This window comes from Armatimonadota bacterium (genome assembly GCA_018268395.1).
Classification (GTDB): Bacteria; Armatimonadota; Fimbriimonadia; order Fimbriimonadales; family Fimbriimonadaceae; genus JAEURO01.
On sequence record JAFDWQ010000001.1, the window covers coordinates 458,306 to 648,491 of the forward strand.

Consider the following 190,186-nt stretch of genomic DNA (forward strand, 5'->3'; position numbering starts at 1 on the left):
CGGGGGTGGAGCATTCCGGAGGGGCCCCCAACGGCGCAATCGCCCTACAATGGGAACCGACGTCGCCCCGCAGCGTTCTTTGGAGGAGTGGATCGATCGCGTAAGGTCTTGCTCCTCGCGACCGGCGGAGTCGCCGGAGCGGTGCTCGTCGGCGTCCTGAACCGGAACGAGCCCACGAACGTATCGGACCGGAAGTTGCCCCTGGTGTTGCGCGGCGTCCAGGCGCTGGGCACTCTCCATACGGCCCGGCACACCTACGAGAACGTCTTCGAGTACTCGACCTCGCGACAACCCCTCCAATGGGTGGCGATGGTGCCCGGTGGAGCGGAACTGGTCCGGACGGGGACGCGCAACGTCGTCCTGGTCTCGGCTACGGGCGAGATCGAAGCAGGCGTCGACCTCGCTCGAGCAACGGTCGAAAGGTCGGGGGACACCGTGACCGTCCGGCTACCCAAACCGCAGTTGTTCGAACCGAAAGTCGACGCGAAGGTCCACTGGCAAAAGTCGGCGGTCTTCTGGAGGGACGACAACATCGCGCTCAAGGCCGTCCGCGACGCGGAAGACCGCATCAAGGAGGCGTCGCTCCGGCAACACATCCTTGAGACCGCCGCCGACGTCGCGGGCAAGCGGGTCAAATCGCTGGCCCGCGACATGGGGATGGACGTCTCCGTAGCGTTCGGCTAGCCCACGCCGCTTGGCCCAAATCCGTCCGGAGGGCGCCTTTCGTGGCCGACGGAGCAGAGCGCCGAAGTGCCCGTCGACCCCGACTTGGCGCCGGATCGGGAGTCTCTCGTGGTGAGAGGACCATCATGAGGAACACACCAAACTGGCTCGCACTGGCCGCTTGCATCGCTTTCGGCCTGGTCGCGACGGCCCCGGTCGAGGCGGCCGTACAGACCAAGAAGTCCAAGACCCAGACCTCGAAGAAGGTCAAGAAGCCTGTCAAACGCGCCGCCAAGTCGGCTGCCAAGCCAAAGGCGAAGACCTACGTACCAAAAGCCCACGTCGTCAACAAGGGCAGCTTCCGGACACTGAAGAACAGTGACCGCATCACGGTGATCACGCGCGGTTCGACGTCGTCGCCCCGTCCCCGGTCCGACATCGAGGCGGCCCGGCGCCGGTCTCAGGTCACCACTCTGCGCACCGTCGCGCCGTCACAAGCCGTCCTGCGCAACCTGACGGTGGACACATACCCGTCCACGGCGTTGCTCGTCCGCAATCCGAACACCAGTTGGTGGGGTACGTACGGGCCGCCGAGCACGTCGTACCTCGACCCGACGTACGGTTGGATCACGACCATCGGCTATTCCTGGGGCACCGTCATGTACACCTATGGTTACCAAGTGGTGAATTTCTGGAACGGCGGCGGCTATGACTGGGTCGCCTATCCCGGTGTCGCGGGCGTGGCCTATCCGGTCCTGTACCGCTGACAAGGCTGCTTGCTCACGACCAACGCCCGGCTCTCGAGTGCTTTTCCGTTCGACAGCCGGGAACGTTTTCGTACCGCTCTCTCGTCGAATCGGGTGTGGCGGGGCGAACGACGGGAGTGTTATCCGGGACAGCGCTGGTCCTCCTAACGGCCCTGAGTGGTTGTAGCGGGATTTCGCATCTTTTCGTACGCAATCTCAGCTCACAAGCCGTCGACATCGAGTTCCGGTTTCGAGACGGCACGGGTCGGACGACGAAGATGAAGCTTTGGCCGCACCAGGCGCCGGCCGAAGTGACCGACTTCTTCGGCACGTTGCCTCCGATGGACATTTATCTGGCAAAGGCGGGAGGTCGAACGGAGCGCGTCCCTGACCCTTCCCTGTCCCCAGGCTTGTTGAATAACACCTCGTCGTCCGAGGTCTACTTTCTCGACGTGACGGACGAAGGCGTGGTGTACAGGGATCCGAACTTTTTCGAATCGCGGCAGTCTGCTCTGACGTTCTGCCTGTCCGCGATTTGCCTGGCCCCTGTGGCACTAGTCGCGAGCGCGTCCTGGATCCGTAAGCGGTCACAAAACGACGACGCTTGACGATGACGTGGCCCGACAAACCCGCTTCATATGAGACGTCTCACGAGAGAAGCCTAGCTTCTCGTAAAAGCCGTTCTGGTACGTGAAGAGGAACACGTTCGCACCAGGAGACGATTCGTGGATCAGATCGAGGGCCTCTTGCATCATCTTCGAGCCGATCCGGTGTCCTTGCCAGCGCGGAAGGACACCGACGTCCCAGACGCTGAACCATCCTAGGGCGTCCTGCATGATCCGAACGGTTCCGATCGCTTCACCATCCGGTGAAAGAGCGACGATCCCGCCCCATGTCGTAGATGACTGGTCGGGAAGGAACGACTTGTTGCCAAAGGCTGCTCCGACGACGGACCGGTATTCGTCGTCTCTCGGGACGCGCCTTTCGATCCGGACGCCTTCGGGAAACGGCTGCGAAGGTCGTGACGTTCCCAAGGGCGGTCCGGCGAACCGCAGGTGGTAGCCGTTCAGGTCTTCGACCACGTACTCTCGGAAACCCCACGGTCTGTCTCCCAGTTCTTCCACGATCTTCGCCCCCCTGGCCCGGTGGGTTTCATGAAGCTCGTCGGCGTCGTCCACGTTGATCCAGTGCTGGTGTCCTTGTATCTTCGCGGCAAGCTCCGGCTGCCGATTGAAAAGGATCGTGGCTCCGCCACTGGACGCTGAGCCGAACGTCGGTGGCTCGCCCCATGCCCAAACCGTTTCGAACCCCAAGACGTCTTGGTAAAACGCGAGCGTCGCGACGATATCGGAGCACGCGAGCACGGCGCTGGAGCTTTTCACTCCGTTAAGCATACAGGACGACTAAGTGCGTACTCACTCGGGGCAGAGCACGACGCTCTCCTGCTCGTTCGGATCGGTCCGCGCCAGCACCGCCCGGGCATGGCTGTCCGACGCGTTATAAGGCAAATGCGGGACGCCGGCGGGGATATAGACGAAGTCGCCTGCCGTCGCTTCCAGGTGCTGTCCGAGGTCGTCGCCATAGTGCATGCCGACCGTGCCCTCCAGCATGAAGATCGCCGTTTCGTGCGCTTCATGGTAGTGCGCCTTGGCACGGGCGCCGGGCGGGAACTCGACCAGGTGCATGCAGATCCCTTGAGAGCCCGTCGATTCGCGTGAGACGCCCTGAAAATAGCTGAGGCCCTGAACCCCTTCGAACCCTTTTTGCTCGCGCACGACGCGGCACTCGTCCATGCCCCCGAGTGTAGCCTTTGGCAGCCCGGGCGTAACCCGATGGTCGGTCCGTCGCGTCAGAGACGCCAAGTCATGCTCGCCATCGCCGCAGCCGCTATGCTCGCCGTCACGCCGGTCCAAGACTCCCCTCAACCTGCCCCGACCCCGATCAGAATGCAGCTGACGGCAGGGCCCGGTGGATCGTTGTCCCTCGTCGTCAAGAACGCGAACCGTCGCTCCTTAAACGTGAATTTTGGAATCTCCTTGGCGAACGGGTCCGCCCACTATCCGACCAACCTTTTGCTGACGATCGTCGATGGAGCGAAATCCCGCACGCTTCCTTACGCTCGGGGACGCGGTGTCGTCGGCGGACGGACCGACGACTTCGTCGTCCCCTTCTTCGGCCAATCGAGCTACGAGTTCCGGTTGGACGTTTCGGACTTCGCCGAACTCCACGATGGTCCCGTCACTCCGGTCCCCGAGACGTTCCGAGCGTTCGTGTCAGTGGTCAGCAAACCGCTGGAGCACGTGAACCTGGACACCCAAGGGCTCAAACATATGGAGCTGTTCCAAGGCGAGGCCGCGTCGAACATCGTCGACATCGACCTCGCCAAGAAAGGGACCCGCTAACCGCTGATCTTCTGATAGACGGCGGTGTGCGACTCGGACGACGGATACGTGCCGTCGCGCGGCATCAACGCGAGGATGCCGTTGGGCACCGCGCCGTACTTCAAGAGGATCTCCGTGACTTCGGTCTCGGTCACGTCCCCGCTGGGCGCGTCGACCGCGATCAAAGCCCCGCCGTTTTCGACGACGGTGGCGTACGAGCGCGCCGCATCGTCGTCCACGCCCTGGTCGATCAACGAGCCCGCGACACCGCCCGCGACGGCCCCGGCGACGCCCGTCGCGGCCACACTGGCAAGCGCCATGGCCAAAGCTCCCCCGCCAAGGACGATGCCCAAACCGGGAACGGCCGTGGCCGCGAGTGCGGCGAGCACGCCGACCCCGAGTCCGATCGCACCGCCCCTCTTCGCCCCTTCGAGCGTGTCGGCAGGGGTCGTCACGGTGAACCCTTCTTCGGCTGTGACACGGACGTCGTCAGCCGCGTCAGGGTTGCCTGGAAAGGCCTTTGCGAAAACACTGATGTCTTCGGACTGCACGCCGCGGTCCATGAGGGCCGCAACGGCCCGGGAAGCCGAATCGGGATCCGGCATCGAAGCATAGATGAGTTTTTCCATGGTCTTGCGTCGGGTACGGACGCGCCGCCCCTCTGTCCTCCTCGACGCCGTCCGGCCCTTTCGCTCGGAGTCCCGCCCCGATTTCCTACGCGGTCCTTACGTTTCGCCGGGCCGGAAGCCGCAGTGTCGGCTCCGTCGGCCCATACTCCTCCCGATATGGCGCCGACGTTCGAAGTGGCCCGGCTCGAACACGCTCTCGACGTGTCCCAGATGCGCGTCGCGGCTGGAGAACGCCTGACCGAACGGTTAGGCCCTGGGAACTGGGCCGGAACCGCCTTAGTGCCGTCCATCAAGGAACGCATCCGTTCCGCCGACCCGACGCTCCACCGGTCGACCCTCTTCGTCGCCGTCGAAGAGGGACGCGCCCTTGCATCCGTGGCGCTGAGCACCTTCGCTCCGGGGTTCTGGAAGAAGTCGCTTTGGAGCGAACCGGGAGCTTCGGCCCTCGGAGTCTTCGCGCTCGTCGTCCATCCGGACGTCCAGCGTCAGGGCCTCGGACGCTTCGTCATGGCGCAGGTCGAAGGCGTCGCCCGAGGACGGGGCATCCCGTTCGTCCGGCTCGACGCCTATTCAGCCAACCCCGGTTCGAACGCCTTCTACGAGGCTTTGGGTTATGACCGCAGGGCCGTGATCGACCTGCGGGGAACCGGGCTCGTGCTCTATGAAAAGCGCGTCCTGCCCCGTCCTTGACACCGTTCAGTCCTTCTTTTTGGGCGGGACCGGAACCGTCTTCCAGGCCATCAAGGCCTTCTCTGTCGCCGGTCCGTTCTTCTGCAGCCATTCCGCGGCTTCGTCGCCGGCCTTCTTCCCGTAGACGCGGTGGCCATAGACGAGCGACACACCCTTGCCTTCGCTCATTTTGAAGCGTGCGAACGACACTTCGATGAATTCCGGCTTCGGAAAGAGGACGACGATCAGGTGTTCGGCTTCGGACGAACCAGAGCGGGGGACCGAGTCTGTCCGCACGACACGTCCACCGTTCTTCTGATACGCGTCCAGGACGGAATTGGCCGCCTTTGCCAGCGCCTCGCCGTCCTTGACCTTGGCGTAGACGTTCAAGGTCATCATGTCTTTCCATTTGGCGAGGTCTTCCTGGCCCTGGGGCGTGTATTCGTGAAGGTCGTCTTTCGAGTACCGGTGGAAGAAGCCTTGTCCCATGAAGCTGAAATCAGGTTTCGTCATCGGTATCAAAACGGACGCAAGGGCCAGGAACGGCGTCATCCGGCGAGGATACTCTCCGTGCCATAAGACGGTGCCGATCCCGCCCTTGCGCGTAACGCGTTAGACCGGGATCACACCCGGGTGTACACGACCTTCATGAACTGCACCCATTGACCGTCTTCGCCTTGACCGCTCGACGTCAGTGTCCGGTGGTCGCCGTCGACGATCTCGATGACGTCGCGGTAGTTGGAGGTCTCACCGTCCTTCGTCATGCTCGGACCTTGGCAGTCGAGCGTCATCGACTTGCCGTCTCCGCTCAACGTGCCCGTGTACTTCCAAAGGTGGGACGACGCCGAAGCGAACCAGCAGCCCCGGTACTCCTTGAAGGAGACGTCGTAACCGAGTGCGACTTTGTACTGCATGCTCTGACCGTCGTGCATCGTCGACTCGCCCTCGCCAAAAGCCCAGAGTCCGCCCAAACTCACGACGGTTTCGCGGCCGGCCATTTTCATGGGAGGACCGTCGGGCCCCATCATCGCTTCGGTCTCGGTCGTCCACTCACCGACGAGTTGCATCAGCCACTCGTGTTCGGCGACAGGTTTCGTCGGGCCCATTTCTTCAGGTGTGGTCTCGCTCATGTCAGATCCTTCATACCCTCAGACGTCAAGGTTCGACACGAGCCGCCGGGTCCAGGGACAATCGACACGTGCCCCTCGCCGATCACCGACTGACCGCTCGCCGCATCCTCGTCTACGGTGTTTGCGGTTCGGGCAAGACGACGCTCGCCCGGCGGCTCTCCGAACGTTCGGGAATCCCCTGGCATTCGGTGGACGACCTCACGTGGGAGGCAGAATGGACACCCGTCGGGCCGGACGTCCAGCGGGAGCGGATCGGGAACATCGTCAGCGGGACCGAGTGGATCCTCGACACGGCCTACGGAGCCTGGCTCGACGTCCCGCTTTCCCGTGTCGAACTGATCGTCGGGTTGGACTATCCCCGGTGGTTCTCGTTCGCCAGGCTCTTACGCAGGGCTGTCGTCCGGGCGATCGACCACAGTCCGGTGTGCAACGGCAACGTGGAAAGCTGGCGCAATATGGCTTCCAAGGATTCGATCCTCGTTTGGCACTTCAAGTCCTTTCGACGTAAGCGGGCCCGCATCCGTCAGTGGGCCTCGGACGGAACCGGGCCGAGCGTCCTCGTGTTCCGGAGCCATCGGGAGTGCGAACGGTGGTTAGGGTCGCTGGAACGCCGGTTCCCGACATAAAGACCTCGGCGCATAATGTCGGTGTGCGGACCGCTGCTTTTGCTTTCCTTGCAGGCGTCGCCCCGTTCGTCCACGGCCAGCCGGCCCGTTTGGGCGCGGACGTCTTCCCGTCGCAGGCCCGAGGTGTGATCGTCGGGGTCGCGGCGTCGGCTTGGCGTCCCAACTTGACGCCAGGGAGCACGTTCGCCGGCCGTCGTGTGATCGACGCGAATCCCACGTTGAGGTCCCTCCTCCTGGACGCGCAGACCGTCGAAGCATCGGTCATCGCTCGGCGCTCCGGAGTCCGGTACGCCGTCCCGAACCAGACGACGATGGCTTCCTATACGCCGAACGATCCGTCCTTGGGATCCCAATGGGGCCTTGCCAGGGCCGACTTTTTGGGAATGTGGGACAAGGTCAAGGCAACGGGAAATTCGCCGATCGCCATCTTGGACACCGGCATCCAGACGGACCATCCCGATTTGGCCGGGCACATCGTCGCCGGAGGATATGACTTCCACAACGGGGACAACGACCCCATGGACGACAACGGCCATGGGACGCACTGTGCCGGTATCGCGGCGGCCGTCACGGACAATGCCGTCGGCATCGCAGGCGCCTCGTTCGGCGCGACGCTGATCGCGGTGAAAGTCCTTGGTGCGAACGGCTCAGGGACGACGTGGAACGCGGCCCAAGGCATCACGCACGTCGTCAACGACACGTCGGCCCGCGTGATCAGCATGAGCCTAGGTGCGAGCGGGAACGACCCGAACTTGGAAGCGGCGTGCAACCTCGCCGGGAACGCCGGGATCGTGGTCGTGGCCGCCGCCGGTAACAACGGCAACACGACGGTCCAGTATCCCGCGGGCTATCCGACGTGCCTCGCTGTCGCGGCGAGCGACGCGACCGACGGGCGTCCTGCGTTCTCTAACTATGGCCCTTGGGTGCACGTCGCGGCCCCGGGGACGTCGATCTATTCGACGTACCTCCCAGACACTTATGCGACCCTACAAGGGACGTCGATGGCGACGCCGTTCGTCTCGGGCCTCGTTTCGGCGATGTACGAGACGCAGGGAGCGGGCCGGAACCCGGTGAAGGCCTCTTGGGCGAAGAACTTCGTCCTGGCCGGCACGACGGAAACAGGCACGTGGACCCGGTTCGGTCGGATCAACGCCCGTGACTCCTCGATCTTCGCATCGAACGCGGCCGTTTCCTATTGGAACTTCATCGGTGTCGGGCCCGGCGTGACCGATCCCGACGGCGTCCGGACCGTCATGGACGCGGCCGGAAACCTCATTGTCGCCACCCGCGTCGGGGCGGACGCTTCGACGGACGTCCTGTTACGGAAGTACGACAAGAACGGCGTGCCTGTCTGGTCGAAGACGATCGACGGTGCAGGCATGGCCGACGTGCCCCTCGGACTCGCGACCGACACTGGGAACAACGTGTTCTTTACCGCGTCGTCCCAAGGCCCTGGGACGGGGAGCGACCTGCTGACGTGCAAGGTTTCGGCCGCAGGCGCACTCCTGTGGAGCAACCGCTGGAAAGGGCCGGGCACCGTGGACGACTTCGGACGGGCCGTCGTCGTTTCAGGTTCGATCGTCGTCGTGGCCGGTCAATCTTCGGCCGGCCCTCTCGCTCAGCCGGACTGCTATCTCTGGAGGTTCAACGCTGCCACGGGCGCGACGATCGGGGCCAAGGCGTTCAACGGTACGGCGAACGGCGCGGACACGGGCAAGGCCGTGTCTCTGAGGACGGACGGACGCGTCTACGTCGTCGCCGACGTCGCCGGAACGGGGACCGGGAAGGACGCTGTCGTCCTCCTCTATACGCCGGGTTCGAACGTGCTCACCCAACTCGTCCGGTTCAACTCGTCGGGCGTCAACGACGACTGGGTCGACGCTGTCAAGACGACGCCGAACGGAGACTGCGTGGCCATCGGTCGAAGGCCGGGCGGAAGTTTCGTCTTCCGCGCCAAAGCTGGAGGCGGCTTGGCTTGGTATTGGTTCCAAAACGGGACTTTGAAGTCTCTGGCGCTCGATGCCGCGGGATCGGTGTACACGGACGGGTTCGAGTCCGGGGCCGGGATCGGAACGATGTTCCGGGTCGTCAAACGGGACTTGTCGAACGGGGCCATTCTATGGCGGAGAAGGATCGCAGGATTCGGCGACGTGGTCCAAAGCCAATACGTCAACGAGGGACTGGCGATCGACGTGACCGGACAGTCCGTCGCGGTTTCCGGTAAGACGTACGGGGCGACCAACTCCGATTGCGCGACCGCGTGGTACGACGCGTCGACAGGGCAGCTCACAAAGTTCGCCCGCTATGACGCCGGATCCGCCAACGACCTCGGTGTCGCGGTCAAGGTATCGCACGTCACAGGCAAGACCCTGACCGTCTGTCTCACCGCTCAAGCCGCCGGCAAACAGGTCCGGATCTTGCGCTATTGAACGGCTCACCGACCTTGACCGGCTTCACTTTCCTGTGATCGTCACCGTCCGGACGAACAAAACCTTGTTCCAAGAGAAGGCGATCGCCCGGAATTCCGGTGCCGGCCACCACGAATCGGCCTGTGCCGAAACGAGGATGCCGGTCGAAGGGTCTCCGGGACGCAAACCTCGTTCGGCTTTGGCTTGTCGCTGAGGATCGTTGGGAGCCAGCCAAAGTGCGTTCGAACCCGCGACGGCTTTTCCTAAGGACAGCGGCGTCAGCTTGGAGTGGACGTCGGGAAGGTCGGTGCGGCCTGGACGCGGTTCGAAGTAGCCCGGGAAGCGGACCGGTCGAAGGGCTCCGTTCGAAGGGACGCACTCAAGGACGGTCGCACCCTCGGGAATGTCCGGGCGCATGCGGATGAAAAACCGGGACAGGATCGGAAGGTTGGAGAGTAACGTCACGCCGCCCGACGTTGTGCTCGATCGATCGATGGCGAGCTCCACCAGAGTTTCCTCGCCGTTCCTCACTTTTTGATCGCTCTTCGACAAGTCCAAAGTGAACGACGTTGCGCCTCCGGCAACGGCTGGTCCGGAGAACAACGCCGTACCTGACTTCGACCAATCGGCGAAACTCTGGCCCTGCCCTTCGGCGGTGGCGATATCCCTGGAAAAGACCACGGTGTTGCCGCCTGCGGCCAAGACCCAGGTTTCTCGGGTCGAAGCGGACGACACCGTCAGCAGCGCGTGGGCGAGCAACGGAGAGACCTGGACCTCGACCGTAGGCTCTTCTCCGGCATTGAACTTCCGCGTCCAAACTTGTCGGGCCGTGGATTCGTGAGCGTCGAGCACGGTGACGGACAGGTACGGCCCGCCCGCCTGACCCCTTACGACGAGGACGCCCTTCTTTCCGGCCTTCAACCAGTCGAACGATGCGATCTCCTCGCCTGCCGCCAGCGTGACGAGAGTGGCACCCTTGTCGGCATCGAGGTCGAACACTCCAAAGGCGGCCGTTCCGGCGTGCGACGTCGTATAGCCCAAGCACTTTCCGTCATCGGACCAGTTCACGCTTTCGACGTCCGTAGCGACGAACCGCGGCGTTCCGAGAGTGACGCCCGACCACTCTTGAGCGTGTCCGACCGACACGATGGTCAAGGCCAAGAAAAGCGAGGCCGCTCTCATACCGTTCTTTATACAGTACGGGCGAAGCAATGATTCCGGATCAGCGCCTTATCCGCCTTTTAAACAGCGCGCGGTCGACGTCCTTGCCCAAGACCTGGGCTGTCCACGGTGGTCCTGGAGGTGCGCAACGGATTCCGTGATCCTTCACTCTTTCGCCCCAAGAGCGTCGAATACCGAGTCCCGGTAGGACAAGGGTCGGCCGGCCGTCTCGTTCCCATGGTCTTTTCGCGAGTCGAGGATCCGGTACCAAGGGGACGGTCTCGACCACAAAGGGGTTCCCTCCTTACGGCACGTCAAAAACCGTGGAGGGGAGCGCATGTGCCGTTTTGGCTACGGGTGCATTTTTTGCTTCGGTCCCTTCCTCTTGGTCTTCGACGCTCCTCAGTTCGGAGCGCGGAACGCCATGAAAAGCCGTGCAATTTCGTCCTTCGTCTCGCTCGTCGCCGCCGCCCTCGCTTTGTCGGTGACTGCCCGAGCCACATACGTCGCCGTCGACCTCGGGACGGGACCGGTCGCCAACGACATCGATCAGGGCTCGCTCGCGGGTTGGATGCCGTTCGCGTCGGAATTCGGGAACCGCGCCCATGCGTGGACGGGAGCGACTCAGGGAGACGTGACCGATGTGCACCCCTCCTTTTTGGACACGGCGACGACGGCCGGTTCGTCCTACGCGGCCGCGGTCTCAGGTGGCCTTGCCGTGGGATACGGGGTCGGTTCGCCGACTCTGAACCGGGCCGCGCCGATCGCGTGGCGCAACGGCGTGGCGTCGTACCTCGATCCGGGGTTCGCCTACTACTTCGGTCAAGCGACCGACACGGACGGGATCCAGATCGTGGGAAACGTCTCGCAACAGGACACCAAGCACGACATCGTCACGGGGGGCCCGAGCCATGCGGTCCTCTGGGACGCGGTCACAGGCTCGGCCACCGATCTCAGTCCCGGTAACAAGGGCTACTCCGTCTTCGGCGTCGGCGGCGGTGTCCAGGTGGGTTACGAGCAGAAGAGCAAGTACGTCGAAGCCGTGCTGTGGACCGGCACCGCCCGTTCTATGGTGAACCTCCATGACCAAGACTACGACCTCTCGATCGCGTACGCCACCAACGGACCGACCCAAGTCGGAATCCTGGGGCAGGACCGTCAGTTCTTCGCCGAAAAGCGTGGCCGAAGGGTCCGGTTCTATACCGCGGTGAGCTGGCACGGTTCGGCCGACTCCGTCTCCTTCTTCGATTCTGGGGCGTATCCGGACTCCTGGGCGGTCGACGTCAAGGGCGACACGGCCGTCGGATACGGCGCTCTGATCAACTACCTCGGCGTGCCTCAGACTTACAGGGCACTGGCGTGGGTCGGAGCCGGTCATACGCGCGTCGAACTCCACGCCTTGCTTCAAGGGTCGTTCGCCCACTCGCGGGCCGTCTCCGTCGATGCCGCCGGGAACATCGTCGGCAACGCCACGACGGCCGACGGAAAAGTCCATTCGATCGTCTGGATCAAGCAATGAAACTCGGTCCCCCGCGCCGTCTCAGTGGCGGTGCGGCGGATCGTCGAGCGGACGGAAGAAACAGACCACCATCCGTCCGTTCGGCGTGTCCATTGCGTTCAAATGGATCTGGACTCGGACCAGCTTCCCGTTGCGGTGCAGGATGTCGACGCCCTCGTCGGAGCTGATTTCGATCGGGCCCGGCATCGCGGCCAGGTAGGCCTCGCGGTGCCGGCGGTGCCCGGCACGTACGGTCTCGGGCATGAGTTCCCCGACGTGGAGCCCGACGAGTTCCTCTTGGCTCCATCCGAAGAGCTCGGCTGCCAGCCTGTTCGCCCGATGGACGACACCCTCGGACGTGACGATCATGACCGGCCCTGGCGCGCTGTCGAGCATCGCTTCGAAAGTCGCGACCTCGCGGGCGAGCGCGGCGGAGCGCACCGCGGCTTCATCGAGTTGGCCTGCGAGCCTCTCGTTGTTGCTCCGAAGTTCCGACGCGACCGCCTCTTCCCGTTCTTGGACGAACTTAGCGACCAGCTCGGCGCGGTTGAGCCGTCCGTACTTCTCGCGGATCCGGCACCAATAGGTGCTGACCGTCGGGACGCTGATCCCGAGATCGTTAGCGATCGCCTGATCGATATGGCCGGACGCCGCAAGTTCAAGGATCTGGCGCTCGCGGCGCGAGAGTCCCGACCTGCCCATCTTCAATCGGATTATGACGCCTGTCATGTCGCGCCGTCCGGCGGCACGATACGGTGGTCTTCATACGACGCAGACCCGCTCATCGGACATACGGCCTACCTTGATCCGCGCCCTGAACTGCAAGTGTTACCTGCCCGGTTCAGGTTCAATCAGGTTCAAACGGACTTGAGGGTCTGTTCCAGTCCGCAAAACCGACGACATTTTTCAGACTTAATCGAATTGTAGAGTTTTGGCCATGGGGCCATTCCCTCACCTTGACCCGATCCCGATTCCGGCTCCGGTCTGGTTGATGAAGGTGCTCAGCCTCTTGACTCTAGCCCTTCACTTCTCGGCCGTCATGATCCTGGTCGGGACGCTCGTCCTCGTTTTGTGGCTGAACGCCGCAGGGCGCTCCAAGAAGGACGAAGACCAAGTCTCCGCGGCCTACACGCTCGCCAAACGGATGCCCGTGTTGATGACCTGGGTCATCAACCTCGGAGTCCCGCCGCTGCTCTTCGCCCAGGTGCTCTACAGTCCGGCGATCTACTCCAGCACTGTGTTGATCGGCTTGCTCTGGATCGCCGTCATCCCGTTGCTCATGTTGGCCTACTGGATGCTGTACCGGACGGTGGCCGCCTTCGAAAGCGGCAAGTCCCCCATGATCCCGGCCGCGGTCGCCCTTCTGGTCGTCCTCGGGATCGGCCAGATCTACGCGATGAACATGTCGCTCATGCTCAGGCCCGAAGTCTGGGCCGAGATGTACGCGGCGAGCCCGATCGGAGCCAAAGGGCCGAAAGGCGATCCGACCTTGACTCCACGGTGGCTGTTCGTCATGGCGGGCGGACCGGCCTTTGGAGGCGTTTGGGCGCTTCTCCTCTCCAACATGGCCTACCTGAAGGAGGGAGCGAAGAAAGCCCTCCGCAAGGCCGGAGGGGCCGCCGCACTCGTCGGCGCCGCCCTTCAGATCGTCCTCGGTGCGATGGTGCTTCAGAACCAACCGGCCTCCGTGAGAGAAGCGGTCTCGGCCAGTGGCCTGAACACGGTCGCGGGCTACCTCTTCCTCGGCACTGCCGTGGCGACGGGCCTGCTTGGCGGCTTCCAAGCCCTGCGCGGCGTCTCCGGACTCGCGCTCGGGGTCGGCGGCCTTTTGACGGCCTTTCTGGCGAACGCTGGGGCCGTCATCGTCCGGGACGGTATCCGGGACGCGACGCTGAAGGCCAAGGGGTTCGACGTTTGGAACCGGACGGAATCCAGCAACTGGTCCGTCGTGATCATCTTCCTCCTCCTCTTCGTAATCATGTTGGGAGTCGTGTACTGGCTCCTCAGCGTGATGCGGAAGGCCACTCCTCCTAACGAGCAGGTGTCCCTATGAGCGAAAGCGCTGTCCCCCACATCGAACAGGAAGACCAAGGCTTCACGCGTCGCGGGTTCGTCAAAGTCGCCCTAGGCGGCGTCGGCCTCGCCTACGCGGCGGCCATCGGCTATCCGATCTACCGCTACCTGAATTCGCCTGTCGAAGCGTCCATCGCCATGGCGGCGGTCAAAGAGGTGACGCTGCCTGACGCCGACAAACTCCCGAAGGGTTCGGCCCTGATGTACAAGTTCGGGGTCCGACCGGCGATGTTGATCCACCACAAGGACGACACGTGGGTGAGCCTCGACGCGGTCTGCACCCACATGGGCTGCACGGTCGCTTACGATCCGAACGCCGATATGATCAACTGTGCCTGTCATGGCGGCAAGTACGACGCGAAGACGGGCGAGAACGTGTCCGGGCCGCCTCCTCGGCCATTGACCCGCTATGAAGTCACCGTCTCACCGGGATCGGTGCTGGTGCAGAGGGCTTAACCATGGCAAAGAACCCGAACTACCTCATCGAAAGGCTCGGCCTCGAGGACGTCATCGCAACGGCGAAGAAGAAGACCGTTCCTCAGCATAGACACAGCGTTTGGTACTACTGGGGAGGCCTCTCGCTTCTCTTCTTCATCGTGCAGGCGCTCTCGGGGATCCTCCTTATGGTCTATTACCGGCCAGGCCCTGAAGCCTACGAGTCGGTCCGTCAGATCACGTACCAGATCCACTTCGGGTGGCTCGTCCGCTCGGTGCACAACTGGTCGGCGAACCTGTTCCTGATCTCCGTGTTCGTGCACATGTTTTCCGTCTTCTTCATGAAGGCGTACCGCCGCCCGCGGGAGTTCGGATGGTGGAGCGGAATGGTGCTCCTCTTGCTCGGACTGACGTTCGGGTTCAGCGGCTACCTGTTGCCGATGGACGACCTGGCGTTCTTCGCGACCAAGGTCGGACTTGAGATCCCTAACGCCATTCCCGTCATCGGCCCGCCGATAGCGAACCTGTTGCGGGGATCGGTCGACGTCAGCGAGTTCACGGTCCAGCGCTTCTTCGCGCTCCACGCCGTGATCCTGCCCATGCTCTACCTCCCGTTGCTCGGGATCCACGTCTGGCTCGTCCAGAAGCACGGCAACGCCGTCCCTGACTCGGAGGAGGCGAAACCCGCTTCGGACCGCAAAACGATCCCGTTCTTCCCCAACTTCCTGGTCAAGGATTTCGCGATGTGGCTGATCGGTCTGAACGCGCTCGCCGTCCTGGCGTCCGTGTTCCCCTGGCAGCTCGGTCCGCCCGCCGACGCCCTGAAGCCGGCTCCCGTCGGGATCCATCCGGAGTGGTACTTCATGAGCCAGTTCCAGACCTTGAAGATCATGGGCCGTCTCTTCCCCGGAATGGCGGGCGAGGCGATCGGTATGACCCTGTTCACGGTCGGCCTGGTGCTCTGGTTCCTGATCCCGGCGTTCGACAAAGACAAACCCTCCGGCCAACGAGGCCGCACGACGACCTACTTCGGCCTCCTCGTGGTCGGCATCCTGGTGCTGACGACGGCATGGGGCTACTTAGGGGTCCGCTAGGAGCTATCCATGAACTATCCACTTTGGGACGTCCCTGGACTCGGCGGAGCGTGGGTGATCGGTCTGATCTCGATCTTCCACGTCCTGATCGCCTGGTTCGCTGTCGGAGGCGGGATCTACCTGCCTGTCGCCGAATCGAAGCTGTACCGCGAAGGAAAGGAAGCATGGTTGCCCGTCTTGCAGGCCCATTCCCGCTTCTTCCTCGTCCTGACGGGCGTGTTCGGCGCCGTCTCGGGCGTCGGCATCTGGTTCGCGATCGGTCTGGTCCACCCTGAAGCCACATCGACCCTGATCCACAATTTCGTGTTCGGATGGGCGATCGAATGGGTGTTCTTCGTCATCGAGCTCGCCGCGGCGGCGGTCTACTACTACACCTGGAACAGGATCCCTCGGGAACTGCACCTCAAGGTCGGCTACGTCTACGCGGTCGCCTCCGTGCTGACCCTGGTCATCATCAACGGCATCCTGTCGTTCATGCTCACACCGGGCGACGCGTGGCTCCAGGTCGCGGGCACAGGTCAGGAATCGAGCCGCTTCTGGCTCGCGTTCTTCAACCCGACATACTTCCCGTCCTTGATCATGCGGACGCTGGCGTGCCTGTCGCTCGCCGGCATCTATGCCTTGATCTCGTTCTCCAGGGTCGACGACGAGTCTCTCAGCGAAATCCGGACTTCGATGATCAAATGGAGCGCGCGATGGCTCGCTCCGATGGTCCTCCTGATGCCTGTCGTCCTCGTTTGGTTCCTCTTCGCGATGCCGGCCGAGAGCAGGGGACTCCTCCAACTCGGCATGACGACCATCGGCTCTGGCGCCTTCACCCAGGTGACGCGGATCGCGATGCTGACCGTCATCACGACCGTCACGATCGCAGGTGTCGCGTACTTCTTCGCCTACAAGGCCCCCAAGGAGCTCTCGGTGGCCCACGGGATCGCCTTGCTCGCGCTGGGCGCGGTCGCGACGGCCTCGACCGAATATGCCCGGGAAACGGTGCGCAAACCGTACGTCATCGGACGGCACATGTACTCGAACGGTGTCCGGGTCCGGGACGTCGAGAAGTACAACCAAGAGGGATACCTCACGGACTCGATGTGGACTCCGAGCATGGACAGGCTTGCCCGAGGAGAAGCCATGTTCCGAGGCCAGTGCGCCAGCTGCCACACGCGTGAAGGCTACCGGTCCATGCACCGGCTGCTCCAAGGGCGCGACGAGAAGAACATCGTCAAGCTCCTCGAACTTCTCCACAAACCGACGGCCGACTCGACGTACGTCAAGTACATGCCGCCGCTCGTCGGCAAACCGGACGAGATCGACGCCCTCGCCGGGTACCTGTCCACCCTCTCGCAACCGGCGGCGCCGGCCACGTCGGTCGTCCGACGCGAATAGACCCTTCGAGGAAGGATCCGACCACGACGCCCCTTCCCGGCCCGGGAAGGGGCGTCCCTTTGTCCTTCCTACCGGGAGGCGGACACGACAAAACGGCCGGTAGGACGACCTACCGACCGCTCTTGAAGCAAATCTCGAATGAAGGTTCCGGATGCAGAGGGACTACCAGGTGCTGTAGGCTGTACCGTCGAGGCCGTTGCCTGAAGCCGAAGAAGAAACCTTACCGACCGTCGGCGACGTCGTCGAATAGGTGATCGCGGCACCGGAAACGGGGTCGGTCGGGACCGATTGGAGGTACGGGCCCTTATAGTCGGCCGCGGCGATCGACTTCGCGGCTCCCGCACTGTCCTTCCCGGACGCCGGGGCCGTCGTCACCGTCAGGTCGGCCATAGAGGACGGCCAGGCGGACGTATCGTTGTGGAAGAGCTCGATCGCGTTCCGGCACAGCTTCAAGTTGCCTCGAAGACTCGCTTCCTTGCTCCGCAGGCCCGAATCCATGAACCTGGGGATGGCGATGGCGGCGAGGACGGCCAGGATGACGATGACGATGAGCAACTCGACGAGCGTGAATCCCCTCATCTTGTGAGCCGGCTTTTGCTTCAGTAACTGAGTCACAAGGACAATATCGGTCATCGAAACTAGACTCTTTAGGGTCACTTTACGTTCTGTATCGCAGAATAGATCGGCGTAATGATCGAAACCGTGATCGTCCCGACCAGGACGCCCATTCCGACGATCATCAGGGGCTCCAAGATCGAGACCAGCGACTTGAGCCGGCCGTCCGCCTCGACCTCCATCTGATCCGCGCACGAAGCGATCATCGAACCCAGTTTCCCGGTCCTTTCACCGACCCCGATCATCTGGGTGACCACGGGCGGGAACACTTTGTGCTCCTTGAAAGCCTCGAACACCGATCGCCCTTCTGAAACTGAGGTCAGAGAGCGGCCGATCGCCTCCGCGAGCGACCTGTTCCCCGCCACTTTGGCCCCGTGTTCGAGGGCTTGGACGATCGGGACGTTGCCGGAGACGAGCGTCGAAATGGCCTGAAGGGCGCGGGAAAGAGCCAGTTTGCTCAAGAGTTCGCCGATCCCAGGAAGGCGATAGGCGAAGCGGCCGGCGTGCTCGGCGACCACCGGGTTCTTGAACAGGAACCGGATTCCGGTCAGCGTCCCCACAAAGCCGAGGACGCAAGGGACGGGTCTGCTCCGGATCAGGTTCCCGGCATCAAGCATGAGCCGCGTGGTGACCGGAATCTCCGCGTGCATTTTGAGGAAGATATCGGCGAACTTCGGCATGACGAAGACGATCAGGACGAGGACGGTCACGAAGCTGACGAACAACATCACCATCGGATAGAGCATGGCGTTCATCACTTTTCGGCGCAACTCCGCAGAACGCGCCAAATAGGCCGATGCGCTCGCCAGTGCCAGGCTCAGGTTGCCCCCTTCCTCGGCGACGCGGACCATGTCGGCAACGACCTCGGGAAAGAGCCCGTCCGCCGCCCGCATCGACGACGACAGACTTTGACCGCCGACGATCGCCGAGCGCAACGACTGGACGCCTTTGACGATCTGGTCTTTGGCCGCGATGCTCTCGATCGCTTCCAAGGCTTCGACGAAGGGGACGCCGGCGCCGACCATGACGGACAGGTTCGACAGGACTTCGGCCCCTTCAGCGTCGCTGATCCGGCGACGGGACCGGCGCTTCGTCCCGACCGAAGAGATCCCTAAGGGCGACCGGGCCGCCTTGGAGGGCTTGACCAGGACAAGGGTGACCTGTTGGTTCGCCATCTTGCGCTCGACTTCGTCGGCGCTGGTGGCGTTCAGTTCTCCCGTGACCGGGTTGCCGTCGCAATCGTAGCCCTTGTACTCGAACGCCTGCATACTCTGCTATGCCTCCGAAGTCGCCCGGAGGACTTCCTCAGGCGTCGTCAGGCCGTCAACGACCTTCTTCCGGCCGTCCGTGCGCAAGGTGGTCATGCCTCGGGACACGGCTTGGCGGTGGATGTCGGCCGAGTGCTCGCCGGTCAATATCTGCCGCTGCACGTCGCTGTCGACCTCCAAAATCTCGTACAGGCCGATCCGCCCTCGGAAACCCGTCTTGGCGCAGGCCTCGCATCCTCGACCCTGGAAATACTCGGCCCCGCTGTCCAGGTTCAGTCGGTCAAGGACCGCCGGTTCGGGCCGGTAAGGCTCCATACACTTCGTGCAGGTCAGTCGGACAAGCCTTTGGGCGATGCTCGTCGTGACGCTCGACGCCAAAAGGAACGGCTCGATCCCGATGTCCATCAAGCGGCTCAACGCGCCGGCAGAATCGTTGGCGTGGAGGCTCGTGAGGACGAGGTGGCCCGTCAAGGCGGCTTCGATCGCGATGCCCGCCGTTTCGCCGTCGCGGACTTCCCCGACGAGGAGGACGTCCGGGTCCTGGCGGAGGATGGCCCGGAGGCCGGACGCGAACGTGATCCCGGCCCTCGGGTTGACGTTCGCTTGCGTCACCCCTTCGAGCTGGTATTCGACCGGGTCTTCGATCGTGATAATGCTCCGGTGGACCGCGTTCAGGTGGTGGAGGCCCGCGTACAGGGTCGTCGTTTTTCCAGAACCTGTCGGGCCCGTGACCAAGATGAGGCCCTGCGGAACGTTAAGGAGCCGGAGGAACGTCTCTTGGGTCTGCTCGTCGAGCCCCAACTTCTTCACGTCGATCATCGCCGAGTTCTTGTCCAAGATGCGGATGACGATCGTTTCGCCGTGGACGCTCGGGTACGTCGATACGCGAAAGTCGAACTCGCCTTGTGACGAGACAAGGGTGCAACGGCCGTCTTGAGGCATGCGCCGCTCGGCAATGTCCAAACCGGCGAGGATTTTCAGACGCGAGATCAGCGGATGCTGGAGGTCCTTCGGGATCACCATGATCTCCTGAAGGAGCCCGTCGATCCTCAAGCGCACCCGGACCTTCCGGGCGTGCGGCTCGATGTGGACGTCGCTCGCCCTCATCGAAATGGCCTTGGTCAAGAGCGCGTTGGTGAGCTTGATGATCGGTGCGCCTTCGATCGCCTCCTTGAGGTCGATGACCTGGGAGGGCCGCTCGTCCTCGTCCCGCGAAGACATGTGAAGGCCTTCGTCGTCCGTCCTCAGAATGGCGTCGCCGACGAGCTCGCCGAGGTCGTCGTACGCTCCGAACGACCGGAAGATCGCCTCACGGACGTCGTCTTCGGCCGCAAGAAGCGGGTCGATCTCAAGACCCGTGAGGGCTTGGAGCTCGTCGATCGCAGAGAGGTCGAGGGGCCGCGCCATCGCCACGCTCGCGGCGACGTCGGTCTTTTCGATCGGGATCGCGAGCAGGCGCATCGCGACCGAGTGAGGGATGATCCGGCTTGCTTCGGGTTCGATTTCGACCTGGGTCAAGTCGACGAACGGCACGCCGATCTGGACCGCGTCGCACCGGAGCTTGTCCTTGGGCGAGATGATCCCGAGTCGGACGAGAACGTCGCCGAGAGGCTCTGTCGTGTCTTTGCGACGGGCCAGGATCCCGGTCATCTCCTCTTGGGAGATGAGTCCGGACTCGACGAAGATCTCTGAGATCGGGCGGTCGAGGATCATGGCGCCGGCTCTGCGATCACCAACGGCGTGACCGTGATGATCACTTGGGATTTCGTCTTCGTCACCTTACGGTGCTTGAACAGTTCGCCCAAGAGCGGGATCTCGCTCAAGAGAGGAACCTTTTGCACCGCGGCGATGTCTTCGTCGCTGATCAGGCCGCCCATGACGATCGTCGCACCCGACTTCACCCTCAGGGTCGTCTGCGCCTCACGGGTCGAGATCTGAGGATAACTAGCCCCGTTGACGGTCAAGTAGCCTGTGATCGTCGAGACTTGCGGATAGAGACTGAGAGTGACGGTCCCGTCTTCGCCGATCGACGGCGAAACTTGCAGGTAGATGCCGACGCGCTCTTCTTCCTTGCTGAAGATCGGGGCGTTGTTCTGGCTATATCCGACCAGGACGGGGTAGTTGATCCTGTTGCCGATCAAGACGAACGCCCGCTCGCCGTCTAAGACCGAAACGTTGGGAGACGCCAAGAGCTTGGACTGGCCCTTCTTTTCCATGATCGACAATTGGTTGGCGATCGAAAGTGGGCTCCGGTCGAAGCTTCCGAAGTTGATGCCTCGGGTGCCCCGCTCGGTCGTGGTGACGTCGCTGAGGTTCCAAGTGATGCCGACCTCCCGAAGGGCGTCATTGGAGATGTCGTGGATGGTCACGGCGATGGCGACCTGCTTCCGGGGACGGTCAAGGGACTTGGCCGTCTCTAGGACCTTGGCGACGAGATCTCGAGGGCCCGAAACGACGAGCACTCTCGAACTCCCCGCGTCACCACCTCCCTTTTCCAGCATCGAAGTCTCCGTGCCCGTCGCTTTGGAACTGTCCTGTTGGCCGATCAGCGGCGTGATGGGGTTCGGGCCGGAGACCAAGGTGAGTTCCTTTTCCGGAAAGAGCTTGGAGAGCGATCCGATGATCTCGCTGCTCGTGGCGTAGTTCGCCACGTACGTTTCGGTGACCCTTTCGACGGGAACAGCCTCTTGAAGGGCCGGCTCAGGGTGCTGGGCCGACCACTCGGGCCCATAAGCCGCTTTCAGTTTGTCCGCCGTCGCGATGACGTACGTTTCGCCGATGCGGATGAAGCTCAACTCGCACATCGCACAGATGTGGCGGACCATCTCCGACAGCGGGACGCGCGTCAGGCGTAGCGTCAGCTTGGCGTCAGGCTTGGCCAACAAGATCAGGTTGGCGCCGGTCTGAATGCTCAGGGCTTGTAGGATTTGGGCCGGGTCCATGCCCGTCACTTCGAGCGAGCACAGCGAGTCGTCGATCTTGCCGCCCGTCGGCTTCGCTTTCACCTCTGCCGGCGCCTTCGGCCGAGCGTCCGGGACCAGCATGACGTTTTCGGGATCGACGGGCAGAGGCGAGTTCGGCGAGGGCTTGACGGACTTCTGAGCCTTGGAAAGCCCGGGCCATTGGCCGGGGTCGATCACGGTCGGGCCCTTCGGTCGGTCTTGCGACGCGAGCGTCGGCCCGAACGCAGCCGGAAGCGGCTGGGGCAATGACGGCTTGAGCGCCGCCGCGAGGAACACGGCCTGGATCATAATTGGATCGATTCTCCTACGGTCAGAGTCTTGCGGTGCTTGGAAAACTTCAAGTCGACGGCGCCCTCCCGGATCGCGACGATCACAAGGCCGTCGGCCGGCGAATCACCGATCCGGCAGCGTTTGGGCTCGCCGCCGTCAACGGTCACGAACGCCATCGGGGTGGTCGCCATCACGATCGCCTGCAATACGACGTTAGGGCCCTTCACAGGGGCGGGATCCTCCGACTTTTGCAGCGTCGTCGGGAGTCCGGCCAAATTGCCGGCGGTCATGACGTCGCCGATCGGTAAGGGAGGTGAGCCGAACAGACTGCCCCCTCGGAGGCGGGACGGGGATTCCCCGCCGACCTCCTGGCCCGTCGGTCGGCTTTCAGGTACCGGTGATTGCCGTTCGGACCGCGGAAGCGCCGGATGGCTGAACGGGTCGCCGTAGAACGTCGTCGGCAAACCGGAACGGGGCGCCTCTTCGGACTTCCCCCCGATCGCTCCGGACACGGCGGCGTGGAGGTTCCTCGCAGCACGACCGGCTGCTCCTTGAATCTGAAGGACCATGAAGCCGACGGCGCCGACGGCGACGACCGAAAGGGCGATCGCCTGACCTTTGTTGCCCATGTTCATGACGGGTTCCCTGCCTTGACGAGGATCCGGAACGCTAGCCGCAACGCGACCGACGTCACTCCTGTTTCGGAAACGCTCTGCCTGGCGATCTCGATCGAGTCCGGTTCGATCGGAACTCCGGAACGGCGCAGGCCTTCGACGGTCGTCAAGGCCGACGACAACGGTCCGAAGAGGGACAGTCTCACGTTGACCTGCTCCCAGTCTTTCCGGTCGGTCTCCAGACTGAAGGCGGACAGATACGGCGTGCGCTCCGGGGTCGCTTGAAACTCATTGATCGTGCAGCCCGCCGTCCGCGCCGACTTTTCGATGCTCGACTGAAGTCCCGTCAGGACGCCGCGGGTCGCATCGGCCGGTTCGGACGGCTCGGCGGGCCGATGGCTGACTTCGAGCCTCAGGTCGTTCAGGGTCTTGTCGAGGTTCGTCGCCTGGGCCGTCGCTTGGGCGACCCGGTTACGGGTTTGAACAAGGTGCAGGGCGGAAGCCGAGACCAACACGCCGATGACCAAGAGGGACCCGATCATGGCCTTCCGCATGGCGAGGACGGTGCGGGGGTTCGCGGCGAAAGAGTCGCGCTTCATGGGAGCGGCACCTTCTTCAAGTACTCGAAGCTGACCCCGTTGGAGGACAACAGGGTGCTCGGCCGTGTACTGGACAATGTCGAGACCTTGTTCGGCGTCCGTCCGGCAAGGTCGGCGAAGGTCGCGGCCGCTTCGTAGCTCTCGGCATCGGCGCGGCAATTGACGACGATCTCGGCCGACCGGACCTCGATCTTGGCCGTGGCGAACGCCAAGCCGGTCTTCGCCGCGTCAAGGACGACGTAGAGTTCTCCGAGGAACCTGTCGAACCGACCCCGAGTCTCGGCCAAGACTTGGGCCCGCTCGACTTTGGGAGCGACGACGTCCTTCTCCGCTTGGACCTGCCGGAGTTGGGCTTGAAGCCCTGCGAGCCGGCTTTCGAGCGCGCGCTGACGCGACGACTCTTGTGCACCGACCCGTTCGAGGACTGGAACGGTCACGGCGGCGAAAACGAGGGCGAGCCCGGTTACCAGTGCGTACCGGCTCATTTCCGCCTTCAACCGCGCCTGGTCCGACGCCCACTCCGTGAGAAGGTTGACGCAGACGTTGATCGAGCGCGTGTTATGCGCCCCGTTTCCAATGGAACTCAGATTCACTGCTTTGACCTCCTTTCGTCTCGAATCCGTGCTCGATCGCAGAGACGGCCAGCCCCACGGACACGGCGTACGTCTCTTGTCGGAGCGACACTTCCTGAAAACTTTCTGCGTCGACCTCGGCCAACATTCCCGTAAAGGGACGCGCCGTCTCGACCCTCAATCCGAGGTTCTCGCCTAGGAACTCGGCGAATCCGCGCAGGCCGACGAGCCCGCCGCACAAGACTAAATGATCGAGGATGCCGGCGTAGCTCCTTTCCGGATGGAGGGAGCGGAAGTACCGCAAGAGCCTGAGGAATTCCCGGACCAGCTTGTTGAGCTCCCCGGAAATGTTGGCGATGGACGTGCACCCGTCGTCCTCGATCACGACCGTCCCGTCGCGCCGGAGAGACGTCGTCGGGAGGGCCAAGAAGGCTTGAGCCTCTTCGACCGTGATGTCCAACGAGTTCGCGAGGGCGTTCGAGACCAGTCGAGAACCGAACTTGACACTTCGGATGAACTGCAAGGTCTGGTTTTGGACGACGTACATGTGCGTGGTCCGACCGCCGACGTCGATGATCGTCAACGACGCGTTCCACCACAGGGCGCCCCGCTCCGAGAGCCGACGTTCGACGAGCCTCAAGACCGATTGGGCCTCGAGTTCGGCCGCGATAGGCTGGAACCCGGCGTGAAGGATCGCCTCAGCCCGGCTGTCGACCACGGAACGCGGAACGGCGATGACGAGCGATTGAGGCGCGTTCTCTCCGTTCGCGGCCGGAAGAGTGGTCGCCTCGACGTAGGCGTCGTCCACCGGGAACGGGAGATGGCGGCGGACCTTGATCCGGGCCGCGCCCCGAAGCTCTTCGCCTTGGACGGGCGGCAGCGTGACCCATCGAAGCGTCGCTGCGCTGCTTGGGATCGAGAACACGGTCGGCAATGGGACGACTTCGTTCGCCCTGGCCCACTCCTTCAACTGCTTGCCGAAGGTCTTCGGGTTCTTCAGGACGTGGTGGTCCATAGGATCGGACGCCATTTCAAGGGCGACGGCCTTGCGGATCGCCAGACGGTCCGAATTGCTCCGGGCGACGACGAGTTTGGCGTAGCTCGAACCGATGTCGAGCCCCAGAACGGACTTCGACGTGACGCTCGTGCGGTCGAGCGTGGCCTTCATGCCGCTTGACGGACCTCCGGTTGCCAGTACTGCTGGTAACAGGCCTGCATGCGGGCCGACGGCAAGAGCTCACGGAGCGCCTCGACGACGACCGGATCGAACTGGATCCCCGCGCCCCGGCTAAGCTCTGCGAACACCGTGTCGAGGTCCATCACGCCCCGGTACGGCCTCCTCGAACTCATCGCGTCAAAGGCGTCCGCGACGCAGACGATGCGCAACGACGGCGGCAGTTCACCGCCTTTCAACTTGTCCGGATATCCGCTACCGTCGAGCTTCTCGTGGTGGTTCCGGATGATCATGAGGACGCCTTCCGGAAGCATCAGCGGTTTGCAGATCTCGTACCCGATGACCGGGTGCGACTTCATGATCACGAACTCTTCGTCGGTCAGGCGCCCGGGCTTGTTGAGGACGGCGTCGGGGACGCCGATCTTGCCGATGTCGTGAAGGATCGTCCCGATCCTCAGCTCTTCGATGGCCTCTGCGCTGAACCCGAGGTGTTCGGCCAACATGACCGACACGTCGCAGACGCGTTGAGAGTGGCCTCGCGTGTACTCGTCGCGGGCTTCTAGGGCGGTGGCCAGGCTTTGTAGGGTCCGAAGGAACGTCGAAATCTGGCGGCCCTCCATCCTGGCGTTCGAAACCGCGACCGCCATCAACGAGCCCATGCTGCAAAGCAGTTCCATGTCTTCGGGCCCGAACGGCGCGCCCGCCGGGTCGCCGACGACGGTCAATGCGCCTAAAGTCTGTTCGCGGCCGCTCTCCTGCGTCCCGATGAGGATGCGGGAGGAGAGGGGCACGCTGATGACGGAGCGGACGCCCAGGTCGACGCCGTCGCATTCCACCGCTTGCCGCTCCTTGTTCCGGAGCGCGATCGGCTGGCTCATTTCGACGACGTAGCCGGAGAGGCCTTCGCCGACCTGCAGCGTCGGCGGCACCGGAAACTCGCCCTTTGCGCCATAGGCGACCTCCGTCCGAAGGAGGTCGGTCTGCTCTTCGTCGACGACCATGACGTAACCCGATTCGCCCGCGACCTCGTCCACGGCGACTTTCAGGATCCGGGACAGCATCGAGATGAGGTCGCGGCTACCGGCCAGCGCCGAGGAACACGAGATCATCGCGCCGAAGCGCCGGTCGTGCTGGTGGAGCTTCTCTTCGCGGACGCTGAGGAGCAGGATCAGGTACGAGAACACGGCGGTCAAGATCGCGCAGAACTCGATGACCGCGAACTTCATGGCGGTCACGGCTCCGACCGCGAACGTGACGCCCGTCACCGCGACGACCAGTCCGGCGAAGGCCGCAAGCCGCGGTTTGTCGCGCCTTGCGGAGGCTTCTGAAATCAGGAGGGGTACGACGCCCAGCCACATGTTGTCGGACCGGAACGTCGGTGAAAGGGCCAGACCGGAACAGACCACGCAGTCCAGTCCTCGGACGACGGTCACGATCTTCGAGCCCGTGGCCTCATAGCGCCGCTGGTCGCGGCAAGCCCACTCGGCGACCAGCCCGCCGACGACGAGGAGGCCGAAGACGGTCAGGTCGATCGGGGTCAAGCGGCTGGAACACCAGAGCGCGGCCAACCCGAGCAGCAAGAGCCACCTTAAGCGAAGGTTGCGGACCTCGAGAAGCCTTTCCCTGTTCTGTGGGCCGTTCATGTGCAGAAACCTGTTGGACGCAGCGCGGTGCCCCCCGTAATGTTGTCGGGGGAGAAATCGATACTCTTCAGGGCGCAAAGGCCCTTTCCAACCCGACGGTCAGGTTCGGAACGGCTAGAGACAGGGCGAGCGACGACCGACGATTCCGTTGTGAGGCGCTCTCAGCGGACTGCGGGCACGTCGATGGTCGAGATCTTGATCGCCGTCGCGTTCCTTGCCGTCTGTGCCGTCTCGATCCTGGACGCCGTCTTCTCGGCGAACGGGCAAGCCTCTTACGCCGCCCGTCGCAACCTCGTCTTGGTCGAACTGAAGAACGAAGTCGAATCGGCCCGGGGTTTGGCCGCCAACGGTGTCCTGACCGAAAGGAACGGCTCGGAAGACCGGGAGCTCCCCGGAATCCCGGGCAAAGTCACGGTCCAGACCGTGGTCAGGCTTCAAACAGGTTCGCTCACGCTGTTCGACGTCACCTGCCAGGCTCAATGGCAGGACGAGACCTCGTCCGGCGCAAGAACCGAATCCACAAAACTGTCGACGGTGGTGTGGCAGCCATGAAACGGCGCGGCTTTACCATGATCGAATTGATGATGACGGTCGCTCTGAGCGCGATGGTCATCGGCGTCATGGCCGGTATGTACGGGTTCACGTCGACCCGATTGGCCGACGCCTACACCAAGGCCGTGCTCGTCGACCAGACGACGGACGTCGCCGATAGGATCGAAGCGTCGTTCCGGAACGCCACCGTGTGCATCGAACAAGACGGGGGCAACGCCGTCCAGTGCCTGATGCCCGCCAACGGCGTCGACACCGACGGCGACGGACATTTGGACACCTACTATCCGGACGACAACAACGCCGACGGGACGGGCGCGTACTCGGCCGGCAACTACGTCTGGTTCTTCATGGCCGGCGCCAGCAGCACCTACAAGTCAGGGTCTGGCTTCCTGTGGCGTGCGGAAAAGTCCAACAGTTCGGATCCTTCGCTGGGGGACATCGACCGGACGTTCTCGCACTACTACAACACCAGGCTCCGCTACCCGCTCGTCAAGTCCGTCACCTTTACCGTCGACATGGCCGAACACACCGTGACGTTCAAGGTCGTCGGCACGACCCGACTGTCCGAGGAGTCCACGACCAACGCGACCGAGGACGGCACGATCCGGACGATGACCGTCAAGCGCAAAGTCCGCTGGAGGAACGGATGAACCGAAAGCGCCGAGGCAGCGTCGCCGTTTTGGCCATGGTCATGACCGTCTCGACGACCGCCTTGGCCTTGGCCCTCGTGGCGCTGAGCGGCTCCGTCCGGACCAAAGAGACGCGCCTTGAAGACCGACGGACCGCGCAAGACGCGTTCGACGGCGCCGTCGACACGATCGTCGACCGCGCCGACCGAGGAGTGTTGGTCCTGCCGGACTCCTTGAGCCTCCGGATCGGCGACTCGGAAGTGTCGGTCGACGTTTCCGACGCCACCGGGCTCAACATCGACCTCCTCGGTATCTCCGTCACGACGAGCGCGTATGCCATCCTCGTCGACGCGTCCGTGAAGACGGCCCACGGGACGTACAAGTACAAAAGAGTGATCGGACGGGGGCGGCTCTCCAGCCCGTGGTACCAAGCCCTCTATCTGGACGAGGGATTGACCACTCTGCGGGTGATCAAGACCGGATCCCCCGGCCTTGAAGGCGACGCCTGGTTCAACGGCTCGGTCACCTTTCTCGGACTCGGAACGTCGTTCGACGGCGATCTCACCGCGACCGGGCTGATCCTGCCATTGACGGTCAGCGTCTCGGGGAAGAAGACCGCGAGCTCCCGACCGATCGCTTTTCCGACCGTCGTCCCGGCCCAATATTCGGCGGTCGCGACGACGACGTATTCCACCGACAAGACCTTCGACGGACTGGTGTTCGTCTCACCGGGCGCCGGCGCCTACCCTCTGATCTTCGTCAACGGTAACCTCACCATCAAGGGCGACATCACCGGATCCGGCGTCATCTTTGCGACCAGGGTCACGATCAACGGCAACGTCCGGACGGGCGTGAACGACCACGTGGTGATCATCACGAACGGGAACATGGACATCGATCCTGGTGCGAACTCGATCGACGCTTACCTCTACTGCGGGAACAAGCTGACGATCGGCACCACTGGGACGATGCGCTCCTTCTTGTCCGGCGTCGTCACCAAGTCGGTCTCCATCGGCGACAACGTGACCTTTAGCTGTGACCCGTACGTTCGGGACAACCCCGCCGAAGCTTTCAAGTTGAAACTGCCCGGCTTCTGGCCTTGAACCCGCCTTGCACGGCTTTGCGGTCGATCTCAGTGGCTTTGCGGTCGCTTAGCATGGCTTTGCGGTCGATCTCAGTGGCTTGGCGGTCGCTTAGCATGGCTTTGCGGTCGCCCTGAATGGCTTTACAGTCGCTCTGAATGGCTTTACTGTCGCTCTGAATGGCTTTACAGTCGCTCTGAATGGCTTTACAGTTGCCCTGAATGGCTTTACAGTCGCCCTGAATGGCTTTGCGGTCGCCCTGAATGGCTTTACAGTCGCCCTGAATGGCTTTGCGGTCGCCCTGAATGGCTTTACAGTCGCCCTGAGTGGCTTTGCAGTCGCTTTCAACGGCTTCGAGGCGCCAACGAACGCTCTCCGAGTGCTCGGACGACGTTTTCGTCACATCGGACACGACGACCGGACGTGGCGGATCGTCATGGGGCCGGGCTGGACGGTCCGGCCGGCCCAGCCTTGTCTCTTCAGGTTCAGACCATGAGGCCGAGCAGACGTCCGGACCGACGTCCGAGCGCAGAAAACAGTGAAGAAAGCGGTTGACTTGACGCGCGGACAGGGGTAGAGTTGGTTTTTGTTTTAGAAATCGCGGTCCGAACCGGCATCCTGGTTTGCCGGTCGGACTTTTTCTCCCCGCGGTTCTAAGCGACCTGGTCGCCGGCTTCGGCGTCCAAGACCCTCAAGAACGATTCGACGACGTCCGGTGCGAACTGTGTGCCGGAACAGGCCCTGATCTCGTCGACCGCCTGCCAGACCGTGACCCCGAGGCGGTGCGGCCGGTCCGCCGTCATGGCGCAAAAGGCGTCGGCGACCGCGATCACCCTCGAGGGCAGCGGGATGTCCTCGCCCTTCAACAGGTTGGGATAGCCCTTGCCGTCCCACCGTTCGTGGAGCGCCTCGATGACCGGGGCCACGAAGCTCAAGGCCGGGATGCGCCCGACGATCTGGGCTCCGACGACGGGATGGGCCCTGACGGTCTCCCACTCTTGTTCGTTCAAGGGGCCCGCCTTTTGAAGGATGGCGTCCGGGATCGCGACTTTGCCGATGTCGTGGAGCCGGGCGGCCATGCCGATCACGTGGGCTTCCCGTTTGCCGAGCCCCATGTCGGCGGCGATGCGCAACGCGAGCGCTTCGACGGACTTCGTGTGGTCGCTCTCATAGACGTCCCGCGTCCCGACCATCGTGACCAGGGCTTCGATGACTCCGGCCAGGGCTTGTTCTTCTCGGGAGCCCTTGGTCTCGCAGAGAAGCGCGAGGCTGGCATCGGCGTCCTTGGTCGTCCGGACCTGGTTCCTCCCGAGCGACTTCGCGACGTACATGGCGCGGTCGGCGGCTTCGACGACCGTCCCCAGGTCGGCCCCGTCTTCCGGGATGCAGGCGACGCCGATGGAGCAGGTCACAAGGGCCTCCGGCGCGGCTTCGAAGCGGTAGCGGCTGACCGCTTGGCGCAACCTTTCGGCGACGGTGAGCCCGATTTCGACGTCGGCACTCGGCAGGACGACGACGAACTCTTCGCCGCCCCAACGTCCGCAAAGGCCGTCGTTCCGAAGATGGTGCTTTAGGACGGCGCCGAACTCCCGGAGGACCGAGTCACCGCAAATGTGCCCGAAGCTGTCGTTCAAGGCCTTGAAGTGGTCCAGGTCGAGGAACAGGACGCAAGCGGTCAGGCCTTCTTCCAGACACTTTCGCGACTCTGCGAGGAGCGTCGTCACGATGGAGCCGTGGTTCGCAAGACCGGTCAGTGGATCGGTCCTCGCGATGTGCTCGAGCCGGGCGTTCTCCGCTTCAAGACGGGCGGCCTGTCGGGCCACTTGCTCGGCGAGTTGCAGGTCTCGGAGTTTGGCGACGTCCTGCGCTTGCTTCAGTTTGAGCAGTGCGAGGATCCGGACGTTCAGTTCGGTGGGGTCGACCGGGCGGCAGATAAAGTCGTTGACGCCCGCTTGGACCGCGTCCAGGTGGCCTGCCATTCCTGTGACCGCCGTGAGCATGATCACGGGCACGTCCGCGCGCCCGTGACCGTGGCGCACCTTGCGGGTGAAGTCGATGCCCGAGCCGTCGTCCAACCGCGATGCGACGAGGACGAGGTCGATCGAGGCGTCGAGGGCGTCCCAAGCCTCTCCGACCGTCCGGCATTTCCGGCACTGGAAGCCCTGGCCGGCCAACACCGAACAAAGTTCGGCGTTACAATCGCCGTCCGGATCGACGACCATGATCCACGGTCCGCTCAAGTCCGGGCGAGGCTCCTTGGAAGCGTGTCCCCCCGGAGCGCGAGCTGACGATCGGATCGTGCCCAAAGCCCGGCCCCTCGGCCCTGCAGGGCGAAGGTCGGACTTGCCGTTCTGGCGCCCGCCTTCCGACCGGAAGGCGCGGTACCGGCAAGGTCGCCGGCACCGTCCACATGGCTCTCGAACACCTTCATAATGTCGGTCGGAATCCACGTTCGGTTCAGGGCGGATCAGAGACATTCGAAGGCCTTTCCAACGGCCCTTCCGGGGCGTTTCCAGGGCATGGGCTAAGAACGTGAGCCTGCATCCCATCGGCTGCAGCGGTTCACGAACGGACGACGGGCCGAGAGCGGGGAGGGCGGACGATCATGACCCCTGACCGGGAGCGTGCGACCTGTGAGCCGGCCGACGTCTCGCCCGTCAGAGCGCGACCGACCGTCGCGAGGTAAAGGACCGTGGTGGAGATGATGGGATTCGAACCCACCGATTCAGGTTCAAGGGGGTGACACTTTAGCCAGTGTTTCAGGCTCGGCGGGCTCGTAGACGTGCGTTTAGGGGTGACAGGTGCCTGCAAATCATCGCGCCTTGGGTCAGCGGCGGTTCGGGCTGAAATTTCCTTCTACCGATCGACCGCTACCAGTTCATAACCCGCGCTCCTGCCACCGGCAGCATCCGGCTTGAGAACACCCTTTTCGACCAGATCACCGAGGTCTCGGGTCGCTGTCGCATCTGAGCAATCTGTCAGGCGTGCGTACTTCTTGTTAGTCATCTTTCCCTCCCAGCCAATCAGCATCCGTGAGACGGCCCTTCGTTGGCGCTCGTTCAACTCGATGTCCTTGTGATTGTGCCAGAACCTTGTTCGAGCCAGTGCCTTGCCGACGGTCTCCGTGGCGTCGTCTAGGGCCGTAGAAAGACAATTCAAATACCAATCGAGCCATGCTGTGTAGTCTCCAGTTCCCTTTTGAGTCGTCTCCAAAACCTCGTAGTAGGATTCGCGATCCAGGTGGATGCTTGCTGACAGAGCGTAAGGCCGATGTGGCTCAGCGTCAGCCCTTGCGAGGGTCATGTCCAGGATGTTCCGTCCAATCCGTCCGTTACCGTCGTCTAGAGGGTGAAGTGTCTCAAACCAAAGGTGTGCGATGCCGGCCTTCAGGATGAGGCTCGGTTCGTTCTTGGTTTCGTACCAGTCCAAGAATTGAGCTGTCTCAAGGGCGAGTTTGTCTGCGGAGGGAGCTTCAAAGTGAATGATTTCGCGACCTTTGTATTGGGAGGCGACCACCATTGGCCCCGTATGGTCGTTCCGCCAGCTCCCGACGGTCACTGGCCCGTCTGCGTTGCGGCCCGTTGGGAACAGTGCTGCGTGCCAGTTGAAGATTCGTTCGGCCGTCAGGGGCTTTGTATACTGTTGCGCAGCGTCGATTGCCATCTGTACGAGGCCGTCTATGTAATGGTCGTCGCCTGCCAGCCCACCTTTGGCCATGCCGAGTCGGCGTGCGACCGAGTTCCTGACGGTTTCGAGGTCGAGCGATTCACCCTCGATGGCGCTAGACTTGACAAGTTCGGCGGTAAGGGCCTCGACATTGTGCTCCTGAAGGCTCTCGAATCCGATTGCCTCAAGGATGCCGAATAGCCTTCCGCGCTTGGTGGTCGCCAGTTCGAGTGGCCGGAGAAGGGCGGTAGCGTCGTACGTGTATTCGGGCCAAGTGGGGAGCTCGTGGATGTAGGTCGGCACGGTGTGAGGCGATTGTAGCACGTATTCGCCTCAACATATGCGGCGAATAGACGGGCTAATCGCCTCAAATCAATGACGCATCGACGCAACGCCATTGGACCCGGGCTCAACCTGTCACCCCCAAGCTTAATTCAGGTTCAAATTCTGGTGGAGATGATGGGATTCGAACCCACGACCTCTGCAGTGCGATTGCAGCGCTCTCCCAGCTGAGCTACATCCCCACGAGGACGCCGATTATACCGTGGCCTTTTCCGCTTCGCCGGGAGCCTCGACCCATTGGATCTTATCGGGACGGACCGGGTACCCCGCGGCCTTCAACAGGCTCCCAAACCGTTGCAGGGCGGCGGCTTCTTCCGTCCCGATGCGGTACCTCATGTTTTTGACGAGATAGTCTTCGACCGTCTTGGGATCGATCCCACTGAGGTTCACGGCCCGGGCCACGATCCGGCTCCGGATCCGTTCCGGCCCTTGTTGCAGCCCCGAGGCGCCGGCCAAGCGTGACCGCCCTCGATGGAACTCTGAGACGTAGGCTTCATGCGTGTCCCGCGGCGAGGCCTCCGGCACTGGGCCCAAGGCAGGCCTGTCTTCCGGGGACGTCGGCGCCGCGGCGCGCCGCGCCTCGAGGTCCGCCTCGGCTTCCTGCCCCATCCAGGACGAGCGGGCCGCGATCTCTAGCATCGAGGCCAAACAAGGATCGAGCTTCTCCCGCCCGACCCAGAGCGCCCAGACGAACGGGAGTCCCTGCCACTTCGTCCACGCCTGTCCCAAGTCCAGTTTCCAAAGGCCCTTGCCCGGTTCGGTCATGCCGATGTCGCCGATCAAGAGCCCGGCGTCGTGGTCCCGGAGCATGTCGCTGAGAACGGGAGGCTGGACCGAAGTCTCCGGGACGTTCTTGTAAACGTCCTTCAACAGCAAGCAGCAAAGGGCGTTGCTCGTCATCGAACTGGCGTCCAATGCGAGGGTCCGCACCGTCCGGAAGGGCCGCTTGCTGAACAGCCGGACACTGGCGACGGGCCCTTTCGAGCCGATGCACGCCGACGTCGCGGCCCGAAGCCCGGGCGTGGTCAGCAGATAGTAGCTGGACACGAGGATGGCGTCGACTTCGCCCGAGTCCAACAACTCGGGCAATCGGGACGGAACGGCATAGACGACCTCGACCCCGAACTCGGGGGATTGCTCGAACATCGCCACCAACGGCACAGCGTTGATGTACGGAACGCAGCCGAGACGGTAGCCCACGTGTCGATTCTACGCCGTCATCGGTTCCAATCCGCTCGCCGGTCCTTCCGGACGACGAACTTCAAACCGGACCAAACGTCGTCGACGGCGCAGACTTTGACGTCGACCAAGCCGAACGGCAAGACCACCTCGCGAAGACGGTTTTCGTCGATGTCGGTCGGGAGTTTGGACGACCGCTTGGGCCAGGACAGCCAAAGCACGCCCTCGGAATCCAAGTGGCTGCAGAGGTCGGGAACCCACGATTCCAGGGCGTCGCAGGAGGTGAAGAAGGCATGGACGAACCGTGCGCCCGTCTCGAGGGGCACCGTGACCACGTCGGTGCCGATCAAGGCCGCATAGTCGGACGGGGCATCGACGGTTACGACGACGGCACCGGTCGCGACCCCCAGCTTCTGCCACAACGGCTTTCCGGAATAGCCTACGTTCACGGTTTCCGACCTACCGCGACGACACTGCTGCCCCAAGGCAACGAGGTTGGCCCGATCCAACGGCCTTCAGCCTGCATCAGCGACGTGAGGACACCGTTCAACGGGGCTCCGACTTGGGGAAGCCGCACTTCGGCCCTGCCCCGTCGGAGGCGTTCGAGGGCCCGGATGCAGACGACCACAGGGAACAGCAGGAACACGCTGTAGGAGACCACCTGGCATTCGAACCCGGTGCTAGCGAGAAGCTCTCTTACCTCGTTCCTGGTGTAGCGGCGAAAGTGCATCAGGGCCACGTCGTGCGGTCCCCAGAGCCACCGGAAGGCCGGAACGTTGAGTACGATCGTCCCCCCTGGCCGGAGGACGCGGAACGCTTCGGCCATAGCGACTTTGTCCCGTTCTAGGTGCTCGAACGTGTCCAGGCTCACGACAGCGTCGAAGGAGCCGTCTCCGAAAGGCAACCGCTCGGCGTCGCCTTTGACAAGCCGGGGCAAGCCGCGCTGCCGGCAAAACCCGACGGCGTGCTCGCTGAAGTCCAGTCCAAACGCGGTCTTGGTCGTTCCGAGTTCGCTCAAAAGGGCCCCCGTTCCGCAACCCAGGTCCAAGACGTCCTGGCAGTGTGGCGCCGCTTGGTCGAGAAGGCGGCGGGCCAGGGCGCGGCGGGACACGAACCACCAGTAGCGGTCCTCCAACGCGCGCATCTTCGCGTATTCTTCGGTCTGCAACCCTAGGCTTCCCGTTTTTCCATCCGGCCGGACTTGCCTGCCAGGCGGAGTTTGACGAGGTCGCGCAGCATCCGCGGTCCGTCCCGCATGAGCACGACCTTCGAGCCTTCCTGGTGCCGCCAACGGACCGGCACTTCCGCCGTTTTATAACCGAGGTCGCGGGCGATCATCAGTGCCTCGAAATCGAAGGAGAAACCGTCCAATCGGCACCGGGAGAAGACGTCTTTGGCCGCCGTCACCTTGAACAGCTTGAAGCCGCACTGCGTGTCGTAGATGCCTTTGACGGCAAGAAGTTGCACGGCCTTGTTGAACAGTCGTCCGAGCTGCTCCCTGTACCAGGGTTGGCGGACCTCCAGGTCGCTTTCCTTGAGCGGTCGGCTTCCGATCGCGATGTCGGCCTCCGGGAGCGCGGCCATGAGTTTCTCGACCTCCTCGATCGGGGTGGCCAGGTCCGCGTCGGAAAAGAGCAACAGGTCGGCGTCCGTCTCCAGCATCCCCTTACGCACGACGAAACCTTTGCCCCGGTTGGGCCGAGAATCGACGACGGTGATCCGGGGGTCACCGGCGGCGGCCGTGCGGACGGCTTCGACGGTCCCGTCACGGCTACCGTCACTCACGACGACGATCGCCCAACTGTAGTCTTGGGACGAGAAATACTCTTTCATCCGGCTCAAGGTCGGGCCGATGCGGCTTTCTTCGTCATAAGCCGGGACGATCACGGCCAGTCGCGTGCGCTCCAAGTGGGCGGGAGTCTACCAGTGAGGGTCGGGCGCCGGGGCGGCCCGAACCGTCGTCGGAGCCTTCGGCGAGCCCTCCGGCCTGAGACAAAAATGTCAAGATAGCGTATGGTGTAACAAGGGCCATCGGCCCATAGGTCAAACCAATAAGTAGGTACAAAACGTCTAAGGGATTATCGGACGAGGAATGCCGGAAGATTGAAGCTCCTGCAATCCAAATCCTTCACAAATCCGTCCAGGATTGGCCGGGTCTAATCTTCACAGTCCTGGGCCCTTGGAACCGGACGAAAGATCGTGCTCTTGACACGGGAGGGCTACTCGGTCTATGCTCTCCGGGTCGATGTCGGACACCGGTGTCAGTCACAGACGGGGGGAATCCCAGACCGCCTTGCATCAAGGCGCCAAGACGGCACCGGAACTCGTGCGCCCTTCCTTCGCTAAGGCAGCCTGGTGGCTTCTCGCCTATTGTTGCGCCGCGATCCTTTTCGGAGCGTTCGTCCGGGCCTCCTATTCCGGCGACGGATGCGGGACGTCGTGGCCGATGTGCGGAGGCAGTCTCATCCCGACCTTCACGGGCGCACCGAGGGCCGTCGAGTTCACGCACCGGGTGACGACGGGCCTTCTGATGCTCGCGAACATCGCCCTGGCCGTCGCTGCCCGGCGCGCGTTCCCCCGGGGCGACGCGGCACGGAAGGCTGCGAACCTCGCCTTGATCACCGTCCTGATCTCGGCCGTCATCGGGGCGTTGCTCGTCACGTTCCAGTGGGTGACGGACGACAAATCGGCGGGCCGGGCGCTGACGATGCCCATCCACCTCGTCAACAATTTCATCGCGATCGCGGCCCTCGCCGCGACGGCCTATTACGCCGGTACCGGCCGACGGTTCGCGTGGCGCGGGCAAGGCGCGGTTTCGGCCGCGTTGGCCTGGGCTTTTGGAGCCATGTTCCTCCTCGGGGCCACGGGCGCGTTCTCGGCGCTCGGAAAGACAGCGTTCGAGCACGAGTTGTCGTTCGCCAAGTCGTTCGCCGAACGGATGTGGCTCCATGTCGGGCCAGAAGCCCATCCGTTACTGCGGGGCGGGGTGGCCCACCCGTTGATCGCGACGTCCGTCGGCATCCTTCTCATTTACGTGTGCGGCCTGATCGCCCACGCGAGGCCCTCGGCCCAAGTCAAGGCTTGGGCACGCTGGACGGTCGGGCTCTACATCGTCCAGATGGTGCTCGGCGCGGTCAACCTGACGGCAAGCGCGCCCGTCGCCCTTCAGATCGTCCATCTCGCGGTCGCCCTCGGCAACTGGCTGACCTTGGTCATGCTGGCGCTGACGGCGCTTGGCACGGAAGCCAGGGCCGAACGTGCCGAGGATGCGGCTCCGGCCGAAGACGCGCCGTCGCCCCAACCGGCGTTCGTCGCGTCCGTTTCGAGGCGGGCGACCTGGAAAGACTATGTGGCGCTCACGAAGCCGCGCGTCATCAGCCTTCTCCTCTTCACGACGGTCGCAGCCATGTTCGTCGGCCATCACGGTGCACCGCCGCTCTGGCTCTTGGTCGCCGTTTGCGTCGGCGGCTACGCCTCCGCCGGAGCCGCCAACGCCTTTAACATGGTCATCGAAATGGACCTGGACCGCTCGATGGCGCGGACGTCGCACAGGCCGACGGTCCGTGACGCCGTCACGAAACGCCAGGCCCTGACCTTCGCTTGGATCCTCGCGGTCGGATCGTTCGCGCTCCTGACATGGGCGGCCAACCTTTTGACCGCCGTCATGGCTTTGAGCGGACTGCTGTGCTACGTGTTCGTCTATACGCTCTGGCTGAAACGGCGGACGTGGCAGAACATCGTCATCGGAGGCGCGGCAGGCGCGTTCCCGCCGCTCGTCGGCTATGCGTCGGTGACCGGGACGCTGTCGCCCTTCGCCTGGTACCTGTTCGCCGTGGTCTTCCTTTGGACGCCCGTCCACTTCTGGGCTTTAGCGCTCCTGATCAAGGACGACTATGCTAAGGCCGGGGTCCCGATGCTGCCCGTCGTCAAGGGCGACAAAGTGACCGTCCACCAGATCGGCCTCTATACGGTCCTGACTTCGCTGGTCTCGGTCATGCCGTTCTTTCAGGGGCAAGCAGGGCCGCTTTACCTTGTCGGGTCGGTCGTTTTGAACCTCGGGCTGATCGTCCAGACGGCCCGCCTATGGCAGAGGCAGGACAAACCTCAGGCGAGGGCTCTCTTCAAGTTTTCGATGGCCTACCTGGCCCTGTTCTTCATCGTAGCGGCGGTCGATCAGGCGAGGTGGATGTGAGTTTGGGTATGAATGCGGTGGCCCGGCCACCACGGACGGAGGAAGCAGACTAGGATGGCTCAGTTATTCAAGCCGGCGATGAACACGATCTGCACCGCGAGCATCTTCGGAGGTGCGGCGTTGCCGTTCCTTCTGTTGTTCGCAGGTTCGCGGATCACAAGGTCGCCTTCGAACACGAAGGTCGACAACCCGATCGACCAGCCGGCACCTTTCAGCCACAAGCACCATGCGTTCGAGCTCGGGATCGATTGCCGGTTCTGCCATACGGGCGTCGAGACGGAGGCCCACGCCGGCGTGCCGAGCACCGAAGTCTGTATGACCTGCCACAGCCAGATCTGGACGAACAGCCCGAACCTTGAGGCCATCCGCAAGAGTTGGGAAACGGACACGCCTGTCCAATGGAACAAGGTCAACACGGTTCCGGACTTCGTCTATTTCGACCACTCCATCCACGTCAACCGCGGCGTCGTCTGCAACAACTGCCACGGCCCGGTGAACCAGATGCCCATCACGTGGAAAGGCCGCGACTTCCGCATGATGTGGTGTCTCGAGTGCCACGAGGATCCGTCCAAGTTCCTCTACAAGGACGAGAAGGCCGCCCCGGGCTCGACGCCGAGGGAACAGGTCTTCAATTTTTATCGCAAGCTGGCGGCCGGCGAAGAGCTGACCGCGTCGGAGAAAGACCTCGCTGAAGGGCTGCCTCAGATCGTCCCCTCCGACAAGACCCATGAAGGCGTCGCCCAGATGAAAGAACGCGGCGTCAACGTCTCGCAGCTGAAGGACTGCTACGTCTGCCACCACTAGGGCCGCGACATGAAGGAAAAGAACCCGGTCTACGTCAAGTCGTTCGAGCAGTTCGAAGACCCGTCGTCGTTTGAATCCGTCAAAGCCGACGAGTTCCCCCATCGGTCTTCGCTGTTGGACATCAATCGGCGCGACCTCTTGAAGTTCGTCGGCGGCACCGTCGCCTTGGCCGGACTCGCTTCAGGCTGCCGCTATCTGCCGCAACAGAAGATCGTCCCGTTCGTCCAGGCACCGGAAGACCGGTTGCCGGGCCAGGAAGCGACCTTCGCGTCGGCCACGACCCTTGGCGGATATTCGACCGGAGTCCTCGTCCGGTCGTACGAGGGACGTCCCGTCAAGATCGAAGGAAACCCCCTTCATCCGTCCTGCCTCGGAAGTTCCGATGCGCGGATGCAGGCTGAACTCGCGGTCATGTACGACCCGGACCGCCTCCAACAGGCGATGGTCGTGGGCGAACCGGCCAGTTGGGAGGAGTTCTACAAAGAGGCGAAAGCCGCCCTTTCTAAAGCGCACGACGGAGCCGGAGCGGCCCTTCTGACCCCGAACGTCGGTTCCCCGGCGCTCGCCGCCCAGATCTCGGCTTTCCTGGCCGCCTATCCGGGCGCCAAATGGTACCAATACGAGCCCGTCAACCGGGACAACGTCTACGAAGGCGCGGTCATGGCGTTCGGGCAGCCCGTCGAGACCGTCTACGACTTCTCCAAGGCCGACGTGGTCCTGACCGTCGATTGCGAGCTCTTCCTGCACAACCCGGGCAACGTCCGCTATCAGCGCGACATCATGGCCCGTAGGTTCGTCGACGAGCATTCGACGACGATGAGCCGCATCTATGCGGTCGAAGGGACGCCGACGACCATCGGCGCCGTCGCCGACCACAGGTGGCGCCTGCGCCCGACGATGACCTTGGACTTCGTCCGGGCCCTTGCGTCCCGGCTCGGCGTCGCAGGAGCGGCGGACACGATGCCGAAGGGTCTCGACGCGAAAGCGGTCGACGCCCTTGCCGCCGATCTTAGGGCGAACCGCGAGAGGAGCGTCGTCGTGGCCGGAGACCATCTTCCTGCCGACGTCCACGCCCTCGTCCACGCGATCAACCATTCGCTTGGAAACCTGGGTTCGACCGTCCACCTCGGCCGCGCCGTCCACTTGAAACCGGGCGGCAACCTCGCCGACATCAAGGAACTGGCGACGGCGATGGCAGGGGGCCAAGTCAGCTTCCTGATGGTCTGCGGCGGGAACCCCGTCTACGACGCCCCTTCCGACTTGAAGTTCGCGGAAGCCCTCGGTAAAGTGCAGACTTCGGTCCACCTCTCGCTTTACGACAACGAAACGAGCGAACTGTGCCGATGGAGGCTCCCAGAGTCCCACTTCCTGGAGTCTTGGGGCGACGGTCGCGGCCATGACGGGACGGCCAGCATCGTGCAGCCCTTGATCAACCCGATCTACGACTCGAAATCGGCGGTCGAGGTCCTCGACGGACTGCTCGGAAAAATGCGCGGCGGACTCGAGATCGTCCAATCCGTCTGGAAGTCGCTCCCGGTGGACTCCGGTGTGGCGGCGAAGCCGTTCGCAGACCGTTGGGCCGAGATCCTGGCCTCCGGCATCGTCCCTGAGCCGGCGACGGACGACTTGACCCTCGTCCCGACGCCGAACCTGGCCGTCGGCTTGGCTTCGACCAAATCCAGCGACTTCGACCTCGTGGTCATGCCCGATCCGACACTCCACGACGGACGCTTTGCCAACATCGGATGGCTTCAAGAGCTGCCGAAACCGCTGACCCAGCTGACCTGGGACAACGCGTTCCACATGAGCCGCGGCACGGCGAAGCGGTTCGGAGTCGGACAAGTCGTCAAGACCGCGGTCGGTACTCCGTACTACGGCAACTGGGACGTCGTCCGGGTGAGCGCGAACGGAACGACCGTCGAGGGGCCCGTCTACGTCCACGACGGAATGGCCGACGACACCGTGGTCGTGCACATGGGTTTCGGCCGTAAGCGGGCCGGCCAGATCGGGAACGTCGGTGACGAGATCCATCAGGGAGGCGGTTTCGACGCGATGCCCTTGCGGACGACCTCGGCGCCCGTCATCGTGAGCGGCGGGACCCTGGAGAAGACGGGCCGGAACTACAAGCTCGCCAACACCCAGTTCCACAACTTGCTCGACGTCACCGAGATCGACAGCAAGCGCGACATCATCCGTGAGACGACGCTCGAAGAGTACAAGAAGGATCCCCACGTCCTTCACGAGCCGACGACCCCTGTCCAAGAGCGCAAAGGCGAGAAGCACGAGAGCCCGTCGATCTTCAAACAGCCGCCCGGTTACAACGGGCCGGACAACTATCAGTGGGCGATGACCATCGACCTGAACCTGTGTTCGGGTTGCGGCGCCTGTGTGGCCGCGTGCCAGGCGGAGAACAACATCCCGACGGTCGGCAAGGAACAGACCTTACGGCACAGGATGCTGCACTGGATCCGGGTCGACCGCTATTACAGGGCCTATTCCGGGAAGAGTTTCGAGTCCGACGATCCTGTGATCACGTTCCAGCCCGTCAACTGCATGCACTGCGAAATGGCGCCGTGCGAGCCCGTCTGCCCGGTCGCGGCGACGACCCACAGCCACGAGGGCCTGAACCAGATGGTCTACAACCGCTGCGTCGGGACGCGCTACTGCAGCAACAACTGCCCTTATAAGGTCCGGCGGTTCAACTACTTGCACTATACGAAGAAGACCGAAGACGTTCCCGTCCTGAAACTCCTTCAGAACCCCGACGTGACGGTCCGTGGGCGTGGCGTGATGGAGAAGTGCACCTATTGCGTGCACCGCATCAACAACGCCCGGATCAAGGCCAAGAAGGGTGACCGGAAGATCAAGGACGGCGAAGTCCAGACGGCGTGTCAACAAGCTTGTCCCAGCCGCGCGATCGTGTTCGGCGACAAGAACGATCCCAACAATGCGGTTTCGAAGTCTAGAGCCTCGAACCGGCAGTACGTACTTCTCGAAGCGGTCAACACCCTTCCCAGGACGACCTACCTCGGTAAGGTCCGCAACCCGAATCCGGAGCTGGAGGCTTAGACGATGTCGTTCAAGGACATGAACAAGGAACGGCTGATCACCGGCGATTGGGACTACTCGTCCATCGACGGCCAGATCGGCGACGTGGTGCTCGACGCGAACCGGCACACCGAGGCGAAGGTGCCTGGTCTGCTCGGCAAGCTCATGCCGGCGAACATGAGGAGCCCCTGGTTCCTGATCATCGGCATCGGCTTCGTCTTCGTCAACGTCCTGCTCTTATCGATCACGATCCTCGTCCTGACGGGCATCGGCGTCTGGGGCAACAACCAGCCGAGCGGCTGGGGCTTCGACATCATCAACTTCGTCTGGTGGATCGGTATCGGCCACGCGGGCACGCTGATCTCGGCGATCCTGCTCCTCCTCCGTCAACAGTGGAGGAACTCGATCAACCGCTTTGCCGAAGCGATGACGATCTTCGCGGTCATGTGCGCGGGCATGTACCCGCTGTTGCACACGGGCCGTCCGTGGGTCGCTTACTGGCTGTTCCCGTATCCGAACGTCTTAGCGCTCTGGCCGCAGTTCAGGTCGCCGCTCGTCTGGGACGTCTTCGCGGTCAGCACGTACATGACGGTCTCGATCCTGTTCTGGTACGTCGGCCTCATCCCGGACTTCGCGACCCTTCGCGACCGGGCCAAGTCCAAGGTCGGCCGCGTGCTGTTCGGCATGGCCGCGCTCGGTTGGACGGGGAGCGCGAAGCACTGGTTCCGCTACAACCACGCGTCGATCATGTTGGCCGGGCTCTCGGCCCCGCTCGTCCTTTCTGTGCACTCGATCGTGTCCTTCGACTTTGCGATGTCGATCGTTCCCGGGTGGAACGTCACGATCTTCCCGCCGTACTTCGTCGCGGGCGCGGTCTTCGCCGGCTTCGCGATGGTCATCATCCTCGCGATCCCGGTCCGGAAGTGGTACCGGCTCGAAGCCTTCATCACGATGAAGCACTTCGATTGGATGGCCAAGGTCATGCTCGCCACCGGGCTTATCGTCGCCTATGGCTACGGCATGGAAGTGTTCTACGCCTGGTACAGCGGCGTCCCTTACGAGACGGCGCTCCTGTTCAACCGCACGAACCTCTTCGAATCCCCGTACAGTTGGGCGTTCTGGTCTTTGATCCTGTTCAACGTCGTGTTCCCGGCCTTTCTCTGGTTCCCGAAGGTCAGGCAGAACTTGACCGCCCTGTTCTGGATCAGCATGTCGGTCAGCATCGGGATGTGGTTCGAACGGTACGTCATCATCCCGCTTTCCTTGACGAGGGACTACCTGCCGTCGAGCTTCGGCTATTACACGCCGACGATCGTCGACTTCGCGATGTTCTTCGGGACGATCGGGTTCTTCCTCTTCATGATGTTCCTCTTCATCCGCTTCCTGCCGATGATCAACATCTTCGAAATGAAGGAGCTTTGGCACCACATGTCGCATGAAAAAGCGCACGCTCACGAAGCCGCTGCACAGGAGGCGCACTGATGGGGCTCTTCCGTGACACCGCGCCCAAGCATTACGGGACGGTCGCCTCGTTCTTGACGCCCGAGCAGTTGTTAGCCGCGACCCAGCGGGCCAAGGACGCCGGGTTCCGGGACGTCGACACGTATTCCCCGATCCCCGTCGAAGGCGTTTGCGAGCTGCTGAAGTTCGATGAGACGAAACTCGGCTGGATCACGTTCTTCGGCGGGTTGGCCGGCGCCGCCACGGGTCTCTGGCTCGAATGGTGGACCTCGACCATCGCCTATGCCCACAACGTGGGCGGCAAGCCGTTGGAGAGCTGGCCCATGTTCTTCCCTGTCCTCTACGAATGCACGATCCTTTTCGCAGCGTTCGGAGCGACGTTCGGGATGCTCGGCCTTTGCGGGTTGCCGAAGCCTCACCAGCCGATCTTCAACGCACCGCTCATGGAACGGGCTTCGCAAGACCGCTTCGTGCTCTGCATCGAAGCGACGGATCCGAACTATGACCCCAAGGACGTGGCCGAATTCATGAAGACCCTGAATCCTGAAGAGGTCGAAACCGTGATGACGTCGGAGGGCTACTGATGACCGTCCGCCACAAAGCCGCGCTTTTGGGAGCAGCGTCCCTGGTCCTCGCGGCCGGGTGTCACCAGGACATGTGGAGCCAGCCGAAGGCCAAGGCTCAAAGCAAGAGCGACCTGATCTTCAGCGACGGCAGCAACAGCCGGGGAGTGGTCGCGGGAACGGTCGCGTTCGGAAGGCCCAAGACCGACCACGTGTTCTACACCGGCTTCGACGACAAGGGCAAGCTCGTCAAAGAGTTCCCCGTCGCCGTCGACGAAGCGTTCCTCAAGCGGGGACAGGAACGGTTCCGTGTGTTCTGCGTCCCCTGCCACGGCGAACTCGGCAACGGTAAAGGGATGATCGCGAAGCGCGGGTTCACCCTCGCCCGACCCGTCGGCAACTACCATACGGACCGCCTCCGGAACATGCCGGTCGGACACTTCTTCGACGTGATCACGAACGGTTACGGAACGATGTACCCGTTCCGGTCCCGCATCCGGCCGATCGACCGTTGGGCGATCGCTGCCTACGTCCGTGTGCTTCAGCAGAGCCAGCACAAGGCGGTCGGAGAGATCCCGGCCGAAGAGAAGGCGCGACTGGAGGCGATGGCCCCGTCGGCCGACCAGAACCCGGAACCCGAACTTCCCATCGGTGGCCCGCCCGACCGGCGTGACAACGCACCAGGGCAGATCATCGTCCCGAACCCGAGGACGGGACGTCCGACGGCCGACACCCCTGCGGGCCCGGCTCCCTCCGGAGAAGGCGCCGCAGTTCCAGGAGGACAGGCACAGTGAGCGAAAACACAGCACCCACGACGCGGATCAACGCGTCGTTCGTCAAGGCCGGAGGCGCCATGTTGATCCTCGGCGTCGTGCTGGCGCTTGCAGGCATCGGGATGGCGGGCGGCGACATGAAGGCGCTCTCGCACTCCTATATTTTCGGTTGGGTGTTCTGGGCTTGCCTGACGTTCGGCTGCCTCGGACTGACGCTCCTCCACCATACGTGTCGCGGCCATTGGGGCTTCCCTGTCCTGAGGATCTTCGAATCCGGCGGAAGCGCGATCAACCTTGCGTTCTTCGGTTTGCTCTTTTTGCCTGTCGTGACGCTTTGGGCCCCGAGCCTTTATCCTTGGGCGAACCCTGCCGAGGTCGCGGTCGATCCGATCCTGCAACATAAGGCCGGATACCTGAACCAAGGGTTCTTCCTGGCGCGGTACGTCGTCTATTTCGCCGCGTTCGCCTTCTTCGCCTGGCGGTACAAGTCTTGGACCGAACTGGAAGAGAAGACCGGCGACGAGAAGTGGTGGAAGAAACGCCAGTATTGGGGCGGCGTCCACACCGTGATCTACGTGGTCATCACGAACTTCCTTTGGACCGACTTCCTGATGAGCATGTACCCCCACTGGTACTCGACCATCTATGGAGTCTGGATGATGGTCGGCTCGGTCCTCCTCGCTTTCGCGCTCACGGCGGTCATCCTCGGCACCCAGGCCAAGAAGAAGCCGTACAACGAGGTCGTCTCGCCATGGCTGACGAAGGACATCGGCAACTGGATGCTGGTGGGGATCATGCTTTGGGCGTACTTCAGCCTCAGCCAGTACCTCATTATCTGGTCGGGCAACCTGCCCGAGTTCACGGAGTACTTCATCGCACGGGCCAAGAACTACTGGGGTTGGCTCGGTACGTCCCTGATCCCCTTGCACTTCTTCATCCCGTTCCTCCTGTTGCTCTCTCCACGGATGAAGAGGGAGCCGGGCAGGCTCGCGACCGTGGGGTTCTACATCTTGGCCGTCCGGGTCTTGGACGTCGCCTACGTCGTCCTGCCGACCTGGAAGCCTGGAGTGGCGAACGTCAACCTGCTCGATGCGGGCATGTTCCTCGTCTTCGGTGGCGCCTGGTGTCTGCTCTTCGGCTGGCAACTCGCCAAAGCCCCGCTGCTCACGTCCCGACTTCCCCGCCTGAAGGAGGCCATCGAACATGCATGACCACGATGAAACCCCGATCGACGCCAACCTCCTGGAGGAAATGGGTTATGAGCGTCGCGACATCAACATCGGGACGATCAACAAGAGCATCACGTCGTTCATGATCGCGGCGACCGTCATCATGTTCGTCGGCGTCGTCTGTATGTGGATCGCGGCCCCACGGATGGTCTCGTTCCAACAGAACGAAAGGACGGCGCCGAAGAAGAGGGTCCCTGAAGACCCGAACCCGCTCATCCAAAGCAACGTGACGGCACACCAGGACTACCTGGACCTCGTCCACGAGCAGCGGACGGCCCTGACGACTTACGGATGGACCGACCGCAAGAAAGGATTCGTCCGCCAGCCCGTCGATCTGGCCATGAAGGACGTCTTGGCCGCAGGGTTGCCCGTCCGGGCGAACCCGCGGGTACCGGCAGGTGAATCAGAGTGAGGGCCGTCGGCCTGACTCTCGCACTCGGGCTAGGGCTTTCGGTCGCGGCCCACGCCCAGTTCTACGGCAACTACCGCGACGTGTCGCCCCCTGGGAGCCGGCGCGTCGCCGTGTCCGACGCCGGTGTGAACGTCCGGGTCGATCAGCGACTGAACGAGTTCGTACCGACCGACACCGAGTTCAAGGACGAGTACGGACGGAGCGTCAAGCTCCAGCGGTACTTCAGCGACAAGCCCGTCGTCATCCTTCCGATCTTCTATAAGTGTCCTGGAATCTGCGAAACCGAGCTGTTCGGGCTTATCGATAGCCTGAAGGGGTTCAAAAAGGACTTCGCAGGACGAGAGTTCACGGTCGTCATCCTCGGGATCGATCCGAACGAAGGAGCCGACCTGGCCGCAGACAAGAAGGACACGGCGATCGCGGCCTACATGGGCGCTTCGTCGGACAAGGCCCGACGTGCGTTCGCCGAAACAGGCTGGCACTTTCTGACGGGCGACCTCAAGAACATCCGCCGGGTCACCGACGCCCTCGGGTTCAAATTCACGTTCGACGAGACGAACGGGACGATCGTGCACCCGTCCGGCCTGATGGTCTTGACGCCGAGCGGGAAGATTAGCCGCTATTTCCTCTCGACGGACTACCCGCAGCAGCTCTTGCTGGACGCGATCCGCAAGGCCGGAAAGGAAGAGATCGGGGCCCGTGACGACCGTCCGTTCTTCTTGGCCTGTATCGAAGTCGACCCCTTGACGGGTCAAAAGACGCTGAACATCCTCAATGTCTTGAAGACGATGGGCGTCGTCACGGTTTTGGCCTTGGGCGGTGCGATCTTCCTTTGGAACCGCAACTATAGGGCCGCGCAAGGAGGCAACGTATGAACCTGAACGTGCTGAAGTACTTCCCGGTCATGCCGGAGCAAGCGTCCGACAACGCTTTCACTTACGACTTGATCTTCTGGTGGATCACTCTGCTCGCGGTGTTCTTCGCGACCGTGGTCATCATTCTCGTCGGGTTCCTGGCGCTGAAGTACCGACGCGGGTCGACCGCCGACCGGCGCAACCCGATCGACCACAGCAAGACCCTGGAGTACCTCTTCATCGGCGTCCCCACCGTCTTGGCCCTGTTCACGTTCTGGTGGAGCATGAACGAGTACATCAAGTACCGGACCATGCCGAAGGACGGCATCGAGGTCTACGTCGTGGGCAAGCAGTGGATGTGGCACCTGCAGCACACCAACGGCGTGCGGGAGAACAACAAAGTCCACATCCCTGTGGACACGAACGTCAAGTTCACGATGATCTCTCAGGACGTCATCCACGCGTTCTATCTCCCCGAGTTCCGCGCCCAGTTCCACGTCGTCCCGGGCCGCTATACCGAGCTCTACATTAAGCCGAAGAGGACGGGCACCTTCCGAATGCTGTGTGCGATGCACTGCGGCACCCAGCACTCGGAGATGGTCGGCCAAGTCGTCGTCATGTCGAAAAAGGACTACGCGGAGTGGCTGGCCAACGGAGGCGACGACAAGGACGTCGCGATGAATCCGGTCGAGGCGGGCAAGAAGATCTGGGACAGCAAGAACTGCGGCAGTTGCCACGCGTCGGTGGACACGACCCGCGGCCCCTCGCTCGTCGGCATCTTCGGAAAAGCCCGGCCGCTGGAAGACGGGACTCAGGTCGCGGACTCCACTTATGTCCGGGACTCCATCCTCACCCCCTGGCGAAGGATCACAAAAGGATACGACCCCACCATGCCGGCCTATCAAGGCCAATTGGTCGAGGACGACATCCTGAGCCTGATCGCCTACATCAAGTCGCTCTCGAACACGGGCGCCCCCGGGGCCAAAGCGCCATATGCGCCGACGGCACCTGGCGGGAAGAAGAATCTGTCGGGCAGCGGCCCGAACTCCACAGAAAGGACCAACGCAAGCGGATCAGCAGGAATGACACAGTTTGAGGAAGGAGCAAGCAAACAGTGAGCGCGACGGCCGTCAGTATCGGTGACCCGGTTCCGAAGAGGAACTACCTGAACGACGACCACACGATCGCGTCGTGGTTGTTGACGAAGGACCATAAACGGATCGCTGTCCTGTACCTGATCAGCGTCACGTTCATGTTCCTGCTCGGCGGTCTCGCCGCCGGCCTGGTGCGTCTGGAACTGACCTCGCCCCACGGTCAACTGTTCACGTCCGAGCAGTACAACAAGCTGTTCAGCGCGCACGGCATCGTGATGGTGTTCTTCGTCATCATCCCTGGCATACCGGCGATCCTCGGCAACTTCGTGCTGCCGTTGATGATCGGGGCCAGAGACCTTGCGTTCCCAAGGCTGAACCTGCTCAGTTGGTACCTCTACGTCCTAGGGGCGATCATCGTCCTGACCTCCTTCATCTTGGGAGGCGTCGATGCGGGCTGGACGTTCTATACGCCGCTCTCCAGCCTTTACTCCAACTCTCAGATCACCCTGTGCCTGCTCGGCCTGTTCATGGCCGGGTTCTCCTCGATCCTCACCGGTCTGAACTTCGTGGCCACCGTGCACAAGATGCGCGCACCGGGGCTGACGTGGTTCAAGATGCCGCTCTTCATCTGGGCCCAATACGCCACGAGCCTGATCATGCTGCTCGGCACGCCCGTCGTCGCGATCACCTTGGTGCTCGTCATCCTCGAGCGGACGCTCAAGTTCGGCATCTTCAGCCCGGAACTCGGCGGCGACCCGGTGCTCTTCCAGCACCTGTTCTGGTTCTATTCGCACCCGGCCGTTTACATCATGATCCTGCCATCGATGGGCGTCATCAGCGAACTGGTGGCGTGCTTCTCGAGGCGGCGCGTCTTCGGCTATGAGTTCGTCGCCTTCTCGAGCATCGGTATCGCCGCGATCGGGTTCTTGATCTGGGGCCACCACATGTACATCAGCAGCCAGTCGACGTTGCAGAACATCGTGTTCTCGCTCCTGACACTGATCGTTGCCGTACCGTCCGCGGTCAAGACCTTCAACTGGTCGATGACCATGTACAAAGGCTCTGTCCAGTTCACGACGCCGATGGTCTACGTGTTCGGCTTCTTAGGGCTCTTCCTGGTGGGCGGCCTGACAGGCCCGTACCTCGGCGCTGTGGCCGCCGACGTCCACTTGACCGGGACGTACTTCGTCGTCGCCCACTTCCACTACATCATGGTCGGCGGCGCGATCATGGGGCTCCTCGGAGGCCTCCACTTCTGGTGGCCGAAGATGTTCGGCAAGATGTACTCCGAGTTCTGGGGCAAACTGACGGCCTTGGTCGTCTTCGTCGGGTTCAACTTCACGTTCTTCCCGCAGTTCATCCTCGGATACCTCGGCATGCCTCGCCGCTACCACTACTACTATTTCGCACCGGAGTGGCAGGTGTACAACATCATGTCCACGGCCGGTGCCACGGTCCTCGGTATCGGCTACCTGTTGCCGATGTTCTATCTGACCGCCTCGTTGATCAAGGGTAAGGACGCCGGACCGAACCCGTGGGGCGCCAAAGGGATCGAATGGGAGCACGCCGATTCGCCGCCGGACCCGCATAACTTCCATCACACCGTGGTCGTCACCGAACCGCCGTACAACTACGACGCGATCCAGGACAACGACGAGTTCCGGAAGAAGTGGGGCGCCCCACCGGTCACCTACAAGGAGGACAACGTCTAATGGCCGCCCACGCGCACGCCGGAACCGTCGACCCGAACGCGCCTGTCGTCTACGAACAGTACGAATCGATCGACCAGCAACAGGAGACGTACATCCTCGGGATGTGGGCGTTCCTCGTGACCGAAGTCATGATGTTCGGCGCCCTGTTCCTCATTTACACCCTGTACCGATGGGGCTTCAAAGGCGAGTTCTTCATCTACCACGAGGAGCTGAACTGGTGGCTCGGCGGCATCAACACGATGAACCTGCTCACCAGTTCGTACCTGATGGCCAAAGCCGTCCGGCACGCCCAGCTCAACGAGACCCGAAAGCAGCTCCAGTCGCTCTGGCTGGTCGTCGTCTGCGGCTTGATCTTCTTGGTCATTAAAGGGTTCGAGTACGCGCCGAAGTTTCAACACCACCTGTTCCCGAACAACACCTTCCACTGGCCGCCAGAGCCAGGGATCGGCGGGAGCCCGGAGCACGCCCGGATCTTCTACTCGCTGTACTTCTCCATGACGGGCCTGCACGGCGTGCACGTCCTCGTCGGAATGATCATCATCGCCACGCTCGCGATCATGGTCAAGAAGAAGGCCAAGGTCATCACGGACTACATCCCGACAGAAATGGTGGGCCTGTACTGGCACTTCGTCGACCTCGTCTGGATCTTCCTCTACCCGCTGTTCTATCTCATCCCTAAGTAGGCCACCATGTCAGAAGCACACGCTGAAGCCCACGCCGGACACGCCCATCACGTCGTTTCGGAGAAAGTCCTGAAGAAGACCTTCGGGATCTTGACCGCAATGATGCTGTTGACCATTTTCGCGGCCCGCGCCCCGATCGACGGTCCCCGCCTGATCCCGTCCATGGCTCCGATCTTCGAGCAATGGTCGGGTTTCTGGGCGCTGACGAACGCGATCGCCCTCGGTATCGCCGTGTTCAAAGCCATCTGGGTCATCCGGTTCTTCATGGGCGCCCAGTACGCCTCCAACCTGGTCAAGCTCTACGTCGTCGGCGGCTTCATCGGCTTCTCTTTGCTCTTTATCTTGTTCTTCGACTACGTCGGCCGAGCGTTCGAACCCGTCCGGGGCTGGGAAAGGGTTCCCTCGTCGTCCTTCCCAAGGACTCAGACAGACGATGCCGGCGTACCCTTCAAACAGTTCCCGACGGCCGAAGCCCACGGCGGTGGCCACAGTCCGGAACCGACCGAAGGCACCGCGCCTTCGGGACACTGACAGAGCGGAGAGCGGTCGTCATCGGGCCGTGACCGTCAGGCCGAAAGGGTATCCTGACGTCTACCGATGACGGCCGCTTTCGACGTCACTTCCCTCAACCCGGAACAGCGCGAAGCCGTCCAATGGCCGGGCGGCCCTCTCATGGTCTTCGCCGGCGCCGGATCCGGCAAGACCCGCGTCATCACCTGTCGGATCTCGCGCTTGATCGCCGAAGGGTGCCCCCCCGGGCGGATCCTTGCCGTGACGTTTACGAACAAAGCCGCGCGCGAGATGAAGGAACGGATCGTCGAGATGGCCGGGCCTCAAGCGAGCGGACTCTGGATGGGGACGTTCCATTCTGTCTGCGCCAAGCTCCTGCGCATCGACGGCGCAGCGATCGGCCTTGACCCGAACTTCGTCATCTACGACGACGGCGACCAGGTCAGCCTCGTCAAAGAAATCCTCAAACAGCGCGGTATCGACGACAAGTCCGTCCAACCCAGGGGCGTCCTGAACGAGATCAGCCGGGCAAAGGAGCGCTTGATCGGCCCCGAGCGCTATGAACGCGAGTCGGCGGGCTTCTTCGAGAAGATCGTCGCCCAGGTCTATCGAGACTACAACGCCGCGCTCGCTCGGGCGAACGCGCTCGATTTCGACGACATCCTCATGAAGGCCGTCCGGCTGTTCGAACAAGCCGAACACGTCCGGGAGAAGTACCAAGACCGCTTCCTCCACGTCCTCGTCGACGAGTATCAAGACGTCAACTTCGCGCAATACCAGTTGGCGTCGCTCCTCTCGGCCAAGCACCGGAACATCACCATCGTCGGTGACGACGACCAGTCGATCTACGCCTGGCGCGGTGCCGATGTCTCGCTTATGATGCGGTTCAGCAGCGACCACCCGGACGCCAAAGTCGTCACGCTGTCCCAAAACTATCGTTCGACCAAGAAGATCTTGGACGCCGCCTATCACGTGATCCGCCACAACCGGGGACGTGCCGACAAGAAGCTCTGGACGGAAAACGTTTCGGGCGAACCGATCACCGTGAGCGAAGCCGGCACGGAGCAGGACGAGGCGATGCAGATCGCCGACGTCGTTCTCCGCGAAGTCCGCTCCGGAAGACGCGGTTGGGGAGACTTCGCCGTCCTCTATCGGACGAACGCCCAAAGCCGTGTCCTAGAAGAGGCGTTCCTCACGATGCGTATCCCCCATGTGCTCATCGGCGGCCAACGCTTTTACGAGCGCAAAGAGATCAAGGACGCCATCGCCTATCTCCGCCTCGTCTTGAACCCCGTCGACGACGTCTCCGTGCGGCGTGTCGTGAACGTCCCGGCCCGTGGCGTCGGTGCGACCACGTTGAAGAGCTTGGACACATGGGCCGCAGCGCGCTCCGCGAGTTTGTGGCAGGCGATGACGGACACCGCCGTTCAACAGGAGCTCGCGAAGAAGACGCTGTCCGGCGTCCGTGCCTTCACAGGTCTCATCGAGGACGCGGCCCATCTCGCTCAAGCCGGGCCGGTGACGCCCGTGCTCAAACACGTCCTCGACCGGAGCGGCTACCTCGAGGAACTCCGGGCGCAACGGGACGACGATTCGGTCTCGCGCTTAGAAAACCTGCAGGAGTTGGTCAATGTCACGGCCGAATACGACGAGAGCGCGGACGGGCCCTCCTTGGGAGGGTTCCTCGAAAACGTGGCCCTCATCGCCGACGTCGACTCATTGAACGAGTCGGGAGAGGCCGTCACACTCATGACCCTGCACTCGAGCAAAGGCCTGGAGTTCCCTGTCGTCTTCCTGATCGGCCTCGAGGAAGGCGTCTTTCCCCATTCCCGGTCGATGAGTTCCGACACGGAACTCGAAGAGGAGCGACGGCTCGCATATGTCGGGATGACCAGAGCGCGCGAGGAACTCCATCTGACCCACGCCACCCGAAGGTCGCTCTATGGACAGCCGTCGTTCAACCGACGTTCCCGGTTCCTTGACGACATTCCGAACGAGCACGTCCAGTCGCTGTTCGGTTCACGGACGTCGTCTCCACCTCCAGGGTTGACCACCGTCCGCCAGATGCGCACCGGAGAGTACGCGGTCATCGAACCGTCCCGGCCCGCGGACGCGCCGCCACGACCGTCATGGACACCGCCGTTCAACGTCGGCCAAAAAGTCCAGCACCGAAAGTTCGGCGTCGGCGTCGTCGTCGCGTGTGGGCCCCTAAAGAACGATGCCGAAGTCACGGTCGCGTTCCCCGGTGCCGTCGGGGTCAAAAAGATGGTCCAAAGCCTCGCCAAACTGGAGGCGGTCTGAGGAGACTTGCCTGGATGGCGGCACTCGCAGCCGTGGGAGGCTGTCAGGACCAGGCGACAGGTTTGATGCCGCTGTCCAAGAAGGCGGTTTGGACGTACTCCGTCCAAGGCGACTTCGACACCTATGTCGCGACGCTCAAGGCAGCAGACCGCGTGCCCGTCGGGCCGGCCGAGGGCTGGAAGCTCGACGGAACGATGGGTCCGAGCCGCTTGGGTTGGGCAGGCGGGACGCTGTACGCCTCCGAACTCGCGGGCCAAGGCTTCGAGCCCCCGTTGCCTCTCTACTCCCCTTCGCCCGTCCGTTGGAAAGGCCGCTGGAGCATGGGGAACCGATCGGCCGAATTAGAAGCGACCGTCGAGTCCAAGAAAGTCAAAGAGCAGGTCGCGGGACGGAGCACGGACGCGGTCATGTCCGTCGTCCAGCTCAAGGGGCGCGGGTTTTCGTCGCGGCTGACGACATGGTTCGTCCCCGGCATCGGCGTCTACCGTCAAGAGCAACGGACGGGCGACAGGCGCACCGTCCGCCTCGATTACTTGAGCGGCCCTTAGAAGGCCATGCCTTCGTAGTCCCGCATCAGACCGACGATCCGACCGATGACGCGGGCGTCTTCCCGGTCGACGATGATCGGGTCATAGGCGGGGTTGCTCGGCATCAGCCGGACTTGGGGCCCGTTGAAGTGGATCCTCTTGACCGTGGCCTCGTCACCCATGAGGACGGCGACAAGGTCGCCATGGTTGGCCGACTGTTGAGGTTTGACGACGACCAGGTCCCGCGGGTTGATGCCTTCGCCCGACATCGAATCGCCTTTGACGCGCAGGAGGAACGCACCCTGAATGTTGCGCACCATGTCGTTCGGGACGGGAACGAGGTGTTCGACGTGTTCGGAGGCCAAGATGGGCGTGCCTGCTGCGATCGTTCCGACGAGCGGGAGCATCATGACCTTGTTGCCGGACTGATAGGCGGGGTGCTTGATCTTGATCGAACGGGGCGTGTTCGACCGTTCGATGTACCCTTTGCGCTCCAAGGCGTCCAAGTGGACGGTGACCCCCCGCAGAGAACCGATCTTGAAGCGCTGGCCGATCTCGCGGATCGACGGAGGGTAACCCTCGGCCTGTACGTACTCCATTACGAACTGAAGGATGTCTTCTTGCCTCTTCGTGAGTCCCTTCGCCATGTGGCGCTCCCTGCTGTCGGTTTCCACCTTTCAGCGAACGGATTATAGCCTATTCCTGTCTACCTGTCAAGTCCTTTCGCCCTTCGAAGTCCAAGCCCCCGTGCCATAATCGGCCCGGCCAGAGGGCCAGAGAGGTTCAAAGCGTTGTCGATCACGAAGATCCGTTCCATGTTCGAAAACAAGGGGTGCCAGGCCGTCCTTTACGTGATCGGAGGCCTGACCGTCATCGGCCTGCTGTACACGGGGACCTGCTCGAGCATGATGCCGTGGGCCCAGCCTCAAGCGCAGAACCAGAACGTCGCCCTCGTCGCCGAACTGGACGGCAAGAAGGTCGGTTCGGACGACGTGCTGAAAGTCGCCGACGTCCTTCGCCGCGACCGACCGACGAACGGCGACCCCCGGCAAGAGTTCCGCTTGACCGTCGACGCCCTCGACCAATCGCTGACCTTGATCGCGATCGACGGCCTGGCGAAGCTTAAAGGCGCTTCCGCAGACGATAAGACCATCGCGGAATACGTGGAGAACGACTTTCGCGAGCGGGCGGCACGGGTCAAGGCCTCCTACATCGCCACGAAGAAACTGAAGCCTGACGCCACGGACGCTGAGTTCGAAGCCGTATTCAAGAAGGACCCGCAGGCGGGAGGCAAGACGTTCGATGAAATCAAAAAGGCCGCCGTCGAGCAAGGACAGACGTTGGCGAACGACCCCGAAAACGGCGCCGTCTTCCGGGCACAGGTCCTCGTCCACGCCTTGACCAAGGCATACGCCGCCTCGGTCGAGGCCACGCCGGAAGCCTATAAAAAGTCGACCGAATCGTTCGAAACGAAGTCTCTGCCGTTCGACGACGTGAAGGTCCCTCTCGATGAACGGAAAGCCACGGCCGACAAGGCCCTTGCCGATCTCAAGGGCGGTATGAAGTTCCCGGACGCGATCAAGAAGTACGCGCCGAAAAAACCCGACATCGCACTGCCCATGCCCCGGGCCTTGGTGGAAGCCAGTCCTGAACTGGCGCCGATCCTCTCCATAAAGCCGGGCCAAGTGTCCGACGTCATCGTCTTTCAGGGCAACCCGACGATCTATATCGTGGACTCGGTGAAAGCGAACGTCCCGCCGGACTTCGACAAGAAGCAGAAGTTCTATCTGGACACGTACAAGACGTCCCAGGCGACCAAGCAACTGGGCAAAGACCTGGAAGAGGTCAAGAAGTCCGTCAAGTGGCACAGCGACGTCTGCCGGCTCAGCTTCGAACTCGGCGTGCTCGAATCCAAGGGCCCGACCGAAGGCATCGACGCTTTCCACGCCGCCCTCCGTGACATCGCTTCGAAGCTCAAAGATGCGAAACCGACCGACCTTCTCGGAGCCAAGCTCCAGGCCATGGCGAAGTTCGAAGCGTTCGAGACCGTCTTCTCGTCGTCCAAGCCCGAAGAGAAGAAGGAAATGCGCGCCGAAAGGTCGGAAATGATCCGGGACGTGCTGTCCGACACCGAATCGGTCGTCCTGCGACTGGAACTCTTCGACAACGAGGCCGAGGCCGGAAACTTCGAAGCAGCCGGTGAAGCCCTTGTCGACGCCGCCAAGAACAACACGGGTTCCGATCCCATCGCGATCGATCTGAACCAGCAGATCACGACCAAGCTGGAAGCCGCCCGTACGGCGAAGAAGATCGATACGGCCGTGCTCGACGCGGTCCAGAAAGAGATCGACAACTTCAAGAAGGGCATTCTCCAAGCCGAACAGGACAAGGAGGACGCCGCGAAGAACGCGGCCAAGGTCGACGACGAACTGAAGAAGCTGGACGAAGGCGGCTCGGGCGGACAGTCGAAGGGCGGCACCGAGAAGAAGCCTCAGGACGCAGGAAAAGGCGCGGGCAAGTAGGGCCGGAGTGGACGGTCGGCTCGTCCTTGTCGCCACTCCGATCGGGAACTTGGAAGACCTGTCCGACCGGGCGCGGCGCGAGCTCTCCGAAGCCGAGTCGTGGATCGTCGAGGACACCCGCGTCAGCGGCCGGCTCCAGACCGTCCTCGGCGTGAAGAAGCCCATGAGAGTGCTCAACGAGCACAGTCATCCCCGACAGGTCGCTGCCCTCGTGGAACTGGCCCGGACGGAGCGGACCGCCCTCCTGACCGATGCAGGCAGCCCTGCGGTCAGCGACCCTGGCACCGAACTGGTCGACCTCTGCCTGGACGAAGGGATCGAAGTCGACGCCGTTCCCGGCCCGAGCGCCGTCACGACCGCCCTCGCCTTGGCCGGTTTCTTCGCCCAACGGTTCGTCTTCCTCGGCTTCCTGGCGCGTAAACCCGGCCAAGTCTCCGAGACCCTGCGCCCGTTCGCAGACTCCACCATGACGGTCGTCCTCTTCGAAAGCCCGCACCGCGTCGACAAAACCCTGGAGGCCTGCGCCAGGGACCTGGGCTCCAGGAGATACGCGCTTTGCCGAGAATTGACGAAGATGCACCAGCAAGTGTGGCGCGGGACCCTCCCCGGGCTGCCTTCTTCGACGGACGTTCCGCGTAAAGGGGAATTCACGATCGTGGTCGAAGGGAAGCGAAAGGGGCAGGACTTGGATAGAACACCAGGTGTATAATGCGGGCGAATGCGGATTTGCCGCCGCAGGGAAGCGAAATGAAGCGGTTATTGACGCTCTTGGTCTTGTCGGTCTGCGCGTGTTGGTCATGGGCGCAGTCTCAGAACGGGACTTATCGGATCCAGGAGGACGATAGGCTCGGCATCGCCGTGTTCGACGAACCTCAGATCGCAGCGTCCGTCACCGTGCTTCCCGACGGCAACATCGTCGCTCCCTTCGCCGGGATCATCCGGGCGATCGGCAAGACGACGGCCGAGTTGGAGACCGAGCTGGCCGACATTTACGTCAAAAAGCTCCAGCTCCGCAATCCCAAGGTTTCGGTCACGATCCTCGCTGTCCGCGACATCCAAGCCACCATCAACGGGGCCGTCGCAAAAGCCGGCACGTACCGTTTCCGCCCGGGCCAGACCGTCCGGGACCTGATCGCCCAAGGGGGGGCCGCGCCCAACATCGGCGATTGGAAGCGGGCGACGTTCCGGAGGAAAGGCTGGAACGAACTGATACCCATCGATCTGGACGCCCTCATCACGAGGGGCAACCTGAGCCAGAACTACGAGATCAAAGACGGCGACGAGCTCGTCATCCCTGAAAGGCTGCAACCCGTCATCCCCGTCGTCGGCGACGTCCTGAACCCCAGGAGCATCGCTTACGACGACAGCATGACCCTGCTCACGGCGATCTCTGCGGCCGGCGGCATCAACCCGAACCGCGGCAAGAAGTCCGGCATCCTCGTCATCCGTCCCAAGAAGGGTTCGGAAGACCAGTACTACCTGATCAAGTGCGACCTCGTCGCCTATGAAAAGGGAGACTTCCAGCAGAACATCCCGATCTTGCCGGGCGACTCGATCGTCGTGCCCAACAACGGGTCTCCCGACTTCAGCATCCTGAACCAACTGGCGAACGCGATCTACGTGCTCGACAGGTTCGGGATCCGGCTGTTCGGAGCCCCGTAGACCGGCGCTAGCCCTCTTCGATGATCCACTCGCTGTGGACGGCGACCTCCCGTCGGAGGCTGTCGGCCACGGCGCAGTACTTTTCGTCGCTCAACTGGACGGCCCGGGCGACCTTGTCCGGATCGAGCCCTTCCCCCTTCAGGAAGTGTCGGACGGTGACGGTCAGGAACCCTCTCGGATAGACGCCCTCGGCCGGACGCTCCCCTTCCGCCTCGAGCCTGTACGACGTGACCTTCTGCCGCTGCTTCTCCAAAATGGACACGACGTCCATGCCCGTGCAGGCCGCCGTCGCCGCCATCAACGCCTCCATCGGCGTCGGTCCGGCCGCTTGTCCCGGCTCGTCGTGGTAACCGTCCATCGTGAACCGGACGCCGCTCGGCGGCGCGGCTTCGAAGACCATGGCGCCCTTCCAATCCAAACGCATTCTCATCGTGCGGTGTACTCCACGGGCCCCCGAGGCCCGCTTTCGTCCCCTTGAAGCCCTCAGTTTCCCAGAGGGTTCCGGTGCCGTCCGCCGAAGCGGGTACAAAGGACCTCGCGACTGGGAGCGCATGGGTGCTGGTGTGCCCCGCGGTCTTCAAAACCGTTGTGGCGTCCACAAGGCGCCGGGTGGGTTCGATTCCTACACGCTCCCGCCAGAGCCTCCCGCAGGGCGATACACTGTCGGCATGAGTCCGACCCTCGCGCCGTCGTTCCAAGAGGCCGTCTCCGCCCTGATCCCTGACCTGGCCCGGTACCAAGGGGACGATCTGACCGTCCGGTCCCCCATCGACGGTTCCGAGCTGGCCCGTCTTCGAGCCGACTCGGCCGACGACGTCCGCGACAAAGTCGCCAAAGCCGTCGTCGCGTTCAAGGCTTGGCGCGACGTCCCCGCCCCCCGCCGTGGCGAACTGGTCCGTCGGCTCGGGGTCAAACTCCGCGAGCGGAAAGAAGAACTCGCCAGGCTCGTCACCATCGAGTGCGGGAAAATCCTGGAAGAAGGCCGGGGCGAGGTCCAGGAGATGATCGATATCTGCGACTTTGCCGTCGGCCTGAGCCGCCAGCTCCATGGCCTGACCATCGCCAGTGAGCGTCCCGACCACGTCATGCAGGAGAACTGGCTCCCGCTCGGCCCTGTCGGCATCATCAGCGCGTTCAACTTCCCCGTCGCGGTCTGGTCCTGGAACGCGGCCCTCGCCCTCGTCTGCGGCGACCCGTGCGTCTGGAAGCCGTCCGAGAAGACGCCCCTGACCGCCTTGGCCTGCCAGGCCCTCTTCGAAGAGGTCGCCGCCGAGTTCCCCGAAGCCCCGGAAGGCCTTAGTCAAGTGGTGATCGGCACCGTCACACAAGGCGAGGCCCTCGTCGACGATCCCCGACTGCCCCTCATCAGCGCGACCGGTTCCACGCGGATGGGACGCGCGGTCGGCCAAAGGGTCGCGGCCCGATTCGGCAAAGCCCTGCTCGAACTGGGCGGCAACAACGCCATCATCGTCACCCCGAGCGCCGATCTTGCCGTCGCCGTCCCCTCCATCTTGTTCGGCTCCGTGGGCACGGCGGGCCAAAGGTGTACCAGCACCCGCCGCGTCCTCGTCCACCGCAGCCTCTTCGACAAAGTCTTCGACACCCTGAAGTCGGCCGTCGGCCAGATCGGTGACACCAAAGTCGGCGACCCGCTCGAAGCCTCCACCCTCGTCGGCCCGCTGATCGACGAAGCCGCGTACACGAACATGCAGCGCGCGATCGAGGCCGCCCGCCCGCACGCGCTCGAAGTCGTAGGCGGGGACCGGGTCTCCGTCGGAAGCGGAGGCGTCTATGTCCGGCCCGCCCTCGTCAAGCTGGAAAGACAGGTCGAGAGCGTCTGCGAGGAGACCTTCGCGCCGTTGACCTACGTCATGCCTTACGACGTCCTCGCCGACGCCCTCGAAACCCACAACGCCGTTCCGCAGGGCCTCAGCTCGGCGATCATGACGACCGACGTCCGCGAGGCCGAATACTTCAAACGTCATAGCGACTGCGGCATCGCCAACGTCAACATCGGCACGAGCGGCGCCGAGATCGGCGGCGCTTTCGGGGGCGAAAAAGAGACGGGCGGCGGCCGTGAATCCGGTTCGGACGCGTGGAAGGCTTATATGCGACGACAGACGAGCACGACGTACTTCGGCACGGACCGGCCGGCACTGGCCCAGGGCATCCGGTTCGACGTCTAAACGTCTCGTCCAAACGTGCACCTGCGCCGGTTGTGGAAGGAGCAAGGAAACCGGGGCCGGCGCCCGGCCAGAAGGTCCGGAAGCCCCTGACCTCCTGCCCCCTTCTCTCTGCCGCACCTGGGACAAGAAAGGGAGAGGGGATCCGGACGCGCCGGAACCTAGCGGCACCTGTCCTGTCGTCGGCCCTTGCGAAGCGGCGATGGTCCGAACTTGAGGATCCGAGGGCTCGGTGCGAACGTCGAGACGACAAGGCTGGAACACGCTGTTCCCCTCACCTTCCCGTCACCCCGCCGTCACCTTGCCGTCACCTCGAGGTGAAGGTGGGTTGTGGGCGAAAAGCGGGCGAAAGGACGGTACAAGCCTGTTGTAGCGGTGCGATGCACCGATAACCACGATAGATGCCAAGGATCGAAGGAACTGTGGCCGTCGGGGGATTGAGCGGGACGAGCGGGCCGTGCGTGTTCGTACGCCAAAGGGACGGGCGGCAGGTGCTGCGGGTGAGGACGACTCCGTCGGATCCCAAGACCGCCGCGCAGATGGCGATGAGGCTCGCGATGCAGCGGGCCGCAGCGACCTTCAGCCAACTGACTCCCGAAGAGCACCGTGCCTGGCTCGCCTATGCCCGACAGCTCGCCGAAAACGCGTGGTCGGAAAGGCGGACCGTCCCGGTCAACGCGACGAACGCCTATCGAACGTTGGCGCTGAAGATCCTCCAGCTCGACCGGGAAGCCGAACTTCCCCGGACGCCGCCGTCGACGCCTTTCGGCGGCGACGCCGTGCGTGTCACGGTCGGCGCGGAGCCCGGCGGCCTCGTGTTCACCTCTGACCGTGGCAACCTGCCAGGCGTGTCGACCGAACTGCTGACCCAGCCTGTGAGGCTGTCGATCTCCCGTACCGATCCTCAAAAGTTCCGGAGCCAGGGGTTCGTGGCGTTCGGACAGGGCGGCCAAGACGTCCGTGTCGCGGCTCAGCGAGGGTGGGTCGTTCCCGCCTACCGGTTCGTTTTGGCCGCGACGGGCCAGACGACGCCCCTTTTGCCACTCGAACCCGTATGGGTCGGACCGGCTGGGACTGTGGCGGCGTAAACGCAACGTCAGACCGGACCGGTGTCAAACGAGCGGGCCGGTCGGGCCCGAGCCCGGCCGCAAAAGTGGCGGAGGTCCGGGCCGGTGAGCCTACGGGGTTAGAATGTCTCTATGGACGTCAAGCTTGTCGCCGTTCCCGAGTCGATCCCGGACAAGGTCTACACGACCGAGAGCGCGGGCATCAGCCGCGCCACCCACGACAACCACCTCACACTGTGGAAAGGCTACGCCAACAAGACCAACGAGATCCGCAAGGCCTTGGCCGAGATGGACACCGATCCGTCCAAGGCCAATCAGATCTACAGCCAGATGCGGGCGCTCAAGGTCAACTACGCCTTCGCCTACGGCGGCTACATCAACCACAACGTGTACTTCGAGACGATCGGAGGTCAGGGCGGGCCGGCTGTCGGCGACGTGGCCGGACTGATCACGGACGCCTATGGAAGTTTCGACGCCTGGGTCTCGGACTGGAAGTCCACCGGGATGGCGGGCCGCGGTTGGGCGTTCTTGGGCTATGACCTGGCCGAAGGACGCGTCTTCAACTACATCGGCGACTCGCAGGACACCTTCCCCGCCTGGAACCATAAGGTGCTCCTCGCGATGGACGTTTACGAGCACGCTTACTACTTGGACTTCCAGACGGCGCGCATGAAGTACATCGAGGCGTTCCTGCAGGTCGTCGACTGGGACGCCGTGGACCGCCGCCTGGCCAAGTGACCTAGGCCGCGTCAAAAACTTCTTACGGATTCCGACCGCAGGAGGCGGGGGGCGTCGTGGATGGCGGAGGCGTTTATGAAAACGATGCGCACTTTCACCTTGACCGCCCTCAGCGTCCTGACGGCCGTGGCCGCGTTCGCCCAGACCACCTCGCCGCCCCTGAGCGCGCCGGGCTTTAAGCTCAAAGACGCGATGGGGAACGACGTCCAACTCTCCTCTTTCCTCGGAAAGTACGTCGTCCTCGAATGGACGAACAAGGATTGCGACTACGTGAAGAAATGGTACGACGCGAAGAAGATGCAGGGCGTCCAAAAGGACGCCATGGACAAAGGCGTCGTCTGGCTCGTCATCGACTCGACCCCGATGACGGCGGGCGGGTACATGACCATGGACCAGGCCAAAGACCACTACAGGACCGCCGGCTCCACCCCGAGCTACATGTTGTGGGACAGCGACGGTGCGGTGGCCAAGATGTACGGCGTGAAATTCGCGCCGACGGCCGTGGTCATCGACAAGGCTGGGAAGATCATTTACCAAGGGGCGTTCGACGACAAATCGCGCTCGTTGGACGCGGACTCGCTCGATAGGGCCCACAACTACGTGATGACCGCCCTCGAGGAATCCATGTCCGGCAAGATGGTCACGCGCCCGAGCACCGAAGCCTACGGTTGCCCGATCGGCGGCTGACGGGACGTAAGGACCGACGACGCGACGGCCGCCTGAGCCCGCTCAGGCGGCCGTTCGACGTCAGCGGAGCCACCCGAGCTCAGTACTTGACGTTACAGCCGTAGGGCCGGGTCGAGGAGGTCGTGACCGTCCGTCCCGCCATCGACTCTTCCAAGGCGAGAAGGGCGAAGTTCTTCGGCGGGGACGTCGCGCCCCTCGGGTTCGGTTGGTCGTCGATGGCCCCGTGGTATACGACTCTGCCTTGGGGGTCGATGACCACGATCTGCGGCGTGTTGCGGGCGCCATAGGCCCGTCCGACCTTACCGTCGGGATCCAAAAGGCAGGCGGTAGCGTTCGATCCGACTTCGGAAGAATGGGCTTTGGCCTGAGGCCCGGTCAGGTGGCCCTGCTTGCCCGGGGCGGACGAAACGACCGTGAGCCACACCGCACCCATGCCCGTCGCCTTCTTCTGGGTCGCTTGCATGTTGCCGCTGCGATAGTGCCGGACCACGTACGGGCAGTCCTTGTTCGTCCATTCAAGGACGACGTACTTGCCCTTAAAATCCGTGAGCGAGCGGGCCTGACCGTCCGCATCCGGCAAAGAAAAAGCCGGGGCGTCCGTCCCAGGAGCGGCCATTTGCGGAGCCGAAACTTGGGCGTCGACGGCGATGGCGGCTAGAAAGACCGCCGAAAGCGAGAGCACCGTTGCTGTTTTCATCGCGACACTTCCGTCAGCTTTGACGCTTCGATCGGCACATCGATCACCAGCCCGGGGGTTTTCTTTAGAAAAAGATAAGAATCGGGGACGGCCAAGACTCCCCGGAGCCTGTGAGGAGGTGCCGAACCGAACGTCGACGGCTTGAGCGTCAAGCTCAAAAGCCGACCTGAGACGGCGACGCCTTGACCGTCCGAGTGGTCGAGCGCGTCCTTGTCCGCCGGAAAGAAGTACGAACGCGCCACGTCCGCCGTCCAGGGGACGGGACCGGTCACGTCCAAGCGGATGCGTCCACCGCTCCTGAACGATCGGAGCCCGATCTTGGGGAGGGCGGACGGCATCCGCTTTTCGGCGGCCTCGATGACCTCGGAGGCCACCGGGTCCCGTTCCCCGCCGCCGGGGCGCAACGTGATCTTGAGGGTCGACGAACCGGCGACGCACTCCTCGCGACAGGCGACCCAGGAGACTGTCACCGTGAGTTCAGAAGGTTCCTTACCGGCCGTCACAGGCGGCGTCAATCGTTGGAGCAAGACGTTCGGGGCTTCGTAACCGAACGAAAACAGCCCCTCTCCCGTCGGGATCCTCTTCGGGACGGGAAAGCGCACGGCGGCCGCAGACCAGCCTCGCGGCAGCTTCCAGTCTAGGGCGGGGGGCGAACCGCTGTCACCCGGATTGACCCAATAGGTGTGCCATCCCTTATCCGGGGTCAGACGGACGGCCACGGTCACGGGGTTTCCAGGTCGGTAGGTCTTCGAACCTGCCCACGCTTCGACCCGGCAGGGATCGGCCGGCGGCAACGCGGAAAAGGCAAGCAGGACGGGCGACATCGTCACCTGCGTAGACGGATCGAAGCGCCTCCCGGTTCTGCGACGTCTGTACGCGCCTCACGGGGCTCGCGGGGCTCCCGGCGCGCGATGTGAAGGACACCGTCTCCCCGGCTGACCAAGGGGTTGCAGGCCATGCCGATGATCATGCCGTCGTAGGGTGCGACGGTCTTGCTCCTGGAGCGGCCATAGATATCGGTCGTCATGCCGAGGGTTTCACCCTTCTTGACAAGGTCGCCCGGATAGGCCGTCGCGTGAAAGACGCCTCCCCGAGCGGTCCGGAGCCACGAAGACCCTTCGGCGACGAACGGCTTCTTGGGCGGCGGATCGTTGTGCCCGGCCTTCATGCCCAGGTACGTCATGACCCTGAGGATCCCTTGGCTGCCCACCCGGATGGCGGCCTGGTCGAAGCGGAGGGCTTCCCCGCCTTCGAACAGGAGCATGGGAAGCCCACGGGACGCCGCCACGGCCCGGAGAGAGTTCGCCCTTTCGCGAGCCTGGACGATGATCGGTGCCCCGAATTCAAGGGCGGCGGCACGGGTCTTGGGGTCTTGGAGGTTGCAGCGGATCTGGGGCGCGTTCGTCCTTCCGCCTGATCCGGTGTGAAGGTCGATGCCGAAATCGGCCCGGCCGACGATCTTCGTGAGGAAGAGGTTTGCGAGCTGCGAGGCGAGGGATCCGGACTTAGAGCCAGGGAACGAGCGGTTCAGGTCCCGACGGTCGGGCAGGTACCGGGACTGCATCAGATAGCCGAAGACGTTGACGACGGGCACGGCGATCACCGTGCCGCGCAAGGAGCGGGGATCGGTGTCGTCGAGCACCCTTCGCACGATCTCGATCCCGTTGAGTTCGTCACCATGGAGGGCTGCGCTCAGAACGAGCTTCGGGCCGGCGTATTTTCCGTTGACGACCGTGACGGGGATCGAAAACTGCGTCCCGAGGGACAGCGTCGAAAAAGGGATCTCGATCCTGGCCGTTTTGGAGGGCTGTACCTGGACGCCGTTAAAGACGAGGGGACCGTTCGGCTCAGGCATGGCTCTCGTTAAGGACGAAAGCGGGACTCGAGAGGGATTGCGGAACCAGGGCCGAAAGGGAAAATGGCGGGAGGAGCGTCCGTGCTCCGTCCTCCGTTACCACCTTCCTTGGTGACTTCCGCTCTTCGATTCTAGACGCACGCCGCTCAGACCTGCTAGTCGACCAGGGACTCAAGGCCCCCCGAGTTCCTTATAAACGTGGGCCATGTCCCGGACATAGCGGCTGAATTTGAACCGGGCCTCGGCCCTCAGGCGGCCCGACCGGGCGACGGTCTCCCGGGTCATGGCCATATCGAGGGCCGCCCTGACCTGGTCCGCAAGGTCGGCGTCGGAGTCGAAAAAGAACGCGTTGGCACCGGACTCGGCCATGTCCTGGAGCCCGGCCTCGTTGCGCAACAAGACCGGGACCCCGCTCCACATCGCCTCGGCCGCCACGAGGCTGAAGCCGCACCTCCGGTCGGGAACGACGACGAGGTCGGCGGCAGCATAGGCTTCCCAGACGTCCGAAAGCGGGCCGCGGATATCGACCCCGTCCTGGTGCAAGGGCGGCGGGAAGGGCCCGGCTCCCGAAACGAGCAAACGGGCCTCCGGAGCCTCCCGTCGGACGTCTTGGAACGCCTCGACGAGCTCAGGGTAGCCCTTGTCCCGATCGAAGCGGCCCAAGGCCAGGACGAGCGCTGCGTCTTCCCGGACACCGAGGTTCGCCCGTGCCGTATCGCGATCGGGCAGGGGCCCTGGCGGCACGGGGACTCCGGGGACGACGGTCTCTAAGTTGAGCGCGTCGGCCCGGTCCAGTTCCGCCTTGATCGTCGGCGAGCTGCAGACGCCTCGATGGGCGGCGTTCAAGCGGTCGATGAGGTCGCTGTGAAGCGTCTTCGGCATGTCGTACGCCGTGTACAGCCAAGGGGAGCGGACATAGAAAGCTTCCGAGCACGCCCACGCGGCGCGATAGCCCCAGGCGTGGACGACGTCGAAGCCCTGGGCCGCCCTCTTGACGGCTTTGGTGACGTCCTTGTCGACGGAGAAGCCGGTCTGGTCCGGGATCCACCCCTCGGCGTCGTCGACGACCGCCTCGACGCCTTCGTCGTCCAGAGCCAAGGCGAGGGCGTCAAGAAGCGTCTTCGCCGAGCCGAAGTGCCGGCGTCTGAGGATCAACACCCTCATCGGGGGACGACTTGCTGTTCGAGCATGGACGAGGTGACCATATCGACCGTGACGCCTTCGATCTCAGCTTCCGGCCGTAGAAGGACGCGGTGTCTGAGGACAGGGACGGCCAGTTCCTTGACGTCGTCGGGGATCACGAAGTCCCTTCCTCGAAGGGCCGCGATGGCTTTGCTGCACGAAAGCAGGGCCAGTCCGGCGCGCGGCGAGGCTCCGTAGAGGAGGTCCGGGTGGTCCCGAGTGGCGGAAACGATCCCGTAGATGTAGTCGAAGACCTTGTCCTCGACCGTGACCGCCCCGACTTGTCCCCTGAGCTCCCTGAGAGTCTCGGGCGACAAGACGGCTTCGATCCCGGCATCCTCCAACCTCTGCGACCGGAAACCGCCATGGAACCGGCGGAAGACGTCTTTTTCAGCCTCGGCAGGCTGGTATCCGAGCACGATCTTCAGCAAGAAGCGGTCTTGCTGGGCCTCGGGCAGGGGGTAGGTGCCTTCCAGTTCGATCGGGTTCTGAGTCGCGAAGACCAAGAAGGGCCACGGAAGTTCGTGACGGACGCCGCCGATCGTCGCATGTCGCTCTTCCATCGCTTCCAGGAGGGCCGATTGGGTCTTCGGCGGCGTCCGGTTGATCTCGTCTGCAAGGAGGACGGACGTGAAGACGGGTCCGCGCCGGAGCTTGAAGTCGACGTCGCGCTGATCGAAGACTTCGGTGCCGATAACGTCGGTCGGCATCAGGTCCGGTGTGAACTGGATTCGGGCGAAGTCAAGGTCGAGGGCTTTCGCCAGCGACCGGACGAGCAGCGTCTTCCCGAGACCCGGGACGCTCTCGAGGAGTACGTGCCCGTCAGCGAGGACCGCGGCCAGGACCTGTTCGACGACCTCGTCCTGACCGACGACGGCCTTGGCCATTTCAGCCTTGACGCGGCCCATCGCTTCGACCAGGTTCATGTGCCGATCCTACCTCTGACGGGCGAGGGTGGTACAAATCGGAACACGCGCATGCTCCAGATCGAAAACCTGGTCAAGGACTACCGGAAGTTCAGGGCCGTCAAAGGTGTGTCCTTCTCGGCCCGACCTGGCGAGATCGTCGGCCTGCTCGGGCCGAACGGAGCGGGCAAGACCACGTTGCTTCGGTGCTGTGCGGGGATTTTGAGGCCGACGGAGGGCCGGATCTTGGTGTCGGGAGCGGACATCGTGCGGGAGCAAGCGCCTGCGAAGTCCAAGCTCGCCTACGTCCCCGAAGTCCCTAGCCTTTATGAGTTGTTGACCGTTGACGAACACTTGAAGTTCGTCGCGATGTGCTACGACACGATGGAGCGTTACGATCAACTTCGGGACGAGCTCCTGGAGCGCTACGACCTGGCATCGAAGCGCCGTGACCTCGTCGCGACGTTGAGCAAGGGGATGCGGCAGAAGCTGGCCGTAGCCTGCGCGATGGTCCACAACGCCGAGGTCTTCCTCTTCGACGAACCGATGATCGGCATCGACCCGGCGGGCGTCGCCGAGTTCAAGAGGGAGTTAGGCGGCATCCGTGCGAACGGTGGCGCGATCTTGGTCTCGACCCACCTCCTCGACACGGCCGAGCGGTTGTGCGACCGGGTCGTCATCATGGCCAAGGGGGCGATCGTGGCCGAAGGCACGTTGGACGAGCTCAGGGCGTCCAGCCACATGGAGGGAGCCGACCTCGAGCAGGTCTTTTTGTCGTTGACCGAGGAGGCGGACGCTGCGACCTCTACTGTTCCTGTACGTTAGGTCGATCGTCAACGGGGTCAGAAGGGCGTTCTCGACCCCGGTCCGTACGATCGGCGTCCTGTTCTTCGTCGTCAGCCAGCTTTGGTGGGTCCCACGCGTCGCGTTCAACCCCACCACGTTCGACGACCTGCCCACGACCTTTCCTAAGCTGCCGTTTCCGCCCGTAGCCGTCATCGACGCGGTCGTCTTCGCCTTGTTCGCCGTCGTTTCCGCCCTTTCCACTTTCACGCTGTTCGGATACACGGGCACGTACCGTTCGGCCGACGTCGACGTCCTCTTCCCCACCCCGGTCAGCCCGAAGTCCGTGGTCGTATTCCGAGTCTTGAGGGACGTCTGGATCCAGACCGTCTTGCCGCTTGTCCTGGCCCTCGTCTTCTATCGCCCCGTCAAGATCGGATGGACGGGGCTGTTCACCGGAGTGCAGCACCCGGAATCCGCCAACTCAGTGTTCCGGGTGGGGATGATCGCTTACTTCATGTCCGCGATCGCGTTCGTGTGGCTGGGACACGGACTGTCGTTGGCCATGAGCCGGCCGGACGATCGGACGGACCGGCTGCGGACACTGCTGACATGGGGTTGCGTGGCCCTGGTCTTGGTCCCTGCACTGATCGTCAACCTTCAAGCCCGGAACGTGTACCTACCGGACGGGCTCGTCCCGATCGCTCAGCAGGCCTGGTTGCGGACGGTCTTCCCACTTGCGACGGCCGCGACTTGGATCACGATGTCCGCGTTTACGGGCGATCCGACCGGAGCCTTCGTCGGGGCCAGCGTCCTGATCGGTTTCATGGTCCTTGGAGCCTGGCTGGCCACTCGGAGCACGGATTGGATGTACGAGCAAGCCGCGATGAAAGCCCAGGTCACGGAGGGCATCCGGGCCGCGGCGCGATCGGGCGGGGGCATGTTCGCGATGGCGTCCCTCCGGGCCCAGTCCGGCAAGCTCAAGGCCGGCAAATGGGGATGGTTCCAACGCCTGACCGTCCGCGGGCCGCTCGCGATGCTCTGGAAGGAGCTCTTGGTCTTCCGCCGGTCGGGGGTCTGGATGTTCGTCTTCAACCTGGCCCTCAGCCTCTTGATGGCCGGGCTGGCCTGCACCCTCATGGACAGACGGCCTCGGACGGCCGGCGTCTTGCTGCTGGTCATGGAGGCGGCGATCATGATCGGCCCTGCCCTAGGGCAGTCCCAGGCCGGCTTCATCGAGAGCTTAAGGCGTATCGACCTTCTCAAGCCGCTGCCGTTCTCGTCGATGAGGGTCGTCCTTGTCGAGGTCGTCTCCAAAGCCGCGCCGCCGATCGTAGCGGCGCTGGGAGGGCTGATCGTGACCCCGTTCGTACGGTCGAGCATGGCGCCTGCGGCGATCGCAGGGCTCATCGTGTTCCCTCCGTTGACGCTAGCCCTTAGCGCGGTGTCGTTGCTGTTCGTCGTGTTGCTTCCGGACATCGAGGATCCGACCCAGCGCGGGTTCCGGGGGCTGGCGACGCTCTTGGGCATGGTCGCGGCCAGCGGCCCCAGCATCGCCGTGTTCTCGGCGCTTGTGGCCTTCAAGACCCCTTTACCGCTCGCCGCACTGCCCGCAGCCGTCTTGGCCCTCGGCGCGACCGTGCTCGTCGCCTGGCTGGCGGGCCGGGTCTACGAGACGTTCAACCCGTCCGAATAGGCCGGAACCAGAGCGGGCGGTAGACTGTTCAGCGGTACCAGACGCATGCGCATCAGGGTTTCGTGGCCGTTCGTGGCGAGTCTGGCGGTCGTTTTGGGCGGTGCCTGGGGTGCCAAGCGGCTGTACACGGAATCCCGGCTCAGGGACTACCGGCCGACGCTCGTCACGCCGGGAAGGGTCTGCCTGGCGGCCGTGTTGCCGGAATCCCGGTACCGGATCATCATCTCGAACGGTATCGCCCATCTCGCTGAAATGACCGGCGACCAAGAGTTCGGCGCTCCCGACCAAGACGACAAGGAAGCGCTGGACACCAAGGCAAAACTCCCGATGAAGGAGACCTTGGCCGCCCTGCAGGGCGACCGCGGAGCCCTCGGAAAACTGGTCATGGCCGTCAACAAGATGAAGTCGGAGGACCTCCCGACGACGCTCGTGGTCTGGACTTCCGAGGACGTCCAGAAGGCCCTGGACGGCGACACGGCCCTCCGGGCGAAGCTCGAAGACGACTTGAACACGCGTCTGGACGGCACTCCGTTGGAGTCCGTCAGGATCGGATCGATCGTGAATGGGATCGTGCTCGACTTGCCCGTCGACGTGAAAGTTCCGTTGCCGGACGGCGAGAAGACCTTGACGTGCCGGATCCAGCAACCTTATAAGACCCTGTTCGCCGGAGCCGTGAACGGGGAGATCGACAAGGTCTTCAACGTCGGCAAGGAGGCGTTGCTGGGCATGTACCGGGAACAGGCGAGGCAGGTCTTGGAGGGCGGCCGGCGCGAGGACGTCGCCGGGTCCTTGCGGTCGCGGATCGATCCGAAAGGGCGGGCCCACCTGTCCGAAGCCCCCGAGAGGATCCTGAAGAATTTCAAGATCCTGGTGAACGAAAGTCACATGTCCGGTGCATCTTCTGTCAGCTATGAGGGGCCGAACCGCGCCATACTTGCCGATGTCACTTTGAAGCTGACTCAAGACGGACGGATGCGGCTCTGGAAGTACAGCCATGAGAAGCCTGGTTTCCAGTTGTTGCTGATCGCGGACAACGTCGCGATCGCAGCCCCGAAAATCCGGACGGAGCTTGCAGGAGACGACGTGAAACTGACCGGCGTCCCAGCAGGGGAACGAACCGACGACGCCGTCCGGTTCATAAATGAGGCGGCAAAGGGATCGAAGGGAAAATGAAGGACATGAAGCTCACTGTGGTGGCCCTGGGGGCCCTGACTCTGGCGTTGGCCGGCTGCAATTCCGGCGGCGGCAAGGGTTCGGCCTATAAGCCGAAGGCCGGCGAAAAGGTCGCCCCGGCCACGGTCGCGGCAGGACAAGAAGCGGACCTGTTCCCGATGAAAGTCGGCAACACGTGGGTCTACGAGGTCAATGCGACGACCAACGGCCCGTCGGGCAACCGGAACAGCTCCGGCGAGATCACGTTCCGGATCACGGACGTCAAGGAAGTCCCGGACGGAAAGGAAGCCAAGATCGACGTCTCGACCGATGGAAAGCCGACCGACAAGCTGGTTTGGCGCCTGGACAAGGCGGGGCTCTATCAGGTCTCTGCTTCGGTCCGCGATCCGAAGACGGGCGCGATCCGTGAAGTCGCCTATGAGCCGCCGCTCCGCATTTTGAAGTTCCCGCTGAAAGAAGGCGGCGTCGAGACGCAGGACGTCTCGGGCGTGAGGGCCGGGGCCCAGCCGGGCCCGGACCATAAAACCGTCTCGTACCTCGGCTCTCAAGAGACGGACACCCTGATGGGGCGCATGTCCGCCGTCGTCGCTGAAGAGGAAGGCTCGTTCAAAGACAAGGACATCCAGTTCAAGTCTCTCTCGACCACCTACTGGGCACCGAAAGTAGGCCTGGTCCGGTATATCCAAGAGGCTTCGGCCGTCAACAAAGACGGGCGCCAGATCGTGTCCAACACGACCTTGAAGCTGAAGAGCCACCAGCCTTGATGACCATGAAGACACTCCCGTTCCTTTTGGCCTTGGCCGCGTTTGCGGTCGGGTGCAACAACGGCCCTACCGCCAAGATCGTAGGCTCGGGCGGTCAGGCGAAGGCAGACCCTTCCGCAGACGGCAAGCCCGCGGTGCCGACGGTGCCCGCCGACTACAAGCACGACGCTTACGAGTTGAACGGGTTCGAAAGGACGAAGCCGCTGAAGTACAACTTCGTCCAAGTCTTGGGCGAGAGCCCGAAGTCCGGGACGCAAGAGAGCGTCTTGAAGACGGTCGACGAAAAGGGTGCGCATTACACGGTGAAACGGGGAGCGGCCCTTGACGCGATCGGCGACGAAGAACTCCTTGTCAACGCGGGAGGCGTCTACCTGGTCTCGACGAGCCTCGGATCGCCGAAGGAACCCGTCCTGCTGATGCCGGCCAAAGTGACGGTCGGAACGGTCTGGGACTACGACTACGTCCTCACGATGCAGTCGGGCGACACGCTGACGTTCAAAGGTAAGGCCAAGGTCGAGAAGGAGGAGAAGGTCAAAGTCCCGGGCGGCGAGTACGACTGCCTGCTCGTCAGCGAAACGGCGTCGATGGACCGCGGCGGCAATAAGGGAACGGTCTCGAGCAAGACGTGGTGGTCGAAAGGGACCGGCGTCGTCAAAATGAAGATGGAAGTCAAGGACGCGAAAGGCAAGATCGTCGCGTCGACGATCGATCTGGCCGGCACCGGAGAATGACATGTTGTCCGCCGTGCTCCTTGCGACGCTGAAGGGACAGACCGACGCTTCGGACTACTTTCCGCTGACGAAGGGCGTGTCCTGGACGTACGAAGTCTCGGGCTCGGGAACCTCGACCCGGTACGTGGACTCCGTCGGTAACACGCAAACGATCGACGGACAGGATGCGACGCCGATCGTTTCGAAGGTCGGAGCAAAGGTCGACGGGAGCACGTTCTACCGGGTGACCGCAGACACCGTCTACGTCGTCGCGTTCGAGCAGAACAAGCCGCTCGGCTCGCCGTATCCCATCCTCAAGTTCGGCTCAGGGTCGAACGACTGGACGTTCGATGGCGAGACGCAATGGCTCGGTACGTCGGCGCCGTTGTCGATGAAGGGCCGGGTCAAGAAGATCGGGCAACGCGACGTCCTGGGAACGAAGCGCGATGCGATCGAAGTGACCATTGACGCCATTATCGGTGCGAAAGACCAGCCCAACCTGAAGTCCAGCCAGGTTTACGTCTATGCGCGCGGCATCGGCCTCGTCGAGATGAAGGACACGATGAAGGTCAAGGACGTCAAACAGGTGACGGTCAAGAAACTCGTCGCGTACTCCGGGGGCAACGGGTGAAGCTGTTCCCCGCCGTAGCCCTGGCTGCGGCGGTCGTGGCCATGGTCGGTTGCCTCAAAGGCGCGGCCAAGCTCCCGGATGAAGCCGGTGTCCAGGCCAAGGGCCCGAAGTACGAAAACGCCGAGGCTTTAAAGCCGGACGTCTTGCCGTATGAAGCGACCCGCCTTCTCTTGGGAGGCACCGAAGTCCCCGTGACGATGTCGCGGAAGCAATCGGGCGAAACGGTCACGTTCGTCCTGGCCGCCCATTCGGAGACGCTCGAAGAGGAGCACTATGAAGCCAACGCGACCGGGTTCCGGTTCCTAGGAGCGACCGGCGAAACCTTCAAGCCTGCGATCCCGTTGGTCAGCTATCCCTTCCAAGTCGGAGAATCCTGGGAATGGACCGGAACGGCCAGCCTCGGGCCGAACACGAAGTCGGCGAGCGCCAAACTGGTCTCGTCCACGGAAACGCTGAATTTGGCGACGGGCGTGGCCGAGTGCGTCAAGGTCAACGCCTCGCTGACGATCGACACGGGGCAGGGCGGAGTCAGCAAACGCGAGCTCAAGTTTTGGTTCGAACCGAAAAAAGGGATGGTCCGCCGTGAGTTCGTCATGAGCTCGGCCCGGGAACCGAGACCGCAGACAGAAGGCTCATGATCGTCGCGCCCGACGCGCGCGGCCCGTTCGCATCCGACATCAACCGGCCCGGCCGGGGACTGGACGTCTGGCTTATCGCAGGCATGGTCGTCCTGATCCTGGTCGGATTGGCGCTTCAGCACAGCATCGACCTCTCCCGCCAATCGGGCTACATGTTCCGCCAAGGTCTGTTCGCGGTCGTCGGCGTGATCGTCTTCCTGATCTGTGCAGCAGCACGGCCAGAGCGCCTCGAGCGCTTCGCTCCGATGCTCTATGGTGTCAGCCTCGTCGGCTTGCTCGCTGTCCTCGTGATCGGCGAAAACGTGAAAGGAGCCACCCGGTGGATCGACCTTGGGCCCTTCCAGTTCCAGCCGAGCGAGGTCGCCAAGGTCATTCTCATCGTCACTCTGTCGACGTACTACGCCCGACGCTGGGACCAGACGCACGAACTCCGGACGTACGTGGGATCGATCGCCCACGTGGCGCCGATCGTCGGCCTCGTCCTCGTCCAACCTCACCTGGCCGGAGCGATGTCCTTGATCGTGACGTGGCTCGCCATTTCGCTGTACGCCCGCGTCCCCTGGAAGTTCGTGTTCGCGACCGTACTCGTCATCGCCGCCCTCGGCGCTTTCGCTTGGTTCACGCCCCGCGTCATGCCGCCGTACATGCGGTCGCGCATCGAGGCCAAGCTCAATCCAGACCCGAAAGGGAACGCCTATCAGCAAGAGCGGGCGAAGATCGCGTTCGGAGTCGGAGGGGCGTTCGGCGTCGGTTACGGCAAAGGCGAGCAAAAAGCCGCGCGCAACATTCCCGAGCAGCAGAACGACTTCATTTTCACCGTCGTGGGCGAGGAAGGAGGCCTTGTCGGGGGCATCCTTGTACTGGGAGCCTTCCTGTTCTTCTTCACGAGGGTCTGGCTCGTCGGTTACCGGGCGGCCGAGCCGTTCGGGCAAATGGCCTCGGCCGGGGTCTTGGCCGTCCTTGGCTTCCATACGGTGGTCAACCTCGGCATGAACGTCGGTGTCCTGCCTGTGGCGGGACTATGGTTACCGTTTCTGAGCTACGGAGGCACCGCGCTGTGGATGTGCATGGCCTGCGTGGGCCTGCTCGTCGGGGTGAAATAGCGCTCCGTCCTCCGACAATGAAACGATGACCGCCCTCCCGAGGGCAGTGGCGAGGCGCACGGGCACGGCGTTCCCGATCATCCGGCCGATACCCACGAGGCTCTGCCGCCCCGCGCAGACGAACCGCCACTCTTCCGGGAAAGACTGAAGTACGGCCATTTCCAACGTACTCAGACCGCGGTTCTCCGTGGGATGAATGTAGCGGCCCTTCGTCGGATTGTACGAACTGGTGCGGACCGTGACCGACGGGCGGTCGAGCCGGAGCCTGCCGAACGTGTCCGCGCCCTGGTGCTTCCCGGACCGCCAGCACGGCGGCCGCAGTCGGTCGGGCAAGACCTTGAAGTTTTCGCCCGGGCCGATATGCCGCATCCGTTCCTTCACGGTCGCACCGATCCCCATGACGACGTTGTCCGGACGGTCGGGAGACCAGCGGCGCACGTCTTCCAACGCTTCCGCGACCGTACGGTGCCGCCCTGCATGGGTCGGAGTCGGGAGCCGGGCCTCGCCGCACCGGGCGCCGATCAGGACGAACCGCCTTCGGTTCTGGGGGTCGCCGAAGTCGGCTGCGTTCAGGACCCCGGCGGCGAGCGAAAACCCCAGCGACTCGAGTCCTCGGATCAGGCGGTCGCGAGCTTCACCGTGTTTGGGCTGGTTGAACCCCTCGACGTTTTCGAAGAGGACCGACCGCGGAAAGATCTCCTCGACGAGCCGAAGATAGTGCCCCGCGAGATCGCCGTTGTGCGGGTCGCTTTCGCCGAGCCCCAGACCAAGGTTCGAATACGATTGGCAGGGCGGACCGCCTGCGACCAGATCGAGGTCCCCGCGCCTCAGGCCCACGGTCTTCAAAACGTCGCTGCCGTCCAAGTCGCGGACGTCGCCGCAACCGCTTGACGATCGGCCCCCCACAAGACGCCATTCCGGACGGTTCGCCTTGAGCGTCGCCGCACAGTCCGCGTCCTTTTCAACGCAGGCCAAGGTCTGGAATCCAGCCCGTTCGAGACCCAAGTCAAGACCGCCCGCTCCGGAGAACAGGCTGACGGCGGTCCATGTCTGCTGAGGGGCCGGTTGCGGGGCCCTTCCGATGGTTCTTAGGTTCAAGGCGCACATGAGCAGACGGGCGGGACGACCGGTTCGACGCTCGACCCGGTCCGACGGCCCTCCTACCTTCCGCCCTGCGTGGACCTGGACGACTTCATACTGGTAGACTCCCCGAACGCAACGCCCACGGACGGGCAGACGTGACTCATGAACGAGCGAGGCTCCACAAGGGCCGTCAGAGACAGCAGGATGCCAAAGGCAACGCCCCGACGCCGGACGGGCGCGGCGGCCACGCGCCCCGTGCCGAAGAACCCCCACCGCAACACCGACGCGTTAGGCATCGTCCTGATCGCGGTCGCCCTTGCGACGGGGCTCGCCCTCTGGGCAGGAAACGGCGGCATCATCGGCGACGGTCTGGCGGGAATGTTCCGGACGCTGGTCGGACAAGCCGCGTGGCTCGTCCCCGTCTGCATCGGGTTTGCGGGCGTCTCGATGTTGGCGGGCCGGACCAAAGTCCAGGTCGGGCGCGTTACGCTGGGCGCGTTCCTCGTCTTTTGCGGCGTCGTGGCCTTTTTCGCCCGAGCCTGGGAGGGAGACTGGTTCGACCCGGAGACCGTCAGTCTGAGCGGCGGGTACGTCGGAGCCGTCGTCGCTTGGGCGTTCCAGAAGCTCCTGGGCGGAGGTATGGCGATCGGGTTCGTCGCTACGTCCTTGGTCGGCCTTGTCCTGTGCCTGGATTCCCCCGTCCACACGTTCCTCGCCGCGCTCGAAGAGCAACGGCGGCAGGCTGCGATCGAACGGCAGAAGCGCGCGGCCCTGGCCAAACCCGTGAAGACCGTGGGCGACGATGGCAAGGTCACCGCCAAACGCGCGATCGTCAACCTCCCTGAAGACGACGACGAACCTGAGCCCGCTCCCGCCGTCCCGGAGGCCCCGCGCAAACCGGAGCGGCCCAAGGTGAACCTTGAACCCGTCGTACCCAAGGCGACCGAGGCCGAACTCAATTTCCAAACCTCGCGAGAAGGCTATGAGCTCCCGCCGATGAACCTGCTGACGGAGCCGAACAACAAGGCGAAGCGCAGTAAGGAAGAGATGGAGCGCAACATCCGGACTCTGGAGCAGACGCTCGAGCAGTTCGGTATCGACGCCAACGTGGTCGAAGTCGCGACCGGTCCGACCATCACGCGCTACGAGCTTCAACTCGGTCCAGGCATCCGGGTCAACCGCATCACCGCGCTTGGAGACAACATCGCGATGAACCTGGCCGCGAGCCACGTCCGCGTCGAAGCCCCGATACCCGGAAAGAACGCGATCGGCGTCGAAGTGCCGAACGCGGCCCGGGCGATGGTGACCTTGCGCGAAATGTGCGAGTCGCTCGAGTTCCACTCCGACGACCTCAAGCTCGGCGTAGCGTTAGGCAAGGACGTCAGCGGCACGCCCAAATACGCAGACTTGACCCGCATGCCCCACGTCCTCGTGGCGGGCGCGACCAACAGCGGTAAGTCGATCTGCCTGGCCACGATGATCATGTCCCTCATCCTGAGGCACACCCCGAAAGAAGTGCGCCTTGTGATGATCGACCCCAAGCGCGTCGAACTCGCCCTCTTCGAGAACCTGCCCCACTTAATGTGCCCGGTCGTCAAGGACGTCAAAGAAGCAGCGGGCGTCTTGCGCGCGGTCGTGCGGGAGATGGAGCGGCGCATCGAGAAGTTCTCGGACGTCGGTGTCCGCAACATCGACGGCTGGAACAACAAGGTCAACTTCGAGGACAAGCTTCCGTACATCGTCGTCATCCTCGACGAGATGGCCGATTTGATGGTGCAGGCCCAGGCCGAAGTCGAAACGAGCATCATGCGCCTCGCGCAGCTCGCCCGGGCGACCGGCATCCACCTCGTCCTTGCGACCCAACGGCCCTCGGTCGACGTCATCACGGGCACGGTCAAGAACAACATCCCCTCGCGGATCGCCTTCGCCGTCTCGTCGCAGGTGGACTCAAGGACGATCCTGGACCAAGGCGGCGCGGACAAGCTCATCGGCAAAGGCGACATGCTCTTCATGCCGATCGACATGAACAAGCCCGTGCGCCTGCAGGGCTGCTATGTCAGCGAGAAAGAGATCGAGGACGTGTGCGATTTCTGGCGACGCCAGGGCCGCCCGCAATACGTTCTCAACCCAGTCCAGATCGCCATCGAGGAGAAGGAGACCGCGATGCGCGAGGAAGAGGAGTCGGACGAGCATTGGGAAGACGCCGTCCGCTTCGTCGTCTCGCGCGGCGAGGCCTCGACCTCGATGCTCCAGCGCAAGTTCTCGATCGGCTTCCAGCGAGCTTCGCGACTTTTGGACTTGATGGAGTCGCGGTCGATCGTCGGGCCTCGCGACGGCCCACGTCCCCGCGAAGTCCTGATCGACGCGCTGCAGGTCGAACACATGTTCAGCGGAGGTTCGGCTGCGCCGTTCGATCCGGACGAGTGGATCGACGAAGAGTAGGCCGGCGGAGACCGCCTTCTCGTCTGTAGCGGATGGTTCGTGCCTCGAAAATGAGGAAGGGGTCGGGGGTGGAGACGAGAACTCTGACCCTCTTCACTTTGAGACAGAAGAATGGCCTGCGGTCGAGCTGTAACTCTTGCTCCAGGCAGACGTTTTCGATCCGGAGGCGTTGTGAGATCGAGCTCAAGGACCGATTCCGTCATGAACAGTCTTAGAGCGGCGGAGCTGGAACGGTCGTTACCCGACGATCGACGCCCGACCCGCCGATCTTGAGGGCCCCGTCTAGACGACCTTGGACTTGTATCGGGGCGGACGTTTCGGCCCTGTGAGCATGCGCGCCCTCACGTAACCGGCGCTACGACCTGCCCATTCGAGGACTTGTCCTTCAGTATGCCAGCCTGTTCGAGGGACGTATGCGAAGTTACGCATCGGCTTACCCGTGAAGTCCATCGGCCCGGCCGTCCCGTCGGCGAGCGCAGCCTCCAACTCGTCATCGGACAATCGGACCATCAACCGCTCCTTTTCGACCCCGAGCAACATCTTCCCGTTCTGAAGGAAGCAAAGCCCACCGAACATTTTCTTCTCGCTCGTCACTTCACCGTGCAGCAAGGGCAGGCGGGAGAGCGCCCGTTTCACGCGTTCCGCGTCTTGAGGGTCGAACGGCATCGGTGTCGTCCGGTTTACCTCACCTACAAGTTGCGTTCCGGAGCCATGGCAAGACACCGACCAAGAAAGAAAGTTCTTGGATTATTCGATAACATCCTGTAGACTGGGCCCGTTCGGGAGTGATCGGAGATGACATTTGCCCTGTTTTTCGCCCTTGCCGCGGCACCGCCGTCCCTCTCGTTCGCCCAGTGCGACATCGACTTCGACGGCAGCACCGCGCAGGACTCCTCGTACGGCTTCGTCGTGTTGGACCATCAAGGTTTCAACGACGATATGTATCTGAACGTGAACGTCGACGGCCGATGGGAGGTCGAAAACGCTTTGGTCGTCGTCTCTCCACCGTTCGGCCAACAGCAGCGGCAAGGCTTCCACTTCAGTCTCGGCGTCCCGGACGGGACCGACGTCACGACCGTCATGACGGGGTACTCCGTGACGCCTGGCCCCGTCGCCGTTCCTCCGCCGTTAGCGACCGCCGCCCCTGTCGGGAGCAAGCTCGAAAGCGTGCGCGGGACCGCCGGCTCCGTCATCTTTCACACCCCTGCCAAGCCTTGGGTCGGTAAGACGAAGAAACTGCCCGTCGGATCGAAGGGCGAGATTACGGGCGTCCCCAACCAGCCGTGCGGCCCGAACCAGTGCGTCCCGACGGCGATCTCCAACCTGTTGAAGTGGCTCAAGTCCAAGTTTCCGGGCTGGAAGCTCCCTGACGACAAGACATCGATCCCCGCCATCGCCGCCGCGCTCGGTTGGGGGGCTACCGGCGTGCCCTTCAACCAGTGGGTGGAGGCCAAGCGTACGTTTCTCAAGCCCTTCGGCATCAAGACGACGAAGCACAACCAGAACGAAGGCGACGTCGACAAGATGATCATGGGCCTGAACTCGGGCATGTGCGTGATCGAGATGGAGGTCGGGATGGAGGACCAGGACGGTGGGCACTGCGTGGCCGTGACCTCGATGACCAAGCTCGAAGGAGGCAAGTGTCAAGTCACGGTCGTTCATGATCCGGTCCAGAAGAACGGCGCGACCGACCCGGTCACGGAGACGATCACGTTCGAAATGAGCACCGGAAAAGTCACGGACGGGCCGCCTTGGGCGAAGGACAAAAAGGTCCACGGGTTCGCGATGGAATGCATGCCGATGGTGAAAAAGTAGCGGAGCGGACCGACGTCCTGGCCGCATCCGGTCGCGCGCCGGCCCTTAGGTCAAAATGCGGCCAGGAGTCGTCGTGAATTCCGAGTTCGACCGTCATGTCCTAGACCATATTTCGGCGATCGAACTATCGCCAGAGGAGGTCCGCTCCGTCCTTGAGCGCTTGGGCCGAGTCGAGTTCGGACTAGAGGATAAGTCCACGGTCGGCGACATCGTCGAAGCGACCAGTGCCGATCCGACCGATGTCCTGACCGCCCTCCAACTGGTGAGGGGGACAGACCTTACCGAACACTACGGCGCGAGGTTGGACGATCACGAGAGCAGGCTGACGGGCCTCGAGTCGTCTCGAACCCACGGGCCGTCGCCCCACCCGCTCGAAAAGAAGACCGACGCGATGCTTGGCCTGTTGAAAATGCAGGAAGTCGAGTCGCTTCAGAGGCAGAAGCAGGCCGCGACGTACTTGGTCGTCCTCGTCGTCATCGGTGCGGTCTTCGCTTTGCTCGTGCTCGTCCAGTTCGCAGGCCGGGTCTGAAGCGCCCGGTCTGTCCGTGAGCCTGTCCGAACCTCCTGCTACACTCGAAGCATGAAGAGGACGCTCGCCCTCGCCTTCCTGTTGTCCGCGTCGCTGCTCACCGCGACCGCACACGGACAGGAGAAACGGCTCAAGTTGCGGCTCGCGGTCGCACCGATCGACTGGTCGTTCGCGGAATCGTGGAACGTGCCGCAAGGCTTCCAAACCGGCATCTACGAGAAACTCGTCAAGAAGCTGCTCGATACGGGCCGCTTCATCGTGCTCGAACGGGAAGCACTCGACGCTCTGCTGAAGGAGCAGGCGATCAAGGAAGAGAACACGGGTCAGAGTCAAAAGGGCAAGATCGTTCCGGCGCAAGCCCTTGTCCAAGGCAAGATCACAGACTTTGAGGTCGCGAACAAGGGCGGTGGGGGCGGGGTCAGCATCGGCGGCGTCCGGGTCGGCGCGAGCGCGAGTGAAGCGATCGTCAAGATCAACGTCCGGCTGTTCGACGTCGACACGAGCGAAGTCTTGATCAGCGATACGGCCGACGGCCATGCGGCCGCCGGCGGCGTCCGGATCGGCGCGAACATCGGCAACGCCTATACGGACTTCGAATCCTTCCAGAAGTCCCCTCTTGGAAAGGCGACGACGACGGCCATCGACAAGACCGTAGAAATGGTCGTCAAAAAGCTCGAAAAACGGCCCTGGTCGTGCAAGATCGCCGACGTCGACACGTCGGCGAAAGAGATTTCGATCAACGCCGGCTCCGAATCTGGCGTCCAGGTCGGCGACACGTTCGAAGTCCGTCGGGTGACCAAGGTCATCAAGGATCCCGAGACGGGCGAAATCATCGGCAAGAAGACGCAGAAGGTCGGTCTCGTCAAGGTCACCGACGTCGAAAAGAAGATCTCGACCTGCACGATCGTCGAAGGCGACGCGTTCGAAGTCGGGGACGTCGTCTCTGAAGCCACGAAAGGCTGATGCGCCTTAGCGGCCGCCTTCGCGCGGGCGCAAGATCCATCCTGCTTCCTGGCGGACGGCCTTCAACAGGCCGCCGGCCAGTGTCACGAGGGGGTCAGAAGCCGTGAACGCGCTCAAGACGGCCATGAGCGTCCGAGGGCTGAACCTACGCTCCCGGCTGATGACATAGATCGGCTCCCAGGCGTCCGGCCGGAACTTCGACTTGAATCTGTCCAGCCCGTCGAAGTCATAGAACCGCTTCAAATGGGCCCTGGACCAAGCGGACAGGCCCCTGAGCCAAGCCGGATTGACTGTCGCTGCGACCCCCGCGTGGGTCGAGAGCGGCACCATGCCCATCGTTACGAAGGCGGCGCCGTCGGCTGCCACCGCCTCGACCGCCGTGGTCAACGCCAGTTCGACCGTGCCGTTCACCGCACCGTTGCCTCGGACGAACATTTCTGTCAGCCAGCCGTTCCGAGAGGGTACGGGCGCCATCGCTACGAACCCGACCGGTCGGCTGTCGCGCAGGGCCACGAACACCCTACGGCCGACCGGATCGTCGAGAATGGCGGGCTCGACCAAGAAGTGAAGAGGCGGCAAACCCCGCGTCGACAGCCAGTCTTCGAGGCACGCCTGTAAGTCCGGATTGCCGGCGACTTCCGAGATCGGCCACTCCTCAACGGTCACGCCTTTGTTCCGGGCACGGGAAAGCTGGGCACGCAAGGTGCCGTGTCCGAGCAGGGCCGCTGACCAGGATTCCGGCCGCCAAACGGGCTGGGCGCCCATGACGACGATGCTGCTGTCCCCTCGTCCCGCGAAGTACCCGTGCAACCTCGCTTCCGCTCCGAAATAGCAGGTCGGAGACCGGCCGTCGGCCGCTTCCCACTCTTGGACGACCTTGTCGAGGTCTGCCAACGGGCAGACGGGGGCTCCGGCCACGACCCGGACGCCCTTCCGCCTGACGAACCCGACGGCCGCATCGGTGCGTCCTGAAGTCCAGGTCGACATTCCCGGGTTCAGGATCTGCCAGCAAGTCGTGTTCCAACCGTGCGTGGAAACGATTTCGCGAACGTGCGGGTCGGCGGCCACAGTCAGCCTGACGCCCTGCCGATGGTGGTTTGCAGAACCGCGGGGCCAAGGGCCGAAACGCCGTCCCGCCGTGGCGCGGGCTTGTTCGCCTCCGACGTCGCGACCATGCCCGCCCATACGAGCAGGACGGCGCAAACGACCACGATCAGGATCGACACCGTCCTCCTCGACATGTCCACGATTATAGATGGCCCGGTCAAGGGGCTCACGGAACCTCACATCGTAAGGCGCTACGGACAGGACGCTTCGGCCGCGCTCAGTGCCGACGGTGCGTTTTAAAGAACTCGGCGATCAGTTTTGGCCCCTCGGCCCTGGGGTACTCGTGACCGCCAGGGTGGAAATAAGCGACGACGTCGTTCCCGTCCTTGCCCTTGAACATCGTCGCGTACGTTCCGACCTTCTCGCCTTGGCCCTGACAGCCGTTCTTCCGCTTGACGGCGTCGACCGTCAGGCGCTGCCCGGTGAAATTGACGATCGGGTCCTTCTGTCCGGCAATGTGGAACAGGGGCTTCGGCGTCGATGCCAGAAGGGCTCCTGGCGATCCACTGGGAGCAAAGGCGGCGAAGAGCTCGCCGCGTTCTGACCAGAGGACATATGTAAAGCGTCCTCCGTTCGAATGGCCCATGCTGTAGACCCTGTCGAGGTCGACCGCGAAGCGCTTCGTCACGTCGGCATAGACGGCATCGAAGAAGGCGACGTCACGGCCGTTCTCGTCCGAGGGTTTCTGCTGCCATCCGTTCTTTTTCCCTTCGGGGTCGGTCATCCCGGCCGTGGGGAGGCCCTGCATATAGACCACGACCGCTTCCGGCCAGACCTCGTGCATTTGGAAGGAGTTCGCCGCGTTCCTCATATTGCCTCCGTGGCCGTGGAATCCGAAGACGAGAGGAGGGTGGGCGCCAGGACGTGACGGTGCGAAGACCGTCGCGATCCGGGACACGCCGCCGACGGTGTAGGTCTTGACCTCAGGGGCCGAGGTCGTCAAGAGCGACAGCAGCGCACAGCACAGCATTTCGGAAAGCACAAACGGCTAACGGCGCGCTTTGTTCACCGGACTTTGGGCGTTTCTCCAGGGCTGCCGAGAACGGCGGCAGTCTCTGGAACCCAGACCATGTCGTTGGCGCCCAGTTCGGACGGAAGCGATAAGGGCTGTCGCAACCAATCGGGGTCCGGTTCGACTTTGCGGAGCTCCATGATCTCCGAAAGGCCCGCCAAAAAGGCGTCGACGACCCGCGGATCGAAGTGCTTCCCGCTAAAGCCCACGATGAAACCGCAAGCACGGTCGGCCGTCCAGGCGCTCTTGTACGACCTTTCGGACGTCAGGGCGTCGAACACGTCGCAAACGGCGACGATCCGCCCTTCCAGAGGGATCTCCTCGCCTTGGAGGGCGTACGGATAGCCCGTCCCGTCCCATTTTTCGTGGTGGTACAGGGAGACCGACCTCGCCATCATCAGGAGCGGGTGGTCAGAACCACTGAGGAGGTGAGCGCCGTAGAGCACGTGCTTCTCCATGATCCGACGTTCTTCCGGCGTCAGGGAGCCCTCCTTGGACAGGATCGAGTCGGGTATCCCGATCTTGCCGATGTCGTGGAGGACGGCCGCGTGGCCGAGAAGCTCGCACTGATCGGTGTTCAGACCCATCCGGCGTGCTATGATCTCGCTGCTCTTTCCGATCCGGTAGTTGTGCCCTCCCTGAAGGTCGTCTTTGTACTCGGCGGCCAATGCCAACCGGTTGACGAGGTCGAGCTTCGCTTGCATCTCCGCCTCGTGGGTATCGGCGATGTCCGTCAGGATCCGCCGGACGTACAAGTACAGGAGGACGCCGATCGCGGCGATGAAGGCGAAGCCTTTGAGGATCTCGACCGCGAAACGCCGCGCATCGTCGGCAGGGGCAAACCACATGACCAGGCTAGTGGCCGATATCCAGACCACGCCACCGACGAACGCCCAAAAAGCCACCTTCGCGGCCGTAGCGGCCGGAGAGTGCGGCCTCTTACGGACCTTCGTCGCCTTCGGAACCCTTGCCAAGTGGAACCTACTTCAAGATACGTTCCGGCCGGCCCGAACGGTTCAGGCCGTGATCGTTTCAGGTGCGCCGAGCCAGGAGTTCGGCCGCATTGGCCACTGCCGACTCTCCGACGCGTTCGCCCGCAAGCATCCTCGCGATCTCAAGGACTCGTCCTTCGCCTTCGAGACGATGGACGTTCGTGATCGTTCGGCCGCCCTCGACCCGCTTCTCGATGTGGAACTGGACGTCGGCCTGCGCCGCGATCTGCGGCAGGTGAGTGATGACGATGACTTGGTAGTGCTCTGCGAGCCGGGACAGCTTGACGGCCGTGACGGCGGCCGCTTTGCCGCTCAGGCCGGTATCGACCTCGTCGAATATCAGAGTGGGGACACCCGCCCGACCCGCCCCTGCGACTTTGACCGCCAGCATGAGGCGTGAAATCTCGCCCCCGCTCGCGACTTTGATCAAGGGCTTGAGCGGTTCGCCCGGGTTCGCGGTGAACAGGAACGTCACCAGGTCTGCACCCGAGGCGTCGACCGCTTTGGGCTCGATCGCGACCGTGAACTCTGCCTTCTCCATGGCCAATTCACGGACTTCGGCCGTCACGAGAGAGGCGAACTCGACCGCTTTCGCCCTGCGAACGGCCGTTAGCCGGACCGCTGCTTCGGCCAATGACGATTCCGCCTCATCGAGCTGTCTTACGACCTCGTCGACGCTGACCGACGTGTCGCCCAGTTCGGCAAGTTCCGCCTTCGCCGCTTCGCAATGGTCCAGCACTGCGGATTCGTCGTCCCCGTACTTCCGTAAGAGCCTTTTGACGGCGTCCATCCTCTCGACCGCCCGCTCGAGCCCGGCCGGATCGATGTCAAGGGAGTCGAAGTACTCGGAGAGCCCGTTGCCCGATTCTTGCAGGTAGATCAATGCGTCGCGGACCGGTTTGGCCACGTCCTCGGCCCCAGGATCAAGCGTGGCGAGCTGTTCCAACTCCTTCAAGGCCTGACCCGTCCTGTCGAGTGCAGAACCTTCTTCCGTCACGAGCAGACCAAGGGCGGCTTGAGTGCCCTGCTTGAGCCGTTCCGCATGCCTCATCCGTTCGATCGACGCTTCCAGTTCCAGCGACTCTCCCGGGCGCGGCGAGACGCTTTCGATCTCTTCGACTTGGAACGCGAGGAGGTCTAGTCGCTGCTCACGGTCGCGCTGCCCGGCCCTCAAAGCTTGAAGGCGGCGCTTCAGGGATTCGGCCTTAAGGTACGAATCGGCCACGACGGCGCAGGCCTGAGAGGCTTCTTCACCGATCCATTCGTCCAGAAATTCGATCTGCCTTTCAGGGGCTAACAGGGCTTGATGATCGTGCTGGCCATGGATGTCGGCCAACAACGTCCCGACTTCCCGAAGCGTACTGACTGACACCAGTCTACCGTTTAACCGGACGGTGGAACGGCCCTCTTGGCTCACGTCGCGCTGGACTGCGAGCCTTCCGTCTTCAAGGTCGACGCCGAGTTCGGCACAACGGACAAGGGCAGGCGCGTTGCCCGCAAGATCGGCCAAGAGCGAGACGTTCCCTTTCGACGCGCCCGTCCGGACGAGCGACGAATCCGCCCTGTCGCCGAGCGCCAACGAGATCGAATCGGACAAGAGCGACTTGCCGGCGCCCGTTTCTCCCGTGAGGGCGGTGAAGCCGGGGCCCAACGACAAGGACGCCCTCTCGATGATCGCTATGTCTTCGACGCCGAGCTCCAGAAGCATCTCTATGAAAGACGATACCGGAGTGCCAAAATGACCTTGTTGGACACGGCCCTCCCGACCCGTACGGCCCAAAGGGCGGCCGTCATAGCGGTGACGTCCGCGACCGTGATCGTCGCCTTCAAGCTCGTGGCGGCAGCGATAAGCGGCAGTATCGCCGTCCTCGCCGAAGCGCTCCAATCGACGCTCGACGTCGCGATGTCCCTGAGCGCCCTTTGGGCGATCCGGATCGGCTCGAAGCCCGCCGACGAGGACCACCCGTTCGGCCACGGAAAAGCCGAAGTCCTACTCAGTGCCTTTCAAATGGTCATGGTCGTCGTGACCGCCCTCGTGATCTCCTGGCAAGCCGCCCTGCGGCTTCACGAGCCGCGCGAGGTCCAGCCACTTTGGGGCATGGCTGCGATGGGCTATTCGATCGCGGCCAACGCCGGCATGATCGTCTATCTGCGCCGCATCGCCCGCCAGACGGGGTCGACGGCCCTCCTGGGGGAGGCTTCGCACCTCATCGGTGACTCATTGGCCTGCGCGGGGGTGCTCGCCGGTTTAGCCGCCTATGCCCTGACGGGTTGGTCCCCGATCGACCCCTTGCTCGCGATCGGCTTTACGCTCCTCGGCGCCTTTTTCGCCGTCCGTCAACTCCGGTCCTTGGTTCACGCCCTCATGGACGGAGCTTTGCCTCCTCACGAACTGGAACTGATCGCCACGACTTTGGAGCGCCATCCGGAATCGCGAGGCTTCCACAACGTCCGGACACGGAGCATCGGTTCCCGCCGAGACGTCAACCTCCATGTCCTTCTCGACGACGATCTCAGCTTCGTCCGGGCCCACGAGATCGCCGAGCACATCGAAAGCGAACTCGGCAGGGCCCTCGGAAGCGCCGTCGTGACCGTCCATTACGAACCTTATGAGGCGGAGATGGAGCACAGGCGGACAGTCCACGGCGACGGACCCGCCCGCCCCCCGTCCGGTACCATCCCCTCGTGACGTCCGAATCGTTCGACTATCTGGTGATCGGGAGCGGGCTAGCGGGTCTGACGTTCGCCTTGTCTGCGGCCGAGCACGGTAGCGTGTGCGTCCTGACCAAGGCCCAGATCACCGAATCGAACACGAACTATGCCCAGGGAGGGATCGCCGCCGCTGTCGGCGAAGCCGACGACTGGCAGTTGCACGAGCAGGACACCCTGACGGCGGGAGCAGGACTCTGCGATCCAGAAGCCGTCCGGCACCTCGTGCGACAAGCCCCAGCCGCGATCGAGTGGCTCAAGGGATTGGGCGCCCGGTTCGATCTGGAACTCGGACGGGAGGGCGGGCACAGCCGGAGCCGTATCGTCCATCACGCCGATAAGACCGGGTGGGAAGTCGAAAGGGTCGTCAGCGACGCAGTCCGGCGCAACCGGGCCATCACGGTCTATGAGAACACGTTCGTGACGTCGCTGGTCAAGGGGGACGGGCGGATCGTCGGAGCGGTCGCAAACGTCTCTGACCGCGGTTTCAAGCAATTTTCGGGCCGAGGCACGCTCCTGGCTACCGGCGGTGTCGGGATGCTCTACTCCCGGACGACGAATCCGAAGGTCGCGACCGCGGACGGCATCGCACTCGCCGAGGAGGCCGGGGCCGAGATCGTGGACATGGAATTCATGCAGTTCCATCCGACCGTCCTCTATCACAACCAGCTCAAGTCGTTCCTGGTTTCCGAAGCGGTCCGAGGAGCCGGCGGGACGCTCCGCAACCACCATGGGCGGAGGTTCATGTACGACTACGACGCCCGCCTTGAGCTCGCGCCCCGCGACGTGGTCGCGCGCGCTATCGAGCGTGAGATCCAGAGACTCCAGACGTGGTGCGTTTATCTCGACACGACGCACCTGACTCCCGAGCGGCTCGAAGAGGAGTTCCCCACGATCTGGAACAGGTTGAGACAGATCGGTCTGGAAATGGAGAAGGACTGGATGCCTGTCACCCCGGGCCAGCACTATTCGTGCGGCGGGGTCAAAACCGACCTTTCGGGCCGGACGACCGTCCCCGGGCTCTGGGCTGCGGGCGAGGTCGCCCGAACCGGCGTCCACGGTGCCAACCGCCTGGCCAGTAACAGCCTTCTCGAAGCGATCGTGTTCGCGACGGCGGCCGCCTCTGACGTCCGTTCGGCACCGCCCGCCGGAACCGGACAACCCGTCGCCGCACCTTCCAGTGTGCCAGAAAGTGAAGCCGTCCGTATCCGGCACGGCGTCCAACGCACGATGACGGACTGTGCCGGAGTCTTCCGGACGGACGCCGGCCTTACGACCGCTGCGGAGCGGATCCGCTCCCTCCGAAACGATTACGACCGGCAACCGGAAGCGACGTTCTCCACGTACTCGCTCGAGACGCGGAACCTCTTGATCACGGCCCGACTGACGGTCGACTCCGCGATCGCGCGCAAAGAGAACGTCGGCCTCCACTACAATGCCGATCAGGCTAAGGCTGAGGAAAAAGCACCGTGTCGGTCAAATCCGGAAGCGGTTGCGCCCACTTCGGCGGTTTGAGGACGACGGAACATTCCCCTGGCGCCTTGGGAACGTACCGGACGGTCATCAGACCGAACGTATCGGTCGCCTCGACGCTCTCGACGTTGTCACCTGGGAACACCGAGCAGGGCGCGCTGACGGACAACACCAGCACGGCGCGGTCGGACGCTGAATGCGGCCAAGCCAAGCGGTATCCGACGGGCAGCGCCGTCGTCGTCACCGGCTGGGCCGACAAGAGCCGGACCGGGCTCGACAGGCCCTTCACGTACGGGCAAGCCTCGAGAGCTTTGTCGTCTTCGGAATAGAGGGCTCGGAGTAGTGGCCTATAAGGGTCGAAGGCTGACGTCGACGGTGCCGTCAAGGGCAGGTCTTTTCCCTTACAGAAGACGGTATAGCCGGTCTTGGCGTCAAGGCCGGCGCACAAGAGCGCACCGTACAGCTCGGAACGGCCGTCGGGCTCCAAGGCCGCTGCCAACGCCGTCATAGCCGACGCCCGATCGGCGACCGAAGGATCGGCGTCGGTCAACCGCCAGTCGACAGGGTTCCACTTTCGAAGCAACTTTGGGACGGTGTCCGAATCGGGCCGAGGCCCGTACGCGCGGTTCTGGGCGGTGTGGCCCAGTAGCCTGGCGGCCTGTAAGTCCAGGGCGCCCAGCGAATCGCCTCCGACCTCATGGGCCGGATCGGGGCGTGGAGGGGCCACTGGTGCCAAGAGCCCGGACAGGCCTTGGAACGCCGTCAGATCGGAGGGCGTGGGAGGAGTGCCAGACTTGAGGCCGTCGACCGTCAGTCCGCGTCCAGCAGGGAGTCGGCGGAGAGGAAACCTGAGTTCGATCTTGCTTCCGGCCGAGAACGCAAGGGGACCGGCCTCCGTATGACGGGAGGGATCGGTCACAGGACTGAGGGTGCGGAGAGGGTTTCCGCCGATCTTGGCAAGGACGGCGACCGGCGGCACGAGCGCACCCGCGTGGTCGAACGTGTAGGACAGCGTGACGTGCGAGTCTCCTTGTGCCGATTCGGTCGAAAGGAGCCGCGGTCGAGGCGAACACCAGAGCCCCTCTTGCCGGGACACGACCGATGCGAAGCGTCCCAAAGTCGCGACGTTGTTGCCCGTCAACGGCTTGATGCCGAACGGAAGGCAGACCCGGATGCGGCCCCTGTAGCGCCCCGTCGTCCGAAGTTTCCATTCACCTGCCGCGCCCTCGACCGTCAACTGCCCAGGTTCGCCTAAGAAGACGAACAAGAGCGGAGGCTGGGCGTCGGCAAACGTCAGCAATACCCATTTCGAGGTCGGGGTCGGCTTGCCCGGACCATAGCTCGCGTCCTTGACCGTCAAATTGGGACCGACTAAGCTCGTGAGCCCGAGTTCGAGCCCATAGGGAACGTAGAGTTCGAAACCTGGGGACCAAGCGCCGAACCAAACACTTTTCGGATTGGGAGCGAAGAGCCGGCAAGTCAGTTCGGTTTCGTACTTCTCCTGTTTGTCCAACTTGGCTTGAAGCGGATGTGCGAACCGGAACGTGTCGGAGGCGCCGAAGGTCGACCGGAAACCTGCGTCGTCGATGACGAAGCCCGGCGTCGTCCAGCCGGCGTTGCTGAAAGTGGACAAGTTTACGGCCGCAAAGAAGAGGGCCGCCCTAGTCAAAGCGCGTTCCCAGCAGTTCAATGCCGAGCCGCTTCGTCCGCGTCGAATAGCTGAGGCCGATTTCGCGGAAACCGAGTCGGTAGCCGAGGACGATGTTCTGTTCGAGGAACGTCTCGCCGCTGTAGCGGTCCAGCAGGTAGCCCGTGCTCAGCCTCCACAATTTGCCGAGCTTGTAATCGACGTTCATGTTGGCCGTCATGCGGTCAAGGTCAAGCCCTTTGCTGACGTAACCACGCAGGTTCAACGCGCCCGCCGAATAGATCCCGTCCATCGTCAGGCGGTGCCGGCCCAGGATGGACTCTGTGAAGCCGTCCTGACCGTATTCGTACGCGGTCTGAATGTAAAGGCCGGGAATCCAGTTCGAAGTGAGGTTGACGCTTCCCACTTGGGTCATCGGGCTCGAGAGGTCCGTCCCGACCCATCGGGTCATCGTGTACGAAAACGACAGGGCGTCCCGACTGTCAAGAAAGATCGAACGGGAGTCCAACCGTGTCTGAAGTCCGGCGCCTTGCTGCGAGCTGGACCCGAGCCCGGAGATCCGGCGCTGCTGCGCCGTGAGTCCGAACGTCATGGACAGGGGCGACTTGCCGAGCGCGATGGGATCGGTATCGAGGTTCAGGTGGAGCTCGTCGTTCTGGAAGCGCGATCCGCTCAAAGACCGACCGTGCTGGGCCGAGAGGTTCGCTTGCCAGCCGTCGAACCGCCGCGAAACGCCGATGTTGGTGAACAGGCTTCGGTGGGCGGGCACGTCGAGTTGGGCCGTCACCGAGGTCTGCGAATCGGGTTGCCAGAACTGGCGGACGTTGGCGCCCCAGTCGTCACGCGCGAGGCCGCTGAGAGTCAGTCCTCCGTCCATTCTCGGGCCCTTGTTCCAGTTGTATTCGTAGTCCAGGTACGTCCCGCCTGTCGCGCCAAGACCGGACGAGTAACGGTTACCGTACCGGAACCGGAGGGCGCTCGTCTGTCCCGGTCCGAGCGAGAGGTAGTAGGGATAGTTGACCGCGAGGGAGCTGTTGGAGACGTCGACGAACTGCTCCGTGATGATCGGGCTCGACGTGTTGAGGTCGATCTGGAACAGCGGCATCGTCAGAACGGTCTGACCACCGACCCTGACGGACGCCTTCTGGAACTGGACGCCACGACCGATGTTGACGACGGCACGCTTGGCTTCGACGGTCGAGAGCGAGTTCGAGATATCGGTGAAGGTGAGTTGACCGAGGTTGACTTCGCCGACGTGCGGTTTGGATTCGGAACTCGAAATGTCGCAGACGATGATCTCGGCCGTCTCTTTCGGTTCGACCGTCGCGCCGAATCCTGCCCGGTGGACGACGTACGTGGTCTTCGTTTCTGACCGGAGCCCAAGGCCCTTTCGCTGGCCAAGCTTCATGTAGAGCTCGCGATACGACTCGGATCTCTTACCGATCGTGATCTGGGCTCCACGGGCGCGGACTTCGTTGACGGAGGCCTTCAATTGGAGGTCTTCGGCCTTGATCGTAATGTCCCGGTACTTGAGGACGACGCCCTTGTTCTTGCCCGTAGCCTCAAGAATACGGTCCTGGTTGGCATAGACGAGATTGCCGTTGGTCGAGACCTCGACGTACTCCTTCGCCATGTCAAGGATCGACCGATCGTTGACGAAGTCGATGTCGATGGTCGCCGAAGCGTTGAGGCTAAAAACGCTGGCTCGGACCTTCGCCGTCCCGGGAATGCCGGGCGCCGTCAGGATCGCCCGTGCAAAGCCGTTCTGAGTTTCGAAGACGTTTTTCGACCGGAAGGTGCCTTTGTCGGTCTCGAACACGACGGGCGTGCCGTCTCGGACGAGGCCGCCGTTCAGATCGCGGACTTCGACCGTGATCGTCACCGGGCTTCTGCCGTCCGCGACGCTGAGCGAAGGGAAGCTCGAAATCTGGAGGGAGGCTTTTTGGGCGAACGCGAGAGCCGTCAGCAACAGGGCGCTGAGGAGGGCGAAGGTTCGTGTGAGCGCGTTCGACATGGTTTTAGACCGGTGGCCGGCCCCTACGTTGTGGGGCCGGCCACCTGGCCTTTTATCTGGTCACCGTGACCGGAACGATCCGGCGCACGCGCTCGCCGTCCGGAGTCTCGGCGAGGATCTCGATGCGGTACACGCCCGGAGCGACGGCCCGGTTCGCCGAGTCCCGCATCGCCCACTTGGCGCTGTTCTGTCCTGCGCTGTCGGCGCGTCCACGAGTGACTGTGAAGACCTCCTTGCCGGTCCCGCTCAAAACGCGGACGGTGACAAGGGCGTCGGCCGAGAGCGAGTAGCTCACGTTCACGGGCGAGTCGGCTGCGCGGCCCGGCCTCGTGACGAGGACGTTACCGATGACGGGCCTGGACGAGCCGCCCGGTTCCATCGTCAGTTTCAGCTTGCGGACGCCGGCCGCGTTCATGCGGAACGTGTAGCCGGAGACCGAACGCAGGTCGTGGTTTTCGCCCGTCGCGAGGTCGGTGACGCGGAACCGCATCTTGCGCGGCGTCGAGGGCAGGTTCGGCCACGTCACGGTGACTTCTCCCGGCTCGGCGACCTTGACGTTCACGTTCCACTCGGTCTTACCGCTGCGGTCGGTGATCGCCTGGGCCAGTTTCGCGGTCTTACCGTCGACTTGGCTCTCGATCGAGAGTTCGACCGGTTGCTGAGGCGCGCTCGGGGCCTTGCGCAGTGTCAGTTGCGGGATCTTCTTCTTGTCGGTGGTGACACCGACGAAGTTGTAGGAGTCCATCGCGTTGACGGTGCGGGCCGAGAGTTGAAGCCTCCACTGGCGGTCACTCTTGTTCCATTCCTCGTCTACCGATCGTCCCGAGTTCGGGAGGCCTTCGGCGTAGACCGCGGGCCACGAAATCCGGACGGGCTTGAAGGTCGAAACGTAGACCCAATAGCCGAAGTGCGGCTGCAGGACGTCTTCGACGCCTTGCGTGTAGACGTAGCTGCCGCCCGCCGCAGAGTTGTCTCGCTGCCAGTAGATCAAGCTCGACTGGACGAAGTTGTTCTGCACGGCTTCGATCCAGGTGTAGCTGTCCTTCGGGCTGTCTTCAGCGACGAGGACCAACTGGCTGAGGGGCACCGGGAACGTGTACGGGTTCCCGATCAGGTTCCAACCCTGGTGCAAGTTGACGAGCAGGCCGCCGGTGTTCTGGTCGGTCGGCATTTGCGCGCCTTCCAGCACCTTCGATCCCAGGTTCGTCTTTGGCAGGATCCAGTAGGCCGAACCGCGGTCGACGGTGATCGCCGGGATGTACGCCGACTGGTCAGGGTCGTAGCGGTAGGCCACGTAGTCTTGACCGGCCTTCAGTTTCAAGATGTCGTCCATCGACGTGTCCTGGAACTTGTAGGGGATCGTGACGAGGCTGGCGCCCGTCGGCAGGTCCATTCTCGGTGTGGCCGAAACGAGCACGTTTGCGGACAAGGTCTTCGTCGGCCCCGGGTTCGGGGAGATCGTGACCTGGTACGGGAGCTTGCCGAACGTTTTGCCGTCCGACACGACGCGCCAGTCCACCGAACGGATAGCGTTCGCACTGACCACGTCGAGCGTCTTCTGTTGCGATTCTCCCGGCGCGAGGCTCAGGCCCTTCGGCAGAAAGATCGTCAGCCGGACCTGCTGTAGGTCGACTTCGCGGTCGAGAGTCGCGTACTGGTTGTCGACATAGGCGCGGACCGTGAACGGATTCGGCGTGAGGCCGTTCTGACCGTTCGAATCGGTCGCGATCAGGCTCGGGCCGTCCAGAACGGCGGTGTACGGGTCTTCGTAGTTCGCGACGCCCCAGGTCGAACGGACATAGTGGATCACGTCCCTCGACTCGCCCGGAGCGACGGTCTCGGCCGGGAACCGCTGAGCGATCGTCGTTTCACGGATGAACGTGTCGAACTCCTCGCCGGTCGAACCGTCCGGAAGCGTCGTCGAAATATTGTTGCCTGCGGCGAGGGCACCGACACCGATGAAACCGTGGTTCCCGAGGAGCCACAGGTCGGTCGAGTTCGCGTCAGGGGTCTCGGGCCCAGGCAAGTTGTCGAACCGGATACCGAAGTTGTCGCTTTGGCCGAACATGAGCTTCACGTTCGAAGGGAACTTCGGGTTCGTGATGTCGTACCGGCGCCAGTTCCGGATCGGTTTACCGGTCGGGATGATCGACCATCCGATGTAGCCTTCCGGAGTCAGTTTCGGCGTCCCGGTCTTCGTCCCGAGGAGGCTGTGCGCCTGCGTCGCGCCGGTGGAGTCGGCCTGAGCGGAGATCATGCCCGTGTAGCTGGCCCAAAGGATGCCAAGGCGCTGAGGGTCGGCCTTGAGGTTCCGCATACGCCAGCGAAGGCGGACCGCGTCGCCCAAGACTTTGATCTGGCATTCGACGTCGACGTCGGCGTCGCCCCATGCCGTGATGGCATAGCGCTTACTCGCACCGACATAGGCGACTCGGAGGCCCTGGTCGCCGTAAAGGACCGAAGCGCCGTTATCGTCGCCGTCCTTCAGGATCTTCGCGTACGTGAAGTCGCCGACAGGGTCCGTCGGGGCGCCCGTCGTCAGGGCCAGGCCGTCGTCGAACGTCGACTGGACCGAACCCGTGTTCCCCACGAAGAACGCGAACCGTCCGGACGCGTCGAGAGTGCGGGACGGCGAGTAGCAGAAACCGTTCTGACCGCCCCAAGTCGAAGTGCCGGACACGCCCATGGACACGCCGATCAAGGCGTCCTGGATGCGCATCGTCCCGTAGTCCGGGGAGTACTGCGGCGGCGGCGGCGGCGTCTCCGGGTTCTCTTCACACTCGGTGAACCACCCCGGGACGGCCCAAGCCCCGGCGACGGCGCCGAGTGCGGCAAGGCCGAGGAAGGAAAATCTGGTCCAATTACTCATTGACTTAGTTCTCGTCGATATGCCTGTCCTAATCAAACGTCACAGAGCCGGCGGGCGCCAGACTTCGGCCTGACGCCCGCCGAACGTCCCTCTAGGGGATCGTCGGTCTCCGGAAGTGGCGTTTGCCGCTGAAGATGTAGCGCTGACCCGACGCGTCGGCGACGGGGCCAGGATTGTCTTCAGGGTTCCTCGCACCGACCCTCCAGTAGAGCGTCTGGGCCGTTGGGAAGATCGTCGACGTGTCGATCGTCGGAGAACTCACCGTCTGCCCGCCTGCCAACACTAGTTCGACGAACGAGTCCGTGGTGAAAGTTCGATTGACCGGAAAATCCGTCCGGTCGGAGAACTGGACCACGTACTGGATCGGCACGCTCTGGACGGAGCCGCGAACGGACGTGAAGCTGAACACGAGCGGGGCGTTGACCACGGCCCCGTCGTCCGGGAACCTCAACGAGGACCGGTTCAGCGGAGTCGCCTGGCCGACCGCCGGGACGCGGGACGAGGCGAAGTAGCAGAACGTTCCGCCGCCGGTCGTGCCGCCTGTGGTGTTGCCGCCCGTCGTGTTACCGCCGGTGTTGTTGCCGCCCGTCGTGTTGCCGCCTGTCGTATTGCCGCCCGTCGTGTTACCGCCGGTGTTGTTGCCGCCGTTCGAACAGTTGCTGGTGTCGGGGAGGTCGAAACAGCTCACGCGGTAGACGACTTCGACCGAGTACCGGTACGGGACGCCGACGACCGATCCGACGCCGGCCTGGCCGTCGCCTTCGGGCGGGTCTTCGTTGTCACAGGTGTTGCCACCGATGACGCCGCCGAAGTCGTACCACGTACCGCCGTACGAGTTGTCCCGGTCGTTGTAGACGAAGGACTGGGTCGACGCGGCGACTGCGACGGGCGTCGTGCCCGCGCCGTCCCGATAGACCTGGTACTGGTAAGGGCCGAACTGGTTGCCACGGAAGAAGGCGTCCCGCGTCCAACTGATGCGGACGGCGGGGACGTCGTTGGCCAGGACGGTCGCTTCGGCGAGGACGTTGCCGACGGCGTCTTGGTTGGAACCGCGGCCGTTACCGAGAAGGAACGCGAGCACGGCCAAGACGAGGATGAGCGAGACGAGGCCGGAGTTGCTTCCGCCGCTCTTCGAGCGCTTCACGATCGGCTTGCCGTCTTTGCCGAATTCCGACCGGACGGTCGGGACGTCGAAGACGACGCGGATCTTGTCGCCGGGCTGGATGCCGCGGTAGCTGCGCGTCGTTTCGATGAACGACGAATCCGGGTCGACCTCGCGGACGATGCCCTCGGCGACCTGGCTCTTGCCACGGATGACGATGACGCGCTGGTCCTTCAGGAAGCCGGCGCGGGTGCCCCGGTTGATCAGGGCGCGGTTGTTGACCGTGTTCAGAACGGTCGCGGACGGGAGCGTCCGGGACGCGATCTCGCCCATCGCCTGGAAGGCGCCCTGGGCCAAAGCGTTCTTCAACAGGTCGGCGTCAGACGTGTCGCCGCCCTTCGAGTCGGAACTCGCGCTCAGCGCGGCTCCGTTGACGGTCAGACCGGACGCGACGTCCCAGACGACGACGCGAAGGATGACTTGCGCCTGTCGGCCGTCGCCCTGGTTCACGATGCGGTAGTTGACGACTTCGCCCGAGACGACCGTCACGGCCTTCAGCTCGGTCCCGAGCCTCTGGATCTCGGCCGGTTTCGTCAGCGGCTCCTGATATCCCAGGTCAGAGGCTTGGCGGGCGGTCGTTTCGGCCGGGATCGGGTCGACTTTGCCTTGTCGGCGAAGTTCTTCGATCACGGCGTCTTGCGCCATCTTCCCCATGGGGACCTTGGCGTCACCGTTGTTGGTGAACAACAAGACCGCCCACGAGGGCTGCGCTTCGATCTGCGCCGCCGCGGGTCGGACGGCCAACGCCGTCATGGCCACAAGGGCCGCCACAAATACCTTGGCCGCTAAAGCGACTCTCCCGAACGGGGTTCTGTCTCGTCTCACTATCGCGCGTCCTCCATGCGATCCTTCTCGTCTCTTGCGTTCTGCGTCATTCACGCACTTCCGTGTCCGCCGTCGGGCAGGGCCAAACGGCGAGTGCCAAGCATAGCCGATCACCGTTCGATGAATCAACGGTTATCAGCCCGCACGGCCGGACGATTATAGCACCGTGGCTTCAGACCAGACCGTGTGCGCGTGCAGTCCGCTCGACAGCAGTCAGGACGGAAGAAGGGCTCCCGTTGGTTCGGACGACCGCATCGGCGAACGGCACTTTCGCACGGGTGGGCAGTTGCGCCCTCACGGCACGGGCCGCGGCCGCCCCGTCGCCCAGCCGTTCGGTCAGCCTGCGCAGTTGCTCGTCCGGACCGCACGTGACGACCCACACCCTCCTGAAGAGCCCCATGAGGCACGTTTCGACGAGCAGCGGGACTTCGACGGCTTCGGCCCCCGTTTCGGCGAGCCGGGCCATCACGAGCCCGTGCGTGGCCGCGTTGACGGCGCGCCGGACCCGCGGATCGGACGACAGTGCGTCCAGAACTTCTTTTTTAGAAACTTTGCGTCCGCCGAACAACGGCCCCAACGACTCGGGGATCGAGCCGTCGTCCCACAAGTTTCTTACGATTTCGTCGGCCGACGCCGTGCGGACGCCGAGCCCTCTTAAGCCGGAGAGGACGGTCGACTTCCCTTCCGCGATCCCGCCCGTGACCCCCAGACGGAAAACGGGGCCGACGCAAACGGTGTCGCGTCGGCCCCAGTCCATGTCGCAGGTCCGTGGGTTTACTCGCCCGACTTGTCTTCGGAGGCCGAGGCATCGGCCACCGGCTCTTCCGGCTCCGGACGGAGCATGCCTTTGAGCATTCCCAGACGTTCGCCGATCGTCGCGCCGCCGGAAGGGGCGCGCATCGTGGCCGCAGGGGCGTCGAAAGCCGTGTCCTGGCGCATCGGCCTCTTGCCGCCCATGCCGCCCGGCCGACGTTTGCCGCCACGGTCGTAACTGTAGTCGGCTCCTGGCTGCGCACCGTCACGAAGGCTCAAGACCATGCGGCGGTCGTCGGGGCGAAGGTCGATGATCGTCGGTTCGATCTCTTGGCCCTCTTCGAGAACTTCGTTCGCCTTCTTGACGCGCTTGTTCGAGCACTCGCTCAGCGGCAAGAACGCTTCCGCGCCTTCAGGCAACCGGACGAACGCGCCGCTCTGGACGATGCGGCCGACCGTGCACTTGATCTTCTGGCCCTGCTGATAGGTCTGCTTGATGATGTTCCAAGGATCAGGCAGGACCTGGCGCAGGCCAAGGCTGACACGGCCGCTGTTCGAATCGAGCCGCAGGACTTGGACGTTGATCTCGTCGCCTTCTTTGAGGACTTCGCGCGGGTGGTCGATCCGGTACCAGCTCATCTCGCTGATATGGAGCAGCCCGTCGATCCCGCCCAAGTCGACGAAGGCGCCGTAATCGGTCAACCTCCGAACGACGCCCGGAAGGACGTCACCCGTCTTAACGTTCTCGAAGATCTCCTTCTTGACTTCTTCTTTCCGCTCGCCTTCGGCCGCCTTGTTCGAGAGCACGACTTTCTTGCGCTCGCGGTCGACCTCGATGATCTTGACGTTGAGCGTCTGTCCGACGTACTTTTCGATGTTGCGGAGCTTGCCGTTGCCGACGTGCGTCGCAGGCACGAAGCCACGGACGCCGATGTCGACCACAAGGCCGCCTTTGACGCGGTCCAAGACCTGTGCCTCGAAGACCTTCCCTTCATCGAAAGCGTCGAGCACCCTTTGCCACGTCTGATCGAAGTCGGCCTTCCTCTTCGAGACGATCGCGGCACCTTCGGCGCTCGCGGTCTTGAGGACGATGACTTCGAACGTGTCGCCAGGCTGCACGAGCCCGATCGCGGTCTCGCTGCGGGCGTCGGTCAGTTCGCTCAGCGGCAAGACGGCTTCGGCCTTCGTCCCTAGGTCGACGAAGACTTTGTCCTTCTCGACCTGGATGACTTTGGCTTCGACCCTGTCGCCCCGGCTGATACCGGACGAGGTCTCGCGCTTCGGGTCGTCGCTCTCCAGGCTGGCGAGCGCGGCTTCGAAGAGTTCGGCGTCGCTCTGTCCGCCAGAGGCAGGCTCGGGCGCGGACGCGGTCGGCGCGGGCTCTGCGGCCTCCGCCTGAGGGGCGTCGGTCACCGGCGCGGCCGGTTCCGTTCCGTCGTGAGGGGCGGTCGCGGCCGGGGCGTCGGCATCGGTCGGAACTTCCGTCCGTGCTTCGGGACTGGTCGCGACGCCACTGTCCGTTCCGGACTCCTCCACCACGGGAGTGCTCGTGACCGAGCCTTCTTCTGCGGTGGCGGTGGTCGTCATGTTGTCGTCAATCATGGGGCTGTCCAATAATGGGATGCGAAGAATCCGATTTTACCAGAAAGTCACCGGGCCTTCCGGACTTGGGACGACGGTAAGGATTGTCCGCCTTTAAACGCGGAGGGCACGTCTGTTCCGGTACCGCTGGACAAGTCCAGAAGGGTCGTGTCCATGGGGCTGCCGACACCCGCGCTCTTGGGCCGTGACCTTGACGGCGGACGCGACGTCGTCCCATACGCCGACCCCTACGCCGGCCAGCACGGCGGCCCCGACGCACGGCCCTTCGTCGGACCGCATCGTCGCGCATTCCATGCCGCTCGTGTCGCTCAAGAGCGACGTCCAAAACGGGCTCTGTGCGCCGCCGCCCGTCACCCTGATCCGGCACGGTCGAGGGGCGAAACGTTCCAAAGCGGCGAGGCATTCGACGATCCCGACCGTCACGCCCTCCATCACCGCACGAGCGATCTGATCGCGGCCCGTCGATAAGGAGAGCCCGCACAGAGCCCCCCTCGCCTCCGGATCGACAAAAGGACACCGTTCTCCGGCCAAGTAAGGGTCGAAGAAGACGCCGCCGGCCCCGGGGTCGCACCGTTCGGCCGCCTCGTCCCACTCCTGAAAGGTCGCGCCCGGGAAGAACGTGTCCCTGGCCCAGCGGACGGCTCCGCCGCACGAGAGCATGACGCCCATCGCGTGCCAGCCTCCGTCGGCGTGGCAGAAGACGTGCACCGACCCCTCCGGATCGGCCTTTGGCGCGTCGACCGGTGCGAAAGCGACCCCGCTCGTCCCTAAACTGACGCTCACGTTCCCGACGCCGACCGCGCCGACCCCGACAGCGCCTGCGGCCTGGTCGCCCGCGCCGGCGACGACCGGGATCCCGTCCTTCGTCGAACCGATCACGGCGGTCGAGTCGTGGACGTCCGGGAGCCATTCGAGAGGGACGTCGACGGCTTGGGCCACTTCCGTGCTCCACCTCTTGCGCGGCACGTCGAGCAGGCCTGTCCCGGACGCGTCGCTGAAGTCGCTCGAAAACGCACCCGTGAGTCTCCGGACGACGTAGTCCTTGGGAAGTAGGACGCGACGGACCTGGCTGTACGCCTCGGGCTCATGGTTCCGCAGCCAGACGGTCTTCGGAAGCTGGAAACCGGTCAACATCGGGTTGCACGTGACCTGCCGCAGCCGTCCAGGCCCGACGGCCGATTCGATCCAGCGACATTCGGCGGCCGTCCTCTGGTCGCACCAGAGCAGGGCCGGGCGTATCACACGGTCGTCACCGTCCAGGAAGACCGAACCGTGCATCTGACCGGTCACCCCGATCGCGTCGAACGGCGGCTCGAGTCGCCCCAAGCACCGTTCGACGGCCGCCCACCACGTTTCCGGGTCTTGTTCGGCCCACCCTGGCCGGGGCGCGGCCAAGGGGTAGTCGGAGGCGGTCTGGCCGAGGATCAAGCCGGTCTCGTCGATCACGACCGCCTTGGCGCAGGAGGTGCCGACGTCGATCCCCAAGAGCCTGGCCACGGGCCGAGTGTACACTCGGCCCCGTGACGAAGGCCGTCGTCGACGTAGGCTCGAACTCGGTCCTGCTTAGCGTCGGCACGCTCGAAGACGGAGTCCTCAAGACCGTCCTCGAAACCTCCGCCGTAACGGGCCTGGGGAGGGGGACGAAAGAGACCGGGGTCCTTTCCGAAGAAGGCATGTCCGACACCTTGGTGGCCTTACGGGCGGCTTTCCGTGCAGCGGACGGTCTCGGCTCGGCCGAAACGGTCGCGGCGGCGACCATGGCCGCCCGTATCGCTCACAACGCGGGGGAGTTCCTGGAACGAGCCCGGTCGCAGGGCACCCCGGTCAGCGTCCTGAGCGGAGACGACGAAGCCGCGTTCGGATTCTTGGCCGTCGCCCAAGATCCTCACTTTGCAGAAGCGCGACGGCTTTCGATCATCGACGTCGGCGGGCATAGCACCGAAGTTTCGACCTCCGCCCGGACGGACGACGCATGGCGGTGCGAACACCGGAAGAGCTACGCGGTCGGGGCGCTCGGACTCCGTGGTTCCCTGCTCAAGGCCGATCCGGCCGGGCCTGGTGACCTCTTGGCCGCCGCCGTCGAGGTCGACGATACGTTCGGCTTCCGGGCTTTGCCCCATTCTTGCGGAACGGTCGTGACGCTCGGCGCGACGGGCACGAACCTGGTCACCGTACGGAAGCAGATGGCGCGTTGGGATCCGGCGGCGGTCCACGGCGCCTGGTTGGGCTATGAGGACGTCAGCCGTGCCGTCGATACGCTGTGTTCGCTGGACGACGCCGGACGCGCCGCCTTGGTGGGCCTCGAAAAGGGCCGCGAACACACGGTCCATGCCGGTGCCTTGATCCTCGAGCGCGCCTTGTTCGCGCTTGGAGCCGAAGGATGTTACGTCAGCGTGAACGGTTGGCGGTCAGGGCTCCTCATGACTAGACTTCTGGCCGAATGATCGGCCAATATCGCCCCAGGAGACAGCCATGAATTTGCTCCAAGGGCTCAATGTCCGTCAAAGGTTCGCCGCGACCGGCCTGTGCGCCGTCGCTCTACTGGGCGTCGGTTCGGTCGGCAACACGTATCTTCAGCAGACCAAGTCGAAAGGGGGGTTGAAGGTCGTGAACGAGCAGGCTCTGCCGAAAGCGTCCGGTGCCGGCAAAGCCCGGACGTCAAAGCCTGCGCGGACCAGGCCGGCGTTCGCCTCCATCGACATCAACACCGCGACCGAGGCCGAGCTTGACGTCCTGCCGGGCGTCGGCCCCGCGACGGCAAGGAAGATCATCGATTACCGGACGGCGAACGGCGGGTTCAAGAGCGTCGACGAGCTCGAACAGGTGAAGGGGATCGGGCCCAAGAAAATGGCCGACATCCGCCCTTACTGCCGAGTCTGACGACGCTTACGGACGACAGCGAGGGCCGCGCCACCCAATACCGCCATCGAACCCGGTTCCGGAACGGCCTGTAGTCCGACCCCGTCGAGGATCGCACCATAACCGTCGCTGGTGCCCCTGCCCCTGAACGTCACCGTGTTCGTCCCGGCCGTCGCGAGGACGTTCAGGTGCATCCGCGTCATCGTCGAATCCGTGGGTGTGACGTAAGCGACCGAACCGCCGTTCCACAGCACGTCGAAGTCGCACGTGTCGGTAGGTTTATATTCGAGGTTGACGCCGCGTTTGGCGAAGAGGAACGACAAGTCGTAAGTGCCTGCCGCCAAATCGACCGACTGAGTGATCGCCGTGTTCCGATCTGAGTCGAGTTCGGTGACGTTGATCCCGTCGGCCCCTGTCACGCCGTAACACACGGATTTTCCGATTTCAGCCTTGCTTCCGCCTCCGATCGACCAGTTCGCGACTTGGCCGTTCGAAAAATAGTCCCATGCTCCCACCGGGGGGTTTTCGAAGCTTCCGTTCTGGATCGACTGCGCGTGGGCGACGGCGACGGCGACGACCGCGAGGGCGGTGAATGCTGTTCTCATGACCCGACTCCCTCCTCTTCAGGAAGATGTCGGGGACGCTCGCAAGGCCCTGACCGTTCAGCTCCACGGGCCTCGATTCAGGTCGAAGTACCAGGCGTTCCGCCCGCCGGCATTCAGCAGCGCACGCCGGTCAGGTCGTGCTCTTGGAACCCCGTCACCGTCACGGGCACGATTTCGCCGGGCTTCGCCTCGCCCGTGCAGCGGACGACCCCGTCGATCTCGGGAGCGTCCCGGAACGAGCGTCCGACGAACGCGCCGCCTTCTGCCGTGTCCACCAGGACGTAGAGCCGTTTCGAAACCCAGCCCTTGTTCTTTTCGGTCGAGACAGAGGACTGGAGCCGCATCAGGCGGTCATAGCGTTCTCTTTTGACCCGGAAAGGCACTTGGTCCGGCATATCGTGGGACGGCGTACCCGCTTCACGGCTGTAAGTGAACGCGCCGACGCGGTCGAGCCTGGCCGCCTTGACGAAGTCGCACATCGCCTGGAACTCTGCTTCCGTCTCTCCGGGGAACCCGACGATGAACGTCGTCCGGATCGCGACGTCCGGCATCGCCGCTCGGACTTTCTCGAACAGTCGAAGGTAACGGTCACCGTCCCAGGGACGCTTCATGCGTCGCAAGGTGTCCGGGTGGACGTGTTGGAGGGGGATGTCCACGTACGGCAAGACCGAAGGGAGGGTCGCCATCGCTTCGATGACTTCGTCGGTCAGACGGTTAGGATAGAAGTACAGAAGACGGATCCAGTCGATGCCTTCGACGGAATCGAGTTCGCGCAGCAACCGGGGCAGCGTGAACTCTTTGTAAAGGTCGTATCCGTATTGGGTGACGTCTTGGGCGATAAGGTTCAGTTCCCGGCACCCGGTCGAGGCAAGATGGACGGCTTCCTCTCGAAGCCTTTCGACCGGTTTGCTCTGGTGCGCGCCCCGAAAGCTCGGGATCGTGCAGAACGTGCACTTATGGTCGCAGCCTTCGCTGACTTTTAGGTAGGCGCTCCAGGGCTTGCCCGTCCGGCTCCGGGTCGCGACGTCCGCCCACAGATGGTGGGGAGGAGCGACTTCAAGGGTCGGGCTGAGTTCCACCATCGTCCCTTTGACCACGGCGTCGAACCGCCCCATTTGGCCGACCCCGACGTAAGCGTCGGCCCCTGGCGCCAGCCGGGTCAGTTCTTCTCCGAGCCGTTGGGCCAAGCATCCGGCGACGACGACCTTTCCCGTCCCTTTCTCGGCCACGGCCTTTTTGATCGCGGCTATCGATTCGGCTTTGGCCGATTCCAGGAAGCCGCACGTGTTGACGACCGTGACGTCGGCCCGTTGCGATGCGTCGACACTGAACCCCGCGGATTGAAGGACGCCTGCGATCTCCTCGCTGTCGACGTCGTTCTTAGCACAGCCAAGGGTCACGATACGAACGTTCTTTTGAAGCCCGGGCACCGGAGGATTATGGCAGTCGGCCCGCGCGGCGCCGGTCACGCGTGGGGCGGTTCGACAGGACCGGCACCGGACACAGGTTCGACCCTCTCGATCACGAGCGTAAAGTCGTTGGCCACGCCGACCAGGGCCGCGACGGCCGCCCAAAACGGTAACAGGATGACGCCCACCGCTCCGACGACGAGCGGCATGTCCAAAAGGGTCTTCCCTTCTTTGTTCTTGATCTTGACGTGCCGGACGTTCCCTTCATGGACGAGCCTTTTCACCTCGTCGAGCAGTTCGTGTCCGCTGACCTCGAATTCTTCGGTTTTGGCCCGGTCTTCCATGATCCCGCTGACGTGCATCCGGTCGCGTTGCGCAGAGTTTGCGCGCGTCCCGACCCTCTGCGGCTAAACTACCTGATCCATGCCGCGCTTCGATATTTCAACCGAGTACTTGGTGCGCTTCCTTCAGGACCTGGTCAACACGCCCAGCCCGACCGGGGACACGGACTGGGCGATCAGTTTCGTCGAGGCGGAGCTCGAGTCGCTCGGGATTCATAGCGTGCGGACGACCAAAGGTGCGCTGATCGCTTACGACGACGGTTTGCGCAACGACAAGCCACGGGCCCTGACCGCCCACGTCGACACCCTCGGCGCTATGGTCAGCGAGATCAAGGACAACGGTCGATTGAAGCTGACGGCCCTGAACGGCGTCATGTGGCCCTCGGTCGAAAGCGAGGGGGTCACGGTCAGCACCCGCCGTGGGACGCAGGTCCGGGGCTCGATCGTGTTCGCGAACGGATCGGTCCACGTGAACAAGGAGGCCAAGACGAAGGAGCGCAACGCCGAGACTCTCGAAGTCCGCCTGGACGAGCGCACGGCCACCGCCGACGAAACCCGGTTGCTCGGCATCGACGTCGGCGACTTCGTCGCTTTCGACCCTCGGTTCGAAAACGGCCCTGCCGGCTTCGTCCGGTCGCGTTTCCTGGACGATAAGGCCTGCGTGGCCTGTGTGGTCGCCGCCTTTAAGGCCCTCAAGGACGCCGGTGTCAGCCCGGCGCAACGGACGCACGTCCTCTTCAGCAATTACGAAGAAGTCGGGCACGGGGGAATGGACGGCATACCGGACGACGTGGTCGACCTCTTGGTCGTCGACATGGCCTGTGTCGGCGATGGTCAGAACGGAGACGAGTTCCATTGCTCGATCTGCCTGAAGGACAGCGGAGGGCCCTATAGCCGCGACCTGACGGAGCGGATCCGCGGACTCGCCGACCGGAACGGGATCGAATTGCGTCCGGACGTCTATCCGCACTACGGTTCGGACGGAACGGCCTATTGGCAAGCCGGAGGCAGGGCCCAAGTCGGCCTGATCGGCCCTGGGGTCGACACGAGCCACGGATATGAGCGGACACACGTCGACGCCCTCCGTGACACCGCCGCCCTCATCGCCGAGTTCCTCATCGAAGACTAGGGCCTGACGAGAGATGCAAAGGCCGGGACGCCGACGAGACGGCCCGGCCTTTGTCCTGTCAGCGCTTCTTGCGCACGACTTTGGTCGCCCCAGCCTGTGCGGGGGAGACGCTATAGACCGACAGTCCGTCGGAGACCGTCGTGGCGATGAAGTACTTGCCGTCACCGGTGAAGGCCATCGGCGCACCGACGGCCGAAGTGTCCTTGATCCGGGTCAGCAACTGTCCCGTCACGAGGCTCCAAATGGCGACGCTCCGGTCGGTCGAACTGCTCGCACCGACGCGGCCGTTCGGAGAGACCGCGGCGTTGATCGCCCAATCCGTATGCCCGTTCATGACGCGGACTTTGGACTTCTTCGCGACGCTCCATTGAACGAGACGGCCCTCCCGGTCGGCCGAGACGACGACGTCGCCGTCCTTGGTCGCGGCGATCCCGTTGATGCCCTTTGCCGGGAGTTTCGTCGCCAACGCGAAGGTCTTCCCGTTGTACACCCGGAACCCGTCGTTCAACGTGCCCGTCACGATCGAGCCGGCCGAAGTGAAGGACACGCCATAGAAGTCGGCACCCTTTCCGTGAATGGTCCCGACCGGGTTTCCGCCGTCCTTTTTCCAAATGCAGATCGTGTCGTCGTTCCCGACCGTGGCGATCCTGGAACCGTCGGCATTGAACGCAATGGCCGAGATCCCCCGCTTGTGGCCCCTGTCCCGAGAGAACTCACGGACCTTCTTGCCCGTCTTGACGTCCCACAGATAAAGCCGCGCCGTCGCGTCCCCCGTCGCAAGTAACGTCCCGGCGCGGTTGAAGGCGATAGCGCCGACCGTCTGTGGATGCCCGACGAGTTGGAACCGGGTCTGCATTTTGACCGGGTCATAAATGCGGACCGTGTTGTCGTTGGTCGCGAACGCGAAGAGCGAACCGCTGAAGGCCGCCGCGACGGCGGTCACCTGAAACTGGTCGATGGTCTTGACGCGCGTCACGGCGACGTCCCCGAACGACGCGGCCGACAGTGCACCTGCCAGGGCGAAAGCGAGCATCCTTACTCTCATGGATTTCCTCAGGGTTTTGGACGTTCCCACCCGCTCATCGGTGCGGTGACCGGCTTAAGGTCCCGGTCGCTCGGCCACGGACGCCGCCACTCCCGGCACTCTGAACTCCTTCGCCTCGAAGGTCCCTCCGAACTGCCATGCCGCCGACCACATCCGCTTGTCCGACTGTCCGTCTGCCGTCTTCGTCACGGTCCGGACGAGGATCGGAAGATTGCGCATGCCGTCGACATGGATCTCGGTCTGCGAGCCGTCCTTGCCCGTTCCGACGATCCTGAAAAACCGTCGGTTGTCCTTCATGTTTGCGGTCCGTTCCTCGACCGTGACGGTGAACCCGTTCCTCTGCCAATACCGGACGAGCGGCCCCCAGACCGTGTGCCCCGAGTCGTAGGCGGCGAACATCGACCTCATGAACGCTTGCGGCCACGCTTTCAGCGTCGGATCGTCGACGGGCGACCTGTCCGGCTTTTGCGGCGGCGCCGGCGGCGTCCACTTTTCTTCCGAAAACGACGATTTGTGCGCTCCGTCGGAAATGATCCGGTTCAAGGTCGCACGGCTCTCCGGCGTGTAGTATTCGACGGCGTACGTCTTGGCGTCCTTGATCTTGACCGTCGATTTGCCCGCGAGGGTCGCACCGCCGACGTCGAAATTGGTGTCGGCGAGCGCGATCATGGGCACGGGTTCGGACATCGCCCTGTCGACCGCGTCCATGATCTCGGACGCGGGCTTCGAGGCTTTCCGCCAGTCCCCAGAGCCAGGTTTCTTGACTTCGAAAGTGTCCTTGGAGAACGTGATTTTGGGAACTTCGGTCTTACCGAGACCATGAGGTTTCGAGGGGTCGGCGCCCCCTTCTGGGGTCGAGCCCGGACCACCGGTCTCCGGAACGGCCTTCGTGTCGAGGCCCGTGACCTTTGTCGGCGTTTGGGGTGGGTTACAGGCCGCGACGAGCAATGCGACGACGACAAGGAGCATGCCCCGCATGGCCATTGAGACGTTCGTCGGTGTCAAAGAAGTTTGCATTCGGTTCATGCCGGGGTCGGTTCGGTCGGGACAGGTCGCTTCTTCCAGTGGTCCAGCCGGAGGTCGGGGAACGGAGCGTCCTTCTGACGGCACTCGGCTAGAAACTCGGTCTCCTCGTCGCTCAAGCGGCCGCCATAGTGGACGCGCTCGGCCATGCCCGCCAGCCGTTCGAAGCGATCGATGTGGTCGGTGAAGCGGGCTTCGGCGTAGTCTCTGGCCGCCCACGTCGAAATCAAGAACTGCCAGTCGCTGGCTTCGGCCAACAGCAGTTCGCGGGCGCACTGTTCGGCGATTTCGCGGGCCGGGCCGTCGCCGTACGACTGGGCCATCTCTCTCAGTTTCAGCTCGGCCGGATACAGGCGTTTCCACGTCCAGAAGTTGTCGTCGTTCAGCCAGACGCTGTGATAGCCGCCTTCGCCCCAAGAGCCTTCCGGAAGGTCGATCACGTGACGGGCCGGGTCTTCGTCGACCACGTCTCCTCCGCTGCACGGTCGGACCTCGCCGTCGCGGGCCATTTCGAGCGCGACCTGGTAGAGGAACTCGGGGCCCTCCCACCACCAGTGTCCGAACAGCTCCGTGTCGTACATGGCGACGACCGTACCGTCGCGGTCTGACGCTCCGCGGTAGCCGGCCAGGGTCGACTTGACGAGCCGGACGAAGTCCTTCGAGTGCGCTTCGATGTGGTCGAACGCGACCCACGGGTCGTAAGGCTGCTTTGCGCCGAGGTCTTGCTTGTTCGGGCTGATCCGCCAATAGCGGTGGCGACCCGGATAAAGCTGTTTATGGAATTCGAGGTACCACTCGTCGCCGGGATACCCGACGTCGCCCGACCAGACTTTCACCGTCGTCTGAGGGTCGCGGGCAAAGATGTTCGTGCCCCCTGGGATCGCATAGTGTTCGTACTCGCTCCTGGCCTCGACAGGAGGGTTGAACAAGTGTCGCGTCCGCGCGAAGAGCTCGGCCAACTGAGGGAACTTCTGCCAGTACGTCCCCAAGGGTTCGCCGCCCCGGATCATGTGCGAGTCGACGAAGAAGTACCCGATCTCCGACTCGCCCAGGATTTGCTCGACTCCGGCCCGAGGGAAAGGCGGAGCGTCGCCGGTCGGCGGTTTCCATTCGTAGGACGGCCTGTACGCGCACTCGGGCAGCCAGATTCCCCGTGGCTTCTTGCCGAAGCGGGCCGTGTGGGTCTCGACCGCTAACCGGACTTGGGCCTGGACGCTTTCGTCGGTCCTGAGAAGCGGAAAGTAGCCGTGGGTCGCGCCGCACGTGATCAACTCGACCAGACCGTCGTCCTGGAACTGCCGCCACGCGTCGTTGATCGACCGTCCCCACTTTTCCTTGAACTGTCTCAGTTCCCGGGAATAGATCCGGGCCCACATCGCCGACAGTCCCTCCATCCGGAGGTCGCCGTCGGCCGCAAACCTCTCCCGGTCCATCTTCGCGTAAGCGACCTTTTCCTGGCAGTAGTCCTCGAAACCGTCCTTAAAGGCGGGATCGTCGAGCTGTTCGGCCAGGATCGGCGTGACGTTGATCGTCCAGCGCGGTTTGATCCCTTGGGCCCGAAGCCTGTCGAGGGCGTCCAGGAGCGGAAGATAGCATTCGGCCGCGCTTTCGAAGAGCCAGTCCGTTCCGTGCGGAGATTTACCGTGCGACAGCACGTACGGCATGTGGGAGTGCAGCACGAGCATGAAACGGCCGATCGCCATCGGTCACCAGGATACCGGGCCGTGTCGCAGTGCCGAAGTCCGAGCGGCCCGCGTTTAGATTCTCATAAGAAAACGGCCTACTCCCTGAAAAATGCAGGGCCATCTTAGCCGTCCGTCTCTCCATACTGGAACGTCGGGAGCTTGGCCCGCACATTGCATTCGGAGGAACATGTGAGAACACTTAGCTTGCTGTCCTCGTGCGCGGCGCTAGTCGCGGGAGCGGTCGTCATCGGCTGCAGTCCCTCGATCGCTGCGAGCGAGACTCAAGGAGGGGCCAAACCCCTCGTCAATCCCAAGGAAAAGCTCGAAGAACAGCGCATGGAACAGGCGACGGCCGGACTCGACCTCTCGGGTCCGACGGTCAAGGTTGTAGCGAAAGGGGTCACGCCGGACAAGGCGAGGGCCGCGAAACTAAGAGCCCTTGCCGATGCCGAACTGTCGTCCAGGAACGTGTGGTTCTTGGCGGTGGGAGCCTATCGTGACGCGGTCTTGGCCGATCCCGCCGACCCACGGCCCTATGTCGGGCTGGCGAAGGCTTTCCTGATCGAAAGCGAGACAGTCCCGGCCGAAAAGGCATTGCGCACGGCCGTGACCCTCGATCCCAAGGCGAAGGAGGCCCGGTTCATGCTCGGCACCCTCCGCCAAGGAGCCGCCGACTATGAAGGGGCCCTTGCCGAGTGGCGGACCCTGGCCGGCATCGATCCTGACTATCCTCAAGTGCTCGCACGGCTGGCCGTGGCAAGCTACTACACCGAAGACTACCGGTCTGCTTGGGGATACGTAGACCAGGCCGAAGCCAGGAAACAACCCGTACCGCCCCAGTTCAAATCCCTTCTGAAGGAGGCTGCACCCCGACCATGACCACGACCTCTAGACTCGCGATCGTGGGCCTAGCCTCGCTGGGCCTCGCTTTGAACGCTTTGGCCCAAGACCCGGTCGTCGGGCCTCAACTCCGCATGTCCGTCGACAATCTGAGCCGTAGCGGCAACGAGACCAGCGGATCGGCGTCGGCCAACGGACTTGAGATCATCGGCGGGTTCAACGATTATCGGACGGACGGCTCGATCAAGAGCAGCTTCGGCGTATCGAGCGACGGAGGGGCTTCTTGGGCCCATGTCCTTGTCCGACCGCCCGCTGCCCAGCAAAGTTCGGTCGAAGGCGACCCGATGGCCTGCTATGACGCACGGACGGGCACCCTCTTCGCCGGGGCCATGAGTTTCGCCGGAAACGGCGGGATCTACGTGGCCAAGAAGACGCCGGGATCGAACACCTTCGGCGCTTCGGTCATGGCGCGGACGTTCAGCGGCGTCGATAAAGGCTGGATGTGCGCGGGCCCGATCCCGGGTAACGCGAACACGACCCGCCTTTACATCGCCTACAACGAGGGGATCGTCTGGTCCGACAACCTCGGATCCACGTGGACGGCGCCCAAGAGCCTCGGCTCAGGCATTGGCTTCCTTCCCAGGATCGGCCCGAACGGCGAACTATACGTGACGTATTGGGATTTCGGCTTCGGGGTCATGTTCCGGCGGAGCATGGACGGAGGGGCGACGTGGAGCGCGGCCCAAACGGCCGCGACCCGTATGGACCAGTGGGGCATCGCGAACGGCCGCGTGCCGGGCAACTTCCGGACCCCTCAGTTGCACACGATGGCGGTCAACCCGGTCAACGGCGCGATCTCGATCGTGTACTTCGACACGACGAACACCCTAGGCACCAACAAGAACCTGGACCTCTATCTGGTCCGGTCGACGAACCAAGGATCGACGTGGTCCGCGCCCATAAGACTGCCGTATAGGCCGCTCACGACGGTAGGAGACATGATCTTCCCTTGGGCGGAGTACACCCGCGAGGGGCGTCTGAACATCCTGAGTTTCGACTCGTCCTACACGACCCAGAACGATGGGATCGCCCATGGTTTTTGGGATCAGATCTACGTGTACTCGGACGATGACGGTGCGACCTGGTCGAACAAGTTCCGGCTGACTCCGGCGTCCTTCGACAGTTACAACGACGGACGCGGGACGACGACGTCCTTCATGGGGGACTATAGCGGTCTCGGGTTCTCGGACCAACAGGTCTATCCGGTCTACCTGGATACGACTACGGCCCAAGCCGAGGTCTACACGAACACGGTCTACAATCCGATCGAAATCCCATCGGCTCTGACCATGTTCCGTGGTTCGCTCGTCAGTGGCGGACGGACGTCCTTGTTCTTGCACGAAGGGACATCGGCTGTTGGGAAGAAGGGCATCGTCGCCAACGCGAGCGAGGCCCCCATCCAGTTCGAGACGACCTATTCGGACGTGCCCGCGAACCCGAGTTCGTTGAAAGTCCACGTTTGGGCCTCGGTGAACACGGTAGGGCTCGAGCAAAGGATCCTCTTGCTCAATAAGAACACCGGACAGTGGGACCAAGTCGACGCTCGGCCCGCTACGACGTCGCCGTCGAACGCGTCGGTCACGGTCGCGAACCCGTCCGACTACGTGAACGGCACCGTGGTCAAGGCCCGACTGGCGTACAAGCAAGTCGGCGTGGTCGCGACCAACGCTTGGACGGCCACCGTCGACCAAGACGTGCTCCTCGCGATGCCCTGAACAATGCGGGCGCCCCGTCCTCCAACGGACGGGGCGCCGCAGTCAGCAGAGCGTCGAACCGATCAACCCGAGAACGAGCGTTCAAGGATCTTGACCGCGACCAGGCTGCTCGGGATCTCGGAATACTGTGCGACGCGCTCGATGCAACGGGCGTAGCTTCGTTCGGCCAGATCGTCCGTGATCGGTGTGGACAAAAGTGCCTCGACGATGATGTCGACCGCTTCCAAGAAGAACTTCGCCCGGTTCTGCGGTAGCGAGCGGTTCGGCGTTTCCGCATACTTGCGGCTCAGCTTTTCGTATACGCCGTCCCAAGACACGCCCGCCTTGAGTTCGGCCTTCGCCCGTGCCAGGGCCTGCTCGTTCAGCTTTCGCTTTTCGGCGTCCCGGATCTTTTCGGTCGTCCAGTCTTCGGCGGACGTCCCTTCGATGATTCGCAACGTTAACGGAGCGTCAAAGTGCCGCCCGACTTCGGTTTCGATGAGCCTTCTGGTCTGCGCCATGCGCAGGTGCCCCGCCAGTTCGTTCTCCGAGTGGGGCAGACCAAGGACGAGGTGCCCGTCTTCGATGACGATCGGTCGGGCCGCATTAAGGGCCGCCCAGACGCCGACGCCCGTCACGGCCTTGCGCAGATCAGGAAGGACTTCCGACCAAACCTCAGACAGCTCCGGCATTCCCGTGGATTATGGCCCGAAAGGGGTGCTCATGGACAGCCGTTCAACGGATCCAATGCGTCCGGTCGGCCGTGACGACGGGCTCGAAGGTCACAAGGCGGTCGCCGGAATACACCAGTGTCCCCGTCATCCCTTCGGCCAGCGTTCCAAGATGTGCGACGTCGGCCACGAGCTCGAGGGTGCCTGTAGGCGTCTGGAACCGGACGAACCGCTTCACCCCGTCGAAGACCCCTTCGTTCCAAACGGGTTCCTGCCTTTGGTTCAGGGCTGCGACGGACAGGACGTAAGCGCCGTGCTCGGTGCGTTCCACGGGTTTGGGCCACACGCCCCTGGCCCTCAGCAAACCGAAGACCAATCCGGCCGAGAACGTGAGGACCCCGGCGAGCGTCCCGTAGGAATAGAAGAACACGGCGACCGCGTCCGCCGGGAGCCCCCATGCCGAAAGTGCGATCCCAAGGATATGTCCGAAGCCGAGGCTGACCACGACGATGGTCATGCCAGTGACCAAGAGCCAGAGCACGGCCCTTTCGGAAATCGGTCGCTTCACTCAGGATCCTCCGTAGCCGTTGACGGGACTCGGGTCGATCGAGGTTCGCTGAATGTAGAATTCCGGACAGAGGTCAAAGATGCCCCGATACCACAGACTCGGCCACTTACCGGCGAAGAAGCACGTCCAGTTCCGAAAACCGGACGGCGGACTTTACGCCGAAGAGCTCTTCAGCACACATGGTTTCAGCGACATGATGTCGACGATGTACCACATCAACCTGCCGACGGACGTCGCGGGTTGGGAAGACATGGGGCCGGCGGCTCCGACGTACCTCAAGGACGAAGCGTTGCGGCACCGCCACCTCAAGACGGCGAAGATGAAACCGTGCGGAGACGCCATCTCCGGAAGGATCACGCTGATGGGTAACGCCGACTGTTCTTGGAGCCAGGCGCTGGTCGCCGAGCAGATGGATGACTTCTATAAGAACGCCGAAGCCGACGAAGTCCTGTTCGTCCACGACGGGTCAGGGATCCTCCATTCGAACTACGGTGACGTCCCGTTCAAGCCTGGCGACTACCTCGTGGTCCCCCGGGGAACGATCTGGAAGATCGCGTTCGACAAGCTTCCCGTACGGGTGCTGACGATCGAAAGCCACGGACCGATCCAGATCCCGAAGCGGTACCGGAACCAGTACGGGCAACTCGTCGAAGAAGCGCCCTATTCAGAGCGGGACATCCACCCTCCGGTGGAACTGCGGACGCACGACGAAGCCGGCGACTACTACGTGATCGTCAAGGCCCGTGGACGGCACACGAAATACCACTACCGGTTCCACCCGTTCGACATCGTCGGATGGGACGGATACGTCTATCCATGGTCGTTCAACATCAACGACTTCCAGCCCATCACGGGGCAGTTGCACCTACCGCCGCCGATCCATCAGACCTTCCAGGGCTGGAACTTCGTGATCTGCTCGTTCTGTCCGCGCGTCCTCGACTTCCATCCTGACGCCGTCGTCATCCCCTACAACCACTCGAACGTCGACTCGGACGAAGTGCTCTATTACTGCAACGACAAGTTCGGATCGCGGAAAGGGATCGAAGAGGGCTCGATCACCCTCCATCCGTTAGGGATCCCTCACGGGCCCCAGCCGGGAGCGGTCGAACGCTCTATCGGCGCGACGCACACCGAGGAACTTGCGGTCATGCTCGACACCTTCCATCCTCTTTGGCTGACGGAAGAGGCCCTGGCGATCGAAGACCCTGAATACTGGAAGAGCTGGAAGACCCACCCGTGATCCGTACCGTTCGGCCGGCCGGCCGACCGGACGGCATCCCACACCGGGACGCCGAGGTGACGTAAACTCGGCGTCCCTGCATGAGGCTCTTCCGCGCGTTCGACAGACGCATCGCGGCCGAACTCCGCTCACAAGCCCGGACGATCCGGAAAGGGCTGGTCTGCGTCGGCCTGACGAGCCTGTTGACCGCCGCGACCATTCCGCTGACCAAAGAGGCGATCCAAGCGATCGAGGACGCGGGGGCAAAGGTCGGATCGACGTTGAGCCCAGCCGCCGGCGAACGCCTCGGACGGCAACTTGGGCGACAGCCCGAGGAAGTGAGGGACCTCGTGGACAGGAGCGTCCGCGAAGCGAAAGCCGAAGAACGGCGCGCGTTCGCCGGTTCCGCTCCCGGCGCGTTGGCCCGCTTCTATTCGGCCGAACCGATCGACCGTCTCGGCATCGTCTGCCTGGCCGTCGTCCTGCTTTTCGGACTGAAGTACTTCTTGACCCGTGGCCAGTTCACGTATCTGAGCAAGGCTTCGGCGGCCCTTGCGAGCGAGCTCCGTCTCCGTCTGTTCACCAAACTGCTGAAACTGCCCGTTTCGACGTTGAACGAAAAACGGGCGGGGGCCTTGCAAAGCGTCCTGACGAACGACATCAACGTCTATCAGACCGCCGTCACGCTCATTCGCGACAGTATCGACGGCCCGGCGAAAGCCGTCTTCGCCCTGATCACGATCTTCGCCATCAATTGGCAACTCGCGCTCCTGGCCATGGCGTTCGTGCCCGTGATGGCATGGTTCGTCAACCGGAACGGGCGCCGGATGAAAGCGGCCCAGGCCCGTGTTCAAGACGACCTGGCCGACCTGACCGCCATGTCCCAAGAGGCTTTGAACGGCACCCGCGTGATCAAGGCGTTCGCCGCCGAGAACCGTGTCGCGGGCATCTTCCGGAGCCTCGTCCAAAAGCAGCTGGCGAGCCAGCTCAACGCGAACCGCCGGTTCGCTCAACTCCGGCCGATGGTCGAACTCATCGGCGCGGTGGCCCTGGCGTGCGTGCTTTACGTCTGCGGCCATATGGCCAAGCTCGGAACGCTCCAGATCGCGCAGATCGTCGCTCTGACCTTGGCCCTGGACGTGATCAACCAAGGGATGCGCAGCATCGCCAACGTCAACAACACCTATAACCAGGTCCAAGCTGCGGCCGACCGGATCTACGGCGAAATCCTCGACATCCCGGACGAACCGACCGGCGAGACCGGCGCCCGATTGGACGCCACGAAAGGCAGGCTGGTCTTCGAGGACGTGTCGTTCGAGTATCCGGACGGGACGAAGGCGCTGGAGGGGGTCAGCTTCGTCGTCGAGCCGGGCACCTCGTTGGCCCTCGTCGGGCCGAGCGGGGCGGGAAAGAGCACGATCGCCGACCTGACTCTGCGCTTCTATGACCCCAGTTCGGGCCGGATCACCTTGGACGGCACCGACGTCCGGGAGTTGGACGTCGCATGGTACCGGTCCCAGTTCGGCGTGGTCCCACAACAGACCTTCCTTTTCGCGGGGACGATCGCTGACAACCTCCGCCTTGGGACCGAAGACGCGAGCGACGACGATTTAAAACGGTCGGCCGAGCTTGCCCATGCCGATGGGTTCGTGTCCGCGACCCCTGACGGGTTTCAAACAGTGCTCGGAGAACGAGGCGTCCGATTGAGCGGCGGCGAGGGCCAGAGGCTGGCCATCGCAAGGGCCCTGGTGCGGGATCCGGCGATCCTTTTGCTCGACGAGGCGACGAGCAACCTGGACGCGGTGAGCGAACGGGCCGTGACCGCCGCCTTGGACGAACTGATGCACCGAAAGACGACCCTGTTCATTGCCCACCGTCTGACGACCGCGTCCCGGGCCGACAAGATCTTGGTCTTGCGTCGGGGCAAAGCCCTTGAATCCGGTACGCACGAGGACCTGATGGCCGCCGATGGGGTCTACGCATCGATGTTCCGGGCTTTCGCAGGATCGGACTTCGACGGTGACGGCCTTGGCTGAGGCGTTACTCAAGGCCGAGGGCTTGTGGCTCTCCTACGGACCGTTCGATGCCGTCAAAGGGGTCTCGATCGACGTGCGGACCAACGAGGTCGTCGCGTTGTTGGGGCCGAACGGGAGCGGGAAGTCCACATTGCTCCGGGGGCTCTGCGGACTCCACAGGCCCAAGGCCGGCCATGTCCGTGTCACAGGCGGAGAGCTCGATGCGATGCGCCCCGACGAAAGGGCCCGTTCCATAGCGTTCGTCCCCCAAAGCGAAGACCACGCCTTCGGGTTCACGGTCCGAGAGCTTGCCTTGATGGGGCGCTACGTCTGGTCCCGAGGCTTGTTCGAATCGGACTCGGACCGAAAGGTCGCGGAATCGGCCATGGCGGACACGGACTGCCTTCAGTTCGCCGACCGGCCTTTGACGACGCTGAGCGGAGGCGAGGCGCAACGGGCGCTCATCGCCAGAGCACTCGCCCAACAAGCTCCAGTCCTGCTCTGCGACGAACCGAACACCCACCTCGACCCCGGTCACCAGGCCCGGTCTGTCGGGTTGTTCCGGCGGTTGCGCACCGAAGGTCGAGGGATCTTGGTCACCTCGCACGACCTCAACTGGGCGTTCGCCGTGTGCGACCGCGCCGTGTTCTTGAAATGCGGAGAGGTCGTCTATGAAGGGACCCCGGAGGAGGCCGTCCAAGCCAAGGCGCACGAGGACGCCTTCGACACCACCTTCGACGAGGTGGACGTGAACGGTCGGACGTTCCTCGTCCCGCGCGAGCCGGACTAGCCTCGACTCCGGTTCATCTCTTCGGCACGTTTGGCCGACCGGGAGTCGCCGTCGTACCAATGGGTCGCCGTTCCCGAATCGTTGGGAGTCGGCTTGTAGCCGGAACTCTTCTCGACGAGGATCGTCGGCTCCTTGGCGTTTTCGAGGCTCGAAGCGTCAGGTGCGCCGGGTTCGAGAGCCTTATTGACCGACGGTTCGCCGGGTGCTCCGGCCGGGGTCGAGGACGAAAGTTTGCCCATCAGTTCGGAGGAGCTGCGCTTGCGGTCTTCGGCGGAGACTTCGTGCGACTTGAGTTCCTCTTGCTTGTGCTCTTCGGCGTGCGGGTCGCCACCCGTCGGCTGGGTCCTCGCGTTCCAGATGAAGACGCTGGCCAGTGCGACGATCACGATCCCGAAGAGGAGCGCCGGGGACTTTTTGTTCTGCATAATGGCTGTTCACCTATTCTGCACCATCGCTCCTTCCACGTTCGGACGGAGCCGACGAACATGGAACCCACCGTCGCTGTCGACGCCCGCCTCTTGACGCGGACCATGACCGGCGACACCTCCTACTGGAAGGGGCTCGTCAAGGCTCTGGTCGGACTCGGCGGAGGCGCGAAGTTGCTGCTGTATTCCAACAGCCCGCGACCGTCAGGAATTCCCTGGTTGGAAACGGTCGAATGGAAGCACCTTCCGGGCCGCGACCGATGGTGGAGCCTCTACAGGTTCCCGTTGGACGCCCGTAGGTCGGGAGCAAACGTCCTGCACACCCAGTACTTTCTCTCACCCTTGGCGCTGAACGGCGTGACGACCGTGCACGACGTCTCGTTCGCGATCGGCCCGGAATGGTTCCGACCTCGCGACCGTGTGCTCCTGAACAGCCAAGTCCCCGCTTCGATGAGGCGCGCGAAACGCGTGCTGGCCGTCTCGCAGACCACGAAAGACGACATCGCCCGCCTTTATCCGGACGTGGCCGCCAAAGTCAGGGTCACGCCGAACGCGGTGGGCGACAACGTCCGCCCGATGCCGGTCGAGGAGGCCAGGAAGCGGGTCGACGCGCTCGGGGCGCCCGAGACGTACGTTTTGACCGTCGGGACGCGCTGGCCGCGGAAGAACATGTCTCTCGCCATCGAGGCGGCCCTCTCGGCGGACGTCCCCGTCGTCGTCACGGGCAAGCCAGGTTTTGGGCCGGAACGGTCGGGCGCGGTCGTCACAGGCTACGTATCGGACGAGGACCTGACCGCCCTCTACCAGTGTGCTTCCTTGTACCTGGCCCCGGCCTTTCACGAGGGGTTCGGCATCCCTCTCCTCGAGGCGTTCTCCTGCTCGTGTCCGGTCCTGTGCTCGCCAGGAGGCGCCTTGCCTGAGGTCTCGGGCGGGGCAGCGTGCGTCGCACCCGACTTTGAGCCCGAGACATGGGCGGCCCTGATCCGGAGGCTCCTCGCCGATTCGAGTAAATTGGAGGAGATGCGGGCACGAGGGCGCGACAGGGTCAAAGACTTCAATTGGCGGTCGACGGCCCGGTTGACGCTCGATGCCTACCGCGAGGCTTGCGCTTGATCCCACCTGACCTTCTCGACATCCTCGCGTGTCCGCGTTGTGACGACCGGCCCAAGCTCGAGTTGAAGGAGGACAAGCTGGTCTGCCCTTCGTGCGGGTGCTCCTATCCCATCGTCGACGGCGTCCCTCACCTGTTGCCGGAAGACGCCGAGCCGCCGCGAGGCTGAAGCCATGGAACGCAAGAAAGTCCTCATCCTGCACGGGCCGAACCTGAACATGACCGGGTTCAGGGAGCCCGAACTGTACGGCAAGAAACCTCTGGCCGAGATCGACGAGGACATCCATCGTGCGGCCGGAGAGCTCGGGATGGAAGTCCGGGTGCTTCAAAGCAACCACGAAGGCGTCTTGATCGACACGGTGCAGGAGCACCGTCGATGGGCCGACGCCGTCGTCGTCAACCCTGGCGCTTTGACCCACTACTCGTACGCCCTCAGGGACGCCCTTGCCAGCGTGCGGTTGCCGATCATCGAAGTCCACTTGACGAACATCCATGCCCGTGAGGAGTTCCGCCGCCAGTCCGTGATCTCCCCGGTCTGCGTCGGGACCATCGCCGGGTTCGGCAGCAACAGCTATATCCTTGCCCTTCACGCCCTCAAGTCCACCGAAGTCGGAGCCATATGAACAACGTCCAACGATTGCAGACCCGTCTCGCCAAGTCGGGCGTACCCGCCCTCCTGATCAGCGACATTACCAACGTGCAATGGTTGACCGGGTTCACGGGGAGTTCGGGTTTCGTCGTGCTGACGCCGGAGACCGGCCGCTTCTTGACGGACAGCCGGTACACGATCCAAGCCGGGGAAGAGGTCTCGGACGTCCCGGTCCGGTCGTACGCTAGCCCGAAAAAGTTCACCGAGTTCCTTCGCGAGAACGTCGACGAACTCGGGGTGAAGACCTTGGCTTTCGAAAAGAGCGTCACGTACGGGACATGGGACGAGTGGCGACAGGCGTTGGACGGCATCGATTTGACGGCCGCTCCCGAAGTCCTCAAGCCTCTTCGGATGGTCAAGACCGCGGAAGAGGTCGCAAAGATCAAGAGGGCCTGTGCCCTCGCCGACGCTTGCCTCCATCACGTCGTGCCCCGCCTTCAGGCGGGCGTCACGGAATTCGATATCGGGCTCGAGATCGAGTTCTATTTCCGGCGGAACGGGGCCGAAGTCGGGTTCTCGCCGATCGTTGCGAGCGGACCGAACTCCGCCCGGCCGCACGCCAAGCCGAGTGAGCGCAAGTTCGAGCCGGGCGACTTCATCACGCTCGACATCGGGGCCAAGTTGGACGGTTACAACAGCGACATCACGAGGACGTTCGTGTTGGGCAAGGCGACCGACCGCCAAAAGGAGGTTTACAGCCAAGTGTTGAAATCCCAGATCGCGTCGATCGGCGCGCTCCGACCGGGCGCGACAGGCGTCGGGGTCGACGCGCTGGCCCGGAAAATCCTCGATGAGAAGGGATTGGCCCAGTACTTCGGACACGGTCTCGGACACGGCCTCGGTAAGGCCGTCCACGATTTGGGGGGCCTGAACACCCGGTCCGAGGACGCCATCGAGCCGGGGCAGGTTTGGACCGTGGAGCCGGGCGTCTACATCGAGGGTTTCGGCGGAGTCCGGATCGAAGACGACGTGCTCGTGACCACAGGCGAACCGGAAGTCCTGACGTCGTATCCGAAGAGCCTGATCGAACTCGGTTGAGCCCCACCTTTATCGTCAAGATCACGGATCTAGCGCTGTCACAAGGCGGGCGCTCCTTGAGCCTGACTCTCGGCTCTGGGGACGGCTTTGCGGTCATGGGGCCCTCAGGTAGCGGAAAGTTCCGGTTCATGGACGTCCTGCTCGGGCGTTCCAAGCCGACGTCCGGCAGTTTCCATTCTGTCTCCGCACCGGTCACGCCGAACGAACGGGAGCCCGGACGGCGCGTCACGCCCCAGGCCGCAGCCCGGAGCGTCGCCAAAGGTGCCTCCAGTTCCCGCTTGACCCAAGTCCTCAGCGGACTCGGTCTTTGGGACGCGCGCCATGTTCCGATCGTCCAGCTCGACACGGAGCAGCAAGCGGCGTGCGAGCTCTTGCCGGTCTTCTTGAAAGATTCCGAGTGGGCCGTGATCGACGGAGGGCTCGACCGCCTCGACCCTTGGTCGAGGAACAGCGCCTTAGGGCTCGTTCAGGAGGAGCGTGAACAAGGCCGGGTGTTCGTCATCGGAACGAACCTTTCGACCGTGGCCGAGTCGGTAGGGTCGGTCCTTTTCTTCTCAGGAGGCGAACCCGTGTTCGCAGGTTCCGTTTGGGAGGCGATGCGGGTCGTCCTTCCGACCGAGATCATCGTCGAAACAGACGACACCTCGACCGTCGCTTCGATGGTCGAGCCTTTCACCTTCTTCGTACAGCCGACGGAGGGCGGCCTCTTGATCCGTGCCGAAAAAGGCCAGGAACTGGCGGCGCGGCTCTTGACTCAAGGCTATGGGACTGTGAAGAGCATCCTTCTCAAGCAGCCTACGCTCCTTGAGGCCCTCGAGCATTTGGTGTGACGAACACCCGGACGTCTCCGCGCCGGACCGTCCATCCCTTGGCGTCGAAGTGCTCCAAGAGCGGGATCGCGTATTTGCGGGAGGTTCCGAGGGCCTCCTTGAATCCGCCGGCCGTAAACTCCTGACCTCCAAGGGAGCGTTGGGCCGAGTCCAGGACGTTCGCGAGGCCTTGCCGCGTGTAGACAAGTCCCTCCGCGACCCGGACGACCTCGCCTGCATCCAGACCGACCTGCATGATGCCGCTGACCGCTTGAGGCGGGACACCGACGGCTTGGGACAACACCATCGCATCGGGCACGTTGACCCCAGCCTCGTCGAGCAAGGTCTTGACCCTGTCCAGCAGTGATCGTTGTGGAGCACTCAGGACGGCTGTCCGCCCTTCGAGGCCGACCAGGGTGCCTGACACACGGACGGCTCCTTCGTGCTCGAGCCGGGCGACGATCCGGTCGAGCGGCTTACCTTTCCATGCAAGCGCTGCTTTCGCCACGACAGCCTCCCGAGGGACCAAGATGCGGGTCGGAGCCTCTTCATGCACGGCCCCCAGGGCTTTCAGAAACCTCGCCCGGGCCTCGTCCCATTCGTCGTTCCTGAACCAGAGGCCCGCAAAACCCTGGACCGCTCCAGCCGCCAAAAGGGCTTCGAAGACCGAACCCAGGGCCTGGGGCGTCTTCCCGACGACCCGACAGACGTCCTCGGTCGCAGCCCCTGCCGACCTTGAAGCGAGCGCGGCAAGGACGGCGTCTTCGTCGCTGCCCGTGCCGGTCCTGACGGCCGTCTCCGAACGACGTCGCTTGACGGCTTGTGGGACGATCACCGTTCCTCCCCCTAGGATCCGTTGCGGGCTGTAAGTCCGGACGATCACGGGCTGCCCCTTGACGGCGGCGAGGGGCCGGTCGGAACGGAACTGGGCGGACGCCGGATCCTGGTCGTTCAGGAACAGTCTGCCCACCGCTTCGTCCGCTCCGATCGACAGTCGCGCCCTCTGACCGTGCCGGGGCGGCTCGGCCCAGCGTACGTCGAGATCGAGGACGGTGGTGCTGAAAACGGTGCCTGGTCGTCCGGCGACCATGCCACGGACGAGGGTGTCCGACTTCGGCCCCGACAGGTTCAAGGCCGTCCGCTGGCCACTTTCGGCCTCGGAAACGTGGCGGTCGTGGCCCTGGATCTGTCGGATGCGAAGGGTCAAACCGCCTGGCTCGACCTGGGCTTCCTCGCCCTCCCGCACCCGTCCCCTCATCAGTGGGCCTGTCACGACCGTCCCGTGGCCCTTGACGGTGAACACCCTGTCCACAGGCAAGTACCAAGGCTGGTCGCCGTCAGACCTGGATTCCTCCAGGGACTCCTGAAGGGCCTGCTTGAGTCGCTGCAGGCCCTCCCCGGTCACCGCGGAAACGGTCACGACCTCGGCTTGAGCGAACCGGGTGCCGGCCAAAAGGTCGCGGACTTCTTCCAACGTGATGTCTCGGACGACAGGATCGGCAAGGTCGGCCCGGGTCACGGCGACGACCAGCCTTTCGACGGGCAGCAGTTCCAAGACTTGAAGGTGCTCCCGCGTTTGAGGCATGACCGATTCGTCGGCCGCGACGCAGAGCAGGGCGACGTTTACCCCAAGGGCTCCGACGAGCATGTTGGCGATGAACCGCTCGTGGCCGGGGACGTCGACGATCGAGACGCGCCCGATGTCCGGGAGTTCAAGGTAGGCGAATCCGACGTCGATCGTCATTCCCCGCCGCTTCTCTTCCGGCAAACGGTCCGCGTCGATCCCGGTCAGCGCCCGGATAAGACTCGTCTTGCCATGGTCGACGTGACCCGCGGTACCGATCAACTTGGCCATTTGGCCTTCTCCCTTCGGTTACAGCCCGGCGACGCCGGTGTATTCCCGGACGTCGATGCGCCCGTCCTGCCACGACCACAGATGGAAGACGCCCTTCGTCGTGCACGCCCCGATCCCGCCTTGTCGGTCGATCGCCAGGACGACACAGGCGATGTCGGCGCTTCTCGGCTGCCGCCTGAGCATATGGTGCACCGTCGCCTCGCACGCCTCCTGTGCGCTCGCTCCCGCCTGCATCGCTTGCGTCGTGCGGAAGGACGCGCACGCCTTCCACAGTTCTTCGCCCCACCCTGTCGCCCCGCAAGCGCCGGCTTCGTCGTCGGCGTAGATGCCTGCCCCGACGATCGGCGAGTCCCCAACGCGGCCCGGCTTTTTGAACGACCATCCGCTTGTCGAACTGGCGGCCGTGAACCGCCCGTCGTCCTCGCGCCCGAGCATCGTGACCGTGTCCCGGATGCTGTGGACGTATTCCGTCTGGACTTCAGGCGTCCGGAGCCATTCTTCATAGCGTCGGACGGCTTCGTCGGTCATCAAGTTTTGCGGGCGAAGTCCTTGCTCGATCGCGAACCGCCGGGCTTGCTCGCCCGCGATCATCACGTGAGGCGTACGTTCCATGACCCACCGGGCGACCGAGATCGCGGGCAGGATCCCCCTCATGGCGCAGACCGCCCCAGCCTTAAGAGTGCGGCCTTCCATAATGCTCGCATCGAGCTCGAGCTCGCCGTCCGAGTTCGGGAGCGACCCCCTTCCGATCGCGATGAAGGCCGGATCGTCCTCGACCGCGGTCAAGCCGGCCTCGATGCTGTCGAGCATGTTTCCGGTGGCTTCATACTTTGCGCCGGCGACTTCGACGGCGACCTTCCCTGGTTCGTTCCAGGTGGCGAGGATCGTGGGCATGTCCTCGGATTATGAGGGATCACGGGGTCTGGGGGACGGCCCCGGCTTACTCGCGCCGGGTCGCTTGCCGAGGTCCGAACAGTTCGGCGTTGGCCTGCGGTTTCAGGCTTTCAAGGAACTTCGCGACGGCCGTTTCCGCCTCGCTATCAAAAACGTGGCTTCCGTCTACGCTCCCTTGCCAGACGTTTTCGACGACCCAGTCGGGAACGGGCAGGTACACGATCCGTTCCGGGGCCGCGACAGTGACGGTCAAGACGGTCGCCGAGGAGGCGGTGTCACTGTAAATGAACTCGAACCGGGCTGCCTGAGGGCTGTAAACGGTCGCTCCCATCTGTGGCCTTCCTTTCGCTTTGGCCTCGGTGAGGACGTTCCGGTCGAACTCTCCCAGAGACGGTTCGAGGCCCTGGGAGAGCTCGTCGAAGAGCGTCCGCTTCCGGTCTGCGGCCCATCGGTTCAGGCTCATGGGACGAGCCTACTCCATGTCAGAAGGCTCCGATCCCCGTATCGTTGCCGGCCGGTAGGAACGCTGACGGTAACAGTACGGGATTATGGACTCTGCCGTCAGAAATACTGGGATTCCTTCCGGCGGAGTGCGGAACGCAGGTTCTGGGACGGGCTTGTGGGACGCAAGCCTCACCCTGTAAGGCAACGCAAGACTTCACGGAGGAAGACATGTCGTATAGGATCAACACCAATATCACCGCGATGACGGCTTTTCGGAGCTTGGGCTCCACGGGCAACGACCTGAACAAATCGATCAGCCGCCTGTCAACCGGTCTTCGGATCAATTCTGGCGCGGACGACCCTGCAGGCCTTATCGCCGTCGAGGGTTACCGCAAGCAGATCAGCGGTATGGAAGCCGCGCTTCGCAACAACCAGGACGCGATGAACTACGCCAAGACCGCCGACGGCGCCCTTGACGAAGTCAGCCGCCTTCTGCGGGACGCCCGCTCTCTGGCGGTCGCCAACGGTAACAGTTCGTTGGACGCGAACCAGAAGCAGGCCAACCAGACGCAGTTGAACAACATTCTTGCGTCCATCGACCGCATCTCGTCGAACACCGCGTTCGGCACCCGAAAGCTCTTGAACGGCGCCGCCGGCACCACCGGTACGGTCGCCAACACGACGAAGGTCTCCAGCGCCTATGTCGCCGGCACGATCGGCACGACGGCGATGACGAGCAACGGAACGCTCGACATCAACGTCACGACGGCTGCGCAGCAGGCGACGGTCGCCGGCACGAAGACCTATACGAACGGCACGACGCAGGCTCTGACCGCGGGCGGTACGTTCACGATCAACGGCACGCAGTTCACGGTCAACTCGGGCGACACCGTCCAGCAGGTCATGGACAAGATCAACGGTGCTGTCGGAACGACGGGCGTCCGCGCCACGTTCGGCAGCAACGTGATCAGCCTGACCTCGGAGAACTACGGCGATGATCAAACGATCAATCTGACCGACTCGGGGACGACGCTTCTCAGCGCTGCCGGCAGTTCGTCGGACGCTGGTGTCGACGCCGTCGCGACGGTCACCTACAACTATATGGTAGGTACGACCGCAACTACGGCAACGGCGAGCTTTACGAGCGGTAGCGGCCTCCAGTTGAAGGACACCAACGGCAACGTCATGAACCTGACGGTCTCCGGCGGTACGGCCACGGGTTCGACCACGGGCGTCGTGCAGGTCAACGCGGGTCAAAGCGCGTTCCAGCTCGGTGCGAACGGTGGCGACACGGCCTACCTGAACCTGAGCAACTTCAGCTCGACCGCCTTGAGCCTTGGCAGCCTGGACATCACGGGCTCCAGCGTCCAGACGGCGCTCGACTCGCTCGACTCGGCCATCAACACGGTCTCGACCTCTCGCGGGAACATCGGGTCGTTCATGAAGAACACGCTCGAATCCAACATGCGGGCGATGAGCGTCGCGAAGGAGAACCTCTCCGCCACCGAGTCCGACCTCGCCGATATCGACGTCGCTGAGGAAATGACCAACTATACGAAGCTGCAGATCCTGCAGCAGTCCGGCCTCTCGATGTTGGCGCAGGCCAACTCGGCTCCGCAGGCCGTTCTCTCGCTGCTCCGCTAACGCGGCTCAGCGGCAGACCTCTAAGAGCCCCGGGGACATCCCGGGGCTTCTTCGTTTTCGGATCAGTTGGCGCTCGGGACCAACACTTGGAGCGTGTATTCGGCCCGGGCTTTGGCCCCTGCTTTGAGCCTGGGGCTCCATGTCAGGACCGAGACCGGATTGGCCTGTCGAAGTCCGGCCGGCGTCTTCTTGACTTCGACCCCCGGACCGGCCGTCGCTTCGCCCGTCGCGGTCTTCACGACCTTCATCTGGACCTCTTTGCCCTTTCGGTTCGTGACCTCGATGACACCCTTGACCGTCACACGGTCGTACACGTTGCGGTTGCCGTTCTTGACCACGCCGACGACCCGGCCCGTCTCCTCCTCGGTCGTTTCAGCCGAGACGTCCAAGGCCTTGGTCACACGGACGGAGGTCTCCGCGTTCGGGGACGTGTAGTTCAGCATGTCTTGTCCGAGGACTTCTCCGTTCTTCACCGTGAGGACGGCGGCGGTCGTCAATGGTTGCCCGGACGTGTTCTTGAACTTCAAGGTGTGCCACACGTCCAAAGCCTCGGCATCGGCCCGCCATTCGCCAGAGCTCACGTATCCGTCGGGGATCTCGACGCGGTAGACGGGTTCGTACTCGGCCGTCGCCTTCAGCACGATGTAATAACCCCTTTCCCCTCGTTTCAGGGTGACCCCGGGCTGCTTGTAGAAGAAGAGGTCTTCGAGCTGTGTCCCGGTCGCTGACGGATCCGGTAGGAATTCGCCGCCTGCGCTTCCGGTCTCTCCCATCCGCGCGGCGTTCTGCGTCATCGCGTCCCGTCGGAAGTTCCGGTCGGTCGCTCCGTACATCAACGAGTTGACGAACTGGTCGACAGAGGCTCCGGATCCGAACGGGTCGGGAACGGCGATGAACCGGACGTTCGGAAAGCCGGTCACCAGGTTCACGGCGACCCCTTCAAGGTCGTTCAGGTCGTTCATCACCGTCGCCTTGGCGGTGAGGTCCAGTCTCTTGTCGTCGGAGATGTCGATCCGATAGGCGGGGACCCACGTCATGCCTCGTTGAAGGCTCGCGACATAGACCTTGCCGTCTCCTTGGCCCCGGATTTCGATCACCGTCCTGGTCGAGGACGCCGGGACTTTGTACGCGAGGGTTTCACCCCCGGCGACGATCCGGACGATGGACGACTTCATCAACGCCACGCGCTTTTCCCCTTCGCTCGCGAGGACGACCATGGGCCCGTCCGCGCTCAGGACCGTTCCCGTGACGAGAGGGTTCTGGCCCGGGTATGCCGGTGACGTCTCCAGCGTCAGGCGTTTTCCGACGTTGGCGGACAGCAGTTCGTCCCACGTGACCGCGTTCCGTTCGGACTTGGTCTCGATCGAACCCGTCCAAGCGCGCTCCAGCTTCACGCTTTCCGATGCACTGATCCAAAGCGTACCGAGCGAAGTGGACACAGGGGGCGTCACGACCGCCTTCCCGCTATTGAACGGCGCTTCCCGGACGACCACGGCATATCCGTTCTTGAACAGTGACGCGGCGACGATCTTCCCTTCATCGACTTCTTGGGCCTGTGTTACGGCCAGCAAACTCAACGTTCCCCAAATCATGGTTGCACTCCGACTTCATGGACGATCCGAGTCCAGAATCGATTCAAGCGCCGGGACGGAGTAGGATCGAGTTCCATGAGCGATCCGGTGAGCGCAGCGTTCGTCGCCCGAGTCGGGCAGTATTCCGAACCGGGAGGGTTCGCTGCGGTCACGGTCGACGAGGCCCTCAAGACCAGACCTGACAAGAAGGGCCTGACGTGGATCGCCTTGACCGTCCAGGAACCGGAGGCAGCGAAGGACGTCCTCCAGGAAAAGTTCGGTTTCCATCCGGTCGCCATTGATGACGCGTTGAGCGACAAAGAGCGGCCGGGCTACTTTTTCGGCGAGGATTACGTCTTTGCGACCCTGTCACTGGTCACGGGGACGCAAGAAGGGACGAAGTACACGCACTTGGGGCTCTTCGTTTGTCCCCATTGCCTTGTTTCGGTGACGACTCTGGGCTCCGACTTCGTCAACGAGTGGTTCGACCGCTGGAAAGCTCATCCGAAGGAGATCGGAACGGCCAGCGACATGTTGATGAGCGAGTTGATCGACGCGGCCATCGACGATTATTTTCCAGCCCTGGACCGGATCCAGGGCGAACTCGACAGACTAGAAGAAGGCGTCTACCGTGGGGCGCGGCCCGATGTTTCGGCCGCGATCCGGCTCCGGCGCAACCTCCTCGAGATGCGTCGCCAGGTCACACCCACGAGGGACATCCTGAACGGCCTCCTCCGCAGGGATTCGCCCGTCATCAAGAGAGAGACGTGGACGTACCTCCAAGACTGTTACGACCACACCCTTCGCGTCTTAGAGGGGATCGACCTGAACCGGGACATCCTGACCTCCATCATGGACGCACAACTCAGCGTGACGTCGAACCGGCTCAACGAGGTGATGCGGAACATGACTTCGATCGCGACGATCCTCATGCTCATGACCCTGGTCACGAGCATCTACGGGATGAATTTCAAGTACATGCCCGAACTCGATTGGGCGGACGGCTACTTTCTAGTGCTGGGCGTGTTGGCCGTCATCGGAGTCGGGGGGATCGCCGTCGCGACGAAGGTCGGCTGGTTCACGGTCAAATGGCCGTGGCGTCTCCGAAGCCGCGGGCCGAAGTCGAACCGTTAAGCGGCGGGGTCAAAGGTCTGGCGGGCAAGGTGCTTTCGGGCTCCGGCGATCGAAAACATTTCGTCGCGAAGGAGCCGTTTGAGCGTAAAGACGGTCTGGATGTCCTGCGGCCGGTACCGCCGCTGGCCGCCTTTGGTCCTTTCAGGGCACAAATGCCCGGCGAATTCGCGTTCCCAGTACCTCAGGGTGTGGACCTCCACCCCCGTGATGTTACTGGCCATGCTGATGTTGACCGCTTGTCCCGCCTTCGCGCTCCGGTTCGCCATATCCTGTCCGCCGACGTTCGGGCGTGTGCCCACATTCCCATATTCGGCAAGTACCCGGCGATTTTCAGGGGCGGGCCCGGGTTCCGGGAACCACTTCGCGACGTTCCGGATTGAGCCCCATGGGCCGGACAAGACGGAAGATCGCGGACGGTTGTCGTAGAATCTCAGGAACGACCCGACATGGACTCCCCTTGTCCCACACAGGAACAGGCGCTTGCAGAACTGGAGCGGACGGCTCCCGGAGCCCCGTTCTTGGCGCTCGGACAAACGGTCTTCTGGGACGAGCCGATGAAGGCGGGGGTCGCCCTCAGGTCCCGAGAACTGGGATACGCGCGGTCGTTCGTAGCGGGTGTCCACGACACGGACTACTTCGCGAAGCTGTCCCGTAGCGGCAAGACGAGCGGCTACGAAGCCCTTCCCCATAACGACACCACGACCCGCGACCTATGGAGCGCTGCCGGCGAGTTTTCGGCCCTTTTCGGGTCGGAGACGGTGGTCACGCGCGACCTGCTCCAGTCTCACGGCGGCCGGACGACCGAGATCCAGGCCGAGCGGCCCGGATACTTGGACGAACTCACGGAGGCCTGGGGTTGGCGCGGCATCGTTTCGAACGGCCCGGAATCCAGGATCACGGCCGAAAAGCCTATCGCCCCGCTGATGCCGGTCCTTTTCGAGACTTTCCGTTGGGCCGTCGAAGAGTCGCTCGCATTGGTCGCCGGCCCGCATCGGACGGACAGTGAGCGGGCCGCAGAGGCGCTGACCTCCCAAGTCTGCGACGCCTCTTGCGACGGTGCCGGAGACACGCTTTCGGACTTCTTCCAGCGTCTGCTCCCGGTGATGTACCGGGCGGCAGCGGGTCAGAACGTCGAGTTGGACACCACGCGGACGACCGAGCTCTTGAAGTTCAACCGCACGACGTGCTCCCTGCCCCGGTTCGAACTCTTCCGGTGTTTCGTCGAACCCGAGACGCGGCCCTTGGCGGTCCGGGCGTACGACGACGCCATCCGTGGCTCTGAGGTCTACACCCTAGACCGCTTCGGTGCCGGAGCACTGCCGTTCGACCTCTTCGTGCCGGGCCATGGCCGCGGCACGCTTCGCATCGGAAATCGGGGCGGCGTCGTCATGTCGCCGGAGCCCGTCGGATTCTCTTTCAAGAAGCCTCCGCAGACGCTCGAGGACCTGGCCGGGATCATCGAAGACCGGTTCGGCCCGGACTGCGTCCTGATCGGAAAGGCCGTGACCCTTATCGGGATGCTGGGCCACGAGTTCGTTTTCGTCTTCCATGAAGGGGCGAGCAGCTATGTCACACGAAGCCGCGACTTTCATAGGCGCTTGGCCGATGCCGGGCTGGCCTTGTCCCTCAACCCGGTGTTGCGGGTCGACCTCGAGCCTTGGGACGCGCTCGACGAGTGTTGCGCCTGGTTCCGACTTCCGGAACCGATGCGGCGCCCCTTCGGCGTCGACGAAACGAGCGGCCGGAGCCTGGCCACGCGGTGGAAGGAGGTCGTAGAGGAACAAAAGACGCTTCTGGACCGACTCAAATCCCTGAGGCGGCCGTTAGACCTCGTCCGGTTCCTCGACGAGACCGTCGGGGGCCGATGGAACTGCCTGGCCCGGTGTTATGAGAACCTGCACGAAGACATGCTCGCCCTTCATCGCGACGTGGAAAGCGTGAGGGCCGAAAAGGCTGTCGTCCTGAAGTCGGTCAAGGACGCGAAACGGACGCTCGACGAGGCCGAATCCGCCAAAGGCCGCCACTGGCGCGACCGGATCTTTGAGAAGGACGCGACCCCCGACGATCTGGCCGAGCGTGAAGCCCACGTCCGACGGGTCGCCGCCGCCGCCGAACGGGTCGGGGCGTTGGAGCGGGACTGGCGGGACCTGCAGGCCCGTCAGGACGCCATCGTCTCGTCCGAAGAGGCGACGCGGGCAAAGGAGACCCGGAAGAACATGGCCTTTGAGGCCGAACTGGCCCGCGTCAAGCTGATCCGGGAGGCAGTCATGGCGTCGGTCGGTATGGTCAAAGCCGGGCATAGGCCCTCGGCCTGGTGGTTCCCGCTCGTCTGCCCGGACGGAAGTTGGTTCCGGGCGACGTCCCGCAGGGCGCGATACCGATTGGAGCCCTTGATCTGAATTGAGACACGTCCGCTTCTGGAAGACCGAAACGATCGGGAACGACTTCGTCCTCGTCCGGGCCGAAGACGTCGAAAACCTCGATCTCCCCGCCTTGGCCGTCGAACTCTGCGCACGCCGGACCGGGATCGGTTCGGACGGACTCTTGACCGTCGCTCGGGCGCCGTTCGGCGCTGTCCTCCGTATGTTCAACCCGGACGGCACGGAGGACTTTTGCGGTAACGGGCTCCGCTGCACGGCCGCCTACGTCCGGGAGTCGGGCTGGACGGGCGAGCGTTTCCAAATCCTACACGGAGGGCGACGGATCGAAGCCTGGGCCCGGGACGACGGGACGGCCGGGATCGAACTGCCGCCGGCGGACTTTTCGCCCGAAGCCGTTCCGGTGCTCAGTCAAGGCCCGCTGCTCGACGCGGCCGTCCAAGGTGTGGTCGGGACCGCCGTGAGTACGGGAACGGCCCATTTCGTCGTCGTGAGGGACGAGCTTCCCGGCGACGAAGAGTTCGACAGGGTCAGCCCGTTGATCGAGCGAGACCCCCTCTTTCCCGAGCATACGAGCGTGATGTTCGTCCGGCAGGCAGGCCCGAAGCGCCTCGAACTGAGGATTTGGGAACGCGGGGCGGGCGAGACTTTAGGTTGCGGGACTGGAAGCGCGGCCGCTGCCGTCGTCGTCGCCCGCAAGACTGGGACCGGAGGGCGGTACACGGTCGTCAATCCAGGAGGAGAACTCGAGGTTTGCCTTGACGACTGGACAGCGGCCATCGTCTCCGAATCCCGGCCCGTCGTGACCTTCACCGGCACGTTCGTCGTGCCCGTTGCGGCGACGGTCCCGACGGGCGCGCGCGCTCGGCTCGTCTGAGCCCGCCCGAGAGTCCTCGAAAAAACCGGCATCCGCCTTGCCCATGGGCTCGGACAGTCGGAGTAAAGTGAAGGGGTATGAGGGATTATCGCCTCGAAGCCCTAGCGGCCTCGCCAAAGATCGTTGAGCGTGTCCTCCGAGTCTTTCCCCGCGACCGCTATGACGAGCGTCCGTACCACGAAAGTTTGACCTGCCGCGAAATCTTCGCGCTCCTGTCCGATTCCGAGGAGATCGTCCTCGACCGGATCCGCACCGCCAACCGGAAGCCAGGTTCGACCGTCGCATGGTACGAGCCGGAAGAACGGGCCCGCGACAGGCACTATGCCGAGAAGGAGCCTTTCCATGAAGCCGAAGTCTTCGAGTCGCGGCGTCAGATGACGATCGACTATCTGGAGGCCCTCGGCCCCGAGGACTTTTCGAAGACGGTGACCTTGGACGGCCACGGCACGTTCACGATCGACGACTATATCGGGCTCGTCACGGCCCACGACCTCAGCCGGATCGCCGAACTGACCGAGTTCCTCGCCAACGAAGCCGCCACGATCGGCTGACCGGTACCGGCCCGCCTCCGGTCGACAGCCGGAGGCGGGCCGAAAGGCTTAAGCGAGGACGCGACCGAAGGCCGTGCGCCCGCCATAGCAGGCTTGGGTGCCCAACGCCTCTTCGATACGCAGTAACTGGTTGTATTTAGCCACGCGGTCGGTCCGGCTCGGGGCGCCCGTCTTGATCTGACCGCAATTGGTCGCGACGGCCAGATCGGCGATCGTGGTGTCCTCGGTCTCGCCTGACCTGTGGCTCATGACGGACGTGTAACCCGCCCTCTTGGCCATTTCGACGGCGGCCAACGTCTCCGTCAACGTCCCGATCTGGTTGACTTTGACAAGAATGGAGTTCGCCGTCCCGGTCGCGATACCCCTGCCCAACCGCTCGACGTTCGTGACGAAGAGGTCGTCTCCGACGATCTGGATTTTGTCGCCCAGCGCGTCGGTCAACGCTTTCCAGGTGTCCCAGTCCTCCTCGCTGCACCCGTCTTCGATGCTTAAGACGGGGTATTTGGACGTCAGTTGTGCGAGGTATTCGACCTGTTGCTCCCCGCTGAGTTTGCGGCCGTCCTTGTAGACGTAGGTTCCGTCCTCGAAGAACTCGGTCGCAGCACAGTCGAGGCCGAGGAACACCTGCTCGCCCGGCTGGAGACCGACGCTCTGCACGGCTTCAAGGATGTAGTCCAAAGCCATGTCCTGGCTGGACAGGCTCGGTGCGAAACCGCCCTCGTCGCCGACGCCCGTGGCCAGCCCCTTCTTGTGCAAGACGGACTTAAGGGCGTGGAAGATCTCGGCTCCCCACCTCAGGGCCTCGCTGAAGGACGTCGCGCCGACGGGCAGGACCATGAACTCTTGGAAATCGACGTTCGAATCCGCGTGTTTGCCCCCGTTCAGAATGTTCAACATCGGGACGGGCAGGGTGGACGCCGAGACGCCACCGACGTAACGGTACAACGGAAGTCCGGCCGATTGAGCCGCCGCTTTGGCTACGGCCAACGATACGCCGAGGATGGCGTTCGCACCCAAGTTGCCCTTGTTGTCGGTCCCGTCGAGTTCGATCAGCAAGTCGTCGAGGGCTGTCTGATCGGTCGCCTCCATATCGAGCACCGCCGCCGCAATCCGCTCGTTAACGTTTTCGACAGCGTTCAGGACGCCCTTACCGCCGTATCGCGATTTGTCACCGTCCCGAAGTTCGACGGCTTCGAACATGCCCGTGCTGGCGCCGCTCGGTACGGCGGCGCGCCCAGAACTCCCGTCGTCGAGCACGGCTTCGACCTCGACCGTCGGGTTGCCTCTGGAGTCCAAAATCTCGCGCGCGCTGATGTCGATGATGGCGGCCATACACTCCGAAGGATACCGGTGACCATGGGGCACGGCCGAGGCGCGTTGAGGCTCCTGTGCCAGAATGCTCGCCGAGGACGACCGGTGGCGATCGACACGAGTGACTTTACGAACGGCATGGCCTTCTATCTCGACGGGGACATTTATCAGATCCTCGAGTTCCAGCACGTGAAGCCTGGGAAAGGCGGCGCGTTCGTCAGGACGCGCCTGAAGCGTCTGAAGACGGGCAACGTCATGGAGAAGACCTTCCGGAGCGGCGAACGCTTCGAGCCGTGCTTCCTCGAAAAGGTCGCCTATCAGTACCTCTATCGGACCGGCAACGAACTCACGCTCATGGACCTCGACTCTTACGAGCAGGTCAGCGTGCCTGAAAGCGCGATCGGCGATGCCGCACAGTTCCTCAAGGAGGAGACCGAAGTCCAAGCCCTCACCGCCGACGGAGAAGTCCTCGGTTACGAGCTTCCGAACTTCGTGGAGCTGAAGGTGACCGAAGCGGAGCCGGGAGTACGCGGGAACTCGGCCAGCGGTGGCGTCATGAAGGGCGCGACGGTCGAGACCGGGGCCCCGGTCCAGGTGCCGATGCACATCGAAGAGGGGGACGTCATCAAGATCGACACCCGTTCTGGCGCCTATTTGGAGCGGGTCAGCAAAGGCTGACCCTGGGACCGATCGGCCCAGCGGTCGGAGCCTTCCGACCGCCCAATGGCAGGAGCCTGAACCTGCCTCCTGGTACCCTAACGCTTCCCCATGTCCGCGGAACAGATCCGGAACGTAGGCATCATCGCGCACGTCGACCACGGCAAGACGACCTTGGTCGACGCGCTGTTCCGTCAAGCCGGCCTTTTCCGCGAGAACGAGGTCATCAAGGACCGGGTCATGGACTCGAACGACCTGGAGCGCGAAAGGGGCATCACGATCCTGAGCAAGGTGGCGAGTTGCTCGTTCCAAGGGACGAAGATCAACATCGTCGACACGCCCGGCCACGCGGACTTTGGCGGCGAGGTCGAACGCGTCCTCAGCATGGTCGACGGCGTCCTTCTCGTCATCGACGCCTGTGAGGGCCCGATGCCTCAGACCCGGTTCGTCCTTAAGAAGGCGTTCGACAACGGACTGAAGCCGATCGTCGTCGTCAACAAGGTCGACCGTGACGGCGCCCGCCCCCACGACGCCTACGACAAGACCCTCGACCTTTTCATCGACCTCGGGTGCGAGGAAGACGACCTGTTCTTTCCTTACGTGTTCGCGAGCGGCGCGGGCGGGTTCGCCCGAAGCGAACCCAACGGCGGCGAGTCGGACATGCGGCTGCTCTTCGAGCTGATCGTTAAGCACGTTCCGGTGCCGAAGGTCCAAGAGGACGGCCCCGTCCGGCTCCAAGTCAACAACCTGGACTACTCGGACTACCTGGGACGGATGTTCGGAGGCAAGCTGCTCCGAGGCAGGGTCCACGTCGGCGACCGCCTGACGTGCGTCGGAGAATCCTCGCAGCAGAGCTTCAACGTGACGAAGCTTTGGATCTACGAGGGACTGAAGATGGTCGAGCGCGACGCGGTCGAAGCAGGCGAGATCGTCATGATGTCGGGCCTCGACGACGTCTTGATCGGCGACACGGTGTGCGACGCCCAATACGTCGAGCCGCTACCGCGCATCGAAGTCGAACCAAGCACGCTGACCATGAACTTCTTCGCCAACAACTCGCCGCTGGCGGGCAAGGACGGCGGCAAGTTCTTGACCATCCACAAGATCCGCGAGCGGCTTGAAAAGGAAGAAAAGGTCAGCGTGTCGCTGAAGATCGACCGGAACGCTCCGGCGGACACGGTCAAAGTCGCCGCCCGTGGCGAGATGCAGTTGAGCGTCCTTATCGAGACGATGCGGCGCGAGGGCTTCGAGATGGCGATCGCCAGGCCAGAAGTCATTTTCCGTCAGAACGACCTTGGAAAGCGCCTGGAACCGGTCGAACAGTTGACCCTCGAGTTCGCCGAGGACTCCACGGGCGGGGTCATGGAGGAGCTGAGCCGAAGGAAGGCCGAGATCGAGGACATGCAGTCTCTCGGCAACGGCCGGACGCGGGTCGTCGCCTCGATCCCGACCCGCGGACTGATCGGTTTCCGCTCCGTGTACCTGACGTTGACCCGGGGTTCCGGCATTCTCGCCTCGATCTTCGAGGGTTACGAGGTCTACCGCGGCGACGTCCAGAGCCGGACGAACGGCTCGCTGATCGCGAAGGATCCGGGCAAGATCACGCGGTACGCCTACGAGCACATCATGGAGCGGGGCCAGTTCTTCCACACGGTCGGCACGGAAGTTTACGGCGGGATGATCGTGGGAGCGTGCGCCCGCGACGAAGACCTCGTCGTCAACGCGACGCTGCAAAAGGCGGCCACGAACATGCGGAGCGCGACGAGCGACCAGACCACGGTCATCGACCCCCACCGTGATTTCTCGCTCGAACAGGCTCTTTCCTGGCTCCGCGACGACGAGCTTCTCGAAGTCACGCCGAAGTTGCTCCGGTTCCGAAAGAAAGTCCTCGACCATTCGGAGCGCAAAGTCTCGGAACGCAAGAGCGCGACGGTCTAAGCCTGTCCGGATTCACGGACCAGCTTGACTTCGCGCTTCGAGGCCCAACCTTGCAAGGGCACGCGGGTCGTGGCCCGGTTCCGGAAAAGGGTCTTCCCGTCGGCCACGATCCGCACGTCTAAGTACATCCGGTCGTCTTCACGGATCCCGCTCACCTCGAACGTGCTCTCAAAGTTGGCAGGAGGCGTCAGGACGAAAAACTTCGTACTGCCGAAGCCCGTTTCCAAGGCGTCGTCCCTGTCCCGAAGCAGACTGACGACCATCTCGGCTCCCAAGGGCAACGTTTCGCGGTGGATCCACGTCGCGTAGCCCGTGACCCGGACCGTCGTCTTTTGTTCGACGGCTCCGGATCCGAGCGGCCCGGCCGGATCGGCCCAAACTCCCAGGGCCGAAAGGGGGACACGGACCTGATCGGCGTCGGGGCCGAGCACGCCCGGACCGACTGCGAACGCCAGGTTCGTCTTCGTGACGGCGAACGGCCCGAGCAAGTCGGGCGAGAATTCGGACAGCGGCTCGAGGCCGTGCGCCTTTCGAGTCTCGTTTGCGGGCTGTAACACAAGGTCTGCAGTGAACTTCGCGAGGTCCGCGTCCTTCTTGAAGACGTCCGGAATCTGGAGCGCCTTTGGTTCGCGACGGACAATCCCGACCGTGACGGGGCTGAGTTCCGTGACATCGGCCTCCCCCGCCCCGGTCTCATTGACTCGGACCTGGAAGCTGACGAGCGTCGGTCCGGCTACGCTGACGAACGAATCGAGTCGAAACTCGCGCGGTGTCGAGGGCAGGACGATGGTGTCCTGACGTCCGGCGGCGAACGTCCGGAACCGGGCCTCGCACTGCTCCCGCAGAATCTGGTTCGCCTTCACGGTCAGCGGGGCGTCGCCGCCCAAAACGGGGTACTTCGCCGATGCCTTCCAGCGCCCCGGCTTTTCCTCGGACAGCTTGACCCAGGTCACGGTCGGAACCTGCGCGTCCTGAATCAACAGGGCCAATATCCCGACCGCGACCATGGTCACAGTTTACTAGTCGTCGTCGTCGTCACGGACGTGCTCCGGGATCGCGGGCGTCCCTGCCGCAACCTGCTTGCGCAACGCTTCGACCTGGGCATCGAGGACCTCCTCCATCGGGACGGCACCGTCGGCGCTGACCCACGCCATCAGGGACGAAAGGCACAGTTCCTTGAGATAGGCGAAGGAAAACCCTTCCGTCGCTTCTGCCAGGCGTCCGATCGTCGCACCGTCTGGTTGGAAGCCTTCGCTCCACAGACGGGTCTGCCTATCCAGGTAGGCGGACCGGAGGGAGGGCTCTGGAAGTCCAAAACCGACCTTCCGGTCGAAGCGCGACGGCCTCTCGACCAAAGCCGGGTCCAGTCTCTCCGGATGGTTCGTCGTCGCGAGGACGAGGATCCCTTCGTTCTGCGCGAACCCGTCGAGTTCGTTGAGGAAGAACGAGAGCTTCTTCGCCGTCACGACGGAGTCGACGTCCTCGATCAAAACGATACACGGAGCGACGTTCCTGGCCCTCGTGAAGACGGCCTGGATACCAAATTCCTCGCTACATTGCGACCCGATGAACGACCGGACATAGAACGTCGGCTTCTGAAGCCGGTTCACCAGGGCCTTCAAAGCGTGCGTCTTACCGTTTCCCGGAGGGCCTGTCAAAAGCACGCCCCGTTTCCACGGAATGCCGTACCGCCGGTATGTTTCGCACGCGTTGAAGAACCCCTCGGTCGCGTCGAGCAGCGCAGCCATCGTGGACGGGTCAAGGATCAAGTCTTCGAACCGTGCCGACGCGATCTGCCGGACGAGCCCCTCGTCGCGCCGCCAATAGCCGTGGGCGAAGACGAGGATCTCGCCGTGGACCTGGTCGCACCACCGACAGACTTCGCTGAAGAACTCTTCGGCGAGCGGTCCGGTCTCGGCGATCAGGTAGTGGCGCACGGTCTCCGACGTCGTCAAGAAGAACGTATGGAACCGATGCCCGCGCCAGAGCACTTCGCAAAGGGAGTTTTCGACCTGTACGGATTTGACGGCCGAGACGTACTCGGCTTTGTGCTTGACCTGCGGCCGGACCGTGTCCAGCACCATCAGCGAGCATTTGCCTTTGTCGGCGTAAAGTGTCACGTCGAAGCTACAGTCCTCCGTTTCTAGGACCGCGCAACCGGGGAACGCCTCGGCGATCGCTCCACCCATGATGTAGGTGGCGGCGCAAGGCTGTGCATGCAGGGCCCGCGTCAGGGCCTCATTGAGCTGTCTGACCATGTGAAATTTCGTCCCTTAAGGGTCGGGGGGCGCGACGAGGCGCAGAGAAGGCGCAGAGAAGGCGCCGCGTAGCGGCGCGAAGGGTGCGACGGCGCGCTAGGCGCCGGGAAGAAGGCCCAGCACCGACGCGACGTGGTTTGCGGGTCGGCAGAACGTGAACATGACGGGCGGGACGATCATGGCACGACGGCACACGGGCCAGACGGGACCTGCCGGCTCAGGGCCTGGCAACATGGGAGCTGCGTCAAAGGACGCGGCTTCCGCTCTCAGCGGGACTCCGTTCCGGTCAACGGGACTTGGTCGCGATCTCCTTCTCGATCGCTTCGACCACCTGCGGGTCGTCCGGCTTCGTCCTGGATCCGAAGCGGCCGACGACGTGTCCCTTCCCGTCGACCAGGAACTTTCCGAAATTCCACTCGATGTCCTTTCCGTCCGTGTTCTTGATGAGCCAGGTGTACATAGGGTGCTGTTCCGGGCCGAGCACATGGATCTTCGAATAAAGGGGGAACTTGACGTTGTAAGTCGCGGAACAGAACTCCTTGATCTCGGCTTCGGTTCCGGGCTCTTGGCCTTTGAAATCGTTACAGGGGAACCCGACGATGACGAACCCCTTGTCCTTGTACTTCTCGTAAAGGGCCTCCAAGGCCGTGTACTGCGGCGTCAGGCCGCACTTGCTCGCAACGTTGACGACGAGGACGGTCTTACCCTTGTACTCCGACATCGACCGGACTTTGCCGTCGATATCGGTCATCTTAAAGCTGTGCCACGAGTCCGGCACGGCCGATGCCGACTGCGGGGCGCCTCCGTCGACGGCGGCCAGAGCGAGCGAGAGCGCGAAGAGCATGTCTTTGTATACCAAAGAGTGCGTCCAGGACGCGCCTCTCTGGTCGAGAATCGGGATAAAGTGGCCGAATGTCCCGTACCATCAGCCGCCGCGACCTGATCGCGGGGGGCGCAGGTCTGGCCGTCGCGGCCCGTGCTTCCTCGTTTCCCGGCGTGTTCCTCCCTTCGGCCACGAAGCCCGTCGTGGTGTCCAGCAGCAACGGTCACATTTTCAAGAACGGTGGGCCGAGGACGTGCGTCCAGGAAGCGTTCTTGCGCCTTTCGGGCGGGACAGACGTCTTGGAAGCCCTCGTCGCCGGCGTCGCGATCCCCGAGCAAGATCCGACCGAGACCTCGGTCGGTTATGGCGGTCTGCCCAACGCCGAAGGCGTCGTCCAGCTCGACTCGTGCGTCATGCACGGGGCCAAACGTTGGGCCGGCGGCGTCGCGTGCCTGGAAGGCGTGAGGACGCCGGCGGCGGTCGCACTCCGCGTCGCCGGCGACACGGACCATCATCTGCTCGTCGGAAAGGGCGCCCAAGATTTTGCGCGCAGGCTCGGGTTCACGATCGAAGCCGACCTCAACACCGACACCTCGCGCAAGGCGTGGCTGGAATGGAAGCGCCGCACGGATCCGGACCATTACCTCGACCCGGGCAAGCGGTCCGGTGGGCGACAAGCGCTCCTGTCGATGATCCAGGAAGGCCTGATCGATCCGCTCCATGCCTACGGGACGATCAACTGCAACGGTCTGAACGAGAAAGGCGAGATCGCAGGAGTCACGACCACGAGCGGGCTCGCCTTCAAGATTCCTGGACGCGTCGGCGATTCTCCGATCCTTGGTGCAGGGCTTTATGTCGACGGTGCCGTGGGAGCGGCCGGATCGACCGGGCGTGGGGAGGCCAACCTCTACGGGTGCCTCTCCTTCTTGATCGTCGAAGAACTCCGTCGGGGCGTCCATCCGAAAGACGCGGGGATGGCGGCGATGAAGCGGATGAAGGCGAACACGTTCGAAAAGCGTCTGAAGAACGAAAAGGGCGAGCCGAACTTCGGCATGGAGTACTACGTGCTCGACGTGAAGGGCCGCCACGCGGGGATCAGCACCAACAAGGGTTCGCGGTATGCCGTTTGCGACGAGAACGGGGCCCGCCTCGAGCCGTGCGAATACGCCTGGGGTTAGGGCCGCCAGAGATCGCGCAAGACGCTCGTGACCTCGACTTCGGGATGCTCGTCGAAGGCCTTTTCCACGTTGAACAGCACCTTCTCGACATGACCCGCATCGTTTGACGGCACGGTCGCGCAGACGAGCGCGTTGCCCCAAAGGTCTTGGTCGCCCACTTCGGCGATCGCGACATGGAAGTCGTTGCGGCACTTCTCGATGAGCCCGCGCAAGAGGTTCCGTTTATCCTTCAGCGATCGGCAACCTTCCAACCTGAGATCGAGGGCGACGACTCCGACGACCATCAGCCGAGCCTCCCGACTCCGGTCAGGACCAACCCGAGCAGGGCGCCGACAAAGTACGTCGCGAGCGTCGCAGCACCCGCATAGTCTTTTGCGACGCGCTGTCCGAAGAAGAGCATGCACAGAGCCGCGCAGCAAAGGCCCAACCCCAAGGTCTGCGCTCCTGCCAGGGCCGGGACGAACAAAGCTGCGGCGCCTGCCGCACAGCAAGCTCCTGCGGCCAACTCGACGACCGTGACCGTCGCCAGCATCACGGGTACGAGTTTGGCCAACGGGGACTTTGAAAAATGCCCGGTCAACCACTCGAGGTTGCCTTTCCGGTCGGTCACTTTGTCCAGCCCAGATTGTAGGAACAGGACGGCAAAAAAGAGGCAGGCGAACGCCTTTCCCAAGGCGAGGGCATCGAGCATGTCTTTTCCTAGAGACGGTCTGCAGGGGCCCGAGTCGTCACCGCAACGTGGTGACGAGCCGTCTGACGGTCTCGTAAGACAAGTAAGGCGCGTCGGGTGCGACCAGTCCACCGTGGATCAGTTCACGGATCTTGCCCGACGGTATCGTGCTCGCCTTGGCGAAGACGTACGTCCCGACGTCCTGGGCCAATGCGACCCGATCGGCCCTCAACATGCGGCTTTCCGACCATCCGAGCGTTCCCAAAGGCGCTTCGAGCAGGACGCCGTCATCGAGGAGCGACTCGATCTCGGGACGTAGGCCCGCCATCGTTTCTTCAGCCCGACGCTTGGCCTGCCAAGCCTCGATCCACGTTCGGACCAGGCGCTGCTCTCGAGTCTCGGAAACGTCCCGCACCCGCATCAGCCGAACGTTCGGCAGTTCCTTACGATCATCCATCGCCACCGACCTCTCCGAGGCGACAGTGTCTCACAAACGTACGTCACGGTGCAAGATCGACCCATCTTCTTTTGAGGAGCGGCCCGGTCCAGCCTGGGCGGTCGAGGAACATGATCCGGACCCGGCCAGGGCCGTCGCCGGGACGTGACAACGTCCGACAGACACGACGGATCACCTGTTCATCGGGAAACACGGGGGCGTTCATCGCGGCCAGCGCCCATTTTCCGACGTTGACGGCGCTGCCTTCCGGATCGGGCCGGAGGACGCCCGCCAGGGAGGGAGGAGCTGCAAAAGCACGCTCCTGGTCCAGGACGACGATCGCTTGGACGACGTCGCCGGTGTAGAGCGCGGCTGAGAAATAGGGCGGCCATAGGCCGAAGGGGCAGAGCGAAGGCAGGAGGCCCATGAGGACGACGGCCGCGGACTTCGTCAGGTCGCCCTGTCGCCGGAACAAGCCCGAGGCGAGCCGGAAACGGTCCGCCTTCCAGAAGAGCGTCAGCACGAGCAAGGCGTTCCCGACGTTCCAGGGCCAGACGCTGGAGTTGTAGTCGCGGCCCCAGGGTCCGAGCATCGCAAGAAGGAAGGCGTGCATCGCCACCAGACCGACCACCGCAACGTTCCTCGTCTTTCCCCACAGCAGTCCGAAACCCAAAAGGGCTTCGACGGCCGGCGGGACGAACCAGAGCTTCAGGACGGTCTCTCGGAATCCAGGTTCCAGATTGTCGAGGACGGGCTGGAACACGAAGGCGAACGACGAGTGCTGGAACCCGAAATTGAACTTGTGCAGTCCGCTCCAGACGTACGTGAACGCGATGACGACCCGGCAAGCGTCCAACGACCGTCCGGTGTCATCGTCGGACGTTGCGGACCGCACCGTCGCCAGGGCTGCCAAAAGCAACACGTCTTGATAGAACCAGGGCTGCCATCGGTTCGCATCTCCCAGAGCCACGAACACGGCCAGGATCAGGAAAGCGATCAGGAACGGACGCGCCGGGACACGGGCCACCGAGACGACCAGTAGGCCGATGAGGGCGAACAAGGCGAAGGTGTCGAAAGGGGGAGGGAGGTTCGGCCAGAACGCCGGTACGGGGACGAGCGGAAAGTCGCGTCCGGTCGTCCAAAGGGGTGCCGCGACGATCATGGACGCCAAGAGGGCCAGTGCGGTCACGGCCTTGACGGCCTGGAACCTCCGCGATTCCATGCCGCCGATCGACGGGTCTGAAGCTCCCGAGACCAAAGTCCATAAGGTCCGGACGTCAGGCAAAGTCGTCTCCCAATTCGGGGTCGATTCTATCCCGCTTGGAAGGTCACAGGTGCCGTCTGGGCACCGCTCCGGCCCGGACGCGCCGGGGAATGGGGCGCTGGGTCTGACCCGACGTGCGGCCGTAGAGGAACGGGGCGGCGATACAGCCGATCAAGAGGGTGTTGCCCGTCCATCGCGCCGCGAAGAGCAAGAGGTCGAGACCCTTCCCGTCCGACGGGGCATGGACGGTCAAGACAAGGGCCAGAGCGGCACAAGCCGAGAAGGTTTGAGGACTGAGGCGGGCTTTCGGTCTCATCGGATCGCTCCCCGGTGTTCCGTGTACCTGAAGACGTGGAGAAGGGTTGCACTCGTTCGACCTGACTTCGGTCACCGAGGAATCCAGGCCGGTGTCACGTTCGACCGACAATCTCTCAATAAGGAACCGCAGCATGAAACGAACCGCCCTCCTCGTCGCCCTCGTCGCCGCTTCGCTCTCCCAAGCGTCGATCGTCTCGGTCACCAGTGGCGACACGCTCTTGGGGAACCGTCCGTCGAACCTTCTCACCAATGGAAGTTTCGAAGCCGATGCCGGGTCGGCCACGAACCTGTCGTATTGGGCGACGGGGACGACGCTGACCCCTTCGATGAGCTTGACGGGCTGGACGGCTTCGGGAGGGCCGCAAAACTACGCGCAATGGGGGAACAACGGTCCACAACTCGTAGGCAGCGACACGATCCCTCACGGCGAGAACGCGGTCTACTTCGGAGCCGGCATCATGATGCCGCTCGCCATGGACCCGACGTTCGCCCCGGACGGTTCGGTCAGTTTCTCGGGCAACCCGAACATCCAACCCAAACCCGGCTTCGGGCCTGTGACCTTGAGTCAGACCGTGTCGGGGCTCAACACGTCCCAGCAGTATCTGCTCGACTTTTGGGCTTCGGGCGAGAACGCCGGGTTCAGTTCCTGGGGCGACGGTTTCTTCGGCCTCGATATCACGGGCGAAGCACAGTTGTTGCTCGCCGCTCCGGGCGGGCTCTCCGGACTCGGCGCCTCACAGCGCTATTACATCGTGTTCCAACCGACGGCGTCCTCCGTCACCCTGACTTGGACGAACTGGGGGCACTACATCGACAGCTTCGGCCTGTTCCACTCGGAGCTCGTCATGGACGACGCCATCTTGAATCCGGTTCCCGAACCGGGGACATTCCTGGTCCTCGGCCTGTCGCTGGCGTCCTTAGCGGTCCGGCGAAGGCGTCGGAGGTGATCCGTGCGCGGTGCGGGCGGGCGACAAGGCCTTCAGGCTAGGACCGCCCGCGCCGCCTCGGATCCTTGCGCCTGGCGCTGACCCCGATCTTGCCGTCCGTGACGCCCATCACCTTGCGAAGCTGGACGATCTCGTCCCTGACTCGGGCAGCCTCTTCGAACTCCATGCCTTTGGCGAAATCCTTCATCTGACGTTCTAAAGCCCCGATCATCATCGGGATGTCGTCGATGTTCACCGTTTGGTCAGGTTGCGACTTGACCCAGACGCGTGCGCCGTCGCCCCCGATCTTCAGGAGCGGAGAGTCCGAAGGGTCTCCTCCGGTCTCGTCCGGCTCCGGCGGCGAAACGTCGCCGTACTGCGAGACCAGTTCCCGCACGACTTCGTAAGACCGGACGGTTTCGCGGACCTCCTTCTGGATGGTGTACGGCTCGACCCCGTGCTCTTCGTTGTAGGCAAGTTGGACTTCGCGGCGTCGGTTGGTCTCGCCGATGGCCCTTTCCATCGAGCCCGTGACGTTGTCCGCGTAGAGGATGACAAGGCCGTTGACGTTGCGGGCCGCGCGTCCGATCGTTTGGACGAGCGACGTTTCGGAACGAAGGAACCCTTCCTTATCGGCGTCCAGGATGGCGACGAGCGTGACCTCGGGCAAGTCCAGGCCTTCGCGCAACAGGTTGACGCCGACGACGACGTCGTACACGCCGAGCCGAAGGTCGCGTAAGATCTCGGGGCGGTCCAACGAATGCACGTTGGAGTGGATGTAGTTAACTTTCACCCCCAGGTCTTCCAAGTAACCGGTCAGATCCTCGGCCATCCGTTTGGTGAGCGTCGTGACGAGCGTCCGTTGCCCCTTGTCCACGCGCGTCTTGATCTCGTTCATCAGGTCGTCGATCTGGCCTTTCGTGGGGCGGATCACGACTTCGGGGTCCACGATGTAGGTCGGTCGGATGATCTGCTGGACGCGTTGCGACTCTTGCTCGCCTTCGAACGGGCCGGGCGTCGCGCTGACGAAGACCACTTGAGGGACCCTTGTCAAGAACTCCTCGAACTGGAGCGGCCGGTTGTCCAAGGCGCTGGGAAGCCGGAACCCGTAGTCGACGAGCACTGACTTGCGTTGCCTGTCCCCGTTGTACATGGCTCGGATCTGGGGCAGCGTGACATGGGATTCGTCGATGAAGACCACGGCGTCGCTCGGCAAGAAGTCGAGGAGCGTGTACGGCGGCGTTCCGGCTTCACGTCCGTCGAAATAGCGCGAGTAGTTCTCGATCCCGTTGCAGAACCCGACCTCACGGATCATCTCGAGGTCGAAGTCCGTCCGCTGCTTCAGCCGCTGGGCTTCCAGCAGCTTTTTCTGTTCTTCGAACCACACGACCTGGCGGTCCCTCTCGTCCTCGATCTGAGCCAGCACGGTTTCGATCCGTTCCCATGGCGTGACGTAGTGCGTGGCGGGAAAGACCGAACAGCGTGACGGCTCGTCGATGACGTCCTGGGTCAGGGGGTCGATCAGCCGGATCCGCTCGACGGTGTCGCCGAAGAACTCGACCCTCGTGACGATCTCTTCGTCCTTCGGCTGGATGTCAAGGACGTCGCCCTTTCGGCGGAAGGTGCCACGGTCGAGAACGATGTCGTTCCTCGTGAACTGCATCTGCACCAGCTTCTGGATGGCCTCCTGCATCGGAAACTCCACTCCGTTTTCGAACGTCACGACGGAATCCGCATAGACGTCGGGCGAACCCAGGCCGTAGATACAGCTCACGCTCGCTATGACGACGACGTCTCGCCGCTCGAGGAGTGCTTGGGTCGCAGCGTGGCGCAACCGCTCGATCTCTTCGTTGACACTGCTGTCCTTTTCGATGTAGAGATCGCTTCCAGGGACGTAGGCTTCCGGCTGATAGTAGTCGTAATAACTGATGAAGTACTGGACCGAATTCTCGGCGAAGAAGGCTCGGAACTCCTGGCACAGTTGGGCGGCCAGGGTCTTGTTGTGGGCGATGATCAGGGCAGGGCGTTGCGTCTGCGCGATGACGCTCGCCATCGTGAACGTCTTGCCCGTTCCCGTCGCACCGAGAAGGGTCTGGAAACGGTATCCGCTGTCGATGCCGTCGCAGAGTTGCTCGATCGCCTGCGCCTGGTCTCCTTTGGGCGTGTAGTCCGGGTTCAAGACGAAGGGCGTGTCGTAACGGACGATCGACTGCACGGAAGACATGTGGACTTCAGTATACTAGCGCGGCTCTGGATGGCGGCCGCTTTGCGCTACCGTTTCGCCTCCCAGAGTGACCGCGACCCGGATCTTCGGCCGGCCGTCCTCGCCCGTCAGGAAGACGTAGCGCGACGTCTCCGTCCACACTTCGTTGCCGGCAGCGTCAAAGCCGGGCCATCGGACCGTCGCTTCGGACAGGCGGTCGGTGAGCGGACCGTAGCTCTGGACTTCCGGCCTTGTCGCTAGGATCCCTTCGTCATCGTAGAATTTTCTCCCTTCGGCCGACATCGTGTGGAGTTCTTCCTCTGAATGGAGGACGAACGCGCCTTGGTGTCCGATGAAGAAGGCGGGAAAGTCGAAGGCGGAGGCGATGCCCGCCCGGTCGTTCTCGCTCAGGGCCCGTCCGAAAGACTCCAAGGCTTCGACGGTCCTCTGACGGCGTTGTCCGTCGTCCATGTGTCCTCCAACGTCGCAAGACGGCACCGGATCGAAGGGACCCAGCGGCAGGACAAGTTCAATCGGTCCCGGGTGGCGCCGCGCGCAACGACAGGCACACCTTTGTTCGGACCGTCTCGAAGGGCAACGGCCACTCCGCGTACTCGTCCCACGAGCACGCCGCGTCCGGCCAGCGGCCCGTCATGTGCGTCCATGCTTCGTGGCGCTCGTTCCGTTCGACGAACCGGACGGTCTTGACCGTCAGGCTCCCTGGGATCTCTAGGGTCTTGAACCCGTCACAAGGACGCTCGCCGTCGCTCAGAACGTATCCGAGGTCGGCCCGCATCAGGTCGCTGTGCGGACACGTCCAGATCGAATCGTGGTACACGGTCACCCACCTGCGGTTTTCAAGGTACGGGACCGTCTCCCATCCCAACGACAGTTTCGCGTAGTTCCCGGTGTGCCGGACCACGGCCAGCCGCACCGCTGGGGTGCGGTCCAGTCGTGCGTCGAACTTGGTCTTGCGGACTTTGTCACCAGGCTCGGGCTCCCACTCCGGAATCCAGTGCAAGCCCTCGTCCGACGGCAACCGCCACTCGTGGTGCCCTGCGTCGAAGCCGCTCGGCGGGACCCCGTACGCTTTGCGGAACGCCCGCGAAAAAGCCTCGGGCGAATCGAAGCCGGCAGCTTCCGAAGCTTCTAAGACACTGGCCCCTTGGGCCAGACGGCAGGCGGAACGCTCGAGGCGGATCCTGCGGAGAAAAACGCTAAGGTTCTCGCCCGTCAACGCTTGGAAGACGCGCGTCAGGTGGAAGCGGGAATAGCCGCAGGAGTCGGCCATGTGCTCGGCCGACTCAAAGTCAAGCGGCGAACGCAAGACGCGGCCGATCAGATCGCCCATGACGATCCCGAGCTCCCGCCGCGTCTTGGCCTTCACGGCTTCGACCGTCTCCTTTTGAGAAGGGCCGTCCCTGCGGCGGTCAGAGCCATCAACGACGCAGGCTCGGGGACGACGAGAAGGCTGACCGGCCCACTGAGGCCCGTGGTCACGAAGGCACCCTGGAACGCGCCTGTCGCGGCATCGTAGCGAAGGATGCGGTTGTTCCTCCAACTGGTCACGTACAACGAATCTCCGTAAAACGCCATGCCGGACGCTCCGTTCAGGCCACCGGAACCGGTGGTGACGAAGGTGTCGACGAACGCACCCGATGTACCGTCGTAGCGGAGCACCCTGTTCCCGTTATCGCTCGAAACATAGACATAGGGCCCACGCCACAGCATTTGTCGGGGTTGTGACAGCCCGCCCGAACCGGCAACGACGAACGCGCCCTTCGAGGCACCCGTCGCCCCGTCGTACCGCAAGACCGCGCCGCTCCAAAAGCTCGGGACGTAGAGGTCGCCGTCAGGCCCGAAGACCGTGCCGAGGTCGGGCCCATCGAGGCCGCCGGAACCTGCGGTCACGAAGGTTCCCTTCGGCGTCCCGTCCGGTGCGTACCAGGACACGCTGTCGGTATCGAATTCTGCGACAAAGGCCGACTTGTCGTGTCGAAAGGCGATCGCGGTCGGCGACGAGGCCGTCGCGAAGCGGCCCTTCCAGGAACCGTCTTGGGCAAAGGTCTCGACCGATCCGGTCAGTTCGCTCGTAGCGTAGACCTTGCCGTCCGGCCCTAGGGACATTCCAAGAGGACCGTTCAAGTGACCGCCCTCTACAGGGCCGATCAGCGTCCCCGTCGTCAGGTCGTACCGTTTGATGTGGTCGCCCGTGTAGCTTCCCACCCAGAGTTCTTCGGCAAGGGCGGCATGAGTGATGAAAGCGGTCAGGAGAAAGAAGGTCGTTCGCATCGGTGTGCTCCGTGACCATTCTCCGGCGGCTTGTCGGACAAAACCTGACCGGCGGTGCGGAATTCAGCCCGTCTAAGGGTTCCAGCGCTTCCATTCCGGTGGCATGGCCTCGAGTCTCCACCGAAGTTCCGGGACACCACCGACGGGGAGCCGCCACCAGGGACGGCGGAACAGAGAAGGGTCCAGAAACGCCGGTTCGCCGACCGCAAGCGCGCACCATGACCAGAGGACGCGCGCCTCGAATCCTTCGTCGGTCACACCGCCCGCGTCCCGGTACGCCGTGACAAGACCCGGCAAAGCCCACAGCGGAAAACCGGAAAAGTCGACGGCCGGATCACCCCAGCACGCGTTACCCCAGTCAAGGACGACGACCCGGCGGTCCTGGACCATGACGTTGTACGGATGAAGGTCATGGTGGACGAAGACGTTCTGGTCCGGAGGGCCGAGAGGGTCGTACGGGAACGCTGTCGAAAGCCGAGCGGTCCAGGCCTCCAGCCACGACGATTCCGACGGTGTCAACGACCCCTTCTCCGCGAGCGACGCCGTTTCGACGGCCGGGTCGTCGACCCACCATGGATTGAGCCGCGCGAGAGGGTCGGGGACGTCCGCGGTCCGGTGCAGGGCCGCGATGGCGGAACCAAGGTCGTGCAGCAGCCAAGACCACTGGGCTTCTGCCTCTTCCCAGGTCTCGAAGACGGCGCATGTCCCCAACGTCTCGCCCCAGACCCGCTCCGTGACCATGACAGGAGCGTCGACGATATCCCGGTCGTCGTCGAAGACGATGATCTTCGGCGTGTCGACACCGGCCCTAAAAGCCGCCGGTGCGGCGACGGACTCCGCATAGAGGGGCGGTTCATAGTCGGGTTGAGCCGGGATCCTGACGACCGCGCCGCCGACAGCCCAGATGTCGTTGATAATGCCGAGTTTCCGCATCGGCACGACGGGGTTCCCAAGGCCGTGTTTATCGGCGACGGCTTGGACGGATTCAGGCGAGAACGGGCGGGGCTCCACCAAGAGGTGAAGGTACCCGTTGAAGTGCCGGTGCCCGCCCGGGGCGTCCTCGCTAACCCGGTAGTTCCGGAATCAACAGCGGCATGAAGACGCCGCCGACGACCGAGCGGGCCCGGAACCCGACGCACTTGCCCGTCTTGGTGTCGAACCAGTCGGTCAACGGGATCCGGTCAGGTGTTTCGTTCATCCATTTGTAGAGCGGCGCCATGATCGCGTCGAAATCCGACTTCTTGGAAGCCAGGCATGCCGTCCATACCGTCCAGTCGAGTTTCGTGTAGTCCGCTCGGTTATCGAGGGGCAGTCCGAAGGTGTTTTGGTTCTTCAGATACCAGGCGACTTCTTTGTCGTAGACCTCTTGTGGGAAGAGGCCCAAGTTCAGCACTTTGTCCCAGACGAGGTTGTACTTCTGGCTCCAACTTCCGGCCCGGTCGAAGGCCAACCGGTAGTGCCCTTGGTCGTCGGCGAGCTTCATCCACTCCTTGACGAAGCCTTTGGCCGTGTCGTCCCATCGCTTCATCGTGGCCTTGTCACCGAGGTGTCCGGCCATCCGGCCGTAGCAGGCCATGGCCACGATCGCCTTCACCGAGAGGTTGGCGTTGTGCGCCATGTGCCCGGCAAAGTCGTCCGTACAGAGTTGGTTCCCGGGGTCCACGCCGAACCGCTTCAGGTACTCGGCCCACTCGGTCAGTTCCTTCCAATAGGACTTGATGAACGCTTCGTCGCCGGTCTTCTCCAGATACGCGGCACACATGATCAGCATGTTGCCGCTCTCTTCGACCGGCATCTGGTTCTCCTCCGTCTTTTCACCGCCGCCGTAGACTTGCCCGTTCGCCTTCGGATACTGGCCGAGGTCGTGGGGCGCGAACGACCATTTCCACCTTGGCGAAGCGGCGTAGTCGAGGACCGGCTTCAGGTTCGCTTTGAGCAGTTCCGGGTTGTACGCGAGGAAGATCGGGCAGGCGGGGTACATGACATCGACCGTTCCGATGCATCCGTTGCTGAAGTTCTCCTTACTGAACATCAAGAGGCTGCCGTCTTCGTCCCGGACGATCTTATGCGCCGCCAGGCTCTGCCTGTACGACAAAACGGCCAGATCGGCATAAGGCCGTCCGCCGACCTTCGTCCACGATTCCATGAGGGAGCGGCCGTAAGACTCGTACGAACTTGCAGGGCGGGCCGTTTCTCCAAGCTCGGCCAGGAACGGTCGGTCACCGGTCCTCCAAGCAGCCCGAAGCGGCCGTCGGAAGTATTCGATCGCAAAGTCGTCGTCATAGGCGAGTTGCATCCGGAACGTCGTGGGTTCTGCACCGACCCCGGACACCGATTGGACGCACGCCATGACGGGCCAGTCGTCGGAGACCGCCCGAGGGGTCCGGAAGTCGTCGTCGACAGGAAGCGAACCTGAGGAAGCGAACTGACGGCGCACGTCCTCGCTCCCCCCGAACCCGATCTGGCCGCCGTTGGGGATCAAGTGAAGCACGCCCCAGTCCGAACGATGGTCGTCGCCCGTGCGGTTCAGCGGTTTCCTGCCGTCGTGCCACATGGCGGCGACGTCCGATCCGCCCTTGCGCAACCGACTCCACTGCACCGACTGGGACGGGTCGTCGACGACGAGTTCGCCCGAACAGTCGAGGTAGACCGCGACGTCGTGCGGCTTCCCGTCGTCCGACAGGACCGTCACTTCGACGTCGGTCTGGTCTCGCGAACACAGGTCCGGGTCACGGACGTCTTGCCACGGCAGGAAACGCACGGTCAGCCGGATCCCGGCCGCGCTGAACGTGTAAGCGGTGACGTGCGGAAGGACCTCCAACGAGACTTGGTCCATGGCTGGAAGTCCGCCGAGCCCGCGGCTCATCCATCGGAACGCTTTGCCGTCGATGCGGGCCATCCCGCACATCGCCTGGTTCTTCCCCGTCCAATGCTTGGTCCAATCGTCGGTCAGACGGTCGTTGAACGACCAGACGGAGAAGAACGGATCGTGAGTGACGAGGGGTACGGCGGGCGGACGGAAGTCTTGGAGCATGAGCATCGAGGCGGCGACCAGCGTGACCACGAGGCGAGTCTAGCCTACGTGACCTGGGCCGTGCCGCCCGTCAGCCGCCTAACCGAACAACGACGACTGGACCGCGTCGACCTTGGCCGTCGCGTTGAAGCCGCCCTCCAGCATGTGGCTCGCGAGGCCGATGCCGAACACGGTCGCCATCAACAGTTCAGGGTCGTTGAACGGCGAGTCCTTCCGCGCCTTTGAGGACGGAACTTGATCGGACAGCAACTGGAGCCATGCCGCCCAGAGGGCCTTCAGCTTCTTGCGGAGTACCGGATCGGAGACGCCCGCCACGTACAGGCCCGCGAGCACTTTCACGAACCGGCTCTGCTTGCGGCAATAGGCTTCGGCCAGGGCCAGCTCGTTCTCGACCATGTCCCGGGGGGACGCGGCCCCTTCCTGGAACCGCTCCCGGTCTTCCTTAAGGATTTGGAGCGCGTAGTCGGCGACGCCCGCCAAAAGGTCGGACCGTCGTCGGAAGTAGTAGTGGACGGTCGCATGGTTCACTCCCATTTCGGCGGCGACGGTCCTCGCATGGACCTCCTCCAACCCTTTGGTTCCCATGAGCCCGTAGGCAGTGACCAAGACCTCCTGTCTGCGATCAGCCATAGCATCCCGATTGTCCACCGGCAGGCCCACCGTTGTCAACCATAAGGTGGTCGAGTTTCGGGCCCTCGGGGCTCGACTTTCGACGGTCAAGCCCCAGTGTAGGACGCACGCTTAGGCTCACAATGGCCGGGTGCAGCCCTATCCGCGAACGTGGGCGGACGTCGATCTGCCCGCCCTGGCGCACAATCTGGCCGAAGTCCGCAATCGCGTCACCGACCCTAAGGTCGGCATCGCGCTCGTGACGAAGGCCGACGCGTACGGTCACGGGCTTGTCCCTGTCTCGCGGTACGCGCTTCGCAACGGCGCGGACTGGGCGGCGGTGGCGACCGTCCAAGAAGGGATCGCCCTGAGGGACGCGGGGATCGAGGCGCCGATCATCGCCTTGTCCCCGATCCTCGACATCGAAGCCGAACAGGCCGTCTTCTACGACCTTGACGTCCTCACGGAGAACCTGGACACCGCCCGTGCGCTCGATGCGGCCGCCCGATCTGTCGGCAAGCCCGGACGCATCCATCTCAAAGTCGACACCGGCCTGCACCGTTTCGGGTGTGATCCGGAACAGGCCGTCGCCTTGGCCCTCGCCATCCGCGAGATGCCCGATCTGAAGCTCGTCGGCATCTGTCAGCATTTTGCGGACAGTTCGCGCGATCCGGCCTTCACCCGGCTCCAGATCGACCGTTGGCTCGAAACGCTCCAGGCGTGCGAGGAAGCCGGTCTCTCGTTCGAAATCGTCCAAGCCGCCAACAGTGCAGGAGCCGTGCGGCACCCTGAAGCATGGGGGACGCTCGTCCGGGTCGGGATCATCGGCTATGGTATCGATCCCTTCGACCTTCTCGAGGGTGCGGCCAAGCCCGTCCTTCGATGGACGGCACGTCTCACCGCGATCCGGGAAGCGTCCCAAGGCGACCCTGTCGGGTACTCGGGCACATGGGTGCTGGACCGCGACAGCCGCCTCGCCACGGTCGGGGCAGGTTACGGCGACGGCTATCCGAGGACGCTGAGCAGCAGAGGCGTCGTCGAAGTCCGTGGGCGTCAGGCCCAAGTCGTCGGCCTTGTCTGTATGGACCAGATCATCGTCGACGTGACCGACATCCCGGACGCGACGATCGGCGACGAAGTCCTGTTGATCGGTGACTCCGTCCAGGTCCCGCTCCTCGCCAAGCTCGCTGAGACCAACTCCCACGAGATCGTCACCCGAATCATGTCGCGCGTCCCCCGACGCTATCACTATTAGCGCCGTCGCCCGTCAGGGCCGGCATCCGCTTCCGGCGGCCGTTCGTCTCTTGGGTCACGGGTCGGACCCGCCCGAGGTATCGTCCCTTCACGCCCGCCCCTCCGAAGATGTCTTCGACCCGCGAACTCGCCAAAACCGACCAGATCACCGCCCTCGGCGTCACGCAACCCCCCGAGATCCTCGTGGAGTGCGAAGCGTTCACAGGTTCCCTGGCGACGCTCTTCTTGAGCGTCCGCGAGGGCCAGGTCGACCTTCTTGGCGTCCCGCTCGCGCCCGTCTGCGAGGCCTATCTCCTTTACGTCGTCGAGAGCGCACGACAGGACATCGACCGGTCTTCGGCGGCCCTCGCCGTGCTCGCTTATCTTCTCGAACGTAAGGCCTGGGCGCTGCTGCCGAACGAGGACGAGGAACCGGAGTCAGAGGAGGGCGTCGAGCGGGCCGAGCCGTGGATGCACGAGTTCGCCCCTGCGATCGAGGCCCTTCGTGAACTGGCCGAAGAGCGCGGCCAAGTGTTCTTCCGTCCCCCTGAAGGCCGTACTTCCAGCTATGAGCTCCCGATTGACATGGGCGACGTCAGCCTGTTCGACCTCGGGCGAGCCTTGTCCCGCTTGCTCGCCAGGGCCCATCCCGATCCTCCAGGGGCTTCCCGTGGCCCGTCGCGCTCGCTGAGCGAACAGATGAAGATCGTGCTCGGCGTCCTGGCCGTGGAGTTCCGCCCGCTCGACAAGATCGTCACAGGAGAGTTCCGTCGCAGCGAGGTCGTCTGGTGGTTTCTCGCGCTGCTCGAACTCATCCGCCTCTCCCAAGCCCGGGTCAGGATCGCCGAAGGCGAAGTCGAATTCGCTCGGGCGGTGGCTTCATGAGCGTCCTTCGGCACGTGGAGGCCCTCTTGTTCGTCGCCGACTCGCCGGTCCGGCCGGAAGACCTGGCCCGGGCGATCGAGTGTCCCGTGTTCGAAGTCGAGGAGGCGCTCGATAAGATCGGTGCGCGCCTTCACCACGATTCCGCTTTGGAACTCGTCCGGATCGCAGGTGGGTTTCAGATCTGCACCAAAGCCGAGTACGCGATGACGTTGGCCCGGTTCGCCAAGCCTCAGAAGCAAAAGCTCAGCCGCAGCCTCATGGAAGTCCTCGCCATCGTGGCCTACCAGCAGCCGGTCACGGCTGCGGAAATCGATGCCGTTCGCGGCGTCGACAGTTCCTATGCCCTCCGCCAGCTCTTGGACAAGCGGCTCTTGACCGAGGTCGGCCGTAAAAAGGCGCCAGGTCGGCCGCTCCTGTTCGGTACGACCCAGCAGTTCCTCCATGCGTTCCGACTCGACGACCTTTCCCAGTTGCCGCCCGTCGAGCGGGCCCTTCCGCAGACGGTCGGAGAAGGATCGTTGCCCGACCAGGCTTCTTTCGCCCTGGAATGAAGGCGCCCCGGTCGCGAAACGAAGGGTCATAATGGTCGTCATGACGAGACGGCCCCCCTCGGACGTGATCCGGCTCGCCATGGCCCTTGTGGCGTGCGGGGCTGCGGCCGTTCCCGCAGCCGCGAAGCAGCCGCAATCTTATGCCGGGCCGATGATCACGGCCTCGGCCGCGGTCGTCGTCGAATGCGAATCAGGTCGTTTGCTCTTTGCGAGAAACGCCGACCTGAAGCGGCCGCCCGCCAGTACGACCAAGATCATGACGGGCTTGCTGCTCGCCGAAACGTGTCGGCCGGACGAAACGGTGACCGCGCCCGCCGACACGCAGTCCGTCAAGGAGAGCAGCATGCACCTCATGCCTGGAGAGCAGATCCGGGCCGAGGAGTTGCTGTACGCCCTCATGCTCCGGAGCGCGAACGACGGGTGCCACGCAGTGGCCGTCCATGTCGCCGGGTCCGACGAGGCGTTCGCCAAGCTCATGAACGAGCGGGCCGCCAAGATCGGATGCCGGGACACGACGTTCGTCAATCCCCACGGCCTACACGATCCGCGCCATCTCACCACGGCTTATGACTTGGCCCTCATGGCCCGCGAAGCGATGAAGAACGAACTGTTCGCCAAAGTCGTGAGAACCCAGAGGAAGACCGTCGTGAGGAGCCTTAACCTCAAGGACACCGTCATGGTCTCCCGCAACAAATGGTTGCCCCTCGATCCGACCGCCCTCGGCGTCAAGACCGGCTACACCAAACCCGCCGGACACTGCTTCGTCGGATGCGCCGAGCGCAACGGCATGAAGGTCGTGACCGTGATCCTCGACAGCAAGGACTGGGTGAAAGACCAGGAGGAACTGACGGAGTGGAGCTACCAGAACTGGGAGCTCCGGGATGCCGTCGAGGCCGGAACGGCGTTCGACGCCCCCGTCAAGGACGGTACGTCCGAGTCCGTTCACGGTCGGGTCGATAAGGGGTTGACCCTGCCGTTGCCGACACAAGGCGGCGTCGACGTCGACGTCCAGTTCGTCCCGACCCCAGGACTCCAGGCTCCGGTCCGCGTCGGCGACGAGATCGGCGCCGTTCTCGTCACGTACGAGCGTCAGCGTCCCGTCCGGATCCCGGTCTTGGCCGACCAGACGGTCGGACAGCGGCCCGCCCTGGCCGGGATCGTGACGAACCCGGCCGTGATCGGCGGCTTCGTGGCCTTGGGAGGGGCCGCGCTCGCCATGCGTCTTCGCTCGCGACGCATGGCAGAGTCCTTTGTCCGCTCATGAGGCTCCACCGCTACATCGCACAGTGCGGGGTCACGTCCCGCCGTAAGGCCGAGGAACTGATCCGCGAAGGCGTCGTAGCCGTCAACGGCACGGTCGTCACCGATATGGGCGTTACCGTCGATCCTGATGCGGACACGGTCGAGGTGGAGGGCCGGACGATCACTCTGCCCCGGCCGGTCTACGTGCTGTTCAACAAGCCGCGCGGCGTCGTGACGACACTCTCCGACGAACTCGGCCGTCCGACGGTCCGTGACTACTTCCCGCTCGCCGATGCCGGCTTGAAACCTGTCGGCCGCTTGGACATGGACACGGAAGGCCTGCTGATCCTCACGAACGACGGCGACCTGGCGGCGCGTCTGACCCATCCCCGCTACGGTGTCGAAAAGGAGTACGAGGCGACGGTCCGGAACCTCCCCGACGACCGCGACCTCGCCCGGCTCGAAAAGGGCATCCGGATCGACGGGGCCGTCACCGCTCCGGCCCGTGCCGACGTGATCAACTATGACGAGAAGAAGGGGCTGGCGACCGTGACCCTCGTGATCCATGAAGGCCGCAAGCACCAGGTGCGCCTCATGTTCGAAGCGGTCGGGCATCCGGTCGTCGCCCTGCGCCGTACGCGTATCGGAAAACTGAGGGTGAAGGGCATGACCTCCGGCGAGGCCCGCAGGCTGGGGGCGAAAGAGGTCGAGACGCTTCGCAAGGCCGTGGGCTTGGCCTGACCGTTCTGGAGCGCCGTCGTTCCCCACGAAAGCCTGCGGGCCCCGGTCCTGGAGCCAGGTTTGTCTGGATCAGGCGAGGACCCGCGATGACTTCAGCGTCTTGACGCCGCAGGACCCGTTCACCGAGCGTTCGCCCTGCGATGGGCGGAGCAGGTCGCGGACCTCGCCCTCCCGTGGAGCGCGGACTTCAGTCCGCTGGATCCCGGGCTTCAGCCCGGCGAGCGTGCGATGGGCCGAGCAGGTCGCAGAACTCAGTCTTCCGGATCGTGGGCTTCAGCCCACACCAGCATAAGCCCGGATGCAAAATCACGACACCACATAGCCGACGTCTGTCGACAAAATCGACGCATGCGCTCGACGTCGGCGGCCCACGAGAGCTATTCGAGCCGAGGCTACCTGCCGCATTGGGACGTGCCCGGCGCCGTCCAGTTCCTGACTTGGCGGCTTCACGACTCATTGCCGCAAGAGGTTTACGACCGCCTGATCCGGCAAGCGGCCTCCAAAGGCGAGGACGTCCGGCCAAAACAGGTCGAAGCCTTGCTCGACAAGGGCTACGGGCAATGCTTGCTCGCGCGACCGATGGCCGCCATAGCCGTTCAGCACGTGCTTTTCGACGACTTCCCGGATATCAGCTTCACGCTTTTTGTGTGATGCCGAACCATGTCCATGCTGTCGTGACCGTTCCTGAACAGACTCGGCTTTGCGATTTCGTCCAAGCCCTCAAGGGAAGGAGCGCCCGCCTCGCCAACGAGGCCCTTGGCAGGCGCGGCAGACTCTGGCAACCGGACTACTTCGACCGCGTCGTCCGGGACGAAGCGCACTTCGTAAAGGTTGCGACGTACGTCGAGCACAACCCTGTGACGGCTCGGCTCGCCGTTTCAGCGAGCGGGTACGCCTTTAGTTCGGCCTATCCGGCTAACGAAGCGAAGCTTGTCGCTTGGGCAGAAAAGCGCCGGGCTGAAGCCGACGCTCCATAGCGAGAGATCGTTCCAGAAGGGCGATGAGGCGGACGTGATCCAAGGTCGCCGGGCTGAAGCCCGGGCTCCAGCGGACTAAAGTCCGCGCTCCGTTGACGGGAAGTCCGCGTCCTATGGCTTTCGAAGACCGGATGCACCGGGCTGAAGCCCGGGGTCCTGCGGACTAAAGTCCGCGCTCCAGCCCCGAAGTGTCCGCGCTCCAGTCCCGAGAAGTCCGCACACCCGTACGCTCCGTGGACCCAATGCGGACTGAAGTCCCCGCTCCGAGGGGGCACCATACTCGGGCGACATGCCCAACAGGCTCGCGAACGAGGCTTCCCCCTACCTCTTGCAGCATAAGGACAACCCGGTGGACTGGTGGCCGTGGGGCGAGGAAGCTTGGGCACTGGCGCGGGCGGAACAGAAGCCCGTCTTTCTCAGCGTCGGCTATTCGAGCTGTCACTGGTGCCATGTCATGGCCCATGAGAGCTTCGAAGACGACGAGGCGGCCCAAGCTCTTAACGGGTCGTTCGTCAGCATCAAACTCGACCGCGAAGAGCGACCAGACGTGGACGAGGCGTACATGACGGCCGTCCAACTCGCCCATGGGCACGGCGGGTGGCCTATGAGCGTCTTCCTGACGCCGGACAAGAAACCCTTCTTCGCAGGGACATATTTTCCGAGGGAATCGAGGGGCGGCCATCCCAGCTTCCTCCAAGTGGTGAACTCGTTGGCCACGGCTTGGCGGGAATCGCGGGCCGACGTCGAGCGGACGGCCGACGAGTTTGCGACGGCCCTCGCCGGGGTCATGGAGCGGAACTTGCCCGCATCGTCGGGTGTCCTTGACGTCCAGCTTCTTGACCGTGCGGTGGAGGCCTTTCATCAGGATTTCGACCATGAGCACGGCGGGTTCGGGGACCGGCCCAAGTTCCCGCCCCATGCCGCGCTCCTCTTCCTGTGCGACTACGCCCGGTACCGGCCAGACCTGCCAGGCGATTCCGGTGAACTGCCCGGCCAAGCCGCCCTCATGGCCCTGCTCACCTTGGAGAGGCTGGCCCTCGGGGGGATTTACGACCATGTCGGTGGAGGCTTCCACCGGTATTCGACCGACGACCGCTGGCTTCTTCCCCACTTTGAGAAGATGCTCTACGACAACGCGCAGCTCTTGACCGCCTACTCGGAAGGCCGCAAGCTCGCGGGCGACCCGAGGCTTCAAGCCCTGTTCGACCGTACGGTGGAACGGACGTCGGACTGGATCGAAAGGGAGATGACGGCGGAGTCTGGCTTGTACATGTCCGCGCTCGATGCCGACAGCGAGGGGGAAGAGGGGCTTTACTACCTGTGGACGACAGGTGAAGTGGACGAAGCCCTGACCGACCGTGCGCCCGGCTTTGCCGCGACGTTCGGTCTGACCGCGGGCGGCAACTACCTTGACGAAGCGACAGGCCGCACGACGGGACGGAACGTCCTGAACCTCGAAAGGGACGTGGAGGGTCTCTTCGAGTCCGAATTGGACGCCTTGCGGAACGCAAGGTCCGGACGGGTCCGGCCGGGAACCGATCACAAGTGTCTGGCCTCCTGGAACGGTCTGACGATCGGGGCGATGGCACAGGCGGGACGCGTCACAGAGGCCGTCCGAGCTTCACGTTCCTGGCTCGGGTTCCTCGAGGACTCAGGACTTCCCCACATGGTGACCGACGGACGTCCAAGCGGTCAGCCCTTCCTTGACGATCTCGCCTTCCTTGCCGACGGGTTCCTTGACCTTGCCGATGTCACGGAGGACGACACGTGGCGATCGGCAGCAATGCGATTGGCCCGCCAAATGGTGGAACGCCACGGCGGTCCGTCCGGCGGGTGCACCTTCACGGCCCACGACGGAGAGGCCTTGTTCGGCCGTTCGAAACCGTTCATGGACAATGCGACCCCGAGTCCGAACGGAGTGGCGGCAAGGGTCTTCCGGCGCCTCGGACTTAGCACAGAGTCCCGAGCCGTCCTGGACGCGGGTCTCGGTTGGATGGAACGCGCGCCCGCAGCGACGCCGACCCTTTTGCGGGAAGCCCTCCTCGCCTTGGTCTCCGCAGGGGGCGTGGCGGGCCGTTCGGAACCTGCTCGTCCGACCCAGGACGCACAGATCGGAGTGACGTTGGTCCCGAGAGAGCTCGAGCCCGACGACGACGGTTTTGCCTATGCGGAGATCGTGCTGGACATCCCAGAAGGCGTTCACGTCAATTCGGACGATCCCGCGGCGAAATGGCTGGTCCCGACCGACGTCGAGGTCGATGGCGCCTACGCCGAGGCGGCCTATCCCGAAAACAAGGACGGGACGTACCGTGGCCGGACGGTCATCGGCCTGAGGATCAGAGCGGCAGGCGCCCAAGGGCGGTTCGAAGTCCGCGTCCGGTTCCAATCGTGCACGGAAAGCGAATGCTCACTGCCCGAAGTGCGGGTCGTCGAAGGACGGCTGAAGTAGAATCCGCCCCATGAAAGTGCTGGTTGCCGACAAGTTCGAGAAGAGCGGTCTCGAGGGGTTGAAAGCTCTCGGCTGCGACGTCGTGAACGAGCCTGACCTGAGCGGGGAGGCTTTGGCCGCCGCGATCAAGGAGCATCGGGCTGAAGTGTTGATCGTCCGGAGCACAAAGGTCGACGCTTCGATGTTGGAGTTCTCGTCGCTCAGCCTGATCATCCGGGCCGGAGCAGGCTACAACACGATCGACGTCGCGGCCGCGAGCGCCCAAGGCATCTATGTCGCCAACTGCCCGGGCAAGAACGCGCAAGCCGTCGCCGAACTCGCGTTCGGACTCGTTTTGAGCCTCGACAGGCAGATCCCCGACAATGTCGCCCAGTTGAGGCAGGGCAAGTGGAACAAGAAAGGCTTCAGCAAGGCCAAGGGGCTCTATGGTTCGACCATCGGCCTCGTCGGAATGGGTCAGATCGGGCAGGAGATGATCCCTCGGGCGAAGGCGTTCGGCATGTCCGTGGTCGGCTTCAGCCGCTGGATGACTGCCGACGTCGCCGCCGCTCTCGGGATCGGGCAGGCGCATTCCTTAGAGGAACTGGCCCGACAGTCGGACATCGTCAGCGTGCACGTGTCCCTTCGGCCCGAGACGAAGGGTCTTTTGGACAGAGCCTTCTTCGACGCGATGCGGCCCGGAGCGCTGTTCGTGAACACGAGCCGAGCCGAAGTCGTCGACCAGTCGGCCTTAGTGCAAGCCGTCAAGTCAGGACGGATCCGGGCCGGCCTGGACGTCTTCGAAGGCGAACCCACGGGCGGAGAGGGAGACTATGACGGCGAACTGAAGGAGCTGCCCGGCGTTTACTGTACGCACCACATCGGCGCCTCGACCGAGCAGGCTCAAGAGGCCGTCGCCGCAGAAACGGTCCGCATCGTACGCGACTACCGCAACACGGGACACGTGCCCAATGTCGTGAACATCGCAAAGGGTGAGACCGCCACCCACCTCCTCGTGGTCCGGCACAAAGACCGCGTCGGCGTGCTCGCGTCGGTTTTGTCGTTCCTTAAAGAGGACGGGGCGAGCGTCCAGGAAATGGAGAACATCGTGCTCGGTGGCGCCCATGCCGCGATCGCTCAGATCTCTGTGGACAAGGAGCCTTCTGAAAGTTGTCTCGGCCGCATCCGGACGTCGCCCGACGTGTTCTCGAGCAATTGCTTCTCCATCGCGAAGTGACGGGCTAAACTCCACCTTATGTGGACGATCCTGGCCGGCGTCGCTTTGACGGTGGCCGCACCCGATTTGCACCTCGTTCCGACACCGAAGACGGTCAAGGTGCGGGAAGGGGGGTTCAGCATGGTCGGCCGCTCACCGGTCTGGGTGTGCAACTCCAGTCCCGACGACGCCTACGCGGCGGAGATGATCATCGCAGACTCTGCGGGCAGTTTCCGGTGGCGCGACCGCAAGACACAACCGTACGTCACGGTCGGTCGGACGACGGACGCTGCGATCGCCCCGAAGCTCCGGCTTCTCAACCTGAGCTTGCCCGCCGACGCCGGGAAGGACGCCTACATCGTCAGCGTCCGGCCGAAACAGATCGTCTGCGCAGGCAAGTCGGCTGCAGGCACGTACTACGCCGTCCAGACGCTGCGCCAATTGATCCGGGCGAACATGGACGGCTCTTTGATCCCCAGCGTCGACATCGTGGACTGGCCGAGCCTCGAGATGCGGGGTTGGCAGGACGACGTGAGCCGCGGACCGATCCCGAACTTGGCGTTTCTGAAGAAGCAGGTCAAGGAACTGAGCCACTACAAGCTGAACGCGTTCACGCTTTACACGGAGCACGTCTTCCGGCTCGAAAAGCACCCTCGTATCGCTCCGAAGGACGGCCTGACCGCGGACGACATCAAGGATCTGGACCGCTACTGTAAGAAGCACCATGTGCAGTTGATCGGCAACTTCCAGAGCTTCGGCCACTTCGCAAACATCCTGAGCGTCAAAGGCTACGAAAAGCTCGGAGAGACGCCGAACGTGATCTCGCCCGCTAAAGAGGAGAGTTATGCGTTCTTGAAAGACGTCTACGACGAGATCGCTCCGGCGTACACCTCCAAATTGTTCAACATCAATTGCGACGAAACGTACGGTCTTGGAGAAGGTGCGAGCAAGGAGATGGTCAAGAAGGACGGGCTCGGAAACGTGTACGCGAAACACATCAACCGGGTGAACGACCTTCTCAAGAAGCACGGCAAGACCTGCATGATGTGGGGCGACATCGCCTTGCAGTATCCCGACATCAGGAAAAACCTTCCCAAGGACCTGATCGTCCTCACGTGGGGCTACCACCCGGGTGCGAGTTTCGTCGACCAGATCAAGCCGTTCACCCAGATGGGATACAAGTTCCTCGTCTGCCCCGGGGTTTCGTGTTGGGGCCAGATCTACCCGGACCTGGACGCCGCGACGGTCAATATCTCGAACTTCGTCCGTGACGGAGCGGCCAACGGTGCCATGGGAATGTTGAACACGACCTGGGACGATACGGGCGAGAACCTGTTCAACAACAATTGGTTTCCTCTGGTCTGGGGCGCCGAAGTCTCCTGGACGCCCGCACCCGACATCAGCGATACGGTCGTCCCCATGAGGAACGGGATCAACGGGACGGACCTGACGCGACAACACGTGCCTCATCCAAGGGTCGCGTCCTTTAACGAGGCCTTCCCCCGCCTCTTTTACGGATTGAAGGACGGCAAGCTGTCCCGAGCTTTTTGGAGGCTGTCCCGGCTGCGGGCGTGGCCCCTTACCAACGGATTGTCCGACCAGGCGTTCTGGCGCGCGCCGTGGGACACCGATCCTCGAGTGGCCGCTGCCGCTGCCGACCCCGGGTTCGCCAAAGAGACATCGGACGTCCTGTCCATGATCTTGAAGGCGAAGGCCGAAGCGTCGCGCAACGCCGAGACCCTCGACGCGGCCCTGGTCGCAGGGGCCAAAGCAGCTTATCTCTTCGCACAGGCGAAAGTGGTCGCGGAGCTGCCGAACTTCATGAAGATCGCGCCGGCCTCCAGGGCCGAGTCAGCACGCGAAGCGGCCGAGTCGTTAGCGTCCCAGCTCAAAACGCTACGGTCCAAATACGAAGCGGCTTGGAAAGCCGAATGTCGGCCGTGGTGGTTGGACCGGAACCTTGCCAAATTCGACAAGGCGATCGCAGACACGTCGTCCCTGGCGACCGTTCCGCTGTTAGAGCCGAACGGAGGGAGCTTCAGCGGCAAGACCGAGGTCAAGGTCCTCTCCATGGACGAATCCGGCGAAGTCCGTTATACGCTCGACGGGAGCGAGCCGACCGACGCGGCGCATTTGTACACCGGACCCGTCCAATTGGAGAAGTCGGCGAGGCTACGGGTCAAGCGTTTTCTTCCGGGCGGTGTCGCGACCCCTTCGGTCATGGCCTTGTTCACCCGGATGACCCGTCCCTGCAAAATCGAGACCCCTTGGACGGCCTATGGCGACCATGCACCCGGTTTGGCCTTCGACGGGCTTGACGATACGTACTTTTGGTCGTACGGCCAACCGTCGGCAGGTTCGTCGTTCACGGTCGTGTTCGACGAAGCCGACCTGGTGCCCGGCCTCACCGTGACGACCGGGCATCCGGACCACCCCGACGACTACGTCCACGAGGGCGTTCTCGAAGTCTCGCCCGATGGGCAGAAGTGGCGGGAAATGGCGAAGTTCGAGAAGGGTGTCGCCAAAACCGGCATGATCGGGTTCAACGTGAAGGCCGTCCGGATCCGGTTGACGAAAGACAACGGGAACTGGCTCGTCGTACGGGAGATCGCGATCCCTTAGCGGGCAAGGCACCATGTCGTCCGTTCGCATCATCGGGGCGCCGCTGCCCCTTATCCCGTGGCAGGAACGGCCGTCCGGGTGCCTGGACGCCGTTTGGCGGTACGACCGTAACCCGATCGTTCCCCGCGACGCGACGCCAACGAGCAACAGCGTCTTCAACAGTGCCGCGGTGCCGTTCGGCGACGGGTTCGCAGGGGTGTTCCGGTGCGACGACCGCCGACGCGAAATGCGGCTTCACGCCGGATTCAGTCCGGACGGGGTCTCATGGGACATCGACCCCGATCCCATCGTCTGGGACGTTCCGACAGGAGTCGAAAAGCCGGATTACGGCTACGATCCGCGGGTCTGCTTCCTCGACGGCCGTTATGTCGTGACATGGTGCAACGGATGGCACGGCCCCACGATCGGGATCGGTGAGACCGACGACTTCCGGTCGTTCCGGATGATCGAGAACGCGCTGCTTCCCTTCAACCGCAACGGGGTCTTGTTCCCGCGCAGGGTCCAGGGCCGTTACATGATGCTCAGCCGTCCGAGCGACAACGGCCACACGCCGTTCGGCGAGATCTTCCTGAGCCAAAGCGACGATCTAGTCCATTGGGGTCGCCACCGCTGGGTGATGAAGCCGGAACAGCCTTGGGAAAGCACGAAGATCGGTGCCGGGCCTGTTCCGATCGAAACGTCGGAGGGATGGCTCTTGATCTACCATGGCGTGCTGACGAGTTGCAACGGGTACGTCTACCACTGGGGCGCGTGCCTTCTGGAGTTGGACGAACCGTGGAAGGTGAAAGCCCGTTCAGCACCGTACTTGATGTCGCCGCAACTCCCCTATGAACTGTCTGGCGACGTGCCGAACGTCGTGTTCCCTTGCGCGGCGCTGTGCGACCCCTCGACTGGGCGGATCGCGGTCTACTACGGCGGAGCGGACACGGTCACGTGCCTAGCGTTCACAACGGTCGACGACATTGTCCGAGCCGTTCGGAGTTCGTCCTAGCGGCACTGTGGTGCAGGCAGCCCGCCTGTAAGACGTAGCCGGCGGGTAGCCGACTGGATGCAGGCACCGCGAAGGTCGCATTCGGCACCCGACAGGTCCTTCCTTTTGTGATGCAGGATACGGGCCTGCACGACAAGTCAGGCCCGTACTCAAACCCGGACCTTGGCTTCGTCGACCAGCCAACAAGCGCCTTCATGTCCGGCTTCGAACGCCAAGAGCCCGGGCTCCACTTGGCACCGGTCGTGCCGGAAGGAACACCGGGGCGAGAACGAGCAACCTTCGGGCATGCGTCCGAAGTCCGGCGGCTGCCCCGGGATCTGGGCCAGACGGTCTTGACCCCGGCGCGGCATCGCATGGAGCAAGGCTTGAGTATAGGGGTGGCACGGCGATTGCAGCACTCGCGCGACCGTTCCGGTCTCCACGACCCGTCCCGCGTAGAACACGGCGACAGTGTCGGAAACGGAGCCGATGACGCCGATGTCGTGGGAAATGAGCAAGACCGCCGTCCCCGACTCGGCCTGAAGCTCGTTCAGGAGGTGGAGGATCTGGGCCTGGAGAGTGACGTCGAGAGCCGTCGTCGGCTCGTCCGCGATCAGGACTTTCGGGTTGGAAGCGAAGGCGCAGGCGATCACGACCCTTTGACGCTGCCCCCCGCTCATCTGATGGGGGTACTTACGGGCCGATTCGGGCGGGGCCGGAACCCCGACCCGCCGCAACATTTCGACCGCTTTGGCCCGACCGGAAGACCATGACAGGCCTTGGTGGAGGCGGTACACCTCTGCGATCTGGTCGCCGACCCTCATCATCGGGTTCAAAGCCGTGAACGGGTCTTGCATCACGAGGGCGACGTCTCGACCGCGGACGTCGAGCCATTCCCGCTTCGACAGCGTGTTCAAATCGCGGCCCTCCAGGAGGATCCGGCCCCGTGTGACACGTCCGGCGGTAGGGAGCATCCCCATGACCGCAAGGCCGGTCATCGACTTGCCGCAACCCGACTCGCCAACGATCCCAAGGGTCTTCCCAGGTTCGACCGAGAACGAGACCCCGCGCAGGACCTCGGTCGGACCGAAAGCGACGTGAAGGTCTTGGACTTCCAGCATGGACATGCCAGAAGCATGATACTGCCCGAAGTCGGGTCAGGGACAACGATGAAGGACGGCCCGTAGGCCGTCCTTCATGGTCGCGTCCGGTCCGTCGGGACTTAGTGGACGTAGGCGTCGATCGAAGCGAACTTGCTGCTCGTGATCCTGGTGCCTCGGTTGTACTTTTTGGTCCAGTAGGTGTTCCAACCCGAATGGGCGGCCACGATATACCGGTCGCCACCGATGAACCGGTAGACGCCAGCCCCGCTGTCGCCGCTCTCGGTATCGATCCAGTAGTACAGGCGGTTGGTGGTCTGGATTTGAATCGGGTCGCTGTCGTACCACTGCGTCCCGTACGGCTTGTCACCGGGGTAACCGCCGATCGTCGCTCCGGCACCCTCGTTGTCACTGACGGACGCGAAGCCGTACCAGCCCGTCAAGGACCCGATGTTGCTGGACAGGCGGACCACGGCCATGTCGTGGTCATAGTTCCCCTTGCTCGTGAAGTCCGACCAGTACAAGACGTTCGTGCCGGAGGCCGAGCCGAACGGAAGCGTCGTCCCGTCTTGTCCCGGATAGACGCGGACGTTCGTGGCGAACCCGCCGTGCGAACCGTCGTACACGACGTGGCAAGCCGTCAACACGTCGTTCTTGTCGATCAGGTTTCCTGAGCCGCTGACGGTGTAGCCGTCCCGGAACGTGGACACGATGCGGCAGCGGGCACTGTTGGGGAACGACGTGGTGCTGGACACTTCGGTACGGTCATCGGACCCGAAGACGTCCTGAATGGTCTGTTCGTTCCCCGTACCACGGTCGGCTCCTCCGGCGTCGTCCGACGTCCGGAACCCTTTATGGAGCGTTCCAAACGATGTCGTCCGTGTCGACGGGTCTGACCCGCAGGTGTCCGAGAAGCGGGTCGAGATCCTGGCTTGGATGTCGAACGACCAGGCTTCGGGCTGAGAGACAGGCGCATTCGACGGGCCCATGACCGAAGGGCGAAGGGGCCCTTTCACGGAGGGCGACGACTGAGCCGAGGCGACAGAAGTCAGAGCGAGAAGGGCGCTGAGGACGAGGGTGGTTTCGAGGGTGGTTTTCATTGTCCGTGATCCTGGCGGAACCCGCGTCGGGCTCCGATGACGACATGGTTCCGCACCGACCGTTACAGGTTCGTTACGGGCACGACCGGCCTTTCGGTATGTTCACTGGGCCCGGATCAAGAGCGTCCATCCGTTCTTGCTTTGACCCTCCGGGGTATCCTCGTGCCCATGTCAACGACTATCAGGGTCGTCATTTGCGATGACGAGGCGGGTTATCGCAGTGCGATCCAACGGACGCTGACGCTGATGCCCGAATGCGAGGTGATCGGCGTCTGCAAAGACGGGCAAGAGGCCCTCGACCTCTGCCTGTCCGATCCGCCCGACGTATTGCTGACCGACATTAACATGCCGCGCATGGACGGCCTCGAGCTCATGAGGCGCCTCCTGCGCAAGGAGAAGGACGTCAGGGTCGTCGTCCTCACGATCAACGAAGACGACGAGACGGTTTTCGAAGCGATCCGGTCCGGAGCCATGGGCTATCTGCTCAAGACGTCCACTCCCCAAGACGTCATCGAGGCCATCCGGCTCGCCAACCGGGGTGAATCGAAGCTCACGCCCAAGGTCGCATCGAAGGTCCTCGACGATTTCCGCCGCGTCAAAGACGATGATGAGACGGACGACACCGAGCTCTACGTCCTGAGCGACCGCGAGACCGAGATCTTGGAGCTCATCGCCAAGGGCATGCGCAACAAGGAGATCGCCCTGCACCTCTCCATCGCCGAGAAGACGGTCAAGAACCACGTCTCCAACATCCTTAAAGCCCTTCAGGTCAACTCGCGTACAGAAGCCGCGATGAAAGCCGTGAAGGCGAAGTTGGTCCAGGGAAACTGAGCCGGCCTCCTTCCTTCGACGACGAAGATTGAAGGAAGGAGGCAGAGCCCGCGACCAGGGTCCGCTCGTGGCGGATCCTGGTCTTTTTTTGCGCCCTACTCCTTGAGGGGTTTGTCCACGACGGGCCGCTTGGCCGCATTGGCCAAGTCCCAACCGGTCGCGAAGACCGTCCGGGCGACCTTGCTCATCTTCTGGAAGTCGATCTTCTCGACGTGGTCGCTGACCCGATGGTAGTCCTCATGGACGCCGTCGAAGTAAAAGATGATCGGCACGCCCTTTCGAGCGTAGTTGTAGTGGTCCGACCGGTAGAAGATCCGCTCCTGATCGGCCGGGTCGTCGTACTTGTAGTTGAATTTGAGCTTAAGGAAGTCCGCATTGACAGACTCGCTCGCCTTCTGGAGGTCCGTGCTCATCTTCGTCGATCCGACCACGTAGATTTCGTCAGGACCGGTCAGCACCTTATTGGCCGGGTTGGTGTCGCCGGCAGCCTTACTCCGGCCGATCATGTCGATGTTCAGCTGGGCGACGACGTTCTTCAAATCGATGGTCGGGTGTTCGACGAAGTACGAGGAGCCCCACAACCCTTTCTCTTCTCCACAGTGCCAGACGAAGACCAACGACCGTTTCGGCTTCGGACCGGTCAAGAACGCATGAGCGATCTCGAGGATCGACACCGTTCCGGAACCGTCGTCGTCGGCGCCGTTGAAGATCCGGTCGCCCGACCCGGTCGTCCGCATCCCGACATGGTCGATGTGGGCTCCAAAGGCGACGTACTCGGCTTTGAGTTTCGGATCGGAACCAGGGATGACCGCGACCACGTTTTGCGTCCAAGCCGTTTCGGTCGTCTCGGTCACTTTGAACTTGACACTTTTACCGGAAAGCTCGAAGGCGCTCTCCGGTGCCGCCCGACCTTTCAGGACGTCGTCCACGGCCACGCGTTCGCCGTCGAACATCGCCCGAGCGACGTCAGGCGAAACGGTCACGGTCGGAACTCCCGCCGGTTCGCCGTCCTCCCCGCCCGAGTCCGGTGCGAAACCGCCCATGTTCTGGCGCGTGCTAGGCGACCAGGAGCCGGCGTACCCACTGTCGGCCACCGTCACGATTCCTTTCGCGCCGAACCGTGAAGCGGCCATGGCCGGGGTCAGGAAATCCGTTCCGGGCGTGCCCTGCATGTCGCGGAACGACACGCCTTCCGGCATCCCCATCGCCGTGACCATGACCTTGCCCTTCAAGTCGATCCCTTTGTAAGGGTCGATGCCCTTGGCCTTGACCATATAACCGTGCCCGACATAGACGAGCTGACCGTCCACGTCCCCGCCGGACGACACTCTGAAGATGCCTTCGCCGTACTTGAACGTTTTGCCGCCGAACTCTAACGAACTCTGGTCCGGTTCGCTCCGCGAACGGCTCAATTTGATCTTTTGGAAGAACGTTCCGTTGTCGCCCGCCGGGCTCGCGCCCCAAAGCTTCAACTGGCTTACGACGTATTTGCAGGCCGTGTCCAGCCCGCGAGACGGCGTGTCCCGTCCTTCGAGTTCGTCGCTGGCCACCAGCTCCAAATGGGCTTGGAGCCGTTCCGGAGTGATCGCGGCGTGGTTTCCGTGTTTCGATTGGGCGACGGCGAAACCTGCTAACGATGAGAGCAGGACAGGTGCAAGGATCCGAGTCATCTTCAAGGCTCCCTCAGCTTACTCGTGCAGAACGCCGGATCGTTCCGGATTCTTGAGTTCAAATCCGTGTGCATAATCGGCCGTGACCTTCGAGGAACTCATCCAAACCGCCTCGGAAAAGAACCGTGACCACTTGGAAAGGGCCAGGACGGCCGTCACGGGCGTATCGGAGTGGGACTTGAACCATAAGCCCGCGTCTGGCGACTGGAGCCCGGGGCAGATCTTCCGCCATTTGGTCCTCTCGAACAATCCGTACCTCGCCCTGCTCCCTCAGGCGACGGCGAAGGCTCCCTCGGCGGCGACCGGCATCGTGCGCCATACCAAGATCGGCGGATTCATCGCCCGTCAGGCCGGGCCGGGGACCAACGCTCCGGCGCCAAAGCCGATGGTTCCGGAAGAAGGCACCTTCGGGGCGTCGACCGTCGAGGAGTGGATCAGCGGTCAAGAGCGCCTCTACGAAGCGATCCAAAACTGCCGCGGAAAAGACCTGAACGCGAAAGTCCTTCGCAACCCCATGTTAAAGCTGTTCGCGATGTCCCTTGGCGACGTCCTGGAGATCCTCACCGTGCACACGGAGCGACACGTGCTGCAAATCGAAGAACGGCTCCACCACGCCGGACTTCCGTCTTGAGAAACTCCGGATGAACAAGTCGTCACCGACGGTCGTCTGATCACGACAAGGGACGGCGCTTTCGTCCCGCGAGAGGAAAAAATGATCATCCGCGCGACACTCTTGCTCGGTGCTGCCCTAGGGACTTGTGCCGCGGCACACGCCGAGACTCGAGCCATCGAGGGACACGGTTTCGCCAAGAACAGGGCGAACCAGACGATCAGGTTCGACATGGCCGTTTCCCAGGTCGATGACGCTGCCGCTCAGGGCCGGATCGAATTCAAGTGGAGGAACGGAGCCCGCGAGGTCACGGTCACTTGCGCTCGACCGAACGGAGTGAGGGTCGGGCCCCGCGAGGCCCGCACCTCCGGGCGAGCGGTCATGACCGTCCGGGCGAACGGGAACACCGTCAAAACCGAAGGAGAGGTCTTCGTCGCGGCCTTTGATTCGGCGGACAACGCCCACCGAGACCGTGTGCGGTTCCGGTTCGTCCGAGACCCGTTCGGATCCCCTGAAGGCGACTTCTTCTTTGAAGGCGAGGTCGTCGACGGCAACATCGTCGTCCGCAAGTCTTAACTTACGGTCGTCACACTGAAGTCTGGTCTTGGACCTGACTGGAGAGGAGCAAGAGAGGCGCCCCCGATCGAGGGGCGCCCTTGCTGTTCCAAGATCAGTCTACGGGCACCGGCGAGATTCGCAGGACGGCCGAGACCTTGGCCAGTTCAGCCAGTTTCTTGCCATCGATCGTCCCGAAGACCACCTTGAGCCCCTTGTCTTTGTCCTCGATCTTCAAGCCCGCTTTTTCCAGTGCCTTGAGAACGTCGGTCGAGACGTCGGTCACCTTGACCTGGACCACGACCGGCCCGGACTTCTTATGAAGGCTCGAGTCGACCTTGACGAGCGGGTCGAGCCGGCCGGACTTGATCGCTTCGTTCGTCGACTTGAGGTCGAGGGACAGGCCGTTCTCTTGCTGTTCCGCCGACTTTGCCTTACCGAGCATGGCCGTGGTCGAGGGACGGCCGGCGACCGGGGACCCTGGGCCGGCACCGCCTCCTCCGCCGCGGGCGACGCCGAACGTCGACCTGTTCGATGAGTTCGCACGGCCCTCGTCGGTGTCGGAGCCCATCGTGACGCCGTCCGTCATCTCGACGGGCACAGCGACCTTCCTTTGCTTGCCACCGACGTTCACGACCTTCTGCTCGACAGCGACGAAGGACGTGTACTGGGTCATGATGCCGTACTTCAGAGAGAGGTCGATGATCTTGTTCTGGCCATCGGTCCGCTGTTGCGGCGTCGATTTCATCGAAGCGAGCCAGTCTGTCCGTGTCAGGTCGTCCACCATCCTCCGCGCCCACAGCGACGTCACGCCGGTCCCTGCGTTCGGGGAAGGGCCGAAATCGACCGCGACGACACGCTTCCAAGGCCCGGCGCCCGTCCGTCCGGTGACGGTGACGGTCCCCTTACCTGCGGCAAGGTACCGTCCGGTCACGACGACCGGTCGGCCTGCAAAGAGATCTTCGAGGTTCTTCGGAGACACGTCCGCGACCTTGACGCCGTCGAATTGGACGGAAACGTCGGTGAGGACCGGAGACTGCGTGCGCTTCAAGAAGTTCGCGACCGCCGTGTCCGCGTTCTCGGCCAACGTTACGGTTTCAGACGCCCCGCGACCTTCCGCGCTCATCGCGTCGATCAGGAAGCGGTTGACCCCGTTCCCGATTCCGAACGTGAACATGCGCGAACGGTCGCGGTACTTCTGGATACGGTCGAGGATTTCGAACTCGTTGCCGATGAAGCCGTCCGTGTTGAAAACGACGAGCTTGAGGCGGTTGCCCGTAGGCGGCTGCGCCAGTGACATTTCGATCGCAGGCAAGAACTCCGTCCCGCCGTTCGCGTCCAGTCCGTTGACGAACGCTTTGGCCTCGGTGACGTTCGCCGGCGTGTTCTGCCTGGCCTCGGGCCAAAGCTTCCTGGCCCCGTTGCTGAACGCCACGACGTTGAAGGTGTCCGTCGTCCGCATCGCGTCGATCAACTTGGTCGTCAGTTCTTTGGACTTCTGGATCGGGAAACCGGACTGACTTCCACTCTGGTCCATGACGAACACGACCTCGCGCGGACGGACGATGTCAGACGGCACGTTCACCGGTGGGCTCAAGACGAGGCAGAACGAGCCCGTCCCGTCTCCGTGACCGTGCGTCACGAGTTGCTCTCGAATGCCTTGGCCCTTGGTCCGGTACTTCAAGATGAAGTCTCGGTTCGGAATCTCGTCCTTTCGCTTCAGTTCGACGACGGCCGCGTTCTTACCGACGCGTTTCGTGTCGACGTCATGGAGGACACTGTTCACGCCTTCAAGTTCGGCCCCGGCGTCAAGATGGACGGTCAGCGAGACCGCCGCGCCCGAGCGGACGCCCGGCGCCAAGGTCGGAGGGCTGACTTTCTCTGGATCTGGGGTCAACGCCGGCAAGTACCGGGGCCCGACCACCATAGGGAAACTGAATTCGAACTGCCCGTCCTCGAACTTCAGGGTCTGGACGTAACTGATCTCGACTTCGACCGTCGCTCCGGGCAGGATATTGGCGACGTTTTGCGTGAAGACGTTGGGGCGCTCTTGGTCGAGCAAGCTCGCGACCTGCCCTGAGGCACGGGCGTTTTCGTAGATCTGACGGGCTTCTTCACGACGCTTGATCTGGCCCACGATGACCCGTCCCGCAACGTTCATCCGCATCCGGTCGACGGCCGCGTCGGCCGCCATCGGAAACGTATAAACGGCCTCGATCGGTGTCCGTCCCGGGTTTTGGAACGTTTGGACCAACGTGACCCGGGCACTGATCCCGGCGATGTCCACCGAGACGTTGGTGCCCTTCAAAGGCGCAAGGACGGTCGGTCTCCGGTCCTTATCAAGGATCGTCAATTGCCCGGGCACGGCATAAGGGTCGGTCTGGGCGGACTGGCCCCACGGGGCGAGGCAAATCGCGGCTATCGCATGGAACAACATGGTTTCCCTCTCTTCTGAGTATCAGATGAGTGTCGGACGCCACGGTTTCGTTCAAGGTTACGTTTTCGGCGGTCCGGATCGGTGCCGGAAAGATCACGGGGGTCTTCGGACGGACGTCCGTCGTATACTCGCCCCTAAGATGTTTCGTCGATCATTGTCGATCGTCGCTTGTGCCGCGCTTTCGACCTTCGCACTGTCGCAACACGGACTCTACGCGGACGGGACCGACGTCTCGCGCGGCCCGATGCCTGGCGAGCTGCCGCTCGACGCCCGGATCCAGGCCGATCCTCCAAGTACGGCCCCGCCGACCGGGCCCGTCCGTTGCGTCGCCGAGTATGAGCCGATGGAGGGCATCATCGTCGCTTGGGAAGGGACTTCGGCGCAGAACGCGATCCTGACCGCGATGGCCAAGGAGTTCACCAGCGCCGATGGCGACGCCAACGTCTATGTCCTGGTCGACACCGCCTCGGAACAGAGCTCGGTGAGCTCGGCCTTCGCGTCGGCCGGCGTGACGATGTCGCGCGTGAAGTTCCTCGTCACGACGACGGACTCGATCTGGTGCCGAGACTACGGCCCCCGTTACATTTATCAGGGCGGTTGCCGTGCGATCGTCAAACACACGTACAACCGGAACCGACCGAACGACAACGTCCTCTCCTTTGCCTATGGCAACTACCGCGGACACAGCGTCTATCAGATCCCACTGGTCCATGGCGGCGGCAACTACCACTTGGACGCCACGGGCCGGAGTTGGGCGACACGACTGATCGCGAACGAGAACACGACGAAGACCGAAGCTCAGATCGTCCAACTTTGGAAGGACTATCAGAACGTCCAGACGACGTTGACCGACCCCTTCTCCACGTCTGTGGACAGCACGCAACACATCGACATGTGGATGCAGATCATCGGCGACGACAAGGTCATGGTCTCCGACTGGCCTCTCGAGCCGGGTTCACAGCAGGACGTCGTCTGCGATACGACCGCCTCGCTGATGTCCGGGCTGGGGTACCAGGTCTTCCGCTCGCCTGCGTTTCGGAGCGGGGGCACCCATTACACGTACACGAACGTCGTCGTCTGCAACGGCGTCGTGATCGTGCCGAGCTTTTCGACCGGAAGCTACAACGCCCAGGCGCTTGCGGCGTGGCAACAGGCGATGCCCGACAAGCGGATCGTGCAGGTCAATTGCCAAGCGCTCGTGACCTCGGCCGGCGTCGTCCATTGCGTCGTCATGCACGTTCCGCGCTACCTCGGGGCCTCGGGGCTGCCGAAGGCCTACGTCGCGTCGCCCAACGGTGGCGGTTCGTACGCCCCGGGAAGCACGCAGTCCGTCCTTTGGGCGGCCGACGACCTGGACCGGGTGACGTCGGTCGACGTCTACCTGTCGACCGACGGAGGCGCGACGTATCCGACATTGGTGACGGCAGGACAGGTTTCTGACGGCTCGTACGACTGGACCGTTCCCGACGTGTTCTCGACGTCGGCGAAGATCAAGGTCGTCGCCCATAACGCCAGCGGCCTTGTCGGCGACGACGTCAGCGACGTCGCCTTTGCGATCCTCGGTGCCGACCGCCGGACGCCTACCGACCTGTCCGTCGTCCAAGGGCGGGCGGTCTCGGGCGGAACGTCGGCACTGGCCGTTCAAGACCAGGTCTACGCCCGGTTCGACGTGAAGGCGCCGCGACCTTCGACCGACGTCCGGCATTCAGTCGTCGAGATCGTCGCCGGGACGGCGACAGCCGTCCCCGGCCCGGCGACGATGAGCGCGACCGTTGTCGCCAAAGCGATCCGGCCGAGTCAGGCGACGCTCAGGCTCAAGAACTGGACGACGGGACAGTGGGACGAGATCGCGCAGTTCACCCTCGGGACGACGGACACGGTGACTTCCCTGTCGGGCATCGCTCCGGCCGGCCACGTCCGGTTCGATGGTCGGATCGAGGCCGACCTGACCGTCCGTGCCGATTCACCGCTCTCGGAGAGCGGGCAGGTCAGTGTCGACTTCCTCCAGTTCGTTCTCAGGCCTTGAGCCTGTTGGCCTTCGACCGGGTCATCGTCGAGTTGAATCCGCGCAAACAAAGCCTTTCGTCCGGATGCAGGTTTCCGGCTTCGACTTCGTCCGTCCCGGCATGGATCTGGGCGAGAACCGTCTTACGGACCTTGTTCGAGCGGTTGGGTAAGGATCCGTGGATCAGGCAATAGTGGAAGAACACGACGTCCCCAGGGGACGCTTCCAAGGGTGTCGCCCGTTCGATCGGAAACTCCTCGATCAACGCATGTCCCCCGCCCATCGCCTCGTCTCTGCGTCCCAAGCGGTGCGTCCCTGGATAGACCCTTAAGCACCCCATTTCGTCCGTCGCCTCGCTGACATGGACGATCCCCGCCGTCATCGTGTCGGCCAGGGTCGGGAAGTAGCCCCAGTCCTGATGCATCGGGAACGGCGCACCGAGTTCGGCCGGCTTCTGGAAGAGTTTAGAGTGGTGCAGGACGATGTCCGGGCCGACGATCGCCTCGGCCGCGTCGAGGAACGCCGGGTTCAAGAACGCCCTTAACCAAGCGCCTGAATACTGCTGCACGTTGTGGGTGTGGAGCACGACGGTCCCGGCCGCCCCCATGCGGTCCATTTCGGGACCGCTCCAACGGGCGTTGACGTCCTCGTCCGTGCCCAAAATCTGAGCCACGATCCGGTCGAACTCCGCTTCAAGCTCCGCGGTCTCGGCGTGCGAGTACACCGCCTTCGCCACGTAGAACCCGTGCTCGTCGAAAAACCCCTTGACGTCCATAGCCCGATTCTGGACCGGGAGCGACCGCGGCGCCGAGTCAGTCCTGGACAAGGCTCGGATCGTTGCTCGGATAGCTTCCCAGGATCGACGCTTCGAGGGCGAAACCCTGGATCGCCTTGATCGCGGTCTCGACGTTCCCGTCCGAGCGGTGACCGGCGCAGTCCACGTAGAACAGGTACTCGAACGAGGCCCGTTGGGCGGGACGGGACTCGATCATCAGGAGGTTCACGTGGTGCTCGACGAACGCACCAAGCACACGGTAGAGCTCGCCAGGGCGGTTGCGGAGGTTGAAGAGGAGCGTCGTCTTGTCTTTGCCCGTCCGCGCCGGCTCGTTGAACCCGAGGACCACGAACCGGGTCCGGTTGTTGGGGCTGTCTTCGAGCCGCTCGGCTAAAAGCGTCATGTCGAGCAGCTCGACCGTCATGGCGTTGACGATCGCCGCCCCGTCAGGGTCGGCCTTCGCCATCTCTGCGGCACGGACGGTCGGGGCGACGCTGACGATTTCGGCGCCCGGAAGGTGGGCAGCGATCCATTGACGGCACTGTGCGGCCGGTTGCGGCCCGGCGTAGACCCGTTTGATCTGGGCCAACACCGCACCGCCCGATGCCAAACAATGGTGGACGGAGACGAAGGACTCGTCGCAGATCTTGACGTTCGTCTGAGGGAACATGTCGAGCGTCTCGGGCACGACCCCTGCGATCGAGTTTTCGATCGGGACGATGCCGTAATCGGCGCGCCCCTGGTCGACAGCCTGGAACACGGACTGGATCGACTCGACAGGCACGCATTCGGTCGAACGGCCGAACGTCTGGACCGCCGCGATGTGGGAGTACGTACCGGGCGGGCCCCAAAAGGCGACGGACATCGGCTTCTCCGCTGCTCGCGCAGCGCTGATGATCTCACGGAAGACGGCCGTGACTTGGGCGGGTTTGAGCGGGCCCGCCTCGATCTTCGAGAGCCGTTGGAAGATCTGGTGCTCCCGCTCCGGGGTGAAGTACGGCTTGTTCTGGTCTCCCTTGAGGGCCCCGATCTCGCGGGCCAGTTCGGCACGGCGCCCAAGAAGGCCGACGATCTCGTTGTCAACGGCATCGATCTCTTGTCGGACGTCGTCGACCGACCGCTTCGGACTTGACCCGCTCATGCGTCCGATTATGGCGGTCGGCTTCTGTTAGAATAGAACCACCGCTTGAACGAGCTCTGGAAACGAGTCCAAGACCTCTTGACCCCCGGTCCCCAGATGGTCGTGAACGTGATCGACGTCCTTTTGGTCACGTACGTGGTCTATCGCCTGCTCAAACTCATCCGAGGTACGCGGGCTTGGCGGGTCACGCTCGGGATCAGCGTTTTCGTCTCCGCCTTGCTTCTAAGCGACCTCTTCGAATTCAGGGCGCTCCATCTGATCCTGCAACAAGCCACGTTGCTCGGCCCCGTCGCTCTCGCCATCCTGTTCCTGCCCGAACTCCGGCAGGCGATCGAGGGCTTCGCCAAAGTCGGCCTTTGGACAGGAGGGCTGATCAACAACAGCGAGCCGGGGATCCATGGAGACGCGCTCGAGGAGATCGTCGCCGCCGTCGCGGAAATGGCCGAATCGAAGACGGGATGCTTGATCGTCGTCGAAAGGGGGACCCACTTGGACGACATCGCCGAGAACGGCGTACCGGTCCGGGCCCAAGTCACGGCAGCCTTGCTGGGCGCCGTCTTTACGGAAGGGAGCCCGCTTCACGACGGCGCGGCGCTGATCCGTAACAACCAGATCCTGGCCGCGGCCTGCCGCCTGCCCTTGAGCGAGAACCCCCGGATCGATAGCCACTTCCACATGCGCCACCGCGCCGGGATCGGCATCAGCGAACAGGCCGACTGTGTCGTCGTGATCGTGAGCGAAGAAAGGGGTTCTGTCTCGATCGCCTTGGACGGAAAGGTCGTGCCCGTCCCGTCCGGCAAGGAGCTCCGCGAACTTCTCACCCAAGAGCTTCGGGGCGGCATGGTGGGGCGCCGGTCCAGAAAGGCGAAGGCTGCGGCCGGAGCCGAGGCGAAGAAGGTAGGGTGAACCGAACCGTGTCGCGCGAGAACTTCCTGATATTCTGCGCATCGCTCCTGATCGCCGTCGGAGTGCTTTTGTCGTTCCCATCGAACGCGGCGCCCGGGTTTCAAGACATCGACGCCCGGATCGAGTACACGGGACTGCCAGAAGGACTGATCCTGGTGGACGAACCCAAGACGTTCAAAGTCCGTGCATCGGGCACGTCGACCCACTTGCGCCAGTTGGACGCCGACGCGGTCTCCGTCACCGTCAACCTCGCAAGCGCGCGAAAGGGGGTCTCGTCTTATCCGGTCGAAGTCGTCGCGCCTAACCGTAGGGGCGTCTCCGTCGGACCACGTGACACCTCGTCCCTGAGGCTCGACGTGCAAAACGTGTCGTCGATCGAAGCAAAAGTCGACATCGAGCCGACGGGACTCCCGCCGCGCGACCTCATTTATGACAGCGCGACCGTCCTTCCTGAGAAGGTGACCCTGATCGGCCCCGCCAGCGCCTTGCCCTTGGTCAAAAAGGCGCGCGTCATCCTGGACTTGGCCGCGATCCGGCCCGGAGCCACCCTCATGGTGCCCGTGGAGATCCTCGGGGACGGCAACCGGCGCGTCTCCCATGTCCGTGCCGAACCTGCCGAAGTCACGGTCAGTCCGGCCGTCGCCGCCGCGCCAGCGTCGAAGTCCGCGCTGGTCAGCCCGACATGGACAGGGCAGCCCGCCTTCGGCTACCGGGTCGAATCCGTCGACGTCCGGCCCGCCCAAGTCCAAGTCGGCGGCGAGAGCGCCGTCCTGGCACGACTTTCCGTCCTCAAAACGTCTCCCGTGAGCCTCGAGGGTCAACAGAAGGACTTTACGACGTCGGCCAAAGTCGTGTTCCCGGACGGCGTCAAACCGGCCGGAGCCCGGGAAGTCCGGGTGACCGTCCGGATCGTCCGGGACGCGGAGCGCCGCCCTTGATCACGGTCCGAAGGATCCATGACGATGAAGCCGAACGGTTCCTGAACCTCCTGTGCGTCGTTTTCCAACTCGACCCGTCCCGGGCCAGGCCGATCTTCTTCGAGCCTTGCCTTTACGACTTGACGCGCAAGTGGGCGCTCTTCGTGGACGGCGAAATGTGTTCGATATTGACGACGACGCCGCTCACGTTCGGTTGGGGGCGCTGTATCGGAATCGCGGGCGTGGCGACACATCCCGCCGAACGGGGCCATGGCCACGGTCAGCGCCTGTTGGAAACCGTCCTGACCCATGCCGAACGGGAAGGAGAAGGGCCCGCCATGTTGTTCGCGCACCAGGAGACGCTGTACCGCCGCGTCGGTTTCCGACTCACGGACGAGGTCGTCCGCGGACCGGTCCGGACCGGCGGACGACCGGTCCAGACGGGCACCGTGCACAGCGCCGAAGTCCGATCGCTGTACGACCGGTGGTCGTCCGCGTCACCCGACCGTCTGCGCAGGACAGAGGACCGATGGCTGTACTGGAACCTGGCCTGCCGTCTGTGCGAGCCGTTCCTCGGAGGCTATGCGGTCGTAGAACCAGGCATCTTGCGCGAAGTCGTCCATACCGAGCCGCAAGACCGTTGGCCCATGGCCCAAGGGACCGAGTGGTACGGGCTGCGGAGCGTCACTTCGGCTTGCGGCGTGCCCTTGAAACGGTCGAAGGTCGAGCTGCTTCTGATGTGCCGCGGGGTCCCGGGCCAACCGCAGATGTTCATGACCGACCAGTTCTGACCGCTTGGGCATCCCCCCTCTGTTTTGAACCTGGCGCGGTATGATCGTCCGCGTTCAGGCCTGGCAAGATGGTACAGATTTACACCTCGGAGAGCGTCAGCGAAGGCCATCCCGACAAGGTCGCGGATCAGATTTCCGACGCGCTGCTCGACGCCTTTCTCGACGAAGACGCGCGATTGCTCAAAGACGGCAAGATCTCACCCGCCGAACGGTGCCGCGTCGCCATTGAGACGATGCTGGCCCATGGCGTCGCGGTGGTCTCGGGGGAAGTCACCAGCGCGGGCTACGTCGACGTGCAAAACATCGTCCGCGACACGATCCGGTCGATCGGCTACACCGACACCGAGATCGGGTTCGACGGTGAGAACTGCGGCGTCCTCGTCGCCATCCAGCCTCAATCGCCGGACATCGCCCAGGGCGTCGACACCGGCGGAGCGGGTGACCAAGGCATGATGTTCGGCTACGCCTCGAACGAAACGCCCGAGCTGATGCCTTTGCCGATCAGCATCGCGCACGCCTTGATGCGCCGTTCGGTCGAGGTCCGGGGAACGTCTGGAAACCCCGGGTTCCGCCCGGACGCCAAGGCCCAGGTATCGGTCGTTTACGAAGGCGGCCGGCCGAAAGCGGTCGATACGATCGTCGTTAGCCAACAGCACGACGAGGACGTCGAGCACCATATGAAGGAACTCGTCCTCGAGCACATCGTCCGTCCGGTGCTCGCCGAGTACGCACCTTACGTCACGAAGGACATCACGTACCATATCAACCCGACAGGACGGTTCGTCCGCGGGGGGCCTGCGGGCGACACGGGGCTGACCGGCCGCAAAATCATCGTCGATACCTATGGCGGCATGGCCCCGCACGGAGGCGGCGCGTTCAGCGGTAAAGATCCGACAAAGGTCGACAGGTCCGCGGCCTATATGGCGCGCTTTGTCGCCAAGACGATCGTGGCCGCAGGTCTGGCCGAACGGTGCCAGCTCGCCCTCGCTTACGCGATCGGGGTCAGTCAGCCCGTCGCCGTCAACATCGAAACGTACGGGACGGAACAGATCGATATCGGCCACATCGCCCAACTCGTCCGAGACACGTTCGACATGTCCCCGCTCGGGATCGCCCAACTCTTGGGACTGCGTGAGGCCCGCTATCGGGACACGGCCCGGAACGGCCACTTCGGCAATCCGGCCTTCCCATGGGAGCAACCGACGAAGGTCGAAGCGTTGAGACAGGTCGCTACGGTCGTCTGAACCCGATCAAGCCTCGCCTTTGATGAGCTTGAGGACGTCCCGGAACGCCGGGTGTCTGGCGTCGCGCATCCACTCGTAGACGACGGACTCGGTATGGGCGACGGCCGTCCCTTCGTCCGACATACGCTTGAGCCCGTTCATATGGGCCGACTCCGTCCGTGCCGAAACGGCGTCGGCGCAGACGATGACGTCCAAATCCTCGTCGAGGAGGTCGTGCGCGGTCTGACACACGCAGATGTGGGTCTCGATCCCGACCATGACCACCTGTGGCCGCTTGAAACGGTCGAAGAGTTTCACGAACGCCTCCTCGCCCCAACAACTGAATGCGCTTTTGGCGACCGGTCGGACGCTCTTGTCCAGAAGCTCGGCGAGCGACGGTTCCGTCGCCCCCATTTTGTCGGGCACCTGTTCGGTCACGATCACGGGGACGTCAAGCAGTCCGGCGCAGGAGACCATAAGCTTGATCCTTTCCAAGACTTCGTCCCGACGCCAGACCGTATCGAAGAACTTAGGCTGGACGTCGACGACGACGAGGATCGCATCCTCGAGACGGGCAAGCATACGACCGTTATGGCACGAGCGTCAGTCGCGATGCCGCTGGACCTTGAAGACGAACTGCTTCGTGGACGCTTCCTCGTCCACTTCCTTGCGCCGTTGACGGTTCAGCAAGAACGTGCTGAACGGGACGTAGACGAAGCAAAGTCCTGCAAAGAGGTAGAAGAAACTCTGCGAGTGGTTCCAAGGGTTGGACGTCATCTGCTCGACGATGGCGGCCCCGATGAGGGCGCAGAGTACGATCCCGGTCACGGCACCGAAGCCAAGCGCGGAGAACGAACGGGCCTTAACGGGCTCCACCGTGATCTTGTTCTTCGACCGGACCTGAGCGAGGAGCCCTTCGATCTCGCCCGTAGGTGCCGCAAGCGCTTCGGCCAGATCTTCGACCTGTACGGCCGAAGCTTCGCGTTCCTGCCAAAGTCGCAGGACTTCCTCGGCTTCTTCAGTCGACATCGACCGGAAGTCGGTGGTCTTCACGCTCATTCCTCCATCTTAACCCACGGTGCGCGCCGCCTCACGGTTGCACGGACCGACGAATTGTACGGAAAAGTCCACAAGAGTGGAAACCCGGTCGTATTGTCGGTCTTGCGAATCCGGAGACAGCCCGATGATCTGACCCGGGCGAACGTGCCTCTTTTTGTCTGTTTTAGAAGCGTCCCATGAACATCATCACGACCCTAGGATCACTTGCCGGCTCCCTCCCGTCGAGTTTGCTCGGGGGCTCAGGAACTTCAGGCAGTTCCGGAATTTCCGGAAGTTCCGGCCCCTCCCCGGGAGCAGGCGGAACCGGCTCGACAGGTCCGTCATCGTCCGACTCGTCGGGAACGTCCGGCTCGTCGTCGGGCTCGAGCGGCGCATCGGGCGGTCCGTCGGGTACAGGCCCTGTCGAAGCCGGTGGCCACACGTCGGCCCCGGGCACGTCCGGATCCTCATCGTCGATGTCGGCCCCAGGGCCATCGACCGCCGTGAACTCAAAGAGCCTCAAAGCGACGAACGCATCGAGCCGCACGATCGCTGTCAAAGCGACCGTCACGGACTTAGGCGACGTGACTGTGGTCAAGGTCGAGGACGATGACGTTCAAAGAGCCGTCACCCAGTCCTTGTTGACACCGTCCGTTACAGAGGTCGACGAGAAGAAACTCCGGGACGACGTCCGAGCGACGTTGCGCAAAGCCATGGCCCAGCTTTCGATGCCCCTGTTCGTCCCGGATGCTTCCAAGTCGGACGAACTCTCGACCGTGCTCTCCCTTCTGAAGGCCCTTCAACCCAAGGACATGCGAGAGGCCGAGACTTCGACGCGTATGGGGCTTCCGCTCGACATGAAGCTCTAGCTACGGACGGCTCAATCGATCGGCCTGAGGACGCAAGGAAGGAGTCGACCGCCGTCGACCTGGTACAAGGCCAAGACGTGGCCGTTATCGGAGCCCGCGGCCGCCCTCACGATCGGAGCCGATGCCAATGTCCCTGGTCGCAAGAGTTCCGTGACCTTGACCGGAGGACGGCTCCAGTCTGTCCATACCCAGACCTCGTCGTTCTTGTCGTTTCCGACGACCCAGCCCCGGTCGTCGATCGTCACCGGACGGATCCCTTGCGGAGCAGGCAACGAGTACAGAATCCCCTTTGACCAGACACAGACTGTCACCCCCGAAGCCGTGGAGTACCAACCCAGAACGTCATCAAGCGAGTTCGCGCCTCCTGCCGCTCCCTCGATCGCTCCCTTCGGCAAGGGTAATGAAAGGAACCCTCGCTCGAGCGACCACCGGACGGGCCGACGCACTCCGAACTCGAACAGGACGCCGCTGACCACGCCGGTTTCAGAGAGATCAAGGGGGCGACCGAAAAAACGGCCTTGCACCAGTCCATACTTCGATCTTCGGTCGGATCCTGCCCTACCCTAGGGCCGGCGAAACCGTGCCGGAGCATTCACCGAACCCGACGCGGTACCCGTCTCCTTGGGCATAGGCCCGGAACGTGACGGTGTCCCCGTCTTCGAGGAACGTCCTTGATTCGCCCGTCTCGTCGAGCGTCAGGGGTTGTTGTCCGCGCCAAGACAACTCGAGCATCGATCCGTACGTGCCTTCGTCAGGCCCACTGATCGTGCCCGATGCGTAGAGGTCGCCGAACTCGACGGGCGTCCCGTTCGAGGCCTGATGCGCCAACTGCTGCGAAACGGACCAATATAAGTGCTTCGTGTTCGAACGGCAGACCAGTTGCTCCGAAGTCATGCGGGACGATCGGAGCCACACTTCCAACTCGATGTCGAAGTGGGACGCCTTGCTCGTCCGGAGGTACGGGAGCGGAGCCGGGTCTTGCTCCATACCCGTGGTGCGGAACGGGTCAAGGGCGTCTAGCGTGACGATCCAGGGCGAGACGCTCGTCGCAAAGGACTTGGCCAAGAACGGTCCGAGGGGTTGATACTCCCAGCGTTGGACGTCGCGGGCCGACCAGTCGTTCACCAACACCAGCCCGAGGACGTGGTCCTCTGCGGCCGTGGCGGTCACCCGCTTGCCCGGTTCTTGACCGTGCGAGACGTAGAATCCCATCTCAAGTTCAAAATCCATCTCACGGGTCGGCCCCCATTCCGGAGCAGCGGCGTCCGCGGCTTTCGTCTGACCCTTAGGGCGGACGATCCTCGTGCCGGAAGCAAAGACCGACGAAGCCCGGCCGTTATAGCCGATCGGCATCCAACGGTAGTTCGGGAGAAGAGGCGGCTGGTCGGGGCGGAACATCTTGCCGACGTTCGACGCATGGTGGATGCCCGAATAGAAGTCGACGAAGGCGGTCGGTGGGATCGGGACCTGGAGGTTGGCTTTCGAAACCGGGAAGAACGCTTTCTCCCGGGCTTTTTTATCGTCGCGCAACCTCGGCTCGGAGTCCAGCAAGAGTCTGTACACCGATTGTCGGAGCTCCCTCAGCCGTCCGTCTCCGAGTTCGATGAAACTGTCCAGGATCGGGAACTCCTCGTCGTCAAGGATCCCAAGTTCGGACAAGACCATGAGGTCGAGGGCTTGGTCTCCGATGGCGACGACGACCGACTCGTTCCGACCCTTGGGTGCGGCCAGCCCGAACGGAAGGTTTTGGATCGGGAAGTCGGACGACGGGTCGACAGGGATCCAGGACTTGGCGTCCGCCGGAACGACGAAGGGGGTCAAGCGGCACCTCCTTCCGTCCAACCTAACGCCCGAAGGCCATCGATCGGCTCCTCGACGGAGCAAGAGCCGAACCCTCCGAACACTCCCAAGAAGTCCTCGATGTCCCGTTCGCTCAGCGTGCGGCCGGCGACGCGGGCCGATGTGTCGTCGAACGAGAAGGCCCCTGCGTCCTCGGTGTCCAGGATGCTCTGGATCTCGCGCCGGGACAAGTCTTGGGTCACTGCCAAGGCGCCGGCCATCATGACGTTGACGAACCCGTGTCGGTCGGTCCCAAGCTCCGGGTCAGGGTGCCGCACAGGATCGTGGAGCCCTGCGGTGAACTTGAAGGGAGCCTCTAAAGCGGCACATTCACTGATGAATCCGGCAAGGTTCTCCGAAGACGGAAAGGCCTCGGCCCGCACGCCGCCGGTCCGCGCCTTGAAAGCGACGTCTTCGAGGGACGACGCGGCCTCGTGCATGGTGTCGACGAGCCCCTCGTCCCATCCGATCTCCGCGTAGAGCGGCAGTTCGGGGAGCCCGACGAGTCCCGGGAGCTTTTTCAAGGCGGCCAGACCCGACGACCGGGACTCTGGAGACGTCAGCTTCGCCTCATAGGCCACGAGCGTCATTTGCCCGCGGTTCGACGATTCCTGCATTTCGATCACGTCGTGCCGGATCCGAGCTGCGGCGTCACCCTCTAAGGGGCTGCCCACGACCGAAACCTCAAGGACCGTTCCCGGATGGCCCTTCAATTCGGAAGCCAGTTCGGCCAGCCGTGAGGCGTTGCAGACGAAACTGTCGACGATCCATGCGTTCTCCGACTCCAAGTGCCGTTTGTATTCCTTAACGGCATCGGACATTCCCAGTCCGGCAGGCGGGAACAATCCGGCATAGTCGATCGAACGCCCTAAAAGGCGTTTGAGCGAGGCAGTCATGAAGGGAGTTTAGCCCCTTCCAGCCGGAGCGGCGATGCCCTAGACCACCGTCAAGCCTCTGACAGGCCTTTCAAACGGTTCAAAGCTTCGCTCCATGCCGTCCTTAGTCCGTCCGCTTCGGCCCGCGTCTGGATGCGGCTCGTCATCACGTTCATCAGACACTTGCCTTTGTTGTCTTGGAACTGGACGTCGACCGTCATCGGGGCGGTGCACCCCGGATGCTCCCAAGAAAAGCGAAGGTCTTTGTTCTCTCGGACCCGGCTGAACGTCCCTCGGCAACCCGCGTCGCACGAAAGCGCGCCTCCTTCCACCGCGTCTTGCCGCCCGCCGTCGCCGAACATCTCCTGGAAGGATTGGGGATCCGTCCAGACCGCGTAGACCTTGTCAACGGGCGCAGCGATGTTCTTGGTACAACAGATCGTAAACCCTTCGGCAAGACCGTCCTTCTTCTTGATCCCGTGGTGGGCTTCGTAAGCGACGTAGATGGTCGTCGGCCACCAGGGGTCTTTACCCGGCTGTTCCATCCTTTGCGAGCTTTCTCGACGACCCTTCTTGAGAGCGTCGATTCCGTCCAAATGTGCGAACCATTCGGCGAACGTCTTACCGGTCGCAGCGCGGCATGCGTCGTCGGTGACGGGATGGTCGGGCGTGTTCGAGACTTTCATGTTCGTTTTCCTTCAAAGTGCTTGATGAGACTGTTCAACGTCTGCTTGTTTCCGTCCATGAAGAAACGGCGCATCTTCATGGACTCGTCCTCCCTTCGGAAGCCGATCATCTTGGACGTGACGCGTGTCTTCTCTGCCCCGATCGGATCGAAGTAGACGACGGTCCAGACCTGTGAGATCGCTTTCTTGAACGGAAACGTCTCGGGAGACTTCGTGTTCCTGATCGCGAGCATCCTCTCCGGATCGAACGCTATGATCGTGTTCTCGATGGCATCAGGCCCGCTCAAGTCGGTCCCGGGCTGATATCCCGTCCGGATCTTGCCGCCGATCTTCAGGTCGACGTCCCCTTCAGCGACCATCCACGACTTGATCCCTTCGGTCGTGGTGAACGCCCTCCAGACGTCCTTCACCGGTCCGGGGACGATGGCAGCGTGCACCAACGTTTGGTCGGCCGTCGCCAAATTGAGCATGTCGTCCGAGTGCTGGACCACGGGCTCTTGTGCGGTCAGTGCCATGAGCGCGATAAGGGTGTTCATGTGTTTTCGATTCCGTCCCGAACGGTCGCGGATCCGACCGAGCGAGGGGCCGACCACTCGAGGCCGCTTGCCAAAAGGCGGTCGTAATGGTCGCGGAGCTGAGCGACGGCGGTATCGAACGGTTCGATCGTCCGATAGGTCTTGGCGAGCATGACGGCGCCTTCCATGACCGTCAAGGTGAACAGGGCGAGCGCGCGAAGGTCCGTTCCCTCCGGCAATCGGTCAGAGGCGGCGGCCAAGTTCTCTTCCACCGCGGCCAGCCAGTTCTCAAAGTTCTCACGCATGAGGCTCCGAGCATGGGGATGCGAGTTGCTGAGTTCGAGGGCAAGGTTTCCGATCGGACAACCGTATTGGAACTCCAGCATCGTGACGAGCTGGCGGTAACCGTCAAGGACTCCGAAGATCCGCTCGATGGGGTCGTCGATCCGCTCGTACACGGGCTTCAGAAGGCCCTCGTAAATGTTGTCGCGGTACCACTCGAGCACGGCCACAAGGAGGTCCTCCTTGGTCGGGAAGTAATGGTAGAGGCTTCCGCTATGGACTTGGGCCGACTTGAGGATCTGGGCGATTCCGGTCGCGTTGTAGCCTTGAACAAGGAACAGGTCGCGGGCAGATTCGACCAGCCGCTCCCTGGTATCGATCGGAGGCGGGCTCACGACCAGTCGCCCCACTTTGCCGTCATGGACGAAACCTTACCCTATTCTTAGTTGATCGTTCAACCCAGACGACCAAGGAAGGGAGCGGTTCACCGTTCCTTGGGGGCCAATGGGACGCCCGCCGCTTTGAGGAACGCGTTGAAGACCGGTTCAGGGTACGTGTTGATCCTGAAAGAGCCCCGCAGACCTGGCGATTCGTAACGTCCGTTGAGGCACTCGAAGCAAACGAGGACGTCGACGGTGGTCTTGCCGTCCGAAGCATGAATCGCGTGGCGCGGAGAAAAACAAAGGTAAACGTCCCTCGGTGCGTCTTTGATGCCCTTCGACAAGGCTCGGACGAGGGTCGCCTGATCAGCCTTGGGGCCGATTCGGGCCTTGCCCAAAACTCGAAGACCAAAGTAGGGCCCGGGTTTCCCTTGCACTTGAACGGGGTCGACGGAGACCAGATCGAAGGAGCGCGCGCGACGGAGGACTTCAAGGATCCGGTCGGGCAGCGCGTTCCTCTCCGGTTCCGGAGTTTGGAGTACGAGAAGGGCCCACAGCATGGCGGTCCACCGTCGACGAGGCTACCTCAAGCCGTTCCCTGCCAGGTCTCAAACACAGAAGGCCCTCCGATCGCTCGGAGGGCCCAAGATGAGAGCTCCGTGGTGAACACAGCGTTCGACCTGAGTTTGTCGGCCTCCCCGGTGGGGCGCCGAGTTCTAACTCTTAAGGAGGTGATCCACCCACACCTTCCGGTACGGGTACCTTGTTACGACTTAGTCCCCCTTACCCCCCTCACCTTCGGCCGCTCCCTCCTTGCGGTTGGGCCACGGACTTCGGGTGAAGACAATTCGGGTGACTTGACGGGCGGTGTGTACAAGNNNCCCGGGAACGTATTCAACGCAGTATAGCTGACCTGCGTTTACTAGCGATTCCGCCTTCAAGGAGTCGAGTTGCAGACTCCTATCTGAACTGAGGACGTATTTTTGGGATTAGCTCCATCTCGCGATATCGCTGCCCTTTGTTGCGCCCATTGTAGCATGTGTGAAGCCCCAGGCGTAATCGCCATGCTGACTTGACGTCATCCCCACCTTCCTCCGGCTTGCACCGGCGGTCTCCTACAAGTTCCCGGCATTACCCGCTGGCAACATAGGACGAGGGTTGCGCTCGTTGCTGGACTTAACCAAACACCTCACGGCACGAGCTGACGACAGCCATGCAACAGATGTCTTCGTGTTCCTTGTGGGAAGGAGCGGCTTTCACCGCTTTGCACTCGATGTCAAACCTGGGTAAGGTTCTTCGGTTAGT

General features: G+C 63.3%; 184 protein-coding genes, 2 tRNA genes and 1 rRNA gene (1 of these 187 only partly in view). 94 read left to right on the forward strand and 93 right to left on the reverse strand.

Going from position 1 to position 190,186, the window contains the following annotated elements:
- The first annotated feature begins 108 nt into the window (after positions 1-108).
- The 3 genes from JST30_01985 to JST30_01995 all read left to right on the forward strand — a co-directional run bounded on the left by JST30_01985 (position 109) and on the right by JST30_01995 (position 2,017).
- Positions 109-684: a DUF4230 domain-containing protein gene (locus JST30_01985; protein ID MBS1713087.1), complete on the forward strand. Its 576-nt coding sequence runs from the start codon at positions 109-111 to the stop codon at positions 682-684.
- Between the two features lie 125 nt (positions 685-809).
- On the forward strand, positions 810-1,430 hold the full coding sequence (locus tag JST30_01990) for a hypothetical protein (protein MBS1713088.1): 621 nt from the start codon (positions 810-812) through the stop codon (positions 1,428-1,430).
- Positions 1,431-1,687: 257 nt separating this feature from the next.
- Positions 1,688-2,017: a hypothetical protein gene (locus tag JST30_01995; GenBank protein MBS1713089.1), complete on the forward strand. Its 330-nt coding sequence runs from the start codon at positions 1,688-1,690 to the stop codon at positions 2,015-2,017.
- Here JST30_01995 and JST30_02000 read toward each other — a convergent pair.
- Together JST30_02000 and JST30_02005 are read right to left on the reverse strand one after the other, a co-directional pair.
- Entirely contained in the window at positions 1,997-2,791 is a 795-nt protein-coding gene (locus tag JST30_02000; protein ID MBS1713090.1) for a GNAT family N-acetyltransferase, read from the reverse strand. The genes JST30_01995 and JST30_02000 overlap by 21 nt on opposite strands.
- 33 nt (positions 2,792-2,824) lie before the next feature.
- Positions 2,825-3,202: a cupin domain-containing protein gene (locus JST30_02005; GenBank protein MBS1713091.1), complete on the reverse strand. Its 378-nt coding sequence runs from the start codon at positions 3,200-3,202 to the stop codon at positions 2,825-2,827.
- Between the two features lie 72 nt (positions 3,203-3,274).
- Here JST30_02005 and JST30_02010 point away from each other — a divergent pair, with 72 nt between their 5' ends.
- Entirely contained in the window at positions 3,275-3,811 is a 537-nt protein-coding gene (locus JST30_02010; GenBank protein MBS1713092.1) for a hypothetical protein, read from the forward strand.
- On the opposite strand, the gene JST30_02015 is transcribed toward JST30_02010, so the two are convergent.
- On the reverse strand, positions 3,808-4,419 hold the full coding sequence (locus tag JST30_02015; protein ID MBS1713093.1) for a hypothetical protein: 612 nt from the start codon (positions 4,417-4,419) through the stop codon (positions 3,808-3,810). The two genes, JST30_02010 and JST30_02015, sit on opposite strands and share 4 nt — an antisense overlap.
- A gap of 156 nt (positions 4,420-4,575) precedes the next feature.
- On the opposite strand from JST30_02015, the gene JST30_02020 reads away from it, so the two are divergent.
- Positions 4,576-5,109 (forward strand): GNAT family N-acetyltransferase, encoded by a 534-nt coding sequence (locus JST30_02020; GenBank protein MBS1713094.1) that lies wholly within the window; start codon positions 4,576-4,578, stop codon positions 5,107-5,109.
- Positions 5,110-5,115: 6 nt separating this feature from the next.
- On the opposite strand, the gene JST30_02025 is transcribed toward JST30_02020, so the two are convergent.
- Together JST30_02025 and JST30_02030 are read right to left on the reverse strand one after the other, a co-directional pair.
- Positions 5,116-5,640 (reverse strand): hypothetical protein, encoded by a 525-nt coding sequence (locus JST30_02025; protein ID MBS1713095.1) that lies wholly within the window; start codon positions 5,638-5,640, stop codon positions 5,116-5,118.
- A gap of 71 nt (positions 5,641-5,711) precedes the next feature.
- Positions 5,712-6,194 (reverse strand): DUF1579 domain-containing protein, encoded by a 483-nt coding sequence (locus JST30_02030; GenBank protein ID MBS1713096.1) that lies wholly within the window; start codon positions 6,192-6,194, stop codon positions 5,712-5,714.
- A 113-nt stretch (positions 6,195-6,307) separates the two neighbouring features.
- On the opposite strand from JST30_02030, the gene JST30_02035 reads away from it, so the two are divergent.
- Entirely contained in the window at positions 6,308-6,844 is a 537-nt protein-coding gene (locus JST30_02035; protein MBS1713097.1) for an adenylate kinase, read from the forward strand.
- A 23-nt stretch (positions 6,845-6,867) separates the two neighbouring features.
- Complete coding sequence (locus JST30_02040) at positions 6,868-9,273, forward strand: S8 family serine peptidase (protein MBS1713098.1); 2,406 nt, start codon at positions 6,868-6,870, stop codon at positions 9,271-9,273.
- 24 nt (positions 9,274-9,297) lie between these two features.
- On the opposite strand, the gene JST30_02045 is transcribed toward JST30_02040, so the two are convergent.
- A complete protein-coding gene (locus tag JST30_02045; protein ID MBS1713099.1) occupies positions 9,298-10,434 on the reverse strand; it encodes a hypothetical protein in 1,137 nt (378 codons plus the stop codon).
- A gap of 403 nt (positions 10,435-10,837) precedes the next feature.
- On the opposite strand from JST30_02045, the gene JST30_02050 reads away from it, so the two are divergent.
- A complete protein-coding gene (locus JST30_02050) occupies positions 10,838-11,932 on the forward strand; it encodes a hypothetical protein (GenBank protein MBS1713100.1) in 1,095 nt (364 codons plus the stop codon).
- Between the two features lie 21 nt (positions 11,933-11,953).
- Here the strand turns inward: JST30_02050 and JST30_02055 are convergent, their stop codons facing one another.
- A complete protein-coding gene (locus tag JST30_02055; GenBank protein MBS1713101.1) occupies positions 11,954-12,613 on the reverse strand; it encodes a PAS domain S-box protein in 660 nt (219 codons plus the stop codon).
- Between the two features lie 235 nt (positions 12,614-12,848).
- On the opposite strand from JST30_02055, the gene JST30_02060 reads away from it, so the two are divergent.
- The 4 genes from JST30_02060 to JST30_02075 are packed head-to-tail and all read left to right on the forward strand — an operon-like array spanning position 12,849 to position 16,896.
- Entirely contained in the window at positions 12,849-13,964 is a 1,116-nt protein-coding gene (locus JST30_02060; protein ID MBS1713102.1) for a hypothetical protein, read from the forward strand.
- The gene (locus JST30_02065; GenBank protein ID MBS1713103.1) at positions 13,961-14,440 is read left to right on the forward strand and encodes a Rieske (2Fe-2S) protein; all 480 of its coding nucleotides are present in this window, start codon (positions 13,961-13,963) and stop codon (positions 14,438-14,440) included. The genes JST30_02060 and JST30_02065 overlap by 4 nt, the downstream gene beginning before the upstream one ends.
- Before the next feature lie 2 nt (positions 14,441-14,442).
- The gene (locus JST30_02070; GenBank protein ID MBS1713104.1) at positions 14,443-15,513 is read left to right on the forward strand and encodes a cytochrome bc complex cytochrome b subunit; all 1,071 of its coding nucleotides are present in this window, start codon (positions 14,443-14,445) and stop codon (positions 15,511-15,513) included.
- A gap of 9 nt (positions 15,514-15,522) precedes the next feature.
- Positions 15,523-16,896: a cytochrome ubiquinol oxidase subunit I gene (locus tag JST30_02075; protein ID MBS1713105.1), complete on the forward strand. Its 1,374-nt coding sequence runs from the start codon at positions 15,523-15,525 to the stop codon at positions 16,894-16,896.
- Between the two features lie 162 nt (positions 16,897-17,058).
- Here JST30_02075 and JST30_02080 read toward each other — a convergent pair whose 3' ends face one another.
- From JST30_02080 to JST30_02120, 9 genes are all read right to left on the reverse strand, one after another.
- Positions 17,059-17,475, reverse strand: a complete 417-nt coding sequence (locus tag JST30_02080; GenBank protein MBS1713106.1) for a prepilin-type N-terminal cleavage/methylation domain-containing protein — start codon at positions 17,473-17,475, stop codon at positions 17,059-17,061.
- 74 nt (positions 17,476-17,549) lie between these two features.
- Positions 17,550-18,779 carry a type II secretion system F family protein gene (locus JST30_02085; GenBank protein ID MBS1713107.1) on the reverse strand — a complete coding sequence of 410 codons (1,230 nt, stop codon included), beginning with the start codon at positions 18,777-18,779 and terminating at the stop codon, positions 17,550-17,552.
- A 6-nt stretch (positions 18,780-18,785) separates the two neighbouring features.
- Positions 18,786-20,492 (reverse strand): type II/IV secretion system protein, encoded by a 1,707-nt coding sequence (locus JST30_02090; GenBank protein ID MBS1713108.1) that lies wholly within the window; start codon positions 20,490-20,492, stop codon positions 18,786-18,788.
- Positions 20,489-22,030, reverse strand: a complete 1,542-nt coding sequence (locus JST30_02095) for a hypothetical protein (protein ID MBS1713109.1) — start codon at positions 22,028-22,030, stop codon at positions 20,489-20,491. The genes JST30_02090 and JST30_02095 overlap by 4 nt, the downstream gene beginning before the upstream one ends.
- Positions 22,027-22,647 carry a hypothetical protein gene (locus JST30_02100; protein ID MBS1713110.1) on the reverse strand — a complete coding sequence of 207 codons (621 nt, stop codon included), beginning with the start codon at positions 22,645-22,647 and terminating at the stop codon, positions 22,027-22,029. Before JST30_02100 ends, JST30_02095 begins: the two co-directional genes overlap by 4 nt.
- Positions 22,644-23,225, reverse strand: coding sequence for a hypothetical protein (locus tag JST30_02105; GenBank protein MBS1713111.1), 582 nt, complete (start codon positions 23,223-23,225; stop codon positions 22,644-22,646). The genes JST30_02100 and JST30_02105 overlap by 4 nt, the downstream gene beginning before the upstream one ends.
- Positions 23,222-23,818, reverse strand: coding sequence for a hypothetical protein (locus JST30_02110; GenBank protein MBS1713112.1), 597 nt, complete (start codon positions 23,816-23,818; stop codon positions 23,222-23,224). Before JST30_02110 ends, JST30_02105 begins: the two co-directional genes overlap by 4 nt.
- Positions 23,784-24,965, reverse strand: coding sequence for a pilus assembly protein PilM (gene pilM, locus JST30_02115; protein ID MBS1713113.1), 1,182 nt, complete (start codon positions 24,963-24,965; stop codon positions 23,784-23,786). Before pilM ends, JST30_02110 begins: the two co-directional genes overlap by 35 nt.
- The gene (locus tag JST30_02120) at positions 24,962-26,614 is read right to left on the reverse strand and encodes an HD domain-containing protein (GenBank protein MBS1713114.1); all 1,653 of its coding nucleotides are present in this window, start codon (positions 26,612-26,614) and stop codon (positions 24,962-24,964) included. Before JST30_02120 ends, pilM begins: the two co-directional genes overlap by 4 nt.
- A 150-nt stretch (positions 26,615-26,764) precedes the next feature.
- Between JST30_02120 and JST30_02125 the strand changes: the two genes are divergently transcribed.
- Genes JST30_02125 through JST30_02135 form a run of 3 tightly spaced genes read left to right on the forward strand, consistent with a single transcriptional unit; the run spans position 26,765 to position 28,898 of the window.
- Positions 26,765-27,166: a hypothetical protein gene (locus tag JST30_02125; protein ID MBS1713115.1), complete on the forward strand. Its 402-nt coding sequence runs from the start codon at positions 26,765-26,767 to the stop codon at positions 27,164-27,166.
- Positions 27,163-27,816, forward strand: a complete 654-nt coding sequence (locus JST30_02130) for a prepilin-type N-terminal cleavage/methylation domain-containing protein (protein ID MBS1713116.1) — start codon at positions 27,163-27,165, stop codon at positions 27,814-27,816. The genes JST30_02125 and JST30_02130 overlap by 4 nt, the downstream gene beginning before the upstream one ends.
- The gene (locus tag JST30_02135; GenBank protein MBS1713117.1) at positions 27,813-28,898 is read left to right on the forward strand and encodes a hypothetical protein; all 1,086 of its coding nucleotides are present in this window, start codon (positions 27,813-27,815) and stop codon (positions 28,896-28,898) included. Before JST30_02130 ends, JST30_02135 begins: the two co-directional genes overlap by 4 nt.
- Here the strand turns inward: JST30_02135 and JST30_02140 are convergent.
- The 9 genes from JST30_02140 to JST30_02180 form a co-directional block, all read right to left on the reverse strand.
- Positions 28,867-29,289, reverse strand: a complete 423-nt coding sequence (locus JST30_02140; GenBank protein ID MBS1713118.1) for a hypothetical protein — start codon at positions 29,287-29,289, stop codon at positions 28,867-28,869. The two genes, JST30_02135 and JST30_02140, sit on opposite strands and share 32 nt — an antisense overlap.
- Before the next feature lie 241 nt (positions 29,290-29,530).
- Positions 29,531-31,117, reverse strand: coding sequence for a diguanylate cyclase (locus JST30_02145; GenBank protein MBS1713119.1), 1,587 nt, complete (start codon positions 31,115-31,117; stop codon positions 29,531-29,533).
- Positions 31,118-31,439: 322 nt separating this feature from the next.
- Positions 31,440-31,598: a hypothetical protein gene (locus JST30_02150; GenBank protein ID MBS1713120.1), complete on the reverse strand. Its 159-nt coding sequence runs from the start codon at positions 31,596-31,598 to the stop codon at positions 31,440-31,442.
- Positions 31,599-31,733: 135 nt separating this feature from the next.
- Complete coding sequence (locus JST30_02155) at positions 31,734-32,846, reverse strand: Fic family protein (GenBank protein MBS1713121.1); 1,113 nt, start codon at positions 32,844-32,846, stop codon at positions 31,734-31,736.
- A 145-nt stretch (positions 32,847-32,991) separates the two neighbouring features.
- A tRNA-Ala gene (locus JST30_02160) sits at positions 32,992-33,067 on the reverse strand.
- Between the two features lie 13 nt (positions 33,068-33,080).
- The gene (locus JST30_02165) at positions 33,081-34,085 is read right to left on the reverse strand and encodes a menaquinone biosynthesis protein (protein ID MBS1713122.1); all 1,005 of its coding nucleotides are present in this window, start codon (positions 34,083-34,085) and stop codon (positions 33,081-33,083) included.
- 17 nt (positions 34,086-34,102) lie between these two features.
- Entirely contained in the window at positions 34,103-34,549 is a 447-nt protein-coding gene (locus JST30_02170) for a DUF3052 domain-containing protein (GenBank protein MBS1713123.1), read from the reverse strand.
- The gene (locus JST30_02175) at positions 34,510-35,208 is read right to left on the reverse strand and encodes a class I SAM-dependent methyltransferase (GenBank protein MBS1713124.1); all 699 of its coding nucleotides are present in this window, start codon (positions 35,206-35,208) and stop codon (positions 34,510-34,512) included. Before JST30_02175 ends, JST30_02170 begins: the two co-directional genes overlap by 40 nt.
- A gap of 26 nt (positions 35,209-35,234) precedes the next feature.
- Positions 35,235-35,972, reverse strand: a complete 738-nt coding sequence (locus tag JST30_02180) for a glycosyltransferase family 2 protein (GenBank protein ID MBS1713125.1) — start codon at positions 35,970-35,972, stop codon at positions 35,235-35,237.
- A gap of 337 nt (positions 35,973-36,309) precedes the next feature.
- Between JST30_02180 and JST30_02185 the strand changes: the two genes are divergently transcribed.
- From JST30_02185 to JST30_02255, 15 genes are all read left to right on the forward strand, one after another.
- Positions 36,310-38,256 (forward strand): protoheme IX farnesyltransferase, encoded by a 1,947-nt coding sequence (locus JST30_02185; GenBank protein MBS1713126.1) that lies wholly within the window; start codon positions 36,310-36,312, stop codon positions 38,254-38,256.
- A 54-nt stretch (positions 38,257-38,310) separates the two neighbouring features.
- Entirely contained in the window at positions 38,311-39,060 is a 750-nt protein-coding gene (locus tag JST30_02190; protein MBS1713127.1) for a cytochrome c3 family protein, read from the forward strand.
- 9 nt (positions 39,061-39,069) lie between these two features.
- Positions 39,070-42,129 carry a 4Fe-4S dicluster domain-containing protein gene (locus JST30_02195; GenBank protein ID MBS1713128.1) on the forward strand — a complete coding sequence of 1,020 codons (3,060 nt, stop codon included), beginning with the start codon at positions 39,070-39,072 and terminating at the stop codon, positions 42,127-42,129.
- Between the two features lie 18 nt (positions 42,130-42,147).
- Entirely contained in the window at positions 42,148-43,590 is a 1,443-nt protein-coding gene (gene nrfD / locus JST30_02200; GenBank protein ID MBS1713129.1) for a polysulfide reductase NrfD, read from the forward strand.
- Positions 43,590-44,153, forward strand: coding sequence for a DUF3341 domain-containing protein (locus JST30_02205; GenBank protein ID MBS1713130.1), 564 nt, complete (start codon positions 43,590-43,592; stop codon positions 44,151-44,153). The genes nrfD and JST30_02205 overlap by 1 nt, the downstream gene beginning before the upstream one ends.
- Positions 44,153-44,926 (forward strand): cytochrome c, encoded by a 774-nt coding sequence (locus JST30_02210; protein MBS1713131.1) that lies wholly within the window; start codon positions 44,153-44,155, stop codon positions 44,924-44,926. Before JST30_02205 ends, JST30_02210 begins: the two co-directional genes overlap by 1 nt.
- Complete coding sequence (locus tag JST30_02215; GenBank protein MBS1713132.1) at positions 44,923-46,116, forward strand: hypothetical protein; 1,194 nt, start codon at positions 44,923-44,925, stop codon at positions 46,114-46,116. Before JST30_02210 ends, JST30_02215 begins: the two co-directional genes overlap by 4 nt.
- Entirely contained in the window at positions 46,109-46,546 is a 438-nt protein-coding gene (locus tag JST30_02220; protein MBS1713133.1) for a hypothetical protein, read from the forward strand. Before JST30_02215 ends, JST30_02220 begins: the two co-directional genes overlap by 8 nt.
- Positions 46,543-47,421 carry an SCO family protein gene (locus tag JST30_02225; GenBank protein MBS1713134.1) on the forward strand — a complete coding sequence of 293 codons (879 nt, stop codon included), beginning with the start codon at positions 46,543-46,545 and terminating at the stop codon, positions 47,419-47,421. The genes JST30_02220 and JST30_02225 overlap by 4 nt, the downstream gene beginning before the upstream one ends.
- Positions 47,418-48,518, forward strand: a complete 1,101-nt coding sequence (gene coxB / locus JST30_02230) for a cytochrome c oxidase subunit II (GenBank protein ID MBS1713135.1) — start codon at positions 47,418-47,420, stop codon at positions 48,516-48,518. The genes JST30_02225 and coxB overlap by 4 nt, the downstream gene beginning before the upstream one ends.
- Before the next feature lie 77 nt (positions 48,519-48,595).
- Complete coding sequence (locus JST30_02235; protein MBS1713136.1) at positions 48,596-50,206, forward strand: cbb3-type cytochrome c oxidase subunit I; 1,611 nt, start codon at positions 48,596-48,598, stop codon at positions 50,204-50,206.
- Positions 50,206-50,889 (forward strand): cytochrome c oxidase subunit 3 family protein, encoded by a 684-nt coding sequence (locus JST30_02240; protein MBS1713137.1) that lies wholly within the window; start codon positions 50,206-50,208, stop codon positions 50,887-50,889. The genes JST30_02235 and JST30_02240 overlap by 1 nt, the downstream gene beginning before the upstream one ends.
- Positions 50,890-50,895: 6 nt before the next feature.
- Complete coding sequence (locus JST30_02245) at positions 50,896-51,420, forward strand: hypothetical protein (GenBank protein ID MBS1713138.1); 525 nt, start codon at positions 50,896-50,898, stop codon at positions 51,418-51,420.
- 66 nt (positions 51,421-51,486) lie between these two features.
- Positions 51,487-53,700 carry a UvrD-helicase domain-containing protein gene (locus JST30_02250; GenBank protein MBS1713139.1) on the forward strand — a complete coding sequence of 738 codons (2,214 nt, stop codon included), beginning with the start codon at positions 51,487-51,489 and terminating at the stop codon, positions 53,698-53,700.
- 14 nt (positions 53,701-53,714) lie between these two features.
- Complete coding sequence (locus JST30_02255) at positions 53,715-54,248, forward strand: hypothetical protein (GenBank protein ID MBS1713140.1); 534 nt, start codon at positions 53,715-53,717, stop codon at positions 54,246-54,248.
- On the opposite strand, the gene lexA is transcribed toward JST30_02255, so the two are convergent.
- Entirely contained in the window at positions 54,245-54,901 is a 657-nt protein-coding gene (gene lexA, locus JST30_02260; GenBank protein MBS1713141.1) for a transcriptional repressor LexA, read from the reverse strand. The genes JST30_02255 and lexA overlap by 4 nt on opposite strands.
- Positions 54,902-55,042: 141 nt before the next feature.
- Between lexA and JST30_02265 the strand changes: the two genes are divergently transcribed.
- The 3 genes from JST30_02265 to JST30_02275 are packed head-to-tail and all read left to right on the forward strand — an operon-like array spanning position 55,043 to position 58,411.
- Positions 55,043-56,749 carry a hypothetical protein gene (locus JST30_02265; GenBank protein ID MBS1713142.1) on the forward strand — a complete coding sequence of 569 codons (1,707 nt, stop codon included), beginning with the start codon at positions 55,043-55,045 and terminating at the stop codon, positions 56,747-56,749.
- A 7-nt stretch (positions 56,750-56,756) separates the two neighbouring features.
- Positions 56,757-57,458, forward strand: coding sequence for a 16S rRNA (cytidine(1402)-2'-O)-methyltransferase (rsmI, locus tag JST30_02270; GenBank protein ID MBS1713143.1), 702 nt, complete (start codon positions 56,757-56,759; stop codon positions 57,456-57,458).
- Between the two features lie 38 nt (positions 57,459-57,496).
- On the forward strand, positions 57,497-58,411 hold the full coding sequence (locus JST30_02275) for a polysaccharide biosynthesis/export family protein (protein MBS1713144.1): 915 nt from the start codon (positions 57,497-57,499) through the stop codon (positions 58,409-58,411).
- Between the two features lie 7 nt (positions 58,412-58,418).
- Here JST30_02275 and JST30_02280 read toward each other — a convergent pair whose 3' ends face one another.
- Positions 58,419-58,841, reverse strand: coding sequence for an OsmC family protein (locus tag JST30_02280; protein MBS1713145.1), 423 nt, complete (start codon positions 58,839-58,841; stop codon positions 58,419-58,421).
- 113 nt (positions 58,842-58,954) lie between these two features.
- Here JST30_02280 and JST30_02285 point away from each other — a divergent pair.
- The 5 genes from JST30_02285 to JST30_02305 all read left to right on the forward strand — a co-directional run bounded on the left by JST30_02285 (position 58,955) and on the right by JST30_02305 (position 63,086).
- Positions 58,955-59,049 (forward strand) — tRNA-Sec (locus JST30_02285).
- Between the two features lie 30 nt (positions 59,050-59,079).
- Entirely contained in the window at positions 59,080-60,597 is a 1,518-nt protein-coding gene (locus JST30_02290) for an aldehyde dehydrogenase family protein (protein MBS1713146.1), read from the forward strand.
- Positions 60,598-60,995: 398 nt separating this feature from the next.
- Positions 60,996-61,682, forward strand: a complete 687-nt coding sequence (locus JST30_02295) for a hypothetical protein (protein ID MBS1713147.1) — start codon at positions 60,996-60,998, stop codon at positions 61,680-61,682.
- 111 nt (positions 61,683-61,793) lie between these two features.
- Complete coding sequence (locus tag JST30_02300; protein MBS1713148.1) at positions 61,794-62,399, forward strand: superoxide dismutase; 606 nt, start codon at positions 61,794-61,796, stop codon at positions 62,397-62,399.
- An 84-nt stretch (positions 62,400-62,483) separates the two neighbouring features.
- Complete coding sequence (locus JST30_02305) at positions 62,484-63,086, forward strand: redoxin domain-containing protein (protein MBS1713149.1); 603 nt, start codon at positions 62,484-62,486, stop codon at positions 63,084-63,086.
- Between the two features lie 79 nt (positions 63,087-63,165).
- Here the strand turns inward: JST30_02305 and JST30_02310 are convergent, their stop codons facing one another.
- From JST30_02310 to JST30_02330, 5 genes are all read right to left on the reverse strand, one after another.
- Complete coding sequence (locus JST30_02310) at positions 63,166-63,783, reverse strand: redoxin domain-containing protein (protein ID MBS1713150.1); 618 nt, start codon at positions 63,781-63,783, stop codon at positions 63,166-63,168.
- A complete protein-coding gene (locus tag JST30_02315; GenBank protein MBS1713151.1) occupies positions 63,780-64,607 on the reverse strand; it encodes a hypothetical protein in 828 nt (275 codons plus the stop codon). Before JST30_02315 ends, JST30_02310 begins: the two co-directional genes overlap by 4 nt.
- Before the next feature lie 2 nt (positions 64,608-64,609).
- Positions 64,610-65,638 (reverse strand): succinylglutamate desuccinylase/aspartoacylase family protein, encoded by a 1,029-nt coding sequence (locus JST30_02320; GenBank protein ID MBS1713152.1) that lies wholly within the window; start codon positions 65,636-65,638, stop codon positions 64,610-64,612.
- A 171-nt stretch (positions 65,639-65,809) separates the two neighbouring features.
- Positions 65,810-66,802: a glycosyltransferase gene (locus tag JST30_02325; protein ID MBS1713153.1), complete on the reverse strand. Its 993-nt coding sequence runs from the start codon at positions 66,800-66,802 to the stop codon at positions 65,810-65,812.
- A complete protein-coding gene (locus tag JST30_02330; protein MBS1713154.1) occupies positions 66,799-67,746 on the reverse strand; it encodes a MoxR family ATPase in 948 nt (315 codons plus the stop codon). The genes JST30_02325 and JST30_02330 overlap by 4 nt, the downstream gene beginning before the upstream one ends.
- A gap of 51 nt (positions 67,747-67,797) precedes the next feature.
- Here JST30_02330 and JST30_02335 point away from each other — a divergent pair, with 51 nt between their 5' ends.
- Genes JST30_02335 through JST30_02370 form a run of 8 tightly spaced genes read left to right on the forward strand, consistent with a single transcriptional unit; the run spans position 67,798 to position 75,223 of the window.
- A complete protein-coding gene (locus JST30_02335; protein ID MBS1713155.1) occupies positions 67,798-68,550 on the forward strand; it encodes an ABC transporter ATP-binding protein in 753 nt (250 codons plus the stop codon).
- Positions 68,522-70,204 (forward strand): hypothetical protein, encoded by a 1,683-nt coding sequence (locus JST30_02340; GenBank protein MBS1713156.1) that lies wholly within the window; start codon positions 68,522-68,524, stop codon positions 70,202-70,204. Before JST30_02335 ends, JST30_02340 begins: the two co-directional genes overlap by 29 nt.
- Positions 70,205-70,249: 45 nt before the next feature.
- On the forward strand, positions 70,250-71,377 hold the full coding sequence (locus tag JST30_02345; protein MBS1713157.1) for a hypothetical protein: 1,128 nt from the start codon (positions 70,250-70,252) through the stop codon (positions 71,375-71,377).
- Between the two features lie 5 nt (positions 71,378-71,382).
- Positions 71,383-72,141: a hypothetical protein gene (locus tag JST30_02350; protein ID MBS1713158.1), complete on the forward strand. Its 759-nt coding sequence runs from the start codon at positions 71,383-71,385 to the stop codon at positions 72,139-72,141.
- Positions 72,142-72,146: 5 nt separating this feature from the next.
- On the forward strand, positions 72,147-72,872 hold the full coding sequence (locus JST30_02355) for a hypothetical protein (protein MBS1713159.1): 726 nt from the start codon (positions 72,147-72,149) through the stop codon (positions 72,870-72,872).
- A gap of 1 nt (position 72,873) precedes the next feature.
- A complete protein-coding gene (locus tag JST30_02360) occupies positions 72,874-73,482 on the forward strand; it encodes a hypothetical protein (protein MBS1713160.1) in 609 nt (202 codons plus the stop codon).
- The gene (locus JST30_02365) at positions 73,479-74,120 is read left to right on the forward strand and encodes a hypothetical protein (protein MBS1713161.1); all 642 of its coding nucleotides are present in this window, start codon (positions 73,479-73,481) and stop codon (positions 74,118-74,120) included. Before JST30_02360 ends, JST30_02365 begins: the two co-directional genes overlap by 4 nt.
- A complete protein-coding gene (locus JST30_02370) occupies positions 74,117-75,223 on the forward strand; it encodes an FtsW/RodA/SpoVE family cell cycle protein (GenBank protein MBS1713162.1) in 1,107 nt (368 codons plus the stop codon). The genes JST30_02365 and JST30_02370 overlap by 4 nt, the downstream gene beginning before the upstream one ends.
- On the opposite strand, the gene JST30_02375 is transcribed toward JST30_02370, so the two are convergent.
- On the reverse strand, positions 75,146-76,321 hold the full coding sequence (locus JST30_02375) for a DNA cytosine methyltransferase (GenBank protein ID MBS1713163.1): 1,176 nt from the start codon (positions 76,319-76,321) through the stop codon (positions 75,146-75,148). The two genes, JST30_02370 and JST30_02375, sit on opposite strands and share 78 nt — an antisense overlap.
- Before the next feature lie 189 nt (positions 76,322-76,510).
- Between JST30_02375 and JST30_02380 the strand changes: the two genes are divergently transcribed.
- Entirely contained in the window at positions 76,511-78,748 is a 2,238-nt protein-coding gene (locus JST30_02380) for a DNA translocase FtsK 4TM domain-containing protein (protein MBS1713164.1), read from the forward strand.
- Between the two features lie 282 nt (positions 78,749-79,030).
- On the opposite strand, the gene JST30_02385 is transcribed toward JST30_02380, so the two are convergent.
- On the reverse strand, positions 79,031-79,414 hold the full coding sequence (locus JST30_02385) for a TfoX/Sxy family protein (GenBank protein ID MBS1713165.1): 384 nt from the start codon (positions 79,412-79,414) through the stop codon (positions 79,031-79,033).
- 129 nt (positions 79,415-79,543) lie between these two features.
- Here JST30_02385 and JST30_02390 point away from each other — a divergent pair, with 129 nt between their 5' ends.
- From JST30_02390 to JST30_02400, 3 genes are read left to right on the forward strand one after another with little or no spacing between them, the layout of a single operon-like run.
- Positions 79,544-80,563, forward strand: coding sequence for a hypothetical protein (locus JST30_02390; GenBank protein ID MBS1713166.1), 1,020 nt, complete (start codon positions 79,544-79,546; stop codon positions 80,561-80,563).
- A 55-nt stretch (positions 80,564-80,618) separates the two neighbouring features.
- A complete protein-coding gene (locus JST30_02395; GenBank protein ID MBS1713167.1) occupies positions 80,619-81,092 on the forward strand; it encodes a hypothetical protein in 474 nt (157 codons plus the stop codon).
- A gap of 51 nt (positions 81,093-81,143) precedes the next feature.
- A complete protein-coding gene (locus JST30_02400; protein MBS1713168.1) occupies positions 81,144-82,055 on the forward strand; it encodes a hypothetical protein in 912 nt (303 codons plus the stop codon).
- Positions 82,056-82,061: 6 nt separating this feature from the next.
- On the opposite strand, the gene JST30_02405 is transcribed toward JST30_02400, so the two are convergent.
- The 5 genes from JST30_02405 to recN all read right to left on the reverse strand — a co-directional run bounded on the left by JST30_02405 (position 82,062) and on the right by recN (position 86,874).
- A complete protein-coding gene (locus JST30_02405) occupies positions 82,062-83,123 on the reverse strand; it encodes a DUF2156 domain-containing protein (GenBank protein ID MBS1713169.1) in 1,062 nt (353 codons plus the stop codon).
- Positions 83,124-83,125: 2 nt separating this feature from the next.
- Positions 83,126-83,296 carry a hypothetical protein gene (locus JST30_02410; protein ID MBS1713170.1) on the reverse strand — a complete coding sequence of 57 codons (171 nt, stop codon included), beginning with the start codon at positions 83,294-83,296 and terminating at the stop codon, positions 83,126-83,128.
- A gap of 83 nt (positions 83,297-83,379) precedes the next feature.
- A complete protein-coding gene (locus JST30_02415) occupies positions 83,380-84,132 on the reverse strand; it encodes an esterase (GenBank protein ID MBS1713171.1) in 753 nt (250 codons plus the stop codon).
- 35 nt (positions 84,133-84,167) lie between these two features.
- On the reverse strand, positions 84,168-85,148 hold the full coding sequence (locus tag JST30_02420; GenBank protein MBS1713172.1) for an HD-GYP domain-containing protein: 981 nt from the start codon (positions 85,146-85,148) through the stop codon (positions 84,168-84,170).
- 58 nt (positions 85,149-85,206) lie between these two features.
- On the reverse strand, positions 85,207-86,874 hold the full coding sequence (recN, locus tag JST30_02425; protein ID MBS1713173.1) for a DNA repair protein RecN: 1,668 nt from the start codon (positions 86,872-86,874) through the stop codon (positions 85,207-85,209).
- A 39-nt stretch (positions 86,875-86,913) separates the two neighbouring features.
- Between recN and JST30_02430 the strand changes: the two genes are divergently transcribed.
- Together JST30_02430 and nadB are read left to right on the forward strand one after the other, a co-directional pair.
- Positions 86,914-87,855, forward strand: coding sequence for a cation transporter (locus tag JST30_02430; protein MBS1713174.1), 942 nt, complete (start codon positions 86,914-86,916; stop codon positions 87,853-87,855).
- Positions 87,852-89,390 (forward strand): L-aspartate oxidase, encoded by a 1,539-nt coding sequence (gene nadB / locus JST30_02435; GenBank protein ID MBS1713175.1) that lies wholly within the window; start codon positions 87,852-87,854, stop codon positions 89,388-89,390. The genes JST30_02430 and nadB overlap by 4 nt, the downstream gene beginning before the upstream one ends.
- Here nadB and JST30_02440 read toward each other — a convergent pair.
- The 7 genes from JST30_02440 to xylB all read right to left on the reverse strand — a co-directional run bounded on the left by JST30_02440 (position 89,323) and on the right by xylB (position 101,718).
- Positions 89,323-90,981: a hypothetical protein gene (locus JST30_02440; protein ID MBS1713176.1), complete on the reverse strand. Its 1,659-nt coding sequence runs from the start codon at positions 90,979-90,981 to the stop codon at positions 89,323-89,325. The two genes, nadB and JST30_02440, sit on opposite strands and share 68 nt — an antisense overlap.
- Positions 90,982-91,009: 28 nt before the next feature.
- The gene (locus tag JST30_02445) at positions 91,010-93,010 is read right to left on the reverse strand and encodes a hypothetical protein (protein MBS1713177.1); all 2,001 of its coding nucleotides are present in this window, start codon (positions 93,008-93,010) and stop codon (positions 91,010-91,012) included.
- Between the two features lie 52 nt (positions 93,011-93,062).
- Entirely contained in the window at positions 93,063-95,879 is a 2,817-nt protein-coding gene (locus tag JST30_02450) for a hypothetical protein (GenBank protein MBS1713178.1), read from the reverse strand.
- Positions 95,880-95,970: 91 nt separating this feature from the next.
- On the reverse strand, positions 95,971-97,866 hold the full coding sequence (locus tag JST30_02455) for a hypothetical protein (GenBank protein MBS1713179.1): 1,896 nt from the start codon (positions 97,864-97,866) through the stop codon (positions 95,971-95,973).
- Between the two features lie 172 nt (positions 97,867-98,038).
- Entirely contained in the window at positions 98,039-98,623 is a 585-nt protein-coding gene (locus JST30_02460) for a dephospho-CoA kinase (GenBank protein ID MBS1713180.1), read from the reverse strand.
- A gap of 17 nt (positions 98,624-98,640) precedes the next feature.
- Positions 98,641-100,206, reverse strand: a complete 1,566-nt coding sequence (locus tag JST30_02465; GenBank protein ID MBS1713181.1) for a S1 RNA-binding domain-containing protein — start codon at positions 100,204-100,206, stop codon at positions 98,641-98,643.
- 108 nt (positions 100,207-100,314) lie between these two features.
- Positions 100,315-101,718 (reverse strand): xylulokinase, encoded by a 1,404-nt coding sequence (gene xylB / locus JST30_02470; GenBank protein ID MBS1713182.1) that lies wholly within the window; start codon positions 101,716-101,718, stop codon positions 100,315-100,317.
- A 23-nt stretch (positions 101,719-101,741) separates the two neighbouring features.
- On the opposite strand from xylB, the gene JST30_02475 reads away from it, so the two are divergent.
- A complete protein-coding gene (locus tag JST30_02475; GenBank protein MBS1713183.1) occupies positions 101,742-102,665 on the forward strand; it encodes a hypothetical protein in 924 nt (307 codons plus the stop codon).
- Positions 102,666-102,693: 28 nt separating this feature from the next.
- Positions 102,694-103,101, forward strand: coding sequence for a helix-hairpin-helix domain-containing protein (locus tag JST30_02480; GenBank protein ID MBS1713184.1), 408 nt, complete (start codon positions 102,694-102,696; stop codon positions 103,099-103,101).
- On the opposite strand, the gene JST30_02485 is transcribed toward JST30_02480, so the two are convergent.
- From JST30_02485 to JST30_02495, 3 genes are all read right to left on the reverse strand, one after another.
- Entirely contained in the window at positions 103,086-103,685 is a 600-nt protein-coding gene (locus JST30_02485) for a PEP-CTERM sorting domain-containing protein (GenBank protein MBS1713185.1), read from the reverse strand. The two genes, JST30_02480 and JST30_02485, sit on opposite strands and share 16 nt — an antisense overlap.
- A 113-nt stretch (positions 103,686-103,798) precedes the next feature.
- The gene (gene rimO, locus JST30_02490; protein MBS1713186.1) at positions 103,799-105,115 is read right to left on the reverse strand and encodes a 30S ribosomal protein S12 methylthiotransferase RimO; all 1,317 of its coding nucleotides are present in this window, start codon (positions 105,113-105,115) and stop codon (positions 103,799-103,801) included.
- 35 nt (positions 105,116-105,150) lie between these two features.
- The gene (locus JST30_02495) at positions 105,151-105,438 is read right to left on the reverse strand and encodes a DUF4342 domain-containing protein (protein ID MBS1713187.1); all 288 of its coding nucleotides are present in this window, start codon (positions 105,436-105,438) and stop codon (positions 105,151-105,153) included.
- A gap of 79 nt (positions 105,439-105,517) precedes the next feature.
- Between JST30_02495 and JST30_02500 the strand changes: the two genes are divergently transcribed.
- Positions 105,518-106,564 carry a M42 family metallopeptidase gene (locus JST30_02500; protein MBS1713188.1) on the forward strand — a complete coding sequence of 349 codons (1,047 nt, stop codon included), beginning with the start codon at positions 105,518-105,520 and terminating at the stop codon, positions 106,562-106,564.
- Positions 106,565-106,622: 58 nt separating this feature from the next.
- Here JST30_02500 and JST30_02505 read toward each other — a convergent pair whose 3' ends face one another.
- Genes JST30_02505 through JST30_02515 form a run of 3 tightly spaced genes read right to left on the reverse strand, consistent with a single transcriptional unit; the run spans position 106,623 to position 110,335 of the window.
- Entirely contained in the window at positions 106,623-107,609 is a 987-nt protein-coding gene (locus JST30_02505) for a WD40 repeat domain-containing protein (protein ID MBS1713189.1), read from the reverse strand.
- 54 nt (positions 107,610-107,663) lie between these two features.
- The gene (locus JST30_02510; GenBank protein MBS1713190.1) at positions 107,664-108,626 is read right to left on the reverse strand and encodes a hypothetical protein; all 963 of its coding nucleotides are present in this window, start codon (positions 108,624-108,626) and stop codon (positions 107,664-107,666) included.
- 5 nt (positions 108,627-108,631) lie between these two features.
- On the reverse strand, positions 108,632-110,335 hold the full coding sequence (locus tag JST30_02515; GenBank protein MBS1713191.1) for a DUF1957 domain-containing protein: 1,704 nt from the start codon (positions 110,333-110,335) through the stop codon (positions 108,632-108,634).
- Between the two features lie 171 nt (positions 110,336-110,506).
- Here JST30_02515 and JST30_02520 point away from each other — a divergent pair, with 171 nt between their 5' ends.
- Positions 110,507-111,196, forward strand: coding sequence for a hypothetical protein (locus JST30_02520; GenBank protein ID MBS1713192.1), 690 nt, complete (start codon positions 110,507-110,509; stop codon positions 111,194-111,196).
- The gene (locus JST30_02525) at positions 111,193-112,932 is read left to right on the forward strand and encodes an exo-alpha-sialidase (protein ID MBS1713193.1); all 1,740 of its coding nucleotides are present in this window, start codon (positions 111,193-111,195) and stop codon (positions 112,930-112,932) included. The genes JST30_02520 and JST30_02525 overlap by 4 nt, the downstream gene beginning before the upstream one ends.
- Positions 112,933-112,994: 62 nt before the next feature.
- Here JST30_02525 and JST30_02530 read toward each other — a convergent pair whose 3' ends face one another.
- Both JST30_02530 and JST30_02535 read right to left on the reverse strand, forming a co-directional pair.
- Entirely contained in the window at positions 112,995-113,603 is a 609-nt protein-coding gene (locus JST30_02530; protein MBS1713194.1) for a hypothetical protein, read from the reverse strand.
- Positions 113,604-113,646: 43 nt separating this feature from the next.
- On the reverse strand, positions 113,647-114,150 hold the full coding sequence (locus JST30_02535) for a hypothetical protein (GenBank protein ID MBS1713195.1): 504 nt from the start codon (positions 114,148-114,150) through the stop codon (positions 113,647-113,649).
- Positions 114,151-114,229: 79 nt separating this feature from the next.
- Here JST30_02535 and JST30_02540 point away from each other — a divergent pair, with 79 nt between their 5' ends.
- The 3 genes from JST30_02540 (at position 114,230) to JST30_02550 (ending at position 118,174) form a co-directional block, all read left to right on the forward strand.
- Positions 114,230-115,390 carry a homogentisate 1,2-dioxygenase gene (locus tag JST30_02540; protein MBS1713196.1) on the forward strand — a complete coding sequence of 387 codons (1,161 nt, stop codon included), beginning with the start codon at positions 114,230-114,232 and terminating at the stop codon, positions 115,388-115,390.
- Positions 115,391-115,470: 80 nt separating this feature from the next.
- Positions 115,471-117,405, forward strand: a complete 1,935-nt coding sequence (locus JST30_02545) for an ABC transporter ATP-binding protein (protein MBS1713197.1) — start codon at positions 115,471-115,473, stop codon at positions 117,403-117,405.
- Positions 117,398-118,174: an ABC transporter ATP-binding protein gene (locus JST30_02550; protein ID MBS1713198.1), complete on the forward strand. Its 777-nt coding sequence runs from the start codon at positions 117,398-117,400 to the stop codon at positions 118,172-118,174. Before JST30_02545 ends, JST30_02550 begins: the two co-directional genes overlap by 8 nt.
- Here the strand turns inward: JST30_02550 and JST30_02555 are convergent.
- The gene (locus JST30_02555; protein ID MBS1713199.1) at positions 118,171-118,599 is read right to left on the reverse strand and encodes a hypothetical protein; all 429 of its coding nucleotides are present in this window, start codon (positions 118,597-118,599) and stop codon (positions 118,171-118,173) included. The two genes, JST30_02550 and JST30_02555, sit on opposite strands and share 4 nt — an antisense overlap.
- A gap of 60 nt (positions 118,600-118,659) precedes the next feature.
- On the opposite strand from JST30_02555, the gene JST30_02560 reads away from it, so the two are divergent.
- From JST30_02560 to JST30_02580, 5 genes are read left to right on the forward strand one after another with little or no spacing between them, the layout of a single operon-like run.
- Positions 118,660-119,712, forward strand: a complete 1,053-nt coding sequence (locus JST30_02560; GenBank protein MBS1713200.1) for a glycosyltransferase family 4 protein — start codon at positions 118,660-118,662, stop codon at positions 119,710-119,712.
- Complete coding sequence (locus JST30_02565; GenBank protein MBS1713201.1) at positions 119,703-119,879, forward strand: Trm112 family protein; 177 nt, start codon at positions 119,703-119,705, stop codon at positions 119,877-119,879. The genes JST30_02560 and JST30_02565 overlap by 10 nt, the downstream gene beginning before the upstream one ends.
- 4 nt (positions 119,880-119,883) lie before the next feature.
- Positions 119,884-120,333, forward strand: a complete 450-nt coding sequence (aroQ, locus tag JST30_02570; protein ID MBS1713202.1) for a type II 3-dehydroquinate dehydratase — start codon at positions 119,884-119,886, stop codon at positions 120,331-120,333.
- Positions 120,330-121,397 (forward strand): aminopeptidase P family protein, encoded by a 1,068-nt coding sequence (locus JST30_02575; GenBank protein MBS1713203.1) that lies wholly within the window; start codon positions 120,330-120,332, stop codon positions 121,395-121,397. Before aroQ ends, JST30_02575 begins: the two co-directional genes overlap by 4 nt.
- A complete protein-coding gene (locus tag JST30_02580; GenBank protein ID MBS1713204.1) occupies positions 121,394-122,227 on the forward strand; it encodes an ATP-binding cassette domain-containing protein in 834 nt (277 codons plus the stop codon). Before JST30_02575 ends, JST30_02580 begins: the two co-directional genes overlap by 4 nt.
- Here JST30_02580 and selB read toward each other — a convergent pair.
- The 3 genes from selB to JST30_02595 are packed head-to-tail and all read right to left on the reverse strand — an operon-like array spanning position 122,193 to position 125,418.
- Positions 122,193-124,061, reverse strand: coding sequence for a selenocysteine-specific translation elongation factor (selB, locus tag JST30_02585; protein ID MBS1713205.1), 1,869 nt, complete (start codon positions 124,059-124,061; stop codon positions 122,193-122,195). The two genes, JST30_02580 and selB, sit on opposite strands and share 35 nt — an antisense overlap.
- Positions 124,062-124,079: 18 nt before the next feature.
- On the reverse strand, positions 124,080-124,955 hold the full coding sequence (locus tag JST30_02590; GenBank protein ID MBS1713206.1) for an isoaspartyl peptidase/L-asparaginase: 876 nt from the start codon (positions 124,953-124,955) through the stop codon (positions 124,080-124,082).
- 46 nt (positions 124,956-125,001) lie between these two features.
- Positions 125,002-125,418, reverse strand: a complete 417-nt coding sequence (locus JST30_02595; protein ID MBS1713207.1) for a hypothetical protein — start codon at positions 125,416-125,418, stop codon at positions 125,002-125,004.
- A 209-nt stretch (positions 125,419-125,627) separates the two neighbouring features.
- Here JST30_02595 and JST30_02600 point away from each other — a divergent pair, with 209 nt between their 5' ends.
- Positions 125,628-127,043, forward strand: a complete 1,416-nt coding sequence (locus JST30_02600; protein MBS1713208.1) for a hypothetical protein — start codon at positions 125,628-125,630, stop codon at positions 127,041-127,043.
- 62 nt (positions 127,044-127,105) lie between these two features.
- Here the strand turns inward: JST30_02600 and JST30_02605 are convergent, their stop codons facing one another.
- A complete protein-coding gene (locus JST30_02605) occupies positions 127,106-128,635 on the reverse strand; it encodes a hypothetical protein (GenBank protein MBS1713209.1) in 1,530 nt (509 codons plus the stop codon).
- A gap of 75 nt (positions 128,636-128,710) precedes the next feature.
- Between JST30_02605 and corA the strand changes: the two genes are divergently transcribed.
- Positions 128,711-129,748: a magnesium/cobalt transporter CorA gene (gene corA / locus JST30_02610; protein MBS1713210.1), complete on the forward strand. Its 1,038-nt coding sequence runs from the start codon at positions 128,711-128,713 to the stop codon at positions 129,746-129,748.
- Here corA and JST30_02615 read toward each other — a convergent pair.
- A complete protein-coding gene (locus JST30_02615) occupies positions 129,745-130,014 on the reverse strand; it encodes a MerR family transcriptional regulator (protein MBS1713211.1) in 270 nt (89 codons plus the stop codon). The genes corA and JST30_02615 overlap by 4 nt on opposite strands.
- Positions 130,015-130,194: 180 nt before the next feature.
- On the opposite strand from JST30_02615, the gene JST30_02620 reads away from it, so the two are divergent.
- From JST30_02620 to JST30_02630, 3 genes are all read left to right on the forward strand, one after another.
- Entirely contained in the window at positions 130,195-132,147 is a 1,953-nt protein-coding gene (locus JST30_02620) for a hypothetical protein (protein MBS1713212.1), read from the forward strand.
- Between the two features lies 1 nt (position 132,148).
- Positions 132,149-133,003, forward strand: a complete 855-nt coding sequence (dapF, locus tag JST30_02625; protein ID MBS1713213.1) for a diaminopimelate epimerase — start codon at positions 132,149-132,151, stop codon at positions 133,001-133,003.
- A 77-nt stretch (positions 133,004-133,080) separates the two neighbouring features.
- A complete protein-coding gene (locus tag JST30_02630; GenBank protein MBS1713214.1) occupies positions 133,081-133,554 on the forward strand; it encodes a DinB family protein in 474 nt (157 codons plus the stop codon).
- A gap of 48 nt (positions 133,555-133,602) precedes the next feature.
- Here the strand turns inward: JST30_02630 and eno are convergent, their stop codons facing one another.
- Positions 133,603-134,886 (reverse strand): phosphopyruvate hydratase, encoded by a 1,284-nt coding sequence (gene eno, locus JST30_02635; protein MBS1713215.1) that lies wholly within the window; start codon positions 134,884-134,886, stop codon positions 133,603-133,605.
- A 24-nt stretch (positions 134,887-134,910) separates the two neighbouring features.
- On the opposite strand from eno, the gene efp reads away from it, so the two are divergent.
- On the forward strand, positions 134,911-135,543 hold the full coding sequence (efp, locus tag JST30_02640) for an elongation factor P (GenBank protein MBS1713216.1): 633 nt from the start codon (positions 134,911-134,913) through the stop codon (positions 135,541-135,543).
- Between the two features lie 90 nt (positions 135,544-135,633).
- The gene (gene typA / locus JST30_02645; GenBank protein MBS1713217.1) at positions 135,634-137,460 is read left to right on the forward strand and encodes a translational GTPase TypA; all 1,827 of its coding nucleotides are present in this window, start codon (positions 135,634-135,636) and stop codon (positions 137,458-137,460) included.
- On the opposite strand, the gene JST30_02650 is transcribed toward typA, so the two are convergent.
- The 3 genes from JST30_02650 to JST30_02660 all read right to left on the reverse strand — a co-directional run bounded on the left by JST30_02650 (position 137,457) and on the right by JST30_02660 (position 140,562).
- The gene (locus JST30_02650) at positions 137,457-138,467 is read right to left on the reverse strand and encodes a YbaY family lipoprotein (protein ID MBS1713218.1); all 1,011 of its coding nucleotides are present in this window, start codon (positions 138,465-138,467) and stop codon (positions 137,457-137,459) included. The genes typA and JST30_02650 overlap by 4 nt on opposite strands.
- A 12-nt stretch (positions 138,468-138,479) precedes the next feature.
- Positions 138,480-139,718 (reverse strand): ATP-binding protein, encoded by a 1,239-nt coding sequence (locus JST30_02655; GenBank protein MBS1713219.1) that lies wholly within the window; start codon positions 139,716-139,718, stop codon positions 138,480-138,482.
- Between the two features lie 286 nt (positions 139,719-140,004).
- Complete coding sequence (locus tag JST30_02660) at positions 140,005-140,562, reverse strand: glutathione peroxidase (GenBank protein ID MBS1713220.1); 558 nt, start codon at positions 140,560-140,562, stop codon at positions 140,005-140,007.
- 68 nt (positions 140,563-140,630) lie between these two features.
- Here JST30_02660 and JST30_02665 point away from each other — a divergent pair, with 68 nt between their 5' ends.
- The gene (locus JST30_02665) at positions 140,631-141,719 is read left to right on the forward strand and encodes a N(4)-(beta-N-acetylglucosaminyl)-L-asparaginase (GenBank protein ID MBS1713221.1); all 1,089 of its coding nucleotides are present in this window, start codon (positions 140,631-140,633) and stop codon (positions 141,717-141,719) included.
- Here the strand turns inward: JST30_02665 and JST30_02670 are convergent.
- From JST30_02670 to JST30_02690, 5 genes are read right to left on the reverse strand one after another with little or no spacing between them, the layout of a single operon-like run.
- Positions 141,716-142,003, reverse strand: coding sequence for a DUF503 domain-containing protein (locus tag JST30_02670; GenBank protein ID MBS1713222.1), 288 nt, complete (start codon positions 142,001-142,003; stop codon positions 141,716-141,718). The genes JST30_02665 and JST30_02670 overlap by 4 nt on opposite strands.
- Positions 142,003-142,410, reverse strand: coding sequence for a DoxX family protein (locus JST30_02675; protein MBS1713223.1), 408 nt, complete (start codon positions 142,408-142,410; stop codon positions 142,003-142,005). Before JST30_02675 ends, JST30_02670 begins: the two co-directional genes overlap by 1 nt.
- 37 nt (positions 142,411-142,447) lie before the next feature.
- Positions 142,448-142,846 carry a hypothetical protein gene (locus JST30_02680; GenBank protein ID MBS1713224.1) on the reverse strand — a complete coding sequence of 133 codons (399 nt, stop codon included), beginning with the start codon at positions 142,844-142,846 and terminating at the stop codon, positions 142,448-142,450.
- A gap of 43 nt (positions 142,847-142,889) precedes the next feature.
- Entirely contained in the window at positions 142,890-144,110 is a 1,221-nt protein-coding gene (locus tag JST30_02685) for a hypothetical protein (protein ID MBS1713225.1), read from the reverse strand.
- Positions 144,111-144,153: 43 nt separating this feature from the next.
- Positions 144,154-144,405 (reverse strand): hypothetical protein, encoded by a 252-nt coding sequence (locus tag JST30_02690; protein MBS1713226.1) that lies wholly within the window; start codon positions 144,403-144,405, stop codon positions 144,154-144,156.
- A gap of 133 nt (positions 144,406-144,538) precedes the next feature.
- Here JST30_02690 and JST30_02695 point away from each other — a divergent pair, with 133 nt between their 5' ends.
- The gene (locus JST30_02695) at positions 144,539-145,354 is read left to right on the forward strand and encodes a PEP-CTERM sorting domain-containing protein (protein MBS1713227.1); all 816 of its coding nucleotides are present in this window, start codon (positions 144,539-144,541) and stop codon (positions 145,352-145,354) included.
- A 37-nt stretch (positions 145,355-145,391) separates the two neighbouring features.
- Here the strand turns inward: JST30_02695 and uvrB are convergent, their stop codons facing one another.
- From uvrB to JST30_02730, 7 genes are all read right to left on the reverse strand, one after another.
- Complete coding sequence (gene uvrB / locus JST30_02700) at positions 145,392-147,557, reverse strand: excinuclease ABC subunit UvrB (protein ID MBS1713228.1); 2,166 nt, start codon at positions 147,555-147,557, stop codon at positions 145,392-145,394.
- 15 nt (positions 147,558-147,572) lie between these two features.
- Complete coding sequence (locus JST30_02705; protein ID MBS1713229.1) at positions 147,573-148,007, reverse strand: hypothetical protein; 435 nt, start codon at positions 148,005-148,007, stop codon at positions 147,573-147,575.
- 58 nt (positions 148,008-148,065) lie between these two features.
- Complete coding sequence (locus tag JST30_02710; protein ID MBS1713230.1) at positions 148,066-148,923, reverse strand: AraC family transcriptional regulator; 858 nt, start codon at positions 148,921-148,923, stop codon at positions 148,066-148,068.
- The gene (locus JST30_02715; GenBank protein ID MBS1713231.1) at positions 148,920-149,828 is read right to left on the reverse strand and encodes a PEP-CTERM sorting domain-containing protein; all 909 of its coding nucleotides are present in this window, start codon (positions 149,826-149,828) and stop codon (positions 148,920-148,922) included. Before JST30_02715 ends, JST30_02710 begins: the two co-directional genes overlap by 4 nt.
- Before the next feature lie 72 nt (positions 149,829-149,900).
- A complete protein-coding gene (locus JST30_02720) occupies positions 149,901-150,842 on the reverse strand; it encodes a phosphotransferase (GenBank protein ID MBS1713232.1) in 942 nt (313 codons plus the stop codon).
- Between the two features lie 49 nt (positions 150,843-150,891).
- Positions 150,892-152,868: a DUF4965 domain-containing protein gene (locus tag JST30_02725; GenBank protein MBS1713233.1), complete on the reverse strand. Its 1,977-nt coding sequence runs from the start codon at positions 152,866-152,868 to the stop codon at positions 150,892-150,894.
- Between the two features lie 72 nt (positions 152,869-152,940).
- Positions 152,941-153,492 carry a TetR/AcrR family transcriptional regulator gene (locus JST30_02730; protein ID MBS1713234.1) on the reverse strand — a complete coding sequence of 184 codons (552 nt, stop codon included), beginning with the start codon at positions 153,490-153,492 and terminating at the stop codon, positions 152,941-152,943.
- Positions 153,493-153,622: 130 nt separating this feature from the next.
- Between JST30_02730 and alr the strand changes: the two genes are divergently transcribed.
- From alr to JST30_02785, 11 genes are all read left to right on the forward strand, one after another.
- A complete protein-coding gene (gene alr / locus JST30_02735) occupies positions 153,623-154,726 on the forward strand; it encodes an alanine racemase (protein ID MBS1713235.1) in 1,104 nt (367 codons plus the stop codon).
- 107 nt (positions 154,727-154,833) lie between these two features.
- Positions 154,834-155,589, forward strand: a complete 756-nt coding sequence (locus JST30_02740; GenBank protein ID MBS1713236.1) for a segregation/condensation protein A — start codon at positions 154,834-154,836, stop codon at positions 155,587-155,589.
- Positions 155,586-156,140: an SMC-Scp complex subunit ScpB gene (scpB, locus tag JST30_02745; GenBank protein MBS1713237.1), complete on the forward strand. Its 555-nt coding sequence runs from the start codon at positions 155,586-155,588 to the stop codon at positions 156,138-156,140. Before JST30_02740 ends, scpB begins: the two co-directional genes overlap by 4 nt.
- A 40-nt stretch (positions 156,141-156,180) precedes the next feature.
- A complete protein-coding gene (locus tag JST30_02750) occupies positions 156,181-157,404 on the forward strand; it encodes a D-alanyl-D-alanine carboxypeptidase (GenBank protein MBS1713238.1) in 1,224 nt (407 codons plus the stop codon).
- Positions 157,401-158,123, forward strand: coding sequence for an rRNA pseudouridine synthase (locus tag JST30_02755; GenBank protein MBS1713239.1), 723 nt, complete (start codon positions 157,401-157,403; stop codon positions 158,121-158,123). The genes JST30_02750 and JST30_02755 overlap by 4 nt, the downstream gene beginning before the upstream one ends.
- 348 nt (positions 158,124-158,471) lie before the next feature.
- The gene (locus JST30_02760; GenBank protein MBS1713240.1) at positions 158,472-158,774 is read left to right on the forward strand and encodes a hypothetical protein; all 303 of its coding nucleotides are present in this window, start codon (positions 158,472-158,474) and stop codon (positions 158,772-158,774) included.
- Positions 158,771-159,100, forward strand: a complete 330-nt coding sequence (locus tag JST30_02765) for a transposase (GenBank protein ID MBS1713241.1) — start codon at positions 158,771-158,773, stop codon at positions 159,098-159,100. Before JST30_02760 ends, JST30_02765 begins: the two co-directional genes overlap by 4 nt.
- Before the next feature lie 289 nt (positions 159,101-159,389).
- Entirely contained in the window at positions 159,390-161,549 is a 2,160-nt protein-coding gene (locus JST30_02770; protein MBS1713242.1) for a DUF255 domain-containing protein, read from the forward strand.
- A gap of 10 nt (positions 161,550-161,559) precedes the next feature.
- Positions 161,560-162,765, forward strand: coding sequence for a hydroxyacid dehydrogenase (locus JST30_02775; protein MBS1713243.1), 1,206 nt, complete (start codon positions 161,560-161,562; stop codon positions 162,763-162,765).
- Between the two features lie 18 nt (positions 162,766-162,783).
- Positions 162,784-165,366, forward strand: a complete 2,583-nt coding sequence (locus tag JST30_02780; protein ID MBS1713244.1) for a family 20 glycosylhydrolase — start codon at positions 162,784-162,786, stop codon at positions 165,364-165,366.
- Positions 165,367-165,379: 13 nt separating this feature from the next.
- Positions 165,380-166,357 (forward strand): glycoside hydrolase family 130 protein, encoded by a 978-nt coding sequence (locus JST30_02785; GenBank protein MBS1713245.1) that lies wholly within the window; start codon positions 165,380-165,382, stop codon positions 166,355-166,357.
- A gap of 149 nt (positions 166,358-166,506) precedes the next feature.
- On the opposite strand, the gene JST30_02790 is transcribed toward JST30_02785, so the two are convergent.
- Both JST30_02790 and JST30_02795 read right to left on the reverse strand, forming a co-directional pair.
- Positions 166,507-167,463, reverse strand: coding sequence for an ABC transporter ATP-binding protein (locus JST30_02790; protein MBS1713246.1), 957 nt, complete (start codon positions 167,461-167,463; stop codon positions 166,507-166,509).
- Positions 167,464-167,558: 95 nt separating this feature from the next.
- Positions 167,559-168,536: a trypsin-like serine protease gene (locus tag JST30_02795; GenBank protein MBS1713247.1), complete on the reverse strand. Its 978-nt coding sequence runs from the start codon at positions 168,534-168,536 to the stop codon at positions 167,559-167,561.
- A 168-nt stretch (positions 168,537-168,704) separates the two neighbouring features.
- On the opposite strand from JST30_02795, the gene JST30_02800 reads away from it, so the two are divergent.
- Complete coding sequence (locus JST30_02800) at positions 168,705-169,367, forward strand: response regulator transcription factor (protein ID MBS1713248.1); 663 nt, start codon at positions 168,705-168,707, stop codon at positions 169,365-169,367.
- Positions 169,368-169,462: 95 nt separating this feature from the next.
- On the opposite strand, the gene JST30_02805 is transcribed toward JST30_02800, so the two are convergent.
- Entirely contained in the window at positions 169,463-171,037 is a 1,575-nt protein-coding gene (locus JST30_02805; GenBank protein MBS1713249.1) for a M28 family peptidase, read from the reverse strand.
- A gap of 82 nt (positions 171,038-171,119) precedes the next feature.
- Here JST30_02805 and JST30_02810 point away from each other — a divergent pair, with 82 nt between their 5' ends.
- The gene (locus tag JST30_02810) at positions 171,120-171,668 is read left to right on the forward strand and encodes a DinB family protein (GenBank protein ID MBS1713250.1); all 549 of its coding nucleotides are present in this window, start codon (positions 171,120-171,122) and stop codon (positions 171,666-171,668) included.
- A gap of 81 nt (positions 171,669-171,749) precedes the next feature.
- The gene (locus tag JST30_02815) at positions 171,750-172,223 is read left to right on the forward strand and encodes a hypothetical protein (GenBank protein MBS1713251.1); all 474 of its coding nucleotides are present in this window, start codon (positions 171,750-171,752) and stop codon (positions 172,221-172,223) included.
- A 94-nt stretch (positions 172,224-172,317) separates the two neighbouring features.
- Here the strand turns inward: JST30_02815 and JST30_02820 are convergent, their stop codons facing one another.
- Positions 172,318-174,639, reverse strand: coding sequence for a VWA domain-containing protein (locus JST30_02820; protein MBS1713252.1), 2,322 nt, complete (start codon positions 174,637-174,639; stop codon positions 172,318-172,320).
- A gap of 139 nt (positions 174,640-174,778) precedes the next feature.
- Here JST30_02820 and JST30_02825 point away from each other — a divergent pair, with 139 nt between their 5' ends.
- A complete protein-coding gene (locus tag JST30_02825) occupies positions 174,779-176,665 on the forward strand; it encodes an agmatine deiminase family protein (GenBank protein MBS1713253.1) in 1,887 nt (628 codons plus the stop codon).
- Here the strand turns inward: JST30_02825 and JST30_02830 are convergent.
- Both JST30_02830 and pheA read right to left on the reverse strand, forming a co-directional pair.
- Positions 176,655-177,419 carry a phytanoyl-CoA dioxygenase family protein gene (locus JST30_02830; GenBank protein ID MBS1713254.1) on the reverse strand — a complete coding sequence of 255 codons (765 nt, stop codon included), beginning with the start codon at positions 177,417-177,419 and terminating at the stop codon, positions 176,655-176,657. The genes JST30_02825 and JST30_02830 overlap by 11 nt on opposite strands.
- Positions 177,420-177,456: 37 nt before the next feature.
- Complete coding sequence (pheA, locus tag JST30_02835; GenBank protein MBS1713255.1) at positions 177,457-178,560, reverse strand: prephenate dehydratase; 1,104 nt, start codon at positions 178,558-178,560, stop codon at positions 177,457-177,459.
- Between the two features lie 45 nt (positions 178,561-178,605).
- Here pheA and JST30_02840 point away from each other — a divergent pair, with 45 nt between their 5' ends.
- From JST30_02840 to JST30_02855, 4 genes are all read left to right on the forward strand, one after another.
- Positions 178,606-179,466, forward strand: coding sequence for a TIGR00159 family protein (locus tag JST30_02840; protein ID MBS1713256.1), 861 nt, complete (start codon positions 178,606-178,608; stop codon positions 179,464-179,466).
- Complete coding sequence (locus tag JST30_02845; GenBank protein ID MBS1713257.1) at positions 179,463-180,404, forward strand: hypothetical protein; 942 nt, start codon at positions 179,463-179,465, stop codon at positions 180,402-180,404. The genes JST30_02840 and JST30_02845 overlap by 4 nt, the downstream gene beginning before the upstream one ends.
- Entirely contained in the window at positions 180,401-181,174 is a 774-nt protein-coding gene (locus JST30_02850) for a GNAT family N-acetyltransferase (GenBank protein MBS1713258.1), read from the forward strand. The genes JST30_02845 and JST30_02850 overlap by 4 nt, the downstream gene beginning before the upstream one ends.
- A gap of 68 nt (positions 181,175-181,242) precedes the next feature.
- Positions 181,243-182,418 carry a methionine adenosyltransferase gene (locus JST30_02855; GenBank protein ID MBS1713259.1) on the forward strand — a complete coding sequence of 392 codons (1,176 nt, stop codon included), beginning with the start codon at positions 181,243-181,245 and terminating at the stop codon, positions 182,416-182,418.
- 6 nt (positions 182,419-182,424) lie between these two features.
- Here JST30_02855 and JST30_02860 read toward each other — a convergent pair whose 3' ends face one another.
- From JST30_02860 to JST30_02870, 3 genes are all read right to left on the reverse strand, one after another.
- Positions 182,425-182,979 (reverse strand): isochorismatase family protein, encoded by a 555-nt coding sequence (locus tag JST30_02860; GenBank protein MBS1713260.1) that lies wholly within the window; start codon positions 182,977-182,979, stop codon positions 182,425-182,427.
- Between the two features lie 21 nt (positions 182,980-183,000).
- Complete coding sequence (locus JST30_02865; protein ID MBS1713261.1) at positions 183,001-183,456, reverse strand: hypothetical protein; 456 nt, start codon at positions 183,454-183,456, stop codon at positions 183,001-183,003.
- 163 nt (positions 183,457-183,619) lie between these two features.
- Positions 183,620-184,033 (reverse strand): hypothetical protein, encoded by a 414-nt coding sequence (locus JST30_02870; GenBank protein MBS1713262.1) that lies wholly within the window; start codon positions 184,031-184,033, stop codon positions 183,620-183,622.
- On the opposite strand from JST30_02870, the gene JST30_02875 reads away from it, so the two are divergent.
- Complete coding sequence (locus tag JST30_02875; protein MBS1713263.1) at positions 184,020-184,304, forward strand: hypothetical protein; 285 nt, start codon at positions 184,020-184,022, stop codon at positions 184,302-184,304. The two genes, JST30_02870 and JST30_02875, sit on opposite strands and share 14 nt — an antisense overlap.
- Positions 184,305-184,315: 11 nt before the next feature.
- Here the strand turns inward: JST30_02875 and JST30_02880 are convergent, their stop codons facing one another.
- From JST30_02880 to JST30_02915, 8 genes are all read right to left on the reverse strand, one after another.
- On the reverse strand, positions 184,316-184,780 hold the full coding sequence (locus JST30_02880; protein MBS1713264.1) for a hypothetical protein: 465 nt from the start codon (positions 184,778-184,780) through the stop codon (positions 184,316-184,318).
- A gap of 82 nt (positions 184,781-184,862) precedes the next feature.
- Complete coding sequence (gene fahA / locus JST30_02885; GenBank protein MBS1713265.1) at positions 184,863-186,125, reverse strand: fumarylacetoacetase; 1,263 nt, start codon at positions 186,123-186,125, stop codon at positions 184,863-184,865.
- Positions 186,122-187,039 (reverse strand): hypothetical protein, encoded by a 918-nt coding sequence (locus JST30_02890; protein MBS1713266.1) that lies wholly within the window; start codon positions 187,037-187,039, stop codon positions 186,122-186,124. The genes fahA and JST30_02890 overlap by 4 nt, the downstream gene beginning before the upstream one ends.
- 50 nt (positions 187,040-187,089) lie before the next feature.
- On the reverse strand, positions 187,090-187,704 hold the full coding sequence (locus tag JST30_02895; GenBank protein ID MBS1713267.1) for an SRPBCC domain-containing protein: 615 nt from the start codon (positions 187,702-187,704) through the stop codon (positions 187,090-187,092).
- Positions 187,701-188,240 carry an SRPBCC domain-containing protein gene (locus JST30_02900; protein MBS1713268.1) on the reverse strand — a complete coding sequence of 180 codons (540 nt, stop codon included), beginning with the start codon at positions 188,238-188,240 and terminating at the stop codon, positions 187,701-187,703. The genes JST30_02895 and JST30_02900 overlap by 4 nt, the downstream gene beginning before the upstream one ends.
- Positions 188,237-188,896: a TetR/AcrR family transcriptional regulator gene (locus tag JST30_02905; protein MBS1713269.1), complete on the reverse strand. Its 660-nt coding sequence runs from the start codon at positions 188,894-188,896 to the stop codon at positions 188,237-188,239. Before JST30_02905 ends, JST30_02900 begins: the two co-directional genes overlap by 4 nt.
- An 89-nt stretch (positions 188,897-188,985) precedes the next feature.
- Positions 188,986-189,225: a hypothetical protein gene (locus JST30_02910; GenBank protein MBS1713270.1), complete on the reverse strand. Its 240-nt coding sequence runs from the start codon at positions 189,223-189,225 to the stop codon at positions 188,986-188,988.
- A 380-nt stretch (positions 189,226-189,605) separates the two neighbouring features.
- A 16S ribosomal RNA gene (locus JST30_02915) occupies positions 189,606-190,186 on the reverse strand (it continues 914 nt past the right edge of the window).

What these genes read in the sequence shown, in the direction of transcription:
- JST30_02415 (MBS1713171.1), bottom strand. Translation starts at nt 84,132, where the DNA reads ATGCTGTGCTGTGCGCTGCTGTCGCTCTTGACGACCTCGGCCCCTGAG.
- JST30_02480 (MBS1713184.1), top strand. Translation starts at nt 102,694, where the DNA reads ATGAATTTGCTCCAAGGGCTCAATGTCCGTCAAAGGTTCGCCGCGACC.
- JST30_02290 (MBS1713146.1), top strand. Translation starts at nt 59,080, where the DNA reads ATGAGTCCGACCCTCGCGCCGTCGTTCCAAGAGGCCGTCTCCGCCCTG.
- JST30_02495 (MBS1713187.1), bottom strand. Translation starts at nt 105,438, where the DNA reads ATGGAAGACCGGGCCAAAACCGAAGAATTCGAGGTCAGCGGACACGAA.
- JST30_02660 (MBS1713220.1), bottom strand. Translation starts at nt 140,562, where the DNA reads ATGCTCTTCGCGCTCTCGCTCGCTCTGGCCGCCGTCGACGGAGGCGCC.
- pilM (MBS1713113.1), bottom strand. Translation starts at nt 24,965, where the DNA reads ATGAAGGCCACGCTCGACCGCACGAGCGTCACGTCGAAGTCCGTTCTG.
- JST30_02350 (MBS1713158.1), top strand. Translation starts at nt 71,383, where the DNA reads ATGAAGCTCACTGTGGTGGCCCTGGGGGCCCTGACTCTGGCGTTGGCC.
- JST30_02690 (MBS1713226.1), bottom strand. Translation starts at nt 144,405, where the DNA reads ATGAGACCGAAAGCCCGCCTCAGTCCTCAAACCTTCTCGGCTTGTGCC.
- JST30_02060 (MBS1713102.1), top strand. Translation starts at nt 12,849, where the DNA reads ATGGGGCCATTCCCTCACCTTGACCCGATCCCGATTCCGGCTCCGGTC.
- JST30_02245 (MBS1713138.1), top strand. Translation starts at nt 50,896, where the DNA reads ATGTCAGAAGCACACGCTGAAGCCCACGCCGGACACGCCCATCACGTC.
- JST30_02545 (MBS1713197.1), top strand. Translation starts at nt 115,471, where the DNA reads ATGAGGCTCTTCCGCGCGTTCGACAGACGCATCGCGGCCGAACTCCGC.
- JST30_02665 (MBS1713221.1), top strand. Translation starts at nt 140,631, where the DNA reads ATGTCCCGTACCATCAGCCGCCGCGACCTGATCGCGGGGGGCGCAGGT.
- JST30_02070 (MBS1713104.1), top strand. Translation starts at nt 14,443, where the DNA reads ATGGCAAAGAACCCGAACTACCTCATCGAAAGGCTCGGCCTCGAGGAC.
- JST30_02800 (MBS1713248.1), top strand. Translation starts at nt 168,705, where the DNA reads ATGTCAACGACTATCAGGGTCGTCATTTGCGATGACGAGGCGGGTTAT.
- JST30_02620 (MBS1713212.1), top strand. Translation starts at nt 130,195, where the DNA reads ATGGACTCCCCTTGTCCCACACAGGAACAGGCGCTTGCAGAACTGGAG.
- JST30_02820 (MBS1713252.1), bottom strand. Translation starts at nt 174,639, where the DNA reads ATGTTGTTCCATGCGATAGCCGCGATTTGCCTCGCCCCGTGGGGCCAG.
- JST30_02725 (MBS1713233.1), bottom strand. Translation starts at nt 152,868, where the DNA reads ATGCTCATGCTCCAAGACTTCCGTCCGCCCGCCGTACCCCTCGTCACT.
- JST30_02670 (MBS1713222.1), bottom strand. Translation starts at nt 142,003, where the DNA reads ATGGTCGTCGGAGTCGTCGCCCTCGATCTCAGGTTGGAAGGTTGCCGA.
- JST30_02175 (MBS1713124.1), bottom strand. Translation starts at nt 35,208, where the DNA reads ATGCGCGCGTTGGAGGACCGCTACTGGTGGTTCGTGTCCCGCCGCGCC.
- JST30_02085 (MBS1713107.1), bottom strand. Translation starts at nt 18,779, where the DNA reads ATGCAGGCGTTCGAGTACAAGGGCTACGATTGCGACGGCAACCCGGTC.
- JST30_02750 (MBS1713238.1), top strand. Translation starts at nt 156,181, where the DNA reads ATGACGAGACGGCCCCCCTCGGACGTGATCCGGCTCGCCATGGCCCTT.
- JST30_02080 (MBS1713106.1), bottom strand. Translation starts at nt 17,475, where the DNA reads ATGAGGGGATTCACGCTCGTCGAGTTGCTCATCGTCATCGTCATCCTG.
- JST30_02130 (MBS1713116.1), top strand. Translation starts at nt 27,163, where the DNA reads ATGAAACGGCGCGGCTTTACCATGATCGAATTGATGATGACGGTCGCT.
- selB (MBS1713205.1), bottom strand. Translation starts at nt 124,061, where the DNA reads ATGGCCAAGTTGATCGGTACCGCGGGTCACGTCGACCATGGCAAGACG.
- JST30_02560 (MBS1713200.1), top strand. Translation starts at nt 118,660, where the DNA reads ATGGAACCCACCGTCGCTGTCGACGCCCGCCTCTTGACGCGGACCATG.
- JST30_02385 (MBS1713165.1), bottom strand. Translation starts at nt 79,414, where the DNA reads ATGCCGTTCGACCCTCAAGACGCGGAACGCGTGAAACGGGCGCTCTCC.
- JST30_02865 (MBS1713261.1), bottom strand. Translation starts at nt 183,456, where the DNA reads ATGAGCGTGAAGACCACCGACTTCCGGTCGATGTCGACTGAAGAAGCC.
- JST30_02575 (MBS1713203.1), top strand. Translation starts at nt 120,330, where the DNA reads ATGAACAACGTCCAACGATTGCAGACCCGTCTCGCCAAGTCGGGCGTA.
- JST30_02680 (MBS1713224.1), bottom strand. Translation starts at nt 142,846, where the DNA reads ATGGATGATCGTAAGGAACTGCCGAACGTTCGGCTGATGCGGGTGCGG.
- JST30_02255 (MBS1713140.1), top strand. Translation starts at nt 53,715, where the DNA reads ATGGCGGCACTCGCAGCCGTGGGAGGCTGTCAGGACCAGGCGACAGGT.
- JST30_02695 (MBS1713227.1), top strand. Translation starts at nt 144,539, where the DNA reads ATGAAACGAACCGCCCTCCTCGTCGCCCTCGTCGCCGCTTCGCTCTCC.
- JST30_02065 (MBS1713103.1), top strand. Translation starts at nt 13,961, where the DNA reads ATGAGCGAAAGCGCTGTCCCCCACATCGAACAGGAAGACCAAGGCTTC.
- JST30_02590 (MBS1713206.1), bottom strand. Translation starts at nt 124,955, where the DNA reads ATGCCCACGATCCTCGCCACCTGGAACGAACCAGGGAAGGTCGCCGTC.
- JST30_02240 (MBS1713137.1), top strand. Translation starts at nt 50,206, where the DNA reads ATGGCCGCCCACGCGCACGCCGGAACCGTCGACCCGAACGCGCCTGTC.
- JST30_02355 (MBS1713159.1), top strand. Translation starts at nt 72,147, where the DNA reads ATGAAGACACTCCCGTTCCTTTTGGCCTTGGCCGCGTTTGCGGTCGGG.
- recN (MBS1713173.1), bottom strand. Translation starts at nt 86,874, where the DNA reads ATGCTTCTGGAGCTCGGCGTCGAAGACATAGCGATCATCGAGAGGGCG.
- JST30_02450 (MBS1713178.1), bottom strand. Translation starts at nt 95,879, where the DNA reads ATGAGTAATTGGACCAGATTTTCCTTCCTCGGCCTTGCCGCACTCGGC.
- JST30_02370 (MBS1713162.1), top strand. Translation starts at nt 74,117, where the DNA reads ATGATCGTCGCGCCCGACGCGCGCGGCCCGTTCGCATCCGACATCAAC.
- JST30_02410 (MBS1713170.1), bottom strand. Translation starts at nt 83,296, where the DNA reads ATGTCGAGGAGGACGGTGTCGATCCTGATCGTGGTCGTTTGCGCCGTC.
- JST30_02790 (MBS1713246.1), bottom strand. Translation starts at nt 167,463, where the DNA reads ATGTCCATGCTGGAAGTCCAAGACCTTCACGTCGCTTTCGGTCCGACC.
- JST30_02095 (MBS1713109.1), bottom strand. Translation starts at nt 22,030, where the DNA reads ATGATCCAGGCCGTGTTCCTCGCGGCGGCGCTCAAGCCGTCATTGCCC.
- JST30_02600 (MBS1713208.1), top strand. Translation starts at nt 125,628, where the DNA reads ATGTCGTATAGGATCAACACCAATATCACCGCGATGACGGCTTTTCGG.
- JST30_02515 (MBS1713191.1), bottom strand. Translation starts at nt 110,335, where the DNA reads ATGGCGATCGGCCGTTTCATGCTCGTGCTGCACTCCCACATGCCGTAC.
- JST30_02010 (MBS1713092.1), top strand. Translation starts at nt 3,275, where the DNA reads ATGCTCGCCATCGCCGCAGCCGCTATGCTCGCCGTCACGCCGGTCCAA.
- JST30_02220 (MBS1713133.1), top strand. Translation starts at nt 46,109, where the DNA reads ATGCATGACCACGATGAAACCCCGATCGACGCCAACCTCCTGGAGGAA.
- JST30_02465 (MBS1713181.1), bottom strand. Translation starts at nt 100,206, where the DNA reads ATGACGACCACCGCCACCGCAGAAGAAGGCTCGGTCACGAGCACTCCC.
- JST30_02505 (MBS1713189.1), bottom strand. Translation starts at nt 107,609, where the DNA reads ATGAGAGTAAGGATGCTCGCTTTCGCCCTGGCAGGTGCACTGTCGGCC.
- JST30_02390 (MBS1713166.1), top strand. Translation starts at nt 79,544, where the DNA reads ATGACATTTGCCCTGTTTTTCGCCCTTGCCGCGGCACCGCCGTCCCTC.
- JST30_02530 (MBS1713194.1), bottom strand. Translation starts at nt 113,603, where the DNA reads ATGCCGGAGCTGTCTGAGGTTTGGTCGGAAGTCCTTCCTGATCTGCGC.
- JST30_02045 (MBS1713099.1), bottom strand. Translation starts at nt 10,434, where the DNA reads ATGAGAGCGGCCTCGCTTTTCTTGGCCTTGACCATCGTGTCGGTCGGA.
- JST30_02895 (MBS1713267.1), bottom strand. Translation starts at nt 187,704, where the DNA reads ATGAAAGTCTCGAACACGCCCGACCATCCCGTCACCGACGACGCATGC.
- JST30_02650 (MBS1713218.1), bottom strand. Translation starts at nt 138,467, where the DNA reads ATGGTCGCGGTCGGGATATTGGCCCTGTTGATTCAGGACGCGCAGGTT.
- JST30_02740 (MBS1713236.1), top strand. Translation starts at nt 154,834, where the DNA reads ATGTCTTCGACCCGCGAACTCGCCAAAACCGACCAGATCACCGCCCTC.
- JST30_01995 (MBS1713089.1), top strand. Translation starts at nt 1,688, where the DNA reads ATGAAGCTTTGGCCGCACCAGGCGCCGGCCGAAGTGACCGACTTCTTC.
- JST30_02190 (MBS1713127.1), top strand. Translation starts at nt 38,311, where the DNA reads ATGGCTCAGTTATTCAAGCCGGCGATGAACACGATCTGCACCGCGAGC.
- scpB (MBS1713237.1), top strand. Translation starts at nt 155,586, where the DNA reads ATGAGCGTCCTTCGGCACGTGGAGGCCCTCTTGTTCGTCGCCGACTCG.
- JST30_02595 (MBS1713207.1), bottom strand. Translation starts at nt 125,418, where the DNA reads ATGAGCCTGAACCGATGGGCCGCAGACCGGAAGCGGACGCTCTTCGAC.
- JST30_02055 (MBS1713101.1), bottom strand. Translation starts at nt 12,613, where the DNA reads ATGGGCAGGTCGGGACTCTCGCGCCGCGAGCGCCAGATCCTTGAACTT.
- JST30_02280 (MBS1713145.1), bottom strand. Translation starts at nt 58,841, where the DNA reads ATGAGAATGCGTTTGGATTGGAAGGGCGCCATGGTCTTCGAAGCCGCG.
- JST30_02210 (MBS1713131.1), top strand. Translation starts at nt 44,153, where the DNA reads ATGACCGTCCGCCACAAAGCCGCGCTTTTGGGAGCAGCGTCCCTGGTC.
- JST30_02400 (MBS1713168.1), top strand. Translation starts at nt 81,144, where the DNA reads ATGAAGAGGACGCTCGCCCTCGCCTTCCTGTTGTCCGCGTCGCTGCTC.
- JST30_02005 (MBS1713091.1), bottom strand. Translation starts at nt 3,202, where the DNA reads ATGGACGAGTGCCGCGTCGTGCGCGAGCAAAAAGGGTTCGAAGGGGTT.
- JST30_02705 (MBS1713229.1), bottom strand. Translation starts at nt 148,007, where the DNA reads ATGGACGACGGACAACGCCGTCAGAGGACCGTCGAAGCCTTGGAGTCT.
- JST30_02315 (MBS1713151.1), bottom strand. Translation starts at nt 64,607, where the DNA reads ATGTCGCCCGTCCTGCTTGCCTTTTCCGCGTTGCCGCCGGCCGATCCC.
- JST30_02120 (MBS1713114.1), bottom strand. Translation starts at nt 26,614, where the DNA reads ATGAACGGCCCACAGAACAGGGAAAGGCTTCTCGAGGTCCGCAACCTT.
- JST30_02050 (MBS1713100.1), top strand. Translation starts at nt 10,838, where the DNA reads ATGAAAAGCCGTGCAATTTCGTCCTTCGTCTCGCTCGTCGCCGCCGCC.
- JST30_02890 (MBS1713266.1), bottom strand. Translation starts at nt 187,039, where the DNA reads ATGACTGCCTCGCTCAAACGCCTTTTAGGGCGTTCGATCGACTATGCC.
- JST30_02900 (MBS1713268.1), bottom strand. Translation starts at nt 188,240, where the DNA reads ATGAACACCCTTATCGCGCTCATGGCACTGACCGCACAAGAGCCCGTG.
- JST30_02360 (MBS1713160.1), top strand. Translation starts at nt 72,874, where the DNA reads ATGTTGTCCGCCGTGCTCCTTGCGACGCTGAAGGGACAGACCGACGCT.
- JST30_02795 (MBS1713247.1), bottom strand. Translation starts at nt 168,536, where the DNA reads ATGAAAACCACCCTCGAAACCACCCTCGTCCTCAGCGCCCTTCTCGCT.
- JST30_02510 (MBS1713190.1), bottom strand. Translation starts at nt 108,626, where the DNA reads ATGCAAACTTCTTTGACACCGACGAACGTCTCAATGGCCATGCGGGGC.
- JST30_01990 (MBS1713088.1), top strand. Translation starts at nt 810, where the DNA reads ATGAGGAACACACCAAACTGGCTCGCACTGGCCGCTTGCATCGCTTTC.
- JST30_02380 (MBS1713164.1), top strand. Translation starts at nt 76,511, where the DNA reads ATGCCAAAGGCAACGCCCCGACGCCGGACGGGCGCGGCGGCCACGCGC.
- JST30_02555 (MBS1713199.1), bottom strand. Translation starts at nt 118,599, where the DNA reads ATGCAGAACAAAAAGTCCCCGGCGCTCCTCTTCGGGATCGTGATCGTC.
- JST30_02780 (MBS1713244.1), top strand. Translation starts at nt 162,784, where the DNA reads ATGTGGACGATCCTGGCCGGCGTCGCTTTGACGGTGGCCGCACCCGAT.
- JST30_02020 (MBS1713094.1), top strand. Translation starts at nt 4,576, where the DNA reads ATGGCGCCGACGTTCGAAGTGGCCCGGCTCGAACACGCTCTCGACGTG.
- JST30_02195 (MBS1713128.1), top strand. Translation starts at nt 39,070, where the DNA reads ATGAAGGAAAAGAACCCGGTCTACGTCAAGTCGTTCGAGCAGTTCGAA.
- JST30_02485 (MBS1713185.1), bottom strand. Translation starts at nt 103,685, where the DNA reads ATGAGAACAGCATTCACCGCCCTCGCGGTCGTCGCCGTCGCCGTCGCC.
- pheA (MBS1713255.1), bottom strand. Translation starts at nt 178,560, where the DNA reads ATGAGCGGGTCAAGTCCGAAGCGGTCGGTCGACGACGTCCGACAAGAG.
- JST30_02320 (MBS1713152.1), bottom strand. Translation starts at nt 65,638, where the DNA reads ATGCCTGAGCCGAACGGTCCCCTCGTCTTTAACGGCGTCCAGGTACAG.
- JST30_02105 (MBS1713111.1), bottom strand. Translation starts at nt 23,225, where the DNA reads ATGAAGCGCGACTCTTTCGCCGCGAACCCCCGCACCGTCCTCGCCATG.
- JST30_02830 (MBS1713254.1), bottom strand. Translation starts at nt 177,419, where the DNA reads ATGGACGTCAAGGGGTTTTTCGACGAGCACGGGTTCTACGTGGCGAAG.
- JST30_02785 (MBS1713245.1), top strand. Translation starts at nt 165,380, where the DNA reads ATGTCGTCCGTTCGCATCATCGGGGCGCCGCTGCCCCTTATCCCGTGG.
- JST30_02335 (MBS1713155.1), top strand. Translation starts at nt 67,798, where the DNA reads ATGCTCCAGATCGAAAACCTGGTCAAGGACTACCGGAAGTTCAGGGCC.
- JST30_02860 (MBS1713260.1), bottom strand. Translation starts at nt 182,979, where the DNA reads ATGCTTGCCCGTCTCGAGGATGCGATCCTCGTCGTCGTCGACGTCCAG.
- JST30_02325 (MBS1713153.1), bottom strand. Translation starts at nt 66,802, where the DNA reads ATGAGGGTGTTGATCCTCAGACGCCGGCACTTCGGCTCGGCGAAGACG.
- JST30_02540 (MBS1713196.1), top strand. Translation starts at nt 114,230, where the DNA reads ATGCCCCGATACCACAGACTCGGCCACTTACCGGCGAAGAAGCACGTC.
- JST30_02275 (MBS1713144.1), top strand. Translation starts at nt 57,497, where the DNA reads ATGAAGCGGTTATTGACGCTCTTGGTCTTGTCGGTCTGCGCGTGTTGG.
- JST30_02675 (MBS1713223.1), bottom strand. Translation starts at nt 142,410, where the DNA reads ATGCTCGATGCCCTCGCCTTGGGAAAGGCGTTCGCCTGCCTCTTTTTT.
- JST30_02815 (MBS1713251.1), top strand. Translation starts at nt 171,750, where the DNA reads ATGATCATCCGCGCGACACTCTTGCTCGGTGCTGCCCTAGGGACTTGT.
- JST30_02135 (MBS1713117.1), top strand. Translation starts at nt 27,813, where the DNA reads ATGAACCGAAAGCGCCGAGGCAGCGTCGCCGTTTTGGCCATGGTCATG.
- JST30_02805 (MBS1713249.1), bottom strand. Translation starts at nt 171,037, where the DNA reads ATGACTCGGATCCTTGCACCTGTCCTGCTCTCATCGTTAGCAGGTTTC.
- JST30_02185 (MBS1713126.1), top strand. Translation starts at nt 36,310, where the DNA reads ATGTCGGACACCGGTGTCAGTCACAGACGGGGGGAATCCCAGACCGCC.
- JST30_02330 (MBS1713154.1), bottom strand. Translation starts at nt 67,746, where the DNA reads ATGAACCTGGTCGAAGCGATGGGCCGCGTCAAGGCTGAAATGGCCAAG.
- JST30_02500 (MBS1713188.1), top strand. Translation starts at nt 105,518, where the DNA reads ATGCCGCGCTTCGATATTTCAACCGAGTACTTGGTGCGCTTCCTTCAG.
- JST30_02100 (MBS1713110.1), bottom strand. Translation starts at nt 22,647, where the DNA reads ATGAACATGGGCAACAAAGGTCAGGCGATCGCCCTTTCGGTCGTCGCC.
- JST30_02345 (MBS1713157.1), top strand. Translation starts at nt 70,250, where the DNA reads ATGCGCATCAGGGTTTCGTGGCCGTTCGTGGCGAGTCTGGCGGTCGTT.
- JST30_02015 (MBS1713093.1), bottom strand. Translation starts at nt 4,419, where the DNA reads ATGGAAAAACTCATCTATGCTTCGATGCCGGATCCCGATTCGGCTTCC.
- JST30_02025 (MBS1713095.1), bottom strand. Translation starts at nt 5,640, where the DNA reads ATGACGCCGTTCCTGGCCCTTGCGTCCGTTTTGATACCGATGACGAAA.
- JST30_02310 (MBS1713150.1), bottom strand. Translation starts at nt 63,783, where the DNA reads ATGAAAACAGCAACGGTGCTCTCGCTTTCGGCGGTCTTTCTAGCCGCC.
- JST30_02250 (MBS1713139.1), top strand. Translation starts at nt 51,487, where the DNA reads ATGACGGCCGCTTTCGACGTCACTTCCCTCAACCCGGAACAGCGCGAA.
- efp (MBS1713216.1), top strand. Translation starts at nt 134,911, where the DNA reads ATGGGGCACGGCCGAGGCGCGTTGAGGCTCCTGTGCCAGAATGCTCGC.
- JST30_02825 (MBS1713253.1), top strand. Translation starts at nt 174,779, where the DNA reads ATGTTTCGTCGATCATTGTCGATCGTCGCTTGTGCCGCGCTTTCGACC.
- JST30_02730 (MBS1713234.1), bottom strand. Translation starts at nt 153,492, where the DNA reads ATGGCTGATCGCAGACAGGAGGTCTTGGTCACTGCCTACGGGCTCATG.
- corA (MBS1713210.1), top strand. Translation starts at nt 128,711, where the DNA reads ATGAGCGATCCGGTGAGCGCAGCGTTCGTCGCCCGAGTCGGGCAGTAT.
- JST30_02755 (MBS1713239.1), top strand. Translation starts at nt 157,401, where the DNA reads ATGAGGCTCCACCGCTACATCGCACAGTGCGGGGTCACGTCCCGCCGT.
- JST30_02460 (MBS1713180.1), bottom strand. Translation starts at nt 98,623, where the DNA reads ATGGACTGGGGCCGACGCGACACCGTTTGCGTCGGCCCCGTTTTCCGT.
- typA (MBS1713217.1), top strand. Translation starts at nt 135,634, where the DNA reads ATGTCCGCGGAACAGATCCGGAACGTAGGCATCATCGCGCACGTCGAC.
- JST30_02525 (MBS1713193.1), top strand. Translation starts at nt 111,193, where the DNA reads ATGACCACGACCTCTAGACTCGCGATCGTGGGCCTAGCCTCGCTGGGC.
- eno (MBS1713215.1), bottom strand. Translation starts at nt 134,886, where the DNA reads ATGGCCGCCATCATCGACATCAGCGCGCGCGAGATTTTGGACTCCAGA.
- uvrB (MBS1713228.1), bottom strand. Translation starts at nt 147,557, where the DNA reads ATGTCTTCCGTGCAGTCGATCGTCCGTTACGACACGCCCTTCGTCTTG.
- JST30_02605 (MBS1713209.1), bottom strand. Translation starts at nt 128,635, where the DNA reads ATGATTTGGGGAACGTTGAGTTTGCTGGCCGTAACACAGGCCCAAGAA.
- JST30_02075 (MBS1713105.1), top strand. Translation starts at nt 15,523, where the DNA reads ATGAACTATCCACTTTGGGACGTCCCTGGACTCGGCGGAGCGTGGGTG.
- JST30_02295 (MBS1713147.1), top strand. Translation starts at nt 60,996, where the DNA reads ATGCCAAGGATCGAAGGAACTGTGGCCGTCGGGGGATTGAGCGGGACG.
- JST30_02775 (MBS1713243.1), top strand. Translation starts at nt 161,560, where the DNA reads ATGAAAGTGCTGGTTGCCGACAAGTTCGAGAAGAGCGGTCTCGAGGGG.
- aroQ (MBS1713202.1), top strand. Translation starts at nt 119,884, where the DNA reads ATGGAACGCAAGAAAGTCCTCATCCTGCACGGGCCGAACCTGAACATG.
- JST30_02855 (MBS1713259.1), top strand. Translation starts at nt 181,243, where the DNA reads ATGGTACAGATTTACACCTCGGAGAGCGTCAGCGAAGGCCATCCCGAC.
- JST30_02770 (MBS1713242.1), top strand. Translation starts at nt 159,390, where the DNA reads ATGCCCAACAGGCTCGCGAACGAGGCTTCCCCCTACCTCTTGCAGCAT.
- JST30_02090 (MBS1713108.1), bottom strand. Translation starts at nt 20,492, where the DNA reads ATGATCCTCGACCGCCCGATCTCAGAGATCTTCGTCGAGTCCGGACTC.
- JST30_02760 (MBS1713240.1), top strand. Translation starts at nt 158,472, where the DNA reads ATGCGCTCGACGTCGGCGGCCCACGAGAGCTATTCGAGCCGAGGCTAC.
- JST30_02205 (MBS1713130.1), top strand. Translation starts at nt 43,590, where the DNA reads ATGGGGCTCTTCCGTGACACCGCGCCCAAGCATTACGGGACGGTCGCC.
- JST30_02395 (MBS1713167.1), top strand. Translation starts at nt 80,619, where the DNA reads ATGCGGCCAGGAGTCGTCGTGAATTCCGAGTTCGACCGTCATGTCCTA.
- JST30_02655 (MBS1713219.1), bottom strand. Translation starts at nt 139,718, where the DNA reads ATGGTCAGACAGCTCAATGAGGCCCTGACGCGGGCCCTGCATGCACAG.
- JST30_02445 (MBS1713177.1), bottom strand. Translation starts at nt 93,010, where the DNA reads ATGTCGAACGCGCTCACACGAACCTTCGCCCTCCTCAGCGCCCTGTTG.
- JST30_02305 (MBS1713149.1), top strand. Translation starts at nt 62,484, where the DNA reads ATGCGCACTTTCACCTTGACCGCCCTCAGCGTCCTGACGGCCGTGGCC.
- nrfD (MBS1713129.1), top strand. Translation starts at nt 42,148, where the DNA reads ATGAACAAGGAACGGCTGATCACCGGCGATTGGGACTACTCGTCCATC.
- JST30_02030 (MBS1713096.1), bottom strand. Translation starts at nt 6,194, where the DNA reads ATGGGCCCGACGAAACCTGTCGCCGAACACGAGTGGCTGATGCAACTC.
- JST30_02300 (MBS1713148.1), top strand. Translation starts at nt 61,794, where the DNA reads ATGGACGTCAAGCTTGTCGCCGTTCCCGAGTCGATCCCGGACAAGGTC.
- coxB (MBS1713135.1), top strand. Translation starts at nt 47,418, where the DNA reads ATGAACCTGAACGTGCTGAAGTACTTCCCGGTCATGCCGGAGCAAGCG.
- JST30_02630 (MBS1713214.1), top strand. Translation starts at nt 133,081, where the DNA reads ATGAGGGATTATCGCCTCGAAGCCCTAGCGGCCTCGCCAAAGATCGTT.
- JST30_02615 (MBS1713211.1), bottom strand. Translation starts at nt 130,014, where the DNA reads ATGGCGAACCGGAGCGCGAAGGCGGGACAAGCGGTCAACATCAGCATG.
- JST30_02265 (MBS1713142.1), top strand. Translation starts at nt 55,043, where the DNA reads ATGTTCGAAAACAAGGGGTGCCAGGCCGTCCTTTACGTGATCGGAGGC.
- JST30_02715 (MBS1713231.1), bottom strand. Translation starts at nt 149,828, where the DNA reads ATGCGAACGACCTTCTTTCTCCTGACCGCTTTCATCACTCATGCCGCC.